This window comes from Paenibacillus sp. cl6col, assembly GCF_900102125.1.
Classification (GTDB): Bacteria; Bacillota; Bacilli; order Paenibacillales; family Paenibacillaceae; genus Paenibacillus_B; species Paenibacillus_B suaedae.
In genome coordinates, this window is record NZ_FNAZ01000007.1 from 57672 (window position 1) to 288357 (window position 230686).

Sequence of the window (230686 nt, forward strand, 5' to 3'; positions counted from 1 at the left end):
TCTGTTCCGGCAGCTCTTCCGCAAGCCAGCGCATCAGTGTTGCATTGCGTGCTCCCCCTCCGCTGACAATAACATCTCGTATGCGGTGTTGAGGAAATACAAACTGCCGATAGGCATCCGCAATCGTGCGGGCCGTCAATGCGGTGAATGTCGCAACGATATCCTCAGCCGACAGCCCCAGCATTCTGCCATGCTCGATCCAATGCAGCGCATAATCCGTACCGAACATCTCACGTCCAGTCGTCTTCACTGGCGGCTCGGCGTAGTATGGATGTGCAAGCAATTCATCCAGCAGCTCGGTATTCACCTGGCCGCGTGACGCCCATTCCCCATTGCGGTCATACCCAAATGCCCCGCCCGATAATTGATAGATGGCTTGATCGATCAGCATATTGCCGGGACCCGTATCGAAGGCAGTCACCGTGCTCTGATCCCCGCCAGCAGGAAGAATCGTACAATTGCCAATTCCGCCAATGTTCTGCGCAATTCTGCCCACTTCCGAGTCTCGCAGCAACAGATAGTCCGCATACGGCGTTAATGGTGCTCCCTGTCCGCCAACTGCCATATCCGCCGGCCGATAATCTCCGATAACGGGGACACCCGTATGCTTGGCAATGATTGAGATATCCCCAATTTGTAGAGTGGAAGGAACCGCACATCGATCTGCCCTATCTACGACAGGCTGGTGCCAGATTGTCTGGCCGTGTGAGCTGATGAAATCGACGTCCTCCATCGAGATTCCAGCATTGCTTGCCGCCTCGCGCGCCGCCTGTGCCAGCATTTCCCCCATATAGGCATTCATGATACATATTTCTTCTGTACTCGTTCCGCCTCTTGTACACAATCTTTTCAGTCGCTCTCGAAGCTCATCATCATATTCCTTGCAATGAAAGGCGATCATATCTGCCCGAGACTCTACTCCCGCCCCCTGAATGGAAACGACTGCGGCGTCAATCCCATCGAGTGAAGTACCTGACATTAGTCCGATGATAATATGTTCCGATTTTACAGCTAATGATCGTGTGCGCAACCTTTCTCCTCCTTAGAAACTCCAATTCTCTACATGATATGTAAACGCCTTCATGAATAATTGCTGCTGAATCCATTAAGCCCTATTTTTTGCGAGAACATGTCATTTTTGTCCTCTATTCTTATTATACGCTTCTGAAATTTTATTTCAATTTATGATATAATAATAGAATTATCATTCCACATGAATCTCATAGGGATGGGCTCACGCAGATCGAAAAGAGCCATGTTGAAGAGTAATTTCAACAATTATTAAAACATTCTGCTTCAGTTCGTACATTTCTCATGTAACCAATTGCACCTCGTAACACAATTGACACATTGTATTTCTGATCCTGACAGATTATAATCTATCCAAATCAATCCAAGAGATTTTCATCACACTAAGGAGCTGATTGTATGAATTTCCCTTCTCTTCAGGATATTGAGTCCCTTGAGAGAGACGAACAAATTGATACCATAAAGAAGCTGCGTCTAAGCAATCGTATTCATGAAATGGCAGAAGGCTTCGGGTTCAAGAGCTCTTCGATGTATTACAATTGGTTGAAGAAGCTACAAATTTATGAGGATCTATGCGGGAAAAAAAGTGTATTCAATCCGATTATGCCTCGATCATCCAACGAGTCGCTGCTTGCAAACGCAAGCTATACGCTCCGAGATGAAACGGGTAGCTTCTCTCCGGCTTCTCACCAAGTTGTACTATCCCAAGAAGAGATGAAGTTCAAGTATGACTTAGCAGCTTCAGGATCACAGGCTGCTGCCTTGCTGCGCAAGATTGCAGCCTACATCGAAGATGAGGAGTGCGAGTTCAACATTACCCTCTGTATCGAAAAATGATGGCTGCAACGCAAAAAGAACTGGACGCGTCTATCTGCGCAGCCAGTTCTTTTGTGTTTATCCTATATACCTCTAATTCTACGATAGTCCCAATTGTTCGAAGGAGCGGCACATATCCTGAATGAGCAGTTCAGGATCTTCAAGTCCTGCGTACAGCCGTACGAGGACAAGCTCTTCTCCCTCTTGCCCTGCTAGTGGACGAACAACCTGCACTAAGCTCTCATAGCCACCCCAGCTGACCCCGATTCGGAACATTTGCAGCCGATCTGCCCATGTCAGCACCTGCTCAAGCGGAAGCGCCATCTCGAAGGAGAACAAGCTCCCGTACCCACTCATTTGCTGCTTCGCCAACTCATGCTGCGGATAAGTAATCAGTCCGGGATGATTTACTCGTGCAATGTACGGAAGCTCATCCAAATACGCAGCCACAGCAAGACCATTCTGCTGCAGCCGCTCCATACGCAGTGGGAGCGTGCGCAGTCCGCGCATCGCAAGACATGCTGTCTGCGGCGTCATGATTCCGCCGTATAACAGAAATTCTTGGCGTCCGATTTCTTGCAGCCGTTCATGTGAACCGATAATAACCCCAGCCATAATATCACTATGTCCGCCAATATATTTCGTCAAGGAATGAACCACCAAGTCAATACCGAGTTCCAGCGGATTCTGGAATATCGGAGTCGCCCACGTATTATCAATGATCGTTGTCGCTCCGATTCGCTTGGCGAGCTCTGCACATGCACGCAGATCCTGAAGTCGAATCGTCATGCTTGTCGGGCTCTCGAGATATAACATCGAAGTATTCGGCCGAACAGCGGCTTCTATACTCTCAATCGATTCCCCATTCACGAATGTCGTCTCAATCCCGAAGCGGTGCAGGTAATTGCCAAGCATTTCACGAGTCGGCCCATAGACATGATCCACACAGATGACGTGATCACCGGCCTTCACCGCTGACATAATGGCCGCAGAGATCGCCGCCATTCCTGAAGCGAAGCAGCGTGCTGCTTCCCCTCCCTCCAGCAGAGCCAACCGACGCTCTAATTCATTGACGCTCGGATTGTTGCCGCGCGAGTAGAGATGGTGCTCTAGCGGAGAATCCAATGCCTCATAAAATTCCTTATGGCATGAAAAGGTAAACAGACTGTTCTGATACATCGGCATTGTAACTGCTCCGAAATGCCGTTCATCGTGACAATCATGCACGACTACTGTTTGCTTGTCCCACTTCTTGTCTGAAGACAGGCCTTGTCTCTCGGTTGACATGATCTTATCGTTCCCTTCGCGGCAATAATGACTACATTTATATTGCACCATACTGAGGCATGCCAGCCCTATCTGACACCGTGTATGGACATTGCTACATATGAAACCCCTAGTACTATGACTTTCTACTACCCATGTATTTTCCTTCCCGCTCGCATGGTCAGTTCTTATTGCAGCCCGTCGCAGCCGCGCGTCTACGGTAAATCTGGTAGCTTTTGCGAAGCAGTTCAAGCAGCCACCCCGGAACCGGCACTCCCCACTTCAGACCCAACGGTTTGTACAACAACCGATATGCCCGCTTGAAGTCTCCCCACATGCGGTCAGGCTGCGGGATCAGAAAATCGGATACATCCACGACATACCCTTTGCCACAATCATTGGTGACATTTTTGCCATGGATATCTCTTGGGGTCAACCCTCGTGCGGATGCATACTCCAGCGCTTCATCAATATCGTCCAATACCGATTGTGGTATCGATACCCCATGCCGGAGGCAGTGATACAGCGTTACCCCAGGTAGCCGCTTCAATATCAAATATCCTTGCCCGACGTAATAACATTCCGAATAGGCAGGATGCTTGCCCAGACGTCGATATACTTCCGCTTCGTCGTCCAAACCCTTCCTACCTGCTGCATACACTTTTACGGCAACAGAGGCATATTGCTTATGGCTGAAGACGACCGCATAATTCCCTGCGCCAATAACCTCCCAATCCACCGGTGTATTGGACACTTGAACGGGGTCGTCCCCATTCAGACTGCGAATGTCTGCTGCAGGCAGCAGAACAAGCTCAATCTGCTCTATTAGCGACTGAAGCTGCTCTGGATTAAGCATCAATACCCATTTCTCCTTCTAATCATTGACCATGTGCGACCCAAGCGAAACGCATTTCTCCCCTTAATATACCATATCGCCGGTCTTCGAGCGCTACCATCAGATGCCCCAGATCCAAAAAATGAGAGCCTCTTTTTGCAATCTAATTGGGAGCAGCCAAGGAATACATCAGGGTATGGTCACGCAAAAAAAAGATAGGGACTCAGATATAAATCTGAGCCTCTATCCTTCCTCATGTAAATGATAAAATCCATCAAGGATTCAAGTACTTATTTGGCAATGCATTCATACCGCTTCGAGGTGTGATCTTCATTCAGTTCACGCACGATACCGTTCTTAACAAAATATTTCAAGCTGCAATATACCGTAGAGAGTGAAATGCGCTTCGTGGTCGCACGCATTCCAATATAAATTTCAATCGCGGTTGCGGGGGACTTGGCTTGATTAACGAACGATAAGACCGCTTCTCTCTGCTGCGTTAAATGTACGGGTTCTCGCTTACTGTCAGATTGTACGAATGAGATCATCGAATTGCGATTCATGGGGGTCCCTACCTTTCTTATCGTTGTCTTCGTCGTTACTTAAGAGCATGTTATGAGTTCATATGCTGTGTGTGCGCACTTACGTCAATCCCAAGGCCAGCCGCAATTCGGGCACCATAGCCCGGATCGGCACGGAAGAAGTTGCACAATGCACGCATTTGAACCTCAGGTCTAACCTGCTTGAGGTCGTTCACCAAGTTCGCAATCAATCGCGATTGCTCCTCTGGGGTTAAGCTGCGATACTTATCGCCAGCCTGCCCGAAGTCATTCGTCTTGCTAATCGTACGCCGCATCGTCGTGCCGTCGAGGAGCATTTCGCTCTCTGCGTATTGCCCTCCAGCTTCAACATATGCGCCGGGATGGCTGTTCGGTTCATAGTTAATTGGAGACGGATCCTGATTCACATTCATGGCTCCATCGCGCTGATGGTTCCGAACTTGGGCAAACGGGCAATTGACTGGTATTTGCAAATAGTTTGTCCCTAGACGGTGGCGCTGTGTATCCGGATAAGAGAACAAGCGGCCTTGCAGCAGCTTATCTTCCGATGGCTCAATGCCAGGTACCAGTACGCTTGGCGAGAAGGCAGACTGTTCTACGCTCGCGAAGAAGTTCGCCGGGTTCTCGTTCAATGTCATCCGTCCTACCTTCATCATCGGCACGAGCTCTTCCGGCCATACCTTCGTAGGATCAAGCGGATCGAAATCAAAATTATCCCCTTGCGATGGCTCCATCATTTGCACATACAAGTCCCATTCTGGGAAGTCTTCTGCTTCGATCGATTCATACAAGTCACGAGTAGCGTGGTTGAAATCCTTCGCTTGAATATGTTCCGCTTCTTCAGCAGTCAGGCTGCGCACACCTTGAAGTGATTTCCACGTATATTTCACATAGACAACCTTGCCTTCCTCATTCACCCATTTGAAGGCGTGTACGCTAAATCCGTCCATTTCTCGATAATTCGCCGGGATACCCAGGTCTGAGAATAACCATGTCAACATATTGGTCGATTCAGGAGACAGCGACATGAAGTCCCAGTAATGATCTGGTGTTTGGATATTCGTATGTGGAGCCGGCTTCAGGGAGTGCACCATATCCGGGAACTTAATCGCATCCCGAATAAAGAACACAGGCAGGTTATTGCCTACTAAGTCATAATTGCCTTCGGTTGTATAGAACTTCACAGCGAATCCGCGTGGATCGCGAAGCGTCTCAGGAGATGTCCCTCCATGGATGACCGTAGAGAAACGCACGAATACCTTCGTCTCAATGGAAGGATCCTGCAAGAAGGCTGCCTTTGTATATTTAGACATGCTTTGATACGGACGAAACACACCGAACGCCCCTGCACCGCGAGCATGGACGACACGCTCAGGAATACGTTCTCGATCGAAATGCGCAAGCTTCTCAATGAGATGGTAATCCTCCAACAACACTGGACCGCGCTGTCCAGCTGTTTTCGAGTTTTGATTATCAGCTACTGGGGCGCCTTGATTTGTTGTCAGTTTCGTCGGGTTACTCAATAATATCGCCTCCGCATGTTTTTATTTTATGTTTTAAATAATAATTATTATTATTAAGTGTGTTATTAATTTAGCACACTGAGATGCATTTATCAATAATAATTATAATCTAATACTTAATTTAGATAAAATAACAGAATAATCGTGGGTACCGGCACATGATATGCGGCCAAGGATTAAATAGTGAATGAGAGGATAATACTGATGCTGGATATCGCGAGAGAACTGAAACTTGGTGATAGAAGCCATCCTGTGCTGCTTCTTTGATGGAAATTTGAATAAGTCGTGGGGGCTAGAACAAGCGGATAGGCAGAAATGAAAATGCACCTTATCCCCTATTCTAGCTCTGTGTTGCGATCAGGAGATAAGATGCATCGTATTCAGCAGATTATTGTTGCTGGGCTGTCTTTGGGTACGAACGCGAATGATGGATCAGCTCTGCATAATATCCATTCTGTGCAATAAGGGACTCGTTCGTCCCTTCCTCTGCAACGCGGCCATGCCGCATGACAATAATGCGATCTGCATGCTGAATCGTCGATAAACGGTGAGCAATCACGAACGTCGTTCTATCCTCTGAGACCACTTCAAGCGCTTGCTGGATGAGCTGTTCGGTATGAGAATCCAAATGTGCCGTCGCCTCATCCAAGATGAGAATGCGGGGCTGGAACACGAGAATCCGAGCGAAAGAAATCAGCTGCCGTTCTCCCGCCGATAGACCGCTCCCGCGATCAGACAGCCTTGTATCATAGCCATGCTTCAAGCGCTTGATCAGGCTGTGCGCCCCAACCGACTTGCAGGCCCAGATCACTTCTTCCCGCGATACGGTATCCTGGAATAAGCGGACATTATCAAGAATGGATCCCGAATACAGAAATGGATCCTGCTGCACTAGTCCGACAATCTGATGCAGCGTATGCTGCGGCAGTCGGCGGATATCAACCCCATCAATCTCAATACTTCCCCGCTTGACGTCATAGAAGCGCGCGAGCAGGTTCACAAGTGAGCTCTTGCCAGCTCCCGTCGTGCCTACGATGCCTATGAACTCACCTGGCTTAATGTGCAAATCCAGATCATGCAGCACGTCGCGATCATCAACATAAGCGAAGCGAATATGATTGAAGTCGACTTGGCCCTGCACTTCAGAGGCAACTACATTATGCTCCTGCTCTGGCTTCGGATCCTGTACTTCAGGTTGAATGCGGAAGATGCGCCACAAGCGATCCATAGATACGATTGTGGATTGGAGCGTGTTCCATTGCTGGGTAATATGGTTGATCGGCTGGAAAAACTGCCGAATGTAATTGATAAAGGCATACAGAACCCCGAACGCCAATGACGTATCCAATACGGCCATGCCGCCAAGCCACACAATGAATGCGACCGACACATTGCCGAGCACATCGAACGAGCGGTTGAACATGATGCTCGTGCTCACCTCGCGCAGATTCTCTTGCAAATACTTCCGATTCTGCGCCGTGAAGCGCTCTGTCTGCTCCTTCTCCTGATGGAACGCCTGGATGAGGCCCATACCCGACAGATTCTCCGCCAAAAATCCGATAAGCCTTGACAGCTCACCCCGTGCGCGTTGATAAGCAGAGCGCAGCGCCTTCCGGAAAGCGATAGCAATCGCCAAAATAATTGGGAACAAGATAAGGCAGAACATCGCAAGCTTCGCATCGAGCGAAAACATAAACGCCACGATCAAGAGAAGCGACATGCCGTCCCTTACTACGCTTAACAGCACTTGAGTAAAGAACTGGTTGATCGTCTCGGTGTCACTGGACACATTCGTTACGAGGCTGCCCATCGAATGGCGATCGAAGAATGACATCGATTGCTTTGATATATGTCTGAACAGATCCTTCCGCAACTGGCCGACAATGCCCTGCCCCACCTTCTGAAGCAGGTTCGCCTGAATATAGGTGAACAGCAAGCTAAGCAGCGCGAGAAGCAAATAGCTGCCGCCAATCAGAAATAATGTGCCCACACCGTGCTTCCCGGCCAAGACATGATCGTCAATCGCGATCTTCACGAGATAAGGCTGCAGCAAATCCGCTCCAATTGCAAGGAATGTACATAAAAATATGGCGAGAAATGTCAAGCGATACGGCTTCGCATAAGCGAACATAGCGCGAAACGATTGCCTGCGCTCTTCGGGAGAAGCCCCTACCATGCGTGAGCCTATCTCCTTGGGCTGTGCAGGATGATGATTGTTCCTGCCCTTCACGTTCGCTGTCGGTTCAGGCATTTCTCTTCCCCTCCTCTTGAATCGTATAGAGCGAGGCATAATAGCCGCCTGAATGGATCAGTTCTTCATGTGTTCCACGTTCCACAATGCTGCCATGATCAAGGACAATAATTTCATCAGCGTGGCGTACAGCGCTTATCCGGTGTGCGATAATGATGTTCGTCTTGCCCTTTCGAACTTCCCGGAGATTGTTCAATATCGTCGTCTCTGTTACAACATCAACCGCACTTACACTATCATCCAAAATGAGAATGGGCGCGTTCTTAATCATTCCCCGTGCCAAGCTCGTTCGTTGACGCTGGCCGCCGGACAAGGTAAGGCCGCGCTCTCCCAGCTTCGTAAAGAACTGATCGGGAAATCCCATAATATTGTCCCATACGTCCGCTTGCTTCGCCGCCTCCTCAACCGCTTCGTCTGCAGCATTTCGGTTATAGAATGCAATATTATCTCGAATAGTCGTGCTGAATAGGAATCCATCCTGCGGCACATACCCAATTTGGGTACGCAGGCTCTCTAGCGTAACTTCACAGATGTCTTGGCCTCCGATCCGAATTGTCCCCTTCGGAGGATCGTAGACGCGAAGCAGCAGCTTCACTAGTGTCGACTTGCCGCTGCCCGTCTTGCCAACAATGCCGAGCGTCTTGCCTGCTGATATCTGAATATTCACATCAGCTAATGATTCTCTACTTTCCTCTGGATAGGCAAATGTCAGGTTCCTGATCTCGATCACAGCATCGTCCGCCGAGATTGGCTGAGCACCCGCATATTCACGGATGTCCGGCTCTTCATTCAACAGCCGGTTCAAGCGATCAAGAGAAGCTCGTGAGCGGAGCATCACATTGATGACATTGCCGATTTGCTGCAGGGGTGTCATAATCATGCGCAAATACAGGGTTAACATAACGAAGCTTCCAAGGGATAATTGTCCCTGCATCGACAGCACACCCCCATACGTTATTGCGATAACGAGGGAAAGTGAGCCAGCGAACGGAATGAGCGCTTGGAAGAGAGATGTCATCCGCACAAGCCCTAATTGATTGCTGCAAATCTGATCCACTGTTGCGCCGAAGCGTTCTTCTGCCACATGCTCAACTGCGAATGTCTTCGTCACCTTCATGCCACCGAATTGCTCTTCTGCGGACTCCGTCATCGCCGCAAGGGAATCCTGCACCGCACGAGAACGAGTGCGAATGCGCGGTCCGAAATAAATGACAAACAGCGGAATCGTAAGCAGTGGCAGCACGCACACGAATACCAAATATAGCGGAATGCCACTTACCCCCATCATAATGATGACCGACAGGAGCAGGATCGTCGCATTCGTCGTCTGGTTCACGCCGTTGGCAATCGTTTCTCGAACCGAGGTAACATCATTCATGAAATAGCTGAGCAGCTTGCCTACACCATGATTCGAATAATAGTGCTCACTTAATCTTGTAAATTGAGTAAACAGCTTCTGTCTCATGTTGAATTCAAACTTACGTCCTAGGCGATGATTCAAATATTGTCCAATTCCAAACAAGGAGCCATATCCGATAGCAACTCCAAGCAGCCATAAGCTGTAATGAATCACGGACTCCTTCGCCAGCCCCCGCATCTGCAGCTCATCAGTGAATCGCCCTAGCAAGGTGGGGAATAAGGAGTAAATGATATTGGCTAACGCCATGCAGCCTACAGCTGTCACATAGAGCGGCAGATGAGCACGGACATGACTAAACAGCAATGTCTTTCCCTTCATGAATAGCATCACATCCCGTCTCATATTCGTTTAACCAGCGCCGTGCACTGGGCCATGTCGGCATCGACTGACTCTTCATCAGCCGCATGTGGGCCCGCCTGTCTACGGCACTCCTCTACTTGATATGCACTTCATTTCTACATCGCACTGTGTATATCCATACATAAATAGTAATTGAAATACCTGCCATTAACAAACCATATTTTTACATCCATAACACCTATGCTTCCTCACTCTTCTTTACAAAATGGGAACACACCTATCCACACACACAAATGAAGTGCCTAGCCAGCACAAATAAGCCGTACTGTTCCAAGATTGGGTACGGAAAAGCAATTCGTTCAAAGAAATACGTCAGAAATTATGCAAAGCAAAATGTGATCTCAATTAAATCGTCCCGTATTGTTCTTTGCTATCATCTAAGCATGCATTGACTTATTGATAATGAATCTCAATGGCAAAGGAGACTTACGATGAGCGAACTTATTAATAATCGCGAAAAAAAGATGTCGAGGATTTCTGGATCCCGTTCAAGGATAAGTTCGTCTATTTTCGCTATTTCGTTGTTCGGGACGAGTCGGGGCAATATATGGGGACGTTAGAATTTACGCAAAATGTAAGCGAGATTCGAGCACTAGAGGGACAGAAGCGAATCATGTCCTAGAGCGTCTCCTGATCTCCATCATTGGCCTCTCTGGTCCGCGGCCTGCTTTACGTGAATTGTGCCGCAGGCCGCTGCCGCTGGGCCGAATTCATTACATCTAACCACTGCCCCTTTGAGCCGCTTGCCATAGGATTAAGGATCGGTTCGAAGGGGCAGCAAGCAATATCTGCAACTAGCGCTTAACAGCAGTCATCCTGCGCATTGAGACGTTCCAGCACTGCCCGCTTGCGGTATAGCATCTGCGCTGTCTCTGCCATGTCATGAATCATAGAACGGTTCATAAACGAACCGAATATCATGCCGATAACCGGCACGGATTGGAACAGCTTCTTCCAGCCAAAATTATCGGTAAAGGACACCATCGTCTCCCGCCATCCCTGTACTTCAGACACTGAGTCTCGAAGTCTATTCGGGTTGTCGTAGTCGCCAATGTCTTGCAGCACCGCCTGCTTGCCTACAATGTCGGACATCGTGAACTGCATACACTTCACAATAAAGAGCCGCTCTCTGGGATCATCCGGATCGAAGCCGTAGCAGATCGCCGTCTCCTGAAGCACCTTAAGCGCGATCCCAAGAACCGCAGGTATATCCACCGCTAATGTAAATATGCCGCCAAATCCCGTCGTTGCCCCTTGAGCAAATGCTACCTTCTTATTGGATTCCCGTATCGAATCCGCAACTGTGTTGCTCAGAGCTAGCGGCATCTGCTTCACAGCCAGCAGATCCAGTGGATTCCCCTGCGCAGTAGAGGCCGCCAAGGAAACAGGATCTTCTTCTGCCCACTTTGCACGAAGCTTTTGTAATATGCTTTTCTTCTGGATGAGGTAGCTTCCTCCTGTATGGAGATAGCCTCCCAACTCATCTAGCAATTCAGCAATCTTATTCTGTATCCCCTTGGGAGTGAAGCGATCCAGCAGCGCGAATGGCAGCCGTCCTATCTTCTCGAATATGGATAAGTCCTTCTGCTCGCGTTCCCATTCCTCTATCGCTTGCAGCATCTGTTGAAGCTCGTCTCTCGATTCTCCCATTCCTCTTGATCTCTCCGTCTCCGCATTAGATTAAACCGTTATTTCTATACCAATACGGAATGGCTTCATGTAGGTTGCGTCCCTTTTCCCCGAGCGAGATCCCGTTCCCTGGTAACTCAAGGGGAGCGCCGAGGTAGAAACGAAATGAGCAAAGCGAGATGTGACTTTGATAGACAGACTTTTGTAGATAGATTTTTGTAGGCAGACTTCTCCAGTTGGACTTCTTCCTAATAGTCAGCAATGTTCTTGTCGATTTATCCAATCTTCCTCTATACTGGTGGTAACTGATCTCAACTTCCTAGCTTCCTACTTCCTATTCAAGATATCCTATCAACATCTGCATCTTCTGTGTCAGTTCCGCACTCACACCTAGCTCTTATGCTTTCATTCTGCTACCATCCTACTCACAAACGCTACACACGCCTGCCAGTTTTCTCATCATGTCCGAACATCATACATATCAGAGTTGCAACATCAATCACATAGGAAGAAGGGATACTATGCATTGGTATGAACCGTTCCGCTCCGAGATTGAACAGGTCTTTCAAGATGCCGAGTGTATCATCGAGGCATTCCCAGCCCCGCTGAATGACGCAGGATTGCGCTATATAGAGAAATTCAATCCCAGTAACGATCGAAGCACAAATAATTATATATGCTACTGCCTCCCTTATTGGATGCAGGACATGACTGGACTCTCGACAGCGCATTGCCGCCGCCTGGCGCTTGCAAGCATATTCGGCATGCTCTATTACTTTATCCAAGATGATGTCATGGATAATGATTGCGATAATAAGGCCGAGCAGCTTGCCTTGGGTAATCTATGCTATATCGAATTGCTCGACATCTATAGACAGATGTTCCCTCCCCAGTCCCCGTTATGGGACAGCTTCAGGCAGTACACATGGGAGTGGGTTCATGGCGTCACAAGCGAGCGTGAGCAGGATGTATTTATGACGGATCGCCTCAAGGTCGCTCACAAGTCAGCCCTCGTCAAGCTGTCTAGTAGCGGCGCGCTCTTCTTAACGGGTATGGAGGATAAGCTCCCGCATGTAAACGAGGCCGTTGATACTGTGCTTGTTTGTTTGCAGATGACCGATGACTGGGCAGATTGGCAGACAGATCTACAAGATGGAAGCTATAATTGTCTGCTGGCGTGGATTCGTTCTATTCAACAGATTCCGACAGATAAACCACTTACCGAGGAACTCGTTCGACATGCCATTACCGTATCCGACATCCTCGCTTCCTTTGGTCAAGAAGCTTTGAAACTTCAAGCCAAGCTGGATGGCATGCCGGAAGCGTCCCCTCAACTTGTAGAGTTCAACCGTTCACTAGCAAACATTCTTGTCGAAGAAGCCGACCATATTCGACAGCAGCGTGAAGTGCTGATGATGGGCGGATTGTCGTATTGGTTGTCGAATTCGGTAACAAAGTAGTAGTTCAGAAAACAGGCAAAGTGTTACATTATCTGTGTAGTTCATTCCATATACGGAGGGGTGCACATGGTAACTACGGAGCAACTTTTCAAAAATCAAATCATTCACAAGGCCTGGGAAGATCCTTCATTTAAGGAGCGCTTGCTCAAAGATCCGAAGGCTGCCATTAAAGAAGTGCTAGGCATTTCGATTCCTGACCATGTTGAACTAACGACTCAGGAAGAAACAAAAGATCGCTTCGTCCTCGTCATACCTCCAAATCCAGCAGAGACACTCCCTGCAGAAGGCGTTCGCCGTTTCGTCTGGTAAATAATCTCCCTCTAAAAAGGGGCTTTCCCTCGTCAGGCTATGACTTGTGGAATGCCCCTTCTCACTATTGTATAATCGTCTAAGTACCACTATGAAGCGCAATAGGTGGCTGTTCCAGTGCAGAAGGAAAGCGCACGATCGCCTCTGTCCCTTTCCCCTTCTCACTGTGAAAATGGATGCTTCCCTGCATAACTTCAACGATGCGGAAGGTGACCATCAACCCTAGCCCAGTTCCCTTCGTCTTATTCGAAAAATAAGGCTCGCCAAGGCGTGCTATCTCCTCCTGATCCATCCCTACACCATCATCCTGAACACAGATCATGATACCCCCTCTTTCTTCATACCCTGCTATTCGGATCATGCCGCCATCCTGCAGTGCTTCGATGCTATTCTTGATCAGATTGATAAATACTTGCTTGAACTTGGATGAGTTGCCGTAAATCAATAAATTTGACTCTACTTCCAATTCGATAACACCACCCTGCATATTTGCAAGCGGCATAAGTATCCCCTCAATCTGCCTAAGCTCCTCCCCAACATTAAGAATCACGACATCCTCGAGCTCTGGCTTCGCAAAAGTGAGGAAATCAGTAATAATTTCGGATGCGCGATCAAGCTCAGTTAATGCAAGCTTCACGTATTCCTTTTCTTTGTCATTCGAGTGATTCTTCATCAACTGAAGGAATCCTCTCGTTACCTGAAGCGGATTGCGCACCTCATGGGCTACAGAGGCTGCAAGTTCGCTGATGATGTGCATCTTTTCGGAATGCTGCAGCTTGCCGTTGTACATTTCAAGCTCCTTGGAATATTGAATAACCTGTTCATGCGTCGCAACGATTCTTCTGCCCATAATCATGATGAAGGCAATGATAAAGGCAATAACTCCCCATTTCCAAATGGTAAGTTCATACTGGCCAGAATGAAGCAGAAACCAAACTAATTCTCCTAATGTCACAATAGCAAAAACAGTAAAGCCAATTGCAAACAATATCGCGTCCACATTTTTTCGGATAGCGTATACGATAGAAAGCCCCGTCAGCAAGCATAATTGCCCGACAATTAGGACTGCATACACTTTGACGGTTATAAAGTAAAAAAAACCATAGAACTGATTATTAGATAGTATATTTATAAACAGGCACACAAGCATGAGTATAGAGTAAACAACTTGAAACTTCCTGATTTTCAATGTAATTGAGAATGGTCCGGGCCCAGTAATTTGCTCGAAATAATAAGTTAGTGCTGGGGAAAGGGCTTGCATGGCGATGTCAAATAAGATGACAGTCAGTTTCCCATATTCGCCGAAATAAGTATGAATAAACTTAGAGTTCGTAATCATGATAATACCAACAGCCATGATTACGATATTAAGAGATAACCAACTGGGCACGTCAATATTACGAAGGGAAAAGACGCAAATAAGCATTACAATGGAGATAAACACCAATGAACTACCTAGTAAAATATCTATGAGCCCTTGATTCGCATAATCTTGAATGATTTCTTGGTAATTGCCGATGATGATTGATTTCTGGATTCCAATTCGTTCTACCGTTGTAGCCGTATGGATATATACATGTTGACTATTAGAGGATGGTCTGATCGGCACAAGAATTTGATATACGTCAGATCCATAATCACGTGCAGAGTGGTACAGCTTTCTACCTTCATCCGAGTATACATCTACTTCAAATCCATATAACATACTTATGTATAACCCGGGTTGATCCCAATGCACAGGCGGGAGAGAAATTCGATACCATGCAGATTGGCTTCCTTGTGGCTTTAGAGGGACGCTTGATTGAAGATCAATTGTCTCCCATCCCTCTGTTCTCCTTACAATGTCCTTCCATGCACTTTGCTGCTTTTCCCATATTACATCCCATTGGGTAATCGTTATTTTAGTGGGTTCTGGTTGTGTGGATAATAGAGAAGGCGATGTTATAGCTCCAATAACCAATATAATGAGGCCTATGAAAATACCTCGCGTGAACCAGTTTTTAAATCCCATTTCACACCCCTGTATGTATTTAAGGATCATTCCATATCCAATATGGGCAATACTTCAACAAAAATATGTAAAATCCTGCTTAGAATCTGGAAATTGAACCATTTCTAATATGCATCTCCATAAAATATAATAATCTTCATGGATCTTGTTGAAAATACCTGTTCATGCTACTTCTGTGTCGATCTATGGTTGGGAAAAGACTTAGAGAAAGTATATACAAACAATAGCGAGATGACTGTCGAAAAAAGAATGTCGAAATGTATTTTTTCGTGGTGTCCCCTCGTAATATTTGCATCATTGCAAACAGGTAGATTTCCTTGTTACGATAACTACTGGAATAGATGAACGATATCGTATGAAATCTACAAAGGAGTATCCTATGACAACTTATATAGAAAAACAGTACGACGGCAACGACTTTAGCTATGTCAATTGGAGCGAGTCTGAGCTACGCAATTGCACGTTTACCTCCTGCCGCTTTCGAGGTGCACAACTAGATGGAGCAGTGACAACAAGCTGTCAATTTATTGACTGTGATTTCACCGGAGCCGTGCTCAATGGCTCTACACACACGCACAGTGCATTTACGAATTGCCGGTTCACAGGAGTGAATTTATTCGCGGCCAAATTTGCAGAATGCAAAATGGTAGGGACGGATTTCACCAATGTATTATGGGATGGCATAACGATTATCGGAGGAGATTGGTCGTATACGAATATGCGCCATGCGAACTTAACGAGGCAGAACTTGCGTGGTGTTCGCTTCATGGAGGCAGACCTGACTGAAAGCAAGCTGGAGAAGGCTGACCTACGGGATGCCGATCTAACCCGTACAAATCTCACCAAAACCAAATTGGCTGGTGCAGATTTGCGGGGTGCGGAGATGAACGGAGTGAACTTCAAAGCACTGGAACTTACCAAAGTCCGAATTGATATGATTCAAGCCGTTGCATTTGCTAGAGCATACGGAGCCAAGGTAGATTGATTCGTAGATAGAGTAACAGCCGCAGTCTGCTAATATAGCAATTTCGCGGCTGTTTTTCAGTACTTCTTTTATTTAAAAATGAGCAGCGCATTGCTAATGTTCCGCCCAGGGTATGTCATATATCTTCCATTGTAATAAAGGCCACTTGATGCTCCGCCATCCAAATTCATCGCCTGATAAGCGCCAGCCTGCTTCATCACTTTAGCAAGCTCTGGAATCGTAGCGCTGGATGTAGTCAAGATCATTAGCTTGTAGTCCTTTGTTATACCAACCGCACTGCGTATGCTGCTGTGCTTCAATATTTTCGGATCTTTAAAGCCTTCGCCCTTCAGATTAACGGTAATCTTGCCGTCTGTAATAAGACGCGGCCCTACCTGCAAAGCTCCGTACACATCCCCTTCTTGGAATCGATCTATGAACGATGGCCCCGGGATCATCTCTACTTGATTATCTTTCGTGAACAGAAGCACACTTCGTTTATCGCCAGAGCCGTTATGTATCATTTTTCCGTTTCTAACTACATAGCCATACGGAACCTTCACCTTCGAATTGGAATAGGCATCAAAGTAGCCCCCATTTATCGCAGCGATTGCATAATTACGCTTTGCCATATGCTTGAGGTTATCGACCGAGCCCTCTCCTCCGTAACCCACTCCTACGCCGAGACGTATATGAGGATGCAGCAGATTTATGGTCAGCATCGTGGTCGTCACCCGCTTGTTCCCGACCTTGAATGCTCGCCAGCTCTTCTCAATTGACGATGTTTGGTTGATCCGCTGCTTCGAGACAATAGGCAAGCGAACATGACTGTCCCCATTCCAAAAATGGACAAGCGATCCGTTCTTGTCCCATTCCATAGACAGGTTCATTGCTTCGCTGACGAACCGAACCGGAACATAAGTCGTCCCCCCTGCTCGGAATGGGGCTGCTTCCAACTCCGTATTCATTCCGTTGACGTATGCCTGCGTTGTACCTAATGTCATCTCCAGATAATTATCGTCGCTTACCACCTCTATGCGCTTACTCGTAGGCTCCCATGTCACTTGATAGTGCAGCTTATCGCTCAAATAGCGTATCGGGACGTAAGTACGGTACGCCTTCGTATCCATAACCCCATATGAACTTGCATCTGCGTGAGCTTGCCCATGTGGTGTAATGAATGTAAAAGTTAAGGCTATCCCTAGAACTGCTGTTATTATTTTTTTCAATTTCTGCACTCTCCCAGGCGAAAAAATCCAATTTCAGGAATATAGTATCATATCATCCTTTTGAGGACGATGTCTTTTTTCGACAATTATGTCAATTAGCCGACGTAATCCGATCATTCTGACGATTAATGTCATTGTCACAGAGAAGAGGAGCGCAACGTTAGCGCTCCCCAATCCCCGGCACCATCTATCCAGCAGCTATTCTTCTCGATAAACAACTTCAGCATCGAACAACGTACTGCCATCCGAAGCTTGTCCACGAATAAAGCAGCGGCGATCATCTGCATGCAGCGCTTCACCAGTAGAACGGTATACATCTACTTGATCCCCGAGAATGATTTCCTTATGGTACGTAATTCGGAAGCGCGACACACCTCGTTCCAATTCCTCTTGCGTCATCGCATCCAAGCATATATCAGCAAATCTGGCATTATTCAAATGGCCGTTCATATCAATACTGCTCTGTCTTACGTGGAGGGTATAAGCAAGGCGAAGAGAAGATTCTTCTGGTATGGCAACCTTCTCAGGCATCTCCCCCACAGAATCCTCATTATTGACAGGAACATCATAAGGAAATGCGGATGCCCGAAGAATACGCCGCTTATTCAGATCAACAAGTGCCCATGTCGTGCGGGATTGAGCAATTTGCTGATGCTCTGCATCGTAGACCACATAATCACGCAGCCATTGAACGCCTCTCGCTCCCTTATGCCATGTATCCAACTGAAGTACATCTCCGTACTTCGGCATTCTCATCAGTTCCAAATCCACGGTCAACAGCATCCAAGCCATGCCGCTGCCTACCAATTCGTCCATGGATACATCATGCGATGCAAGATGGGAATCACCTGCCCGCTGCATCCACTCCATTAATGTCGACAAGCGACAATCGCGCTTGTAATCACAGTTATCAGATGATACTTCATGTTGCTCACTCCAACGATTTGAGACCACTTCTAATCAACTCCTTCTGAACAATCATCTGCCTGCTTTTGAGTCCATCTATCTGCATCAGTCATTCCATGCCCAACAATATCATAACCGATATTGATCTGCTAAACCGCTGCTTCCACTGCGGAAACCTGTTCACGATCATGAGCTCACTTGGTAATCGTAAATGCTTCTATTCATAAACCATCCTATGATATGTTAGTATAAACATAAGATAAGAAGCAAGCATAGATTATCCCCTTTACACAATAAATCCCCTCTTTACAGAAATTGAGGAAGAAGATAATTTGAAGGAAGTAAATCGATATATAATTTTTCCGATGCGATAGACGGTGTGTGTGAAACGCTTGTCTTGTATCATAAAGGAGCGACCAACATGATGAAGGAAATGAAGGATGCCTCAGCAGCGGTTTCAACTGTCATTAGTGCAGCTGAAGCCGCCGAACAGCCAACAGAGGGCCGCATTCTAATTGTGACTTCTGTCGCAGCAGAGCGGGATGCCGTATTGCGCGGTCTTCAGCATCATCCTCAATATGACGTCATTCTCGGTGGCGTGGGTGTCGCAGCGGCCGCAGCCCGGACGGCTCGGAAGCTTGCAAATGAGGGTTCATCCAACTATCGGCTTGTCATCTGTGCCGGTATCGGCGGGGGATTTCCCGGACAAGCTGAGATTGGATCATTGGTCGTCGCAAGCGACATCATTGCCGCAGATTTAGGTGCGGAGACCCCAGAGGGATTCTCCAGTCTGGACGAGCTTGGCTTCGGCTCTGCTCGCATTCCTGTCGATGCTGGGCTTGTCGCTCAAGTAGCGACAGCACTGCAAGCAGCGAATCTGCCAGCACGTTCCGGCCCCGTGCTCACGGTTGCAACCGTGACAGGCACAGCTGCAACCGCAGCCCAAATGGCAGAACGTGTGCCTGGAGCAGCCGTTGAAGCCATGGAAGGCTATGGCGTAGCAACCGCGGCGCAGGATTTCGGTCTGCCCGTACTGGAGCTACGCGCGATATCGAATGCCGTCGGCCCGCGCAATCGTGCCGCTTGGCGGATTCAAGAAGCGCTGGATGCATTGGAAGCTGCCAGCGCAGTTTTAGTGGAGGTTCTGTAATCATGAAAATCGCCTATTCCCCATGTCCGAACGATACGTTTGTCTTCCATGCTTGGGCGCATGGACTTATACCGGGTGCCCCGGAGTTAGATGTAACATATGCAGATATTGATATCACGAACCACCTTGCAGCGAGTGGCAACGGGTTAGATGTGCTCAAGATTTCATTCGCAGCATTGCCTTGGGTACTGTCTGAGTATGCCCTGCTGCCATGTGGGGGAGCGCTTGGCCGTGGCTGCGGACCGCTTGTATTGACGAAGGAATCGGCTTCGACCCCAGCTGACCCATCCAGCTTGTCTGGCCGACGTGTCGCAGTACCCAGTGAACGATCTACAGCCTATCTATTGTTCCGGTTGTGGGCTGCACAGAATGTGCCAGGCGGGGTCGGAGAGATTGTCGTCATGCCGTTCCATCAGATCATGCCGGCCGTTCGAGATGGCCACATTGATGCAGGGCTAGTTATTCATGAAGCTCGCTTCACATATCCGTCTTACGGTCTCACAATGCTTGCCGATCTGGGCAAGTGGTGGGAAGCGGATACCGGCCTGCCGATTCCACTCGGTGCCATAATCGCCCGCCGCACGCTTGATGTGAACGCAATCGCCAGATGGGCACGCGCATCAGTCGAATATGCATGGGCTCACCCGGAAGCATCACGTGAATACGTCCTAGCTCATGCACAGGAGATGTCGCCTGAAGTAACGGATGCCCATATTAACCTGTACGTGAATGAATTTACTAGAAACTTAGGTGAAGACGGCTATGCTGCAGTGGAAGCACTGCTTGGCCGCGCAGCGAAGGAAGGTCTCGTGCCTGCTTTCGATTTAGCCGCACTTCGCTTGTAGTCTATAGTGTGATTCGCGAACGCTAGGTATACTATACCATTACGAAGTAGAGCGCCCGCAAATTACGCGGGCGCTCTCTTTGCTTCTTTCGCTGCCGACAGTGATAGACACTTGGCTGATATATCGCTAGGCGCCTACGGGAGACAGGAGATGAATAGGTTCAAGCTAGGAAGACAATCTGTCCCTTCTATACGCCCCCCTATTTAGTTGTCGACTCTTCGATCATATGCCCATTATGAAAGGATATGCTGTCCATTCGGCATGTCACCGCATACGATACAGCGAGTTTGCATATGCAAACGTTGGAAGCTTTTCATAGGCGGGTCGTGTATAATAGTTTATTGCTAAAGGAAGTAGGCAAATAGAAACGAGATTCTAGGAACAACACACTCCGAAGGAATCGCTCTCTTGCTGAAAACAACTACAGGAGTGAAAGTCCAATGGAAACATGGAAGAAAAATTTATGGATTCTATGGTTTGGTACATTCATCGTCTCATCAAGCTTTTCCATGGTCGTCCCATTCCTGCCGCTCTTCTTGATTCAAATTGGTGTAAAGGATCATATTGAGCTATGGTCAGGAATTTTGTTCAGCAGCGTATTTTTCGCTGGCGCCATTTCTTCTCCGTTCTGGGGAGCGATTGGCGACAAGTATGGACGCAAGCCAATGATTATCCGGGCCGGAATTGTACTATTCGTAACTTATATTATGCTAGCCTTCGTTACGAATCAGTACCAGCTATTAACGATCCGTATATTGCAAGGCCTGTTGACAGGGTTCATCCCTGGATCGATTGCCCTTGTTGGCACAAGCACACCTGAAAAAAAGGTCGGCTATGCCTTGTCGATGATGGCAACCGCCACTGCAACCGGTACAATAATGGGACCGCTCCTCGGCGGCATCTTATCGAAGCTGTTCGACAGCCGTCTGACGTTCGCATGTGCAGGCATCTTATGTTTGATTGCAACATTGCTCGTCATCTTCTGGGTAAAAGAGGAGAACTTCGTTCCAACGAAGGATAGCAGTTCGATCGTCAATACCATTCGGATCGCATCCGTAAATCGTCCGTTCATGATCGTACTTCTGCTGTCCCTATTGACCCAATTCTCGGTCATGACGATAGAGCCTGTTCTCCCCCTCTACATTGTAGAAATCGGGCATTCAGCGAAGGACGCCTCATTAGTAGCGGGGTTCGTATTCTCTCTTGTTGGCATAGCTAGTATTCTGTTCGCAGCAAGATGGGGGAAGCTTGCCGACCGTATCGGCTTCCAGAAGGTTCTTCTGATCGGCCTGCTCGCAGGCGGTATCGGTACGCTCGCTCAAATTCCGTTTCAAAATATATGGTGGTTCTCGATTATTCGCTTTACATATGGCATCTTCTTCTGTGCTGTGTTCCCAGCATTGAACGGACTCGTGGTGCGGACAACAGACAGTGAGTTCCGCGGGCGCGCCTTCAGCTTGAATCAGACCGCGAATCAATTTGGCGGAATGCTCGGCCCACTCGTTGGGGGAGCGATTAGTGGTGTGTTCTCCATCCACATGGTATTTTGGGTCACGGGTATATTGCTGCTTGCAACGATGGGGTTGGCGTTCTGGACGCAGCGTGGTGACCGCGTTCCAGTGAAGGCCGCAGGAACAAGCAAAGAGTTGTAAACCTGTAATCCTCAGAAATTACAGGTTTACGTTACGGAAGACAGAATCATCGTTCTACAATAACAAGGGGCTGCACCGAACGTAATTTTTACATACGTCGGTGAGCCCCTTCTCTTTCTTATCGAGTGATCGTTGGAACATTACCGCTCTGAACACGTACCTACCAAGGGCTTGCTAACTACCTGCTGGTAATATCGCGTCAGCTGCTGAATATCCATAGGCATTCCGTCATGCAATCGGGATCGTTCGGCAGCGAACGCCATCATGTGGCTCTGCACGGAGCCGCGCAGCACAGCCGATAGGTCGCTCCTATTGTATGGCTGCGACGATACGAGACGGCAAAATTCATGCATCATGACCGTACAGCCTTCGCGCCCCTCATCATGGACATGCATCTCTTGTGAAGTATCATGAACAAAATCATATACTATGAATGTCTGCTTCTCTAGGTTACCGCGTATTTCCCCGCTCGTTCCTGATATTTGCACCATTCGCGAGCTGTCATGCGTGAAGGCTGACAAGGTAAAGGATGCCGTAGCTCCGTTGCGAAATTCCATGTTGACCACCTGATGATCGACGACATCATTGTCACATTGGAAGACACACCGCCCATAAGGCGTCTCGCGAATCACATCCCGAATATGCTCATCTGTAGGATCCTTCGTAAAATGCAGCGCACGACGGCGACCTTCTCCCAAGTAATATCTCAAATCCGCATAGCAGCATTCATTAACGTGTGGACAGCCATCTGTACAATAGAGCGGTGCATCTGCCGGCTTATTCTCCCGCTTGAAATGGAACAGCGAGCCGAAGGACGTCAGCCGCCTGCAATCCTGCTGCATGAGCCACAGAATGATATCTAAATCATGGCATGACTTCGCTAATATCATCGGACTGGACTCGCTCGTCTTACTCCAATGGCCACGTACATAACTGTGGGCCATGTGAGCGAAGCCTATATTTTCACATAACTGAATATTCACGATCCTTCCGATGCTGCCTGCATCGATCACCTGCTTGATAGAGGACCAGAATGGTGTGTAGCGCAGCACATAACATACAAGAACGATTCGATCACAGCGTCTCGCTGCTGCCTCAATCTCGACGCATTCCTCAGGCGAAGGCGAGATCGGCTTCTCCAACAACACGTGATAGCCCTGCTCCAGTGCCATCATCGTCGCTTCGTAATGCATGCGATCCTGCGTGCAGATCATCACCGCATCCGCATAGCGTGCCCCTTGCAGTGCTTCCTTCCAATCCGAAAATACATATTCCGCCTGAATATGATGCTCGCGCGCGAACACCGCCCGCCTCTCCTCGTCCGGTTCGGCAACCGCGACAATTTCTAATTCCTCTGGGAATTGCAAAGCATGCTGTGCGTATACATCTGCTCCTCGCACTCCTGCTCCTAGCAAGATGGCCTTCACACTCATCTCTCCGGCACCCTCCATTAAGCAATCATCTCGTTGTGATTGGGATATTTTTCTTTGTCTATATTTCTATAATTTAAAGCAAATATCCATTCGGAGCAATGCATTTCCCCACTCTATTTATGAACATCGTATGTCATGAAGATATCCTGCTCTTCCCACTCTACGAAGAAGCTAAGCTTGCTATCCTTCTGCATAACGCCAAGCCAGATTTGTCTGTCTCCGCTCGATTCTCTGCCTGCTGGATTCTGTCTCTGTCGAACGTGATGATTTCAAAATTCGCATCGTATTTCGTCTCTCTGTCTTCTATAAATAGGAGCCCATACGGCGGTTGAAGTGGCGTCGTAGGCCCTCTCCCAATAGATTGAAGGTGAGCACCGTGAACAGAATAGCGAGCGCGGGATAAAATACGAAAGTGAACTTGCTTAAATAAATATCCGCGCGCGTCTCCGCAAGCAAGGACACCCAGTTGGTGCTTGTATTCACAAATTTCATGGTGAAGTAATCAACCTCGGCCCAATTGTGCGTCAAGAAAATACTCAACACACCTAATTGTCCAATAAGCAGCATGACCTTGCCCAAATCAATGCAAAAATTAATGACGATCTCCGGTACAAGCGACGGCATATAATAATTTCGAACCAGGCGCCATCCACTTAATCCAAGCGACTCTCCTGCTTCTACAAATAATTCGTGCGAGATATGGTTCGCTTGCTGCTGCACAATATGTGCCACTCGCCCCACCTCAAGCAAAGCGAGAATTGGGATTACCCATAGAATACGATTGCTCGAATATTGGATGAACGGCATACTCAGTAATAGAATAGCTGAGAAAATAACAGGCAGAAACGTGAATATCTGATTCAAGCTTGTTACCAGCCAATGAGCAACTCCCTTCTGCTTATACGCGAGCACGCCTAATGGCACTGCAATTATATAGCGCAGCAGAGCAATGAAGAAGACGATATAGACCGTCTCCTTGGTTCCTACCACGAGCTTGCTCAAGTTGTCGACGCCTTTCTTATCCGAGCCAATCCAGTTCAGATCCGAAGCTTTGTAGGGAGGCAGCATGAGCTTGCCCTGCTCTGACCATCTATGCTTTTCGGGTGTAAGCGACTTGTCTATGAACGGCAATTCTGGACCAAGGTACATCACAAATAAAACCAAGGCGAGCATTGCCCCACCGATCCATAGTGTGTAGTTTTTCAATGAGGACACTCCTTTATCTCGATGTCGGCGCAATGGAACGCTTGGCCAGCAAGGCAATCCACTGAACTAGCACCACCATAATCGTAAAACAGCAAGCAATCCCGATAATGACACCCGGCTCATAATTCACTCCCGATCCGAAGCTAGTATCATAATCAATCGCTTGGAACAAACGGTGAGCTGCACCAGGATAACTCATTAAGTATTCAACCATTAGTAAATTAGACAGGGTGTATCCGAACAAGGAAGGCAGGTGGGACAAAATCGTTCCCATACTGTTGCGGCCAACGTGCTTGAACAAAATCATTCGCTGCGCGACTCCCTTCGCTTTGGCAACCTGAATGTACATCTGTCCTTCCTGCGCCGCAATTGCAGCGCTCGTAATTCGTGCAATATACATACCCGGATATACGGATACAAGTACAGATGGAATGAGGAAGGCATACCATTCTTTTTGCTCAAAGAAATGAATAAACGGCATGTATCGAATAACAAACCATTGAATGAGCAGCACGACCATGAAGTCAGGCACCGATTGAAACAACCAAGTCGTTCCGTTCCCGATCACATTCCACTTCGACTTGGACAGCTTATAGTCAGCAATCCCTTTCAACAAGCCCAATATAAAACTTAATAGAAAGCCAATCACAATAATAGTTAGGCTGTTCCCCATCACTGTCAGCACCTCAGAACCTACAGCTTCCCCGTAACGAGTTACGCCTAAGGTATTGTCAACAAAGATACCGCGTATAAATCCTGTGATGTTCTCGGCATACTGCGACCAGCTGAACTGATACGTCGCTGTCATCTTATAGCCTTCCATGCCGATGTCCAGCTTGCGTGGAAATAGGACAATGAGCATTATCATGATCAATGCAAAAAAGCTGAGGCATAATGACTTCACCATATGCAGTACTAGATTCATATTTTCCTCCTGAGTGATTCTCTCGCGATCCATATGCTAGTGATACCATATCATTCCTGTATTGTGAAGACGATGCAATCCTTTTATGGTTATTTTATCCACGAAATAGATCACTTCTAAGATTGTTGATTGATTGCTTAGGTGATCGTCTCCTTCTCAACACCATAAAAAAGCACATTCCCAAATGAACTGGAAATGTGCCCTCTCCTACTAGATCTATTCTATTGACTCCATGGTATAGGGGAGAAACCAGACTTATCCATTGTTACTGACTGTCCAGCGGGAGCTCCAGACGGAACGTGAACTTCCCCTCCTCATGCGACATGCTGAGCTGACCACGATGCAGTCTTGCAATATGATAGGCAATAGATAGGCCGAGACCCGCCCCGGGGCTATCGTGTTGATCGTTACGAGAGGCTTCCGCCTTATAGAACCGCTCGAACAATCGCTGCTCCTGTTCCTTCGTAATAGGCTGCCCCCAGTTCTCTATTTCCAGCCATACTGTATAATTCTGCTCCCAGATCCGCACCGTAATTTCTCCTGGCCTTACCGAGAACTTGTACGCATTCATTAGTAAGTTATCCATTGCTCGAACAAGCAGTTCTGCATCTGCCATTATCATTATCGCACGTTGGGATGCATGGACAAGCTGAATCGTGAGCGACGCCTCTCTTGCCAACGGTTCAAATTCAACAAGCAATTGGCGGAGCAGTCCGCTCAAATCAAGACGAGAGCGCTCGGTCTCCACTCGATTGTCAGCTAGTCTTGTATATTCGAACAAATCATTGATCAGCTGGCTAAGCTGTTCGGTCTTCCGGCATGCATTGTGAAGGTAGCGCAGCTGCTCTTCCTTGCTTGCTGCCCCCTCCTGCTGCAACAAGTTCAAGTATCCAATCAGACTCGTCAGCGGTGTGCGTAAATCATGCGAGACATTCGTAATAAGCTCCATCTTCATCTGCTCGGTAAGACGCTCCTTCTCAATCATGCGCTGCAACTGTTCCGCCATATGGTTAATAGAATCTGCAATAATGCCGAGTTCATCCTGTCTATCCAAGGTTACACGGGATTGCAGATCTCCCTCAGCAATAGACAAGATCCCCTCTGTCAATCTCTTTAAATCTTGTAGTAAACCACGTGTAAAGAGAAAGAAGTATGCAAGGTATAGAAACAGAAACACTAATGGACTGACACCGTGACCTATTAAATAGGACGATACCGTATCCATGAGCGCCATTGTAATAAAGGTACAAAACAAGCTGAGAAGCGCAAACCAGAACAAACGTCCTCGGATGTTATGCTTACCATGCAGCATCGCCCATATCCTTCTATTCAATCCGATACCCCACTCCCCATACGGTCTTAATATACTGAGGCTCTCTAGGGTTCTCTTCAATCTTTTCTCGAATATTGCGGATGTGCACCATTACTGTATTGTCCGTGATGAATTTGTCTTCCTTCCAGACCAATTCAATAAGCTTATCAATGCTGAATACATGCCCCCTCCGCCGTGCCAGCCGCTCCAATATCGAGAATTCAGTAGGGGTGAGCAGCACTTCCTTCCCCCGGACAATAACGAGATGCCGTTCCGGATATATGCATAAATCCTTTATTTCGATAAACGTTTCATCTGAAATCGGGGGCGCCTGCATGATGCGTTCTTCCTGTTCCGCGAAAGATTGTCTGCGCAATTGAGCCTTCACCCTCGCCAGAAGCTCCATCGGATGAAATGGCTTGGCGATATAATCATCCGCGCCTGTATGAAGTCCAGTGATCTTATCCAGACTCTCTCCTTTGGCGGAGAGCATGATAATCGGCACCTTCGTATGTTGGCGAATGGCCATGCATGCCTGCATACCATCCATATTCGGCATCATCACGTCCAGAATAATAAGATCAATATGTTCATGCTGCAGCAGTTCCAATGCCTGAATCCCATCTGCTGCCTCAAACACGGTATAGCCTTCATTGTGCAAGTAAATGCGGAGCACATCTCGTATGTCCGCATCATCATCTGTTACTAATATCCCTTGACTCATCCCATCCTTACTCTCCTTTCTGTAGAGCAAGTATACAGCTTAAGAGAAGTGTATGAACAATCCAATTGAAAAAGAAATGATAATCAACTCCCAAAAGGATCGAGAGTCGAAGGCCGAATACCCGATTACTCCAACCCGCTCCCTTTCCGGCATACATATACGAAGGCTGGTGGAACGTTCAGAAACACAAAATGAATATTCTCGATATCAAAATAGCGAGCCAATTGCGGCTTCATTTGTTGAGAGTATTGGAATGCAACGAATAAACCTCCCGGCTTAAGCGATGCGTAAATTTCCTCGATCAGATGATCACGCAACTGCTGCGGGAAGTTGAAGAATGGCAGCCCGCTCAGCACACAATCCAACTGCTCCCTACTTTCATCCCCCAATATCTTGCCTAGCTCACCAGCATCCGGATAAGCAGCGTATTCGGGATAGTTATCCTGCAATCGCGCCAGCAACAATGGATCCTTCTCGAACAAAATCACTCTGGCCGTATCTCGTTTAACCGTATCGATAAATCTGGTAATGGCCCCTGTTCCCGCGCCTAATTCGGCAACATGCTGCACCTCTTGCCAGTCCACAGCATCCATCATGCGCTGCGCGAGAAATCGTGAGCTTGGCGTAATGCTCCCTATCTGTTTGGGCGTTCGAAAAAATGTATTTAAGAACAGTAGCTTTTCCCGAATCATGTTCACACTCATTTGACGTCTCCCTTTCGCTCGTATCCTTGGTTGTTATTATCATATCCAACATGTCTTGGGATCATAGGGAGTTTGCTCTGAATGAGTTCTTAATGAGTTCTGAAGAATTTCTGAAGGGATAGATTCTACGGATAAAAAAGTGTGGGTAGGTCAAAACCGCTTAACGTCAACTATGATTATATGATTGATCATCCAGCGGTTTCGTAATTTAGTTATATGTGTTCTGTTCCTAGAGTACCATTATACCGATCGGGTATGCCTGCACTTCGGATAGGTTGAGCATCCCCAGAATGCTTGTCCTTGCTTGCTTTTTCTTCTCACCATTGGCGAGCCGCAAGTACAAATCATTGATGCGGATGCTGCGCTTTCCTTACTACCTTGCTTCAGCTCTGCTTTTGCTACTTCCATTTCTCGACTACTTTTCTTCGATGTCCTTTTCCCAGGATTCCACTTCCCCCATGAACGCAGCTTGTGTTCAATGAGTGCACCGTGCCAATAATCCACTTTGAATTGTTCCGCTTCCTTCTTCGCTGGCCCCGTCAAATCTGATGTCGTAATCAACAAGGATAAAATACAATCGTGATTCCGTTTAGCACCAACAAGTTCACGAACCGTCTGCACAGGAACCTTATGGTGACTGGCATAGCACTTCGCCTGAACAGCGGTCTTCTCTCCCCGTCGATCCGTAATCACAAGATCCACGCCCCCATCGCTGCCGCCGACTCCCACCTCTGTGACCCCATAACCTTGATCTCGGAAATAAAGGGCCAACAGGCGCTCGAACTCAGCACCCGTCAAGTCTTCCAACTTACTTGATAAGATCGCTTCATCTTCACGACAACGTGTTGAAGCTCTATTTGTAGTACCTCGCTTTGCCCGGTTTTGCGGTAATCTTCCATTCTTCTTCGATGGCTTCTTTCCTTGAATCGCAACAAAGATCGAAGCTCCGAGCAAAATGGCTATCATAACAGCTGCGATTAACATCCATTCACTGCTTCCCATGTACATATCTCTCCTGTTGTTTATATATCAACATTTTACAACCTGGAAACATTTTGATAAACCCTTAAAATGTCTTCCTCCTCAATTAGAGCATCGCAACAACACTAGAACAAATAAAAGAGACGGAAGATATGAAGTTAATAACAGTGTATATCATATGTGCGAGTGTCTCACCAAGGGAAGCCAAAACTCTTCGATCGTATTAAAGGAGGCAAACTGTCATTCACGTTGAACGCCATCAAGCTTGGCATGAACAGCAAGCAAATAAGCCCTTATTAACCATACATGATTAATAAGGGCTTCAATTTTCAACGCATTCGAGAGAAGGGCATGAACTTCCTACCTTCATGCGCTGCTGTCGCTCAGATTTACATCATTCAGCTATGTGCCGAACCGCTTGCGATACCCGCACTTGCGGCACAGTTCCTCCACAGCTTCTCTGCGGGAGAATCCGTAGAACAAGTTGTTCGCTCGCTCACTTTCAACAATCTCCGAGAATGAGTCACGGTTCACATTACCGAGATTAATAACCCCTTCGCCATCCAAGCAGCACGGTACAACGGTTCCGTCCACGAGTATCGCTGCTTGGGAACGAAGCGCATGGCAGAAACCTTTGCCCTCATCCTCCGGAGCGCTCAAGCTTGGCCATTCAAATTCATGGTCTTGATTCAAATAAACACGATCTGCGATCTTAACACCGCTACCCGGGATAATTTTTTCTTCAATTCGATAGTCCAAATTGAATTCTTTTTCAATAATTTCAAGTGTCTCGCGGTTGCGATTACGCTCCATGTTCGTTTTATTATCCTGAGTCAAATTCCATAGTCGGAACGAGAAGATAACCTTATGCTCTTCAGCTTCACGCACGAACTCCAAAATATCAGCAAGATACTTATCACGGTTCTCCGAGCCAATATGACCATCGAAGCTATGAAGCGAGAAGTTCATCTGGCGCAGAGCCGGCTTGCCAAGCAGCTTATGCTTGTTCTTGCGTATAAGTGTACCGTTCGTTGTAATGTTGACCTTGAAGCCCTTTTCATGGGCTGCATCTAATAATTCATCGATCTTCGGATGGAGCAAGGGCTCCCCTTTGACATGCAAATAAATATGATTTGTATGCGGCTTAATCTCATCTAGAATATGATTGAATGCATCCAGCTTCATGAAGTTCGCTTTGCGTTCTGTCGGCGGACAGAACGTACAAGCCAAGTTGCATACACTGGTCAGCTCTATATAGACTTTTTTGAACGTTTTCAAGATTGTTCCCCATTCTATTGTAGTAGTTCCGTACTGTCCTCACCCTCTACTATGCACGAAAATGCCCCTGCATTCAACTTAATCTGGGCGGAACATACAGGAACTAGCGTGGAAGAGCCTAATTCCATCACGCTCGACCCCGACGATAGCAGGAACAACACTTATGAATGTAGTTATGTTCGTTCAAAAAGTTCCGATTGGCCTCCCTATGAAAAATCCCATTAAATCATCTTGAACGTAGGTTGTATGTAGCCAAATTGAATTCCTTTCGCAACGGCTTCAAGCGACGAGGTTACATTCAGTTTCTCAAACGTATGCTGCAGATGATTCGACACGGTCCGCTCGCTGATATGCAGCTTGCCGGCTATTTCTTTTCGCTTGTATCCGTCGCTTAAGAGCTGGAGGATCTGTTTTTCACTGTCTGTCAACGTCTCTATAAAATCGATGGAAGCAGGGAAATAAGTCTCCCCGTTTTGGATTTGCAGCAGTGCACGAACTACTTCTTCGGGATTCATATTTTTATTCAGGAATCCTTTCGCCCCTATTTTTTGTGCTTCATATCTGTATACCGGCAAATCATAGCCAGTCAGCATCACGATTCGGGCTTCCGGAATTTCACTCCGTATTTTTTTGGCAAGCATTATCCCATCCTCACTGGCCGAGGAATTAAGGTGGATATCCATCAATATAATATCAGGCTGCTCTTTGATGATCACGGAAACTGCCAGAGCAGTATCCGTAACGGATTGAAACCGCTCGATTTCAGGCGTGCCTTCCAGTGCGATTTCCAGGCTTTTCGCGAACAAAGCATGATCATCGATCAAGATAATGTGCATATGAGCCCTCTCCTTTCATCAAGAACTTTACTGTAACACACAATCCTCCACCGTGGGCCTCTTCCAAGGTAATGGAGCCATCAATCAGAGCAAGCTGTTCCCGAATGGACTGCAATCCCTTGGGCAGTCCCTCTCCTGCATGTTCGAAATTCTTCAGGCCAATACCGTTATCTTGCACCCATAGCTCCACCTGCTCAAAGTTAAGAGAGAGACGAATGTCCAGAGTAGTTCCGTCTGAGTGCTTAAAGGCATTGGCCGCAAGCTCCTTAAGCATACGATACATCATATAATTGTATGGCTCTACCAGAAAGAAGGTATCATCGCACTCAAATGAAATGGAAAATCTCCTTGTAGGATACGTTTGCTGAACCATACTCAATAGATTTATCAAATTTTCTTTATAGGTAAGGGTATTGAGCAAGGCCGGTTGGTACTCCTGCATCTGCTGTCGGATCGACAGGTTTAGGCGGTTCAGCGCCTCCATGATTAACCCTCTGATTTCGGTGCGGTCTGATTTATTCATCATATTCCGAATAGAAAGCAAATCTTGAAGAATACCGTCATGCAGATAATTCGAGAAATCTCTTTGGATCGCTTCCTCTCGTTTGATCTGCAGCAAGGTTCGCGCATAATGGCTGTCCATGCTCTGCATAGAGCTGTCGCATGTCGAGTTCGACTGGATCTTGGAAAAAACATATAAATGCAAGGCATAAGCTTGCATGCACAAAAGCATTCCATGAATAATGACAAAGAATTCACTTGGCTGAAGCTGCAACAACAGAGTAATTAGGCTAAACAGGGATATGATTCCGACCATAAGAATGAGCAGTGATTTCCCACGAAACAACATGACAGGGAGATCCTCCGCATGTGTTAGCGCAATCCGGTGAATGCTTAATAAAGGCAGAAAGAGAAAGGGATAAATGCCAAGACCCTCTACGAATTCCGGGTTTGTACCAAAGTACAGCACATAGCCGAAAAAAATCAGAGCTGCTGTTAAAGCAGGAGCGCCGAACTGCTTCCATTCGTTGCGAAGCACAAATAGAATCCGCTGTCGATGTACATAACACAGGCCAATGCCGACTCCAAAGCTAAGCACAAGCTGGAACAAGTAAAACAAATGAAACCATGCGTCTTGGATCAAGCCCAAAAATACCGTGAACATACAAGCCGCTTTCAATAGGATGTCGGCCTGTTTTTTGTATAAGTACGCCGCATCCTGAAAGAGAAAGGCAGATATAAATCGGTAGACTGCGTATAACAGCACCGAACCGCAGAAAGAGAGCAGTTTAGCAAACTGCTCGTCTCCCGAATCGATGCTTAGCAAGGTATACCAGCCAGATAAGATTAACAGCCACGTAAAACGGGTCAATACTCCGCTGTTTTTCAGATTCATGCTGCTGATGTATACGGCATCCAGCGTAATTATAAACACGAGCACCAGCATGATCACATCCGCAACGTCTATATCACTCCGAAGACCGGATAAATGTCCATACACGAGGTAAGCGATAATTAGTAGTTCATTAACGATCAGCAGTATTTGTCTGTACAGATATCTGTTTTGAAAAGGGATCGCCTCCTTCCTCGCTAATCCATGGAATGAACTCTATTAACGGGGAAATACAGTTCGATAACAAGCGCGTCTCGTAATCAAATAATAGATGCCAAATACAGCTCCTGCAATAACCAGAGCCATCGCGACCGGAACAGAAATCTGCCAGCTTTGACCCAAAATATCATCGATGAGCAGCCCTCTATAGCAGATCAGCCCACAAATGCTGTGGAAGAGACCGATACCGAGCGGGATGGCATACATCATAAGAATTTGACTTCGTATCACTTTCTTTATTTTCTTCCTACTGTAACCCATCTTACCGAGGATCTCATAATCGCTCTGTTCATAGGAAACGGCCGAGATGTTATGAAAATATAAGATGCTTCCCGCTGCGATGAAAAAGAGTACGGTCAAAAATCCAAGCAACAAAAAGGTAGAACTATTGTTGGACATGATCTCATACGTCCGGGCATAGGCACTGGAGAAATAAGGGTTATCCTTCAGGCCGGAACGCAGAGCCTCGTAAGCCGCCTTGCTGTCTCTTAGATTTTTTCCATCAATGCTCATGACTGTCATCTTGGGAAGACCAAGCTCGGCCAAACGATGATAAATCTCATCGGATACGATCAGAGTACCTACACTGATATTAAATCCGATTGGGTTAGACAGCGTTGTATCCCGGACAGTGATATCAAGGGATTGGTTGTCCGGAAGAGAAAGCCGGTAATTTTGGCCGACATCTCTCTGCGTCGGATCGGAACGATATTTAACTAAAATGCTGTTGGTATCTTCCAATTGTGTATATTCCGCTTCCTTGCCTTGCTGATGCAATAACCGATTATAATCCGATAAAGCCATCAATTCAAATCCCGGCTCCTTCCCTAGCGCATATTCTGCTGGAAGATTGTCCGATTGGGACCGGATCTTTATAAGCGTGGATTGCTGAGCTGTAAACTTACCGGAACCGATTGCCTTATTCAATGCTTGAACAGCTTGATTTGCCTGTTCCGGCTTCTCAATCGGGAACTCTAGCGCAGATGGAATGATGCGATTCACCGCCGCCACGGGATAGTACATGGTCAAGGCTGTAGAACCGAATACGCCCAAGGTACCGGCAATCAGCAGGGACAGCATAATCAAGGTTTTTGCATTGGTTCGGATACGGGAAATGAACTTGGGTATCGTAACTATCGCAATGTCTTTGTACAGGAGACTTTTCCGATGTTCCAGCTTACGGAATAAATACGGAAGAAAGGAATAAATAACAAATGAAGTCCCGACTGCAATCATCAGTACCATTGATAGCCCCATCGGAGCAACACCGATGGATTTCCACAATGACTCTTTGCCGCGTATGACATCAATAGCTAACAAATCACCAGAGATCATGAGCAACAGTCCCAATATGGCAGCAGAAACGCGAACCTTGATCGGTTTTTCAACTGTTTTTTCAAGCCGGACAAGACTTAACAGCGTCGTTTTGCGAAGCAGCCTCCAGTTGGACAAGCTTAGCACTAAAATAACCGCAAAGACGAATACAACGCTATAAAGCACGGCCTTGCCGTTCAATAACGGGATAGTTGAAGTATTAATCTCTAAATTCAGCAGCAAGGAGACCCCTGCAACGATCCCTTTGTGGGCCAACGCTCCCATAATGATCCCAATAAGAAGAGCTCCTAAACTGATCAGGATATTCTCAATGGTCAATAATGCAAGCATGGCAGACTTTCGGTAACCGAGCAGCGTATAAATGCCCAGTTCCTTCATCCGGCGCTTCATAAAAAATTGATTGGAATAGGACATATAAAATAATACAAATGCCATTAAAAAAACAGAGATGGTGCGTGACATCGTTTCTACTCGCCCATCTTCCGAAATTTTGGACATCATAATGTCATTTAGCGAAAATGACATAAAGGTGAAAAAAACGGTCAAAATAAGAGCGACTGAAAATAGATAGAGCGAGTAGAACGATACATTATTCCTTACATTTTTAAATGCAATAGTCGTTAACTTCATAACAACACCTCTTTTTAGCGCGATTCATCCAACAGCGCAATCTGCTCCATAATGGTTTCATAAAAGGAGCGCTGATCTTGAGTCTTGCGTTCCAGCTCATTAAAAATCCGCCCGTCCTTAAATATCAGGATACGCTTGGCAAAGCTTGCAGCGTACGCGTCATGAGTCACCATCAGAATGGTTGTGCCCAATTCTTCGTTAGCTTCGCTTAACGTTCGCAGCAGTTCTGTTGCCGAGTTGGAATCCAGCGCTCCCGTTGGTTCGTCCGCAAATAGGATCGACGGCTTTTTAACAATGGCTCTTGCTGCCGCAACCCGCTGTCTCTGTCCGCCGGACAACTCACTGGGATATTTCCCAAGCTGCTGGGATATGCCGAAGCGTTCGGCCAAGGAACGTATAGAGCGATCGATTTCCCCTTCGGATAGCCCTTTTAGAGTAAGGGGGACAGCAATATTCTCCATGACCGTTAGACTGTCCAGCAAAAAGTATTCCTGGAAAATAAAACCAAGATGCTCATTGCGGAAATCTGCTGAACGAGTATCGTCAAGCTTACTGATATCCACACCGTTAATGGTAATTTCACCGTCTGTCGGCGTATCAATGGTGGATAATACATTAAGCAGTGTCGTTTTCCCGGAGCCGGAGGCCCCCATGATGCCGATAAATTCCCCAACATGCACGTCAAACGAAATTCCGTTCAGAGCAGGTCTTTGCATGGAATTGTATCGTTTCGTTACGTCTTTTGCCTGCAGCAAACTTGGCATAAAATCTCCCTTTCTGTATGTTTGTATATATAACGATAATTTTTTTAGGATAGAAAGGCATGAGTATTTCACGCACAAAAAAATGCCGAGTTCGGGTAATACCCTAACTCGACACTATATTCTAGCTATTTTTGAATCTAATCGGTTACCTCATAGGTAGCTGACGTTAAAAACATTGCGGGAACACATTAAGCATACACTTGAGTTCGATCATCCGAAAGTTCTTCAATCGTTATGTAATCAAAATGTGCCTCATACCCTTCTCCCTGCGGACTGCATGCATAAATGCCCACTTGAATGGGCTTCGACTCCTGCTCAAATAAATGTGTCATGCGAAGCTGCTTCCAAGCAGAACCATCCAGTGAGTAATCGACATAAAAGTCGTTCCCAATCCGGGAAATACGGAAGTAGACCGGAGCATCCCCATTATCAACCTCTTGGGTTGACCAGTCCGAATATCCGTGGTTCGTTACCACTGCGCCGAGCTTATTGCTGGCATCCGGAATATATTCTACAGATGTTTTGAGCCAAGTGTCTGGCGAATAGCGAACCATTAGCCCTGCTTGGTCATAACGGTGAACAGGATAGGAATATACCTTGGTCGTCAGCCTGAAGTTCCCCTCAATTTCTGTATATAGAAAATGTCCATTATCGACTTCAAAGCCATAATGTGTCTTTTGCCAGTAATCGGTTTCTTTGGCGGTGCGAACAATGAGTTTTGCAGATTCTTGATTGATCTCCCACGCTCGAGGCGGCGAGTACCACATCAAGTTCGTGTTCAATTGTTCATGTTCAAAATTTTCATGCAGTCGAATTGAATTGCTCATCTGAATTGCCTCCATGTCGTAGTCTCTATTCCATCATAGGTGGAATCATCCCTACTGTACAGGGCGCAATTAAGATTACGGTGCATCTCCTACGTTATGAAGTGACCTGCGGAGAGTCCTGTTCCAAAATAATGCCATTCAATACAAGTCGAACAGGAGCACTAATCGTATCCCCAACCGGACATGTACGCTCAATGAACTGCACGAATTGTTCGATCTGCTCATAGGAAGCATTGCTCTTCACATGGATGTTGTAGCGAATTTCAGAATAGCCTCGGCGCACGTCAGATTTGTTCATGAAGCCATCTGTATCCAAATCCCCCTCAAGCTCCACCCAAAATTGCTCCAGCTGAATATTGAATTTACGGGCATATGCTCTTGCCACGATGGACTGGCAGGCGCCTAACGCACACAGTACGACTTCAACCGGATTCATCGCCGTATCCGTACCGCCCAGCGATTTCGGCTCGTCAATCGTAATCTCGAAATTCCGTGATCTCGCCTTTACAACCATTCCCTCTTGCAGATGTGCAGAAGCAGTAAATGTTTCAAGTGGCATTCATATAACCTCGCCTTCCTATTTTAACCAACATTATATCACAGTTAAAAAATATGAATAGTAAGAATGTTCTCTTGCTTCCAAGAAAAGAAGGGAGACTGCAGCTTTCTGCAATCTCCCTACTATGGTCAAGCCGCAAACGAAGCATCCTTTATTTCAATGACCACACCTGTGTAACCCAATCTGCATAAAAGTCGGGCTCATGAGATACCAGCAGCACTGAACCAGTGTAGCTGCGCAGTGCCTCTATAAGGGCCTCCTTCGCCCGAGCATCCAAGTGATTCGTCGGTTCATCCAACACGAGCACATTGCTGTCCGTCAGCATCAATTCGCATAATCGTACCTTAGCCTGCTCTCCGCCGCTTAGCGAGCTGAGCGGCTGCCGAATATGCTCCTCCGTCAACCCAGTCATCGCAAGCAGCTTGCGTATCTGCTGATGTGTCATGTCTGTACGGAATGCGCATAATTGATCAAGCGCGGAATCGTCGGATACGAACAGCTCTTGAGCAAAATAAGCGACCTTCACCCGCTCTCCTTGACGAACATTGCCATGCAATGGGGTTAATTCTCCAAGCAGCGTCTTAAGCAGCGTTGTCTTGCCAACCCCATTATGACCGACAATCGCAATCTTCTCTCCTCGTTTCATCAACAGATTCAGAGGCGAGCATAGCGGCTTCGCATAGCCGATTTGCAGCTGTTCAGCCCTCATAATTCTACCTTCAGGCTCCACATGAACTTGGAAAGAAAATCGCGGCTTCGCACCAGAAGTTGGTCGATCAATCCGCGTCATGCGTTCCAGCATCTTCTCGCGGCTCTTGGCCTGCTTCGCCTTGCGAATCTTATTTTTCTGAACAAAATCTTCGAGTCTGGCAATTTCCTTCTGTTGTCGGCTATACGCTTCGTGCTGCTGCAAATTATTAAGCTCGTATACGCTGCGGAATGCCTCGTAGTTGCCTACATAACGCTTAATATTCTGGTGCTCGACATGAAAGATCGACGTGGCAATTTCATTTAAGAAAGAATTATCATGGGAAATGACCAAGAAGGCTTGCTTATACCCCTTCAAATAGCCCTTCAGCCAATCAATGTGCACCTCATCCAAATAGTTCGTCGGTTCATCCAGCAGGAGAACATGGGGCTCTTCCAAGAGCAATCTTCCTAGAAGCAGCTTCGTGCGTTGACCTCCGCTCAGCTTCTCAACATCCCGATCCAGACCAATATCAAGCAGCCCTAAGCCTGCTGCGATCTGTTCCAGCTTCACTTCAATCTCATAAAATCCCGAATGCTCCAGTCGATGCTGAAGCTCCCCATACTTGGCAAGCCATAACTCCAGATTGTCAGCATCTTCGGCCATCTTGTGTGCCAGCTCCATCAAATTCTGTTCCATGGCATAGAGGTGACCAAATGCCCCGCGCAAATAATCGAGCACGGTCATCCCAGGCTGCAGATCAATATGCTGCTGCAAATAACCTACCTTCACATGAGGCAGCCACTCCACCTTCCCTGCATCCGGCAATAGCTCACCGGACAGGATACGCAGCAATGTTGATTTGCCCGCTCCGTTGCTGCCTACAATTCCGGCATGCTCCCCCGGAAGCAAGCGGAAGCTAATATCGAGAAATACTCGTTTATCCCCATAAAAATGGGTTACTTCTTCTACAGATAACATACTCATGTCATTCTCTCCTTTGCATGTGCGTAAATGATGCTCAACGCCAAGCGAGAGAACAGCTTCATAAAGAAAGTATTTGCTTGTGTGTATGCAAAAAAGGGCAAGGCGAACGAATCGCCTTGCCCTATACAAATAGCCCATAATAGGTAGTTCAATTTATCCTTAGTGCTGCAGACCAATACGAACAGACCGTGTCTGTTGGTTCCGCTTGGTTCTGCACCCAAAGTTCATGAACGCGTACTTGTATATGAAAAAAGGAATCGGTTCTTTATCCACTGTTCTTCGATTGGCATTAAGCTAAAAATGGGCAGACTTCTCCCGTCTTAAGCCAATTTCCGTTGAAGAACAGTTGACAATACCGCCATCCCCTTTCTAATCCTCATCATCATAAAATGGTATTACGAGGAAAATCATACACGATCATAGCTCGTCCTGTCAAGAATATGCAAAAACCGCCGCATTCAAAAGATGCGGCGGAATCGTAGAAAAATAACTTCTTATTGAGCGCTTTTTATAATATGCTGTGGCACTTTAATCTGAGGAACCACATTGTGTCTAGTGTATGTTGAGTTACTTACAAAATGATCCTCAATTTTTCGTCCGGATTCTTCCCCAGACTTTGTATATTCTAAAGCGGTACTCATAAGAAAATAATTATCCTTATTGATCCGATATTTAATGACTATGTTTTTCATATCGAGCATGATTTGTTTATTACCCTTTTGCTCCGACTTTTCCTGTTCTAATTTATCCTCTTCCTTGCTTGGTAACTCCGACCACAAAAAATGTTCAGCTTCCTTAGCTTTTTCATTTTCCAAACTCACTGTCACGATATAATCATTGCCTTCTGAAATAATGTTCGCTTCATTTGCATACATCTTGATCTGTCTAAAGAGCTCATTCAAATCCATATCCTTCTGTATTTGAGTTGGATTCATCAAATCATCCGGCAATTTCCTCCATTGACCATCATATTGAAGAAAATATGACCCTTCATTCGTTTGGTACTTTTTTAAAGTTAAATTCACCTCATTAGATATTATCGAATTTTCGAAATATAAGCCGATCGGTTCTTTCGTATAATCAAATCTTATTTTAGTTAGCTTAGAAGCTTCAATTTTTTGATCTGCCTTGATTGTCTCTGTCTGATTGATATCCAAGGAAAAGCTCTTTACACTTTTATCAGCCTCAATTGCTTTCTGCAATACTTCATCGGCTGTCGGCATCGTATTGCCGCATGCCGTTATCCCTAGTAATGATAAGAATGCTAGTAGTATGGTTATCCGTTTTTTCAAAATAACAGCCCCCTAAAATAATCTGCTTTACCCATGTTAGCCAATTTATAAAGAAGGGAACAGTAAGTTAAAACCTATTACTTCAATAAAATAGAAGCATTTGGACATCATCGATACATCTAATGGATACAGCAAGACTGTCGACAGTCTTGTTCTTTAACAGAACACCTCAGTTTGTATTCTCTATTAATTTGGTATGATATGGACAAATAACAGTGCACAAGTATTGGATATATTGCGAAAAATTTTTGGTTCGCAATCGAATACGGCGCTATCGACGTTAGCTTCATCTATGACTTGTACTTTGCCACAATTCTTAACATAAAATGTTGCGAATTGTTGATAGATTTCCACCTTGGTTCTTCTATATATTTAACGTATACGGAGATGAAAAATATGATTGGTATGAATATTCGTGTGTTGCGTAAAAAGCATAAATTCAGTCAGGAACAATTAGCTGAGAAGGTAAACGTGTCACGACAGACCGTAGCAAAGTGGGAAAACGGGGAGGCCTTGCCCGATATTTTTAAATGCAAAATACTCGCTGAACTTTTCCAAGTAACCCTGGATCAATTATCCCGTGATATGAGTGAAGAAGCGGCGAATCAGCTCGTTCCCACGGGGAAGCAGTTCTTTGGTGTTGTGAAGGTAGGAGATCGGGGACAGATTGTCATTCCCAAACAGGCACGCGAAATGTATCAGATACAAGCTGGTGATAAGCTGATTGTCTTGGGGGAAGATGCGACAAAAGGGATTGCTCTCTTAAAAAGTAATCATTTCATGGAATTTGTAGAGATGATCCAAAAAGCGGAGCGAGAGGTAGATGAATCAGAATGAGCAAAATTGTATTTTTTTCGATACCCGCACATGGTCATACCAATCCAACCATTCCGGTGGTTGCCGAGTTAGTCAATAGAGGCCATCAAGTTTGGTACTATTCCTTTCTAGAATTTCAGGAAAAAATAGAAGGTGCTGGTGCTGCATTCATTGCTTGTGATGAGTTCTTGCCCCAGCTTTCACAAAAGGAATTGGATCGCAAGGTTGGCAAAGATTTTACAGCATTAATTGAGATGGTTGCCGATACGACCATTGCTTTGGATGAGAAGGTATGTCAGGAATTAAGGGAAATCCAGCCGGATTGTATTGTATCTGACTCTATATGCTTTTGGGGAAAATTATTTGCTAAAAAACTAGAAATTCCATATGTTTGTTCGACTACTACCTTTGCTTTTAATCAGTACACCGCGAAACTGATGAAGCGTGGTTTCATCGATGTATGGAGGATGATCGTGGGTTGGCCCCGAATGAACAGAAAAATTCAGTTGTTAAAGAATCATGGTTATGAGATAGGGAATGTTGTATCGATTGTTCAAAATAATAATGAAACAGACGCCATTGTTTATACCTCGAAAGAATTCCAGCCGATGGCGGATACGTTTTCTGAGCGATATGCTTTTGTCGGACCATCCATCAGGCAGTCTCCGCCGATACAGATTAATAAAAAAGATAGAAAACTAATCTACATTTCACTTGGGACTATACTGAATCAAAATCAAGATTTTTACCAAAAAGTTATTCAGGCATTTGCAGATACGGACTATGATGTTGTGATGTCAGTTGGTGAAAAAACGGAGATTGCTTCTCTTGGCAACATACCAAGAAATTTCACAGTGAATAACGTCGTGGATCAAATATCGGTATTGCAAACAGCCGATGTATTTATTACCCATTGTGGCATGAATAGTGTGAATGAAAGCCTGTATTTTGGAGTTCCAATGGTTTTATTTCCGCAACATAGCGAACAAGGATTAGTGGCTGATCGGGTTGCTCAACTGGGTGCAGGTTTAAAGTTGAAAGGAAAGAAGCCAAAATATTTGGCAGCAGCGGTATCTGAGGTGTTGACGAATCGGACTTATCAGGAAAATGCGCAAAAACTGTCAGAAACTTTTCAGAATGCTGGTGGTGCAGTAGAAGCGGCCAATGTGATTTTAACTAAAATTCGAGCGAAGTCTTAGTGTACTTTCATGATCCTTTTTTTAAAATGGGGCAGCTTCATTGAAGAAGTGCATGACGAACATAAATCGTACTGGGTTGATAGACCTGGTACTTGATTGAATTTTGCGTACCTATAGGCACAGTTGTATACAAGCTGTTCATTTACATGTTACTATAGACATTTAATCTGTAACATTTGGATAATGGCAAACCCTAGCGAAAGCAGGGGACGCAAAGCCACGGGTCTAATGTATTTCACAATGCGATGACAGCCGGGTTGCCCTAATTGCGACATTACGTGCGTCTTTTTTTATTGCGCTGCCATTAGGGTGGCGCTTTTTTTGTGCTATTGTAAAGCGTCCCCGATGTTCATCTCATTTGATCGCAGAATGTAAAAGAATAGGAGATGTAATGATGCGGCCATGTTGTACAGCAACCAACAACGCAATGTACCAAGAACAGCATAAACACATTAAAGCAGGAAGAATGCGGCGTATGACGATTACAGCTAGCGCTGCGCTGTTAGCCGGGATGCTTATCTATCAGCCGACCCTTTATGCAGCGGATAAGCTGGTCGGTAGTATGATTACTGTCACGAAAACGAACAATGCTCCGCAGGCAGGGGCAGACCAACTGCAAGGCATCACCATAGGAATGAGCGAGGATCAACTATTCCAAAAAATCGGACTGCCGGTTCGCAAGGATCTAAGTGAATATGGCTTCGAGTGGTATATTTACAATCAGGATTATAAACATTACTTACAAGTTGGTGTTCAGGACCACAAGGTCGTTGCACTCTATACGAATGCGAATGATTCTTATGGAAGCATTGGATTCGGTTCAACCAAGCAGGAGGTAGAGGCAGCCTTCGGATCTTCCCTCAGTCAAATTAGGAAAGGCAATACGATTTACAATATGGACAACAGCGGACAATATAGCCTGTACAAGGTCGGCGGTATGTATGCAACCGTGTTCTATGATCTCCATCAAGGGAATACGGTGACGGCTGTCCAATTTATTGCCCATGATGTGGAACTGGCGTTCAAGGGGTACTTTGGCACGCCTAGCAAGCGATTGCAGACAAGCTTTGAGCAACAAATCCTCGATTTGGCTAATGCTGTGCGTGTCCGCGAGGGCATGAAGCCATTGAAGTGGAATGAAAAGGCTGCGGGAACTGCTCGCAAGCATAGCGACGATATGGGGCTGAGAAGCTTCTTCGATCATAACAATCCGGACGGCAAATCCCCGTTCGATCGGCTGAAGGCGGACGGAATCGTATACCAAAAGGCAGGGGAAAACATTGCTGCTGGACAGTCGAGTGCCATCTTCGTTCACGAGAACTGGATGAACTCGAAAGGACATCGTTCGAATATTTTGGGAGACTTTTCTCATCTAGGGGTGGGTGTGTACTTCGGGGGGAATTCAAATGTATATTACACACAGAACTTCGTCACGCAGAATTCCGTCGACGATAAAAAGCCCGATCCCGATGTTGTATCTCCTAGCCTCAGCGAATCTAAGGTTCTGACAGGAGATCCATTCGATGTAAAGGTCGAATATTCTGTGTCGGAAGCAGTATATTCAGCTTCATTCAGTCTTACTTATGACAGCCGCTTGACTCTCTTAGATATAAAGCCAAGCGTTACGATGGCTACCTATCAAAAGTTGAACTATCCGGATGTCCCACTTATCACGACAAAGAACATAACCGATTTACCTAATGGCCAGAAGCAATTGGATTACTCCGTAAATCTCAACGGAGGCGCTTATGAAGGAGACGGCGACATAGCAACCATCGCTTTCTTGAGCGACCAAGAAGGGAAATATACCTTCAATCTTGTAAATGCGAATCTGTTCAACGCAAACAATGAACGGATCCGAATCGGTTACATTCACTCGTCTACTGTTGATGTCATCAAGCCGTCTGTTCCGAATCCGAATCCGAAGCCAGAGTTGCCTATTTCGTCTTCCTCATCTGAAGGCTCTAGAGGTTCTAGTAGTTCTACACCTTCGACTTCTGTGGGAACAATTCCAGCCGGTAAGACGATGAAGGCAGGATTACTGGCAGAGACGATGAAGGAGCATGCAGTGAATGCGGAGTTCAAGATAAATGCGAATACCGTGAAAAAACAGCTGCAGGACAAAAATACCAAGCAGGTTCAACCCGATATTAGCGATGTAAGCATGAAGGATTACAATGAAGTCTCCTTCACGCTGGACAAATCGGCCGCCAAACTGCTGCAGGAATCAGGCAAGGATTTGCTTCTGTCTACAGCCGAATTCGATATTACCATTCCGAATAAGTCTATTGTGGAACTCATCGGAACGAGTGAACTCGAGCTTGTGGTGTCTCTTGCAGAGCATAAGGACAAAGGTTTTAGCAAGCATCATGGCGAGACGACCTTTACGTCTCCGATGATCACGATCCGCGGGCCGCAAGAAGCAAAGAATATCCTGTTGGAAATCTCCTTGAAGCTGATGGAAGCTACAAAGGATATTCGTAAGGCAGGCGTGTACGCAGAAGCTCAAGGCCTAACAACAAATGCTTGGAGCTATAAACTGGCCGGAATGAAGGCAGCTGATAAGAAGCATATTTCCTTCCAGGTCACGGAGTTCGGCACCTACACGATTGCAGAGCATGCAAGATCCTTCAATGATCTTACTGCACATTGGGCAAAGGATGAAATTGAAGTCATTGCAGCTCACGGACTGTTGTGCGGCAAAGACAGCATACACACATTCAAGCCGAACGACGTTATTACCCAAGCGGAGTTCGCCACCTTGCTTGATCGCTTGACGAATAACGGAGAGACTTGGGAACAGCGGATTGCAGAGCCTGGGGCACGTAAACCGATTACTCGCGAAAAAATGGTCGTGATGCTTACGCGGGCATTGAAAATTGATCTGTCCCATTCAAGCACTTCGCTTGGATTTAAGGATGAAGCACTCATCTCACAGGATGCAAAGACAGCCGTTGTGTACGCAGTGAGCAAAGGACTTATCAAAGGAACCACCGATAACAAACTTGATCCGGCGGGAACGCTCACTCGAGCGCAGGCGGCACTCGTTTTGTATCGCGTGATACACGAGCAATAAGATATTCATCATGACACAAAAAGCAGAGATCCTAGATTATCACATAGGATCTCTGCTTTTTTTCCTTTTACGGGCTGTACCGCGTGATAACAGTAATGCCGTCGGAACTATATTTTCTCAGTCTATAACTTTATTTTCTTTCTTCATCGACAATCGAAATCGTATCCTATTGAGCGTTGTCGATAACATCCTTCGGCACTTTGATTTCGGCCACTTCGTTATGCTTCGTAATCGTGCTCGTCACCTTCATGCTGATCGAAATCTTCTGTCCGTTCTCTTCCCCTTCGAGCACAAGTGTAAAGCCGCTCTTCGTCGGGAAGTAGGTTTCCTTATTCACGCCATATGTCATGGTAAGCGTCTTAACATTCATCTTGCCAAGCGCTTCCGCAGCTTCTTCACCAGATGACTCGGACAACAGCGTCTTCGCCAACTCCTTGCCTTTATCGCCAGACATATCCGTAGTCATGATGTATTCGTTACCTTCCACGGCAATCTTCGAATTTTTCTCTAACGGCTTGAATTTATCGAGATTTTGCGTCAAGCTCATTTGGCTCTTAATGTTCGTTTCCCACTGGCTCTTCAACTCATCCGGAACTTTCGCCCATTCGCCATTTACCTGAGAGTATGCTCCTTCTTTGGTGAAGTATTGTTTAATCGTTTGGTTCGTTTGGTCTGACACAATTGACGTATCTTGATAGAAACCAAGCGGTTCCTTTGTAAAGTCAGTTTTGATTGTAATATCCGATTTTTCTTCTTTGCTGCTGTCGCCTTGAATCCCATTCACTTGCTCAACATGGACATCCATTGAATAGCTCTTCAATGTTTTATCCGCATCCGTAGCCTTTTGAATCAATTCTCCTGCCGTAGGTGTTGAGTTGCCGCATGCTGTAATGCCTAGTACTACCATGATCGCTACGAGTGCTGCCGTCCACTTCTTCAAAACCGTCTGCCTCCCAAAATTAGTATGCTCCCTCATAGTAACCAATATCGATAGACAGACAAAGTGAACGTAGCCCTATTCCGAAACAGAAATTAGTAGAATAGAACTATTAATGCCATAAAAAAACCGCCAAATCCATAGATTCGACGGTCTCGTCTATACATTGCGATTACTTAGCGCTGTCCAATACTTCTTGTGGCACCTTGATTTCGCCAATCTCGTTATGCTTCGAGAATGTGCTTGTCATAACCATATTGAGTTCAACTTTCTGACCTTGCTCTTCTACTTCCATAGACATGTCGACATCGGATATTGTTGGTTGGTATGACTCCTTGTTGACACCAAACTTCATCTTAATGCTTTTAATCTTCATTTGCTCAATCATTGCTTCCATTTGAGGATTACTGTTAGAACCAGATTGGGTCATCAACGACTTCGCCAGTTCCTTCATCCCGTCACCGGACAAGTCCGCCGTCAAGATATAGTTAGTACCTTCTTCAGATACCTTCGAATCTTTCGCTATCGATTTGAAGCGTTCCAGGGACTGCTCTGGGCTTGCCCCTTTCTCCGCACCTTCAAGAATTTGTGCCTTCATGTCATCCGGCATCTTCGTCCATTGCCCGTTCACTTGTGAATAAATGCCGTCCTTCGAAATATACTGAACGACTTTTTGCTCACCTTGACCCGCTACGTTCATTGTCATTTCTTGATACAGATTGAAAGGCTCTTTAGTCATGTCGCTTTTCAGTTTTATTTCCGTATTTTGCTCTTGCTTCTGTTCACCTTGGCTAATTGTAAGATCCTGCTTCACTTGGCTGTCCATAGAGAAATTCTTGAGCGACTTGCTTGCATCAATTGATTTTTGAATAAGTTCATCGACAGATGGAACCTGAGCATCCTTTTTCTCTGTCTCAGTTGTCGTCTGTGCTGTAGAAGAGCTGTTTGCTCCAGCAGCGTCTTTTTTATCTCCACAAGCCGTCATGCTTACTACTAATATTGCCCCCAACAATAGTGCAACCCATTTTTTCAAAACTTTTTCCCCCTAAATGTTAGTATACTTACTCATATTAACCAATTCATACGTCTCTGTAACAGGGATTTTAGAACTAAAACATGTGTCAAATTGATGAAGGAACTAGATATTTAGTCCCATTCTCTGTATATTTATCATTTTTAGTTCTACCGTCTATAATCATATATATAGATACATTCTCGGAGGAATCATACATTGAAAAATCTACTCGTTACCGGCTACCGAGCTCACGAACTCGGTATTTATAACAATAAGCATCAGGGAGTTCCCTATATACGCAAAGCGATAGAATCTCGCCTTATTCCGCTAATTGAAGAAGGATTAGAATGGGTCATCACACCTGGCCAGTATGGAGTCGATTTATGGGCTTGCGAAGCTGCTATCTCGCTGAAACAACAATATCCGCAGTTGAAATGCTCCATTATTACGGCGTACGCCAATCCTGAAGCACAGTGGAGCGAGGAGAAGCAAACCTATTTCGAAGAAATTATGCGTGGAATCGATTACTATGGCACGGTGAGTAATGCTCCCTACAGTGGCAAATGGCAGTTCATCGCAAGGGACGAGCTGCTGTTCCGCAAGACAGATGGCATTCTGCTCGTCTATGATGAGGATTCGGGAGAGGCAAGTCCGAAGTTTACGAAGGAACGCGCCTTGAAGAAGCAAGAAGAAGAAGGCTATATCTATATCAATATCGGAGCAGAGGAAATTCAAGCGATTGCAGATGAGGAGCAAAGCAGCATGTTCTTCGAGTGAAAAATAATTGTTTTGAATAAAATTGGCTTGGTCTAGTGAAAACGGATATGTATCAAGTATGTAAGGGAGCAGGGGCTTCAGTTAATCGTTCCAAAAAAGTAATAGGTCGACTCTATAAAACCAGCGGCAGCTTTGTGTTGTAAAATAGTACACTGCCGCTTGTTCATTGAATGAATACAGCCATTAGTTCAATCACTTAGCATCATAAATTCATCTAATGTTATTCTCATTAGTTGGGTATCTTTATATTCTCCATCAAACAATTCTCTTTCATGTAGTACTTTTATCTTGTTAAATCCACATTTTTCATAACTCTTGATTGCTCTGACATTCACGATTTGTGGATCTATGTAAATATCCTCAACTCCTCGCTCGGTAAATAAATACCGAATGATAAGTTTCAATGCCAGAGTTCCGATTCCCTTATCCCAAAAATCAGTCTCTCCTATAAATATATCTAGTCCGAATTGCGGTTGATCAAGCTTTGCTCCATATTCATGAATTTCATCCTGTTGTAACGGATAGAACTGTAAATATCCTATAGAAGCATTATTAAATTCAATAATACACGGGGTGACATAATGCTCTCCTCTTGCCCGTGGCCCATATTTTCCTATAATCTGTTCCCATGTAAATCTGGTACTTGGACCTTCAATAAAACTTAGGATTTTTTTATCATTCAGCCATTTATATAACAAAGCAAAGTCTTCATCAGCATAAGACATTTTTCTAATCGATACCTGACCATCCGAAGCAAGCATTACGTCTTCCCCCTCTAATGGTTTATTTTGTTCAACCCCATCAACTAACATCTTGCGATATCTTTTTCATCTCAGTAATTTTGAGGAATAGCAGAATACAAGAACCCTATTGCTGAAAGTATTTTTGTTCGGTTTTGTCGCTCAGCCACATTATTTCCCGGAAAATGTTGCACCCCGCTCATTTCCACACGTTCCACTTAAACCAAACTAGATTCAAGCCTCAAGCTGTTCCCAATATTCGATCTATTGCAGGCTTCGTAAAGCAGGCCAATTGCTCGGGCAGCTCGTCCAGGGAAAACCAACGCATATCCCCAATTGCTCCGTTTGCCTCATTATTGCGTGCTTCTCCTCCCTGTACTGTCGTATCGTAGATGAGAGACACCCAGTGTTCATCATTTTCGGGACGGATCGTTTCCGCTGTACAGAGCAATTGGGTCACCGTTATATCCAGGTTAACTTCCTCTTTCACCTCACGGATCACGCATTCCTCTAACGATTCGTACATATCCAGCTTGCCGCCAGGAATGCTCCATGTTCCTTTTTCCGGGTTCCGGTTGCGCTTAACCAGCAGAATTTCGTCATTGTGATTGCGAATTACCGCTCCTACCCCTAATTTCGGAATTGCTGTTGTATGATTTGTAACTGTCATTGCCAATCACTCCTTAATCGAATATTCACCATCATTAGACTATTTAGGTCATGCAATGGTTTCACAAAAAGAGGAGTCGCGCATTGAGCGCACTCCTCCTTTTCTATCGATATTCAGCCTTACTTGAACCAGCCCTTCTCCTTAAACCGCGTAATCGCCTCAATGCGATTGCCCACATTAAGCTTGTCGAGAATAACTGAAATATAGTTGCGCACGGTTCCTGTCGTGATATACAGCTCTGAGGCAATTTCCTTCGTATTCTTGCCGTCTGCAATCAGACAAAGCACTTCCTTCTCCCGCTCTGTCAGCGGATTCTCTTCCGAGTATGCTTCATCTACCAGTTCAGAAGCATAGATCCGTCTGCCTGCCATAATGCTGCGGATTGCATCTGCCAGTTCCTCGCTCGGGCTGTCCTTGAGCAGATATCCATTCGCGCCAGCCTTCACGGCTCTCTCGAAATATCCCGGACGGGCAAAGGTCGTCAGGATCACGACCTTGCAGCCTGCACCCTTCAGTTCCTCAGCGGCATCCAGCCCGCTCTTCCCTGGCATCTCGATATCCATCAGGCATATATCTGGATTGTGCTCATGAACGAGCTTCACAGCCTCATCCCCATTGCTTGCCCGTCCAACAACACTCATATCTTCTTCTAAATCCAGCAGAGACGCTAGCGCTCCAAGCAGCATCCGCTGATCTTCCGCAATGACAATACGTATCACGTCCCCACCTCCTTAATAGGCTGCTTCGTCACGATCGGCACTTGTATGATGATGGCCGTACCTTGATCACATACAATGTCCATACTTGCGTTAATGAACTCAAGCCGTTCCTTCATTCCAAGCAAGCCATTGCCTGTCGACTGAAGGCTGGTGTCCATTCCAACACCGTTATCCTGCACCTTAACCATAAGTTCTGCTTGCGAAGATTCAAATTGAATCGAACAGGACGTCGCATTGCTATGCTTCACAATGTTCGTAACCGCTTCTTTTAGACACATACTGAGCACATTTTCATAAAGAAGCGAGATATTCGCAGGCTTGCCGCCTTCTAGGCTAAACTCAATTTGAGCCGCCTTCAAAATTTGCTTGATGCGAAACAGCTCATCCTCCAGCCGCGTTCCCCTCATTTGTGTCACCAGTTCCCGCACTTCCTTCAAGGCCGTTCTCGCTGTCTGCCGCACATCATTGATTTCTGCTTGGGCACGACCGGGATTCTTATGAATTAGCTTACCTGCAAGATCACTCTTCAGGCCGATGAGCGACAACTTCTGACCAAGCGTATCATGCAAATCACGGGCAATGCGGTGTCGCTCCTGCAGCTTCACCAGATCCGCAATCCGCTTGTTGGCATCCTCCAGCTCTCCTTGCAGCTTATCTCGCTTGTTGCGATTATAAGTCGTTACTGGGAGCAGGATAACTCCGATCATGCTGACAAGAACGAATGGCAGCTGCGTGATGAGCACCGGATTCTTCGTTACAAATCCATAGTTGATCGTCACAATCGTACTAATCAAGTGGATGGTATATAACGTAATAAAGCCGATTTTGTGCTGAATATTACCGATAAAGAACGCTAGAAACAGTGCAAAATATACGTATCCGAACAGTACGGTCATTGTAATGGAGATAATCACTTGGAAGGAGGTCCAAAAGTAGACCCACCATCCCTTCGATACAAACGACAACACATAGCAGCCGAAAAACGCCAGTATCATGACTACGCCAATACCAACTTCGTATGGCGAAGAGGCCCGAAATATAAAGTAAAAAGGAAGGATATAAAAGACAACCCACACGTACGGGCTCAATCCCGTACTCCTGTGAAATATGTGATACCACTTCTGCATGATTGTCTTCCTCCTTCCTCTTGCCATATTTAATTGTATCTTACCATAATGATGCCAAGCCGTGCTCATTATTCCCCTTGAATCCCCGCTCTTGGCGGCTTGATAGAGCTTCTAATGCGGCCTGACTTCTGCAGCAGCATCTGCTTGTGCTCCTTGAAGCTAACGAAGACCTTTCTCTCTTCATCCCATAGACGGAATCGGAGCGATTTCAGGCTCGTACGCAAAGTGATCGTCGTTGCCTTCTGCAGCGGAATGGACGCATCATGCGCCTTCTCCAAATTGTAGTTCGGCACCTTCGGACTAAGATGATGCACATGATGGAAGCCGATATTGCCGGTAATCCACTGCAGCAACTTCGGCAGCTTGTAATAGGAGCTTCCTTCTACCGCCGCCTTCACGTAGCTCCATTCATCTTCATGCTCGAAGTACGTCTCCTCGAATTGATGCTGCACATAGAACAGCCAGATGCCGAGCATGCCCGACAATAAGAAGATTGGCCCTTGGATCATCAGAAATGCCTGCCAACCTATGGCCCAACACAGCAATGCATATAACACTACAATTCCAATATTCGTAATGTGCGTATTCACTCGTTCCTTACGCTTCGCACCTTTGACATTGAAGCGATACGTAATAAGGAAGATGGCGATCGGCCCGATACAGAGCATGACCACTGGATTGCGGTATACACGATAAGCTAGACGTGTCCACCAGGAAGCCTCCTCGTATTCCTCAACCGTCAGCACCCACATGTCGCCAATTCCCCGCTTGTCTAGGTTGCTGCTTGTGGCATGATGGATAGAGTGACTGTTCTTCCATTGCTGGTACGGAACAAGGGTGATCACCCCTGTAATCGTTCCCAGAATATCGTTTGCCTTCCGACTCTTAAAAAAGGATTGGTGACAGCAGTCATGAAATATAATAAATGTCCGAATGACGAAGCCGGACGCCATGACCATGAACACGAGTGATAGCCAATAGGATACCGTAAGACTCGCATAAGCGGCATACCACAGAACCAAAAGCGGTAAAATCGTATTGCATATTTGTCGAATGCTCGATCGCATATCGATCTGTTCATAAGGCGCTACTTCCTTCTTCAAGCTAATAAGCTTCGAATCGGCCATTGTGTCAGTTCCCCCTAAATTGTTAACAAACATAGGTGATATCGCATGAACCCATACTTAATTATCTTAAGTATAGAGAATCCGTGTCATCCGCAGTAGTCATAAACGTCAGATAAGGGACATGATAAATGTCATATATGTCACGTTAAAACATGCAAACATAGGCGCGCCGATCCGCAAACAAACAAGCAGCCTGCTGAAATAGGTCAGCAGGCTGCTTGTTACTTCTTATTTATGAAGCGCGAATCGGATTGCGCGTCCGATCAAGCCGGGAAGCACCGATAAATGCCCTTCGCCGGGGAAGACGTGAAAATCAACGGACAAGCCGTTCTCCTCCAGCTGCTTCAAGCGCTGGTACATCTCCTCCGCATTATGCAGCATCCGATTCGGGTGTGAGGCTTCCTCTTCCCCGACGGTCATGAGCAGCCGCACAGGGGTTGGATCAGGCTCTACAGTTCGGTTCGCCGTAAATGCCTTCTCCGCCTCCAGCACGCAGCGATTGCTCCACCAGATGGAGGGGCTGCCCGCAATATAGGTCTGGAACAGATCAGACTTCGTGAACATCGTATTCAGCGTGAATAAGCCACCGAGTGAATGACCGAACAAAGCCTGCTTCGAACGATCTATCGGATACGCCTCTTCGATTGCTGGCTTCAGCTCTTCCTCGATGAAGCGAAGGAAGTTGTCGCCGCCTCCAGTTGGCGGCCATTCCTCCCCGCCTGGTCTTGGCGGCAAGGATGCACGATCCGTTGGAGGTGTCAGTTCATAGAAGCGATCCGCAGGAAAGTTTCCTTCCGTCAAATAACCAATCCCTACAACAACCAGAGGGCCGAAGCCGCGAATGCCTCGCCCCTTCAGCACGCGCGCCGACTCCGCGCAAAGAGGAAATAACGCGTTGCCGTCGAGCACATACAGAACCGGGTACCCCTCCGAAGGAGCTTCGCCCTCGGGAACACTAACACTAATTCGATAATCTCGGTTCGTATGCGTGGAACCCATATTGTAAACCGTAGAACGCGGCAGCGTAATCGGTTGTTCTGTTACTTTCATGCTGGTTCCTCCCCTATTGTGCGGAATGAATTCCGATGACTCTGCCGATGTCAATGTTATGTCTTTCGAACATCGGACCTATTTCGGAGCTCGATAGAGCAAGTAGATAAAATACGGAACGCCGAGCAGCGCCACAACGACACCTGCCGGCAATGATATCGGCGCAAAAATCGTTCTGCCGATATAATCGGAGACGACAACGATAACCATCCCGATTATTCCGCACACGGGCAGCATGCGATGATGACTCACACCGACCAGCTTCCGTGCAATATGCGGTGCAATCAAGCCGACGAAGCCAATGCTGCCGGATACGGATACACAAGCACTGACAAGTCCAATGCTGGCTATGAGCAGTAAATTTGTCTCCCTATTAACTGCCACGCCAAGACTCATCGCACTGTCTCGCTCGAATTGCAGCAAGTCCAGCTTCCATGACTTGAACCAAATGAATGGGACGCAAATGATGAGCCATGGCAATGCGGCCACAACGTAATGCCAGTTCGCATTCCACACGCTGCCTGACATCCACACCGTTGCCATCTCAAAGTCCTGCGGATTCATCTTCAATGAAATATACATAGACAATGCCCCGAGACCAGAAGCTACCGCAATACCAACTAAGATCAAGCGCTGCGGATCAAGCCTGCCTCGATGCCATGAGAACGCAAAAATAAAGATAGCTGCCAGCAAGCCACCGACAAGTCCAAACAAAGGCATAGCCATTACTGCAAACCAATCTGTGCCGACGATCTTCCCTTGGAAGAAAAACATAAACAGTACGACTGCAGCTCCGGCACCAGAGTTAATACCCAAAATCCCTGGATCGGCAAGGCCATTCCGCGTAATGCCTTGAATAACAGCACCTGCTATGCCCAGACCCAATCCTACCATCGCAGACAGTACAATGCGCGGCAGTCTGAACTCGAAGATAACAAGCTCATGATCCGGCTGCGGATCAATGCCCAGGATGGTATTGAAGACATCTTTCACCGTCATATCGAAGACACCATTTGTCACACTTATATAGACCGCCGTACAGAACAATGCGAGCCCAACGCCAAATACAATCCACCAACGAAGCAATGAATCTCTATGCACGTCCTCCCCCTCCTTTTTTGCGAATGAGATAGAGGAAGAATGGAACCCCAATTAAGGCTGTTACTACACCGACAGGAGTTTCGAATGGGTGGTTGATGAATCTGCTGAGTACATCGGCAAGGCCAAGGAACAATGCCCCCAGCAAGCCTGCACAAGGAACTGTCCACCGGTAATCGAGTCCAACCAGCATGCGTGCAATATGAGGAACAATTAAACCAACGAAGCCAATCTTGCCTGCCAGTGCTACCGAAATACCGGTCAAAATGACGACTGAAGCGGTTGCAAGCAGCTTTACAAAAAACGTCTTCTGCCCCAAGCCAGCCGCAACATCTTCGCCGAGCGAGAGTGTCGTAATTGATCTGGTGACAGACATCGCCAGAATAAATCCAACAATAGCAAATGGAATAACAAGCTTAATTAACTGGGGATCCAATTGATGAAGCCTAGCGTTATACCAGAAGCTGATATTCTGCGAAATTTGAAAATAAACGGCGATCGCAGATGAAATGCTGCTGAGCAGGGTTCCGATAACCGTTCCGACAATCGCCATCTTCACTGGCGACAACCCACCCGGAATCGTGGAGGCCAATCCCCACACGACAACGACGCCAAACAATGAACCTAATAACGAAAAGAAAATCATTTCGATGGATGACGCTGAAGGAACCAAAATCGTGCACAGCGTAATGACGAAGGCCGAACCATCAGATACCCCCATAATAGAAGGGGATGCAAGATAGTTTCTTGTCATCCCCTGCATCATGGCTCCTGATACGGCTAGGAACGCCCCGATCAAGAGCGCTCCTATTGCCCTCGGCATGCGCGAGTGCATAATAATTTGGTGATCTACATTCTCTGGATTAAAGTGGAACACAGCATCCCATACGGTATTCGCATCTATGTTCTTGGCTCCATAGAGCACGGATAATACGATGACCGCCACCATGGCAATTGGTGACAAGATCATGATTGCAATCGCCAATGCCTTCTTATTATGCATATCGTACCAACCTGTTGTTTATTATTTGAACATCTGAATTATTGGGACAGCTTATCTACTGCTGCTTCAAGGAACAAGAATTTGCTGAGCGCTGTGCCGCCTTGTGCGAGCGGGTCTACAACATTGACGAACACCTTGCCGTTCTTCACCGCATTAACGCTCTTCCAGATCGGATTGTTCTCCAAATCCTCCAATGCTTTCGGTGTATTCTTGTTCTCATCTGGAGAGAACTGAACGAACAGATAGTCAGGATTGATTTCCGAGAATTTCTCCAGCGAGATCAATTCTTGCGCCTTCGCTGCTTTCACTTCTGCCGGAGCCGTCAGACCCAAATCGTTATAGAGGGAAGCATTAAAGAAGACTCCCTCAGGGTAGATCGCCAGATCGCCCTTACGAACACGAACCGCCAATACCTTCTTGTCCTTCAGCTTGTCGCCGAACTTCGCTTTCGTCGCATCCAAGTCGGCTTTATATTTGTTCAAAGCCTCTTCCGCTTCTTTCTCCTTGCCTGTCAGTTCTGCCAAGAGCTTCAGATTGGCTTCCCAGTTCGTAGACACGTGAGATACCGGAATGGTAGTCGTAATTTTTTTGAAGTTCTCGATAGCCTCTGGCTTGAACTTCGTAGAAGCGAGGATGACGTCAGGCTTCAGCTTCAAGATGCCTTCGTAATCCGGCTCCATCTTCTCTCCGACCGATACGGCTTCCGTTGTCGCTTTCTTGAACAAGTCAGGGAACTGCCCGCTTACACTAATTGCACCAACTGGCTTCGCGTCAAGTACAACCGCATCTTCCATGGACTCCATAGAACCAGAAATTACGATACGAAGTTCTTTTTTAGCAGGGATCGTATACGTTTGATCCAAATACGTAATTGTTTTTGTTTCGCCGGATGGTGCCGACTCCTTATCTTTATTGTCTGTGTTAGACGCTGCGGGTGCAGTCGTTTCCGTGCCTGAACCGTTCTTCGCATCAGCGCCTTCTTTCGCGCCACCAGCACCGCATGCTGTCAAAGCCAGTGAAAGTGAAAGCAATAATAACCCCTTAGCCATCCATTTATTCATTTATTTCTGAACTCCCTTCGAACGCTTCAATTGATAATGATTATCACTATTAAATCATAGAACGTTTATCCCGAATCTCCAATGGATAAATTCCTGAATTGTTATGGACAATTTCCGGATAGCAATTGAAGCATTGTATCCATCATTCGTTCCATCGCGATTGGAGAATACTCGACCCAAGGATCCGTATGTATCAGGTGAACACGTTGACGACGCACAGCGCTAAGCTGCTGCCATCGCCAGCTTTCCTGCAGCTGTTCCCAAGCGGCTAACGTCTCGCTCTCTTGACAGACGTTGACGAGCAGACGATCTGGATTGATTAGGGCAAGCTGCTCCAATGACAGCTCCATGTTATAGACTTGCTCTGGCCATTGGAATGCCTGTTGGAGGTGCAGATTATCGAATACAACCTCTGCAATTCCACGATTGCAATATGCATAGATCTGCTTTCTCAAAATTCTAACAAAGAGGAAGGTCTCATCCTTCACTCCAGGTGGAAGTTGTTCTCTCACCCAATCCACTCTGCGATCATACTGAGCAAGCCAATTCGCAGCCTCCGTCTCTTCCCCAAGCAGCTTCGCTGTATGCACTAGCTGCTCTCGCCAATTCCTCGTACTTGGAACTTGACAGACATTGCCTACCTGACCAAGCTGCTCTTGCTCCTCCTCGGCAAGCCCGTCTATGCTGACGATTACATCCGGCGCCGCCTCGTGCAGCTTCACGATGTTCGCTTCCCAGTGCTCATTGACACGGTACGCACTGAGATGAACAGGAATATCATAGCGATATTGATCGTAATAGTATTTCGTCCATTTTGGGTGCAGCGGCGCAGCATATGGAATAATATTGAGCGCCAGCAGATAGCCCGCTACTCCAGTGCCGTATGCGGCAATTTTCTTCCTGCGACTCTTCATATAAACCGAAGGGGAAACACCAACCACCTGCTTGAACTTCCTGCTGAAATAAAATTCATCCTGATATCCAACCTGATGCGCGATATCTCGCAGCTTCACATCAGAGCGATTCAGAAATTGCTTCGCTTTATTCATTCGCAGCTCTGTCAAATAATCGTTTGAGCTGAGGCCAAATGTTTTTTTGAATAAATCGACGAAATACTTCGGACTCACTCCTGCAATGGCTCCCAATTGCTCGATCGACAAGCTGTCACTGTAGTGCAATTCCATGTATACCTTCGCTCTCTCAATTGATGAACTTCCATGATCAGTGAGGGACGGCTTCTTATTCAGCAGCGTATAGATAAGCTCCTGGAAGGCATATTGAGCACGGAATCGTTCCTGAGCACTCTCGCTGCCATGCATGCGAACGACTGCATCGCACAGAAGTGTCAGCTCTCCTGCCGAAGTCACCGCAATTGTCTCCTGGTGTTCGAATTCCCGTTCATCATGCAAGGGATGAAGCAGTGCTCCCTCCTCTGCTTCTCTATACATATCGAAATAAAAAAGATAGGCCTCTAAGCCATCTTCTGCTTCTGATTTCATGCCGAATGTATGAGCAGGGGCGAACCAATATGCACTTTCACGAGACAAGGAGTAGTCCTTCTTGTCCAGCTGTACCGTTCCATGCCCTTGGGTTGTAATGATCAACAGATGTGTACTTGTCCACTGTTGGGCGGATTGATAGCCCTGCACATCCTTGCGGTATTCTGCTGTACGCAGTTTATAGATCGCTTCATTCCAGGAAATGCGACTGCTGGAATGATTCCGTTTATTCATCGTTTTCATACTGCCTCCTACTTTATATAGAAGAAATCGGTGAGCATAATGAATCTATCCTCCTCATCATAATTGATAATGATTATCATTGTCAATATAGCTGTGAATGAAACCATTTACAAAGAGCCCAACAGTTCCTACCGTTGGGCTTGTCTAGCCTGATGACATTGTTCTTGCTAGTTCATTGGGAGCTGGCTATTACTCATCGCCAATTCTTCCTCTGACTTGTTCAAGAAGATGAGCATCTTCAATCCATCCTGTACGCCCTTTGCATAGATCCATCCCATTTGCATGGAAGCTATCTCGTTCTGCACTTGTACCCATTCCTTGTGCAAGCTGCGCCCACTTCGACCTAACTTGCGCTGAATTGAATGCTCCAATTCATCTAATTTATTCTGCAGTATTGTTATTTCCGGAAGTATCTCGACTTGTGTCCTAAGGAATTCCAATCGTTGCTGCAAGGTATCTTTTACCCAATCAGACATTTTTTCTTCCTCCACATCGATTACTAAACTGATTACGGAAATGCAATTATCCATGATTCATATCATTTTCCATATAATAGTTCCATTATAGTATAACATTTATCTTTTTGTTATGTTATAGTGATATCTCATTTTCCTCTACGATTCAATAACCTCTAAACTGAGGTGAACATCATGTCAGATTTGCTTAAGTTTGTTGGCGAACAGCTAAGAATGATTCGACTCGCAAAAGGATTAAGCCAGGAGCAAGTTGCAGAAAGAACGGGAAAAGAGGGCATGAGCAAGTCGCGGATATCCGATATTGAATCCGGGAAAGTCAATGTAACCTTGAAGACATTGGAATCTCTTATGCATGCGCTGGATATTATGCCTAGTGAACTGTTTGACTTCCAGAAGCTCGGCATCGAGGATGGCATCGAAGACAAGCAGATGCTTCTTGATCTACATAGAATCACGCTCATGGAAAGATCGATTGATGAGGTCAAGTATGTGGTTCGAACCACCAAGGATTTCCTTAACACGATGGATGCTAAAAGTTCCAAAGGAAATAAGCGTTCCTAAACGCAGCACCCGAGAATCACGACCTAATCGTCGCAAATACGAAAAACCCGCCCTCCTTATCCCGCGGGTTCTTCGTATTGTAAAATGGCGATCGTCTCGTTTACAACTCCGTTATTGTCAGTTTTCGATAGTTGGTTCTAGCCGCACCGAGCGTGCTTACTCCATACATGCCGTAGCTCCACGCATCATCCTCGTGCTGCAGCAATTGCTCACCATTGATGCTTAGTGTAAGGGTACTGCCGTCTGCGGTTACCTTGATGTCGTACTCTTGATTCAACTTCCACGGGTAAGTGCAGCTGGCTAGTTTCTTATAGCCGAAGTCATTTGCGTATAAGGACACTTGATCCTTACCGTCCAGTCCCGCATGGTAGCCGCGCATGGCGCCTTGAGCCCGTATCGCAACGAGATGTGAATCGCCGCTTTGTGGATTGAGCGTAACTTCAACCGAGTAATCTGTCGCAAAATAATTGCCTGCATATGACTCGCTAGGCTCGGCTGTCATCACGTACATGCTGCCATCTACCAAGCTCCATGCCCCTTGATTGTGAGCGAATGGGGTCACACAGCCGAAGCTCATCGCCTGCTTGTGGAAGTCAATTGTGTAGGCCGCACTGCCGTATATCTGGAATTCGTCAATGAAGATGCGTCCAAGACTCTTCGGTTTGCGCGTAGAGTCTGACTCCAGAACGATGCCAACCTCATCAATCAATTCTCCCTCTGTGTCTGGAATGACAAATTCCACATCGATCCACTGTTCGTTCACAAGCTTGCGGTAACCCTGTACCAAATCCCGCTTGCTCTTCGCCAAACGCACATATGGGGCGATCGTCATCGGTGCATTGCCGCCCCACTGATCGAGGTAAATTTTCATCGATACCGTCTGACCTGAATAAGCCTTCGGCGAGAAGGTAGGCGAATAACGCTCATCGTTGAAGTCATCCCGAGTGTAAAATGACTTATAGAACACCTTCGAGCTCTCACCGCGAGTCATGCGATCAAATAGAACCTCAAGCGATCCCGATCCTTGGTATGCCTGTTCTGTAGAATGCTTTACGCGGCAGAAGAATGGATCGGATACGCGGATATTATGTGTCGAGCCTGGCAGCTCGAAGTCAAAATGGATTTCATTCTCCTTGTTGTCCAGCAGCTCGGGCGGGCATGGCACATTGGCCAAGCGATAGCCCAGAATCGCGAGTTCCTTCGCATATGTAGGAATATCGAGAATGTTCAAATAACCGGAGATGCCCGACATGACGATGCCGTCATTGATCGGTGCGCGATAATGTTCCCCGATTCCGCTTAAGCCGCAAGCTACCCCAAGCACCGTTCCAACATTGCCAGCATTGCAATCCGTATCCCAGCCGCACATCGTCGCAATTTCCACAGTGAGGTTAAAGTCGCCCTGTCCGTAAATCATAGACAGTACACATACGCCCGCATTCGGGATGATATGGCATACACCCGTATATTTATCGTAGCCCCAATCCCGCTCCAGCATCGCGCGACATGCTCTGAAATCGTCCGGATGCTGTTCATGGAAGGCGAGGACAGCACGCGCAACCTGCGCGTAGAGGGAATCGCTTGGAATTTCCGCTAGACCTGCTTCAATAATGTCTTCGATGTTCGCTGTCTCGAAAGCCTTCGAGATCGCCGCACAGAAAAATCTCGCGCCAAGAACGCCCTCACCATCATGTGATACTCTTGCCGCCGCTTCGCCAAAGTCAGCCGCCTTCTTCGGATTGCAGGGATTCACAAGTCCCCATGTATCAATAAAAATCTGCCCGCCAATCTGTTCAGCAATAATTTGTCCATTCTGCTCAATCGAACCAGATTGCGGAGCAGAGATTCCTTTTTTCAAATTGATATACGCGGTATGCTCAGTGCTTACGCCATATCCGCCCCACCAGAACATGCCGATGCCTTCGCGAGAATAGTTGAGCCAAGCACGCGCCACATCATTTGGCGTAATGTCACGATCCACCGCATCATCATAGAGTGCACGGAGGAAATAATAAGGGCCGTTGGCATCGTCATCTGCCGCAAAATTTTTAAAATCCTTCACATATCCCGTAATCTCGCCATACGTATTCTGAATTCGCTCATAGGTCCAAATTGTCGGCTCTACCGGCGCTCCGAGCCGAATCCCGATATTCATTCCCAAGTAACCTGCATAAATCTTCTCTACATAATTGTTCGGTATCATACAATCTGTCACCGCCTCTAAGTCGTTATTCTCTTGCATGTTATGAAGTAAGAATGTTAGAACGTAAGAACGTTTTCCATTTTCGTATGCTGTAAATGAGTTACATCATCTGATCTATCATTTGCTCTCTCTTTCGATGTATCTGTGCATCCGTGCCAATGATCGCGGTTGCCGCTTCCATGAATGCTTCGCAGTGCTGATCGATGCGCTGCTGATTGATGTCTTCGAGTGTAGCTATCTCTTCCGCAGGTATGGCCTGCACGCCTTGCATAGCCCCCAGAATAGCGCCGATCATGACGCCGATGGAATCCGTATCGCGCCCCGAGCTGACCCCGTCCTTGACCGCTTCCAGCAGATTGCCCTCGTGCAGCAAGATATAAGCCAGTGCAAGCGGCAGCTCCTCGATGGCGAACAATCGGCTTGGCGTGTAGTGATTGGATGGGATGCCGATCTTGTGTATGCTCCGATGCACATCGTCTCCCATTGGTGAATAGCGCACGAGCACTTCATGGAAGGAACGAACGATTTCCTCTCGATCCTCCTTGCGGGACTGAAGAAGAAGAGCCGTCTCGCAAATGTCATGTATCGCCCGCTTCGTGCCGTCCTTCGCATAATGCAGCGCCGTATCCGCTATATCATGTACGGTCGCTCCCGGCTCCATTGCCTTCGCAACACAGCATGCCATTACGCCTGCCGCCTCGAGGCCGTAGCTGAGCTGATGCCCAGATGCGAACAGAATTGCCTCATCATAGGCTCCCTTCGGATTGCAGGCATTCACGATGCCGATCGGGGAGATATACATGGCTGCCCCGCAGTTGACCATATTGCCGTACCCGCCTTCGCGCGGTTCACAATTCGCGAGCACATGCCGATTGAAAATATGCTTCTCGGGATAGAACAATCGATCCATAATGAGCGCTTCCCGGCCGAATTCCGGAATATACCGTGGCCGAAACGCAATCTCCTTCACGAATTCATTTGCCATATCATAGGCATCCAGGTGACGGCGTTCCGTAACATATACATTCATTAATGCGAGCGTCATTAACGTATCGTCGGTAATAATGCCTTGGCCTCTCATTCTCCCCTGCCTCGCCGCCTCCGGCCAATCCGCCTTCCACCATTTCGTTTGCGTTGTTTCCACGCGCCCATACTTCTCTTTAATTTCGCTGTACGTCATTTTCTCTACGACAGCACCCATTGCATCCCCATAGGCTGTTCCGTAGATTGCTCCTTGTACTCGCTGCGCAAAAGAAACCATCCCGTTTCTCTCCCTCCTGCCTGAAGAGCGAGGCAGTCGCCTCGCTCCCCGATATCCAGTCTCATACGCTCTAGCTTTCGAGCTTCCTATTTGATCGTTTGATTCGCGTACTCTGTAATTTCCTTGCCACCGGCATCATTCCACGCCTGCACGAACTTGTCGAAGTCAGCTGCCGATTTGCTGCCCATCACGATGTTCGCTGCGAATTCCTTGTACAGCTCATTGCAGGCGTCCCATTTGCCGGCAAGTTCGGCTGGTATTATGAAGGCATTATCCTTGCTCGACAGAAAATCAATCATCTCCAGTGACTTCATTGCCGGTTCAGACAGGTATGGTGTCGCAGGATCGAATTCATGTTCCGGCTTGAAGTTAATCGTAGAGCCGACGAATAGCGGGTACCATTCCGCGAATTTGTCCTTCAGCTTGATTTTGTTGTTAACGATCTCATACTCTTCACCTTCAATGCCAAGCTTGTCGAGCATCTGCCCCTTCGGGCTAGCCAAATATTCGAGTACAGCAAAGGCCAAATCTTTATGCTTGGACACTCTGCTTATCGCAAAGCCGCGGCTTTCCTTGCTGACATCGATCGGCAGGTAGCCTTGCGCCTTGCCTTTCGCTGGCGGGAGAGGCATTACCTTGGCCGACGCTCCATTCTGAGACGTCATTTTGTTATTGTACAGGTCGATCACCTTGCCCTGTGTCCCTGCGATAATGGCAGCTTGGCCATCATAAAAAGCTTTTTCCTTCGTATCCCATTTCTTTGTTAGAAACTCTGGATCAAGCAAACCTTCCTTATACAGCTTGGCATAGAACTCCAGCTTGTCCTTTTCAAAGGATGTAGTTTTGCCGAATGCGTATTTCCCGTCCGCGCCCTTAATCCATGTCGAGGTCAAACCGAATGCTTGTGCGAACATCACATCAAGCTCATCAAGATTGCCCGCTGTCGTGTAGGCAAATTTGGCATCATTCTTTTCTTTCATTTCTTTGAAAAAATGATAATAGTTATCTATGGAAGGATCCGCGAGCAATTCCTTGCCTGTTGCAGACTTAACGAACCAGTCCTGGCGCATGACCGGAATTTGGCTGCTTGTTGGCGACAGCCATACTAAGTACGGATAGTTTTTCGTGCGTTCTTGATTGAACACGTTCATGGATGCTTTGACATGGGTGGATTGTTCAATGTAAGGGGTGAGATCTTCAAGGATTTGCTGCGTGATGGCAAATGCGTAATCCCCGCCTTGGAAGTACATAATGTCCGGAATCGTGCCGCTTTGCAGCAGTAAGCCCAGCTTCTCCGAATAAGTTCCGCTCTGTACTGGAACGACCTCCAGCTTAATGTTCTTTCCTTCTGCCTTCATGCCTTCCTCAATCCCTTTAATCACCCTTGCATCAGGCGGCAGATCCTTGCCGACAATTGATATCGTGACTGCCTCTTGTTCGGATGATGATTGTGCATCTCCCGCATCCTTCGTTCCGCTGGAACCACACGCTGTAGTAAGCATCATCAAGCTGGCAAGCATAAGGAAAATCATTTTTTTCATTGCATTTCCTCCCCCATATTTATAATCCTTTGTGTTCATAGATGGTTTTCAGCACTAAGAAGGCTACTGCATTTTTTGAACAAAATGCATTTCTTTGATCACAATAGCTTGTTTATTCTTTCACTCCGCCCTCCATCACTCCGCTTGTATAATGTCTCAGAATGACAGGATAGAGGATAAGAAACGGGATAATGGCAATGACGATCGTCGCTGCTTTCAGAGATGAGAAATCCAGCTGCGCAACATTACTGTTTTTCAGCAGATCGGCTGTCCCGATTAAGGCCGTGCTGTCCCGCTCCACAACGAACTGCCGAAGCAGCACTTGCAATACGGTATTGTCGCGACTCGATAGAAAAATGCTCGATTTGAAAAATTCATTCCATTTCGCAACCGCATAGAACATCCCGATTGTCAGCAGCGGTATGCGAGCCAGCGGCAGGACGATTTTGACGAACATTCGAATATGTCCGGCACCGTCGATTCTCGCCGCCTCGATTAGGGAGTCCGGGATCTCTTCAAGGAAACGCATCATAATGATAAGGTAGTACACATTGATCATCCGGTAGAATACCATAGCCCATAAGCTGTCGAGCAGATGCAAATCCTTAATGACCATGTATTCCTGCACGATCCCCGGTTCGAAGATCATAATAATAATGAGGAAAATCATAATCGGCGTTTTGCCTACTAAATGTTTGCGGGTCAGCACATAGGCCGCGAGTGTGGTAAAGATAACGCTGATACATGTACCCGTAATTGAAATAAACAAAGAGTTCAACAGCGCCTTGCTGACCAGTGCATTGTTGAGCACAACTTGAAAGTTAATAAGGGAGAAGCCTTGCGGCCAGATTTCATAGCCCCGCAGCATATGAACCTTGTCTGGATTCGACAGCGCTCTGGCAATCAAGTTCATGATCGGGATGAACATCGTTAAGACAAGTGCTGAGAGGATAAGGCCGATCAGCATTTTGGATACGGTTATTTTATTTCGCAAGATGCATCCCTCCTTACCAGGCGCCTTTGTTCGTAATTTTTTTCGATATAAAATGAGTCGACAGCACAAGGACGACCCCAATTAAGCTCTTGAATAAATTCGCTGCCGTTGCAAATGAGTATTGGCCATTAATGAGACCGACCCGATACACGTAAGTATCGATGATATCGATCTTGCTATTGACCGAATCGTTCGTGAAGTTCAACACTTGATCCAGCCCGGCATTCATAATGAAGCCGACATTGAGAATGAAGATCGTGACCATCGGAATATACAAATGCGGAAGCACGATCCGCGTTACAATATGCCAGCGGCTTGCCCCATCTACATATGCCGCTTCGTACAAGCTAGGGCTGATTCCCATGATGGCCGCAAGATAAATAATCGAATCCCATCCGATACTGCGCCATGCCTCACTCGCCAGCAGAACCCAGCGAATGCTGCCCTTGTCAGTCAGAAAATCATGCGCGGGAAAGCCGAACACTTGAATGAGCTCATTGACGGCACCTGTCGATGGAGATAAGAACTCGAACCATATCCCTGTAATGACGACCCACGATAAAAAGTGAGGCAAATAGGAGATAACCTGAACCGCCTTGCGAAAGCGCCCATTGCGGAATTCATTAAGCATTAATGCGAACAAAATGGGCAGTGGGAACAGCAACACCAGCTTCATCGCACTAATGATGAGCGTATTCGCCAGAACATTCATAAAAATGGGCGTACTGAATAATTCGCGGAAATATTTCAAGCCCACGAACACATGGTCACCCAAAATGCGATAGTCAAAGAAGGCCAGCTTCATTCCGATAATGGGCCATATATGAAAAATAAGAAAATACGCAATACAAGGCAGCAGCAGGAGATAGAGCACTTTGTCCGCCCACACCCGCTTTAATTTCGAAGCCGCTTTCATTTCCACTCACCTCCGGGCGGTTGCTTAGCTGATTTCCAATTCCATGAGCGGAGCATGCTGCTGCGCTCCATATACATCCCGATCGAATACGGTGCCTGAGGACACCTGTCTGGCGAACGTAATTTTGAAGCCGAGCGCTTGGTCGAAAAACACAAGCTGCGTAATATGTTCAACCGGAATTTGGTATAACTTGGATACCGTCTCTTTATTCATTCGACCAGACTGCTTCATTTTGTAATAGAGTTCCGGTTCTTTGAACAAGACGTCTATCGTAATCTCGAAGGGGCCGCTATTTTTGCTTCGAAATACGGCCGCAGCGTCATATAGCTTCATGACTACACCTCTGTATATTCGTTCTTGAACATCTCCAGCCCATCCTCAACCTCCATCAAGTGGTAGACGGAAAATTCATAAACGTCGCCGAACGGCACGTCGCTCGGTGCAAATGGGAATGCCAGATTGCCAGCCGTCGACTTTCTTCCCTCATACCCGTAATGAAGGAAGGTGGAACGGGCAGAGCTGCAAATCGCATTCGCCAGTTCCTGCGTCTTGGCAGTTACCTCGATGACGACACCGAGCTCATGAGCAGGTGCCCGATTCGGCTCCAGCTCTCCCAACACGCCATTCAAGCCATAATTAATGAAATGAATGTGGTAGTCTTCCCTTGAAATTTCATCGTAGTACTCATACACCTGCTGCTTGACCAGTTCCTCTACCTCTTCAATCCGTGCAATAAGGAGCGGATCGCGTACACCGGCAATGACGAAGGTACGGCAGGCCACCTTCATAGCGCCTTCCAGCTTGATTTTGTACACCGGAGTCTCCGATATTCGACTGCCGCTTACTTCTACACTGCCATCACCAAGCTCCGTGAAGATGCAATGCTCCAAATCCAGCGTCAGTCCTGGGCCGTGCAAAATGTATGGATGATCCTTCTCATAAAACGTGTGGGCGGCAACCGACACTGCTGTGCACTTGCGCACCTCGCTAAGCGGCTTCACGATAAAGGAATCCGGCTGCAATATGCCCAGCATGCAATCCTTAGTCGTACCCGGTTCAGCCGACAGCGCGGCGCACTCTAGTATTTTCCCTAGATGATAGGCAAGCGCAGTATCGAATCCATGTAGCATGGCAACTGCCGCAAATGGAGACGGATCATAGGCCCGTCCGCAGATCACAATATCTGCTCCTGTTTGAAGCGCCTCTACAATGGGCTCATGCCCCATCTGCGCCACGATGTTCGTTGTTGCCGCCAAGCGCTCCTGAGTCAGCGGCGCAACCGTCAGGCCTAATGGCGCACACTGCCCGGCATCCAGCTTCGCAGCAACCACCTCGTGAGGAATGTCTGCCCAGATCGTGGCGATTTTGATGCCTTGGAAGCAATGCTCTTCAAGGATCTCCATGATGATGGCCTGCGTCCATTCCACATGTACCTTGGCGCCGCTGCCCCCAGCCGATCCGATGATGATCGGAATCTTCGCCTGGATTCCTGCGTTGATCATAATCTCCAAGTCCTTCTTGCAAGCCTGCTTGCTGACGATTGCAGTTCCCGCACCCAGCTTATGGGGGCCGGCATCCGTAGACCCAGCGTCTACGACAATGGCATCCGGATGATGCGCCATACCGTTCATGAACGAGGCCCTTGGGAAGCCATAGCCCAGCATCCCGCACGGGGCCAGGATTTTGAATTGTTCTTTTGTCATAGGTACCCTCCACCATCACAGTACGCAATGCGTGTTGTAATTTTTTGTTTGCAGCTTGCTATCCGGTGTTCTTTAGGGTCTAGGTGTGAGTTCTAGGGAGTATTGGAAATGTGGGTAATTGGATGATCCAATTTAATGATCAAAAGGAAGCGATGCGCTCACCCTTTTGAGCTTCCATTGTGGAGCAGAATGTTCTGCTTAACTTGTTGCAAGTGATAGAGCAGTGATTCCTTTGCTTTTTGTGGGTTTTTCTCCTTAATGGCTTGTAAAATGCGGTAATGCTCCTTATATACATCGTCCTTGCGTCCCGGAATATGTTCCGTCTTCGCAAGTGTCTTCTGCAGCAGATCGATATGCAGATCGATCAAGTTGACGAGTACAACATTGTGTGTCGCCTTGGCAATAGAGAGATGGAATGCTTGATCCGGATTGGCTTGACCATTCGAATCATCCGAATCATCGGAGTCACGGTCAATCTTGCCCCATTTCTCAAATGCCTGCTCAATCTCCCGAATATCCTGCTCGGTCGCTCGTTCCGCTGCAAGCTCGACGATGCCCGTCTCGAATATCTCTCTTGCTTCGAGCAGCTCAATGATCGTGGCTCGTTCGATATTCTCCAGCATACGCTTCTTGTCTTCCGCTTCGTTCAGCTTCTTGCTCAAGAAGCGTCCACCTCCGGGGCGCGTCTCTATGAGTCCTTCTCGTTCGAGAATACGGAAGGCCTCCCGCAAGGTTCCGCGGCTAATGCCGAATGCTTGGGCAAGCTCTCTTTCTGTTGGCAATACATCTCCCGGAGCCAGGTTGCCTTCGAGAATCAGATTCTCTATTTGTTCAATGACATCTTCATAGACACGGTGGTACTTAATTTTTTTAATCGTCATTGCTCATTACCTTTCATGCGTTTCATTCAAAATTGGGTGACCCAATTATCCGCAACTTCATAGTAATTGGTAATGAAAACGGTGTCAATGTTTTTTTCTAATCCTTCTAATCGAAAAAACGACCCGCAAGGCAGCCTCTTTTCAAGTGCCACACTGCGGGTCATATGCTCTTATGATAGATTATTTTCCACCCTTATAACGCTCATAAGCAGCTTCGTAGATTTCCAAGTAACGCTTCATGTTCATTTGCTCCAGCTGCTTCACATACGCATCCCACTGATCGAAGCCTGCCGCTCCAGAGGCGAACTTGTCGCGCATCTCGTCGATATACGTCTGGATGTCCGTCTGGATTGTCGTCAATTCTTCCTGCTCCTCTGGTGTGAAGTTGAACGATGGCCACACATCCTCCATTTTCACGGAGAATGGCTCTGCATCCTGCGCATTCTTCACAGAAGAAGGATAGCCCTCCGCACCCTTGAAGAACTTCTGCTTCACGATGCCAGGATAGTAGCCGCCCGGCCACGTTAGGTATTGGCTGATGGCTTGATCCAGATTCAGACCATCCTTGTTGTTCTTAATTGCATCTAGATATTCATAGTCACCCTTGTCGTTCACCTGATAGGTAACACCTTCAAAGCCCATGAAGAACATCTTAGCGCCTTCATCGCCATAGAAATGATCAATCCAGCGTATTGCGGCTTCTGGATTCTTCGCTTTGTCCGTCAGGACGAACATACCGAGGTTGCCAAGCGGCGAGCCGATATTCGTCAGCAACTTTTCTCCGTTCACTCCTTGAATGACCGGCATCCCCACATAACCATCCTGATTGTACACGGCCTTCGGATCAACACCGTCCAAGAACCCATATAAGCCGGCGCTCGCCTTCGACGTAATGTCCGTATCCTTCATCGTGAAGGTTTCCTTGTCCAGCAGTCCATCCTTGTATAGCTTAGCGACATATTGCAGCAATTGCTTATATTCATCAGTTGACTGAACAAAACGCAGCTTCCCCGTCGCCGGATCAAGATCCACATTCGGGTTGGCTATCCCGTTCTTGCTTAATCCAAATGGTCCGCGCAAAAAGTTGATCATAATGCTGACGCCCATGGAATCTCATCCTGCTTGCCGTTCTTGTTCGGATCCTTTTCTTTAAACGCTTTCAACACCTGAACCAATTCATCCAGATTCGTCGGCGCCTTCATACCCACGTTGTCCAGCCATTCCTGCTTCATCCAAGGCGTGCCGTAGAACAGCGATTTGAACTCCGGATCAAATATGGTTGGGAAGCCGTAAATGCTGCCATCCGGCATCGTAATTCCCTTTTTTACAATCGGGTACTGCTCCATAATCTTCTTGAAGTTCGGCGCATATTGATCAATGAGGTCGTTCAGCCTGAGAAATGTTCCTTGACTACCGTATTTGATTAAGTCCGTCTTCGGCAGTGCAGAGGCGAAAAACATCTCTGGATAATCGCCGCCAGCCAGCTTAATGTTGCGCTTCTCCTTCAGACTGTCGATCTGCACCGTCTCCCACTCGATATGGATGTTGCTCATTTTCTCGTATTCCTGCCAGAGCATCAGCTTGCTCCAATCGGCAGAAGCGAAGAACTTGCCAGCGAAGGCCGTCATCGTCATTTTGTCCTTCGCGATCGGCATGCCTTCCTTGTTCATCAGCGCCACACGCTCATCACGATTGCCCTCGTTCGCTGCACCGCCGCCTCCGCCTCCGCACGCCGTTACGAGCAATGAGAAGCTCAGCACCACACTAAGCGTCAATGTGAACCATTTTCTTGAACGCATCACATGTCCCCCTTGATTATTCAATATTGGAATACCGGTACCGATAGCCGTGCAATCTACCCCTTCAATGCGCCAATCATGATGCCCTTCACGAAGTACCGCTGCAAGAACGGATACAAAATCAACATTGGCAAATTCGCTACAACGAGTACAGCGTACTTTAACCCTTCCACGCTCATCTTCATCCGGACCGCTGATTCAGAAGTCAGCTTCACGAACTCGCCGGAATCGCTTTGAATCAAGATTTCACGCAGGATAAGCTGCAGTGGGAATTTCTCCTTCGTCGTCAAGTAAATCAAGGCATTAAAGTACGAGTTCCAATGACCCACTGCATAGAAAAGCACCATAACTGCAATAATCGGCATGGATAGCGGCAGTACGATACGGAGCAGCGTTTGAATGTGCGTGCATCCATCGATCATCGCAGATTCCTGAAGCTCACCGGGAATCGACTGCTGGAAGAAGGTGCGCATAATGATGATATTCCATACGGATACAGCATTCGGGATAATCATGACCCACAGTGTATCGAGCATGTTCAAGTTTTTAATCAATAAATAGGTAGGAATCAATCCGCCCCCGAAGAACATCGTGAATACGATAAGTCCGGTTACTAGTCCCCGCCCCGCCAAGTCACGGCGAGATAATGGATAGGCGGCACAGATGGTCATCACGACATTAAGCGCCGTACCGATGACCGTATATAGAATGGTGTTGCTGTAGCCGAGCAGAATGTCCTTGTTTTGAAAAATTTTCGTATAGGCATCAAAATTGAACCCCTTCGGAATGAGCCACATTTCTCCGCGCAGCACATGTTCCGGATTACTGATAGAAGCGCTCAATACGAATACGAGCGGGTACAGAACGATGAGAGTGAGCAAGGTAAGCAGCGTGTAATTGATTAGGTTAAATATGCGGTCGCCAAACGAACGATCGATCATCTTCTGTCCCCCCTTACCATAGGCTCGTCTCGTTGACACGCCGCGCAATGTAGTTCACAACAATCAAGAGCGCAAAATTGACAACGGAATTGAACAATCCAACGGCAGCCGAGAAGCTGTACTGCGCGTCCAAAATACCGGTACGATATACATAGGTGGAGATGATGTCTGAACTGCTCATGTTGAGTGAATTTTGCATGAGGAATACTTTCTCGAAACCGACCGACATGACGCTGCCTAGATTCAAAATGAGCAGAATGATTATCGTGGGCGCTATCGTAGGCAGGTTAATATGCCAGATGCGCTGTACACGTGTTGCGCCATCAATGGTCGCTGCTTCATGCAGCTGGTGATCGACACCAGAAAGGGCCGCCAAGTAGATGATGGAGCTCCACCCCATGGTCTGCCATACATCGGACAGCACATACAGCGTTTTGAACCAACCCGGAGAGGTCATAAAGGTAATTGGCTCGCCGCCCATCGCCACGATCAGATGATTGATAATGCCTGTACTCGGATTCAGGAAAATAAACAGCATCCCTACAACAACGACGACCGACAAGAAGTGCGGGGCGTACGTAATGGTCTGTATGACCTTCTTGAACCGCTCGGCCTTCACCTCGTTCAGCATCAGCGCAAGCAGGATCGGGATTGGGAAGCTTAGCGCCAAGGAATACAGACTGATGAGCACCGTGTTCGTCAGCAGGCGTTCGAAGTAGAAGCTGTTGAAGAAGCGTTCGAAATGCTTGATGCCAACCCACGGACTGTCCCATATCCCCTTATTCGCCATAAAGTCCTTGAAGGCAATCTGAATACCGTACATCGGCAAATAGTGAAAGATGATATAGTACAACACGACCGGAAGCAGGAGCAGATACAGCTGCCAATTCTTCACCAGCCCCCTGCGGATCCGCTCCATTCGACTGTTGCGCCCAGGTTCAAGCTCACTGGAACGCTGCATTGCAAGTTCAGTTGCCTTCATCGCCTCTTCCTCCCTGATGCATCGTCTACGTGCAAGCTATCCGGCTGCTTCATGGATTAGCCCTCCGATAGGATAGCGGTAGCATCCAAATTCGGTATTGGCGAGACAGGGACAACGCCGCCGCCTTGGCGAATCGACTCGGTTGCCGCACAACCTACAGCCACGCTCATACGACCCGCAAGTGGAGTTGCTATCGGCTCCTTCCCATGCAGAATCATATCGACGAAGTCCTTGCAAATGTTCGGATCCGCTCCGCCATGCGATCCCTTCGCCTCCTTAATCTGATACACGCGATCTGCCAGCTCGCGCTCTGTATTGGATTTGCGTGTCCATACGTATACTTTGTCTTCCATTTCGTTATTTTCCATCCGGCCTTCCGTGCCAATAAAGGTGTAGTTCCGCTGATAATCCGGTGTGAAGTGGCATTGTAGATAGGACGCCTTAATCCCGCCTTCCAGCTCCATAATGACCATATTGTTGTCCTCCACATTCACCTCTTCACGGAATGCACATTCGATCAGTCTCCCTGGGCTCGCTTCCGTACATGTTGCCCGCTCCTCACAGCTTGGACAGGTTAAGTCATTCGACTTATCCCCGCCATAAAAGTCCAAGCTGCCGAATGCGCTCACCTTCGTCGCATAGCGCCCTGTAATCCAATGAATGATATCGATATCATGCGATCCCTTCTGGAGCAGCAATCCTGTGCTGTTCTTGGAGTTCGCATGCCAATCGTGGAAATAGAAATACCCGCCCCAGCCTACAAAATGTCTTACCCAAACAGCCTTGATCTCGCCAATTACACCAGAATCCACAATTTCCTTCATTGTGCGGTACATGTTCATGTAGCGCATATTAAAACCAACCATCAGACGCTTGCCGGATTCCTTCCATGCGTTCAAAATGTTGTCGCAGCCTTCCACCGTAATCGCCAGCGGCTTCTCGCAAAATACATGTTTGCCTGCCTTAAGCGCTGCTACGGCATGCTCCTCATGACAAAAATCAGGCGAGGTCACCGCAATCGCGTCGATATCTTCGCGTGCAAGGAGTTCCCGATAGTCTGTCGTGACGAACGCGTCCGGGTTAACATCATCCTTGAATTCCTGAAGGCGCTCCGGATAAATATCAGCTGCGCCCACTACAATGGATCGTCCCTCCGGCTGATGCCAATATTTCGCGATTGTCCCTCTTCCACGTGCACCAATCATGCCAATTCGAACTTGCTTCTCTGTCTTCATTTCCTCATTCTCCTCTCGATTATGCTTGCAAGCCTTGTGCAAAATGCCCGCTTGCAGCAGCACATCGCCCTCTATAGTAAAGCGCTTTCAATACGCGATGCCGCTAGTTCTCTTGTGCAGCAGCTAAATGCAGGTAAGGGGAAATAAGCGTCAGCAAATAAAGCGTGCAGCACATTGGCTAACGTTCAATCAGATATTTTTCTAGTCGGCTTCTTCCATGGTGAGGTATTTAGAATTCATACGAGACGGGATTCATAGGATCTAGGTGCACTTGATCTATTGGATGTATTAGATCTATTGGATTCTTGGGTTCATAAGGAGTTTTCTTCTTGCACCATGCTGAATGGTGAATATATGAAGTGTGTCTGATGTGATGGATCTTCTAGTGTGATGATCGTGATTGATGGTCAAGTGATGGGAATATAATAGTGCTACCCAAGTACTTAAGTTTGGGTATTGAATCACTTTGCGCAAAAAAGACAAATATATTTGGGGTAAAATCTCTTGAAGTTTGGATAAAAATATAGCGAGCACATTTACTGAAAATGGTTCCATCTGCAAGCTTGTCGTCATTATATTACGCTAAACTTTCCTCCGTCAACACGTTTTTGGATGAATTTTTCATCAACCAAATTTTAAATATTTGGGGCAAATATCCAAACTATGCATCTCCCTCAGCTTCTCCGTATTGCATGGAGTTGATCAGTTTCAATACGGCGTACAGGAATATCCGTGCAATCGGCGAATACAACATAGGTAGAATAAATCGTCCCCTTCACACTATAAACAGGTAAGAGAAGGAGTTTGATGACATGAGTAAAGTGCTAGTACTCGGGGGAACCCGCTTCTTTGGCAAGAAGCTTGTAAACCTGCTTATTCAAGAAGGCTCGGATGTTACCGTTGCAACACGAGGACATACGGAGGATTCTTTCGGTGATCAAGTGACGCGTATCCATCTTGACCGAACAGTGCCTGAACAATTGCGGCAGGCTGTCGGCGACACGGAATGGGATGTCGTGTACGATAATATCGGCTATCACCCGCAGGATGCGTTCCATGCTTGTGAGATATTTGCTGGCAAGGTGAAGCGGTACATCTTCACTTCAACCTTGTCTGTCTATCCCTTCGGGCAGATAGGCTATTCCGAAGAGGAATTCTCCCCATATACATACGCCATACCAGCCAATCTTCCGCAGGAAATCGCATATGGCGAAGGCAAGCGGCTTGCTGAAGCCGTCCTGTTCCAGCATGCTTCCTTCCCCGTATGTGCCGTCCGGTTTCCAATCGTGCTTGGCATGGATGACTATACGAAGCGGCTTCATTTCCACATCGAGCATGTACAACAGGGGCTTCCTATCGGACTTCCGAATCCACAAGCCGAGATGAGCTATATCACTTCGGATGAAGCAGCCCGCTTCCTATTCTGGCTGAAAAACCAGCACTTCGAAGGGCCTGTCAACGCCTGCTCGGACGGGGTACTGTCGATCCGTCAGATCATTCAGCTCATCGAAGAGGGAGTAGGCAAATCTGCACTTATCGTAGACACTTCCGATCCACAGCAGGCAGCAGCATTCGATACCGCTCACCTGTCTCCGTTCGGCGTGCCGGAGCAATGGGGCCTGGATACAAGCAAGGCAGCACAGCACGGATTCAAGTTCGACTCGATTCAGGACTGGTATCCTCAACTCATTACATCGATTATCAGTTCCCGTTCGTAATAGGACAGGCTCGAAGTAAAACACTCAAGGATCCGGTTCAAAAGTCCGTCTTACATTTTGACCCCTACATGGGAGTGAATATGCATGACAAAAGACGCCTTTCCCCCACTACACTGTGGCTTTAAAGGCGTCTTCGTTTATCTTATAGGACTGATCTCCTGTTTAACAGCTATTGAGAACAGCCTCATCCGCTTAGGTAGACTTGCGTACAATCAGAGAAAAAGGGAGCAGCATTCGGAAAGGCGCTGGATATGGATCCGTCAGTCCATCCAATAAAGCCTTCGCGGCAGCATACCCCATCTCGTACTTCGGAATATGAATAGACGACAATGGTGGAGAGCTGTATTTGGCGAACTCAATATCATCAATGCCTATGAAGGCAAGATCCCCGGGAATGGACAGTCCCTCTTCCGCCGCTGCCCGCATCGCAGCAATTGCCATCATATCGCTGGCACAGAACATCGCAGTAGGCCGATCTACTTGTTGTACTAGCTGCTTCATCTGTTCATAACTGCGATCCGCATCCCATTCAGCGTCAATGACCCAATTCGGGTTCCATACACAACCCGCTTCCTCAAGAGCGATTCGGTATCCCCGATACCTCTTCTCCCGCTCCAGTTGTCCAAGCAGCCCTTTCCCTCCAATAAATCCAATTTTGCGGTGCCCATTCGTGATGAGATGACCAACCGCCACCCTTGCCGCATTCATCCGATCGTAGGAGATGACCGGAATTGACGGATCTGCTACATCGATCCCAACAATGTTCGGCACTCTCTCCTTCAGCCACTTATATTGAGCAGGATCCATTCCTTCTACACAAATGATTCCGCTAAGCTGATACGACTTCAATAGGGATTCAAACAACGTGGTGCTTCTCAGTTCAGCTTGGGTATGTAAAAAAGCAAGTGAAGCTCCTGCCTCAAACAGCTTGGCTTCTATTCCTTGAATAATCGGAGAAAAGTAAGGATGATTGTACTTGTTGTCAGGAAGTGATAGGATGCAGCCAATCGCATGAGTGGACATAGGAGATGTGTGATGCCGCGTTCGGGTACGCGCTTTGGGATTGGCTATAGGTGTTACCTGATAATTGAGTGTTTTGGCGGCCTGCCATATTTTCTGCTTCGTCTCTTCACTTACTCGCCTGCTGTCATCATGATTTATAACGCGTGAGACAGTCGATATCGAGACTCCGACCTTCTCTGCTATATCTTTCAGTCTGACCATGATCTCCTCCCCTGGCAGTATGACTTATTCTTCGAAGTCGGTAAGCAGTCTAGTTGTAAATCACAGCATACCACAGCGATCATGCACTTAAAAGCATGAAGTACAAGGCGGCGCGGTTCACTCACTTCCCCTCACTTTCCCTCACTGTTTCGGGAAATTTGGCTTCAGCCGCTTTTTTTTGCAAATAGGGACATTTTGTCCCTGACCAATAGCCAATGCCGTGCATTATATATTAACAATAGGTCAGTTCTATCCGCTTTGTGCAGGAACCTGTGGAGGGTCGCTAGGATGAAATACATGCTCGGCATCTTTTATGTGAATCGCCTTGATCTATTGTATCGGGCCATTGCCAGTATCCAGCCCTACTGGCCGCATACGGTTATCATCGATAATTCAGACAGCCATGACCTCCGTCATGAAGCAGCCTTATCCTCTATCGTTTCGATTTACGAGCCCCCTGTTCCCTTCTCACATAGTCAATCGCAAAATATGCTGCATCGATGGGGCGCTGAGCGGCAATGTGACGCTGTTCTCTATATGCACTCCGACGCAGAAGCTCATGAAGGCGTTCCGGATGCATTCTTCGCTACACTAGCAGCATGGCAGCAGACTGGGCATCGATGGGGCGTCGCCTTCACTAACTTGGATACGCTCGCTGCATTTCACATGGACGCAATTAGAGCTGCTGGACCGTGGGACCACCTGCTTCCTATGTACTTCTCCGATCAGGACTGGTACCGAAGAGTCGTGCTGGCAGGATACCCGATCGTTCCAACCGGACTGGGCGTGACCCATCATAATGCCGGGGCTTCGACGGTTAAGTCCAATCCCCTGCTCACCCATCTCCATCACGTTACCTTCCCGTTGTACCACCACTATTATGAGACCAAGTGGGGCGGTACTCTAGGGAAAGAGACCTACCACCTTCCATTCAATCAATTCCCGCTGAATCCCGTTGACAATTATCTTCCTGTCACGTAACCCCTGAACACGGAACGCGAGGCTCGATTATCTCTGTCTATCATAGATAGAATGAGGGAGTGTATATCGAATGAAAAAATGTATTGTATTCGGAAATTGTCACGTATTTCCCATACGCAGGTATTTGATGGCATCTCACACATTCCGCTACAGTTATAAGCTGGTAGATGTGCTCCCTATCCAAAACTGCAACCAAGAGATCGGTATCGGCGATCATGTGCTGAACGATTGTGATTTGTTCATTTACATGAAGACGAGCGATGCCTACGGCGAGCGCTTGTCTAGTGATTACTTGTTAAGCAGGCTGCCGCCCCATTGCAAGAAAATTAGCATTGGCAACGCCTACTTCAAATCCTACTACCCTCAATTTACTTACAATAACAAGAATACGCTGTATGGATACGAGGATCAGAACGTTCTCCGGTTATTGAAGCGAGGAGAGAGCAAGGAACGAATTGTCGCCATATTGTCTGACGAGCAATTCTATTCCGCCAAAGAACTGCAAATGATCCACAACGAATTCATGTATAATCTCCGTCAACGCGAATTCGACATTGATATTCCACTTGCGAATTTCATCGAGCAGCATTATCAGAAGGAGCATCTATTCTGCACGGTGTGCCATCCCCGCTACCATATTATCCGCTACTTAGCGATGAACATTTTGCAGCGAATCGGAATTTCTACGATGGAAATTGCGAAAGCCTTTTACGATTCAGACTTCATCGATTTGATTCACCCTATTTATCCAAGCGTCATTAAGCATTTGGATCTGAGATTTCTGCAGCCAGGTGCTCGTATCTATTCGCTGGGAGATGAGAAGTTCACCTTCCAAGAATATATCGCACGGTACGTGGATATTCACAGCCAAGAACTGCAAACGGTGTAGGGTTCACATCATCTCATCGAATAACCCGGATCATATGTAAACAAATCAGAGAGCACTCAGCTCTCTGATTTGTTCTGTCTTCAAAACATTCTCGGTCTTCTATTTTGATTTCGCCACAAGTTCTCTGGTTAATGCATAGACCTTTCCTTTTTCATTTATAGCCGCCGAAATGCTTGGACTGCCCTTTTTCAAAAATGTATAGTTGTTATCCTCTACCTTCACTTGGTATCCTGTCACGTCGATGCCGAATATCTTCTTAATCATCGGATTCATTGTTTTTATTGCTTGTGCGGCGGTATACTTTGGCTTAGCGAACTTCTTCTTTAACTCTTCCTTAGAACGGGAAACCGGGCTTTCTTTGCTCCAAACTATGGCTTCTACCTTATTCGTAGCCCTATCCACCCACACAATTATCGATTGCTCATACTCAGAGAATGAATAACTATCAGTCCCTTCCACTACTAAGCGTTGGATGGAGTCGAACGTCAATTTTTTTCCGCTAGTTAATGCACCTACCGCCTGCCGGACAGCCTGAACGGTCTCCTGATTAAGCTGAGTCATCGGCACATCATAAATTGCAGTTCGCACTTTTCCACTCTTTGAGTCGAAGACAAGAAGATAAGAACCTATGGCGGTGATTTCACCACTTGTTCCACTTATGCTCAACGTATCAATATCGTCATATGAAAGGTTCTGGTCTGTTTCCTTAATGGTTGATTTAAGTTTCGTCCGGATGCCCTCGTCCAAGGATAATAGCTGAGGATCAAGCGTGATTTCGTAGACTTCACCGGTTTGTTCTTTTATTGCAACTGCTGCTGCCCTTATCTTCTTATCACCTTTTACGGGATTCGTTACGGTTCGGAATGCTTTCGAATATAGAACAGGCACTTTCTTCCCATCGATTTCATGGGAATATTGAACGCCCTCAAATTCAATTTCCTCATTTATGAACGGCTTCAAAGCCTCCTGCGCCTTCTCCACCATCTCCTTGTCCAAATCCATAACGTTCTTCGTGAATCCCGGCTCACCCTGCTTCGAATTAGCCGCCGCTGCACCGGATGCAGGTGCCGGAATGGATGCCATAAGAAGCGCTGCAATTACAGATAAAAGAAATACTTTGTATCGGTTAATGAATAGATCCCTCATCTCCATATATATCAGCTTCCTATTTTATCCTCACTCAGAACTTTAATCCAGAACTTTAATCCAGAACTTTAATCAAGCTTTACCTAGGGCTTTGCCCATTAATTCCTCTTTCCGTTCTCAGGCATCAGACTGATACCGTAACAATTCCCTTTTAAATCCACACTGGCCGCTATCGTAGGACTGCCTTTTTTCGTAAAAATAAATCTACTTCCGTATTTCGACTCCTGCTTCGCCTCGTACCCGCTCAAGTTTATATTGAATATTGATTTTGTTTTGGCTTCTACCGCAGCCTTCACCTTCTTGATGTCCAAATCCGCATATGCTTTATCTTTTTCAGGAACATCCATTTTCTTTATAAGAACATCATAGATTTTACCCGTAACAGCACCGATCTCCAGGCCTATCCACTGCTCTTCATCACCGCCGCTAATTCGCCATACATAGGAATCCTCCTTCATTTTCGGATCATTGTTCACGAACTTGTGCAGTTGGGCTTTCGTTAATGCTGGATTTCCGCCGTTCGAAAATTTCTTCAAAGCTGCTTCTGCATTTTTCCGTACTGAAGCGTCTATATTCTTATAGGAGAAGTCGATATAAGCGGTATGATCCTGATCTGTCATGGAAGCGGCAAAATCCTCACCCAGCATTGAAATACGGGTTTCATTCGGGGATTTATGTAGATCCACTTGTTTCGGTGCATACTTCCGTTTATTATTCAGCTCCTTAAGCAAGCCAATCATCTTGTCCTGCTTGGCCTTTTCTAATTGATCGAAGGTGAGGCGCAGGTTCAAAAACACGATTTCCTTCGTGTTCTTGTTCATCATCATATTCCCTATATTGTCTTTGAAAGTAATCGTCAAGTTCACTCCTTCCATGTTCACATCGGCCTCAACGATAGACAAGCCTGACAAATCACGAACCTCTTTTTTTATTTTCTCTTGAATCTCCTTATCTACATCTGTTAGCTTCATCGTATTCTGATCACTTGCCTGTGTGACCGTCTTCGCCGCATAAGATTCCGTTGCAAGTAAAGCTGTCAGTACAAGCGCTGCTGCCGTCATACATATCCATACTTTGTTCCATGATTTCATTTGAAATTGCTCCCTTCAGCATTGTCAGTTGATATGTTCCTTTTCTGTGTACCTATTCCGTTAAGGGGATTGTCATTTCCAAGTCTTTGATGTAATCCACCAGTGGTGTATCTTCCGTCACGAACGTCAGCTTCTGATCGGGCGATACCTGGTCATATTCCGCGACAAAGCGATAATTCTCGGGATCGATCACCCGGATTTGCTCATCGATGAGCAATTGCCCTTGCTCGTCTTCCACATATAGACGACGACCGTTATCGAACGGATTGTCACCAACCTTGTTGTAATAAACAAAAAGTCTGGTATCCTTCCATTCCATGCGCGTCACTTCCAAATGTCCAGCCGCTCCTTGGCTGAGAATAAGTGGCTTCTCTTCGCTTGGCATTTCGTTAACCGTAGTTTTATTTTGAGACAATGGCTTCTTAGAAAATATTCTGAAATACGGCTTCAACGTAATCGATTTCGGTGGACGTTGGAACGGTGCGAAATTGAAGTTGCACGTAATGTGCTCGATCCCATTAATCAACGTCCCTGATCCATCCCTCCCGTTAATTGGCTGGAGTTCATTTCCGCGATCATCGAAGATGGCAACATTAAGTACCAATGGCATCAACTCTTTAGGACGGTGTGGATGCTCGTGTTTCAAAATAACCCGCGTTGACACTTCCGACATTTCGATTTTATCTACTTTCACGACGGACTCCCCGTACTTTCTGACCATGTCAGATGTGATGGTTCGCGAAGCAACCTTTTTCACGGGGAAGCTGAATTCGAATCGATCCTGCTCCATTCCCTCCAAGAACACAAACAGCTTCAATTCGAACTCATCGGGTAGATTCCAGTTAGGTGTAAAGTTAATGACACTGTTTACCGTCTTGCCGTCTTCCGATAGGATGCGATCCCGTAAACTGTTTGCAAAATGATCGAGTTCACCGTCAATCGCCAGCTTTACCTGTTCGATTTTTCGCCCAGGCGCCAGCTGAACGAAGCCCACGGATAATCTTGCTCCATCGTACATGACCTTGGATACTTTCAGCGTTTCTCCGTTTATCGTCACGCTTTGATTGACATTATCGACGAGCCCCTTTTCATCCGCTGCCTGCAGCCCTAAGTCCCCCGCAATCGTGAACACGGTATTCAGAAGCGGAATCTTCTTCAATGTCTGCGCCATCACCGGCGACACAAACCCAGAACCGATAATGCCCATGCCGATAAAAGATACCGCTGCCGTTATGACGGCGACTTGGCGCAAGCGTCTCTTTTGTCGGCTTGCTGCATTCGATCGCAGCGCGTGAACGGACTGCACTACACTCTGCTTCACAACATCTGGCACAGCATCCCGCTTAGCCGCCAGGTCTCGCAGCTCTGCATAGGTAGCGTCGTAGCGCTGCCGCACCACTTCAGGGACTTCGCGGGGCTCATTGGCAGTCGCCTGCTTGAGCACATGCTCCATATCAACATGTTTCATAGTCGCCCGTCCTTTCAAAAGGATTGTCCATCACCTTCGCCAACGCTGCACGGGCCCGATGCAAGCGCGACTTAATCGTTCCTTCTGTTGTGTCCAGCAGCTCCGCAATGTCTCTCACAGACATGTCCTCAAAATAATGCAGCGAAATGACGATGCGGTGATTATCCTCCAACCGATCAATCTCCGCGATCAGATCCAAGTACTCGATATGCTCATTGTCCGCAGCAGTTGCCGACTTCATTGGAAGATCAGCCATGACGACAACCCGCTTCTGCTTGCTGACTAATTGATGACATTCATTCATTACAATACGGAACATCCATGTCTGGAAGTAGGCAGGTTCTCGTAAAGTATGTATCGCGCGAAACGCCTTGAATATCGCCTCCTGAATCACATCAGCGCAGTCCTCATCCCGCTTCAAGATGGAACGTGCTACCCGATATAAACTGCGCTCCATACCTGTAATAAGCCGAATAAATGCTTCGCAATCTCCCTGCTGTGCCAGCCTTACTTCGTCCACCGTTAGCACATTGATAATCCTCCCTCAAGATTTGAATAAGCTTATTCTATTACGTTAGATTGGATATGAAGGAAGTTGGTTCCATCCAAACAACATTTCATTTTGGCAGGACAAAAAGCCGTTCATGACAAACCTCCCCAATTAAGAAGGGGCGAACAGATGTATAAATAAATATATTTTCCGTATTTTTCCTGATGAGGTATTGAAAATCTACCTGTCACATATATACTGATTATATAAATATCATTTGATATGTATCAGATGATATTTCATTGGATTTGGATGCCTACTAGGGAGGAGACCCGCTATGCCGCCTAAGACGAAATTTTCGCGGGATACGATCATTGATGCCGCCTTCCACATTGCCATGCGAGAAGGAATTTACAGCATTACGATTCGCAAGGTCGCAGAACATCTGGGAAGCTCAATTGCGCCTATTTATGTCAACTTCACAGATGTTGCGGAGCTCATTCAAGTGGTCGTACAGCGTATTTTTGCTTTCAGCGACGAATATCTCCTCAGTCAGGATACGGGCCAGCCATTTCATGATATTGGCGTTGCCACACTCCGCTTCGCACGGGAATACCCGCTCCTGTTCCGCGACATGGTCATGAGACCGAACCCCTATTTGCAGCATGAGCCCAGCGAAATGAACAGCATTATCGACAGAATGAAGACCGATCCGGAGCTTGCCGATTTCACAGACGAAGAGCTGATGCCTATTCTGCTTAAGATGAGAATATTTACACTAGGTCTGTCCGTTATGACGGCTAATAGCCTGCTGCCAGAAGGCTTCAATGACATTGAGGTCATGGACAGTACGTCCGCCGATATTATCGCTGCCGCCCGCATGCGGCAGAAAGGGGAGCAATTATGAATCGTCAGGAAGCGATGAGTCGAATCGAGCGGCAGTTTAGAAGCGTTATTCAGCGCAATCACAAGCTTCACAACGCCTATTTCCTCGTACATTGTGAGCCCTTGGGCATTCATCTGAACATGGCGGAAGGCACGACACGAGGTCAGCCATCTCTTCCGCAGCAGTGCTATTATATTGCCAGCATAAGCAAGCTGTTCACCTCGGTACTTACGGCAATGCTCGCAGAAGAGGGCAAACTCACCTACGAAGATCCCATCCATCATTACCTTCCTTCGGAGCTGATGCACAAGCTCCATGTATACAAGGGCACCGATTACTCTACTCAAATTCAAATCAAGCATCTGCTCGGTCATACATCTGGACTGAACGATTACTTCGAGGATCGGCCAAGGCGAGGCCCTCGAATGCTCGATCTATTCACCTCAGAACCTTCGCGCCAATGGACGCCGCAGGAGGTTATCCAATGGTCCAAGGAGCATCTGACGTCCCACTTCCCACCCGGACAGGGAATCCATTACTCGGATACCGGATACCACTTATTAGGCCTACTCATCGAAAATATCACATCCAATCCACTCCATGAAGCATTTCGCCGTTACTTATTCGAACCGCTGCAGCTCCATCATACGCATATGGCGTTTTATTCTACACCGGCAGTAGAAGACCCTTATCCCATGGCCGACTTATATGCAGGCCAGACTGCAATTACCGATTACAAAAGCATCAGCATGGAATACGCAGGCGGCGCCTTAATATCGACCTCAGAGAACTTGCTGACATTCATGAAGGCTCTTACGAGCGGCAAGTTGATATCCAACGAAAGCCTCCAGCGCATGCAAGTATGGACGAAGTTCAGGCCGGGCGTGGATTATGGGTACGGCATTGTCCGCTTTCGAACCGTTCCGATCCTATTCCCGGCAAGATATAATGCGTGGGGCGCATGGGGCTATTCCGGAACCGTTATGTTCTATCATCCCGCCCTCGATGCCTATCTGATCGGCAGCTTGAATCAACTGCGATCCACCGCTAAGGCAGTCCGCATTATGTTCAAGGCCATTGATGTCCTTCTGAAGTGCAGATAGCCAAACGCAAAAACCCGCTGCCAGCGCTTGGGCCGACAGCGGGTAATCTTCTATCCTGATTTCTTTCATTGTATCGAAGAAGACCTCTTCGTTACACCATAATCTTGCACATATCGTTCGTGAACTCCACTGGATCCTGCAGCGGCAAGCCTTCAATCAAGAGCGCTTGGCTGTACAGCAGGTTCGTATACAGGCTCAGCTTCTCTTCATCGGATGCATGAGCGTTCTTCAGAGATTGGAACACTTCGTGGTTCACGTTGATTTCGAGCACCTTATCGGCTTTCACCGCTTGGTTGTTCGGCATCGCGTTCAACACTTTTTCCATCTCGATGGATACTTCGCCTTCTGCAGACAAGCATACTGGATGGGACTTCAAGCGCTTCGAGGCTTTAACGCTCTTCACCTTATCCTTCAAGATGTCCTTCATCGCCTCGAACAGTTCCTTGTTTTCGTCTTGTTCGTCAGCAGACTTGTCATCGCCATCAGATTCGATGCCGAGATCGCCGCTCGATACGTTCTTGAATTCCTTCTCCTTGTACTTCATGAGCATCTTAATCGCGAACTCATCAATGTCGTCTGTGAAGTACAGAATCTCATAGCCCTTATCCAACACAAGCTCAGTTTGCGGCAGCTTCTCGATGCGTTCGATCGATTCGCCAACTGCGTAGTAAATGTATTTCTGATCCTCTGGCATTCTTTCTACGTACTCATCCAGCGATACCAACTTCTTCTCCTTGGAGGAGTAGAACATGATCAGGTCTTGCAGCACATCCTTGTTCATGCCATAGTCGCTGTACACACCATACTTCAACTGTCTGCCGAACGATTGGAAGAACTGCTCGTACTTCTCTCTTTCGTCCTTCATCAAGGATTGCAGCTGGCTCTTAATCTTGTTCTTGATATTCTTCGCGATCAAGCTCAACTGGCGGTCATGCTGCAGCATTTCGCGTGAGATGTTCAAGGACAGATCCTCGGAATCGACCATCCCTTTCACGAAGCTGAAGTAGTCTGGGAGCAGTTCTGCGCATTTGTTCATGATCAACACGCCGTTCGAGTACAGCTCAAGCCCCTTCTCATATTCCTTCGTATAATAGTCGAATGGCGTATTCTCTGGAATGTACAAGATCGCATTATATACAACAGCGCCGTCAGCGCTGATATGAATATGCTTCAGCGGCTTGTCGAAGCCATAACGCTTCTCACTGTAGAAGTTCTCATAGTCTTCTGTCGTCAGCTCATTCTTATTTTTGCGCCAGATCGGAACCATGCTGTTCACTGTTTCTTCTTCTTGATACGCTTCGAATTCCTTATCGTCGTCTTCCTTCGGACGATGCTTCGTCACATCCATCTTGATCGGGTAACGGATGAAGTCAGAATATTTCTTCACGATCGACTTCAGACGGTATTCATCCAGATACTCGTCGTATTGATCATCTTCCGTGTTCGGCTTGATCTTCAATGTGATAACCGTACCCGGCACATCCTTCTCGCTAGGCTCTATCGTGTAACCGTCTACACCCTTCGATTCCCATTTGAACGCTTCGTCACTGCCGAACGCCTTACTAATTACCGTCACGACATCAGCAACCATGAATGCGGAATAGAAGCCTACACCGAATTGGCCGATAATGTTATGGCCATCCTTCGCTTCATTCTCCGTCTTGAAGGCAAGGGAGCCGCTCTTCGCAATAATGCCGAGGTTGTTCTCCAGTTCTTCCTTCGTCATCCCGATCCCTGTATCGGCTATTGTCAACGTACGGTTCTCTTTATCAACCGATACTTTAATGAAGTAATCTTCTTTATTGAACACCACATTGTCATCAGACAAGGCTTTATAGTACATTTTGTCGATCGCGTCGCTCGCATTGGAGATGAGCTCTCTAAGGAAGATTTCCCGCTGCGTGTAGATCGAGTTGATCATCATTTCCAACAAACGCTTGGATTCTGCTTTGAATTGCTTCTTAGCCATGAATAAAAATCCCCTCTCATATCTTTTCATGTCATTACTTACACGTAGTCATTATCATTATAGTAAGTAATGGATTAGCACTCCACTACACAGAGTGCTAACAATATAGTAATAGTGTACCTAGTCTATTTTTTACTGTCAACTATATTACGTTCAAAATTGGGATTTTCTGATATAAATTTTTACTCTTATATCGAGCAGATAATGATGCTGGAAGCATACAAGCCTATCGCTAGACTTTACCTCCCGATTTCCGTTTTTATTTGTATGCCCCTCTATTTACAAACTCTCAAGTTTTCCATTACATCTCCTTAACCCTTCCATTACATAACCTTAACAAGCGGTTGTTATAATCCAGGTGAACAGACAAGAATGCACATTTTAAAGATTCATCTTATGGAGGGACATGACAAATGAAAAAGAAAGCTATGATCGCGCTAGCAACCGCATTGACATGGACAGCTGGAACAGGAATTACTTCGGTACAAGCTGCCGATAGCGTACCTGCATCTCACGTTACGTACACGAACAACGGGCAACCTGTTACACCTACTTCGCCGGCTGTAGAAATCGACTCTCGCTTATACATGCCTCTCCGCGCACTTAGTGAAGTAACCGGCAAATATGTAGATTGGGATGAATTCAGAGGCAGTGTTGCGTTGACGGACAAGCCTGAGTTGACTGGCAAGTATAAGCTCAATGCAGCGGATCTAGCTGAAGGAGTTAAGATGGGCATCGGTTCATCCTTGACTCACGTGCCTGGGGATCCTGACAATGTGTTCTACTCGACTGCTGACCGTGGCCCGAACGGCCAAGTTGAAGTTGGCGGTAAAACTCGCCGGACGTTCCCGTTAGCAAGCTATACACCTAGCTTATACAAGATTCAAATCGATAAAGATGAAATTAAAATATTGGAGCAAATCCCACTCAAGGTGAATGGTAAAAATCCGACGACGGGAAATGCTCATATTACCGGACTTCCGAATAGTAAAGGTCGTGACGAAGCCCCATTCGATGCCAAAGGGGAAAAAGGCTTAGCCTACGATCCATACGGACTCGATATCGAGGGTCTTGCCTATAACGCGAAGGATGACACGTTCTGGATCTCGGATGAATACGGCCCTTCCATCGTTCATGTGAAGCGCGACGGTACGATTATTGAGCGCATTGTTCCAAAAGGATGGGCTGCACAAGTCTCTACACCGCTTGTACCAGCTAGAGAAGTGCTTCCATCCGTATACAATAAGCTTCGCCAAAATCGCGGTGCTGAAGGCGTCGGTATTACGCCAGACGGCAAGTACATGTTCATGTCTATGCAAAGCCCGCTGCGAAATCCAGACAAGTCTACAGACAACTCGCGGCAACTGCGCATCATCAAGTTCGATCTCGCGACATTGCAGCCAGTGGCTGAATATGTATATGTGACAGAGGATGCCAAGCAGTTCACCGGTCTGGATCAAGCAGACATTGTCATCTCGGACGTGGTAGCCATCAACGAGAATACGCTGCTGATTGACGAACGTGACAAAAATGCAGGCGATAAAGCTCAATTGAAGCGTATTTATGCGGTTGATCTCACGACAGCTACGAATATTCTTGGCAAGTATGACGACGAGAAGTCTGGCAAGACACTGGAGCAAATGTCTCTTGCTGATCTGAAATCCAACAGCATTCTGCCGCTTGCGAAGCGTACTGTATTGGATGCGGTTGAATTCAAATATCCATATGAGAAAATTGAAGGTGTATCCCTCGTAGACGGCAACAAACTCGTAATCGTCAATGATAACGACTTCGGTGTGGACAGCAGCTCGTCCGACAACGGCACTGAACTGTGGACATTCAAGCTTCCTTACTCCATCCAATAACTTCACACCTACTTGCAGCACCCCGGAACGGACGTCAGCAGTCAGCGTCTATCCGGGGTGTTCGCGTATATTTCACACGATTCCATATAACCTACCTAATACATACAATTGATCCAAATACTAAATAAAAAGCTTCTTCATATACATATATGGGTCTGTACATATAAGGAGGTTATTCAAGTCATGAGAAAGAAAGTCATATCCGCCACACTCGCTGCTATGCTCGCTGCATCGCTTCCGCTGACTGTCATGGCGCAGCAGAAGTCCACTTCTACTGCCGCCTCATCATGGTATACAGAAGGGATTCAGGCGCTCGTCTCCAGAGGAATTCTTCCCGAGCAGACAAAACCAACGTCCACAATCCCAGTAAAGGACTTCATCCGCTATGCCGCACTATCGCTCACCTACCAGCATGGAATCGACCCACTGAAGGCAGCTGCGGATGAAGGCTGGGTCGAAGCTGAGGAATTCTCCTCTCTCGACGCACCGATTACGCGCGGGGAGCTTGCCCGTATCCTCGTTCGCGCCTATGAACTTGGCACAGAGGAACGCAGCGAGAAGACATTGATCGAATATACGCTGCGTGCTAAATCTCTTGGCTTACTTACTGGCTATCCAGACGGCAGCCTTCATGAAAATAAAGACGCGACTATCGGGGAAGCTGCCTCTGCACTTCGCAACCTGCGCAAGCTCCGTCTAGCTCAAATCGACAACAAGGGTGTACCGCTCATTTCCGTTGAGGATTTCATGCGCAACCCTGGCAACTTCTCGTATCAGTTGTCTGCGGACGGCAACTACATTTCTTATGCGGCAGCTTGGGAGAACCGGACGAATGTATTCGTGAAGAAGATGGATGGCTCGAGCGAGCCTGCACGCATCACTAGCTCCAAGGATCGCGATATTGCGGGGTTCTTCTGGAAGGGCGATCACATCCTGTACTTAAAGGACAAAGGCGGAGATGAAAACTACCACTTATATTCGGCAGCATTCAACGGCAATGCGGAGAAGGATCTCACTCCATTCGATAAGGTTCGCGTCGGGGTAGTCAGCACACTGTCCAATGTGAAGGACGAAATACTCATTACGATGAACAAGGATAACGCGAGAGCATTCGATGTCTATAAACTGAACGTGAAGACAGGGGCTACCAAGCTTGTAGCGAAAAACCCTGGCAATATCCAATCTTGGCTTGCCGATCACAATGGCGCCATCCGCATGGCTGTTGCTACGGATGGCATTAAAGGATCAGTGCTCTATCGCGATACAGAGGACGATGAATTTAAACCTTTCATTACAACAGATACAGGAGAAACCGTCTACCCGCTTGGCTTCACGAAGGACAACAAGAACATTTATGCGATATCGAACAAGGGCCGCGATAAAACTGCGCTGCTCAAATACGACCTGCAGGGCAAGGAGCAGCTACTCTACTCCCATCCTGAGGTCGACTTAGATCGTGCAGTATACGATGACAAGCAAGATAAACTGCTCATGGCTACCTATATCACAGACAAGAAGCATAATTATTACTTCGATGCGGACTTCGAGGCTCTGAACAAAAAGCTGCAACAAAAATTGCAGGCAACAGAAAGCGAAATCCAAATCAATGATTACAACGACGCAAGAACGAAATTTATCGTCAGTCTGTCGAATGACAAGGTGCAGGGAAAATACTACTACTATGATTCAACGACGGATAAGCTGACGCTACTTGCTGCCTTAAGCGACTGGCTTACAACGAATCAACTTGCCGATATGCATCCAATCTCCTATAAGAGCAGAGATGGCTTAACGATCTACGGCTATTTGACACTGCCCAAAAATAAGCAGCCCGAACAGCTCCCGCTTATCGTGAATCCTCACGGCGGGCCTTGGGCTCGCGATGAGTGGGGCTTCAATCCCGAGGTTCAGCTGCTCGCTAATCGCGGATATGCCGTGCTGCAGGTTAACTTCCGATCCTCAACAGGTTATGGCAAAGCGTTCATCGATGCTGGCGACAAGCAGTGGGGACGGGATATTCAAAATGACATTACGGACGGCGTCAAATGGGCAATCAAGCAAGGCATTGCAGATCCAAGCCGCATCGGCATTTACGGCGCATCATTCGGAGGATACGCAACGCTTGCCGGTATAACATTCACGCCGGATCTGTATGCAGCAGCCGTCGATTATGTAGGCGTGTCCAACATCTTCACCCTGCTGAATACACTGCCGCCGTATTGGGAAGCGAACCGTAATATGTTCTATGCACGGATTGGGCATCCAGAGAAGGATAAGGAGCTGCTTAAGGAAGTATCCCCTGTGTTCCATGCAGATAAGATCATTACACCGCTCTTCGTCGCACAAGGGGCCAATGATCCGCGCGTAAATAAAGCTGAATCTGATCAAATGGTGGAAGCACTCAAGAAGAGAGGCATTAATGTGGAGTATATGGTGAAGGACAATGAGGGCCATGGCTTCCACAACGAGGAGAATCGAATTGAATTCTACAATGCCATGGTGAAGTTCTTGGATACCCATTTAACAAAATAGCTTCCAATCCATAAAAGGGCTCTTTCCCATGAGAAAGGGCCCTTTTTCTGTATGAATGGCGATGTATAAATACAGTAAATTAACCTGACTGTTATATTTTACATGAATCCTGCAATCCCAATTTTTACGTATATACTTGGGAAAGTTCAAATTATGAACATATACAAGTATACAAAGGGGTTCTTTTCAATGAAAAAGAAATGGATTGCTGCATCACTCGCGGCCGTGCTTGCCGCATCGCTGCCGACGTCCGTCATGGCGCAGAAGCCGGCCGAAGCTGCAACTTGGTACCAGAATGGGATTCAGGCGCTTACGTCCAAAGGAATTTTGGATGAACATGCGAAGCTGACGTCTACGGTTTCCGTTGACGAATTCGTCCGCCTTGCTGTATTGGCACTTACGTACCAACACGGAATCGAGCCAATGAAGGCTGCTAAGAATGCAGGCTTGGTGGCTGACGGAGATTTCACCTCTCTTGATACGCCGATTAAACGCGGCGAGATTGCCCGCATCCTCGTTCGTGCGCTTGGCAAGGAGCAAGACGAGAAGAGCTTGAACGATTATGCGGAACGCGCTAAGACGCTGGGCTTGCTCAAGGGATTCCCAGATGGGAAACTGCATGAGAATAACGCAGCGACTCTGCGCGAGGCTGCATCCGCACTCGAGAACGTTGTGAAGCTGAGCCGTTCAGGCATCGACAATAAGGGCGTGCCGCAAATTTCCGTCGAAGATTTCATGCGCAACCCTGGAAGCTTCTCCTATCAGCTGTCTCCGGACGGCAATTATATTTCCTATGCAGCAGCGTGGGAAAATCGCTCGAATGTCTTCGTACAGAAGATGGACGGTTCCAGCGAGCCAGTGCGCGTAACGAGCTCCAAGGATCGCGATATTTCCGGCTTCTTCTGGAAAGGCGATCATATCCTCTACTTGAAAGACAAGGGCGGAGACGAGAACTTCCACCTGTACTCCGCGGCGTTCAACGGCAACGAAGAGAAGGAATTAACGCCTTTCGATAAGGTTCGGGTCGGCGTAGTCAGTGCACTGCCCGGCGTTAAGGACGAGATTCTCGTCTCCATGAACAAGGAAGACGCCAAGGCATTTGACGTATACAAGCTGAACGTCAAGACAGGCGAAACGAAGCTGGTCGCGAAAAATCCTGGCGACATTCAAGAGTGGATTGCCGACCATGACGGCAAAATTCGCCTTGCCGTTGCTTTAGACGGCATCGAGGGCGTCGTATTGTACCGCGCGACAGAGCAAGACGAATTCAAGCCATTCATTACGACATCAGGCGGCGACAATGTTAACCCGCTCGGCTTCTCCAAGGACAATAAGACAATCTATGCTGTATCGAATAAAGGACGCGACAAGTCCGCGCTCGTCAAGTACGACCTTCAGGGCAATGAGCAGCTGATCTACTCCCATCCGGACGTCGATCTGGCAGGAGCGGTGTATGACCATAAGCAGGATAAACTGCTCATGACTGCATATATAACGGATAAAGTACATGTGAAATATTTTGATGAATCATTCGAGGCTTTGCACAAAAAACTTCAGCACAAGCTGCAGGCAACAGAAAGCGAAATCGGCATCAACGACTACAATGAAGACAAGACCAAGCTCATCGTCAGCCTATCCACTGACAAAGTGCAGGGCAAGTATTATTACTATGATTCCACAACGGATCAATTGACGCTGCTTGCCAACCTGAGTGACTGGCTCAATCCAGAACAGATGGCTGACATGCACCCGATCTCCTATAAGAGCAGAGACGGCATGACGATTCATGGCTACTTAACGCTGCCGAAGAATAAGACGCCAGAGAATCTCCCTCTGATCGTCAATCCGCATGGCGGTCCATGGACCCGCGACATGTGGGGCTTCAATACGGAAGCTCAGCTGCTGGCTAATCGCGGGTATGCCGTGCTGCAGGTTAATTTCCGCTCCTCTACGGGTTACGGAAAAGCATTTATCGACGCTGGCAACAAGCAGTGGGGCCGCAACATTCAAAATGACATCACGGATGGCGTACAATGGGCAATCAAGCAAGGCATCGCCGATCCGAAGCGCGTCGGTATTTACGGTGCATCCTTCGGCGGATATGCGACACTAGCCGGCATTACGTTTACGCCGGACATGTATGCAGCAGCCGTCGATTATGTCGGGGTATCCAACATCTTCACCCTGCTTGATACATTGCCGCCTTATTGGGAAGCGAACCGCAACATGTTCTATGAGCGCATCGGTCATCCGGAGAAGGACAAAGACATGCTGAAGTCCGTATCTCCTGTATTCCATGCGGACAAAATCACAACGCCGCTCTTTGTTGCGCAGGGCGCCAACGATCCGCGCGTGAACAAAGCCGAATCCGATCAAATCGTCGAAGCCCTCAAGAAGAGAGGCGTTGACGTCGAATATATGGTGAAGGACAACGAAGGCCACGGCTTCAACAATGAGGAAAACCGCATCGAATTCTACAATGCCATGGTGAAGTTTTTGGATACACATCTGAAACATTGATTAGATTCGTCTGGCCATATTCGCCCACAACAATGTAAAAAAGATCGGGTTTCAGCAGTCAGATGTCTCTGATGCGCTGGACCCGATCTTTCTTTTTATTTTCGCTATCAATATCTCTGCATACGATGCGGCAATAACTGCTCATTACTCACTTGGAGCTATTTCTCTCCTTACATGCTGGTCCCTCATCTACGGAAGGCAAGAGGTTACAGCTTGAGCCTGCCATAGACATCCCCTGAGTTCATCTAGCTATGCTGCCACACGGACAAAGCGTTCTTTTTGAAATGACTTGGCGTTACCCCCGTCTTGCGCTTAAAAACTCGGGAAAAGTACGGAACGTCATTGAAGCCCGCTTGGAAGCATATATCCGTTACCGACATATCGGTATCGAGCAGCATCGCGGCCGCCTTATGAATCCGAATATCGACCAAGTAATCATTATACGTCTTACCGGTAAATCGTTTAAATAAATCACAGAAGTATGTCTTCGAAATATTAAACTTGCGGCAGATCATCTCTAGGCGCAGCTCTTCATTATAATGCTCATGAATGTAATGAATCGCGGCCGTCATCAATTCCTTGAATTTGCCCAATCGTTCATCCACGTCATCGGGATTACGCTGTCGATCCATCTCTCGCACAAGCATCGTCATCAGCTTCAGCAGATCTGCCTTGAGTACCAGTTCGTAATAACGATTAGCCTGCTGATATTCGTCCAGCATATCATTCAGAATCTTCGATACCTCAAGATCAGTCGCTCCCGATAATGCCACCTTCGGAGTCACATGTTCTTCATCCAGCATGAACTGTTCCAGATAGGAGTAGTCGAACCTCCCTCTGCTTCCATTATGCGGCTGATACTGCTCGTCAATAAAATGCGGGAGAAATTCAAGTCCAATAATGTCAATTCCTTGACCGGCCACTAATGTCACTCGATGAACGGCGTATGGTGGGATTACAAAAATATTGCCCTTCACCATCCGATACGTGTGATTATTGATCGTATGCATGAACTCGCCTTTCACGACATACCAGATTTGAAAATAGTCATGCGTATGATCACGTATGCTGCCACCCGCATGGTTCCAACGATATATTTTAAAAGGCAGCGGTGTTCCGATCTCGCTCTCAGCGCGATAAAATTGGACATCCTGTGGCATGGGCTTCTGCTGCAACTCTCGACGCTCGAGCATCATCGGTTTCCCCTCCTCTTCCACTCTGATCCCGTTCCCAATCCAATCTGGGTTAGCTTGGAAACCATTCTCTTCTATCATATCATGATTGACCAAACAGGCGATACCGAATGTGCAATTGAAAGGACGAAATCAGCAGGCGGGAATCCTCCTCCAGCACACAAAAAAAAGAGCTGCATCCCGTATGCAGCCCTATTCAACCTATATTATTGCGCAAGTCGCCGTGACGGATGAATCGTATCCACGAACAATAGACCATCATACTGATCCCGAACGACCATCGTCTCCTCAAGTACGCCCCACGCTTTAGCAATACGAGGAGTGAACATCCATAATGTACCCGGTTCAAGCTTCGCCTGTGTGAGATCCAAGAACTGATTAGGGTGGCCTCCTGCTCTAAGCAGCGCCTCTATGCTTCCTTCATTATGCGGCAGCGTGATGCGCTCGGTATCCTTGCTATTCTTGCTGGAGCTTCCTTGATAGGCATACAATCCGATCACATAATTGTCCTTCCGCAGCGAGAATGGCAGCATCTCCCCCATTGTCGGATAAGGGTGATTGTCGAAGCCAAAGCCATTATGCTCGGTTACCATCGTCGAATTATGCTTTCGAACATGATAATTATGCCCCCATACGATGATCTTCTTATCGGGATACAGCCGCTCGGCAAGCCATGCGGCATTGCTCGCCATTTGCTCATCCCGAATATAGCTGGCTTCCTTCATCTGTCGCTCAGGCTCAATCCCAGCGAATAGCTTCACCATTCGTTCACAGTACGTCTCCAGCATATCGATGCGATTCTGCAGCACACGCTCCATAATGGGAACGATCTCTGGTTGCTCAGGGTGAACAGCCTGCAGCTTCGTCTTGTTCTCCTTCACGAACGTCTGGAATACTTGATACTTCGCAATCAGCAGCGATTGCTCCCGCTTGAATTGCTCCATATCCTTGTAGGCATGCACCTTCAAATACCATCGTTCCGTTTGCGCGAACGATACCGCTTTGCTCTTGTCGACTTGGGCGAACCATTTCTCCACAAATGCAATGAACGGTTCCGTAGTACCCTGTACATCAATCCCTGTCAAAATAAGCGGCCGTGCCGTCTTGCTCTGCTGCGCGATATACTCGAATAATGGCAAGTTCTCCTCCACCTGCCATACACCAAAGATCGAACTCTTCATCATATCTTTAGGTGTGCGCTTACCAATCTCCACAAACGCAGCTGATGTCTCGCCCAGATTCGATTCAAACGCGAGTACATCATACCCGAGCTGTTCATGCAAAAACTGAACCAGCCGAACCTTCGCCGAATTGTATTCCGATGCACCATGTGACGCTTCTCCTAGACTGACCATTCGCTTATGCTGCAATAACGGCTTCAGAAACTGAAGATCCTGAAATCGTTCCTTCGTTTCCTGTTCCTTTCCATGGCTCCCATCATGAATGGCAACCGGCTTCGCATGCTCCTTGACCCACTGCTTCCACGCTTGGCTGATTGCCATGTTCGCCTCACCTACTTCAATGCTGCTTGCTGCTGCGCTGTTGGCGATTGAGGTGCAGGCAATCATGCAGACTGCCGCCCCCATAATGAGTGCTCGCTTCCATCCTATCATTGTTTCACCTTCTGATTATGTCTTTGTTGTCTTACATAAACAGCATAAATCGAGAAGGTTAAGGGCAAGGATGGCTCACGTTTAAGTTTGGTTTAAAAAAAGCAAGGTCACGCTTCCTCGGCGACTTCTTGTCGTGCATCCTTCACGCGCAGTCGCAGCAGCCGGCGGAATGGGATGCGCTCCTTCCACTGGGACATGACGACAACGAGCGCATAAGCGCCATACCCTTCAATGATAATCATCGATGGCATAATGAAGTATCGGTACCGCTGCTGCACTTCAATGAACAGATGCACGCCCATATAGCCGAGAATTAATAGAATGAGGAACAGATACTTATGTTCGGTATCCCTGCGCAGAATAAGAAGATCGACGGCTAAGAACAGCAGTAAGATAATGACAAAGTAACTGACATACGAATACGTATGAATCAAACCGAATAGACTGCTCACGCTGTTCGTATTCAGGCTCCAAAATAACGCATCAACCTCGCCCCACATAAGCCGAATTTTACTTAGGAAGAGATTCGACAGCTCTCCAACATTGGACAGACGCTCCCATACCATTTCCTTCTCAATACGCGTTCGCTCTTCTCCTAACGGATATTGCGACACTGTTTTAAAGTCCTCTTCCGAATAGGCCCCCTCTGTCCCACGATTGAAGCCCAATACAAATTTCCACATCGGATCATGGTTCTCTAATGGCGTATTCGAGATTCCCGTTCCTACCGCAATGAAGCTAACCAGGTAGAAGACAGCAAAATAGGTCGTCATGAAAATAACAAGGAAGCCGATCACTTTCTTGATGGACTCCTTCTTCAGTACGATTAGATAAATCACGGCATAAAACAGGATACTTAATAGGATCACAATGCCCAATGGACGTATGAGATTGCCAAGTGACAACACCACCGCTATTGTAATGCTTACTCTCCAGTTGGGCGTTCGTTTTTGGAGCAAACAGTAAAACCCAAGATAGAACAGAAGCGTCGCCAAATGCTGATTCGTCAATACCGAGCTCATTACAATGCTGGGTATGAAGAAGCAGTAAGTGATGCTAGCGAACTTCGCCGCAAATTCATGGAATAGAATCCGTCCAATTTTATATACCAACACCGTGATGCCTGCGCACCAGAGTGCATTTATGATTTTCAAGGGCAGCAAGCTTGTGCCGAATATCTTAATCATCAGCGCCTGATACATCGTGAAGCCTAATTGATAGGTCCATGCCTGGAAATAATCGCTGTACTTATACGAGAAATCCCCTACCGACATTTTCACTGCGGCATCGTACATGATTTGAAAATCAGACATCGGCTTCGTATCAACGACAAGCACCCACATAAACCGGATACAGAAGGCTAAGCATGCGATAAAAAGGATAAATGCCCGTTCCTCATGCAAATGCCGATAAGCTAAATAAGCCAAAATAAATACAAAAGCTGTATAACCTGCCATAATGAATGGGACTTGGATAAGCATATCTGGGCTGTACCCCATGAAGACGCCACACATATAAAAGAGAATTACACACAGAAATGAAAGCAAAATAAAAAGCAGCGGTGTCTTGCATATCCGCGCTTTGCGTAACGACATCTCCAAGGATATCCCACCTATTTATAAAATGAACCCATTCATTGTACCATCATTTCTGAATCATAGTAGCTCCATAATATTACACTGCATCGTATGCCATCATGGAGCCACAATACTCACAAGCTGCTACAGAATCAGGCTGCACCTTAATCTGGGCACCACAACCCGTGCAGTCGACTACTTTTGGGAGCATCGGCTTGTTGGCAGCAGCTGAATTTGCGGCCGCACGTTCGTAAGGTTTAAAGTTATCATCCCATTCAGCGAGATCGGTCATCTCATTCACCAATTGTACCCGATACTGTTCTACCATAGCTTTTTCATCCGCACTGCGATCTATCTTCGTGCTTGCCCACACGAGAAGAGCACCCGGAACACCCAGTAATAATACAAAAACAAACAGCATCTCTACTTCTTCCTGCATATCCGACCAGATCATCATATTTCCCAGCAACACAAGCTCTACGAATAACATCATCATCCAGCCCAAGCCTCGCATGAAATTGCTGGCTCTCCATAGCTTCTTGGCAGGCAGTAATATGCCCCGCTGACGAAGCTGCAGCTCGATTTCGGCTTTTGTCCTTCGCTGCTTGCCCTTGCGGAACAGACAAATTCCTGGAATGCCGAATACGAATACAGAATACAACAATTTCCCGGACCAATCCTCGATCTCGTGAAGCTGTGACAAGTTAAGAAGGAACGAGAGGATAAAGCTGATTTGGAAAAATAAAAAGATTCCGCCTACTACTTTTAAAAAAGAGCCTTTCTTCATTATATGTCTCCCATTCCTCCTGAATTCTACTAAAATCATCTATAGCCCTGTATTTAGCCCTATTTCGCTTAACAATCTCGAATTTCTCTAGATTTCTCTACTGCTCAGCAACAATCATCGCTTAGTTATGTGCTACACTTACTCATACGGAACCGCAGATCCGCAATAGTCGCAAGAAGCAGTAGATCGAGGAGGTACCTCGGTCTGAGCGCCGCATCCGGGGCAGCTGACCATCTTCGGAAGCAATGGCGCACTGGCAGCCACCTCTGCAGCAGCACGACTATGTACCGGTTCGTCATCCCTATCCTCATTCTCTTCTTCATCGTTTTTGTTATCTTCGTCTGAGGGGTTCATGTTCTCTGCTTGCTGCTGCATGTACAACGCATCTGCCTTCGCATCGATTCGAGAAGCCCGCCAGAGCATGAAGATACCAAGGATGAAGAAGAATAGCCCTACGCCATAGATTGTCGTTAATTGAGACTTAGGTACTGGCCACTCCGCCAATACAGTGAGATACTTCCACTCGATGCCGAACAATATGATATAGCCGATGAATCGAAGCAAGTCACTCACTCTTAACGAATCGCGCGCCGGAATCAGATTCTGCTCCCGCATCATCTTCCGTGTTTCCTTACGTTTCTTCAAATACTTGCCGCCGATGAACGACAGGAGCCCTGGAATCCCGAATACAAATACAGAGAATCCCAGCTTCCCTACCGGATCATCAGCAGGAGTAACACGAGATAAGCTTACGAAAAAGCCAAAAATAAAAGCAACTTGCAAAAAGAGCAGCACTCTTCCTATTGTACGTAATAAACCACCCATGGAGTTCAGTTCACCTTTCTATCTATTTAACTATTGAGCATACATTCATGTTAAATCTGTCGTTGTCTACCCATCGTAACTATTCATTGCCACCTATTTCAGCGCTGCTAACTGCTCATTGCGCAGCTTCATTCCGTTAGACAACTGCCGGATCATATCGCGCAGCTCATCAGCGCTGTATACCGTGTTGCGATCACGCACCATAGATCGTACACCTTCCTCCAGACGAGCGGCCTGATCCATGATCTGTCCTTCCTCCAGCACCATAGCCGGTACTGATAGCGGATCGCTATATTTCACCTGCTCCTCCAGCTTGCCCATCTGTTCCAGCAGCACATCACGCTCTGCATGCTCCCAGCCTTCCAATTCCAGTCGTGCTCCATGCAAGACAAGCTGAAGTCGCTTCTTAAATTGCATTCGATTGCTCTCATCCTTCTGCAAGCGGCCCACAGATAATCGCGTGAGGCCAATGAGGAGCGCCAGAATGAACGCTACTGTGAAAGTGATGATATGAATCCACATGTACAGCTTCTCGGATACATCCAGCACGAGCCAAAACAGCACGATATGTACAAGAACTGCAATATTGTAAATGAAGGCGATGGCTCCCATTGATAAATTCATAGGAACCTCATCCTTGTGCTTGGACAGATGGACGAGCATACTCATGCAAAATAGATAACTGATCACCCCTGCCATCATGAGCGAGCCGAAGGACAGCCACCATGAGAAGCCGCGGGATTCGACATCGCTCAGGCCAAAGAATAATCCAACCGTTACCGTTCCTAGAATGAGAAATATCGCTGACGTAATCCACTTGAACCGTGATGCCCACTTCATGATATTCTCCCCCTATACCAGCTTATTGCCGCATTCCACGCAAAATTTTTGCCCCGGCTTAACCTCGCTGTTGCACCCGCTGCAAGTAAGCGTCGTCACCTCGCCGCAGTGCGGGCAGAACTTGGACTTGCTGGACACCGATTCGCCGCAATGATGGCATGGAACCGGCATCGCTTGTCCGCATTCGATACAAGCTCCTTGATCCGGTGGATTATCAGCCCCACATTCTGGGCATGGATTATACGGATCCCCGCAGTGTGGACAGAACTTGGTCGTACGCGGCATCTGCTCCCCACATGCCTGACATTTCACTTCAACCGGCTTATCCGTGCCGCCACTTACAGCCAGCGATGTACCGCAACCTGTGCAGAAGGAGGCATCTCGCTGATTGCCACGATTGCACTTCGGGCATACCTTGTCATGCGCATCAACTCGAAGCTCGCCTGCCATCTGCGTCATGACGCCGCCTACGGCACCGCCAACCCCGTACCCCATGCCAAGCCCAATACCTGCACCCATCAGATCTGACTTCACTCCACTATCATTCCTAGCGACCTCTCCAAGCGTATCGAATGTACGCTCTTGCTGATAGGTGAATCCGATAATATTCATTTCAGCCCGCTTCGCCAGCGCTTCCCGCAAACGCTGTGTGGCTGGATCATCCTCAGGCGTATTGACCGAGTCTACATAGAAATTAAGCAGACGAATGCCGTATTCCTCGAACACTGGTGCAACCAGTTCTTGAATATGCTTGGAAATATCCGATATGTAGGCATTGATCTCTAATATACTAATCTTGCGATGCACGAAGTAGGAAGAAATCAGCTGGTGAATATTCATCATAAGCACGCCGCGGAAATATTCGGTCAGCGTATCTTGATTGAATACAGGCAGTGTGCCTACAAGCTTGCCCAAGAACTTGCGCGCATCTTCGATCTGAATGCCGAACTGCCCGAAGGAACGCACCTTCACGAACAACTGATACTTAGGATCCTGCAATTGAAGCGGTGTACGCGTGCCCCATTTTACATTCAGAGAATGAACCTTATTGACATACCATACTTCCGCAGTGAACGGAGAGTCCCCTCCGAACGGTAAGTTCACAATATGATTCAATATCGGAATATTCGCCGTGCTAAGCGTATGCCTGCCCGCTGTGAAGCTATCGAGCGCTTGCCCGCCCTTGAACAAAATCGCTTCCTGCGACTCATTTACGATAAGCTGCGACCACGTTGCCAGCTCATGATTGGGAAACTTCCATGCAAATACATCAGGTGAACCATCATATTTGATTACATCAATAATCGCCATATTCTATAGTACCTCCGCCAATAATAGTATGGAGCCATACACATCGAAAGGGATCGTTTCTACTTCCCTATATCAACTGTTTGTAATAATATGAAGATATACACTACATTCACTACTTTACTACTACGAGGAAGCTTGCAAAACGTATCCATAATTAAGTCCGCATTCCTAATCTTTCTTCTATCTGCTCCCATTTCTATTATATAAGGCAGCTGCTTCAGACACCATCCTCATAATGGAAATCAAAAAAATAGGCCTTCCCTAGCACGTGCTTCATTCGGCATCATAACGTTCATACTCGCTTCGCCTCGTGCATATATTTATTTTCGTGTTAAAACGTTTATCTGGAAAATCTATAAATGTGATCTCCTCAATTTGACCCAGTATTTATGAACTACCACATTTCATGCAACACGTAAAACGATAACCGCAAATTTGTTAAAGCGATTCGCTTTATTCCGCATCTTCCTCCTCTTTATAACACATGGATTCTTAGGATGAATAACGCCTTCTTCACACTTCACTAACTTCATTCATACAAGACTATGCCATTTCTATTGTTTGTGTTTGTCTTAGATACCGCCTTAATTTGAGCATCTTAACCCTGCCCTGGCTTGTAATTTCGCATTCTGATCCACCTAGCATCCATCTATCATTCTCAGAAGTTGGAATGCGATTACATAGATTTGTTAGTGAAAGGAGATGTTTTCCGTATTTCTCAGGTCTGGCGAACCTAACCCAATATGAAAAGGAGTGTGATTAAGATTGAGAAAGGTCAAAAAAGTTAGTGCTATCTTGTTTTTTGTCTTCATCTTGGTATTCACAGCTGTACCATTGACTGCCTTCGCCGCTTCACCATGGGCACCGAATACGGCCTATAAAACAGGAGACCTCGTCACCTATGGAACGGATACCTACCAATGTGTACAAGGACATACCTCTCTTGTCGGATGGGAACCGCCAAACGTTCCTGCACTGTGGAGCAAACAATTAGCTCCTGCCGACACGGAGCCGCCGACTGCTCCAACGAATGTTACGGCCAGCAATATCACAACCGCATCCATCACCCTAGGGTGGACGGCATCTACCGACAATGTCGGTGTTACAGGCTATGACGTCTATAATGGAACGACACTTGCAGGCTCGACTGCGACAACTTCTTTCTCCGTTTCAGGCTTAACGCCAAATACCACTTATACCTTCACCGTTAAAGCTAAAGACGCAGCCGGCAACATTTCCCCCGCCAGTTCGCCTATAAACGCAACGACATTGGCTATTGTTCCGGATACCCAACCTCCGACAATACCTGCTAATGTAACCGCCTCCAACGTGACCAGCAGCACGGTTACATTGAACTGGACGGCTTCAACGGATAATGTGAGAGTCACTGGTTATGATGTGTACAACGGCTCCATACTTGCCGGCTCTTCGACAACTACTTCCTATACCGTTACAGGCTTGAATGCCAGCACTGCTTACACGTTCACAGTCACTGCGAAAGATGCCGCCGGTAACGTATCCGCAGCCAGCTCACCTGTCAATGTAACGACAAGCGCTATTATTATAGACACGCAGCCACCAACAGCTCCCGCCAACTTAACAGCACCTACTGTAACAACAAACTCCGTATCCTTAAGCTGGACCGCTTCGACAGACAACATCGGCATCACCGGATACGATATTTATAATGGCACGACGTTGGTAGGTTCTTCGAATACAACTTCCTACACCGTTACAGACTTAACCTCCAACACTGCTTACACCTTTACTGTGAAAGCAAAAGATGCTGCGGGTAATGTGTCCGCCGCCAGTAATGCGCTCACCGTTACAACTCGTTCCCAACCATCAAGCCAATATGAGATTATCGGCTACTTCCCAAGCTGGGCTGCCTACGATACTCCGTCCTTCACGCCTGCCAAAATTGACCCGACAAAAGTAACCGTTATCAACTATGCATTCCTTGATATTTGCTGGAACGGCAAACATGGCAATCCTTCGAAAAGCCCCGATAATCCAAATCCAAACACATGGACCTGTCAAAACGGCGATGGCACTCCAAATAATGTGCCGAACGGTTCCATCGTAATTGGAGATTCATTTACAGACGGTACAGCTGATGGCGGATACAACCAATTGGTTACGATCAGACAGCTGAAGAACACCAACCCGAATCTGAAATTATTCGCCTCCGTCGGCGGATGGACGTGGTCCAACCAATTCTCCAACACGGCGAATGACCCTGTCACAAGAGGCAACTTCGCCACTTCCGCCGTCAATTTCTTGCGCCAATATCAATTCGATGGCATCGACATCGACTGGGAATATCCGAACAACATTGGCGTACCTTGCGCATCGGGTCAGACATGCCAACGTACGGCCGACAAAGCGAACTATGTCCTTCTTCTACAAACCCTTCGCCAAGCTCTTGATAAAGCCGGACAACAAGACGGCAAGCGCTACTACATTACGATCGCTTCCAGCGCGAACTCCAGCTTCCTTGCCGATGCAGGCGGCACCAACAACTGGTTGTCCAACGCTGCACAGTACTTGGACTGGATCAACATCATGACCTACGACTACTATGGCCCATGGGATGCGACAAGCGGCATCGGATCGCCATTGTATAACGACCCAGCCAACACAAACGGCAGCAGCCAATTCAACATCAATTCCACCGTAACCAACTATTTGAATAAAGGCATTCCTGCCAATAAAATAACCATAGGCGAACCATTCTATGGCTATGGCTGGAAAGGATGCAACGCGGGTCCAAATAACAACGGACTGTACCAAAGCTGCAGCGGTGAAGCCACTGGCGGTTCCAGCGGCTCGACGTATGACTTCGCCCACATGCAGAACACCGGCCTGCTGTCTGCTGATTCCACAGGTAAATATACGGTTGCTGGCCAAGGCTATACCCGCTACTGGAACAATGTGACGCAAACTCCATCCCTCTACAACCCATCTACAAAAGTCTTTATTTCGTATGATGACGAGCAGTCCATTCATTTGAAAAATGAATTCATCAAAACCAAAGGATTACGCGGCGCAATGTTCTGGGAGCTGAATGCAGACAGAAACCGTACCCTGCAATCCGTCGTTTCCAACGACTTGCCGCATTAATACGATCAAAGATGATAATTTAGCAATAAGGATAGAATAAGCAGCACACGCAATAAAAAAGGGCTTTCCCAAGAGTAGAATCTTCTACTTTCTTAGGAAAGCCCTCTTTATGTATTACTTGAGAGATGGATATGCCTGAACTGCTGCTGCACAAACGTAGGAGCCGATTTCTTTACAGCAGATTTAAGAGGTTGAATAGATATTCCTTCAACTATAAGGATTGCAGCTGCTTTGTCTTTTGTATATACATAAGCATCTTAAGGTTTACTTAAGAACCTAGTAAGAAAAAAGAGACTTTTAGGAACTAGAATAATTTTATCTTAACAAACCAACTTATAAAATATTTCAGGAGGATTTTATGAAAAAGAAGATGGGCATCGCAATTGCTGCCTCTATTATCACTCTAACTAGTTTTACAGGAAGTACTTATGCAACTTCGAAAGCAGAAGTTTCTGTTACAGGTTCCTACAACACAAATCAAATGGCTCAACAGATAAAATGGTTAGAAGAGCATGCCATGCCATTAAAGACAACGGATCCAACAGCACCTATTCATGATTTGAGTCCGCTTAAGGATATGATCGGATCAGCTACAATTGTTGGTTTAGGCGAAGCGACCCATGGTGCTCATGAAGTTTTTACCATGAAGCATCGCATTGTTAATTATTTGACAGCTGAAATGGGCTTTAAGGCCTTAGTGTTAGAAGAGGGATGGGACAGAGCATTGGGACTCGATCGCTATGTTCTTACGGGTAAAGGGGACCCAAGCCAATATCTAAGTCCTGTATTTAACACGAAAGAAATCATAGATCTGCTTCAATGGATACGCCAATATAATGCTGATCCAAAGCATAAATCCAAAATACGGATCATCGGGATGGACATACAAACCGTAAACGAGAGTGTTTATAACAATATCCTAACGTATGTAAAGAAATACGATCCGAAACTTGTCACTCGTTTCGATCAAAAGATGAAAGGCCTTATTCCTGTAACCAAGGATTTAGATACCTTTGGCGATCTTAAGAAAGAAACGAAAGCACGGTATGTTTCAGATGCGAAACAAATCAGCGCTTTATTAGAGCAAAATAAAAACAAACTGAATGGAAAATCCCCAGAGTTCACATGGATCAAACAAAATGCCCGTATTATCGAGCTATTTACGACAATGACAGCCGCATATCCTGATAACCTGGAAGACTTTTATTTGAAACACGATATTGCTATGTATGAGAATGCGAAATGGACAGAAGAACATATAGGAAAAACAATCGTGTGGGGCCATAATGGGCACGTTTCGAAAACAAACATGATCCCTTTCGTATACCCTAAAGTAGCTGGGCAGCATTTAGCAGAACATTATGGAAAACGGTATGTATCCATTGGAACATCTGTCTATGAGGGACGTTACAATGTTTACAACAGTAACCAAGAATTCGGTCCCTATGGAACATTAAAATTAGATGACCCGAATAGTTACAACTATACCTTTGGACAAGTAAAATACGACCAGTTTTTTGTTGATTTACGTAAGGCAAGCGGAGTGACTAAAACTTGGCTAAACGAGCAACATACCATTTTTGCCGGAGTAACAACGGTAGGTCCAGATTTCCCAACGACTGTAGATGTACCATTAGGTAAAACATTTGATATCCTTGTTCAAATTCAGAAAGTGAGTCCATCTCAACTGATCAGGAAACGGTGATGTCCTGAGATTTATTTATCTGACGGATTGTCAAGCTAAGTACGACAGTTCATTCATGAACGCTTCGTGAGCAGACATCCAGCCTAGACATCTACGTGGACGATTATTAATGAGAGAGATAGCCTCGTTGCCAGGAGAATACGGATCTACAACATAAACTTTTAGATTTATGAGAGTTCTCAAGGTTGGCATAGCAAGCAAACTCTTTCCCGCGATCTACGGTAGCGGTTGGAAAGGCGGCTTGAGGATACTGGCTGGCAACCACACCAAAGGCAACCTCATCGATAGGCGTTACGATCGGGCATCCTCATGGCTAAGTAGTGCCGAGTCTTACGCTCAATAAAAGTGGCTACACAAGCTTTGCTTTCACCACGGCTAGAGACAACGGTATCCAGCTCCCAGTGGCCGAAGGTTTCACGCTTGCGAACCTGAACCAGCTTCTCGGTCAGCTCATTTGCAAGTTTAGGCTTATCGTTGCCGACAGAAGCACTAGATGCTGCGGCAACGATAAGCCTATTGAGCCGACCGGGCTTCGTATACATGCTCTGAGGTTTCCGCGTTCGATTTCTCGTGCGATGAGGGAATGGTGTTTACCCAACTCACATGGGCATTTTTGTTTTCTAGCTGTCGCACTTCATATTACAATCCGTCATATTAAAAAGACCCATTCTCCTTATCGTTCAAGTAGAATGAGCCTTTGAAAGTTTATCAAAAAAACTCAATTCACATTCAAACGAAACAAAAAAGCCAGTCGCCGAGTGATTTTCGACGACTGGCTGCAGAATGTGTTTTGATCCCTGTCTACAGATCTTATATTATTCGGGCAAAGTATACATCACATCAAAAGGATTCTTACCTTCAAAAAACCGAGTATACAATTTTGCCATATCTGCTTCATCTAAGTTCTTGTCACTGCGTATTAAACGCCCTAGTTCTACTAATATATTTGCTTCTTTTTGACTGACAATTTTTCTATCTAACATATATTTTGTGCTTTCTGGTGTTACCCATGCCCAATCATTTACCGCTACTTCAGAAGACGGATATCCAATTGACAATTCACCGATATGCGCATACTTTGAACACAAAGGATGAACAATTAACAAAAATGTTGAGATTACCCCGGAGCGGTAACTTAGCCTTTGGAGCGTTTTAACTTCATTAGCGAATGACTCCAAGTGACTAGGTAAATCTCCCCAATCACGATTACCCATTAACACTAAGATTTCAATTGCTAGTTCTTTATCTGGAGACTCCGCCAATTTCGTAAAAATTTCGTTCATAGTAATGCCAGAAACTGAAAATGCACCAAAACATCTTACTGCTTCCGAAAGAACCACTTCCCCTAACGACACCAATCTTATATACTCGTCTAACAGTTTAGTATCATTGCTAACATAATTCGAAGACTCCACAATAGTTTCAATTATTCGAGCCTTTATACTGTTATCCTCAACTAAGGGAATCATGCTACTAAGAAAAGTAAAACTATCGCCTTCTAGTGCTTCTCTAGCAGAGCTATTTTTCAATAAATTTAGCGTTGCTAACAAAGTACTATCGTAATCTTCTTCTAAACAAAAGTCATATATCGTTGAGATGATTTTTTTGTCCATATGTCTCCTCCAAGTATTCTATTTCATTGCTAATTAATGGTTCTGAATGACTTTCCATTCGATAGTACCATTCCTCTGGTTGTATAGACATATAATCCGAATTTGTAATCGGAAACTGGACTTCTTTGGACATCATAAAACTCCCATCATTATAGAAGTAGAAGTTTTGTTTTTTCTACTGTTTACTATGATGGAATCATATCAGTCAACTCGTATTGTTGGTCATTTTACCCAATCACTATAAGTATTAATTTAAAATGATTATCAATAATCACAAACTCATTGCTCACACTAACAAGTAAATCAGAATAACTATCCTCTATTTTGCATTTGAGTTCATTCATTGGAGGTAATATTTGTACACTTATATAAATCTCTGTAATTTTGTGGCTATCATGATCAAGGAACATTGTAACATTAGTAATATCGTTGTCCTTCCGATTCACCTGATTAACACTGTAGATTATCTTATTACTATCTTCAATTCTCTTTTTTCAGTACCGAATAGGCACCTAAATTGATGCAATTGGGATTCCCTTTTCTAAATATCGAGACTAGATCTACTAACAAACCATCGAGAGGCTTTTCAAAGAAATCCTTCTGTAGTGCATCCCATTCATGATCAATAAAAGTAAACCAATTAGGGCTTACCGATGAAGTATCAATTATCCCAGGCTTTGATTGTTCGTATAAATCTCTTTTTAAGCCGATGTCATCATTATTTGTAAACACTATACACTCGCCTAATTTCTTGTTGAATTGGTCTGTGCATGCTCCCATTGTACTGAGATTAAACGCATAAGCGCCGGACTGCCCTCATTAATAAGCGTACGATCTTTTACCCAACTCACTTCCAACAATATTTTTGACGAAACTTCCTAAAATGGGGTAACATAGAGCTGGTCATTCGTTTAATTATTGGAGGAGTTCATATTGGAAGCCGTCATACAGCATCAATGGAATTTAAGTGAGATGGAAGCCATTGAATTACAGCGGGAATTAGCTAAAAAGGTGATTACCGAGGATGGGCTTGACCCAATCCATCATGTTGCCGGAGTAGACGTTGCTTATAGCAAAAACAATGACACACTAATTGCAGCGATTGTCGTTTTAGAGTTAGATTCATTGAAAATTGTAGAATCCGTTGTCATTGAAGATACGGTTCAATTCCCATATATCCCAGGTTTATTTTCGTTCCGAGAGCTTCCTCCGATTATAAAAGCATTTGAAAAGATAAAGACCACTCCTCAATTAGTCGTTTGTGACGGACAAGGGCTCGCCCACCCTAGACGATTTGGATTAGCCTGCCATTTGGGGATCCTGTATGATATCCCCACCATTGGATGTGGAAAAACGAAGCTATCAGGCAATTTTACAGAACCCGATCAACATAGAGGAGCTCAGTCACCATTAATCGATAATCGTGAGATCATTGGGAATGTATTACGAACGCAGAAGAATATTAATCCCATCTTTGTTTCCATCGGCCATCGGATATCATTAACGACTGCTTGCCAATGGATACTCAAACTTGCACCGAAATATCGGTTACCCGAAACGACTCGGCAAGCCGATCAGCTTGTAAAAAAGACGTTGTCGCTTTACAACCATTCCCTAAGTTAATAAAAGATGGGCGAATACCGCCCATCTTAGACTACAAAACAAATGTAACAAAACATCATCCCAAAGGCTTTATTCAATCGTCTCACGTATCGTAATGGAGAAAGGTATTTTTACCGGACCTTTATCTCCTAATGACTCCATTTAACGCTTACAGCTATTGCTCTAGTTTATAGCGGCTTCTATATTCAGGAATTTTGTCACGAACAACATTATAGCTCAGATCTTCTTCACTTATTTCCCATGTTTCTACTATATCTCCTGTTTCATCATAAGTTATAGTAATTATGTGAACATTTCTAGCCACAATACTTTGAGATCTTAACTGACCATTCTTATAGAACTCTTTTGCTATACCATTTGTGGTATTATGATCAGTCTCATTTAATTCCTGTAACTCGCCTGTGGGATAGTATACTCGCTCGATACCGGTTCTAAAACCATCTTGCACCTCAAACTCCCAAACAAGTACCCCATTATTATAGTCTACTATTACTCCGTTAAAAAGTACTGTATTATTCTCATCAATATAAAAGATATGTTCATCGGTATGAATATCATCTTTAACAAAAAGATCATGATACTTCATCTTTCTCATACATTCACATCCTAAATTTTACTATTAAAACAACCACTTATGAACAACCACTTATGAAGAGGCATTAGTTATGGCCTACACTTTTAATTCCATCTGTGAAATAACGACAATGTTCACAACGGATTTTTGTTTTGTACAATTTGTCCACCTTTGGTGGCAGCCAAAGAACTTGCCATCTTATTCGTTGTTGTGAACAACAGGGGGGCCTATCATTTTTCTTTATTGCAATTAAAAAGGCTCCCTATCGTTCAAGTTGGAATAAGCCTTTGAAAGTTTATAAAACGTGTTAGTCAAGTTTTTATTGTTTTGGTTTGTTGTATTGTACGTTCTTATTGTTGGGGTTGTAAATAAGTTTACACAAAATTATTGACCGTCCCCATGTGGCATCACCACCAACGGGTAACCTCCCCTTTATTGATTAAATTTTCCCATGCTTCCTTTCCATTTTCACCTAATTTACCAACACTAATGTACACTCTTCCACTTTCTGAAACAAAAAGCATTAAGTTATCACTATCAATCATCCCAACAGGGACTAATTTTTCTCCAGCGTAATTTTCTTCTAATTTGAAACTTCCATTGTTAACATTATTAGTAAATCGCATACTTGTGTTATGAGTTTCATCATTAATAGTGTCTTCGATCACTAGGTTTCCAAATTCCTTCAAAAACTCTTGACTTCTGGAAAAATGGTATACCCTAATTTTTCCAAATTCTCTTCGATTTCTTTAATATCTATCTTTCTTCCCTCATACCATCCAGCATCTCTTAAAATTTTTACGGTTTCATTACTCAAATTCATTTGTTCTCCCCCTACTTCATCGAAGTCATAAAATCAGCAAACGTTACTTTGCAATTTTTACAAAAAGGTTTAACCAACACTTTCCATTATTAACATATTAAAAAGACTCATCCTCCTTATCGTTCAAGTGAAATGAGCCTTTGAAAGTTTATCAAGTTATTTTTGTCAAGTTTTTTAGTGTTTGGTTTATTGGTTGTCTTACGATCACGCTATTGGGATTGTAAAAAAAAATTGACATTTCAATAACTCTCAATATCAACCTTATCTAAATTTACGTCTGAAATATCAATAGCATGTAACTTTGAATATCGTTCACGCCAATTATCTATGGGAAATGCACCGAATCCATAATCTAAATAGATACCCTGATCAAGTCTAAGCGTTCCCCCTCTCTCAAAATACTTAATCAATGGCTCGTAAATATCTTGATATTCATCACTAATAATTTTTCCCTCCTCAACTAACGAAACCCATTCGAGATAACGTAAACAAATTGTTTTACATAGTAGATTTGGTCTGCCTGATTCAAAGAAAATACCAGCGATAATATCCTCTAAATCCAGATTAGAACCCACCACCTTTGCAGGACTAAAGAAAGGCCCCGATTCAAATGAATACCCCTCTAAAAATAGTGCACTTCTCCTCAAATACTCGGTAATTAAAAGTTCACTAGATTTCTTTTTTGTTTCAGAAGTTCCCCAAGCAATTTTTGAAATACGCGTTGTTGCCTTTTCCATGAAATCAATCATACAGTTCACTCCATTTAAGATTATAAAATTTAGCGACATTCTCCTCATACCCTGGGAATGAGCCAAATTCAGGTTGCTTAGGTGCCAAGTCATGAGCACCCGGTGGATCATTTGTAAATTTCGTGCCATCCCATGAGTTGGGATGGCGGTAATTATGACCACTCTCCATTAGTTTTTTTCTGCTAATTCATGTGCTGCTAACTGTTTGAACCATTCCTTACCTTGAGGAGTTAGTTCTCCAACTTGCGCTTTGGTAAAAGCATATACAACTTCTGAATCAGGGGTGAGTCTTGATTTATAATAATAAAGCCCGTGTTGATCATAATGACACAATTCATATTCATTTAAAAACATATGGGATTTTAGATTTTTAGCTTCCTCATTATTATCCAATCCACTTGCTCTTATCAATTCTGCCTTCTTTTCTGTCGCTATATCAATTTTTAGTTTTGTTTCAACAGGAGGCTCCTCAAATCTTTTTAGAGCTTTTACCGTCCCCTCAGTTTTCTCACGCAATGCCTCTCGTCTCTTTTGCTCCTGAGCTTTATACTGCTCTTTCGTGGTTGTTCGCTTCACCCGGCTTCGGTCTGTATCCTTTGGTCTCTAGTCCTTTGCGTATAGGGTTTGCGGCCAACGGGTTCCCTGTTACTACTTTTTGCTTCATGGATTGCTTCAGGTTAGCTATAATCTGGTTAGGCTTCAGTTTGCTCGTATATTGGCGCGCTGCCGTGAAGACTTTTCCAAGCATTGGACTCAGCATTCCGCCTAAAGCGCCGAATGCCCCTCCCCACAAGGCGGCTTCTAACAGTTCTTTTCCACTCGACTTATTTTGAATCAAGGATAGCGAGGTGCTATGCAGCGAACCCGCTACTGCGCCATTTAATGTGTATTGTGTGACTCTCTGGGCAGCGCCAGCATATTTGGGATTTAGGACCTTTTCCAATGACTTGGACATTGTATTTTGTACAATTTGTCCACCTTTGGCGGCAGCCAAAGAAGTCGCCATCTTATTCGTTGTTGTGAACAAGTTCTGTGTACTCGTGCCCACTCCTCCCGGATTCACGACCAATCCTGCTGCGCCGCCAGTAAAATCCGCGATTTTATCTACAATTTCATTTCCGGTTGTAGGCTGATCCACGACAGGGGGGCCTATCATTTTTCTTTATTGCAATTAAAAAAGGCTCATCCTCCCTATCGTTAAAGTTGGAATAAGCCTTTGAAAGTTTATCAAACGTGTTAGTCAAGTTTTTAATGTTTTGGTTTGTTGGCTATATTGTACGTTCTTGTTGTTGGGGGTGTATAAGTTTACACAAAATTATTGACCGTCCCCATGCAACATCACCAAAGAGTAACCTTCCCTTTATTGATTAAATTTTCCCATGCTTCCTTTGCATTTTCACCTAATTTACCAGTACTAATGTACACTCTTCCACTTTCTGAAACAAAAAGTTGTAAGTTACCACTGTCAATCATCCCTACAGGAACTAATTTTTCTCCAGCGTATTTTTCTAGTGATTTGAAAGTTCCATTACCATAGTAATTAGCGAATCGTATACTTGTGTTATGAGTTTCATCATTAATTGTGTCTTCGATTACTAAGTTTCCAAACTCCCTCAAAAAACTCTTGACTTCTGGAAAAACAGTATACCCTATTTTTTCCAAACTATCTTCAATTTCTTTAATATCAATCCTTCTTCCCTCATACCATCCAGCATCTCTTAAAATTTTTACGGTTTCATTACTCAAATTCATTTGTTCTCCCCCTACTTCATCGAAGTCATAAAATCAGCAAACGTTACTTTGCAATTTTCACAAAAAGGTTTGACCAATCCACTCCGAACTTTTAATGACCTCAATACAAGATTATCAATTTTTGCACCTTGTAATATAGCTTCTCTTACTGCCTAAATTTCATCTTGCAAAAGATTCCGGTTTTCGGTTGATCCATAACAAGGTCGAACTAACATTATCCATTATTTACATATTAAAAAGACCCATCCTCCTTATCGTTCAAGTTGGAATAAGCCTTTGGTTTATTTATTGAGTTTTTAGTGTTTGTTTTGTTGATTGTCTCGTATGATCCAGCTATCAGAATATGTTCTACATTTGTACTATTGACGAATGAGTGGATGACTTACTCGATACTGGGCAATTATTGAATGGCCACCATTCAAATTTTCAAGAGTGCTTTAATATTTCTGGAAATTATTTGAGTCATAAAATTATTGTTGTACTTTCTATTTTTACTGGTTTCTCTTTGCTTGAGTACATAAAAGGCCTACTCCTCCTCATTAATTGAAAGTGAATAAGCCTTTCATAAGTTTAATCAAATGTTTGTATTGGCATTGGTATACTCTAGTTGTTATTTCATATCACTTGAAGAATCTTAGTAAGATATGCTTTATAGTTTTTAATTTATCCAAAGCTCCCTATAAAACTACATCCTACTGACATTTTTTAATCAATAGAAAAATTGTGTCTTTCCAAAAATTTATCTAACAAAGTATCTTTATTATTTATAACATTTTCTATTGTTTCAAAAGGCGTGTCACCATATTCTTCCTCGATCTGTTCATTGATTCCAATCAGAACTTGCTTGATTTTTTGATGTATTTCCTCCCGGCATCGGATCACAATTGCATAATACCAATCAGTCTTATTATATTTTATTAAAATAAAGGTTTTGGGTTCAATAGGATCCTTTATTAAGCGAATGATCTCTGTTTCAGATTCATAATCTTGTATATGACGCATTTTATTATCTTTTGTTAAGTCAACGGGAATATTCATTATTCCACCGATCTGCTCAACTAGTTCATCTGTAAATTCATTTGGAAACTCATATTCATACTGCACTAAAGCGATCTGTTCCATGTATATCCCTCTCTTCTTAGTCGAAATTAGTCTATGATGGTGACAACACCATTTCTCAGTTTGTATATTTTCCCCAAAGAATCATAAATGAATAAAGTAATATTCTTATAGTCCTTACTAAAAGATTTCATAACATTGTCGCAGCTTAAACACACATTTCTTTCCGTATATAGATGTATGACTCCCTTGGCATTATAATCGTCCTTTAAATATCCGCTAATTTCCTCTACTATTTTATATTCAGTGTCTTTATCTCTTAAATACCCTTTTACCAAATCAATTCGATTGTCTGAATCAACCTTAAGTACATCTTTATAATACCTTCTGTCCTTTAACTTCTTCAGAGATACCCAGCCAGGCACTGATGTTACTTCTCCAGTTTTATTAAGGTTACCATATTTACTAAAAGCTTTTAATTCCCCTTTATAATATTTATAAATATTTACTTCTGCATAACCAGTGTTACCTAGTTTAAATCCGGTCAAATCCTCTTTTTGATATTTACTTGGCAATGACCCTCTAGCTACGTCTACTTTTTCCTTCAACCGTTGATAGTTATTTATAGCCTCCTTATCCCTTAGTGCCTCTCGTTTCTTTTGCTCCTGAGCTTTATACTGCTCTTTCGTGGTTGTTCGCTCACCCGGCTTCGGTTTGTAGCCTCTGGTCTCCAATCCTTTACGTATAGGGTTTGCGGCCAACGGGTTCCCTGTTACTACTTTTTGCTTCATGGATTGCTTCAGATTAGCTATGATCTGGTTAGGCTTCAGTTTGCTCGTATATTGGCGCGCTGCCGTGAATACTTTTCCAAGCACTGGACTCAGCATTCCGCCTATAGCACCGAACGCCCCTCCAAATGCCCCTCCCCACAAGGCGGCTTCTAGCAGTTCTTTTCCACTCGACTTATTTTGAATCAAAGATATCGAGGTTCCATGCAGCGAGCCTGTTACCGCGCCATTGAATGTGTATTGTGTGATTCGCTGGGCGGCATTGGGATTCATAACTTTTTCCAATGACTTGGACATCGTATTTTGTACAATTTGTCCACCTTTGGTGGCAGCCAAAGAAGTCGCCATCTTATTCGTTGTTGTGAACAAGTTCTGTGTACTCGTGCCCACTCCTCCCGGATTCACGACCAATCCTGCTGCGCCGCCAGTAAAATCCGCGATTTTATCTACAATTTCATTTCCGGTTGTGGGCTGATCCACGACAGGGGGACCTATCATCGAAGCCGCAGAATATCCAAACCGGTCGACTAGACGGCCTCCCCATGTTTCATACCGCACATAGTCGATATTGTCTGCAAATGGATCTGCGATATTTTCTTTCAGGAACTTCACGAATTCATTCGTCGGTTTTATCTCGGCACGCGCTCGTTTACTCTTTTCAAAAGGAGTCAGTTCCTCTTCAATAGCCGGAAGAGCAGCGATTCGCTGCTTCCATTCATTCATAGCCGCGGCGTCCCCGTTGACACCGCGCATTAATAAGGATTCGGACATGATATTGTAAAGATTGGTTTTACTTAACATATCAGATGTAATCTGATTCACGCCCGATTCGTACGGATTGAATCCTCCTTTCCCTAAAAAGGGAATGCTGCCGGTCAGTGACAATGCTGCACTCTGAGTATCTCCACGCAGCGCCGATATGCCGTTATTCGCAGCATTGGCAAGCGGACCAACTACCGGTATCATCCCAGCGACACTTAGCGCCAATTGCACCCCATCCAGCAATGAATTGAGCTCGCCTTTCCCCGATGGGGTATTGGCACCTGCCGAACCTGCTGAATATTCTTCAATCGACAGTAATGGCGGCTCCGGCACAGGCGGCAGATCTGCTACGAACACCGGGGACTTTACCAACCCTACCAAATGCAAGGCAGAAGCAGATAAATCCGTTTCTCCATCCAGAACCATGCTGCTTTGTTTGCATTGCAAATAAATACCCTGCTGCGCGTTAATGTGCAGCTTTTGTTCCGCCTGCAGTTCCAAGGTGCCCGAAGATAACGAAATTCCATGCTCGCTTTGGATGCGAACTCCATCTTCCTCATCAAGCTTGATAAAGATACTATTGTCTTTGGCCGTAAGAGTTGCATCCGCTGCGCCCAGCCTCAGCTCTTTACCATATTTCGTTCCCCACTGTTTCACACCCGGCGTCTGCTTCTTCGGCGACCCTTGTCCTCGTTGAAGCGATTGAATGGCGATCACTTCATCTTCTTGGTTGCTGGGGAAGTAAATCTGAACGGTATCCCCCAATTCCGGCATACAGTAAAAACCGCTGTTCCCTTCAGCCGCATAGGGAGATGCATATTGAATCCAGCATGCTTCCTGTTTCTCCTGAACACGATCAATGTCCAGATGGACACGGATCGCATCTTGCTGTACATCGATTACTCGGCCTTCTAATGCAGAACCGCTTAAACACTCGTTATATAACTCCTTTTGAAATACGGATAACCTTGGACTCAGGAGATATGTCGTCATGACATCGCCGTTCTTCAGTTCTGTAATCGATTCTGTAACGGCTAGTTCTCTCTCTCGGAATTGCACCGTATCTCCTATCGCAAATCGGCGGTTCGTGACAACAGAATAGCAGATATCCGAATAATCATTTCCTATATTTCCTTCAACCATTGACTTTCGAATACTATAAGAAGTATTCGCTAGCTCCCACCGTTTTCCTTCCGGCAGTCCGATCCACACTTTAGGCGCGTTCGCTCTCGCTTCTGGTACAATAACCGCTCCAAAACGCGAGGCCAACCTTTTAAGAAACATCCAGTCCGTTTCTTGATATTGCACAGTGAATTGTTCCAGTCGGGCAGTGCCTGTCGCGTTATCAATGTGATCTCCGCCCGCATATTCAGATAAAACCTGGTTGAACAACGAGTCGTAGGTCATGTCTTTATGTTGAAATGAACGGCTCCTGATCTTCAAATCCATTCGAATTGAGTGTGAAATAGCTTCTATTTCTATATAGTAGACGCCTCTTGCCATACAGAATGATATTTCGGACACGACACCGTCGAACAGGATTCCACTGACCTCGCCGCTATCATCGATTTCGTGTACGGTAATCGGATCTGTGCTGTTTACCATATCAATATAGCGGTCTTTCATTTCATCGGATACGAGCCCCGTCAAGAACAGCCTGGCATGATCATTCACTCTCTTCTCGACACGCAGCTCCTGAATGCTCTGTATGTCATATGGAAATACAATTTGAAGCTTCTCAGCGATTCCATGTAACGCGCGCACACGATTCCCCCTTGCCATACGTAATGGCTCTAATCTAGGTTCTGTCCGTCGTCTTCAACTTCAATCAATCCGCAATAAACACATCGAAGAGTACAAGTATTCAATAGAGCTGGTTCGTCCTCGATAAGGACGTCACTCTTGCCGTTAATCCACGGCAAGCCGATAACCGGCATGCAAGGCGCTTTCTTAACCCCGTATATATCCACCATCGTGCTATTTTGGACGGCAGGGTTCATTAGACTGGAGCAATTGCCGAAATTGATAATGTTAACACCGGGTATGTAATCTTTCACATTCATTTGTGCCTTGTTTTTTACATAGACACCATGGCTTAGCGGCGTCTTCAACCTTGTCGGTTGGGTTCCATAACTGCACTTCAATATGGCTCCCGCAACCACATAGCTTTTTTTATCCCCAGAACCATTTTGGAGTTGCCCTTCATTTCCCTGCATTGTTACCACTCCTCAACTTCGGTCTCCACTCTACGAAGCCGAATTCCCCTATAGTCCCTTCGAAGCATGCTTTCCGCAACGGCTAAATGTATAAAAATATGCTTTTCTACAATCCCTTTCATTTGAAAAATGGGACGGTTCACTTGATGGTTACAAATAACGAGGCGCTTTAAGGTTCCATCTTTACGAAATTCACTTTGCTCTGAAAGGCATTCGATAAGCGGCGGCTTTATCGCCCAATACAACTCTTGGCGCACCCTTTTCATATCTGTCAAAACGAGAGGAACTGCCTCTATGTCCGGGTCAATTTGGATGAATAATTGCTTTAATCTATCGGATATTAGCGGCAGCGGCCTTTCCAACCAATCTACATATTCAACCGCACTCTGATCTCTAATAGAAAATTGGAACGTTCGGTTGTCCTGTTCTTGGGCAGATTTTTCACTAAACATATCTTTACGAATTGCTTCGGAAATACCAACAGGCTCTACCCGTCCCTGAATTCGATCATCTTCAGCCACGATAAAATAGCGCATTTCCTGCCTCCTTACCGTTGATCACGTTCTCCATATGACCCCTTTTCGCTGGCTCTCGTCCAGAAGCACATCACCCGCCTGATGTTCGGAAAATATGGCGCCGGTCAAGTCCGCTCCGACAAATCGCGTACGCTCCAACTGGGCATCTATAAACTGAGCCCCCCTCAACGAAGCTCCTGCAAAATTGGCACCAGTCAAATTGGCACGAGAAAAATTCACTCCGGAAAAACTCGGCCTATCCTTTTTTGCATGTAGGAAGCCGCTGCAACCTTCCGAATTACGGAACGTCGCGTCACTTAGATCACACCCACTAAGATCGGCACCATGAAGGAGCGCATAAGAAAAATTTGCACCTGCCAATTGGCATTCCTTCCACCTTGTACCCACCAATACGGCCTCCTCAAAATTGCTGGATGATAGAGTGCAATCACGGAATGTTGAGAAGCGCAGATCAAGCTTGGAATATTCCCCGTTGGATAAATCGAGCTCCGCAAATGCAGAGTACGCATATTCGTAATCATTTTTCTCCTGCAGCCATTCCTTCACGTCTTCGGAATGATAATTCGGCGATGCTTCTTGGTACACCACTTCACTAGTATCCATATACTCCCCCACTCTTACCTCGAACTGTTCTTCTTTCTCTAGTTCGATGAATTCATGAAGTTGTACAGCTCGCGGCATTGCGTATCGTATGAGTTCGATGACGTAATGATGAAAGTATATTGAGTCAAGCAATCTCTGCCTCTCCAGATCGACAACGGTAACGTTGCCCATGTACTGCCGACTTTCCTGTACGAGCTGAAGCTCCAACTTGTCCAGGTCGTACAAAGCCCAATCCGCATCATAACGGGTTCGGCATGGGTTCTGATCAAGTATCCATGAAGCATCAGTAGCTTCTACAAGATAGGCAAATCGGCCATCTGCTATTTCTGTACGCAGCATGGAAAATGTAATATGGCCTATCCGTCCCTTCTCGCCTCGGATTTGTCTTTCTCTGATGGTACGGCAATACTGCTGAAAGGATAGGATAAAATCGCTAGACCATTTCTCTTTATTTGCATGGAAATACGGATCGAATGCCGACAATGCTGACTGACGATTCGGTTCAACAACTTGCTGCACAAAAAGTCGCAACGATTCTTCTTTTCCCATTTCGTCTTCCTTTCCTTTGTTCGATAGGTTAGTTCGTTTTCAGCTCACTGCCCACGATGTTCGTATTTCCTCCCAAATGTATATTGCTGCTTTTACAACTCAGGTTAATCTCTTGTCCTGCGGAAATAACGACCTTTTTCTGGGAATCCATTGTAATATCTTCTTGGGCACTTAACATGATTTTTTTATTGCTAACAATGTGAATGCCGTCTTGTTCATTTAACTTGATATATATCGCACCGTCTTTGCCGGTGATTACAATCTCATCGGGACTCATCATTAGCTCTTTCCCGGAGGCGGTTCGGAAATATTTAATGTTCGGGTCACCAAGTTTATTCGTTTCTCCTGTTTTTGCATTTTGACGGACAGAACTGCTCGCAATGCCTTCCTCCTCTTTGTTGCTAGGAAAGTAAATGCGCACCGTATCGCCAAGCTCTGGCATGACATACCAACCGCTATGCCCCTCAGCTGTAAAGACAGAAGAATAAGGGAACCAGTGTGCTTCATCTTTACTTTGCTTGCCATCGATGTCCAAGTGTACCTTCACCTTATCACCGGCGACTTCAATGACTTTTCCGTTTAACGAGGCACCCACAATTTGTTCATTATGCAGTACCTTTTGCCGCAGACCCTTGTGCAAGCATAGTATGTATAAGTGGGTAAGCAAGCCGTTTTTCACTTCGGTTAACGCCTCACATACATACAAGCTCTTGCCTTTGAAGCTCACCCAGTTACCGAGTTCAAGAACCTTGTCCGTCTCCACCTCATAGTAAATAAAGTCGTTCTCATCTACATGAGGAGAATCGTTTTCGACGAAATAACGATAAGTCCCCATATGTTTCCGAACGGTATAATGATAGTCTTCGAGACGAGTTTGGGTGCTGCTTTCAAATATTCCAAAATAAAATTTTGGTTGATCGAACACAGCTGCAGGCATTAAGCTCGTATGGAATCGAGATGCCATTCTTTTTAGAAACTGCCAGTCCGTTTCTTTATACTGCACAGTAAATCGGCCAAGTTTAGCATTGTCCGTCGCTTCATCTACTACATCCATGCCCGGATATTCTGACGCAACCTTCTCCAACAACATGGGAATCGTCATAGATTTGTTCTGGAAAGAACGGCTCTTGGGCTTCATATCTAATTTATAGGTATGAGATACAGCCTCTATCTGGAGATAATAGATATCCCGAACAGCCTTGATCTCAATGTGGAGCACCATGCCGCTAAATAACGGTTTACTCTCTCCATCCTCATCGATTTGACTAATCTCGATAATGGTGTCGGCATCCGTCATTTCCACATAGCTATCCTTTAGATCCTCAGGAACAATGCCCGTAAACGAGAGACGAGTATGGTCATTAATTTTCTTGGTCAGCTTCAGTTCCTGGAGATTGACAAGCCGGTATGGAGATAATTTCAAGTTCTGATAAGTCAAAGTGGATGAGCTCATTGTCCTTCCCTCACTTCCTCCGCTTCGCCGATAACTAGGGCATTCATTAATTCTCGGGCAATCGGCTGCCAATGTTTCATTTCTTCTTCTGTACAATTGAACGAACAAAGAAGAGCTTTATCTTCCATTTCCGTGAAAAACATCAAATTATATAAATTTACATTCAAAGCACGAACTAAAAACTCGCAGTATCCGATTTGCTGCTTCCCACGAGTTTCAGAAATGCCGTGGTCGAACCACTGCAGAATAGGCTGCGTTCGGCGTAATATTTGAATCATTTCAATCGTAAATGGCTCAAGTCCCTCTTCTGTAACGATATAATCCGTTTCATTGAAAGTGATATTTATGGATGCGCTAGAATTGGTATAAATGATGCTTGGCCGTCGTTCCGATGGATACTTCATAGCAGCGTTTTGAGGAGACATGAGATGAAAAGTCTTCGGCAATGGGATACGAATTTTTCCATCCATTAATCCTTCTTCCGTAAACGGCACCATCTCCCCGTTTATGTTCAATACAGCTTGATGGAAAAGGAGAGGGTCAGGCTCTATGTCCTGTATAGGCTTCTCCGTCTCAGCTTGCGCTCCATACAGCAACGGCAGGATTTGCTCATCCAGATGCTTGTTTTCACTCATTGTCCTCACCTCTTCATTCATTCTGTTCATTTAACATTTCGACGATCAATCCACAATCATCCGCTGCCTGCCGCCGTGCCGTACATCAGGAGACAGCGCTCTGCCTCCTCCCGCTTCACTCAAAATTCTCCGCAGGCCTGCGAAGATGCGCTCATTGCTCAGCTCGCGGTATCCCGTTCCGAGACGCTGACCGAGATAATGCTGAATGACGTTCCGTTCCACGGCGCCGCCGTTCAGGCAGAGCATGGCGAAGCTCGCATCATAGGGGTGATCCGTGCCGCTCTTCAGCAGTTCATTGGCGAAATACTGCAAAATGAATGGAGACAGCGTGCTGCTTCCGATACCGGCATACGGCACATGGATGACGTTGAACGTGTTATACTCGGTCGCCAAGTCGGTAAAACCCTGATAATCCGCACGCAGCCGGGCACCCTCCTTCAGCTTGAACCGACCGAGCTCCAGCTCGTCCGCCTGCACCTGCACGTCGTTCTCATCCAGCAGAATTTCGCCCGGAAGCGTCATGAAGTCGCTCGCTGCCTGTTCCGTGAGAAAGCGAATTTTGAGCACTGTCTCCTTGCCGTTCGAGGAATACGGGAGCTCGAAATCGTCTTCCATGGTATATAAGCGGCCGTCATGCTTGACGATGCCCTTGGCAATCGTTAAGCTTTCTGCATTGACTTGAACCTCTCCGCCCGCGATGATGCCGTCGGAATAGTGCTGGTAGATGATATCAGCGAACTGGCGCGGATAATCGCGCAGGCTCTCCAGCATGGCGGTTTTCAGAATCCGGCCTTTATGGAAATGCGGCATTTGGTGCGTAAACAAGGCGTTCCCTCCTTTCTCCTTAGACTTTGTTCAAAAAATTCGCGATTCCTTATTTCAACCCGTCGAAGAAATCCAGCTCTGACAAATCATTTTCGAACGCATAGAACTGCTTCTTCCCGATATGGAGCTGCTCATTCACCCGCGCAACCGGTACTGCGTTGAAGCCCCAGCTGCCATCGCCCGCAAAAACGAACCATTTCGCCTCGCCGTTGGCAATCGAATCCGTATCGTCCTGTGGAATGCTGGCGCCGTACTGGGCGGCGATCTCTTCGTATAGAACGGGACGATAATCAGCGAAATCATTCCGATATGTCACCGTGTGTCTCAATTGCCCGTCGCCTCCACGAATATGGAACTCGATCTCATGCGCGCTAAGCGGCCGCGAAATCGAGCCCTGCGCCTGATCCAGCCGCTCGTAGCCGGAGATGAGCATCTTCTCCCGCCCGGTATGTGTCCAGGCACTGACCGAATACGGAACGACCGGCGCATGATTCGTCAGCTGTGCTTCGATAAGTCCCGACTTCCGGGCGCTCAAGTAGCGCAGGGCACCGCGCAAGCAGGCCAGCTTCAGCTCCGGAACCTTCCCCGAATCTTCCGCCTTCTGCCGGAATTCGATTGCTCTTCCCGGGACGAATTCCTTCAGCGCTTCCCGAAACACGTCGATGCGGCAGGATTGGCCTGTCAGCTTAATGATGGAGTAGTCCTGCAGCCTACCGTCGCGGTAGAACTCGTCCAGAAACTTGCGTACGATGGCGTAAATGTCTCCACGAATCAACTGGTTCATTTCTTGAATGTTGAACACGATGTCCGGCGGCTCGTATACGTCCCGGAACTGCCCGTTCTCGCGCAGTGACAGGCACCATCGATCCACGGCCGTAAGATTCAAGTCGCTTTCTGTCCTGCTTCCCGGCCCTGAGTGGAATCGATTGCGAAGGATGCCCGTTCTGCGGAAAAATTCCTTCTTCATGCCGTCCGCCAGCTCCCACAGCACATAAAAATTGTTCCGCACGCGCTGATATTCATCGCGCGCATGGTTCTCATATTCCTTGAACCGAGTCGGAAGAAAGTGCTCCGTCTCCTTATAACGGGCGTCGAAGCGTGAATAGACCGCATCTGTGCCGAATTCGTCGACATGCCGATAAATGTCCGTGGCCGGAATGTCAATCAAGCTATCAATGTCCGGCAGTCTCGCCTTCCTGTAGAAGTCAGCAAATGTGATCTTCATGTACTGCATGATGCGATATGTCAGATTGTTCCCGCCGAAGTTCGTATCTCCGTTCTCATAGGATGTATGGATATCGAGCTTATAAGCGATATGCCCATCCTCGATGTGGAACCGGCATGACGACAGATCGGTCGTTCCTCCGCCGCAGTCGATCACGAGCGCTTGATATTCTTCGCCGTCCAGAAACCGCTGTTTCTCCATCTGATCAGCGATCGTGTTGTACAATACGGCCAAGCCTTCATCCAACGCATCCCTGGTCTCGATGCGGTACTCCGGCAACATATCCGCGAACATATCGATGAATTGTGTCTTCATCTTGACCGGGCCCGATAGATGGAGATGCTTGAAGCGGCACTTGAATTGATGCTCTGCCGTTCGGATTACATGCAGCATATAGGCGCGCAGCAAATCGCTTCTGCTTACCGTTGCCGCATTCCCATGGCCGTCCGTCACTTCCTCCAGCCGCTTGTAATTGTTCACCCAGCGCTTCATTCCATGGAACACGGAAGCGCTGGAGCTGTACCCACTTTTCCGCTTATCTTGGAGCGCATCGCTGCCGAAGCTGAACCGGATTCGCTCCGGATCCGAGCAATCTGCGATTCCGATTACAGTAGGCAGCGACTCGATCCATTCCCCTTCCTTGGATGTTCCGTCAGGGAAGCACACATAGTTGATACGATCAAGCCGGATTCGCCCATTAAGCAGATCCGTCGCATTCGGTGAAGCCACGTACCCACCGTGCAAATACGCCCCTGCCGTTGTATTCGTCGTCCCGAAGTCAATCGCCAGTACCGCATCCGTCTCTTCCAGCTCGCGAATATCCAAATCCGCCACAGGAATCTTGTAATAGTACAGATTGGCCGGCGGCTGCGGGGTGCTGCGATAGTACGTGCGATACACATATTCCGATACTTGCTTCGGGAAAAAGAGCAGACTGTATTGGCGATTCGCCGTCTTCCTCACTTTCGCTCCCTCGCCCATCGCAAGCCAATAGCTGCCCGGACGCAGACTATCCTTCACCAGATTGAGGATCGCGCACAGCTCCATATTCTCATTGACAAGCAGCACGTTCGATTCGGCAATTTCCGTTCCCGCTTCCACCCTGTATCCATCATGCCGATCGAGCTTCAAGCCGTCGTACAGCGTAATCTTGGCTGGAACCCGAATACCTCCGTCATTCGGCAGCGGCATGCGGAGATAAGTTTGTACCATCTTCTCGACCCGTTCAAACCCGCCCGGGCTAGCCGTTTGAATGAGCTGGCTTTCCTCCGCCCCCCGGTATTTCATGACGGTTGCAATTAATCCGTCGCGATCAAGCGTATGGATCATTCCTTCAATGAGCTTCTCCTGATGGCAAATGTTCCGGAGCTGAAATGTCGTCATCTCCGATAGTTCCTCCCGGGTATATTCCACATGCTTCCGCCCCGCATCCCGCTTGGCCGGCTGCTTATAAAGCCTATATGTATACTCGCTCATCTTTGCCCCCTCCCGGCCGCCTCGCGTCCAGCCTTGCTTCTTATCTTTATAAGTTAATACAGCGACACATTTCCAATCCGCATCGTATCCTCCATGCCAATAATGCCGAAATGATCCTGCCAATACACTTCCGTATGGAATCTTGCCGGCAGGAACAGCTCCTGAATCAATTCGAGCTTCATTCGCGCCGGTTCACTTTCCTCCTGTCCGACATAGAAGAGAAGCTCGTCCCGATCCTCGCAATTCGCATAGATCGTCGAGCTGCGGAAGATGCCACGCATCGTATCCTTGAGCAGGTATATCGCCTCACCCGTCTCATATAGCCGCAGCACATTCCCCGCGATCATCTCGCGCTGCTCTTGATTGAACAGGCCGATCCCCTTGCTGACGCGCAAACCGAACTTCCCCTCTTCCATGTCGCGCAGCACGAACTTTATGTAATACTCGCGCCGGTTCATCCCCTGATAACGATCAATTTCCGTCACAAAGTGAAGCACGATATCGAACAGCGTTTGGCGCAGCTCCACATCCTCTTCATTGTTAATGTCGAACATGTCCTTGAACAGATCGTAGAACCGATAATACGGATTCACCTCGATTGTGTCCGGCACCGCATTCGCCCAAACGTTGAGCTCCTCCAAGCTCAGCTCCATATAGGGCGAATACACCTTGGCGGGGACAAAGCAAAAATCCGACGCGCTCAGGCCGGATTGCTCTGCCTTAATGACCAAATCCCATATGTAATTCACGCCAATACCCCTTCGCACTTATACTCGGGAAAATGCATCTGCACCTCGGAAACGAGAAAGCTCATCAGATCATGCAGAATGAACTGCTCTCCTTCCGACACTTCGTCCTCGACAGCGCGGAAGCTAAGCCGCATAATTTTCTTATCCAGTACCGTCCGTACATTGTCGCTAATGAACGAGTTCATCTCATAGGATTGTTCCCCGCCGTTATTCGCTTCCAGGATATCCACATGCTCCAGTTGAAGCATCTGCGCTGCCTCAAAAGCATTCACGAGCCGCACAATCTCGCCCTTGGAGCGCACGATTTGGGCTTGCTTCCGCGCATATTTGCCGATAAAGCCATCTGCTCTCCGATTGGATACCAGCTTGTATTCCAAGCTTCCAAGCCGGGATTCCGAAGGCTGCGCAATCTTCACGACCGTCCACATGCCGGATTTCTCATGCGGCGACACAATCGTCAAATCGTCTCTCGTTCGCTTGATATAACGAATATGTTCCTCATTTCCTTCCACCAGATAGCCATGTTCGCTGCCCAGCTTGTGAATCGCCAGAACATGTTCGTAATTAATTCGATCGGCTGCAGGCTCGGGAAAGCCGTCGTTCTGAATGGCAAGCCGCTCGATATTCCAGAGCGGTACGAGATCCACATGCTTATGAGGCTCGAATTCCTCTAGATTAACGGTAATCTCGTTGATCTCGTCCTCTTCCCGCAAAGCACTGTCGCAGTCCGTGAGCCATACGTCAAAAAATTTATAAGCGTATGGATGATTCAATGTCTTCCATGGAACGCTGTTCTGTTGAAAGACACGGTATAGCTTCTCGATCTCGTTGATGTACAGTCGGCTTTGCGACAAGCGCACCGTAATCGCATAATTGCCCCCTGATGTCTTCATCTCTCCGCGGAATGTTCTTTTCCCTGACATCAGGTTATGCAGCCTTGCAAAATCACACTGCAAAAACAGAGTTAGCAGCAGCGCTTTCCCCTGCTGCTTCATCTGCTCGACAAGACTTCCCATTTCTATCGTTTTGTGTGCCGTGTCCTCCGGCAGCATCGGGCGGAGGAAATCATGAATCGGGTCGACATCATCGCGGCGGCACATCGATACGAAAATATCGTGCTTTTCCTCGCCATCCTCAATTTCGTCGAATACCTTGCGCTCTATTTTCCGATTCATGTCTTCCTGATATTCCACCAGGTTCAGGAACAATCCAGTCATTACATTTTTCAATAACTTGCGCTGCTCCAGATCCTCCATCCTGCTCAATCGATCATGTATCAGTTCCTTCATGGCGCCTGATGGACTCCTTCCTTGTTCCCTTGTTCTCCCTGCTAGGGGATGGAGCTTCATTCCCTTTGCCGGCAGTTGAAGCATTCCCCGTTGGCATCCCTTATCCGCTGCTCGCAGCCGCTCCGCTTTCGGCGTTGCTCGGCACGGCTCCACCAGCGGCATTGCCCGCTGCATTTCCGCCCCTGGCGTTGCTCGGCGCAGATTCGCCCGCCGCATTGCCCGCTGTGCCTCCGCTTCCGGCGTTGCTCGGCGCAGATCCGCCCGCCGTATTGCCCGCTGCGCCTCCGCTTCCAGCGTTGCTCGGCGCAGATCCGCCTGCCGTATTGCCCGCTGTGCCTCCGCTTCCGGCGTTGCTCGGCGCAGATCCACCCGCCGTATTGCCGCCTGCGCCTCCGCCTCCATTCGCGGCGGCAGGAGGCTGTGCAGCGGGCGGCGCCGGATTCAGCTTGCCCAGCGCCTTATCGATCTTGCGCTCCATGCCCAGCACACGTTCCAGCATGTCGATTTCCTGATAGATTTGCTGCGCGGCGGAATAAGCATCGATAGCTCCCAGATAATCTTGCCCGGCTAACTGCTGGTCGCCCTTCTTCTCATACTTCTCGCCCTCCAGCAGCCGCTTCTCCTTCCGCAAACCAGTCAGCTTCTCCTCCGCTGAATCGAGCTTGGCTCGGATATCCTTCTCACCGTCGGTGTACCCTTCCTCAAGCGCGGATTTCCGTGCCTTCTGGTAAGAGCTGCGCGCCCCAACATAATCCTGTGCCTCGAACTTCTTGTCCCCTTCCTGCACCCAGTTCATAACCTGCATGTACGTGCGGGAACGGTCTATTTTCTCCTCTAGCTGCTTATGATTGAACTCTTTGTATGGCTTTGCTTCCTCCTGCGCCTTCCCGTATTTGTCCAGCGCCTTAGCAAAGTCCTGTCCCTTGAAGGCTTCGTCTCCGTCCACCATAAGCTGCATCACGCGCTGCTTCTTCGCGAAAAAGTCCCGGTGGAACTTGTCCTTCAACCGAATCGCCATATTGCGCGCCTCACTGTAATCCTTAATGGCCTTCGGATAATCGCTATCCTTCATATACATGTCTGCACTTTTCTGATATTCGAGCATGTTCTCCAGATTCTCCGCTTTGATCGCCGCCTGCTTTACGAAGTAGAAAGCCGCGCCTCCGCCAACCAGCAGCAGCACGATCAGGGCCAACAGCCACTTCTTCAGCAAACGCCATTTACGCTTCGGATCCTCCTTGAACACCTTGTTCGCATACACAGCAACAGCCGTGTAATTGCTCACGGTTTGCCGCTGCTTGCTGAGCAGCACGTCCTCGAGCGTGTCCGTGAAATCCTCTGGCTCCTTCGCATCCGTTAGTGCGTCGACCATTTCCGTTGCGTTGACATCCTCCCACAAGCCAGGGGTGCACAGCAGCAGAACATCTCCTTCAGACAAAGGAACCTTTTTCGAAACATACGGCTCCAGGCGCTCTGGCTGCCCCATATACTGAAGAAGATTGTGGCGTTCTTCATGAACCTCCATCGCTTCTTCCGAGATTTCTCCGGCATCCTTCATGGACTGTGCCAAGCTCTGATCCCTGCTGCGACCGAATAAGCGTCCGCCGCGAAAATGATACAGGCGGGCATTACCCGCTGCCACCCAGCGAATCTTCGCATAATCTGTCACGACCAGAATCAGGCTTGCCTTAAGGCGCACGCGCTTGCTCTCCGCTCGCAGCCATTCATGCGCTTCCTGCATGTAATGCTTCAACCGCAGCGAAGACATCGTCGGCTTCTCCGTAAATCGGCCAAGAATGCTCTTGACGACCATCTCGGCACTGTCGACTTCCATGTCCGAATCCAAGCCGTCCGCGATGACCCAGCAGGCCATATCATCCAGCTCCACATAGGCGAAATAGTCTTTATTATGTAGAAAAGAACCGGCCTCCGTCACGAAGCTGGTCTTAAAGTCGCTGTTCTCCTTTCTCATCCTTACCCCCGCTTCTCCTGTCCCATGATTCGCATACCTATCACGGAGCCTCGTGTTCAAAAAGGAAATTCTCGCCTTCACACAATCAAAAGCGAGTAAAGTGGTCGATTCGATCTGTCTCTCTCAGAAATCTACCGAAGCCAGGAACAGCAGGCTTCATGCGTTATCCACGATGACAATGGTCGCATTGTCTTGATTGATCAATCTCTTCTGTTCGATCGCTTCGATGATCTCCTCAGCTGCATCGTGAGGCGAAATCGGCTTGGACAGAATCTGCTCCAATTCCACTTCTGTCATCGTGTTGTACACCCCATCGCTGCAGAGAAGGATCCGGTCTCCCGGCTGCAGTCTGAACGGCTCACTGCCAATCTCAATGCTCTTGAAATTCTCATACCCCAAGTAATTGATGAGCCGCCTCTTCATCGGGTGCTCCATTGCTTCTTCCCTTGTGATCTGCCCCGTTAAGCAGCGTTCCTGCAGCACCGACTCCAAGATATGACGTTCATTCATGCGGATGAAATTGTCTTCCCGGAACACCATGATCATACTGTCGCCCACAGCCCCCCAGTACAGGAGATCATCCGCAATGACGGCGGCTACCAGCGTCGTCCCTCCAGGCGCGCCCTTCAAATTCCGCAAAATTTCCGTATTGCTTATCTTGGCTGCCTTCGCGAAAAAGCTCTGGACTTCCCGAATATGCTCTAACTTGAGGAACTCTCGAATAAATACGGTCACCGCGAGCGTGCTCGCCATTCTGCCGTGCGCCAGGCCGCTTATGCCGTCCGCAAGTACGGCGGCCGTACCGTGTGCGGTCGTGACGCTGGCAAAATAATCATCCTGCTCCTCACGGGCGCCAATCGTCTGCCCATTGCCGATCGGCATGCCGGACGCTGCTGGCTCAAGGCTCACTGTATCCAGCAGCAGTCGGCGCCGCACACCCAGCAGAAGCAGAATTGCGGCAGTACAAGTCAACACGATCAGATACGGTACCCAATTCTGTACATCCATTGTGGTCATCATCCCTAACCCATATTGTGATTCCACTCGAAATGTATGCCGCAGAGCGGAATGAAGATAAATTTGCTGCGACCGAGCTGAATGACATCATACGCTGCCAGCTCCACCGGCGAATAAACGGCTTCTTCGTTGTGATAAGCAAGTCCTGAGGCATCTCCTGGCAACAGGTAGAAATTGCGCTTCTTCGGATCATATACGATTACCGCATGATTTCTGCGCGAGATGGCATTGTCGCCCAAGATGCGAATATGCATCTCCTCTGCGCGCCCGATAAAATTCTTCTCCGCCATAATCCGATAGTCCTGACCAAGCTGAGGGCCCTCAATGCATACGAGCCAGCCGGTAACCGGCTCGATGCCGGTCGTTTCCCCCAGGTACGGCATCGTCTTCTCATTGTCCTCCACGCGCGGCGGCCTCTTCGCGTCCACATTCTGCGGCTGTTCCACCGATATGCTGCAATAAGGGCATATGCTGCCATGCTTCCTCGTACTGAACATGTGTCCGTTAGCGCATCTTGTCAGACTCATCTTTCTTCATTCCCCCGTCAATTTGAATAGTTCTCTTATGATCATGAAGTCAATATATCGTTCGTTATTTCGCCAGTAACCGCGTGTTGGCAATGCTGATGACATCTCCGGAATGAATCCGGCATGGTTCCTCCGGTTCCAACTGATTCGCCCTTTTCCCCCCGGCTCTTCGAATGCCAACCCCGCTGCGGGAATCAAGATCCTCGATGAACCATTGGCCCGAGGCATAATTGAGCACCGCATGATGCTTGCTAATAAGCGACGCATATTCCGAATCCGACAGATCTATGTCAACCTCGCCTTCTGCACCGGTTTTGCCGATAAGCAAGGATGTTTCGCCGTGGATGTACCATTCCTTTACGCTCTCTCCCTCATCATTCAGGAGTACAAGCTTGGCAATGGTGTCGACTTCGTCCTGCCGGCCTGCTTCACGACTACCGGAACGTCGCGCCGCATACACGATGATCGCGATCGCCAGAAGGACTCCGACCGCCGCCTTCAGGACGGGATCGATGTTCCATATGTACACATATAACAGAGCAGCAACCACAATGGCTGCAACCCCTATATCAATGAGCGCGATCCACCCGCTCTTTCGATTGGCATGACGGTGAACTTGATCGCTGCTATTTTGCTTACTCACATCTCATTCCTCCGTTGCTTCGCTCAACTCATGTGCATCCCTTTTATTAAAAAAAGCACCGTACCTAAAGCAAAACGATGGCTTTGCTAGCTTGTTCGGAGCTGTTCTCAATGTCACTCTGCCTTGTCATATTCGTCCGAAAATACCATACCGCGTGCGTATAGTCGCCGAAGCCGTACCCGAATTGCATAGGCAATCGGCAGAGCCACTCTATTTTTTCTTGTTCATACCGAAAAAGCGTTGGAACATCTCGGACGTATCTATCGGATTCCCCGCGTTCTTGCCGCCGTTCTGCATTGGCTTCTTCGTTTTCGGATCAAAGCCGAAAAATCGCGCGAAATTGGCTTCCACGTTCCGTGGATCAAAATTCGCCCGTTCTCCTGCCGCTTCTCCAGAAGCTGCATTTCTCCCTCTTGAATGGGTAGATTGATGATTTCGTCCGGAGTCTCGCTCCATGCCACCCAGCTTATCATCATAAGCCTTCCGTGCAGCCTCATCCTGAAGCACCGCGTAGGCTTCATGAATCTGCTTAAACCGTTGTTCCGCCTCGCTGCTTCCCCCATTTACGTCGGGATGATACTGCTTGGCGAGCCGCCGATATGCCTTCTTCAATTCTTCAGGCGATGCATGCCGCTGTACGCCCAGAAGTTCATAATAGTTCGTCATTCGCTTCGCCCCTGCCTTTCTAACGGTTTTCAACAAAATATTGCAATGGCTCTCATGAATTCCCCAGTGTACCGGATAAAAATATTAAGAGGCTGTAAGCCTCTTAATATTTGTTGTCCGCATTTCTGCCACCAGAACAGGTCGTACCTGCTTATACCGGGTAACCGCCGTCGATTGTAGCCAGTTCGGTTTTGTCTTTCTTTTGTTTGATGTACAGCGTGAATGTACCTACGCCTTCCGTGTCCCCGTAAGTTTCGGAGTAGTCAACCACGAATGCGTTCGGGAAATACACTTTGCGCACCACTTGATCCGCAGCGACAACCTCAAGCGTCACCTTGCGGTAGCAGTCCGCCTTCTCGGCAGGAACGAGCGACCACAATGCCAGCTTCTTCGTGTCGTCAGCGTTGTCACCGTCAGTCGCCGTGATAATTTTGCCGGAAATACGCAGCGTCGCGCCCACGTCCGTCGATCTTGCGTTGGAATCATTCGGTGTGTCCGTGTCATACACAACTTTCTGAATGTTGTCCATGCCGAGCTCGATCGTTTCTGCGCCTTCTACTCTAAGTATGAATCCCATGAATTTTGCCTCCTTGAATGAAAATAATTTAGGTTCCGCAAGCATGGAATGCTTACGGGATTTATGTTGGAAGGCGCGCTTGAAGCACGCCTCTAACATACGCTTCCATATGCCAGCCAAGCTTCTAATCATTAGGCTTTAACAGGCGTAGTGCCCTTCGTGATCATGACTTCGAGATTCTTCACATTGCCGTTGAACACAAGATCGATATGGCATAGATTGCTCTTGTCGTCTATCACATAGGACATGTCATCCCCGTCTTGAATGATCGAGTTGACAAAGCCGCGCGTACCAAGCCACTTGCTCCTTTGGCTGCTCGGATTATTGCTGAAGAATTTCACGATGTTCTCATGCTTGAAGTCACCCGTCTGGAAGCGGAGAATCCGCTCGATATAGGTGCTGACAAGCGTTTTGTATATGGAATCGAAGCCATTCTCGGTCAATGCCATGCTTCTGGCCTTGTATACCGTGATTCGCTTGATGTCTTTATCCTGAAGCTGCGCATTCTCGGAAGAGAAGACGAAGCCAAAGTTTTTATAATTGATCGCGTCTTTGATGTTATTCGTAAATCCAGTAATCTCCTTCGCCATCGTCGTAACCGCGCGCAGCGCATGGTCGCTTGCTTCAATATCGAAGCGTACGCCCGGATAGTCACGGCTGACGTTCTTGAACGATTCGCGCAAATATTCCGGACACTGATAGGCAGCAACGACCCCGGCAGCAACATAAGCGGCCCCTACGTACACGCCCTCGATCCACAGCTTCAAGATGTCTTCCTTATCTTGGGACAGCTTGACTCCGTCCTCCGTGTGGAGCATGCGGCTATCGATGACAACGCCGGACTTATCCTTCGGAATAATGGTGAAGTTCGGGATGCATGGAATAGCGAACTCGCTGTATTCCTTGCGAACCATGCTACTGCACTTGTCGATATACTTATCGAGTCCGGTGGTTGCCAGACTGTTGAAGGTCGTCTCTTCTCCAGATTCGAAGTTGAAGAATACCTGCACCTTATAGTCCTTCACGACCTGCAGGAGCATCGACAGCGATTCCATCGTGTTGCCCTCCTGCTTCACGGTCTTGCCGTTGCCGCGGAAGCGTTCGCGGGACACCTTCACCTTGCCGGCCGATTCCAACTCGACGGACGGCACAATCCCGAACCAGATCGTGTCGGAGAATTCATTCTTCGAGTTCACCGTGTTCAGATACGTCTCCAAGCGCGGAATATTGCTGCTCTTCACGGTCATATCCAGCTTCGCGTTCGTGATGAGCATGGACGGAAGCATTCCCTTGTTCTTGGTCGCATACTGATCGAAGAACATCCGTACGCCCAGTATCTTCTCCACGAGCGGCTTGACTGTTTTTACAAAGTCATCCTTCGCATTCTTGTAGAACTCCAAATACGTATTATAGTTTTGTACTTCCGTCTCCGTATCGACCTCGTTATGTACCGCTGGCAGCGGACAGAATGTACGCACTACCAAATCCTTCACGTAAGAAGACGGCGTCTCTGTAATGGATTCATAATCTTCGCCGAACACGTTCGAAAGCTCGGTACCGCTGTTGTCATCCAAGAGCATCAGCTCGGTATTATCGCTCTTCGGCGCTTCAATGATCTTCAATTCGCCCGACTCACCGATCGTCAGCATGCCAATCTGGATCGCCTCGGCTTGATTCTCCTCCCGCGAGCCGCCCAGCAAGAGCCGTGTCTTGATATCTTCAATCGCGAGCGGCAGCATTGCCATCACGTTGTTGTAATTTTTGCTGGCGTCCTCGAACATCCCGTTCAGCTTATCGCCCAAATCAAGCTTCTTCGGATCCCCTTCATCCAGCTTGTCATACTGGCCGTACAAGTAATGGATTTCCTTGCGCACTTGGCGAATATCGTCCATCACCTTCTTCGGCGAAATCATGTCGAGCAAATTCTCGAACTTGAAATCGACGTTCGTAATTCCCTGACTGCGCTTCGTATCGATCAGGGTGAACAGCATTTTCAGGAAATCATTGTTCTGGTCGATCTTAATTTCCGAAATGCAGTCCTCGGCAATTCCTTCCGGCTTCTTCAGCGTATACATCACTTTCTGATTGGCCGCATTGTAGAACGAATACACGCTCGGAGAGAACTTGTCGAGGAACTCATCAAAGCTCCGAACAAGCAGGTGCTCGTTCACTTCCTTGATCTTGTCGTCACTGAGGCTGTCGATTCCTTTGACATCGCCTACGATGGTCAGCAGATCCAGCATTTCCGGGTTAATCTCCTCGAAAAGCATGGCTCGGTTCGTTTGACTGATAATGTCCATAATGTCAGCACAAAAACGGCGACCAACTTAACTTACGCTTGAACGCATAAGCTAGGACTGGTATGCACGCTTTATGCTTCCTCCTCTCTATTTCGTTGCAATAGTCTTCTCGCACTAGATATGCAAGAGAAATCATACCTTCGCAAATACAGTTTCTATAATTTGGGTGATTAGTTCTATTTAAATCTTAGAGAGAACATCCCAAATTTGTCAATATTATTTATATATCGCTCAAATTCGCTATAAATCCCCTTGATTTACCCAAATCAAGAAAAAATTTTGTCGTTTGACCTTCATTTTTTGGTACTTATTTCCGATGATTTTAAATAGGGTGACAGTTCCAAATTCCCAGCACCATAGACACCGTTCCTCCTTTTCCCAAATATTTCGGTATAATCTAACAAATACTTTATATCACAACAAAAAATATTTATATTTTTTGTTAAAAGGTGGGTATATAGCTTTTATGTATAGACGAAGTATTTTCAAATCTATGATTTTCCTGCTTACGACCTGCTTGTTATTTCTAACGTCATCATCCCTAATACCTATTCGCACTTCCCTAGCTCAGGCCGATTCAGCACAAGGAATCGATGCCGTATTCGTCATGGACGTCAGTTATTCCATGAACGAGACCGACAAGGAAGGCATTGCGTCGGAAGTCGTCAATATGTTCATGGACATGAGCGATTCGGAACGCACGCGTATTGGGTTCGTTGCCTATAACGACAGAATCGTGGCCTCGGAGCCGCTAACTTCGCTCGCTGAGCCCAGGCAGAAGGAGAAGCTGAAGCGTCAGATCAGCAGCTTGCGCCGCTATGGGTACACGGATCTAGGCCTCGGCTTGAAGAAGGGAGCCGAGATCGCTGGGAAAGGAACTGGACAAGGCCATAAGCCATTCATTATTCTGCTGTCCGACGGAGGCACCGACTTCGGCAATACTTATACGGGCAGAACAATCGCCGACTCGAACCAGGACGTAGAGCGCGTCATTCAGCAGGCGAACAAGCAGGGATACCGTATTTACACCATCGGCCTGAATCATGACGGCTCGGTGAATGAGAAGCAGCTGAAGACCATTGCCGCAAAGACCGGCGGCACTTCGTATGTCACGACAAGCGCAGAAGAGCTGCCTGATATATTCAACCGCATTTTCGCCGATCAAATCCAATCCGTTCTCGTACCGATCGCCGCGTTAACTGCGACTGGTGGCATGCAGGAAGTAAAGGTTCCTCTTCCGAACTCCAGCATGTCGGAAGCCAATCTCATTCTGTTGTCTCAGAGCCCTTTGCTGGAGTCTCAGCTCTATAACAGCACCAAGAATGCGCGATTCTATAAATCCGGCAAATATACGTTGATGAAGATTCCCGAGCCGCGCAAAGGCGAGCTGCTATTGAAGTTCAGGGGAATGACAGGCGATGTTGTAAAGGTGAACCTGCTTGGCAGCTATAACATGCGAGCAGTCGGGGAATTGACTTCCAAGGAAGCGACGAAAGGACTGCCGACAGCCTTCGCGGCTCGCTTGTATTCCCTGTCGAACAAGCAGCCATTGGAAGATAAGGATGTATACATGGACGTACAGGCAGAGCTTGTTATCACCAATCGGCAGACGAAGCAGAAAGAACGCGTGCAGATGACGAACAACGGGACAGGCTTCTCGGCGGAGCATCGCTTCCGGACATCAGGGAAATACGACTGGACTGTCGTCATGAATGGGCCTCATTTCTTCAGAGAAACCGCAGGCAGCATGCTCGAAATCGTCAATAAAGCACCGGTATTGTCCGGACAGAATCAAATTGGCATCGTGAAGGAAGATGGCGAGGCGAAGCTGAATTTCGGGGATTATTTCACCGATCCGAACGGAGATCAATTGACGTACAAGATTGTCTCCAGCGATCATAAAAATCGAATGGAGGCACGTGTCGACGGTGCGACGTTCTACCTGTCCCCGCTGCATTCCGGATCTTCGGAAATAACCGTAACGGCAACTGACCCTGAGGGGGGAACGGTTACTGGAAAGCTGTACGTGAAAATTTCTTCGGTGTGGGAACGTTATTGGATTATCGGAGGCTGTGCGTTGGCTGCATTGATTGCCTTATTCGCACTATACGTGCTGCTGCGTCCAAAGCCGACGTTCACTGGGAGGCTGGAAGGGTTCTTCTTAAATACGGCAAGCGGCAACGAGGTTCCCGTTAAATACTGGCCACTCACTTCTTTCGGCAAAACGCGAAAGGTGAGCCTGCAGCAGCTGTTTGCCCGCCTGGATGTGAATGAGCCATTGCCGGAAGCCGCCCATATCCTATTCGAGGCTGGCAAGAACGGCACGCTCCGAATCAAGCACCGTACCAACTGTACAGTAGCGAAGGGACGTACACCCATTAAGCCGAACGATACGGCAACGCTTGAATACAATGATAAGCTGTACATTACGTTCGAGGATGGGATAACGGAGATCGAGCTGCGCTTCAAAGCTGTTAAACAGGGCGCTGTATCGTATGCGGATTCGTCTGCAATGTCACGCTAAATGAAATCAACAACCCGTAGGGACAACGGAAGTAGATACAAATCAGGGGCCGATTCAGTTCATTAGAACCTAGATTTCAATAAGTAAATAAGAGGAGGCTGTCCGATGTGGGACAGCCTCCTCTTTATTTATTAATAAGGCATCGTCATGCCATGTTGCGCTTTATGCAGCAAATCCTATAAATGCCACCTAGCACACTATATTGATGTAAATCGTACAACATGACCTGTTGCAAACGTAGTTGCACCTACATCCTACTTCTAAGCCTGCTTGCGATCATCCTGCTGCCGCGCCTTGTGCTTGCCGAGCAAGCGCTCAACCATTGCCAGCAGAATTCGTTCCGCATGCAGCGCGGCCTTCATCTGCTTCATGGAAGCATGCCTCTTATCTGGGCGAACCGCTAGTCCCTTGCGAATAGTGCGCTCCATCAGCGGGCTGACGCTGCGGTTTAGGCTTCTGACCGATTCCAGATTATCCTGGAACAAGCGCCTCGTCACATCATTCGGCGTGCGGCCGCTTAGGCAAAAATACATCGTAGCTGCAAAGCTGTATACGTCGGACGTGATTCCCTGCTGCGATTTTTCGGAATAGAATTCAAGCGGCGAATATCCCGTGCTCGTAAAAATCCGATGACCCGTCTTCTCATAGTATATAGCAGAACCGAAATCGAGCAGCTTCGGCTGACCGTCCTCTCCAATGATAATGTTCGCTGGCTTGATATCGCGATGAATGATGCCTTGCGCATGGACATATTCAAGCGCAGATGCAAGCGGCAGTATCGTATCGCGCAGGAAATCGGCCACGGAAACAAGCCTGCCTTCTTCAACAAACCGCTCAAGCGAGATGCCCTTGCAATACTCCATAATCATATAATGCGTCCCGTTCTCCTCAAAATAATCCACAAGGCGAACGATGTTCGAGTGGCTCAATTGCTGCAGCATCTGCGTTTCCATCAGGAAGGCCTCCCGCAGCTCAGCATACTGCCGTTGAACAGAGGGTACACGGCACAGCACGGTTCGCTTGTCCAGATCGCGAAGAGCTACCTGCCTCGGGTAGAACTCTTTCACGATGACCGCCGCCCCGTCCTCCAGCTTCCGGCCCGCATAAACATTGGCCAGCTCACTGCAAGCGATTACTTTCTTCACTTTATAGGAATGATGAAGCACAACATTTCGATTCAAACAAATGCCAGCATAATCCGGTTTCACGGTTTCCTCCAGAAGCTCTGGCCTGACTGGGACGTGGAAGTTGCATCGTCCGCCAGCAGACACGTAGTATCTATTATTGTAACACAATACCCAATATTTGCTATATAAGATTTATATGGTTTATTGAATTCTATGAGATAACGATCAAGAGAGATAATGCTTTGACCTTCAATCTTTTCCCATGATATAATTCGGTCATTCTTTCCAATGAGGTGAAATGGATGTCATTCCGCAACGTTCGAGGTATGTAGGTTCCGGGCTGGGTCAAAACGCGTACCAGCTATCAAGGGGATAGTCTGCCCTTTTAAGCCTAACGGAACAGAGAGCCGCGCAACGAAATGGAATCCATTCAGAAGGATATGCAGTTGTACAGTTCCTGCCGATCTGACAACTCGTATGCCCATTAATTTCACATACTATTGGAAGGCGGAATCTATATGAACTCTTTCGATTACAAACAATTTTATGATCAAGTAGGCAAGCTGAACGGTTGGGATTTCAGTCAAGTGAAATCAACTACAGAGGGGACGAATTGGGAGTTATTCCATGAGGCTGGCAAGCTGTGCGCCAAGTCGGACATCCTGCTCGACATCGGTACAGGTGGCGGTGAATCTGTGCTGCCGATCGCAGGTCAAGTGCTTCTGCTCGTTGGAATCGATGCTTCTGCAAGCATGGTCTATACGGCACAAGCGAATCTGGCAGCATCTAAGAAACCCAATGTGCGCTTTATGCAAATGAATGCAGTGCAGCTTATGTTCCCAGATCGACACTTCGACATCGTCACATGTCGACATTCCGAATTCAATGCCGCAGAAGTTGCTAGGGTATTGACGGACGATGGCGTGTTCCTTACCCAACAAATCAGCGAAGGCAACAAGCTCAACCTGAAGCAGGCATTCGGCAGAGGACAAAGCAACGGCGTTGAATCCGGCACCTTGCTGCGTCGATATCAGAAAGAGCTTGGCGAAGCAGGATTCATGAATATCCAATCCTATGAAATCAATCTGACACAGTATTATCAGACCGAAGAAGATCTGATGTTCATCCTTACACATACGCCAACGATACCGAACTTCGGGCAACTCGAGGACGATATGCGCATCTTCAAGCAATTCGTTGCCGACAATAGGACGGACAAAGGCATTCGTACGAATGAACAACGGTTCGCCATCGTTGCAAGAAAGCATTAATCCATCATACGACTTGAGCGATGACTCTTATAGACCATCCTTGCGCATGTAGGATTATTTAATGATAACTGTCGCACTTTATATACAATTCGTCATATAAATTAAAGCAGCCAAGGGATTCGTCCCCCTGGCTGCTTATTTAGATCGGCGAGCTTCTATCGATGTACAATCTAGTCATGATTCACCTTATCTTGTACAGCATTCGGATCTCGCCTTATTGCTCGCGCTTTTCCCAGCTCCAATAATATTTCATCTCTCTAAAAGCAACATCCCACAATGTTTCATTTCCTTCAATGGTTATCGTCAGCTCATTGGCCTTTTCGAGATAAACTGTGAATATTTCCGGCTCATGGCGTTCTCCAGACGCAGACAGGAACTCATGTCCATCAACGGACACACTTACTCTCCCCTGCAACTCCTTCTGATCGGGAACTCCATAAAACAAGGAAAGATAAAGCTCTTTATTGCCTAACGTATACGTATACGTTTCCCTATTTTTGCCTTCGATACTATACACATTATATTTGGGTTCTACGGTTTGACCGCCAATTTTGAAACTGTATGGTCTTGTGCCCGTTGATGTATTTCCGGTGCTGTCTATCAGTTCGTTCAACGCCACAAAGGGACCCATTTCTTGGGTGAACGCCTTGTCAACAATCCCGAAGCTCCCCCAAACCACAGTCATAAGGACAACAATGAAAATGCCCGTGGCAGCTATACTTTTCCGGATATTATTTGTACGAAAGCCAAGTTTGTACGCCCGGAATCCGATTGCTGCGCCTAATGAGTTTTCAATTACGTCGTTAATATCAAAGGTGCCGAGCAACGTTAGTGCCTGAATCGTTTCAATCACGAGAATGGACAGGATGAACAATGCAATGAATCGAATAAAACTCGTTCGATATAACAACGGAATCAATATGCCAAAAGGAATGAAAGCTGCAATGTTTCCAATAGCCACAAAGTCCATCAGAGTAGGATGTAGAAGATCTGATACACTTGGCAGCCTAAAAAAACTGTCCGGTATAAGAATAAAGGTGTAACCATCCTTTTGATCTATGGTACCTACTCTACCGAAAGCTAGAAATATAAAATAAAGAATCAAAAATGTATAGCATATGGTTATTCCCAACATAATCTTACGCTGCTGTTTAGTCATGGTTTACTCCTTTATAGCCGATTTTCATAGCTATGCTGATGGATATCATGTTATCTGTCTAAAATGACTTTCAAGTGACAGTGAAGGTGACAATTTAGTCACTTACGGAGCGGAGATAAATCACTTTTTACCGTATATGAATCTCCTCAATTACTTGTATAAAATAAAAGCAGCCAAAGGAATTTATCCCCTGACTGCTATCTTACGTCACGATAAGATTACCGATAAGTCACCGTTGAACCGCAATACTCACAAGTTGAGGTGGAGCTAGGAGATACACTCGTTTGTGCGCCGCAGCTAGAACATGCAATCATTTTGGGCAGCTGTGGTGCAGTCTGTGGTACAATCGAACTAGCTGCTGCTTCTATTTCTGCACGACGAATCGGCTGTGCTGGAGGAAGCTCAACGATCTCCTCAATTGTTGGCGCATACGAAGGCATTGGCACAGGCTCCTGTGCGAAATAGGCTAGATGCTCTCTTCTAAAGCGTTCCCGTGACCTTTTCTCCAATCCTGATGCTGCCCACCAGAGCAATACCCCCGGTGTGAAAAAGAGAAGCGCAAAAATAGCTGCCAACATGAACTTATCTCCTTGTGTAGACCAGTTCACGATCATACCAAACCATACGATCCCATATAAGAACATAAGAAATCCCCCTGCAAATCGCAGGAATGATTGGAAGGCCATGCTAGGCGGATTAAGCCCTAGCTGTCGCAATTGCTCGCGTTCATCTGCTTTTTTCTTCATACTGCCTCCAATTTTTCGGAGCACCAATCCAGGCAGAAGAAATACAAGCAGACATATCATTAGATAATCCTTCCGAAACATAGATCGATCCATAAGCATCCCAAGGATACTAAGTACAAGCGCAAATATGAGAAAACCGCCGCAAAATTTCAAAAAAGAACCGATCTTTCCCCTCATTCCGCTAAACCTCCTATCACCTATTACACCAAACCATCACATTCCGTATAGTTCATATCGCTAAAGACGGCATTCCGATTCATATGGCCCGCCATTTACAGGCATATAACACTCATTATAAATAACATCCAATGGAGAGGCCAACCTAATTGTGGGAAAAGAAATGCAGAACAAAAAGAAATAGACCTCCAGCCAAGCTTGCCATGACTGAAGGTCTAGAGAACTTGCAAAAATGAACATGCATCCGAATGCGAATCTGCAAATCTGCGAATTTACGAACTTGCGAACTTCACTTGCCGCACTGCTGGACATTCTCTACGCTCTAGCTCTAGGGCTCAGGACATTCCCTCCCTGACGTTCTTCTCTTGCAGCTTCATCCGATATTCAAGCGGCGTCATCTGATTCTGCTTCTTGAAGAAGCGAATAAAGGCCAGTGCAGAATTATAACCAAGTGCGGACGCGATCTCATTGACCCTCTTCGAGGTATTGAGCAGCCATTCCTTCGCCTGCAGATTGCGATAATCATTGATGTAATCGGATATCCCGATGCCTGTCATTTGCTTATATAGTCTAGATAAGTAGGAAGGATTCAACCCTACCTCGTTCGCAATCGCAATCAGCGAGATATCATGGGTTAAATTATTGGCAATGTACCGATGGACTCGCTTGATCAGTTCTCCCGGAACCTGTTCTTCTCTTCCTTCTTGCCGCTCGAACATGAGATCAGCGAGTTCCCAGAAATATTTTTTCAGATCGAGCCATGTGAATGACTCCTTCTTCTGGTACAAGAAACTAATATCCATCTTCGCGCCGACCTCTTGCTTCAACTTCGGATTCTCTCCTAAATGGGATAGGAACAGCGCCGACAAGGAATGATACAACGCCATCTTCCGAGCATAGCTGCTCTCCTCCTCATTGTTCCAATCCTTCGTGATGCGCAGGAACAATTCATAATACTCCTTGCGATGATTGTTCTCCAGACATTTCAGCAGCAGTTGAATTCGGTTATGTTGAAAGTAATCTTGCGTATCCGTACCGTTCCCGCACTCTTGCATTTGCAGAATATCGGAATCCGTCAAAATAACTTCTTTAGGCAGCCGCTCCCCTGACACGAAGCAATACTTTAGCATCTGGAATCGTTCCGCCACACTTGCCCATTCCGTCGATGTACTGCTGAGTGCGAAGGATACCGTTACTTGCAGAAGGCGCTGACAGGTCTGTTGAATCATGCCCATGACTCCGTTCAGGCGAGCCTGTGATGACTTCCACACTTCCGACTCGGACATCACACCTTCATGAGACTCATAACTGGAGTAGGAATAGCTATGATTGCCGTCTTGCGTCATTCGCGGCTGCAGCAGCCATACAAGCTTGGAATGCTCGAATGGGCAGGAGAAGCATTCCATATACGGGGTGACATACTCCTCGACGATATTCTGAACGCCATACAGCAATAAGGATTTATCAAGTGAACTGAAGGAATTCTTCCAAGCATCCACCTTGCCAACCACCATCATGACAGGTAGATCCGCGCGCAGCGGAATATCATATTCTTGAAAATGACGTTCAATCCCTCTCAGCATCTCCGCCTTGCCCTCTAGAAGCTCCCACACATATTCTCTCTGCAGCAGCGGCAGCGCCTGCCGCATCCGATAATGCGCCTGCTCCAGCCTGCGCATCTGCTCACATTCCTTGTTAAGCTGAGCAATGGCCCGTTCAACGGCAGCAACAATCTTCTCATCGCTCTCAATTTTCAAGATATAATCGAATCCGCCAAGAACCATAGCACTCTGGACATAGTGGAAGTCATTATAGCCCGTCAAGAAAATCACTTTACAGTTCGGCCAACTCTGCTTAATATTTTGAAGCAGCTCAATCCCTTCCAGGCCAGGCATTTTAATATCAGAGATAACAATATCTATGGGCGAAGCGGACCTGCGCATCATATCTAATGCCTCTTCACCCGAATACGCTTTCAAAATATCGAGCTCAAGATGTTCTATGCCCTGAAATAACTCTAGCAAACCATCTACAATAATAGGCAAGTCGTCTACGATGAGCATTCGTCGCATGCCGATCTCCTCCTTTATTCAAGCCCCAGATGTATACGTACCTTCAGTCCGCCAAGTTCAGAACGCGACAATTTCAATCCATATGAATCTCCGTAGCGAAGCTGTATCCGTCTGTGTACATTAATTAGCCCTGTCGTCTCATCGATGTGATTGGTACAATTGGCAAGGCGATTGCAAAGCTCATTCAGCTTCTCATCGTCTAAGTCATCTCCATTATCTTCGACACTGATCACAACTCCATCTTCAACCTGTTCGCTGTGCACCCACAACTCTCCTGCTCCGCGCATATTGCCGAATGCATACTTATAGGCATTCTCAATGATCGGCTGCAGCACAAGACGCGGTACGCGTATTGGCTGGCTCTCGATGTCGAGGAACACTTGAATCCGATCCCCGTAGCAGATCGATTGCATCTCTACATAGGTCGAGGAATGCTTCACTTCCATCTCTAGCGGAATTTCATCTTCATCGTTCCGGGTAATGAAATGAAAATACTCGCCGATATACAAGCAGAATTGGTATGCCTTCTCTTTGTCCTCCGACTTAATAAGCCGGCACAGTACAAAGAAGCAATTGTACAAGAAATGGGGATTGATTTGTGATTGAAGCCGCTTCAGTTCCGAGCGCTGGCTTCGAATTTGCTGCTCGTAGTTCTGTTCAATGAGTGTTTTCAACGAGTGCACGGTATCATTGAACGCCTGATACAAATATCCGAACTCATCATGGCCGCGATCAATCGAGACCGGCGTTAGGTTCAGTTGCTTCACCCGCCTGAACGCATGAATGAGCTTCATGAGCGGTCGATACATGAGCTTCATTAAGGAGTAAGAGAAAAAGAGCGCTGCCACCACAGCCAATCCACATGCCCACCAGAACCATTGCCGATACTTCTGAATCGGCCCCAGAACGGTTGATTCCGGTATGCAGGTCACAGAGTAAGAACTCCATACAGCGGAGTATTTGTAAACCGTCAAATACCGCTCCCCATCATACTCTACGATATCGTAGCCTTCTTGCTTCTCTTCCTTCCATTTCTGTTGAATAAACTCCTTCATTGAATCGTACAGTGTCGATTGCTCATTGCTGCGAATATCCCATTCGTGCTCCACATTCAGCAGCATCGTCTCTCCATTCAGAGAGCCCGCAATCTGATCAAGTGCTTCCTTGATCTTCCTAACGGACAGCTCTGCACCGACCAAATAGATTGGATCCTTGAAAGTAGTCGTCGGGTATTGCAGGGTAATAAACAGTCGATCGTTCCAGTATATGAACGGCTTGCTGTAGAAAGGACTCTCATGCTGCATGGCAGCAAATTCCTCTCGATTGAGCGTCGTATCATATTGCTGACTGAGCAGCGTGCGATCAATTTTCGGTACGTATGCCTTGGCTTCGCGAATAAACGGACTCGAATTCTTCATGAGCTCCAATCGCTTCTGAATAAGCGTAATGTTGTTGGCCCGCTCGTAGGCGGTCAAGTCCGTCCCTAGTGCAGCTAACTCCAGTAAATCGTTGTCCGTTACATAATTCGGCAAGTAACGGATAATTCGTTCGACTTCCTTATCGAGCGAGTCGAGGTAGAAGCTTGTCGTATTTAAGGTAGAACGCGATACTTCCCGCTGAATGCTATTAGCTCCCCGCTCATTGATGAATAACGTAATCATCATGAGGGGGAGCAATACGATTAGAAATACAGCCATGATCTTCATGAAGATGGAAGAGTCTTTCAAGCGGAATAATAGTTTCATCGTATTTTCTCCCTACATTTGGAGGTTTCGGCTACTATTATTCTTTGACACTTCCCATTACAATTCCTTTAATGAAGAATCGCTGTAAGAATGGATATATAATTAGAATTGGGAATGCAGCAACGAAGATCTGAGCTGCCTTACTTGTACGGTCAGACAGCTTCTGCATTAATTCAATTTCTTCAGGCTTCAGGTAACGCAGATCCATCTTTATAATGATCGACTGCAGGAACGTTTGCAATGGATATTTCTCAGGATGACTCATCAACAGCATACCGTCGAACCAACTATTCCAATGCCATACCACCGTAAAGAGTCCCGTTGTTGCCAATGCCGGAACCGATAGCGGGGCGTAGATTTTCCACAAGGTTGTGAAATGCCCTGCACCATCAATCTTCGACGATTCCTCCAGCTCCTTCGGTAAGCCGCGATAGAAGTTAAGCAACAGAATGATATTGAATACTTGAACTGCATTTGGAAGTATCAAAGCCCAGATCGTATCCATAATACCAACGGCTTTCACGGTCATATACCATGGAATTAAGCCACCATTGAACAGAATGGTGAATACGAATATCCATACATAAATCGTTCGCATCCGGAACTGTGAAGTTTCTTTGGATAATGGGTATGCGGTCATGATCGTTAAGAACATGCTGAAGGCCGTACCTAATACGGAACGCTCAACCGTAACCCAGAAAGCTCGCAAGTACTCTGGTCTGCCGAATACGTTCTGATACGCCGCAGTCGTGAATTCCACCGGCCAGAGCATGACCTTGCCTGCAGATGCCGCAGAACCTGAACTGAATGATACGGCTAATATATGAACAAGTGGCATGAGGCATAGTATCGAAATGAGAGCTAGAAATAGAACATTGAATCCGAGAAAGACTTGTCGGCCTAACGACTTTTTCATAACGAAGATCGTCCTCCTTGACTAGAATATGCGGTAATTGGCGAAGCGATAGGCCATGACATATGAAACGGAAATCAGAATAAAGGAAACAGCTGACTTCAGCAGTCCAACTGCTGTGGCAAATCCATACTGCGATTCCACGACACCCATTCGATAGACGAACGTATCGATAATATCTCCGCTCTCATATACCTGCGGGCTATACAAGTTAAAGATTTGGTCAAATCCAGCATTCAATACGTTACCGATACTGAGCGTAAGCATGAGTACGATAATCGGCAGCATACCCGGCAAGGTAACATATAAGGTCTGCTTCCAACGTCCAGCCCCATCAATCTCTGCAGCCTCATACAACGCTGGATTAATGCCTGTAAGTGCCGCCAAATAAATGATCGTCCCGAAGCCAAATTCCTTCCATACGTCTGTAACGACCATGATATAAGGGAACCAATTATTGTCCCCCAAGAAGAAGATAGGCTTTATGCCAAACAACCCCAGCAATTGATTTAAAACCCCGGTAGACGGAGACAGTACATCTATGACTATACCGCTAAGCAAGACCCAAGATAAGAAGTGCGGCAAGTAGACCAAGGTCTGGAACGTCCGCTTCACCCATTCCTTTCGTAGCTCGTTCAGGAGAATCGCAATCGTGATGGGAACAATCAAACCTGCGATAATTTTCATCGACGCGATATATATCGTATTGAAGAATATGCGTCCGACATCTGGGTAATCCAGCAGGAACTTAAAGTTCTTCCATCCCACGAATGGCGATCCCATTAATCCCTTCGTCGGGATATACTTCTGGAATGCCATCATAATGCCCGCCATCGGAATGTAACTAAACACAATGATAAGAATCAGTGCGGGAATGAGCATCAAATGCAGCTGCCATTCACGCTTCCACATCCGAGATAATTGATTCATTCAGCTCCACCTACTTGTAGTTATAATTTATAAAGAAGAGAGTACCTCATATCTAATAAGAACTATCTTCATTGTAGTCTCAGGGCAAATCCCATACCATATACTGGTCTTTACTTCTATATACAACTGTTGCGATTCCACATCTCCTTTATGCTTTAATCTAATAGAATCACTTCCCGGTGAGCGTATTTGCAATCATTTACGGTGCCTGACGCAGAAAAAAAAGAGAGCGGAACATACTCCGCTCTCCCTGTGAAATTATTTATTTGATGCGTACCATTCGTTTACTTCCTTCGTCATGTCATCGCCACCGAGTTTCTTCCAATCCTCAACAAATTTATCAAATTCGTCGATAGGTACTTGGTTCATGATGATCTTAATGAAGAGCTCGTCGCGTTTACGCTTCAAAAGCTCACGTTTTTCCACCATTGTTGGTGTCGGTGCACCATAGAATTTATTACGATGGAACAGGTTGTGCTCCTTCATGTATGGTACATTTGAGACTGCTCCGTTTGGACCAGAGATAAGCATTTCCCACCACATTGAAATATCTTCACCATTTACATATTTCATCGCACGAGCATAACGTGTCTTCTGGTCTTTCGTCTTCAGCAAGCTCTCATCCTTCGTTTCAATTGCCTTAGGCAATACGGAACCATTATCGCTTGCTTGGTTGAACGCCATAACCGGGCTGAGCTGCCAATAGTTATTTCCGCTCTCCTTCATGCTCTTGCCGTACTCGTATACCTTCTGTTCTTCCGTCGGGTGACTATCAATTGCGATCCATTGGTTCAACAATTTAACCATAGCCTCCGGATTCTTCGCTTTCTTAGAGACAACGTTATATTTCTCCGTTCCCAGCTCAATTTGCGTGGATGCTTCCGTACCATCAATGGAGAGAAGGCGGAATGGCTTCCATTCTTGAACAACCTTGCCATCCTTAACCGCACCTTGAGCTAAATGCGCAGGAGTCCACTCTGGGCCGTAGAGTACACCAATTTGGTTATTGAAGATCATTTCAGATTCCTTCATCATGTCCTTAACTGCAAATTCTGGATCAATTAGCCCCTTCTTGAACATATCTTGCAACGAGCGAAGTGCTTCTTTCATTTCAGGCTGAATATCACTGAACATCAATCCGCCCTTACCATCGTCGATCCATTGATTCAAGTAAGCGTGGTATCCATTCATGAATCCAGTGAGACCAAGTGCACCTGTAGGTTCATAAAATTCCTTATTCAATGCCAGACCATATGACTTTCCAGTGCCTCCTGGATCCTTAGCTGTAAACGTTTCCATAATTTTAATCAGGTCTTGCAGCGTTTTCGGCTCAGGCAGGTTCAGCTGCTTCAGCCAGTCCGTACGCACCCATACGAATTGAGGCGTGAACGCAGTTCCTGACTCTGGAATCCCCATCAACTTACCATCAAATGTACCGGATTTCATCTGCAATCCGCCATCACGCATCAAGAATTCTTTCGTTTCATCCGTTGCGTATTTGTCATATATTTCAGTCAAGTCCTGAATCATATCTGCTTCAATCAACTGCTGTAATTGAGCTGGTGTAGCTGGGAAGAAGTCTGGCAAATCGTCAGTTGCAATTGCCATCTTGAGCTTCTCCTGGAACTGAGGCCCACTTACGACACCGTCTACGATCCATTTATTTGTAATTTTAACGCCAACGTCTTTTTCATAAGCGTCATATACAGCGTTCTTGTCGTACGTTTCACCTGCATCAAATTTCAAATACGGATCCTTCGCACGAACCGTAGATGCTTCAATTACTGTGTTTTCTGGTTTTTCAGCTGGTTTCTCTGCTGTTGTATTTTCTGCTGGTTTATCCGTTGTTGGCTGAGAAGTTTCAGCTGTCTTGCTTGTGCAAGCTGTTGCGACGAGACTCAAGATAAGCGTAAGTGCTAGTAACATATTCCGCATTCTTTTCACGTCTGACCCTCCTAATATGTGTATTGAAGACCCACTTCTTATTGTAGATACAGTTCGAAGGGCATTCCATATACTGGTCTTTACTTCTATATACAACTGTTGTGGTGCACATGATTTGTCGCCCGTTGTTCCGCATCCATCTAAATGGAATCTTAGACTATGGTTTCTAGTACAGGCAGATGCCTGTCAGGGAATACCGTCGAAGCGACTTCCCCAATTCGTCTAGCCCCCATTCGTACGTAAAAAGGCTCCGCATGCGGATCGCTATGTACGAGCACCGCGCGTATTCCCGAATCCCTAGCAGCATCGACCATGCGGTTCCATAACGCTTGTCCATATCCGCGACCGATGGCATTCGGATGAATGAACAAATAGGTTACTAACCCCCTATCCCGCTGAGAAAGTTCCTGTTCGAGCGCAATGAATCCTTGGATCTGCCGATTCTCCTCGACGACAAATAATTGAGCGGCTGTAAGGTGCGCCTCGGTAATCGTCAAGTCCTCCCGGCAAGCTTCCATAAATGCTTCATCATAACCCCAGTACGCCTTGGATGCATAAGCAAGCTCACTAAGTATACGAACATCCTGCACTGCGGCTTGGCGTATATACACCATCCCTTGTCTCCCCTTTTATGAATGGTAATTGTTGTGAAGTGCTGCTGCATTCATTGTACCTGACAAGATCCATGGGCGGAAGCTTCGAATCACCTATTCACGTTTGTTCAGACTCCACTTTTCTAGCCCATTGCAATGAAAATCCCCAGACGCATGGAAGCGTTGGGGACAGGTGTACGCATTATTTATTTCTTGTTCACGAGTTGTTCGACAAAGGCGAGCTGCTCATCCACATGTTTTGTTTTGTTGTAGGTTGACGGCACCACATAATCAGGGACAAGCGCTGCTCCTTTGGAAGCATCCGGTCTTTCGAGTTGTCTACTTGACAAATACATGGAAAATTTACTGTTTGGCAGATCGAATTTTACGGAAGCAATGTATGCATTCGCATTTCCTCCAGGCGTTTCGCCAATCACCTGCCCAATCTTATTATCTTGCAAAATCGCCGCCATCAATGATGCTCCGCCATATGTATTTTTGGAGGTAAGTACATACAGTTTCCCTTTAAATACAAGCTCTTTATGAACATTATTATTCTGTGTTGAACGTATTATTTCTGCCATTCCTTCCATGTTCCCTCCACTGTTCGCCACTTGTGAATTATGCGTTACCCCAAAGGATTGATAGTGCTGCACATTCACATATTGGAGCAGTTTCACGATAGCATTCGGATTCCCAGCGAATTTATGATCACGGAGGTCTAGCACGACATTTTCGATTTGATTGTGCTTAACAGAAGAGAAGAACTTTTTTAATTCAGCATCATACACATCATCTGACTTCAGCATATTCATTTTTAATAGAGCTATGTTTTTATCTTTAGCTATATTTTGAGAATAATTCGAAGGATATCCCACTGAAACAGGCTTCACCTGCAACCTAATCGGCTGCCGCAGCTTTTTCCCATCCCTCATGATGGTATAGACAACATAATCTTTATTTTCAATCAAACCTAACTTCTCCAAATACACCTCTTCAGCCAATAGGGGTGATATCTCCAACGAAGCGAGCAAAAACATCTCATTATCACTAGGGATATATTTGCTAAGTTCTTGGGCCAACTCTTCGACTGTTCTGTCGCCAATAGAAATGATTTTATCTCCAACCTTCAAATCTTCCTCATTACTGTGGTAGATATACACTCCATTCTCATACCATTTATATAGAATGGGAATGTTGCGCTTTCGAAAGCTTAAATTGGTTACAAACCCTGAATTGGCATCATGCAGTTGAGCAATAACGGAATGTCCCCAGAAGTAAATATCTTTGCGATATATCTGATCTTTCTTTTCTTTAATTTCCTTCAATACTTGTTCGTATTGGGCCTTCAGTTCCTCTGGTATTCCATTCGCGGTGGCGGGATGTGTGTCCGCAATTTTGTTATACAAAAATTCGATGTCTTTGATCGCTTTTTGCTGCTCCTTCGTTAGAACCGCAGGTTCATGAAGCTGCTTTTCTTTCTTGCTAATCGCCTTTTCCGTAACGCTATCATTCCACGTTAGTGCCGTAACAATCACAATCCCGATAATGGCGATAAATAATAGAAACCCTACTAATCGCATTTTCATATGTTATCGACCCTCTTCCCTAAGTTTCCTATATACCTGAGCTATTTATTATATGCAGTCACGTTTCCCCATCATTTCGACACTCCTCAATAATTTAGCTATATAAGGAAGATACAAACAACAATATATCATACAATCGAACGTTTTCATTTGAATAAATTGGTAATACTCCCGTGCTATAAGTCATTTCTACATCACATGGATTTCATTAGCTGCAAAAAAATACAAAAAGCTGCCCAACAAGTAGAAATCTCCACCCGTCAGACAGCTTCTTAAATTGTGGCTCGCTATTTCCAAATTAAAATGGCTGCATGCCCGCTGTATCCAGCTTCTCACCATCAATGTTCGTACCCATGCGTGTCGTCAGATCACGATAGTGCGCAACGCGACGGCGTACTGGATCAGCCGTCTCCGGCAAATTCGCTTCTTGACCGCCGTTGATGACCATAATGGTGGCCCCGAATCCCGGCACGAGCCCCTTCGCCAACTGATCTGCCGTAGGCGTCCATTGCCCTGTCATGATGTCATGGTTGGAAGGCTTCGGATCCTGTGGGGTCAACCAGAAGAGCAGCCCCGTAATGAAGCCGAGCTTCCCATCTGCTGTAATCTTGTCTGGATCGTTCAACAGTACACTAGGATCGCGATATACAATGGAGCTAATCAAGCCATAGTTATAGTTCCAGCTAAGCTGAATCGGACCGCGCCCATGATAGGACTTGCCCGGTACTGGCTTCCAGAACAGGTTGTCCTCATCTACATAGCCGATTTTGTCCGTATTGACGAAGCCTAGCTCTTCATTGAAGAACAGCGCCCAGCGCAGCTCGCCGCCTGGTGCCGTAGACCAGCCGCCGCCTGTCTCATGAGCGATGTTCGCTAGGAACCCAGCAAGCTCACGCTTGCGGTCATTACTGCTCCCCTCACCCAGGAAACTGCCGAAATCCACGATCCGCGTCAGCTTCGGCAAATTCGAATGACTGGCATCATTGAAGTCTGGCGCTTGGAAGAGCAAGGTTTCGGTCTTCGCCTGCTTGTCCAGGCGGTAAATTTGCTTCACGTTCGGATAGCCCTCGCGGACGACTTCCTTATACTTAATATTCGCAATCTCGCGTACTGCTGCTACGAGATTGTCATAGGAATAATAGTCGGACTGGTTCGGCTTGTAATAGTAGTTGCCCTTCGCTTTTGCATCCCATTCCGGTGTACCGTAGCGCAGTGGGAACGTGGACTCATATTCCGCCTTCGGAATGGCTGCTTGCACCTCCGCTGCAGCCGCATCCGGCAGGAAGGAAGGATTAATGCCATTCCACAGCTGACTAATCTGGTCGTCGGTCAGCACACGACTCTCTCCTACGCCAATGTCAGTGACCGGGCCGCCACCACCCTTCGTTGCTGCGCTTATCGCTGAACTATCCGTATAGTTGCCTGATGTATCCACAGCGCGAATGACGTATTGATATCCTGTATCCGCTTCCAATTCATAGTCTGTGAATTTCTTGGCGATGATGCTGCCTACTTTGGCACCGTTTCGGAGAACATCATAATGAGAAATGGCTGCATTGTCTGTTGAAGCTGTCCAAGTAAGTGTAATAAAGGTGGAGGATTGCTCGGTTGATACGAGATTCGTTGGAGCGGTAGGAGGTGTAGTATCTTCGTTGTTGTCCTTCAATAACTTCCATGAGGTGTCCCATTCGTTCGTTACTTTTGCATCAGGTCTGCTATTGTAGGACCACCACTTCGCTTCATAAATCTTGCCTTGATGGGATACAATATCACCTGCAGAGTAAGCCTTGTTGGTCTGCCAAGCTTGTACTTGAGACGAATTCGTGCTGCTTGCCGCATAAGCTGTAGAAGATGATCCTAGTGGCGCTACTGTGAGAATTGCCGCACCAAGAACAGCGCTTAAACTTTTGAGCAGAAGCTTGTGCGAGAACGGGAAGTTGCGATTCATTATACGCCTCCTATCCAATTTGTTATTGATAACGACTTTAGTATAGGAAATTGCATCTACTTCTCTCAATAGGTACAGCGAACCATTCCTTTGTCGAATCTTGATTCTGATACTATCTTATTAGCGCTATAACTTTCTCACTTTCACTTATGCTGCATTCACCTACTTTTATATTGAAAATGGTATGATATCAAGCAACAACATTTAGAGGAGTTAACATGAATGACTATTAATATACAAGAAATCATCCATGCCACACAGCATAAGTTCGGGTTAGAGAAATACCGCTTGCACACGCAAGAATTGTACCGGGAAGTGAATCTATTCAATGAGACGACCTACTATCTCAGCATGGAGTGGTATCCGCCCTATGTGAAGGAGTCTGTTGATGAAGATACAAATCCCGAAGGTACAGCCGTTATTTCCTATGACCTAACTGCTGGTCAATATACGAGTGTCATATTTGTACAGGGGAAATCGTATGCGAACAGCCCCTCTTATCCAAACATCGGCTTAGAAGAGATCATTGCGTGGATCGAGAGAGATACCGAACTCGTCTATGGCAAGCAGTTTCAGCTCTCTCACCACCAGAATGGCCAATATATCTTCCATGAATGCGTCGACGGAACCCCTCTGTCTCCTGGCGGACGTATCGAGATCCACATCGATGAAGCCAACAAGCTCGTACAGTATTCCAAGTATGGATTCTATGCTTCCAAGTCATTGATTCAAAAAGAAACGTTCTCTCTCTCAATTGAACAAGTCGAGCCGCTAGCTAAGGAGCAACTGAAGCTGCTCGAATATCCGGTGTACGAGGAACAATGCCTTCTTCCGCTCTATGGGATCGAGGAGATTTATGTGACGAACGACGGAGCTTCCGTCTTTCCGTTCGAATTCATAATCCATGCGGGTTCGCGGCTGAATATCGATAAGGTCATTGAATGGGAACAGGCCAGCACACAGCCTTTGGAAAAGGTGGACATCGAGTGGCGGGAGACGGTCACCGTCGAACAAGTGGTATCGAGTGAGCCGCATCCCGACTCCTTCCCGATTACCGGAGCAGAGCAAGAGAAGGCGGTCGCAGCGGTTGTTGAGGGAATGAGCCAACTTTACCCGAACGACTCCGGACAATGGGTGTTAAAAACCTTGCATCGTCATCGGGGATATATAGAAGCGATATTGCGGGAGCAAACGCCGAGCAAGCGCGTATTCCAGCGCAAGCTGGTTCTGTTCATTGATGCGCAGCGCTTTGTGACTGTAAATGCAATGGACAACCTGCCATTTATCGAAATGCTCGATGATTTTCAGGAAGCAGATGGGGTTGTCATTAGTCAGGATGAAGCCTATGTGAAGCTGAAGAAAAAGGGATTCATTAAGCTTACGCCGGTCTACGTGTATCATCCTGAACAGAAGAAGTATGTATTATGCGGAAAATTAGACTGTGCTTATGCGGTTAATGCTGCAAATGGCGAGATTATGGAGTTGAACAACATATAAACAGCGAACACTCTGCCCGAATCGTGCCGGGGATCCTCTGATTGAAAGCATTATACTTTACCAGTATAATGAAATTGATTTCAAAATATTGGATATATGTGGGAGGACTTCCAAGCTGTACGTTGAATAAAAACTTTTCAATGACGGAGGTGTTGGAATGGCGCGATTCGCAGAGCCGTTTAAAATCAAAATGGTGGAGCCGTTGAACATGATCTCACGGGAAGAACGGGAAAAGGCGCTTGAACGGGCGGGATATAATCCATTCCTGCTGCGCGGGGACGAAGTGTATATCGATCTGTTGACCGATAGCGGTACGACCGCGATGAGCGACAACCAATGGGCAGGCCTGATGCTGGGCGACGAATCGTACGCAGGCAGCCGCAACTATTATCATCTGTGCGACGCGGTACAACAGATTACTGGCTATCAGCATGTAATTCCCATGCATCAGGGGCGAGGTGCCGAGAAGGTGCTGTTTCCGCTGCTTATTCAAAAAGGACAGTATGTCCTTAGCAATTGGCATTTCGATACAACGCGTGCGCATGTCGATCTGGCTGGCGGGATTGCGGTTGATCTTGTTACCGAACAAGCCTATGACACGACGACGCCTTACCCGTTCAAAGGAAACTTTGATGTGGATAAGCTGCGCCATGCGCTCGCTGAAAAAGGAGCAGAAAATATCGCATTTATTCTTATTACCGTGACGAACAACAGCGCCGGCGGCCAGCCCGTATCCATGGAAAATATCCGTGAGGTATCCGCCATTGCGAAGCAGAACGGGATTCGCGTTTTCTTTGATGCCGCGCGTTATGCCGAGAATGCGTACTTTATCAAGAAGCGCGAGCAAGGCTATGAAGATAAAGAGATTATTGATATCGTCCGTGAAATGTTCTCTTATGGCGAAGGATTCACGATGAGCGCTAAAAAGGATGGACTTGTCAATATCGGCGGCTTGCTAGCCTTTAAAGAGGATGAAACCTTATTTACGCAAGCGCGTTCGATGACAGTGCCGATGGAGGGCTTTCCGACCTACGGCGGCTTGACCGGCCGCGATATGGAAGCTCTTGCCCGCGGGCTGCGCGAAGGCATCGACGAGCAGTATCTTGCTTATCGCATCGGCCAGATCGAATATCTCGGCAGTCGCCTCGAGGAAGGCGGAATCCCGTTCCAGACGCCAACGGGCGGCCATGCCGTCTTCGTAGACGCGAAGAAGATGCTGCCGCATATTTCCGCGGCCCAATTCCCGGCCCAGGTGCTGGCGAATGAGCTATATCTTGAAGCAGGGATACGGGGGGTTGAGATCGGTTCCTTTCTGCTGGGACGTGACGCTGCGACTGGCGAGCAATTGGAGAGCAAGCTTGAATTGCTGCGCTTGACGATTCCGCGCCGTGTCTATACGAATAACCATATGGATGTCATTGCGGATGCCTTGATTGCAATCAAGGATCGGGCAGGAACACTAACAGGATTAGAATTCACCTACGAACCGCCGATATTGCGGCATTTCACTGCGCGCCTTCGACCCGTCAAGACAGAAGCCCTGTCCCACTGACATATGCCATCCAAAATTGGCATAGTGAAGAAGCAGCTTTCTGGATAGAAGGCTGCTTCTTTTGCGACATAACATATGATTTACTAATTCAGATTACTGTGCTTACGCGAATACATAAAGTATATAATCGTGCCAATGCTGATCCATATCATAAATGAGATCCATGTCATGAAAGGCAAGCTGGATGCAAGGTACAGGCAAAGCAGCGCACTAATGATAGGGAGCACGGGTACGAACGGAACACGGAATGAAGCCTGCAATTCAGGAAACTTCTTGCGCAAGACAATGATAGCGACCGAGATTAATGTAAACGCAGCCAATGTCCCCATATTCACCAAATGCGCGAGCGTGGTTAGATCAACAAAGCCTGCAATGCCTGCCGCAACGAACCCGGTTAACCATGTGTTGCCGATTGGAGTTTTGGTCTTGGCATTCACTTGCGAGAACATTTTCGGCAACAAGCCGTCACGACTCATAGCGAACGATAAGCGGACTTGTGCATAAATCATGGCAAGGATTACGGTCGTAATGCCAAATACCGCTCCGATTGATATGATCCCCGCTATCGAGTTCTGCCCTACGGATTCCAATGCTAATGCAACCGGCGCACCGACATTGAGCATGGTATATGGAATCATCCCGGTTAATACCCCGGATACCGTAATATATAAAATCGTACAAATGAGCAGAGATACGATGATCCCGATTGGCAATGCTCTTTTTGGGTTTTCCACTTCTTCCGATGCCGTAGCGATGATATCGAACCCAATATAGGCGAAAAACACAGTAGCCGCCCCTGTCATCACGCCACTAAATCCAAAAGGCATGAACGGCGTCCAGTTATCAGGCTTTACATACCATATTCCGACTGCGATAAACAGCAAGATAATAGCTAATTTCACGAACACCATGACCGTGTTGAACTTAATGCTTTCCTTGACTCCTTTACTGACGAGCGCTGTGATTGCCAAAATGATGAGAACCGCCGGCAAATCAATAAGGCCGCCTTTCCCCATACTAGGAGCAGAGGATATAATGTCTGGAATCGGCAGGTTAAAGCCCGCAAGCAGAGATTGAAAGTACGCAGACCATCCCGTAGCGACTGCGGAAACCGCGATTACATATTCGAGCATGAGATCCCAGCCGATAAGGAAAGCTAGCAATTCTCCCAATGTTGCATACGTAAATGTATATACGCTTCCCGAGACGGGCACTGCCGAGGAGAACTCCGCATAGCAAAATGCAGCAAGCGCGCAGGCAATACCCGCGATAACAAATGATAGCATGATCGCTGGCCCCGAAGATTCTGCCGCCACGACGCCCGTAACGACGAAAATCCCTGTCCCGATCACGCAGCCTACGCCAAGAAAAATCAAATCGAGTAAAGACATCGCCCGTGCCAATTCTTTTTTCTCGCTCTGCGCAAGCATGAGGCTCAATGACTTCTTTCGGAAAAGCTTATTCAATATTATTCCCCCTATGCTCTGGTACGCAAAAGCAAACACAATCAGTAATTATTGAAAACATTTACATCCCATACCAATTTTTATGCTATCTATGTTTAGGTTAAGAACGATTTTAACATGTCTATTGAATCCTGAGATATAGGTAATTATTGCTAAGCTAACCGTTCTTCCTTTCCCTGAGAATCGACGGCGAGGTTTGTACTGTAGGAGAAGATATTAAGCATTCATGTAGTCCAAAGCAGAACAAAGTTATTTATCATTATCCAATATTACCAATTTTTATGCATATGATCCAGAACAAATTTTTCTGAAAAAATGCCTGATAGATATACTGAAAATGCTAGCAATGGGAGATGTAGCGTCATTGATTCGAATATAACAAAAAAAAAGAAGCTGCCTTCCATCTCTGCTATAGAAAGCCGCTTCTTTTTGCTTTTCTGATATAGATCGTAAGTGCCCTCTTTCATTCTTTCTTGACGCTAGATTGTCGATCTCCCGAAGCGTCCAGGACATTACCTGAAGCTATATCCGATATTATCGTGGACATAACTATTAGCAAGCTCCGACCAGTGGAATATCTTTCCGTCTGTGCTCATCGAGTCGAATCCTTCGAACTTCACAATGGCAGAACTATTATATGGCGTCATGCTCACCCAACTTCCAGACGTCGTCACAAGGGAAGCGTTCAAAAATTTCGCATTATATGCATACGAGCCATTGTTCTTGTATTGATCGGGGTGATGGGCAGTCGTTACCATATTGAATTGCCGGTTGAATCTCGCTCCCTTGGTTTCGGCTCCGTCCTTAAATCCCTGCTCGATCGGGATTACGGCTTGAGCCAGCAGGTTGTTCGAAGTATTATAGATATCGACCTGCACGCCTGCCCCTGCATTCGCGCCATACAGCGTCACGAAATTGACGTCCAAGCGAATTGTTTGGCCGGGCTGATAACTTAATACCGTCGGACTATGGCCGTATGTAGTGCTGGCACAAGGGCTGCTGATTGAGCATGAATTTGAGCCGTATGCACTTGACCAAGTATTGAAGGTCGTGCCATTTCGTGCTACGCCGCCATGGGTAGCACCCCCAAAGTATTGAAATCTCCAGCCTCCGTTCGCATATTGCAATCCGAAATCCAAGTTATAATAAGTGCCATTCGGCGCGACCGTATCGAATGTCCAAAATACGGATGGGTACGTCTCTGGCGCAACGTACATCGAATCCGGCATTTTGAACCACGTTTGCGCGGCTTTATAGCCTGCACTGTTCGTAATTCTCTCAACCATCGCACCTGATGCGAATGCCGTAATCGGAACGGCGGCGAACACCAAAATAGCGAGCAATAACGTGAACATTTTCTTTTTCATTTCCATTTCCTCCATTACATAGATTCGTTTTTCAATTAAAACGAAATGGAGTTTATCACGTCTTAATATGCTAGTTATATCCATTTGAGACAATAATAGATCGATTCTCGCGCATTGTAAACTACTTATTTCCAAATAATTGCACATTATCAGACATGCAAGAAATTCGAGAATCTGTAAGAGAATCCCGAATCATTCATTTATGCTAGAACGATATACTCCTCCTGTAATAGCCCATATATCTCTAAATCAACGATGTGCGTCGCTTCTGCCGCAATGCCTTGTCCCCACTGCGATTCCGCCAAAAAGTACCCGATTTTTATGCATTCTGCTAAATCAAATTTTTAAAAATAGTGCCTGATAGATATGATGATAGCTGAAAATGCTTAGCAATATGAGAAGTAGCCGTGGAATCGCATATCAAAAAAAGAAGCAGCCTTCTAAGATTAAAAGGCTGCTTCTTCATCTATTAACACTACTATTTAAAATAGATCCGGCTTGCATGCAATACGCGAACAGCTAGTGTTTACTTGATATAGCCTTAACAAGTAAAGTTACCGCTTCCCCTCTCGTTGCCGGGTTATTCGGAGCCAGCTTGTTGCCCTGCTGACCACGAATAAAACCTACCGCATATGCTGCGGATACATGCTCCCTGGCCCACAGAGGTATCTGATCCGCATCAGCGAATGGAAGCTGGGCTTGCGAATCTGCCTTCAGTCCTAATGTACGAACGATCATCACGATCATCTCCGTACGGCTGATCGGATGGCTTGCACGGAAGGTATGATCCGGATACCCCGTAATAATGTCCGCAGTGACCGTACTCGCCACGTATGGCCGAGCCCAGACTGGAATCTTGTCTAGATCGGTGAAATCCAGTATCTTCGAACCAATCCCATCCAACTTCAAGGCCCGACTAAGCATTGCCGCGAATTCGGCCCGCGTGACCCGCTCATTCGGACGGAAGGTAGCGTCTACATATCCAGTAACGATCCCCTGTGCTACAGCCTGCTCAATCGCAGCTTGGGCCCAGTGCCCGGAAATATCCTTGAGGGCGATTTTCTTCGTCCCGGTCGAACCACTGGCAGACCCTTCACCTGTACCCGTTTGATTGCCTGAACCGTTATTTGCTCCGCTGCTGCCAGTAGACGCTCCGTTAGATCCACTGGAAGAAGAACCTCCAGAAGATCCTCCGGATGGGGAACCCGGTTCGGGAACCGTCGCCGTCTTAAAATGGAGCGAGTAGCTGCGCAGTAATTTGAAATCCTCATTCATGACTCGAATCACAGCCGTTCCCGGCAGCTCCAAGGCTTGAATGACGCTTACCCGCAAGCGTGGATCATTGGCCTCCGCGCTGACAATAGGCACTTCTGCCGTCCCTACGGGCAATTCGATATGATAGGATGTCTTCTCTGGCGCAAAGTCCGTAAGGAGTCGATCGTTCATGCGAATTGCTGTAATTTTCCCCGGAATGACGCCGCTATGAAACGTATCAAGAGCCTCCATCAAGGTTACGGCCTCTCTGTTCACTTCTTGCTGCGTCGCTCCTGCATCATGAGCAACCTTAGCAGCTGCTTCGATAGCAGCTCGCAGCTCATCAATGACCTTCTGCGGATATTGCCCCGGTTCAGTTCCAGCCTTCGCTGCATGATAGATCTTGTTCGCTAGCGTGATCGTGTCGTTCAACGAAGTCGGATCAAGGGCATAGCCTGTGAACGGTACGATGCTATCGTTCAGTCGGAAGTCTTGGAATTCAGCAGTATCCCCATACTCACCTGGGCTTCCGCCTGCATTATTGGCGAACAATCCGACATGGAGATTCGCAATCGTTGCATTTTCATATGCACCCCCTATTTGCGTCCATGTCGTAAGATCCGTGCTATAGTAGCCCGCATACCGATTGCCTTCCTTTGTTACTTTTAGATATACCGTATCGCTCTGAATCCGATCTGCCGTCACCTGCTCTTGCGGAGCTCCATTCGACTCTGAAATAACGGAAAATATCGCTCCTCCATATCCCGGATGGTTCTTTCTGGCCACATAGAAGTAGTTATCATCATCGCCGTAGAGCAGCAGTCCTCCCTCGGCATACGCCTTCGTCGGCTTGAAGGTCAACCGCGTAATCAACGTAACATCTTTGGTAGATGGCGCATAAAGAAGTATATTCTTATTCGAATTGGCGTCCCTCCACAGATTCCCTTTCTCTGTCTTGATCTTCATGCTGTTGTGCTCGGCATCAAGCGCCCAAGCCTCTTTATTTTCCCTGATCCATGTCCATACGGAATTGAGTGTCAGTTGGCCGCTTACTGCAATGAGAGCTTTGCCATACACACCTGATCCATCGGTTGCTTCAGCACGAACCTCAACAATCCCGTTAGCCTTCGCTGTTAACAGGCCATTGCTGTCAATCGCGGCGACGTGCGAGGCTTGTGTCGTGCCTGGATTGTACGCCCTCCATTCAACCGCCTGCTTATCAGCATGCTGCGGTTCAAGCTTCGCCTGCATGAGCAGCGTATCGAATGGAGCCGTAATCTCTTGCATCCCATTGTGACCGGTTACGATAATTCGCTCCACAGGAGTTCCCTGCTGCGGCTTGAACGTCACAGGAATCGTCTGTTCCGCCACATTTCCACGTAAATTTACGGTCGCTGTAAGGTTAGCCGTTCCGGCTTGCAAGCCCGTCACAACACCGTTGTTATCGATTCGGGCAATGGCCCGGTTGTCGCTCGAGTAGGTAATGACCGCCTTCGTCAGATCTGCGGCATATCCGCCAACCGTCGTGCCTCTTACCCCTAATTGAAAGCTCTGCCCAACTGTATAATCCCGCTCCACTCGGCTCTCTAATTGAACCTCCGCTGCCGATGCGAAGCCGCCGACGCCTTCAGTAGCCTCCAGCTTGATGAACGAAGCTGTCACAGGTTGGAATGCTGCTGATTTCTCCAAAGAATCAGACGACCAGCTGCCGCTCGCGATTTCAGTAAACTGCGCTCCATCTGTACTTGCATATATTTTATAAGCAGTGATGTTCCCGTTATACCCTTCCTGTCTCGGAAGATAGCTTAAACCACTAACGACTGATTTCATGCTGAGCTCAAGCGTAATCGATTGCGGAAGTGGTGCGTACGGAACCCATTGGCTGTGCCAGAACGTCGATGGATTGCCGTCGATCGCGTATTTGGCATCACCATTGTACTGCGTCGCCTCGCTTGAAGCTGTTGCCTTCACTGTCATCTGGTCGTTGCCCGCTGCAATCGAAATACTCTTCAGCACTCCCTTATCATTCACATGCAACTGCTGCTCTGGGGAGATTGTGACCTCATCCGCAGGCGTCCTGTCCAGAAGAACGGTTCGATTTACACCTTCGCCTTCGAATTGATTGCCTTCTATTGAAATATGATTGCTCTCTAAGAGGTGGAATGCGACTTGCTCATTGGGGTTCATGTTGGGGTGCGTTCTCGTAATCTTGTTGTCGGAGAAACGAATGCCGTCCGTGCTCTTAGCGAACAGTACGGTATTGTCTAGCATCTGAAACGTATTGCCTTCAATGTTGATATTGCGATGAACGGGCCCTGCATACTTCGTATTCTCCGGATGAATCTGAATCACCGGATTCCCGTTCTCGATGAACGTATTATTGCGAATCGTTACATCTTGAACCATCCCGGATTCGTACCAGGTTTGCGCATCGCTGGCGATGAGGATTCCGCTCATCTGCATGCGCTCGAATACATTGTCTTCAATGATGGATTTGCCGCGCGTCGATAGAAGAATTCCCCGCGTCGGAATGCGCGAGAAGTGATTTCCTTTAATTTCGACCTCTGGCGCCCAGGTGGCATTCTCAATTACAACGCCTGTTCCCATACTCGAAGGTACATCCTCTTCAAGGGTGAGGGTAATTTCACGGTCGTTGATCCGGGCTGCCTGAGCAACCTTGCCGCTGCCTACAGATGTAAGGGTTCTGTTATCGATGAGCTCGATCGCATCACCAGGGAAGAACGCCTCGAATCCGTACGTCTGATGATGCATGAAGCGGACGACGATCTGATTCGGTGCCGGCTTGCGCACCACCTCGAGATGAGTCCCATGTACATTAATGACATCATCATGAGCCCCACGGAAGGTACTGTTCATAATCTTTAGTTTGCCCTTCACGCCTGATGCCTGGATGAAATCAGCGAATCCAGTCGCAGTACGTCCCGTTTCTGCGCGCGGTGCGAACGTCATGTCCTCGAATGTCAGGTTCTCGCTGAACTGTCCAATGATACCTAGTCCATGCGTATAGTGCATCGTAACATGCTTCCACGTGACATTTTTGCTCTTATGAATGAAGGAGCCTACCTGACTGCGAACCCCGTCTCGAATTTGAAATACATGCCCTACCGTCGTATTCGGAGCCTGATTATAATGCAGCCGCAGCGTATTGGCCTTCAACTCCTGCACGCTTGTCGCGCTGGATACGGGGTTGCCTGTTCTCCACGTGATATTTTGGCCTGGATCATACTCTTGGGCGATTCCGTCCTTGAACTCCCAATAACGCGCTCCAGCCTTATTCGGTTCGCTCACCCAAAAGACTTGCCCGCCGCGAATCTCATATAGGGAATCCTGGTTAACCTCGACATCCATATAGTCACTGCCGATCTCCAGCACCTTCACTTCCGACATCGTCGGCCGTTCATAATCAACGCGTACATTGCGAATCTCAATATCTTCGCTTTGATCGATGATAAAGGTCGTCATTTTCCCATGCAGCATAAACAATGACCCATTGCCTTCAACTGTTACGTTCTTCATATCCTTAAGCAGCAAGCCAATCGTCTTCGTTACATCTGGATTCTCGCTCTCGGAAGCTGTATTGGAAATGTAATAGGGTCGCTTCTCCGCATCTTCCGCATAAAAATCATATCTGCCTTCCGGGAAGTTAAGAATCACAGGGCCATCCATAGCCGCCGCAACAGCAATCGCCCGCTGGACGGGAGATGCCGCATCCTCCTGCGAATTCGGCTTCGCTCCATAGTAAGTAACATCAATGACAGTAGGCATGGATGCAGATTTGAGCTGCTCTCCACCATAAGTGGCATCAACAACCGAAGGAGTGTCTTGGTGGATCGAATTTCCCTCCTGTACAACATCGAGCATGACAGCATTGATAGCATCGTCGTAAGCCATTGCATAATAGGGTGTCAGCATCCAAGTTGCTAGCACGACTAGCATGAAGACCACTACATTCTTACTTGACCGCTTCATCTCATTCCTCCCAACCAAAGCTTGTTGTTCATCGTTACGCGTTACGTTTGTCCTCCTTTGCTTATGTAGTCGTCTTATCTGTTCTAGATATGGTAACCGCTTACAAATCCGATTGTACTATAGCCTATGCTCTCTAAATCTAGTAGTTTTCATCATTTTTTTATGAGAATCGTACTTATTTAGTAGAGAAAGCAGATTGTCCAAATTGGCTCGTAACAATACAAAAAGTCCGAGAAGCCGCAACCCCTCGAACCTTTTTATCAGGAAATTACAACACAAAGTGAGGATTGCTCACTAAACCTCGATCTTATACTCTCTCTGTAATATTCCATATATCTCTAAGTCTACGATGCCTTTGCCCGACCAGAGCGATGCTTGCCGCAGCGTCCCTTCCTTGATGAAGCCATTCTTCAGCAGCAACCGCTTCGAGCGTTCATTTGCAGGCATAACTTCGGCTTGAATTCGGTTTACATCCACGTCCTCGAACAAGAACTTCACAACAATTCGCGTCGCTTCCGCAGCAATGCCTTGCCCCCACTCCGTTTCTGCCAAGAAGTACCCGATCATCACCATATTCACTTTCTGATTGAAGTCGAACGCTTCCATGATGCCTACCAATCTCTTGCTGTCCTCATTGGTGAATATCCCCCATTTGATGCGCGAACTCTTATTGAAGTCTCTCTCAAAATGCCCGATCATGTTCTTGACGGTCGCCTTGTTATGCTTCGGAATAATGCCGCAATATTCAAAAACGGTATCGTTGCTGTAAATGTCATAGACCTCATTCAGATGATGCTCTTCGATTTTCTTCAACGTAAGTGTATCCGACTTCAATATCGGAAACTGCCCAAACACGGCGCCCAGGTTCATCGTATCACCGCTCCATATTTTCAGCTTAATCGTATTCGTCGTATGATCGCAACATCACTGCGTTGACCGTCTTGTTCCACCTTTTAAGCTTTTTAGCATGTAATCCCGTGTAGATGTGGATTGCGTGTCAGCAACTGCTGCACCCTGTCTAGGGTATCTGGCCCCATTGGTATGCCCCCATTGCGATACAGAAGTATCCATCGAAGACATGCCAGCGCTTGGAATACATCAAGCTCCTCTTGCTGGATATCATTTATAGCTAAATACGTATTACGAAACACTTCGGCAAAGTGCTCCGATATGTAGATCTGCTGCAGCGTGAGCGACCAAGCGAAATCATATCTTGCATCTCCCAATTGCACATTGGTCCAGTCGATAACCGTTAATTGCCCGGCCTTCTCAACGAGATTACCAAGATGATAGTCCCCGTGGATGATTCGCTCATGCTTCGGTGCTGCCAGCTCGACCAATTGCTCTAGGAGAGGATACAGATCTGAATGCGCCTGCATACCTGGGAAGAAATATTCGCTAAAATCATGGCGCGGCAGTTGTATCTGCGTACGGAATTCTTCTGGAGAAATGCGGTGTACCCGATCTAATAGAAGCGCAATCTCCTTCATAGTCTGATCATTGCCATCACGCAGCGGCTCACCATCGAAGGTAGTCAGCAGCACACTGTCACCGTTCGCATTTATCCCCCAACCGATGGGCTCAGACACGGATACTCCCTGCGCATGCAGCAGATTAAGCGCCTGGTATTGCAGACGAATATCCGGCTTAGAATCTCTGCTCCATATTTTCAGCACATAGCTGTCCGTATCGGTTACCACCTTAACGGTCTCTGCTTCCATGCCCTGCATCAAGGGAGTTATCGTAATCGTACCCGCTTGCTGCAAGATGCGATCCAGATGATCATGCTTGTCCTGCCACTCTATTGCTGCAATATCGTGCTCATATAGCTTGTGTTCCATCATACCTTCATACCGCCCCTCTGTTTATGCTTCTCATGCTCTTTGACGAATCGGAATATGTAAGTCCACTCTGCACTTGCCTTCCTGATCCTGCTTGGGATCGTTCAGGCACAGTTCAAGACATGGCCGATCATCAGTCTCTTTCTATTATAAACGGAAAAAGGAATAACTCTTCTTGCTTCTTGCTATGTTCTACCGATAAATTGCGATTGTTGTAAAGCTAGCCTCTCAAACACAAAATATGGATTGAAAACATACAAATAATTATATATTCTATATTTACAGTAAATATTATCCATTTATAGGAAGGTGATGGTTTTAAGTTTTATTACGGAAATTCAAAACAACTAGAAAATACATAAGCATTTATCTCTTTGAAAAAACTTTGGGAGGGTGTAGAATGCTTAAAAAGAAAATGATTTTGATGTTTTTTGCTTTTGTGTGCGTAATTGCTATTCCTACCACTACTAACGCTAGTACAAATACGTATGATGTATTGAAGGATATTGGGTTTTCTGAGTATCAAATTTCTAAGATGGATTACATCGAGAAAGACATTTATACAAGAATTTACCGCAAAACAGATGGGACAGCTCGATTGATTAATGGAAATTCCACTCATTCCTCGCTCAACGAGTTACTGTCGGTTAGTGATATTGACGTGAACATAGTTGCAGGTAATTCTCCTACTTGTCAAAATGGGTATAAATGTGCAGGTATTTATGTTGTTGGAAAGGTAGACACTGAAAAGTTTAATTTAAAGCAGATTGCTACGGGTGCTGCTTGGTCTGATTCTTGGAATAACATGAGCTCCAAAGCTGAGGTGTCATACGGCGACTTTTGGGGAAACACTGAAACAAAAAGTATGTATCTTATAGACGCCACCCCAAAAAAAGGATTGGCATATGGATACGACAATCTCCCTTTCCATTTAAGTACTGCACATACAACTCTTGAAATTGATTTACGACGCACGTCAGGTGACAGCGGTACGACAGATGTTGTAGGTAAAGTTGGATTTACAAAAGAAGAAACTGTCTTAGGAGTGTCAATAAGCGGCAATACTCCAGGCATATCTATTACACCTCAAGATAAAGTTTTTCAAAGAGCTGCAACTGGAAGTTTTATCTTCAAAAGTAAATAATATTGTACCAGGCTGCATAAATTATTGCAGCCTGTTTACCTTAGGAGCTGATTAATGATGAGAAAAATCATTATCTTACTTATCATCTCGACAATCATTACCGCCTGTGGAAATAAGACCTATACTAATGTTAATTCTATGATTCAAACCGAATTAAAACTGAATGCCAGTGCCATAATTACAACAATAGAAGTTGAAGGTGGTTTCATATCTTTTTTTGAACGTGATCCTCACAATGACATTGGAGTGGTGTTGTACTCAGGTACTGAAGGGCACATCAAGTTTCGAGGGAATGGAGGATTTCTTGATACAACGGATAACTGGCATTTTACTGCGGGAAAGATTGCTGAAAAGCCATACTCTATCTACTACGGCATTCTTCCGAATTCATCAAACAAGAATGTTAACTTAGTTCTTCAAAAGAGCAATCTGTCCAAAAAGGTTACTCTAGTCGATTTACCAAGCTCAAAAACAATGTGGTTTGCTATATTTGATGGTAGGGTCGAGGACACTAACGTAAGTTTAAAAAATTCTTAATCAAAATGAGTTGATTTTTATTTAGCTCAGGATAATGCTTGAGGACATCATCCCCACAGCTCATGCTCTTTGACGAATTGGAATATGTAAATCCACTCTGCACTTGCCTTCCTTATCCTGCTTTGGATCGTTTAGGCACAGTTCAAGACATGGTCGATCATCAGCCTCATATCCGCTGCTTGGCAGCCACAGCCTGAACATCGTCTCGTATGCGAGAACGAAATTCGGAACGGTATCGTAATACGAATAGACCGCATACCTACCACCAGGCAGGGTTCCATATGAGATGTCCTTGTGTTCCTGCTTGGTGAATCCTGGCGGCAGCGTGACACAAGCATCGTAACGGCAGGCATACTCCTCAACCTCGTTACTATCGTCTAACGACACGCCAATGAACCTCTGTTGCCCTATGGCACTCCCCTGCTCTCGTACCCAGTTTCCCAACTTGTCCCAAGCACCTCGTGTATCCAAATAACTCCCAACATGCCGCACATACGCCACTTCGACTTCCGGAAGCTCCTTGATCACAATCATGTTCTCCCACGCTCTCTGCAGCAATGGATGTCTGCGACTTCTATTGTAGTCTGGAGAGAAAGATAACTCTTCTTGCTTATTGCTATGATTTGCTGACAAATTGCGATCTTCCCGATTTGTATGCTGAATGGTATCTCGCAGCTTGCTCCTGACCGCGCTCGGTGTATTTCCATAGTGCTTCTTGAATACAGCATTGAAGGTGGATATGGACTCGAAACCGCACAGACTTGAAATGTCCAGTATGGTGTGATCCGTTTGCTCCAATAAGTGAATTGCCTTCTGCAAGCGCTCTTGATTCACAAATGCCATAGGCGTTATGCCGAGATGTGCCGCAAAGACTCTCGTAAAATGATATTTGGAAAAGTTCGCAATGCCGGCTAGTTGATCGAGACTGAGCCTCTGATGGCTGTTTTCTTTTATATAAGAGATGATCTTATCGATTCTGGATTGATAGTCATTGTTCATTGGAAAAATCCCTCTATCTGCTAGGTTCTAATAGGATTTCGATTCTTCTTGAAAGGGAACAAAAAGCCGCCGTCATTGACGGCTCGACTTCTCCGTCAAATCAAGTGGCTGACATACAAAGGTTCATACCGGTCGCGGAAAACATTGGTCTGTATGTTGATTGTATCTCATCCGGACTCTTTAGCCTACAAACGAATTTATCACCAACCCGTAAGGTTGATTTAGATTTCCTCCATTAAATTGGCCCGCGTGTACAGGGTCTGTCGGAGTAGAAATATTGTAGATTTCCACCGTACTATTGTTCTGATTGGCTACATACAACGTGATCCCGGTTATCGCCATTCCAGCAGGTTCGCTTACCTCGCCTGAACCAAATTCTGTTACACGCACCGGAGCGATTGGGTTCGTAATATTATAAATTTCAATCGTGCTGTTGCCCTGATTAGCGACATATAGCGTGGTTCCGGTTATTGCCAGACCTACAGGCTCGCTTAAGTCTCCAGAACCAAACTCAGTTACGCGTACCGGAGCTGTCGGATTCGCAATATCATATATTTCGACCGTACCATCATTTTGATTGGCTACATACAGCGTAGTGCCCGTTATTGCGAGGCCTTCAGGACGGTGCAAATCGCCTGAGCCGAACTCCGTGACATGAGCAGGGGAGGTTGGATTTACAATATTATAGATTTCGATGGTGTCGTCCCCCCGATTGGCTATATACAGTGTAGTGCCCGTTATCGCCAAGCCATGAGGAGAGCTTAAGTTGGCTCCATTAAATTCCCCTATATACAGAGGAGCTGTTGGATTAGCTGCATTATACATAGACACCGTGAAGCTGCCTGCATTCGCAACATAGAGCGTGGTTCCGGTTATCGCCATGCCTCTTGGATTGTTCAAGTTGCCTCCATTAAACTGCCCGATACGCGCAGGAGCTGTAGGGTTTGAAATATTATAGATTTCTACCGTCTTATCGCCTACATTCGATACATACAGATAATCAGGTCCGTCAGCGTACATATCGACAGCAAATTGCAAGCCGGCTGGATTCGGTGGATTCATGACAAGATAATTCGTCACATGAAAGGAAACTACGATTTTGAATGTTCGAGCGGCAGTTGGCGAACCAGAAACGAGGCAGCGAGTAGAATATACGCGGATATCCTGCCAGTTATACGGCTGCGTCTCTAGGAGTCCGAGTGCTGGCATATTGGGATCTCCCGCGATCAAGAAGAAGTCATCTAACCCCGCAGGCTGCACAGCAGACTTCGCAAAGGGCCCCGTCCCAGCACCGCCCGTATCCTCAAAAAGCTCAATTCTCGCCTCCATCGCATTGTCGGCAAAGGCATTGAGAAACAAGCTGAACGAGACACTTGCACCCGCAGGAATCAGAAATGGTGCGGAAGCTGCTGCAAAAGCAGATGTCTGACCATCAGATACCGGCAGCTTCCATACGTATTCCGGATTGGGAACGCCTCCGAATGGAGAATACGCTTGCAGGCTGTTATCATTATCGTACTTCTCCAATAGTGGCCATGCTACAGGAGCAAGGGTGCGGGCCACTTGGTCAGCATTCGTGCCTGTGCCGTTGGCCGCATTCAGCGCAGCTTGATCCATGTTCGTACCCACAAAGACAGAAGTCGCATTGCTGACCAGCCTTTGAAACGCTTCTATGGACATGTCATCACCTTTTTGTGAGAAGATAGGAGGTACAAGAGAGTGTAAGGGACGCCCGGTTGCAAGCGCTACTCCCCTTAGACTTAGTACCGCTTACAGCATGGATTCCCCGTTAAATGCTTCATCTGTAATTTGTCCTCCTATCCTATGAACCTATGGGTGAAGCTGCTTGTGCGTATGCCGCGAATGCCATTGTGATGATTATTGCATGCCAACCTGTTCGAAGTAGGACTCTCCATTTTTCGACAAAAATAGTATAGAAATTCAACCAGATGTCAATTTGCCATTTACTTCATCTTCATTTATACTAAAAACCAACAGAAACTTAAATAAATTGTCAATTCAGGAAGGATTTCGAATTGTTATGCTGAATTACTAAATAAGGAGGATTCGACATGACAAGCAATCTTCATGTAGCTCCGATGGAACTCCGCCACAGGTTACAAGATGAATTGAGCATAAGGGGGTGGAAGCAGAAAGAGTTAGCAGAGGCATCCGGCATCGACAGTTCAACCATTAGTTACATTTTCAACAACAAGCAATCACTTATGCTGCCTCAGCTCCACGCGATCAATCATGCATTCGGATTACCAATAGACACCTTCTATGAAGAATTCATAGGAGAATGCTGCAACGAACTGGGCCGATTGCGGCCTGATAAGACAAGCGATTTTATTCTCCACTGTATTGAAGTAGAAAAGTATGACCTGGTCAAGCAGCTAGTACAACTCCTCTATGAAGAAACCAATCGTTCCAAACTAATCGACACCGCCTTCAAAATCGCCGAACGCATCTTCCAGTCACCGAAACGCAACTACTCACTCCCGTTCTACGACATCATCATTCGCAATGGATACAGCCGCAGCGAGAAAATAGCCATCTCCTACTTCAGAAGATTCCTCATCTTGAGAGACTTGGATACGAGTGGAGCCGGCAACGAAGCCTTGTGCCAGCTGATTGAATATTTGCCTATACTGCCTGATTCACTAAGGCTCGACGCCTATTATCGTATTCTTACATACTACAATGTTGTAGAGAACTGGGCAAAGCTGCTCCAGTATGCCAAGGAATTGCGTGCTGTTGCATTTGAGGAAGGGCAAAACGACTTCGTGGCAGAAGGCTGGTTGTATGAATCGTTTGCACTTAAGGGAATGAAAAACTTTGAAGTCGCTTTAAAAGCAACACAGCAATATGCCTCATATGGAGATCATTATGCATGGCTATCTCAATGTAATCGTCTATATATATCTATTGAAATGAAGCAAGAAGAGTCTATTGAGATGCTCATGGCTATGCTCGAAGGTGACCAGCTCCTTCTTGTAGTTCCTATTGCGTTAGAATGTTATGTCAGCAATGGAAATGTCCAAGCCGCCACAATATATATCGAGAAATACAAAGCTCAGATCGACGATTTATTGTCTAGAAAAGATCCTTTCCACGAAAAGCATAAATTACGACTTGCACATGCAATGGCGCAGTACTACTTGAAAACAACCCAACATGAATTAGGGTTCGACTACAATGCTTTATCGTTGGAACTGGCACTTTCACTTAAAAATATGCAGTATGTCGGAATGGCTGTTCTCACTTTTCAAGAGTATGAGGCCCATGCTTCTGAAGAAAACAAAAGTCGTTTCACACACATTCTATTAAATGAGGTGGATTCAAATGAAAAAAGTATTAATCACGATGTCCATGGCTCTTTTCTTGTTCGGTTCTACCGGAGCATCTTCGGGAGTGAATCTAGCTGACATCGGATCAGGATGGTCTCCGTTAAGTGATATTGGTTCTGGCTGGTCAGTCAGTGACATCGGCTCGGGATGGTCTCCAGCGAAAAGTGACAACGGGTCAGGATGGTCAACTTTGGACATTGGGTCAGGGTGGTAAGCAACATCGGCTAGGGACGGAGCGCAAGGGTTGTGACGCGAGGATTAGAGAAAAGGTATAGGTTCAAAACATACAGATAGCGACTCTTGAGTTCAAGGGTCGCTTTCTTAATTAGGATAATATCCAAAATATCAAAAGAATCTAGGGATTAGAATCCATCGAGCGGAAGAGCCACATGGCATATCATCTCACTACAACAATTGGAACATCATCGTCATCGCTGAGAACGAATTGGCCAATCCGTGCATAACCCAGCTTGGAATAATCGATCCTCCTGCTAATCTCTCGTTTATGTACCCCATAAACCAGCCAATTAAAGCAGTAAATAACGTTATGATAACAACATTGATAATTCCGGTTCTTGAAAAAAACATAACTCCGTGCAAACAACCAAACAATAACGCCTGAACCGTGTTCCCTGTTGCAAATCCAAACGCAGAAATCAATCTCTTCCCGATAAAACCTCTGAATATAATTTCCTCAGATAAACCGGTCTGTACGAAAGCATACAACAAAGCCGCAGCTATACCTGAAACGCCTACTCCATAAAATTGTGAAGCAGCAACATCGGTGTCATTAGTGAAAAACAAAATAATTATCCACCCAAGTGATACGAACAAGAGAAGCGCTAAGAAGAACAGGATGAAAAAGCTGTTTCTTTTCTCGATAACAGGAAGTTTACATCCAATCCATTCAAAAAAAGACTGCTTCTTTCTGGCGAATAGGAACCAACATACCAGTGGAATTACACTAAATAAGATTACTTGAATAAGTGATGAAACCAACATGGGAACAGTCATCTTCTGTTACTCCTCTCTCTTGTACTCTAAAATGTCGCCAGGCTGGCAATCAAGTACTTTACAAATCGCATCGAGCGTAGAGAAACGAATCGCACTTATTTTCCCCGTTTTTATATTCGAGAGATTAACATTTGATATTCCTACCTTCTCCGCAAGCTCGTTCAGAGATATCTTACGGTCTGCCATCACACGATCCAGCCTCAAAACAATAGCCATAATACACACATCCTTACAGAGTTTCATCGGATTGCTGTTGCAGCATTCTGCCATAATCGAATATTTGAGCTAGGCAAAAGAATACGACCGCAACCAAAATATAAAACAGCTCGAACGACACATTTACCATGGCCGCTGGGGTGACCATTTGAATCATCGCTATTTCAACAAACCCAGGAATAATGGCCATGCCAGCTATGAGCAAGGATATCCGTTTCAAACGCTTCATATGCTTGGCAACAAACGGTGTATAGTCCTTACTAATATCCTTAAATATCCGCCCGGAAATAAATAGTATCACCATGATTAGACACAGCCTCACTATCTCCCCACTGAATGTAATAATCAGATCGGATTTGGTGTAATCACTATGGTCAGAATGTAACAATATAGAGCTCATAGTGTTTATTGCTGCTGGAATTTCATCCCCTGACATCTGAGAAAGCCACAGGATTGCGACAATTTCCACAATCGTTACTAGCAACAGCATGATACACAGCATTTGCAAACAAATAGTCAATATTTTGCTCGTTTTCTGAATTTTAAGGGTGCTCATATGATTACTGCTCCTTTATTATGATGACTAGAGCATAACAGGAATATATATGTAATTCAATAATAATTTAATGTTTATCATTAAATTATTATTGATAAACATTTTTTCATTGATAACCCATTCAACAAGTACAACTTCTTTCTTTATGAAGAAGTCAATCGTTCCAAACTGATCGACGTCGCCTTCAAAATCGCCGAATGCATCTTCCAGTCACCCAAACGCAACTACCAATTACATCTTCTACCTTTAATACTCTTCTCAGTATCTTCATCGTGTCTACATCTCCTGATACATGAACCATAATCATTTTGCAAATTTACTCTGAATACATAACGAAAGAGACTATCTATGATTGAATAATGTAATTTCAACAGTAATTCTCTTCTACTTTCAAAGTAATTTTATAGCATTCTATTTTGATTATTTAAAATGAAATTTTAAATAATCTATTATACGACATTTCGTAAGGGATTGTATGACTAGAAAGTGTGGTATATTATATAAAGCAGGAATATAGTACTAATTTGTCGAATCAAAACAAAAGCACTCGAATTTGTTAATAATTTGTTATTAAAATATGTCTATAATAGCCCCTTATGTTCTTGAATAAGAAGAGGAAAATTATTGTGAAGAAGAGAAATGAAAAATTTAGAGTTGGTGAAAAAAATTTAAATGCAAATACAATTGCGAAGCTTTCCCAAATTTTTAACGAGAAATCTTGGGAAATAGAAGATGATGCTTTAAATCAACTAAGTCTTTTTAATCGCTTTTGTACTCTCTTATCTGAACTGACAGAACCACAACAAGCACTTATTATAGAGCTTACTGAAAGATTCACAAGAATTCCCTCTGATCAGTACAAAATTCACATTAGGAAGATTCTGGATCAATTAGCAACTGATCCCAACATAGATTTATCATGTATAGATGATATCTATATCGCACCATTAATTGCCCCTGAGGATATTGGAAAAACTAAAAGTTCAGTGTTTGTTCAATACTCATTTCAAGAGCAATTTCATTATAATCCTTATTTTGCACATAAAAATATTCGGTTTGTAAATGGATTAGATGTTGAAAGTTCACATATTAATAACGATAAAAGTCTTCTTTTTGTCGTGGATGACTTTATCGGTACAGGTGATACCGCTTGCTCAGCTCTAAACTATTTATTTCAGAATAAAAACATTACTAATACTAGGGTTATTGTCATATCAATTGTTGCCCTTAACCAAGGGATAACTAAAATATTGGATCTAGGAGTTCGAGTATTCACTTCACTTATTTGTTCCAAAGGAATAAGTGAGTATTATTCTGGTACACAACTATCAGCTAAGCTTACTCTAATGGAATCAATAGAAAACAAGATCAAAGTGCATAGAAACGAAAAATTAGGTTATGGTCAGTCTGAAGCTCTAGTTAAGATGATTCGTACGCCGAACAATACCTTCCCAGTATTTTGGAAGGAGAAAAAAGGTAGAACAGCACCCTTTCCGAGGTAAAATTCATGATAACAGATGAGGATCTTGTCCTTTTACTACAGCTCTTAAAAAGAAATGGTAATATCCAGTCTCTTCATAAACAAGGATACCAGTATTCTCAAATTGCCAATCTTATAAATTTTGTAATAGAAAAAAATTTAGCCTACTATACAGATACAGGGCTAACCCTATCCAATGAAGGTGAAGAAGCGCTGTTATTGTTTAACAGAAACCTTCGTCGGAAAAATTCTGAAGCAATGATAAGTCCACAAGCAGAATATAAAATTAGTAAGATCGGTAAATATGAAATTTATTTACCTTCTAACATTAAACAACTAAGGTAGCCCTATTAGAACTTTATGTGGTTTTATGCCACAGGTTTGGCGAGTCGTCAAGCTAAGAAGAACATTATTTACAAGCCTTGGTGATCATAACTTTTCCCTCCGACGGAGTCTACAGAAAAAGTTATGACCACCACTCCGGCTGATGCCTACGTGACACTTGATTGAAATTAAAGTAAGAAGCTAGACTGAATGTATTTCAAAAGGCAACTTTAATTTCAATCAAGTGAGAAGATAGAAAATCTGATTTGGTAATATGGGCTACCTATGCTTATTAGGGTGAGTACAATGAATTGGGATGATTACAAAAATAGGTTCTATCATTTTGCTAAATATGATAATAAAGATGATAACTATATTGATAGTTGTCTTAACTACGCGGAAAAATTATTTTTAAAAGATATCCCCGTCATTTATGACGTCACCCATTTTTCCAAATTAGTGGGATATAAAGAAGCCTATATAATGAAAGTAAGCAATTCTCAAGGATCATTTTATAGAGAGTTTAAAATCCCTAAAAAGAAAAAAGGTGAATATAGGGACATTTATGAGCCGCTCCCAAATTTGAAAAATATCCAACGGTGGATCCTTGATGAAATATTAAACAAACTAAAACCAAGTCCTTATAGCAAAGCATTTAGAGTTGGCTATTCCATAAAGGACAATGCAAAGTATCACAGGAACCAAAAAAAACTTCTTAATTTGGATATTAAAGATTACTTCAAATCAATTGGGTATAAAAAAGTATATAATTTTTTTAGATCACTTGGATATTCAAAACATGTTTCAGTGGTTCTTGCGAATGTTTGTACTTTAGATGATGAGTTACCTCAAGGTGCGCCTACAAGTCCAATGTTATCAAATTTAATAACACAAAGACTTGATCTTAGAATAGCAAAGTTTGCTTCTAAGAATAAAATCAGATATACACGTTATGCCGACGACTTAACATTTTCAGGTGATTTCGAGGAAGGTATCGTTATAAATTTTGTAAGGAAAGTTCTATTGTCGGATGGTTTTTTAATTAATGAACAAAAGACAAGAGTTCGCAAGCAAAATCAACAACAAGAAGTAACAGGCATTGTAGTGAATGAAAAGTTACAGGCTTCTAAAAAATATAGAAAGTCATTAAGACAAAAAATATACTATATTAAACGCTATGGATTAGAAGATCATATTTCGAAAATTGAATTTGACAATAAAATAAGATACTTATATCATCTTTTGGGCACTGCAAATTTTATATTAAATGTCAATCCCAACGATGAAGAGGCTAAAGAATATTTTAATTATTTAAAGCAATTACTTTTTCAATATAAACTAAAAAAGCTTGATCAAGAAGTAGAATAAACCCATTGATAGGGAGAAAATAACTATATCAATGGGTTTTCCCTATGGAAATTATTCTTGCTTGTAACATCTGATTGGCTTTTTTGTTATGTAATCGAAATATCTAGTAACAATGAACATGTCGTTAGTCCCCTGAAAATGTAATATTCACCTGATTCAACTCAATATAGACCAAGATAAACAAAACTTGAAATTAATTCTTCATGTAACACTCTTGAAACGTATACACCACAAAATTAAGAATTCCTCACCTCTATCATTAGGCTTAACACAGTTAATACTCAGAGCATCCTTACCTGCAATTTCAAGAGATTTGGTGCATATTATTCCAAATGCTTCAGACTCCATTGTTACTAAGTAAGATGTCCTTTCAATACTCTGTCCCCTATTATATTAGGCTACAAGATTGTATTAATATTTACTTACCTTGTCTTTCAAACTCTAGGGGACGAATTCTCCCAAAATTCACTTGCGTATTTTAGACGATGTTTGCGGATTGTGGGATTTGTAAGCGGTACCATACTTGCTACAATAGACACACAACGCAATGAACATTGCTCAAGGGGGAATATACAAATGAAAAGGCTTTCTTTGATGCTAGCGGCTTGCATGATGTTTGTCGGAGTGTTAAGCGGTTGTGGCGGCAGTGAATCGGATTCGGGTTCATCCAATAAATTGGTCATTTACAGTCCGAACAGCGAAGAAATCATCAAGACGATCATCCCAATGTTTGAAAAGAAAACAGGCATTACGGTTGAGCTCGTAACAGCTGGTACAGGGGAAATTGTTAAGCGTCTACAGTCTGAAAAGAAAAATCCTTACGCAGACGTTATGTTCGGCGGCTCCATGGCGGGCTACCGCGAGCATGCCGACCTGTATGAGCCTTACGTATCTCCAGAAGATGCGAACTTGATTGAAGGCCATCGCAATAAGACAGGCTTCGCAACTCCGTTTGTTTCAGACGGCAGCGTGCTGCTTGTGAACAAGAACCTGATCGGCGATATCAAAATTGAGGGTTATGAAGATTTGCTCAATCCGAAGCTGAAAGGCAAAATTGCATCCGCTGACCCGGCAAGCTCCAGCTCCGCCTTCGCTCAGCTTACGAACATGCTGAAAGCTATGGGCGGCGACTATGAAAATCAAAAGGGCTGGGATTATGTCAGCAAGCTGATCGAGAACCTCGACGGCAAGATTGCAAGCGGTTCCGGTGCAGTTCATAAGAGTGTCGCAGACGGCGAGTATATTGTTGGCTTAACATACGAAGATCCTTCCAGCACTTATGTCAGAAACGGTGCACCGGTAGAAGTTGTGTATCCGAAGGAAGGAGCCGTATTCTTGGATGCAGCATCCGCCATTATTAAAGACGCACCTCATATGGAAAATGCGAAGAAGTTCATCGACTTCATCCTGTCCAAGGAAGCGCAAGATGCATTCGGCACACAATTGACGAACCGTCCACTTCGCAAAGATACACAGCTCGGCGACTACATGACGCCACTCGACAAGATCAACATGATTGACGAAGATACAGACTACGTTAGTGCACATAAATCCGAAATCGTAGAACGTTACATCTCTGTATTCACAAGCAAATAATCGGTTTTCAGAATCAAAATATGCGTGTCAAAAAGTCCGGTTCTCAGCACCACTTTTGATTATCGGACTTTTTGACTACCTATAAAAAGGTTAGGTGACAACAACAATGAGCGTGACAATAAAAATAAAAGACCTAGTCAAAAAGTATGGCGACACAACCGTCATTCCAGAGTTGTCCTTGGAGATCAAGAAAGGCGAATTCTTCACACTTCTCGGTCCTTCCGGGTGCGGCAAAACGACACTTCTGCGCATGATTGCTGGCTTCAACAGCATTGAAGGCGGAACAATCAACTTCAACGAACGCGTCATTAATCAGGTTGAGCCAGGCAAGCGGAATATCGGGATGGTGTTCCAGAGCTATGCGATCTTCCCTCACCTTACCGTTAAGGGAAATATTGCGTTCGGTCTAGAGAACCGTAAGCTGTCCAAGGCCGAAATCAACGACAAAGTAGAAGATATCCTCAAGGTCGTACAAATCGAGCAATATAAAGATCGCATGCCGAAGAACCTGTCCGGTGGCCAACAGCAGCGCGTCGCGCTTGCCCGTGCAATCGTCATCCACCCGGATGTACTGCTCATGGACGAACCGTTGTCCAACCTTGATGCGAAGCTCCGCGTCGATATGCGGAACGCGATTAAGGAAATTCAACGCGAAGTCGGCATTACAACGGTGTATGTAACACACGATCAGGAAGAGGCTATGGCTGTATCCGATCGCATCGCCGTTATGAAGTCAGGCGTCATTCAGCACTTGGGCACACCGCAAGAAATCTACCAACGTCCAGCCAACGTATTCGTAGCTACATTCATCGGCCGCACGAACATTATCGAAGGCAGCTTAACGCGTCAGGGCGACAACTATAAGGTGAACTTCGGTTCCGGCTATGCTGAGGAGCTTCCTAACATTCAGCTTCCGGCTTCAGCGAAGCAAAATGAATTGAATGTCAAAATCTCGGTTCGCCCAGAGGAATTCGTCATTACTGAGGATCAGACTGGTATGAAGGCAACCATCGTACACAGCGTCTTTTTGGGTCAGAACACGCATTACTTCGTCGATCTGGAATCCGGTCAGCGCGTGGAAATTACACAGGAATCGAAGACAACACAGATTCTTGATCCTGGCCAAGTCGTTCATTTGAAGGTGAAAAAGGAAAAAATCAATGTATACGATGCTGCAGGTGAATTGAACTATACAAGGGGCGGTCAACTATGAGGGGGACGCGCAAACGATTTGACGTCTGGACTAACATTTCGTTCCTGATATTTGGTTTCTATCTTTTGTTCCTAGCCTTGCCTTTGTTTACGATGCTGTTCAAAAGCTTTTTCAACGGTACCACAGGCGATTTCTCACTCGCCTACTTCGTGAAGTTTTTCAGCAAGCCGTATTACACCAATGCACTATTCAACAGTATTAAAGTTACCGTCAGCGTAACCGCCCTTGCGGCGCTCATCGCAACACCGCTAGCCTATATAATGGCTACCGTTAAGATTAAAGGGGACTCAACGATTCGGATTTTGATTCTGCTCTCGTCCATGTCGGCCCCGTTCATCGGAGCTTACTCTTGGATTCTCCTACTCGGAAGAAACGGCGTCATTACCAAATTCGTCAGCAATACATTTGGCTTCCAAATGCCTGACATATATGGCTTTACCGGTATATTAGTTGTCTTGACCCTGCAAATGGTGCCTCTTATCTTCATGTACGTATCCGGGGCACTCAAAAATGTTGACCAATCGCTTATGGAAGCGGCAGAGAGCATGGGCTACAAGGGCATCAACAAGATGCGCAAGGTACTGCTCCCGCTCATCACACCAACCCTGCTCGCAGGCGGGCTGCTCGTATTCATGCGCGCACTGGCCGACTTCGGTACGCCGATGCTGATCGGTGAAGGCTACAAGACCGTTCCTGTCCTGATCTTTACTGAGTTCATCAGTGAAGTCGGCGGCGACGACGGCTTTGCTGCCGCAATCAGTGTCATCGTTGTATTGTTCGCAACAGCGGTCTTCCTGATGCAGAAGTTCATCGCCAACCGCAAGTCCATCACAATGAGTGCTTTGCACCCGCTTGAAGCGAAGAAGAAAAAAGGCATCGGCAACATCGCGGCGCATGCTGTCATCTATCTGTATACGTTAATCGCGCTGCTGCCGCAATTGTACGTCATCTATACTTCATTCTTGAAATCGAACGGCCGCGTCTTCGTTGATGGCTTCTCACTGCAAAGCTATCAGAATGCTTTCAATAGCATCGGCGGTGTCATTACGAACACGTTCATCCTGGCTATCGTGTCGCTCGTCATCATTATCCTGCTTGCGATTTTGATTGCTTACGTAACCGTTCGTAGAAAGAATGCATTAACGAATACAATCGATATTTTCACGATGTTCCCTTACATCGTTCCTGGTTCTATCTTAGGTATCGCCTTGTTGATTACGTTCAACGATAAGCCGCTGGCACTGAGCGGAACAGCATTCATTATGATTATCTCGTTCGTCATCCGGCGGTTGCCTTATACGATTCGTTCCAGTGCAGCCATTTTGCATCAAATTAACGGCGGTATTGAGGAAGCCGCAATCAGCTTGGGCGCTTCTCAGATGAAGACATTCTTCAAGATTACACTGCCGATGATGCTCGCGGGCGTTGTCTCTGGTGCAATTCTAAGCTGGATCACAATCATTACTGAATTAAGTACCTCGATCATCTTGTATACAGGTAAGACGAAGACCGTTACGGTTGCTATTTATACCGAGGTTATTCGCGGCAACTATGGCGTGGCAGCAGCACTATCTACAATCCTAACCGTCATCACAGTCATATCGCTGCTCGTCTTCCTGAAGTTGTCCGGACAAAAAGAAGTCTCCCTATAAGAGAGGACGTTCAAAAAGTCCGACTTTGATCACGAAGTTACACAGGAAGTAACTCGGTGCTGAAAACCAAACTTCTTGAACAACATATTTGAATGCTTCATCCACACCAAGTCGGTACCTCATCTGGAGGGCCGGCTTGGTTGTATTTGGATGATCTTCTTTCAACAACGAACCAGTATAATATGGAATGAAAGGGCTTACCGACACTGGAGGGAGACATGGAACAGAAGAAGATACGCACCTTCAAGGAGTCAACCCGTCACTTATTTCAGCTGTATGCGGTGATTCCGTTTTTGATTTTGATCGTGCTGTTTTTCATCTTTACGATCATTAATGGAAGGATGAATTTGACGCAAAAAACGACGGAGGCCGCCGAGTCGATCAGTAAATCTATGGCGGAGGTGTTTCAACAGTATCACGAGGAAATCAATCGGATGGCTATCTCACCTGCCGTGACGAAATATGTGACTACACGCTTAGGCAGCGACAAGGTGTATTCCGAATTCTATGACTTCAATAATCGGCAAAAGGTGAAGAGCATCTTCCATATCGTCGACACAGACAGCATCTTCCGAGCCAGCTCCGATTCGCCGGATGCACTCTACAACAGCTTCGCCTTCGGCAATCTCATCAACCGGATTGAACAGAAATCCGGCAACACGCTGACTGAAATGAACAGCTTCCGCTATTCCCATGATCGCGACACAAGCTACACATTCGGCAAAGCGATCGTCAAGGACAAGCAGACGATTGGCTATATCATCTACCAGCTCTACGAATCTGACATGCAGAAGCTCATTTTCGAACAGAACAATGAGATTGCGATGATCACGGACGAGCATAACACGATCATTGCCACTACCAGCAATGTCACCAAGGGCGTATTGAACAAATTCAGTCCTAAGCTGGACAAGCAAGGGCATGTTCTGTTGAACGACGGTACGTACTACATGTATACCAAGCGCATACCAGGCACACCGATTCAAGTGGTCACGCTCAATTCCTACAAGTCAGAGCAATACACCTACTACACGGTGTCTATCTTTATTCTCGCTGCCAGCCTGCTGCTGTGGGTCATCATTCATTTCCTATCGAACAAAATGTCTGCTCGCAATTCCGAATCGGTCGATAAATTAATTCTGGCCTTGGCCCAACTGCGCGAAGGGAATTTCAACGGCTATGTCGATATTCACACGAATGATGAATTCGAGATACTCGGCGATGAGTACAATGTGATGCTGGACCGGTTGAAGGAATTGATGCTGAAAAATAAAGAGCTGTCCGAGCTACGCACGATTATCGAGGTCAAGCAGCTGCAATCGCAGTTCCATCCGCATTTCATTTTCAACGTATTAGAGACGCTGCGATACGCCATTAAGATGGACGCCAATCAAGCGCAGCAAATCGTTATGCTGCTGTCGAGACTGCTGCGATACAGCATCGGCAATGATCGGAGCGTCCAACTGAAAGACGACATGAATTATGTACGGGATTATTTGAAGCTGCAGCAAATCCGGTTCAATGAGCGGTTGGAATACCGCATTACCGTCGAAGAGGAAACCAATCATGTATACGTACCTAAGCTGCTGCTGCAGCCAATCATTGAAAACGCTATCAAATATGGTTATCAAAATCAAAGCAATGTGCTTATCGAAATCCGCATCTACCCTTCTGACGGGAAGCTGATGCTGGAGGTATGCGACAACGGACAAGGCATGGACGCGGAGACACTGCTGAAGGTGAACCGAATCCTACACAGCCAAAACAATACGACACAGCATATCGGGCTCTACAATGTTCACCGCCGCTTAGTGCTGCTCTACGGCGAGGAATCCGGCATCCACATCAACAGCAAGCAAGGGACTGGTACTTGTATAACACTAACAATTCCTTACGAATGGAGTGAAGGCGATGTTCAAGGTTCTGCTAGTTGAAGACGAAGATATGATACGCAGAGGCATACGTTTCAGCATCGATTGGCTGCAATATGATTGCATCGTGATAGAAGAAGCGCTGAACGGACAGGACGGTTATGAGAAAATTTGCGAGCTTAAACCAGATATCGTCATCACGGATATTAACATGCCCATTATGGACGGCATCTCCATGATTCGCGAGGGCTTGCAGCAGCATACGTTCAGCAGCATTATTATTTCCGGCTATAATGAGTTCCATCTTGCCAAGCAGGCGCTGCAATTGGGAGTAACCGAGTTCCTCGTGAAGCCGCTGGAGGATGATCAATTGATCGCCGCCCTTGAATCGGCCAAGACGAAGGTCGATTTGCAGCGCAAATACGAGGTCATTTCGAATCATTCGCAAGAAACCGAAGAGATACTGAACAGCAAATTTATGGAGAAAGAAACGAAGACTTCGAAGTATGTATCGCAAATGATCACGTACGTGCAGGAGAATTATGCGAAGAAAATCAGCATCCATGATCTCGTGGAGCAGCTTGACTTGAGTGCCTACTACTTGAATCAGAAATTCAAAGCTGAGACGAGCTATACGTTCAATGAGTTCCTGAACCGCTATCGTATCCAAAAGTCAATCGACCTGCTGAAATCAGGCGACAACAAAGTTTACAACATTGCTCACGATATTGGCTTCAGCGACTACAAGTACTTCATCAGCATTTTCAAAAAGTACGCACATGTCACGCCGAGCCAGTATCAAGAATATTTCGCGGATAAGCATGCTTAATACTACAATCGAAAAATGATCTTATCTCGCTTTTTGATCCAACATGCAAAGACACCTCTTCCAGCCAACTCGGATTCCACTAACCGATTTAGGCAAAAGAGGTGTTTTTTCGTTTCTTATTCAACTGCTATGATCATAATTTGAAAATTGTTACGTATGACCTTCTGGCAAGCGCTATATTTTTGGGGTTCTCGCCTTTATCCTTTATTATTACTAGTGCTCTTTGCGCCATCGGACTTTGCACCATTTGCCTTTTTAGTCCCTTTGCTTTTATAAGGTTTTGGTTTGTTTTTTGCTCTTCTTTCACTAGCTTGCCATCTATTCCAGCCCTTTTTGTCCGTTCCTCTACCTGTTCCGCCTTTACCCTTAGCTTTACTCATATAATCACTCCATGATTGTTTGTATATAGGGTTCCCTGTCCTTTGTAGGTTTTAACCTACAACAACCTTAATCTGCGACCTAAGAGCTTACTATATCAAAGCTAAGCACTAGAATCAAAGACCTATCCCCTCCACAATTTTCATGGAACACTAAAATTAACAATCATCAACACGGCCTAAACACCTCTTCCAACCTGACCGAGGTTACTTGAATCCCCTACTCAGCTATTGAAGAGGTGTTTCTTCATTTCATATCATTATACAACTATACACAGATTATGGAAATTGTTATCATACCTCATGGAGGTGATCTTTTGAAATTAGTTCTTCCCGTTATTTATGCGATTATCTGGATTGTATATCAAACTAATCAATTACTAGGCTTCACTGGAATAAATGCATTCATGATAAAATTCCCTGCTGTATTTGTACTCATCTTTCTCGCCTTCCGAATAAAAGCACTTCACAAGACCATTCCCTGGGACTGGGGAATCCCTTTGCTCATCATGTTAATGCTCATCTTCGCATTTCTCCCTAGCATCCTTCGCCTACTGTGATATGACATCAGCAGCTTCTTATTTCATAGCCTGCCAACTTTTAAAATCATGAACAGCAAATCCAGCATAGCTCATATAGCGTGTTAATTGGTTATGGGCGGCTTGCAGCTCCTTTTCCATCGTTTCGCTGCTCATGGAGTAGAATGATGTCCGTGGACCCTCCGAACTTTTTACTGTCTCCACGGCAATGACAATTTTCTTTTTCAGCGTGGAAGCTTCTCTCAGCATCGCCTGCGCATTTTCCACAATTCCATTTTTGCCTAACGCATGATTGCGATAATTCATGATTACCAGGCAATCGAATTTCTCCAAAAGCCATGCGCTCATGCTGTAATCCGTCCCCGGCACTTTGATCGCATTCAGCCAATACGGAACGTCCATCGTAATTTTGAGATTGTTCTCCTTGGTTTCCTTCTCGATCAGTCGCAAGTTGTCCATCCAGCCTTCCAAAAGCACCTGATTGTCTTTCTTCCACTCGCTTAAGCGGTAAGGCTCGATATCGAAATGTAGTCCCGCAAACCTCGCCTCCGCTTCGACGGACGCATTGTAGGCGTTGACCCAAGCAATGAATTTTTTTATCTTATCCTGGTTTTTCTTATAAGCCCATTCGGGTCGTCCCTCTAGTGCCTCTACTTGAATCCCCTGTTCCTTGGCGCTGCGAACAAAGCTTTCATAGATCGCCGGGGCCATATCGGTATTAATTTGAAGGTAGATGGTAGTCACATTGCGCTCTTTAGCAAAGCTTATCGCCTTGTCTGAATCTCTTACGATCACTTGGCTGTCCCATATCCATGTCCCCTTCGGCACATTGCCGACGGCCGTCATGATGCTAACCTGATTCTGCTTCCGCTGCCATTCCACTTGAGCATGAAAGGCCTCGCTGATGAAGCGCAGGGGAACCATTGTACGGCCGTTTTTGAGCAGAGCTCCCCCACCAAAAGTTACGGTTTCCCCGTTTACAATGGCATGACTTTCTCCAAATCCCAGCGCAATCGTATCATTTTTATAGGTAATTAGGATCTGGTTCTGCGGCCTGTTCCACTTCACGGTTGCGCCAAGCTTCTCGGACATGAACTTGGCAGGAACCATGGTCAGGTTGGTAGCAGCGTCCACATAAGGCAGTTCGTCCGGGAAGGCTACTTCCCTTCCATCCACCTCGACTCGAAGTGAAGAAGCATAGACGCTAGGGATATTGAATCCAACACTCATACCTATACATATAACTGTCATGTACAAAAGCAATCTCTTCATATGATATATGACCTCGACTTTTCTCTTTGTAGTTCTGACATACAAGGAGATTATAAAGTGCAGAGCAATTGGCAACAAGACCCATTTCTGTATGGTGCATATCACCTAAGGTCCTATATATCTATTACCTTGCTAGGAGGCGTACATATGGTACCGCAGCGAGTGAGTCTTCTCACGATTGGCGCATATCATTTGCCTTCCCTGAGAGCCTTTTATCAGCGGCTAGGATGGGCAGAAACGGAAATAAGTTCGGATGAATATGCCGTATTCAAGACGGCAGGGGTTATTCTCTCACTGTTCCCAATTGAGAAGCTGGCGGAAGATGCAGGAGTTGAAGTGCCGAAGCAGACAAATGTATTCCGTGGAGTCACGTTCGCTATCAATGTCGATGCCCCTGAACAAGTCGATTCCACCATTGAGCAAATTAAACTTGCAGGTGCACACATTCTCCGCGAACCGAGCGATGCCTTCTGGGGAGGAAGAATTGCTTACTTCGCAGACCCGGAGAACAACTATTGGGAAGTCGCTTGGAATCCAGATTCCGTGTTTGACGAGCGAGGGGCAATGTTGACCTTTTAAAAGAAGCAGGGAGTTCATCATCGGATGAACTCCTTTTTTACTAGCTTTTATGGGGACTGATACCTTCATCATTTCATTAAAGAATGAATCCTATATTGGCAACTACTTACTCATAGTATCCTTCTGTTGACTTGCGAAATCCCTTAAACTGATTGGCATCATGCCCGTACCATACTTGGGAGTTTGTTCGTGTGGCAAGCGTGCGGATACGCTCTACCGTATTCCGGTATCCAAGCGAGTCATACAGATTGCCTGGCGGTCTCACCGGTGGACCGTAGCTCTCCGCTGTATAGATGGTATCGGAAGCAAGGATGATCCCACCCGTTTCCGGCATATTGACATGCAAGCCCAGCATGCCCCAAGCATGTCCGCTTCCGAAGTTCAGCAGCGTAATGCCCTCGGCCAATTCCAGTTGATCCTCTGTCCGCTTGATCGTTTTCCACTGTAGATTATTTTTGATCCAGGCATCGATGTCGGCCCATATGTAGCCCCCTTCTTTTTCGTTGCGGGCATACGTTTGCAGAGCTCCGTTCAGCTCGTCCTCGTGAACGATAATGGTCGCATTCGTAAACAATTCCAGACATCCTGCATGATCCAAATGCAAATGAGAAGCCACAACATACTTGATATCCTGAGGAGATACGTTCAACTGTGCCAGTCGATTATGCAGATAACATTCCTCACTCGCTTTCCACGGAAAGAGCATTTGTATCGATTCCGCCCACCGGCCCTCCTTGCCCATTCCATTCGGATTGCAAGCCGTATCGAACAGAATCTTGCCTTCTGGATGATCAATTAACACCGTATAGACAGGAAATTCCACAAATTCGGTCGCCGCATTCGGATTCAGAACCGTAGCCGGATTATGCATGGCAAGCAACCAGTTCTTATCCATGCTCATACGGCCATTATCCATCACATACAGCTTAGGACGAGCCTTGATCACATTTGTCATCTTCATTTCCTCCCATTGATTAAGTACGGCATAGGATACACACTATGATTCTATGATCAAAATCGAAGAATTACCAACTAAAATTGCATAAGGAGGGATTATCTGGACTAATGCTCAGTAAATAAAAAGCACAACAATGTCCTCTATCAATCCAGACATCATTGTGCTTGTTCGTTGATCTTTACTCTTAGTTGCTACACATCCGCGTCCTTAATGAAAATAATCTTAATTCCTATGATCTGACTTTGCCTATTGACAGCATAATACGCCGCATACGCTCCATCGCCAAATCCGGTACGAGAAACAACACCACCATCCAGCACACCGGCCTCTTCACCGCTCTCTGTAATATCGCAGCAAGCGTAATACCATTCGCTGTCCGTATCATTGGGTTCCGTACTATCTGCATCGGCATCTGGAATTCGATACTTGCTCACGTCAAAGATTCCAGCCTGTCCGCTATCTACGCCTACAATGAAGTTCCCTTTCACCCATTCAAGGGTCTCCAGCTTATCGGCAACCGAGCCGTGACAAGCAAGAAGCTTGGCACAAGCTTCTCCCCAATCTTGGACCTCCGTCTTGCTTACGTATGCGCTCCATGCTCCATTCAGCACATCGTCCAGCACACCCATAATGATCGTATTCTCATTCAAGTCATAGCATGGATCGGATACAACCAGTTTCCCGGAGGTGATTTCAAATTGACCTAATGAAATGAATATAGCAAACACTCCTTTCATAGTTCTTTCCATACTTATTTCTTCTTTTTCCGTAATCTTGGTCTCCACTTATGACCGCATTTCATACATGAATTAATCAGCTCACTATTTCCTGAAAACCCTAATATCAAACCAAATAGCATAAAAAACATGATAGTTGTAGGGCCGCCAATCGCATGACCAATCAATGTACCTAGTAACGTAAAAAAACATCCGCCTAAAAAGGCAAGTCCTGCACTAAAACCTCTTTGCCCTCCTACAATTTGTACTGAACCACATTTCTCACACCTGACTGCATCATTATGCTCATTTATCATATTATTCGTGTTACTGCTAGAACCTGTTATCCTGCCTGTCTGCTTGCCAGTACTCATCTGGCTGCTGGTAGTCCGTGTTTGTGTCGTCGCGACTGGCTTGCTCGCTCTATTGCTTGTTATCGTTCTAGTAGGCTGCACTCTATTAACTCCTTTCGAATCTATAACTATGTAGGAATAAAGTCGTATATTTAGATATTTCATACTTTATACAAAAGACCACATTTTTTCCACCAAATATTTTCCATGTAAGGCATTTAAAGATTATATCCAAGGAGAAAACACAAAGAACCCGAGAGGGGCACCTTTTATCGTGTCACCACTCGGGTTCTTAGGCTTGCAGCCTTCATGTAATGCAATATTATTGGAATGTCGTAATAATAAGCCAGATATTGAGAATCGTTAATACTACGGAAATGACCCAGGCGAGAATAACGACCCATAATTTATTTTTAAATTCGCCCATCAGTTTCTCATCGCTCGTAAAGAGAGTCAAAGGAATGATGGAAAACGGCAATGCGACGCTTAGAAATACTTGTGAATAGATCAATAATTTCTCGACTACAGATTCCGTACTCCCGAACACCAGGATACATACTACGACGGGAATAATGGCCACAAGCCGGGTAATCATCCGTCTAGCCCACATCGGCATTTTCATATGAATGAAGCCTTCCATAATGATCTGCCCGGACAATGTTCCTGTAATCGTTGAATTTTGGCCTGACGCAAGCAGGGCAACGGCGAACAATACGCTCAGTACAGGGCTGGCAATCGCACCGACAATCGAGCTGTCATTCAATGCACGGTATAACTGCCCCAGTGTATCCAAGGAGCCACTGTAACCGAAGAACAAGGATGCACCTAGAATAAGCAGTAAGCAGTTCACCACAAACGCGACAGTTAGCTGTATATTGGAGTCAATCGTCGCAAATTTGACTGCTTCTTTGAGCGATTTCCGATCTCCACGATCATACTGGCGTGCCTGCACAATCGACGAATGCAAATATAAATTGTGCGGCATTACCGTGGCGCCAACGATGCCTAGCGCGATAAACAATGCCCCGTCATTAAATACGATCTCCGTTCTTGGGATGAATCCTCCAAGCATTTGAGCCACATTCGGCTGAGCAATAATGACTTCATACAGGAAAACAACAAGTATCGTTGCAATCAACGTAACGACGATGGCTTCAATTTTCCGAAAACCAAACCGCGCTAATATCAATAGTAAAAATACATCAAGTACGGTAATAAATACACCAACGAGCAAAGGGATATTGAACAATAAATTCAATGCCACCGCACTCCCAATAACTTCAGCTATATCTGTAGCCATAATGGCCAGCTCTGTAATAATCCATAGGGCAAAGCCCCATTTTTTGCCCGTTTTCAACCGAGTTACTTGCGCCAAGTCCATTCCGGTTACAATTCCTAACTTCGCAGACATGCTCTGCAATAGCATGGCAATCAGACTGGAGATGAGAATGACCGACAACAGCAAATAACCAAACTGCGCCCCACCCGCAATGGAGGTAACCCAGTTGCCAGGATCCATGTATCCTACTGCGACTAATGCACCCGGTCCTGAATAAGCTAGCAGCTTCCTCCAGAAACCTGCATCTTGAGGTATCGGAACCGTATTATTTATTTCCTCTAAGCTTGAGCCATTTTGTGTTTTGTGAAAGAATCTGCCTTTTCCTGACTCCATAATCAGCCCACCTTTTTTCCACTCCCAAAAATGTTTCTCTATATCAACTTTTAATCATTTTATACCTTTTTCTGAAAATTTCAAGTGTTAGACATGCTTCCTGCCACTCTTTTTATATGAAAAGGGCGGCCGTTCCCTGTTTCAATCCAGGGAAGCGACCGCCTCTTGATTCCTAACGATATGTTATTGTGTTATTGTTATTGACTATTAGCCTCGCACACAACACTCACACTCACACTACACGAGCATACCCGCAATGGCTGCACTCAGCAAGTTTGCAAGTGTTGCAGCAATGATCGCGCGGAAGCCCAGCTCAGCGAGATCCTGTCTGCGGGAAGGAGCTATACCGCCCAGACCTCCAATAAGCAGCGCGATGGCTGCCAGATTGGCAAAGCCGCACAGCGCAAAGCTGATGATGACTACGCTCTTCGGAGACAAGCTTGCAATCTCAGGCGCGAACGAAGTGTACGCGACGAATTCGTTCAAGACGAACTTCTGCCCGATGAAGGAACCTGCTTGCAGCGCTTCGCTCCATGGAACACCAATCAAGAAGGCAATCGGTGCGAACAGGTAGCCGAGAATTTGCTCGAGCGTCAATGCTTCAATGCCGAACACGCCGCCAACCCAGCCGATGATCATGTTCACTAGGAAAATGAGCGAGATGAACGCCAGAAGCATCGCTCCTACCCCGGCAGCAATTTTCAGACCGTCCGAGGCACCGCGAGCAGCAGCGTCGATCACATTACGGGACTCCGTATCCTTGACCATCTGAACCTTTTCCACTCGAAGATGGTGATCAGTTTCCGGCATCATGATCTTGGCCATCAACAAGCCGCCTGGTGCCCCCATGAATGCTGCTGCAAGCAAGTATTCAATCGGTACGCCAAGCATCGCATATCCGCCCAGTACGGAACCAGACACGCACGCCAGCCCGCCGACCATAATCGCGAACAGCTCCGACTTGGTCATTTTCTCGATATAAGGCTTAACAACAAGCGGCGCTTCGGTTGGACCGAGGAAAATATTCGCTGCCGCTGACATGGATTCCGTTTCGCTCGTCTTGAGCACTTTAGATAGAAATCCGCCAATGATTCTTGTTGCCCACTGCATAATGCCGAGGTAATACAGAACTGCGATTAAGGAACAGAAGAAAATAATGATCGGCAGCACCTGCAGTGCGAACGTAAAGCCCGCCTTCTCTGCCCCGAGTATCCCGCCGAACAAGAACTGAATCCCCGCATTCGTGGAATCAATGATGCTCTGTACAACTTTGGATAAGTAGTTCAGCATCGTCTTGCCGAATTCCCACTTCAGTACGATTAACGCAAAGATGAATTGAATCGCGAACGCGCCAATGACCGTTCTCGGATTAATCGCTTTGCGATTTTTAGATAATGCCAGCGCTATAACGAGAATGCCTAAAATGCCTAGAAGCCCCCAAATGTATTGCATATACAGATCCTTTCTTCATCGAGTCTATGGCCAAGATTGTAATACGAAAGGGTCGGATAGACCTCTTCAATTTCATTCGTATGAATTCGAATATTTTGTGCTAGTTTATGGATTTTAATACATCAAATAGCATTCCCTTAAACGCATCGCGATCGACTGCTTCACATACGCGAACATTGCGCGTGCGCTCCAATCGATTGTTGATGTCGACGAGGCTGTAGCCTCTTGTCAACTCGCCCACCGTTTCTACATCAACATGATAGAGATGAGAGTTCGTCATAATCGACTCATTTGCCGCAACTGCTGCCAGCAATGTATCTGGATGCGTTGTACCATTCAGACGGTGAACGGTCTTGTTGAAGCGCATGACGACCTTGTTCACGTCCTTGAAGAATTTCGCACCCTTTGTGCCGAGCTGCTCGATTTCCGCATGGTCGTTGTCATCCATGATGGAATATTGCGTACACATTTCCCAGCCAACCATCGTGATTGGAATGCCTGAGTGAAGCACGATCTTAGCCGCTTCCGGGTCAACGTAGAAGTTGTACTCTGCCGTCGGTGTAATGTTGCCGAGCGCATTGTTCGTGCCGCCCATAATATACAAATGCGGGATTAACGGTATAATCGTCGGATCCTTCTTGATGGCCATCGCAATATTCGTCAGCGGCGCAATCGCCAGCAGATGGATTTCCCCAGGATTGTTATGCACCGTGTCAATTAAGAAATCAACCGCATGTCCAGTTGCAGGGGATTGAATCGCCTTTTCGAAAAAGGAATCGCCCATCCCGTCCTTGCCGTGTACATCCTCTACAGTGCGATGCTCTTTGTGTCCCAGTCCCATAATTGGACCTTCATATCCTTTGTACACCGGAACCTTGCCGCTATGTCCTGCAACCTGAACCGTATACAATGCATTTTCCACCTGTTGATCGAACTGCACATTACCGCCTGTAATCATAATGCCTTCGACTTGGAAATAGTGAAGGGCCGTTAAGATCGCGATTGTATCGTCACCTGCTGTGTCGGTATCAATAATGACGCGTTTCTTCTCTGACATTATGACTCCCTCTTCTCTGTTGCTTTTTTCGCTAGGTCTGTCATGTAATCGAAGAATGCATCGCGGTCTACATCGTATACGACCTGTACCGGACGACCGTCTGCCGTTTCTACCGTACGGCCTTGGCTAGCACCTTCGGTAATTACCTTGCTGTTCACCGTCTGTACCTTCACAAGATCGCTCTTGCCAACGAAGGCAGTCGTTAATACATCCCACAGATAGTAAGTCGAGTTCGTAGAGAAATGAACGAGCGGCGGCACCATTGCGTAGCATTGACCGAGGAAATCCACCCCGATATGCTTGCGCTCTGCAGCCCAGCGTTCACGAACATCCAGTGTAAGCGGTACTTGGTTCGTGCTTTCCAGCGCTACGAGATCAATCTCGATTCCGCTCTCCCACACGCGAGCAGCAGCATCCGGATCCCAGAATACGTTCCATTCTGCTGTTCCGTCATGCTCAGGCTCATGCACATTGCCCGCTTCGCGGAATGTACCGCCCATCCATACAAGGCGTTCTACCTTCTCTTCAATTGTTGGATCCATATCTAATGCGCGAGCAAGATCAGTCAGCGGACCTGTGAATAACAAGGTCGTCTTGCCTTCCGTTACACGCAGCGTATCAATAATGTGTTCATGTGCCGGCTTGTCCGCAACCGGAGTTACGACCTTGCCAGATTCATTCAAGAGCGGCAGAGCATCCACATAGAATGCATGCATGCGCCAGTCTTTCGGGAAAGGATTTTTCCCACGCGAATTAGACGCGGCTACATCCAGCCCGCCTGTTCCGAAGCGATCAATGATTTTACGGCTTGCAAACATCGCTGGTTCTAAGTAGCAATCCGCTGGAATAACGGATACACCTGTCAACTCAACGTTATCCATTTGCAATAACAAAAACAAAGAAATCAAATCATCAACGCCGCCATCGTGGTTAAAATAAATCTTTTTCTTCATCTTGTCTCCATTCCATACATCAACACTTCATGTGAAGTAAATGTATTCTATGTTATATCCGTACAAAGTGTCGCAAAACCGAACAAACAAAAATGATTTTTATCGCATTATTCGGATTCCGTTATAAATAATACTAAATTTTCTTTTAAAAATATATAGTTAAAAGAAAAAAATATTCGATTCTAAAGTATTAATAGGGAGAATTGTCACTTATTCCTATCTGACAAATGATACTTCCTCTCCCCAGTCCCGTACATCCCTCGCTTTATTGCAAAGAAATGTCCTCACCGCGAAGAGAGGACATTCGTACATGATCTATCATAATAGAAAGTATAGAGAAATAAAATCAACAAAGTTTCTGACTCCATTCTGCCGATTACATATATAGTATTGTCTGATTCCTAAAACCTAATCCTCCTACGAAAGGAGAACAAATTGTGCAGCAGCGTCCATCTAGAACGCCAGTAAAACCTATCAACAGAACCACAATGAGATCACCCAGCAGAACAGCAGAGCCTGACAGAAATCGTAGAACCCGTGAGCAGCCCAGAACGATTCGCCCTGCTTCGATCAACTCACAGTCAGGGAAGCCGGAAAAAGTGACAGAACTTCCTAAGACATCGACCAGCAAACCTGCTGCTAAACCTGTCTCACCTTCCAAGGCTCCCGTAAATAGACAGGGGCAAGCAGTTGCTTCCCTTATGTTCAGCCTACTTGGTATCCTGTCATTTCTATACATATTGAATCATCTGAACGAGGTGATCAAGTATAACTCCATATTCACGTCCAAACTAAAGCCCGTCATGATTACGTCCTTTATCTTGAACATAATTGGATTTGCATTAGGGATCAGTGCGAGACATTCTGCGCGAGGCGGAGGGATAGCAATCGTTGGGGCGACATTTGCTTCGATTCCTCTAGGCATTTGCGTGGTTATTCTCCTTGTATTTATCTTGAAGTTGACGGGTGTCCAACCTCTATGAGGGGAGCGCTCCCCCTTGTCGTACTTCTGAAATTACAAAAAGAGAGAGTGGCTCCCCACTCTCTGCCTGCCCACTTATGATCCATTTATCTAGAAATGCCATCTATCCAATTCTATTCTTCGACCGAAGGCCCAACTACTGTCAGCATCATAATCGAGGTTTGGAATCTACCGCTTTCGGGAACGATGCACAGCACTTGCTGCCCTTCCATTAGATGTCCCTCATTCATGAGCTCCTCCAGCATAATGTATATCGAAGCGGAAGCCGTGTTTCCCTTTGTATATAAATTCGTAAACCATTTCTCTGCTGGTATTGATACCCCGCCCTGCTTCAACAACCGGAATATCTCATCTCTAAAAAAATGCGACGAGTAGTGGCAAACCATCCAATCGATGGTCTCGGGTTCAATCCGGCCTTCCTGCACCAGCTCCAAAAATCGACGAACACCTACCGTCGTGATTTCATTAACTAGTCTGACGTCTTGCTTCAGATTTAGAGCCCCTTGATCCGCCGCTTCATGAATGGATGCATAATCAAGCCACGAAGGAACTCCACTGTCCTTGTCCATACCGGAATACATGCACACGTCATACTCATTTGCATAGGACTTGTTATCAATCCATTCGATGCGCAGCGATAACCCCTTCGTGGAGTGCTTGTCCTGCAATATAGCCGCGCCTGCACCATCCGACAGCATAAATCGCAAAAAGTCCGTGTCAAACGGCACTCGCCCATTGCTATGTACAGACTGCGCCTCAAACTTCGTATGCTTAAATTCACGGCTCAGAAACTCACTGGCACAGGCGACTGCTGCTTCTTGTTCGCCAGATTTAATTTGTAAGTACGCATATTTAAGTGCCTGCATACCGCTAGCACATAAACCCGAATGCGAGGATATCTCCATTACCGGCAAGCCCGCTTCGGCATGTACCATACTCGCAAAACCAGGAAGAAGCAAATCGGCTCTCGTCGATCCCGTTGCTAGGAAGCCAATATCCTGTTCTGCTATGTTTTCATTTCGTTCTAGTGCATCTCGTATTGCTAGAGCAGCCATTTCTGCGTTCGTATATAAGCTCTGTTGTTCTTTGTTCATTGCGTAGTAGCGATATTTTATCTGATTCTTTTCAAGGATGATCCGCTTGGTCTTTGAGGTCTTACCACCAATTTTGCCTAGATAATCTTCAATTTCATCATTACTAACCGGAGAGCCAGGAAGGAATTTACCTATACTTGTTATATAGACTTGATTCATGAAGCACCTCCATAAAATATGATATATTTCTTGATTATCATAGAATTTAATTAAATTGTAAAGTATTGGATTTTTCGAGCGCAAAAAAAGAACGCTCTATTCCCGTATCAGAGCGTTCTTCTTCCATTTTGCTTCAATTGTGTGCTACTACACGCTAACTAATCCTTATACGGATCGAACTCATCTGCTCCGGCCATACACACGCCGATCGGCTTTAATGTGTGCATCACTTCGATCGTTTCTGCATGTGCATCCAATACCTCCTGCAGCTTCCGATACACAAACGGACTCTCGTCCGTGCCCGCTCCGCGCAGCTCGACGCCGAATGTGCGCACGGCCTCCATCATTTGCGCTGTCGTAATTTTACCGCCGCTTCGAGTTCGGGTCTTCCAGTTCATTTTGCCTGCCGCCTGCGTCCGGCTCATGATCCGTCCCGCGCCATGAACGGTGCTGTAATAAGCTTCGCTATTCTCTATGCTATCCTTGCCTTTTACAATTACCGATATGTCGCCCATACTGCCGCCGATAAAGCCGACCTGCCCCGGTGCGGAAGGAGTCGCCCCTTTACGGACAACCATGACTTCTTTGCCGTTATGTGTTTCTTTCCAAGCATAGTTATGGTGATTGTGCACCTCAAGATCAGCATCCGTACCCAGAATAGCCAGCACTTGCTCGATTACGTAATCCCGTCCTGCATAGGCATATCGCCCAGCCAGCTTCATGGCACGGTAATACATATCTCCAACCTCGCTGCTCAAATCAAGCAGGATAGGCGGCTGATCCATCTTCTCTCCTGGAGCACTGGCAAGGAACTCCCGTCCAACAGCCAAATTCAGAAATCCGCTCGCCGTCTTATGCCCGAATCCTCTGCTCCCGAAATGATTCGCAACCCAAAGGCGTCCCGTCCCTACTTCCTCGAACAAGTCTACAAAATGATTGCCGCTTCCGACGGTACCAAGCTGATTGCGAGCCAATGCTTTCAGCTTGTCATGCTCCTGCTTGCCAATCGCTTGATAGACGTTCCAGTCCGGATCATCGAAGAGATCGTGATCCACTTTCTCATTATTGACTCTCCCCATCCCGAAGGAGATTTTGCGGGCGATTTTGTCCATGATTTTCGGCAATCTAGGCTTGATTTCTTCTGCTGTCAAATGAGTACGGACTGCTTTGTTCCCGCAGGCAATGTCATACCCGACACCTGAAGGCGAGATTTGCCCGTCATAGACTACGACCCCGCCAATCGGCTGACTGTATCCTTTATGATGATCCGCCATCAGCAGGGCTTGAACCACATTGCCCGTCCTAGCGCACATTTTCGCTTGCGCAACGGCGCTCTCCTCCGGGTTGCCCCACACACGTACGCCATCTATATGTTGATATGCCATATATTCCTTCAACTCCAGGTAAAATATGATTTCTATTCTTACATTCAAACGCCTTTTGCTTCTCGCAGCGCACAAATTCGTTCTCTTACCGATTCTTCCGTCTCTACTTCTAACGAATGAATGACCGCCCCGATGAGCTGCTCACCCCATGAAGCAGCGTCCCAGCCCTCCAATGCCCGCAGCGCCATATTCCGATTGCGAACGACAGGACTGTTTAGACCTGCCTTAACGAGCCTCTCCAATACCAGCGAATCGCTCCAAGCTCTGCAAGATGCTATTTAAGCATTGATGCGCAATGTACTCTTTCCCAAGCCCCATCTCAGCCCCCGGACCTGTAGCGATATCCTGCAGCGGCAGGTGTTCCTCAGCGAACTGAACCACCTTCCGAATTTTGCTCGTGTCTTCTGATTTCATGAGCTGCAAGTAAAGGGAATCCTGCAGTGGATCCTCAGCAAGCTGATGATAAAGGGTCTCCCAAATATCTATCCCGAGCTTCCCTGCGCATGCTATACCGTAATAGCGATTCACCGATTCGCTCGATTCAATTGCATCCAGCACGTTCCCCTTCCATTTCGGCTGGGCAATGATCACTTGAACTGCTTCTATCGTATCGGTTCTAAGCTGCTCCGTCCATCCTGCAGACATTCGCTCGTTCCATCTCTCCTCATCTTGGGCTAAGAAGTCGTGCAGATGGAACATAACCGATAGGTGCTTGACCGTGGAACACATTTCTCGCGCCAACCTTACATAATCCGATAGCACTTGTGGAGCATACTCATAATCATCGATATCCTCTGCGGGGCCTCCATTTAACAAAGCTTCAATAATATCCGTCGCACCTTCATACAATTCGTGGTCAACCTGCTCGACGGATAGCGCCCCCTGCAAGCCTCCATTTCTCGCACATATGCATGCCAAATATTCATCCATAATATTGTTCTGGCATCCATAGCGCAGCAGCCAATCTCGAATTTCCTGCGTCGCCGGCTCCAGCCTCTCAACGAGATGAATTTTCCCCCAACCATGAACATGCTTGGCTAATTCCCATAGCACCTCGTTGCTGTCGTCCATTCCATTCCGAATCGCGACTGCCGTATACAGCGTGAACTCATCATGCCTACCGAGCGTTAGAAGCAGCTCCTTCACGTGTTCATTTTGGAATAGGCCGAGCAGCGCAATACCGAACTTTACGATATTGCGATGTGCCCCATGCTCAGCGAGCCATACCGCTTCATGGAATACGGGCTCTGGTCGTATATCTGGATGAGTACGTACCTGCTCCAATATATCGTCAATCATGCTGCTTATTTCAGCCGTAACGAGCTTCATATACAGTGCCTTTCGCGTGGCATGCTTTGTCTCCCTAGAGTGCTTCGCCAATAATCCGACGATTTCGTCTACCTCTTCCTCCCGCTCACTGCCTGCTGCATGGTGACTGAGCACTCCGTCCAAGGCACCTGATGCCCACCGTAACTTGCTGTCAGCCCAGAATTCGTCGTCATCCGGCAAAGAGCCATTTACTGACTCCCCTTGATCTCGTATGTATGAATAAATGGAAGGTCTCCCCTTCCATGGTGCCGCTTGGTCAAAAGAAATAATCATCGTACTGTTCCCCTTTCCCGATACGTTCTTCTGCCTCTATCTTCGCTTAAGTCCAATCCAATGAACATGGTAAAAGTATTACGACCATCCATGAAGCTGTTTATGTAATGGGCTGCAAACACGCGACTGACGCAATATATTATATACAAAACTTTTCTTGATTTTTGGTAAAATTTATATATTATTCGCATAAGTGAGGTGCTGGACATGAACATTCGTGCAGTGAGAACATCCGATTATACCAGTGTAATTTCTGTTCTTAACGATTGGTGGGGCGGCAGAAATATGTCTGACATGCTGCCAAAATTGTTTTTTGTCCATTTTCAACAAACGAGCTTTATTGCAGAACAAGACGGGGAAATGGTCGCCTTCTTAATTGGGTTCGTGTCGCAAACCTATCCGAACGAGGCCTATATCCATTTTATCGGTGTTCACCCGAATCATCGAAAGTCCGGGATCGCGAAAAGGCTGTACGAAACGTTCTTCGATGCCGTACGGCAATACGATTGCGATATCGTCCGCTGTTTGACTTCACCCGTTAATACGACTTCGATCGCATTTCATACGCGGATGGGCTTCCGAATCGAAGAAGGAGACGGCGAGATAGATGGGATTCCCGTACATACGAACTATGACGGAAGAGGCGGAAGCAGAGTGCTGTTTGTTACCTCTATCAAGTAAATCCTCCATTAAATAAGCGACATAGTTCGGATAAATGACAGCCGTTTCCCAGTACATACCGAGAAACGGCTTCCTACTTTTTGTTGACGATAAGCATCGTACGCTACTTCTTACACCTCGGTGGCTCCATCCTTCGGCGGGACGGATATCCCCTGTTCTGCCGCTCTGCTCACTGATTCCCACGCTTCCCAAGTCGTAATGCGTTCCTTATAAGTGTTTCTGGCGATATCAAAAATCGCGCTTCCCAAAATAAGCCGCAAAGGCGGGTTCTCGCTATCCACCAGCTTCATAAGCGCTTCGGCAGCCAATGCAGGGTCACTATCTATCGAACTTTCCGCATACTGTTGGGCTAGCTCTTCTCGAAGAGAATGGTAAGCCTCTAATGGCTGGCTATAGCGCATCGTGCTGTATAAATCCGTCCAATACCCGCCCGGCTCCACGAGCGTCAACTTCACCCCAAAGTGGGCTGCTTCCTGCGCCAACGCTTCGCTTAGGCCCTCTAGTGCAAATTTGCTAGCACTATACATGCCTGTCATTGGACCTGAGATTACTCCCCCTATGCTGGAAATTTGAATCAAATGCCCTGACCGCTGCTCACGCAAGTAAGGGAATACCGCCTGAGAAACCCATACCGCACCGAAAAAATTCGTTTCAATAAGATCTCTTGCATCGGCTTCGCTCAGTTCCTCGACCATGCCTAACGTCATCATGCCCGCGTTGTTCACGACAATATCAAGACGCCCGAAATGCTCTACCGCCGCCTTTACGGTTGCAAATACAGATTCCCGCTCCCGGATATCAAGCCGTAAAAATAGCAGTGCATCTTGGTATTGCTCTTTCAGTGATTCTAACTTCCCGACGGTTCTGGCGACGGCTACAACCTGATCCCCTGCTTCTAGCGCAGCATTGGCAAATGCATAGCCCAGCCCCTTGCTGGCGCCCGTAATCAGCCACACGCGTCTCTTCTTATTCTTCCGATCTTTAGGATTGAACAGTTCCTGTGTTATCATAGGAAATCCCCCCTAACCAAAATAAAAAAACACAGACAAATGCTCTGCCTGTGCCAACTATAATCGGGTAGGAATATCCCTGTATAAGTCCATGTTCGGACAGCGCCAAAGAAGCCCTCGATAAAAAACGCAGGCAAATCCTCGCGACACTCGCCAAGACATGAACAAGACGGCATATGGACAGACTTATCCCGATTGCTCTGCTGACAGGCAGAGAAACAAAGAACCAATGAATGCAATTTGCATGGTTGGCTTATCGGGAACAATCTATCACACATAACCCTCCGTTCCTGTTAGATACCAATACTGTAACAAAGCCTACAGGAATTTTCAACCAAAATGTAACTAACCAGCTAGCACCTTCAATATTGCCTTTATCCTGATCACAGTCTTCATGTTCCGTTTGTTAGGGCAGCGATGATGGAAGTCTTCATTTGCTAGCAGATGCTGATTGTTTACTAGCTTTCCATTCTTCATAACGCTCTGTAATCGTCGGCTCAATCATGAGATAGTTTTCAGTCTGAAAAGAAACGCGGAATTTTGACCTGTTCACTTAGAGGAGCTTAGGGAACTGTGTGTAGTTTAACAGATGATTCGAATATAGACTTTCAAATAAAAAAATCCCCTCCAGAAGGTATTGGTTGCTCCAATTACCTCTGAGGGGATGCTTCATTATACTTTCTTCACATGGACGAAATCGAAATTAAATTCTATCTTTTCCCCGGATCATACGGCTCTCCGAGTGCGGTTGGTCCGCTCGTACGCCCAACTGCAAAGAGCAGCACCAGCAAGGTCAACAGATAAGGAAGCATGTAGAACACTTCAGTCGGTATCGTCTTCGCCCAATCATAAATAACGACTTGATCCTTGAGTGCTTGGGCAAATCCGAAGAAAATCGCTGCGCCAAACGCCCCTATTGGGTTCCACTTCCCGAAGATGACCGCGGCAAGGGCAATAAAGCCTTGACCGGAAATCGTGCTCTGCGCGAAGCTGCTGTTCGCCGTTAAGGCGACCGTTGCGCCTCCTAGGGCAGCGATGGATCCTCCAACCAGAATGGATAACGTACGAAGGCGATTGACCTTCACGCCTGCCGTATCAGCAGCCCCAGGGTGTTCCCCAACCGCGCGCATCCGCAAGCCAAGCGGTGTCTTATACATGACGAACCATACCACGAATACACAAATATAAGCGATATAGGTCGTTGGATATGCCGTAAAGAATGCTTTTCCGAAGAACGGAATGTCACTCAACAATGGGATGGACCATTTAAAAAACACCTCAATGATCGGCGTCTCCGCTGCTCCATCGAACAAGAGCTTGACCATGAAGAACGTCGAGCTCGCCGCCAGCAAGTTGACGACAATCCCGCTGATTACCTGATTTGCTTTAAATTTTATCGAAGCAAGTGCATGAATGCCGGAGAAGATCAGCGTGAAAATCATGGCACCGAGGAGACCTAACCAAGGCGAAGCACCGCCAAGCCCCGCACTCTCCGCATAATGCGTCGTAACCGCAGCAGCGAAGGCTCCCGATATCATAAACCCTTCAAGTCCCAGGTTAATAACACCGGTACGTTCGACGATCACCCCGCCAAGTGCGGCAAAGATCAATGCCGTGGCAAACACGAATGTTCCATTCAATAGATTGGCTAGAATATCCATGGTTTACCCCTCCTCCCGCTTCGATTTGCGTTTGAACATCTTGATGAACATGCGGATGGCTCCTGGAGCTGCCGCGAAGAAGATAATGATACTGATTACCATCTTAATCACTTCAGGAGGCACATCAGCACCGAAGCTCATTCCTTGCGCACCATAATACAAGCCGCCAAATAGAGCTGCGGACAAGGTTACCCCAACTGCCGTGTTCATGCCGAGCAGGGCTACCGCGATTCCATCGAACCCAATGCCAGAAGTATTAGGCGTAATCGCCATATACTTAAATACACCGAGCACTTCGAACGTGCCAATCAAGCCGCCAAGCGCGCCAGAGATAAAGAACGTACGAATCGCAATCTTAGATACATTCATCCCTGCGTATTCCGCAGCATGCCTATTGTATCCTACTGCACGAATCTCATAGCCCTTCTTGGTGCGGTTCATATAATAGTAATAACCGATAAGGATGAAGATGACGATGAAGAATCCCCAGTGAATACGAGCCCCGCTGAGCAGATCCGATAACCACGGAATCTGGATGTCCGCAGATTCATGGATCATTTGTGAACGGGATGTGCCTGCTTCAGCCATGTACGATTTGATTGCAATATGACTAATATATAGGGCAATCCAGTTCAGCATGATGCACGAGATAACTTCATTCAACCCGCGTTTGACTTTGAATATGGCGACCAGTGCCCCCCATATTCCACCGAACAAGGTTCCGACGAGTATCGCTACGATCCCATGAATGAATGGCGGCAATTCCAGCATATTTCCGACCATCAAGGCCCCGAGAGAGCCCATCACGATCTGCCCTTCCACCCCGATATTGAACATCCCGCCGCGGAATGCGATCGCAACCGCGAGACCTGATAGAATCAGTGGGACGATAGAACGCAGCGTTTCACCGATGTCATAGACACTACCGAAAATCTTATCTATCAACGAAGAATAGGCAAGCAATGGATCATATCCGCCAATCAGCATCACAATCGCGCCGATGACAATCCCGATCACAATGGAAATGACCGGTATCCAGATCGATTCTTGACGCAGAAGCTTGTTCACACGATTCAATTCGATTCGCCTCCTTGTCGTCTGCCCGCCATCATCAATCCTAGCTCTTGATCATTGGTCTCTTCTGGACGAGCTTCTCCTACGATTTGGCCATTGAAGAGCACGATAATTCGATCAGCCACGTTCATGATTTCTTCCAATTCGAAGGATACGAGAAGTATGCCTTTGCCATTATCGCGTTCCGCAATGAGCGCCTTATGGACAAACTCAATCGCCCCAACATCGAGGCCGCGTGTCGGTTGCGCGGCGATCAACAGCTTGGGATGCCGATCAATTTCCCGGGCGATAATTAATTTCTGCTGGTTGCCTCCGGACATTGCACGTACCGGCACCTCATATCCGGGAATACGGATATCGAATGATCTCACGTATTTCTCGGCAAGCGTTAACGCAGCTTTGTGATCCATAAGTCCGCCCTTCGTCAATTCAGGCTTATCATAGGTCTGCAAGATTGCATTCTCCGGCACGGTAAAGTCCAACACCAGACCATGCTTATGGCGATCCTGCGGAATATGCGACATTCCAGCTCGGCCAACCTCACGCGGAGTCTTGTTCACGACATTGACGCCGTCCAACTGAATCTCGCCCGATTCTACACGCCGCATGCCTGTTAATGCTTCGATTAACTCGGTTTGTCCGTTCCCATCAACCCCCGCAATGCCGACGATTTCACCCGCACGAACCTGGAAGGAGAGGCCGTCTACCGCAAATTGTCCATTATCCCTGCGAACGTGTAAGTTGTTTACGTTCAGAATAGGCTGCATCGGATTGGCTGGAGCCTTCTCCGTCTTGAACCGCACTTCGCGGCCCACCATCTTCTCAGCCAATTCTTGAGGGCTGGAATCCTTGACCATAACCGAGTCGATCACGCGCCCCCGGCGAATAATGGTGCACGTATCCGCAACCTCCATAATTTCCTTCAGCTTGTGCGTGATGATAATAATGGACTTGCCTTCACTCGCAAGCCGCTTCATAATGGCAAGCAGATCCGTAATCTCTTGAGGTGTCAGCACCGCCGTCGGCTCGTCCAAGATGACGATATCTGCGCCGCGGTACAGCGTCTTCAAGATTTCTACCCGCTGCTGCATTCCTACTGAAATATGCTCAATCTTGGCAGCAGGATCCACATTTAGGCCATACTGCTCCGATAATTGCCGAATTTTAGCTGAAGCACTCTTCAAATCAGTTCTCAGACCGGATTTCGGTTCCATGCCGAGAATGATATTTTCAGTGACCGTAAAAGGCTGTACAAGCTTGAAATGTTGATGCACCATCCCAATCCCCAGCTCAATCGCCCGGTTCGGGGTATCCATAATCACTTCTTGTCCGTTGACCCAAATAGAGCCTTCTGTTGGCTGATACAATCCGAATACGATATTCATCAATGTCGACTTGCCGGCACCATTCTCACCAAGCAATGCATGAATTTCGCCCTTCTTCAAGGCAAAGCAGATGTCTTCATTCGCGACGACGTCACCAAATCGCTTTGTGATTCCTTTTAACTCCAATACCGTCTCTGTATGCACCATTAGACTTGGCTCCTTCCTCCTCCAGAAACAACCCCCCGCTGATTAGGCGAGGGGAGCTTTTCGGTTCCAATCGGTTCTTTGCTTTACATTTCTGGTACGACAATTTCACCGTCAATAATTTTTTTGCGGTATTCTTCTACTTTCGCCAATACATCTGCCGGAACGTTCTTCGTGGATGTTGGTGCAATGTCAACACCGTTATCTTTGAGACCCATGTTCGTCACTTTACCGCCCGGGAAGTTGCCTTCTGCTAGTTGCTTCGAGATTTCATAGACAGCGACATCAACTTTCTTAATCATGGACGTTAAGGTTACTTCATCGCCGAACGTCAGAGATTGGTCTTTATCTACCCCGATAACCCATACCTTTTGCCCTTGGGAGACACGCTCTTTCGCCTCGTTAAACACGCCGTTGCCTGTCAATCCTGAAGCATGGAAAATAATATCTGCGCCGTCATTGTACATCGTTGCCGCAGCGGATTTCCCCATATCAACGCGTGTAAATTGCCCTGTATAGTTCACGGATAATTGTGCATTCGGATTTACGGCTTTGATCCCTTCACGGAAACCGGCTGCGAAGCGTTGGATTGGAGGGATTTCCATGCCGCCGACGAAGCCAATCTTATTCGATTTGGTCATCAAGCCAGCGATTACCCCTACTAAGTAGGCCCCTTCTTGTTCTTTGAAGGAAACAGCTGCAACGTTTGGCACAACAATGGAGGAATCAATGATGCCAAGCTTCGCATCCGGGTTTTCTTTGGCAATTTGCGTTATGGCGCCATCCAATGTATAAGCTGTCGCCCATGTCAGGTCATATCCGCCTTTGACGAATTGATTCAAGTTTGGGATGACTTCAGAATCTTGTTTGGGTTCCGCGTATTTGACATCGTATCCAAAGTCAGCCTTCAACTTCTGCAATCCTTCCCATGCATTCTGGTTGAAGGATTTGTCATTGACGCTGCCCAAGTCAGTAACCATACCGATTTTGAGCTTTTTGCCGTCAGTTTCTCCAGCTGTGCCAGCTCCGCTCTTGGATTCATTCTTCGCGCCACATGCGGATAACACCATGGAAACCATCAATACGAATACAAGTAAAAGATTCATCTTTTTCTTCATCTCTAGACCCTCCGACACATAATTGAATTTGTGAAAATCTATTTTCATTACCGGTAATGGGCTTCACTTGCCTTGAATTTCAGCCGCATCACGGTCATAATGAACAGTAAAAAGCTTCGTTTCAACACTCAACACGGCTCTATTAATCTATCTTTCATGGACTAGCTTCGGTGATTTTCTAACATGCCACATATATTGGAAAGTGAGGGCATCTATGATGATTACAGACATAAGAAGCATTTCAATCTTTGAAGAACTATCAGATGAAGCAGTAGAGCGTATTATGCCAATGATCAGCAACCGGCAATTCCGCAAGAATCAAGTTATTATCTATGAAAGCGATCATAACGGCGATGTGTTCCTTATTCGATCCGGGTCCATTAAAATATATAGCTTGTTCGAAGACAAAGAAATCATATATGGCGTTGCCTTCCCTGGCCATGTCGTCGGCGAGATCGAAGCCATCCATTATGATGATTACCGCATTGCCTCCATCGCTGCTATGGAAACCGTGCACACCTGGTATTTGAAGAAGCAAGATTTCCAGACCATTCTGGACGAGTATCCCAGCGTGCTGCGACGCTGTTACTGGCTGCTCGTAGAGAGCATCCGGATTCTCAATCGCAAAGCCCAGTACATTTCCTTCCTTGACACTCGTCTGAAGACGGCGAACCTCATCTATGACTTGTATTGCAACCTAGGACGGAAAGCTGAAGGTGAATCCGCTTACATAATTGGCTATAAATTAACGCATCATGTCATTGCCAATATGCTCGGCGTAACCCGCGAGTCCGTATCCAAAGTATTAAAGGACTTCCAAGATGAAGGGATCATCACGATTGAACAGAAAACGATTAAGATTGTTGATCTCCCCACGCTTCGCAGCATATGTGATCGTGTATGCGCTCATCCGCCTGACCAACGCAGGTGGTACACAAAAGCTGGAGACAACTCGATTATAGATGGAGCTTAGAAGAAGTTCAGTTAAACGCTGCACTGTTTTTTTGTAATCTACTTCACAGAAAAGCGATAGCTTGCATTACTGAATTGATGTGTACACGTATGATAGGGTATTGGAGTAAAGCGTTTTCATGATTTATGCGCTTGAAAAAGAAAAGGAGGTACGTTCCAATGAGTGTACATATAGAAGCTAAAAAAGGTGAAATCGCACCCGTTGCCTTAATGCCTGGAGATCCGCTGCGCGCAAAGTATATTGCTGAGACATTCTTGGAAAACGCGAAATGCCACAACCAAGTCCGCGGGATGCTTGGATTCACAGGGACATACAAAGGGAAGCCTGTTTCTGTACAAGGTTCTGGGATGGGAGTTCCTTCATTCGCGATTTACGCAACAGAATTGATTCAAGATTATGATGTGAAGACGATCATTCGCATCGGAACATGCGGCGCGATTCAACATGATGTGAAGCTGCGCGACGTGCTTATTGCCCAAGCGGTATGTACGGATTCTTCGCTTAATACGAACCGGTTCCCAGGTTATGCATTCGCGCCGATTGGGAACTTCGATCTCATCAAGACTGCGTACGATATCGGCATGGAGAAGAAACTAAATCTGCGTGTAGGGAACATCTTATGCTCTGATATCTTCTATACAGAGGACAATGACAAGGATACGATGCTGAAGCTTGGCGCTTACGGCGTGCTGGCTGTTGAAATGGAGACTGCAGCATTGTACACGCTGGCGGCGAAGCATCAAATTAACGGACTAGCTATGTTCACAGTAAGCGACCATATCCTAACAGGTGAAGCGACGACATCCGAAGAGCGGCAATTGACGTTCAACGATATGATTGAAGTCGCTTTGGAGACAGCGATCCGCCAAGGGTAATGCTGCTTCACCGTAACCGTAACAAACCCGAATATGGGCGCATCAGGCATAAGCCTACGCGATGCGTCATATTCGGGTGATGGCAATCAGTCTCACGGCACGTCCCCCTCTCCAACCATCCTCTCCGCCTAGCTTACCATATTTAGACAAAATTTTACACAAAAATCTTTTACTGTCTCACGATAAAATAGATCAAGAACAATACCGCAATCCCATACATGGCTGCCGTGACTTCAAAGCGCCGCCCCGTGACGATTTTGACCATCGGATAGGCTATAAAGCCACATGCGATCCCATTCACGATACTGAATGATAACGGCATCACGAGCATCATCAGAAATGCTGGAAAAGCCTCCGTCAAGTCATCCCACTGAATATGTCTGACCCCTTGCATCATAAGACAGCCCACGATGATAAGCACAGGTGCAATCGCTGCATTCGGGATCAATTTCAAGATCGGAACAACAAACAATGCCGGAATAAACAGCAAACCTGCGATAAATGGCGTTAATCCAGATCTCCCCCCAGCCGCAATGCCTGTTGCGGATTCAGCAACCGTAGTCGTCGGGCTGCATCCCAGCATGGATGCCGTAATGATAGATAACGCGTTGGCTTGAAATGAACGCTTGAACTTCGAATGGTCCGGCAGCATGCCTAACTGCGCCCCCATATTCGCAAAGAGAATGACCATCAACAAGGAAAATACGGCAATCCAGAAATGAAAGCTGCTCAGAAGGCTAAAATCAAAAGCAAATAGCAGCTGCTCATACCCCGCCATGGAGAACGTGAAGCTATCCATTTTCGAGAAATCGACAATCCCAAGAGCTCCCCCAATCAGTGTTCCTGCAATGATTCCAATCAGGAAGCTCCCCTTCACCCCGCGCAAAAACAGCGGTACTACGAGAGCAAGCGTCAATAGAGTCGTTAACGCATACGGATCGCGGAAGCTCGCCAATTGCACGAACGTACTCTCACTGGGCACGATCACGCCGCCATTTTTCAAGCCAAGAAATCCAATGAACAATCCGATTCCTGCCGTCATGGCTCGTATCATCGATTCGGGTATCGTCTGCGACAAATAGAAGGCGCTTCTCGTCATCGAAATGCCAAAGAACAGAACACCTGCGATACAACTCGCTGCCAGTGCCTGCTGCCACGTCAGGCCGAAGGATGCCACCAACGTAAACACAAAAAATGCGTTATCCCCCATGCCTGGCGCCAGAATGAGCGGTGATTTCGCCCAGAATGCCATTAGCATGCATCCGACTATTGAAGACAGTACGGTCGCTATTGTTGCGGCTTCATACGGCATTCCCGCAATGCTTAAGATAGCCCCGTTAACCGCAATAATATAGGCAATTGTAATAAATGAAGTCAGACCCGCCAGCATTTCCGTACGTATATTGGTCTCGATGTCCCGAATTTGGAACAGTTCCTTTGCTCGCACCCTCAATTCTCCTCTTCCTCCATCCAATTATTCCTGATTATTACTTATGGTCAAACCATGTTACAATAGTCCTGATCTCACTATGAAAGGATCTGGACGTATGATAGACATTGCTCAAATCCCACTTTTCTCTGAGATTCCACCTGGTGATTTAGCTGCACGTATCGCACCAATGCTTAAAGAACGTCATTATAAAAAAAATCATGTTTTCATGTTTGAAAATGACCATAGCGATGAGATCTTCATTCTTCGAACCGGCAAAGTCAAAATATACCGGATTCAAGATGGGAAGGAAGTTGTGCTCAGCATTCAACTCGCGGGTGAAATATTCGGCGAAGCCGAAGCCATTTCTGGCGATAACCATCGGATCTGCACCATCGAAGCGCTGGAGCCGCTTATTGCCTGGCAGATTAGTAAAGCAGATTTTTTGCAAATCATTAAGGAATATCCTTCTGTTCTCCACAAAGCATACGGAATTATGTTTCAACGGGTGCGCGTCTTGAATCGCATGATCCGTTATATGACATTTTGTGATGTGCGAACGAAAGTCGCCAATCAAATTATGGACTTATACTATAATTTTGGTCAAGAAGATGGAACCGCTTACAAGATTGATATGAAAATCAATCATGCCCTGCTCGGCAATATGGTGGGGATCACACGTGAATCCATCTCCAAAACCCTAAGTGACTTTCAGAGCGAAGGATTGATCGACATTCGTCAGAAATTTATATATATCGTCAATTTACAGAAGCTAGAACAGATGTGCGAGGAAACAGAGGAAGTCCCTGCACTTCGGAAGTGGTAATGACCACGTTGGCTTACAGCCTAACTATATCAAAAGAACCGAAGGCGTATCAGTTACGCCCGTAACGTTTATTTTGTGAACTGGATCATAAATGCAAAAACGCTCCACCTCGCTTATCGCTTGGTGGAGCGTGATAACAACTAGTCTCATCATTTCGGGCTCCATAACGAGATATTTCAGTCATGACTGCCTTCTGCGGCCATGGCACTCGCCTTCGTTGGATGAACGGTTCCAAACGGATGCTTGGGCGGGCCATAGATCGAGTAGAGTTTAAGCGGTCTATACCCAATGTTGATGACATTGTGCCATGTGCCTGCCGGGATCATGATGGCATAATTACCATCGACGTGCTGCTCGAAGTCCAATTTCTCCTTACTGTCCCCCATCTTCACAAGCCCTTGCCCTTCTTCAATCCGTATGAACTGATCGGTTGTCGGATGCATTTCCAAGCCAATATCACCTCCGACTGGAATACTCATCAGCGTCACTTGCAAGTGCTCTCCCGTCCACAGAGCCGTACGATACGTCTTGTTTTGCTCGGCTGCCTGCTCAATATCAACGACGAACGGCTGGCCTCCGTAATCCTTCAACACCATATTGCTTCTTGAAAAAGGCCACTGATGATTGTTCCAGCTATAATCATACGGATTCCAACTATAGCACCGATTCATGCTACCCTGGGGATAATGAGAAGGATAATGCCACGGTTGGTAATTGCACGGATACATATTCATTCTCCTCGTACTGTTTTTCATCACCACCGTATATCCTATGCAGCTGCCCATATAGAGGCGCATACTTCTTTACTCAGCCTTATTACGAGAAATGGGATGTTCCAGTTCAGCATGCCCCATGAAGCTATCTAGAGCTTTTCCATCACTAAGAAGTTCGATGTTCTCGATCTCCTTAAATTGAAATAGGGTCTCCTTGAGCGCACCCAAAGCCAATAGTTCACCGCCAGCTCCTAATCTCGCCTCGCCTGGAATATGCACATCTATTGTTAAAACTCCCTCGTGGAATTTCATTGCATTTAGCTCGATTTTATTCCATAAGGATACAAGTTCAGAGTGGTTGTTACTTTGCAGTGCCTTAAATGATTTCTTATATTTGTCCAGACTATCCGAATAATGAATTTCCAGCTTACTCTGCTTTAACTCCGTTACTTGAGAATCCACGAAGTAAACGACAATCTCCTCCGTTTGATTTTCAGCTTTATCTACTGCCTTATCCGTTCCATTTGCGGGCGAATAAATCCCCTCGTTCGACGTTGAAGCCGCCCCTGATTTAGTAGCAGGCTTGCCTCCACAGGCTGTCGCTACTATTGCGATAACCAATATCAAAATCGTAATCGACATACGTTGCTTCATACCAGCACATCCTCACCGATTTACTTCCCCAAATATTCTTTGATTCCATCAACAATAGCTTGAGCAGCTTTATCTTGAAAAGAATCTGATAACAGTGCTGCTTCTTCTTCAGGGTTACTTAGGAATCCAATCTCTAACAGGACTGCCGGCATTGTTGTTTCTCGAATGACTTGCAAGTCGCCATTTTTCACACCGCGATCCTTTAGCCCGATAGCCTCAATCAAATGCCTATGAATCACTTCAGCCAGACTTTTACTGCTGCTTCGTTGATAGTAGAACGTCTCTGTACCTGTCGTTTTGGGTGAATCCTTCACGCTGTTGCCGTGTATCGATACAAAAACATCCGCCTTACCTGTATTGGCCAATTGAACACGTTCTGTACGAGTAGGATATACATCGGTTTCACGAGTCATGACAACTTTGATTTCAGGTTCCTCTAAGAGCAGTGCTTGTACTTTCAAGGACAACGCTAACGTAAAGTCCTTCTCAACTTGATTCGAATAACCCGATGTTCCCGGATCGCTTCCGCCGTGACCTGGGTCGATAACTACGAGTTTGGCACCTGAATGAGGAAGCACAGCATCGGGATTGGTAGTAATGAGATCACCATTCATATTCAGATCAACAATTAATTGGCCTTCCATCCATTCGGAAGTATACTGTACATTGCTGATTTGATTTAACTCAATGACAATTCGAATCTGAGCCGGGTCTTGATTAAATAACGAATATCTTACTTCCGTAACATTGGGTACCCCACTTAAATCTAATTTACCTACCGATCTGGAACCGAGGGATTCAGCCAAAGACCCTCCAAATGCAGTATGAGGCAGATCAACAACGATCCGATCTGGGCTCGTCAATTGAGTAATTACTGGAGTAACCTCCTGATCTAAAGAAAGAACCAGTTGATTGTTTGCAAATTGAATGTCATTCACATGATGTAACTCCGATTCAGACTCTTCACCTGTTGCAGGAGGAGAGGGATCCGGGTTGATTCGATCCAACGTGACGATTTTGTCTACGTTATTCCAGCCTACTTTTAACCCCATCTCTTCACTAACGAATCGTATCGGGACAACCACTGTGTTTTTTATATTTTGAGGGGCGAGATTCAGCGTTTTTTGCTCATTATCGACTAACGCTTCTTTCTTACCAACTGCTAATGAGATCACCTTGGCGTTTTGCTGTATTTTCACATTTTGCGTTTTTTGATGCCAGTCCACTTTAAACTTTAGGTTTTCCGCAACTACACGAATGGGAATCATCACGTTATTGTTAAGATTTACGACGTCAGCATTCTCAGGAAGAACGCACTCTTCACCATCCAAAATAATTTTCGTTTGCTTAGCTGCCGCATCACTATGATTCGGTAAAGCGATCAGAAAAAATACACTAAATAAAATAAAAAGTATGGATTTCTTCATCGTACACCTCTGTCTCATTCAGCTTCGGAATTGTTATTCATGATCACATCTACGACCAACCACCCATGTAAAACCACACCATGATCCTCTCGACTGCATCTATAAAATGAATAAGTAATTAATTGATATGAAATTACTATAGAGCAAATAATTTCGAGTCTCGTAAGTCGACCATCCACCTCCCGGCACCGAATATAGGTATTCGTAGTCCTCTATCAAAATTTCCAATTATTTGACATACAATATTCTACAAGTATAGGTGAATCCCCTTCCATGTTGTTGGCAAAAGTGTTCATTTATTTTCTGATTGGCTAATAGATAGAGTTAATCGAAGCATAATTATATGCACACCAATCAATGGTGTGACCTTTTTGATTGTTGAACCTCCAAAGTTGTTGCTACCATAGTTCAACGTAGCAAGTTTATTCGCATTCACGAAATGGTAGAGGAGTTATTCATGATGAAAAGAATCGTAACACTAAGCACACGCAAACTGATGGACACTGCAAAACACGGCGGATGCGGCGCATGCCAGACATCTTGCCAGTCTGCTTGCAAGACTTCCTGCGGCGTAGCCAATCAACGTTGTGAGAATGACATGAACAAATAACAAATAGGCAATGAAACTCACCGCCGTCCTTCCAAGGACGGCGAAGTTGTTTCTATGGATACCACCTGCAATTTGTAGACAAAAAGGAGCTTGATTCGCAGTATGATTCATCAATACCAACTGAACGGATACAACATCGTGATCGACACCTATAGTGGCTCTGTGCATGTTGTTGATGACCTGGCGTATGAGATCATTGCGCTTTATGAACAGGAAACACCCGAACAAATCCTATCGTTAATGAAGGAAAAACAATATTCAGAAAAAATTATTCGAGAAACGATCTTAGAGGTCGAGGAACTTATTAAGAATGAGCAGCTTTTTACCGAGGATGCGTATGAGGAGCTGTCTATTCATTTAAAAACACGTAAAACGTATGTAAAGGCGCTCTGTCTCAATGTCGCACATACTTGCAATTTGTCGTGCGAGTATTGCTTCGCCAGTCAAGGGAAATACAATGGTGATCGAGCAATTATGAGCGTAGAGGTTGGACAAAGAGCTATTGATTATCTGCTCGAAAATTCTGGCCATCACCGAAACCTCGATATCGACTTCTTCGGCGGGGAGCCGCTTATGGCTTGGAAAGTTGTCAAAGAGATTGTAAAGTACGCACGAAGCAAAGAGAAGGAATGGAAGAAAAAATTCCGCTTCACCTTCACAACGAACGGCATGCTGCTCAACGATGAAGTTACTGAGTTTTTAAATCAGGAAATCTACAATGTCGTCTTAAGTCTGGATGGAAGAAAAGAGGTTCATGATCGGCTGCGCACAACCGTTACCGGCAAGGGCAGCTATGATTCTATCGTACCGAAATTCAAGGAATTCGTCCAAAAGCGCGGAGACCAGGAATACTATGTGCGTGGAACGTATACGAAGAATAACATCGATTTCACCAATGACATCTTCCATATCGCAGATCTTGGTTTTGACAAAATCTCGATGGAACCCGTCATCTGTGATCCACGGGAACCCTATGCGCTTACCGAGAAGGATCTCCCGGAGATTTATAATCAGTACGAAATTCTCGCCAAGGAAATGATTAAGCGCAGTGAACAAGGCAAAGGGTTTACTTTCTATCATTACATGCTAGATCTTTCAGAAGGGCCTTGTATCCAGAAGAGAATCACGGGCTGTGGTTCAGGCACAGAATATCTTGCCGTTACGCCATGGGGCGAACTTTTCCCTTGCCACCAGTTCGTCGGGGATGAAGCGTACAGCATGGGCAACATCTGGGATGGCGTCACGCGTCCTGAGCTGCAGTGCCAATTCAAAGAGAGCAACTGCTACACGAAGCCGGAGTGCCATAATTGCTGGGCGAAGCTCTACTGCAGCGGCGGCTGCCCTGCCAATGCCCTGCATGCGACAGGCTCCATCAACGGAAGCTACGAGTTTAGCTGTGACGTGTTCCGCAAACGGATCGAATGCTCAATGATGGCCAAGGTCGCCGAGTCGATTCGAGAGATGGAAGAGAGTGAAGTGTAGATAAATGAAAGAGGGGCTCACCGCCCCTCTTTGCTATTGCCGCTAATCATTCTCTGTCATATTAATCTGAATCAATTTGTGAAACATACTATATAGAATGATAACATCATCTATTCCCTACGTTGTGCCTGAATGTGCTTGCAAAATTCCAAGAAGGAAGGTGCTACAACTATTACATCTTCAGGGTCGTAACTCTCTTCGTAATCCATATATTTAATTTCCCCAGTTTGGATATCAATCCAAAAATCATTATCCGCATGATTGTCGGCAAAAGGGATATGAAATAGAGTGAAATTTTCAAAATCCTCAGAATAATCTGCCCTTCTATCTTTTGCTTTTTCCATAGACATTGTGTAATGAGAATCTTCTTCATCTTCGAATAATGGAATATGAAAAAAACTCCCAATCTCTATCGATAAATAATCCTTGTTTGTTATTTCATAAAAATGATCAGGATAAATATAAGCTCCTTTAGTAAAAACCCCGCCATTATTAGCAAGGTAAAACGCGATAAAATCTTTTTTACCTGGAAACTCATCAGATACAACTTCATTTATTTGGGATACTGATATCGTCTTCCAAGATTCCTCAAAACAAATATCATGATTCAGAAATCTATTATTGTTTCCTTTAGAATGGTTGTTCATGTAGGTTCTACCTCCTACTTTGGATTCTTTTATGATATTTTTGAGTAAGTTTCGATTAATAATTCTTCCAACGAATTATTTAATAACTCCACATCTCCTGAATCATGCAGAAAAATAAATAGTTTTCCTTGTTCGTTCATTAGGATTGGATTCCCAGAACCATCATCTGAAATAACATATGAATTTTTTAGTAATAACTCTACACTTTCGCCTTCAAATTCCATGCCATTAAAATCAAATATATCTTCTTCAAATATCTTTCTAAATTTTAGAGTAAGATCGATGACTGTTGACTTTCCAATTAAATCTCCATTGTTAAAAGCACTGATTGCTAATCCTCCATAAGCCCCGCCAAATAATTTAATAAATTCTATATATTGATCATTAAATTTTACATGTAACATCTTTTCTGCATTTTTTATCTCTTGTATACTCGCAGGTTTACCAATAAGACTGCTGTTTTCTTCTCTTTTCAAAAAAATTTCTATCTTATTAAGAAGCTCTTTGTTCATTTTAATCATTCTCCTTGTTTAAAGTTTCTCCTCCCATATCCAAATCGGCTCCTGAAGAACGATGGATGTAAGATTACGGTTGATTTTTTTGGAATTCACCGTCATCTCGTTGCTAAGAACGATCACTGTTAATTCCTCGTCCATTAGCCGTGTAACATAATGACGGAAACCACTTGGGTATCCCCCTGGATGCCCAACTGCTTTTCTCCCCATGACATCTTGCGTATACCATCCATATCCATATTGAGACGGAAACTTTTTGGCATGGGTCATACTCATCAGTTCTGATGATTCTTTGCTTATCAATGCATGATTACGCAGGGCTCTGTCAAACCGTTCTAAATCTTCAACTGTAGAGATAATATCCCCAGCTGCAAACGCTGCAGAATTATGCATTACGGGTCCGACTTCCCCCTTTATATGTCCTTCCGCTTTTGGTCTACCAGCCGAAACCGTAAACATAGAATTCAACATGTTGCTTGGCTTAAAAATATGCTCTTCTATGTAATTTGCATATGACTGTCCGCTAACTTTTTCAACAATAAGTCCTAACATCACATAACCAGTATTACTGTAACTAAAGCTTTTACCTGGGGTAAACTCTAATTCAGAACCACTAACGGTTTTTACAATATCATTTGGATTCCATTCTTTGCTGTAGTCAAATTTGAAATTCGGCTTTAGATAGTCCGGAATTCCCGAGCTATGACTTAGTAGATGACTTATTGTTATGGACTCTCCATTCGGAAAGTCTGGAAAGTATTGCGAAATTGGATTATCTACGTTCAGAAGTCCCTTTTCTACTAGCTGCATGACTGCTACTGCAGTGAATGTTTTAGATAATGAAGCAATCTGATAGAGCGTGCTTGGGCTATTCGGTAAATCAGTGGCTGCCAAGCCATAACCTTTTGTAAATAAAATTTCACCTTCCTTTGCAATTAGGACGGTTCCCTGAAATTTTTCATTGGTCAAATATTGATCGATTTTATCAGAAATACTTCCGGATAAATTACTATGGTTGTTACGTCCAAATACTAGCAAAGCTCCTATAGACACGATTACAATTACAAGAATAGTAATAGAGAAAATTTTCAAGAATTTTTTCATATGTATACCTCTCAGTCTATTCTTTAAACGAAACCAAAACTCTGACCTTTTACCCCAATTAACAGTTTTTTATCATATATAAGCTTCCCTATTTCATGTAGGCGTTCTCCTGGAACTGTCCACAGCCAATTACCTTGCCCTATTTCCTCCAAAGCACCATGTTCGGGATTTTTCACCCAGTCTTTAAATGAAAAGGTAGCATTCTCATACTCTAAAAATTCACGATTTATGATGTTGATTGGATAGATATGCCTTAGTTTAGGTGAAGAATTGTAAAGGATATCCCTATTTCTTGGATTTAAGGCAAGCCACCAACTATGATTATCCTCCATATATAAATCTAAACTTTCACCTTTGCTCCAAATCGTGTCATATGAAAAATATCCAAAGTTGATTATTTTATCATCTATATAAGCTTTTAATAGATTTACAAGAGTTTGTGTATGGTTCATTTCCAAGCTTGTATTGAAGAAAATCTGTAATTCTCTACTGGGTTTATCAAACCTTACCCCATATTCCCAAGAGCTTGGAACCTTCATGCTTCTGCCCTTAAATATCGTAAATGAAAATAAATTTTCCAAACTTTCTTCATTCATCTCAGTAATTTCACTCTGAAACTTGTTAAGGCTCTTCCTCTCTAACTTCTGATAGTTCACATCATAGCTAACACTTTTTAGAGGGAAACCATTGTTAGAGAACAACTCAACAGATTTTTTTATCCATTCTGCGACACTGCCACAATAGCCATAAATATTACAGTAAATTCTTCCGTTTTCTGTATCCATTATTAAACCTCTTATCAAGATTGTTTTATGAAGAAATAATATCAATATAGTCTTTATATGCTAAAGGAATTGGTCTATCGAAAATCAGATCTTTTAAAGGATCTACGTTTTTCCCAAACTGATAACAAAGATATAATCGTTCATTAAATTCTGGATATACCCGGACATTGGTTAGCTCATATTTATCTATGGTCTCGTTATCTGTAACAGGAATTGAAGGCATAATTATTTTCGTTTTATAGCTACCTGCAGACATGTCTTCTTCTATTAACCTGCCTCCACCTTGACCCAGTATCAATACTTTCCGCTCATTTGTTGTTCCTTTCCATACTGTCACATGTCTACTTCCCATACCTAAAGAATCTATTTTATAATTAGGAAGCTTGTAATTTGTAAGGGGTTTCATGCTTTGGTTATAAATATTACTATTTTTAATAAACTGTCTAGTTACGGACGTACTAAATAAAATTGGAACTTCGCATGTTACGAATAAAATCTTTCAAGATTTTCAAGAAAATCAAAATCCACTAGATTGGTACCATTATATCCAGCTTCTATTAAGACCTGTCGTAGTTGCTGCAATAACTTGAGCCATTCATTTATAAATAAATCAGTTTTCATCGTGATACTCCGATAATCATTTCGACTCTCCCATTTAACGTTAATATTAGATTTTTCAATTTTACATATCCATGTTTCGAAAAATGCTTGACTTGGGAAAGTTACGACAAACCGCTCTTCTCTTTCTTTGATTGCCTCTAACATCCTAACAACATCACTTATGCCATCGGCTATTTGTGTTCCATAATTAATTCTTAATGAGATATCATGCCATTTCATTGTAAAGTGTTGGTTATTAACATGCCTATTATCTAGTGCTTCCGATATCGTTGTATCTTCTGGATCACGTATTCCAACCTTAAAATTTGAGTTGATTATGATTTCAAATTCCACTTTACTCACCCCAAGGACATCTAACTTTTGCATGACTATCTTTTCTAACAAAAAAACATATGTAAAGAAAGAACTTAAAACGTCTTCTTCATATATGTTTCGGACACTTACATGATTTCAAATCTTTAAGCACATATCCTCGTTTACCTAGGACAACTAAATGGAGTTCCTTTCTTGCAACAGATTATTTATTTCATCTTTTTTGTGAGAGTAATGTCTCTTGTCAGGATGAAATGAAACCTCTCTTAGTGATGGGCACTCTAACAATGGCGATAAATCTCCACTTTTACAATTCCAAAAATTTATTTTCTCTAAATTATTCATAGATTTCACAAACTCAAGAGAATCAACATCTGAGACCTGTAATTCTTTTATCGTACGATTGCCTGTCAAAAATGTTAGATCAGTAAGTTGTTTGCATTTTTCAATTTGGAGTCTTTCAAGTCCTTTTAGTTCACTAAGAGCATGTGCATCTTCTAGATGATTTAGATACTGGAACCAACACCATTTCAAGGAGTCTAAATCCTCTATCCCAGCCAACGAAATTAGCTTAGTTGAGGAATCAAGACGTAAAAACTCTAATGATTTTAGTGAACCAAACTCTTTACAATCTGGTTTCATATATTTAATTGCGTATAAGCTTTTTACATTTACTAGTTTATGTAAGTTTAGATAGTGATCTTTTTTAACAACAACCTCCTCCAATTTTTTGAAATAGCTCAAATCAAGATTTATTGGCTGAGCTAATGTGATTTCTGTAAGATTAGTTAATGTAGATAAAGCTTCAGTATTTTGATACTTGGATAATTTAAAATTACTGCTAATCCGCAATTTATTGATAAATGTTTTGTTATTGAAAGATGCAAAATCTAAGTGACATTTCAAATCTACTTCGGAATTCAAATTACGAATGCGAATGGAATGGTAATTTTCCTTCTCAGCAATCTGTACTCCTTCCTCAAGGAAAAGTGGATCTATCTCAAAATAGCCAATACTATCATTAAATGCATAGTTCATCATTATTACACCCGCTTTTAAAAGGTATTCTTCTACGTACATTGTGTAAAAAATACACCTGCATTATTCTGATCCACATTTTTATTTACAAACAAATATCCGGTCGAGTCACTGACGCAAAATATATCATGAAACCCTTCAGGGAAATCGCCGCCATAAATTTGTAGGCAAAATTGATAATCATCCAGACCCAAATCTTCTATTTGTAACAGAGAGGGGGTATGGCCAATCAACGAACCACAGTAAATCTCTCCATCATCCAACTCTTCTCCATCTACTTCTTCTTCTAAATCTAAATTCAATTCATCCCCTAAAATGAACTCTTGTGCTGGTATGAGGAACTCTGATTCATTTCGAATATTACCCGCTTCATGTAATAAAACTCTCGTGTATCCTTTTCTAATATTTTGTAACTCTTCGTTATCACCATGAAAAGTGATTACATCTAGAAAGTAATCATCTTTGTTATACGTTGTAAACACGGATAGTACATGTTCTTTTGGCAAGTTTACATCTAACGTTTTATTAAGAAAATCCGTTGGCAAGCTTAATACGAGTGTTAATTTATCTCCATCTGGGCTTAATGGCCAATCCATATTTTCAGGCAAGAAGCTATACCCGCCAAGCCGAGGTACAACGGATTCATTTTCAACATCTCTAAAGGTAATTTCAACTGACATCTTTACAACACCATCCTTGTCGTTACTTTAAGAATCTTTAAATCTCTCCTGTTAATCCCCCTGCTATTCACATTCCTATATAATTACGTCCTGTTCATCCTCCCACCATACTTCGACATAAATCGAGTTAAATCCTACCAATAAAATGAACTGTATTTAAAACGTCAAAAGCCTGCCCAAAGGCAAGCTTTTTATTTGAGACATGTCCCATATCGTATTATTGATGACCCTCGCGACAGTTGAGTAGCATCCAAGCCACCTTTGAATTTATACCATTAAAGCTCCACTTCACCTGCTTGATCTTGCTCTAGATGAACAAGTGGAACAGGCGAGTAAATAAACGTATCCCCGTCGTCTTCAAGCTTATACATGATACAAAACAAAGCTGAACCTCGCTGATCGCCACTCGGTATAGAGAAAAGCATAGCTGGACAACGCAGCTCCGCAGAATGAACGCTTGCACATAGATCTTTATAAGTAATAGCAGCGAGGGTGTCGATATCACCAAGATGCTGTTGACAATCCCCAATAACTTGCATGTAATACGCTATATTCTGATTATACTTATTCGCAAAGCTCTGCTTATACTCCTCAATGCTAAGAAAGCAACATTCCCAATCCAAAGGCGGGATACTTAATACATAGCGATAGAACTTCAATTTCCTGATTCCTCCTCTTTTCGAAATCGAGCTATTCAGAATAATTGAAAAGGGGATTTCTTTGAAAGTCCTTTTTTAATCTTTTCAATTTCTTCAATGGCTTTTTGTCTCCGATGCTCCTTAAGTCTACAATCTTCATAATAAACTCACTGATCTTAGGACTTCTATTTCGATTCTAAACTATCCATTATTTCATCAAAATTCCTTTTCCTTATCATGACGTTCACTTCTCTCTACATGGATCATTATGACTTTAGGAGATTGTTTATCGTGTCTCTTTTATGAGAGTAATGCCTCTTCTCTGGATGGAAAGAAACCTCTTTTAATGTCGGGCATTTCAGTAATGGCGTTAAGTCCCCTGATTCACAGTGCATCTAAGTTTTCATAACAACTATTAAAGAGATATAGTTGTTCTAGTTGTTTTAATCGTGAAAAATCAATAGGGATTTGCAAAGATACACTAAAATCAATCATATTTATCAAAGAGTAAAGAGCTTACCGTTGAACAGTCGACCTACTAGCCATAGAAAAAAATATGTAAAGAAAATATCAACATTTATCCTTACATATGTTTTTAAGCTACTATAGCATTTTATTTTTTTAATGAATCTAACAAAGTATAATATTCTTTTCTTTTTGGATTACTTTCATCATTACAAAGACGTTCTAATAAATGAATGGTATACTCTTTAGGTTTACGTTGTAATGATTTTACTAGTATGTCTTCATAACCATTATGATAAAACGTTTCTAAAAAACTCCCGAATGGCCCTGGACCGCCAAAATCAATATCTGGACTTCTTTCAATTAATAAAAATATGGGCTCTACAAATTCAAATGCATTATCTAACTCTTCAATTTCTTCCATGATTTCATATGCTGGGTCTTGGAATAAGTATTTATCGTTTTCCTTATCAGCTCGTTCTATTAATTGTTCTAGTTCATAAATATAATCTTCTATTTTCTTTTCCATAGAAACTCCTTTGTATTTGTTCTCGTCTATATTACTGTTCTACTTGATTTTTTTGATCTTCCACCTTAACTGTTCGACATACACCTGATTTTGTTTCATTTGTTTTGAGTATATCAATATACCTTCATCAACATACTCAAATCGAAATGTTGTAGTTGGTATACTATTTTTATTTTCATGATAGAAACCATTTCTAATAATTGTATCAACTGCTTGATTGCTATTATACAAATACTCATCCACCAAAAATGTTTCTTCGTTCAATTCCTCATCTCCGTCCAAGTCGACGTCTTTTAAATAGAATAATACTTTTTCTATCACAGTCTCTTTCAAAACTACACAATATACTTGCTCCAAAACAAATTTCATCATTATCGTTATTTAGAAACCTAAGATAAAGTTTCATCCCCTCTTCTTTTATTACAAAAACACTGCCCCATCCCTTATTTTCTTTATCATAAGAATAGTACAGTTCACCATCTTTTAACTTATTTACGATAACTCCTTCATTAGATTCAGGCTCAGTTTTATAGATTTGGGGCTTCTTTAATTGATTTAGTGCATTTTGATATGGAAAAAATTCTAAAAATGAATCACTCCAAATAACGGTATCTTGTTCTACATTTTTAGCTCTGTTTAGCATTTCTTCATATGAGTCATAATATTTTTCAAAAATTCTGAGCAGCAAATCGTATTCTTTTTCTATCGCTTTGTTCTCTATTATTTTCATGTAATCACCCTCTCACGTCCTAAGCCTGTATATAATCAAAGATCATGGCCAACCGTCCATAGGGCTGCTAATAGAACCCTATGGTTTGTATTCTTTGTCATGCTTAAAGTTTTAAATAGCGGAAATCAAAATCAATACCCTCGCCATCCAACAAGTTTCTTTTATACTCTATTTCTTCCTTAGAACTATCAAAAGTAACTTCTGCGTACAATTTTTGAATTTCAATTATCTCATTTAATAAATAGTCATTGAAATTTTTATATACTTTAACCCTTTTAATCGGATCATGAGAAAATAAATAAATCTCCCCAGTATCCCTTTTAAAGCAAATAGGATCATTGCCCGGACTTTCAGCAAAAACAATATATTTATCTGTTTCTTCTTGTTGAAAATACAATGATACAAATTCCCATATAGAATTTGTCAATGGTTCCCACTCATCCATTTTCTTAAGGTTGTACATGAAATCAGAGCTTTCTATACCTCCGAAATGTAAGAAATAATCTTTCGTTTGTGAGGGAATTATCCAATCTAGATATTTCTCTGTCTTTTGAAAATTTTCAGTTTCTAATGAAATCACTTCTACATCCTGATCCTCAAGAAAGCATGTCAGGTTTTCAACCCAATTGTCTTCCCCTATTTGTCTAATTGGTAATATGGGCTCTCTATTCATCTTCATACATCCTCCTTTAATGATAAGATTCTCTCGATCTCTTGGCCGGATTCATTGTCTGCAGCGCTGCTTCTCACCATACTTCGACATTAATCGAGTTAAATCCTACCAGAAAGGGAGTTGGTCATGTTTTAAAACGACAAAAGGGGCTGTCCAAAAGTCAGCTTTCAATGACTTTCTGGACAACCCCCTTTTGGTCTTTGTGTACAATTATCTACTACCATTCTCTTTCTCTAAGGGCATCCTCAATAACAATATCGATTTTATGATATTGTAAGACCGATTCTACTGTAGCAGCAATTGATTCTCTTGCAACAGTCTCTAGTTCACTATTATTTTGCCCAAACTCATCTGCCAAATCATTAATGGCTATTGTCATTTCATCAAGTTTACTTTGAATCTTATTTACATCACGATTCCCTTTTTCTATAAATGGAACAACGCGCAAAATGCATTCCTTTACTTTATCCACTAAAAATTCTGGGTAGAAAGGGTCATTATACATCTCAATTAGATAACTGATTTGGGCTGCTTCGTTCTCATTTTGTCGATTCCCGTCTTTATCCTCTACTCCATATTTCGGAACCCCGGCTTGCCACATCTCTTCGACTGTTTGTAACGGATAGTTATCGATACCAAGCAATCGCTGCTCTTTTAATGGATCGATCCATCGGCCATTCTCAATCGATAGAATTAAGCGACGTACGAATTCGTAACCCGTGTTATACCCAACAATTTCGTAGTTGTTTAACATGTTCGGGTCATTTCTATCAATATTGTATTGGATAATTTCATTCCCCATAAGACCCTTATCACCGACTGTGGGATCGATTCTCACCAAATTGTATATGAGTTCAATATCACTAAATTCAGACCGATTTCCCCACTGTCCCCTGTCACTACTAATAAAAATCTCTGGTATAGGGATATTCAAATTAGGTTGTACATTTTTTAGTTTCCCTACGGAACACTGTTTAAAAAACCCCTTTAACACCATACATACCCCAAAAGGTTTAAACGTATTTAAGTCAAGCGGCTTCTCATCAAAATGATTACGTTCACTCGTTATATTAAAAAATGCAACGTATGGACTTTCTAATAATTGAGCAATGATGTATACATTTTCTTTTAATTGGATGGAATGAATATCATTTTTCTTCCAAACAAATCTTTTTAGCATATCAGCACCCCTTTTTTGTGAGTATCTGGCCATAGAATGACAAAAAGCTCTCCAGACGATGGAAAGCTTCCTCATTTTAGTAATTATAATTGAAATTAATGATGTAATCATTAATACAGTTTCTCTGAGATTGATTTTGCCGTTATCTCGCGGTATTTCATAGCTTCATCCTTTATTTTCAAAGAAACCCCGACATTCAAAATATCAATAACAGCTAGCTGGGATATCTTTGCAGCAAGTGAGCTGCCTTGTAATGGATTTTCTCTAGCCACCATTAACAGTTCGATATCCGCCAGTTTGGTTATAGGGGAACGCGCATTACTCGTAATAACGACTATCTTGGCGCCCGCTTTCTTGGCTAGGCTTAAGTTCTCCAGCGTATCTTTGGTACTTCCCGAAATGGATATCCCAACAGCTACATCTCCTGGATGCATTAATGCAGCTGTCATGGCCTGAAAGTGTGTATCTGTCTTAGCGAAGCTCTGCTTGCCAATCCGGGTGAAGCTATGCGCGGCCTGTAACGCCGTCAAGCCTGAAGATCCAACTCCAAAAAAGTGAATATGATTAGCTGCAGTTAATAGATCGATGGTCTTCTCCAGCTGATCTGAACTAATAAGTTCCGAAGTTTGTTCCAGCGTCTCAATATGCATAGATATCACCTTGCGGTTTAAAGTCGCTGCATCATCCTCTTCCGTAACTTCATTATACAAGCGATCGGAAGGCTTAACCATATCTTGTGCCAGGGATAATTTAAAATCCTGAAAGCCCTGGAATTTCAGTTTCCGGCAGAGGCGAATCACCGTCGTCTCACCGACGTCCGCTCTCTCTGCAAGTTCAGTCACCGAGTGATAAATGATATCCTGAGCGTTTTCCAGAATAAAATTTGCAACTTTTTGTTCTGTTTTGGTTAATCCATTGAAATGACTTCTTATGGATAACAACGTCTTTCCCATTCCCTGCTCGTTAGACAAATCCATTCTCCTTTCAGGTTGCCTAACAAATAGTGAACTGTAGACTAACCTACTATTTAGGATATACACAAATTCCTTTAAGAGGAAACTAGTATGCTATAACAAATTACATTATACTGTGAATTTTATTTTAAATAAAATAACCCGCTACAGCCCCTACTACACCTCCATTATCTCCTAAAGAAGCCGAGACTACCTCAATTTCCCGAATCCTCTCTCTATAAACAGGAAGCAGCTGGCGCGACAGACTTTCACGAACCGGATTAAGTAAAAAATCGCCTTGCCGAGTAATGGCCCCTCCAATGACAATCCCCTCTGGATTACATGTATGGACCATATTAGCCAGACCAGCAGCAATATACTGAGTATATCTTCTCAGCACGTGAATAGATGCTTCGTTTCCTTCCTGCGCAGATGCGAATAGACTTTCCGCGGTACTAATCCCTTCTAGCTCTGTCCCAGCTTCTTCTACCATTCTCATCAATCCTGTAACAGAAGCATACTGTTCCCAACAGCCTATTCTTCCGCAATTGCATGGATAACCACTGTACTCAATAACATGATGGCCTATTTCTCCCGTAAACCCATCCCGTCCTTGATACGGCCTATGATTAATGATCAGGCAACCGCCCACTCCCGTTCCCAAGGTAACACAGATGAAGTCGCTCCATTGTCTGCCAGACCCTACCCACGCCTCACCGAATGCCATGGCATTCGCATCGTTATCGATCAATACAGACAAACCTGTCATGGAATGCAGCCGATTTCCAAGCTCCATTCCGGCCCATCCCGGCAAATTAGCTGTGGCCCCCATTACAACGCCTGTCCGACTATTCACTTGACCAGCAGTCCCTATGCCGACACCTTTTACCTTCCATCCTTGACTGCTTGAATACCTTTCTAATTCCTTCGTAATTTCGGAAATTCGATATAACAGTGCTTCCCCGCCTTCATTTGCCTTCGTCGGACAATTCAAATGGTGAATGACTACTCCCTCCGCATTTACAATCCCCGACTTTATGTTTGTTCCACCGATATCCAGACCTATAGCTACTTCCCCAGTATGTCCCATCCATAGAACCTCCTCGCTTAAAGGCTGCTGCAACTAAAATAATAGAGACTACATTTCAGGAACGTTATGATATTGAAGTATAGCATCCGTATATTTCTTAGTAATCAATTGCGGCCTGGTAATGGCTCCGCCAATTACAACGGCGTAAGCTCCGGCCCGAAGACACGCAACAGTCTGTTCAGGACTATGAATTCTCCCCTCAGCTAATACGGGAACGCTAACCATTTGACTTAAATCAGCAACTAATTGAATATCTGGTTCCTCGCTCTGCGGGCTGTAGGCTGTATAACCAGATAGCGTAGTAGAAATAAGATCAAAACCCAGTCTATCTGCCTCTACTCCTTCTGCTACAGAAGATACATCTGCCATTAATAGTACTTGGTGCTTCTCCCTTATTTCTTTAACCAAATCCGCAAGACAAACATTACCCGGCCTATTGCGCATTGTAGCATCCATAGCGACAATATCGGCTCCAGCAGCGATTATACCTTCAACCTCTGTTAAGGTAGGAGTTATGTAAACGTCAGAACCGGTATACTCCTTCTTCCATAAGCCGATAATCGGCAAATTCGTCACCTTTTTTATCGCTCTAATATCTTGAGGCGTATTCGCCCTGATCCCTACCGCCTTGCCCATTTCAGCCGCTAGAGCAAAGCGGGCCATATAATCACTTCCGTAGAATGGTTCTTCCTCAAGAGCTTGACAGGAAACAATAAGTCCGCCTTTTAAAGTTTGAATCATTGAATCTACCATCGTGCACACCTCCGTAAATAAACTGTTCATTGAGTAATAGGTAGCTCATAATATGTACTCTTTCATTTCCTTAGAATCAGTAACAGCCACCCCTTATTATCAATAGAGTGGCTGTCTGCTGAGTTTTTCTACTCTATCGTTGTTATAGAACCAGATCGTCCGGCCAGTGGATTTGAACCCCTTGCCTTTGAATCAGCGCTTGATAGGCCTGAAGATGCTCCGAATTGGCGTGAACCTCATGCGGCGTCACTTGATTCTGCAGCGCATAGGCCGCTAAATAACCGACCGATTCCCCAATGTTCCATTCTGTCGGGTGGAGGCGGTAGCATCCGTTCGTGATCTGAGTGGTGCCGATATTTTTACATGCGGGAAGCAAATTCTTGACCCGGATCGGCAGTAACGCACCAAGCGGAATCTCATACGGATAGTTCGGAATATAGAACGTCCGGTTCGTGACGGTCGTCAAGTGAACATCCAGATGATAGCTGCCTACACCGACGCTATCGTCGTAACGGCGAATTCCTTGTTCCCCGCGGATTTCCTTACTAACATCCTGCTCCGTAATGGTATACATCGCTTGAATCCGGCGCGACTCGCGAATATACGGGTACTTCGCCAGTCCGTCCTCTGTACCCAGTACATCCGTACGCAGCCGGATGCCTGGATACCCCCGCCCTCCGTCCGGACGAGGCGTCTCGGTCTGGAGCCAGTAGATCAGTGAGAGGCTTAACTGTCTAGCACTCGCCAGATGCTCCTCCCGTTCTGCTTCAGGAACGTCAATAATTGAACCTAGAAAATAATCGTTCTGCGGCCAATTGACCAAGGTGATGTCACTCTCATATAGCCCAGGCTCAAATAAAGCCGGGTCGATGACACGACGATACGTCCACAGCGACAGCAGCTCCCGTCCAGAAGCGTCCTTGCGTTCACCTGGAAATAGGGCGAACTCCTTCATTTTCTCTACGTCATCCGTATCGTTCGCATACCAGCTTAACAGCGGAATATTCGTATGCTTCGGTACGAACTGGCGCCAGAAATCATATTGCTCAGGCTTCTCAATCGTGAAATCGCCACCCTCTACATAATCGAGGG

General features: G+C 45.7%; 198 protein-coding genes, 2 pseudogenes and 1 riboswitch (2 of these 201 only partly in view). Of the genes and pseudogenes, 47 read left to right on the plus strand and 153 right to left on the minus strand.

All coding sequences use genetic code 11. From position 1 onward, the window contains the following. A protein-coding gene (locus BLS15_RS18460; RefSeq protein WP_021255319.1) for an anhydro-N-acetylmuramic acid kinase crosses the window boundary here: on the minus strand, positions 1-1030 show its 5' portion. It extends 161 nt beyond the left edge of the window; the window shows 1030 of its 1191 coding nt (coding positions 1-1030); the start codon lies at positions 1028-1030; its stop codon lies beyond the left edge, outside the window. A 398-nt stretch (positions 1031-1428) separates the two neighbouring features. Between BLS15_RS18460 and BLS15_RS18465 the strand changes: the two genes are divergently transcribed. After that, positions 1429-1866: a hypothetical protein gene (locus tag BLS15_RS18465; RefSeq protein ID WP_021255320.1), complete on the plus strand. Its 438-nt coding sequence runs from the start codon at positions 1429-1431 to the stop codon at positions 1864-1866. Positions 1867-1944: 78 nt separating this feature from the next. Here the strand turns inward: BLS15_RS18465 and BLS15_RS18470 are convergent, their stop codons facing one another. From BLS15_RS18470 to BLS15_RS18495, 6 genes are all read right to left on the minus strand, one after another. After that, complete coding sequence (locus tag BLS15_RS18470) at positions 1945-3132, minus strand: trans-sulfuration enzyme family protein (RefSeq protein ID WP_021255321.1); 1188 nt, start codon at positions 3130-3132, stop codon at positions 1945-1947. Between the two features lie 160 nt (positions 3133-3292). Then, positions 3293-3967 carry a serine/threonine-protein kinase gene (locus BLS15_RS18475; RefSeq protein WP_021255322.1) on the minus strand — a complete coding sequence of 225 codons (675 nt, stop codon included), beginning with the start codon at positions 3965-3967 and terminating at the stop codon, positions 3293-3295. A 269-nt stretch (positions 3968-4236) separates the two neighbouring features. After that, a complete protein-coding gene (locus BLS15_RS18480) occupies positions 4237-4509 on the minus strand; it encodes a transcriptional repressor (protein ID WP_021255323.1) in 273 nt (90 codons plus the stop codon). A 50-nt stretch (positions 4510-4559) separates the two neighbouring features. Further along, positions 4560-6029, minus strand: coding sequence for a catalase (locus tag BLS15_RS18485; protein ID WP_021255324.1), 1470 nt, complete (start codon positions 6027-6029; stop codon positions 4560-4562). Between the two features lie 388 nt (positions 6030-6417). Continuing rightward, positions 6418-8280, minus strand: a complete 1863-nt coding sequence (locus tag BLS15_RS18490; protein ID WP_090513198.1) for an ABC transporter ATP-binding protein — start codon at positions 8278-8280, stop codon at positions 6418-6420. Next, on the minus strand, positions 8273-10018 hold the full coding sequence (locus BLS15_RS18495; RefSeq protein WP_028531995.1) for an ABC transporter ATP-binding protein: 1746 nt from the start codon (positions 10016-10018) through the stop codon (positions 8273-8275). Before BLS15_RS18495 ends, BLS15_RS18490 begins: the two co-directional genes overlap by 8 nt. A 493-nt stretch (positions 10019-10511) precedes the next feature. Between BLS15_RS18495 and BLS15_RS29600 the strand changes: the two are divergent. Further along, positions 10512-10682: pseudogene (locus BLS15_RS29600) on the plus strand (PAS domain-containing protein); the annotation flags it as partial. Positions 10683-10861: 179 nt separating this feature from the next. Here BLS15_RS29600 and BLS15_RS18500 read toward each other — a convergent pair. Next, positions 10862-11710, minus strand: coding sequence for an EcsC family protein (locus BLS15_RS18500; RefSeq protein WP_021255327.1), 849 nt, complete (start codon positions 11708-11710; stop codon positions 10862-10864). Positions 11711-12210: 500 nt separating this feature from the next. Between BLS15_RS18500 and BLS15_RS18505 the strand changes: the two genes are divergently transcribed. Continuing rightward, positions 12211-13149, plus strand: coding sequence for a hypothetical protein (locus BLS15_RS18505; RefSeq protein ID WP_028531994.1), 939 nt, complete (start codon positions 12211-12213; stop codon positions 13147-13149). A gap of 66 nt (positions 13150-13215) precedes the next feature. Further along, positions 13216-13458, plus strand: a complete 243-nt coding sequence (locus tag BLS15_RS18510) for an NHLP leader peptide family RiPP precursor (protein ID WP_021255329.1) — start codon at positions 13216-13218, stop codon at positions 13456-13458. Positions 13459-13537: 79 nt separating this feature from the next. Here the strand turns inward: BLS15_RS18510 and BLS15_RS18515 are convergent, their stop codons facing one another. Continuing rightward, the gene (locus BLS15_RS18515) at positions 13538-15469 is read right to left on the minus strand and encodes an ATP-binding protein (RefSeq protein WP_021255330.1); all 1932 of its coding nucleotides are present in this window, start codon (positions 15467-15469) and stop codon (positions 13538-13540) included. A gap of 379 nt (positions 15470-15848) precedes the next feature. Here BLS15_RS18515 and BLS15_RS18520 point away from each other — a divergent pair, with 379 nt between their 5' ends. Then, on the plus strand, positions 15849-16454 hold the full coding sequence (locus tag BLS15_RS18520; protein ID WP_028531993.1) for a pentapeptide repeat-containing protein: 606 nt from the start codon (positions 15849-15851) through the stop codon (positions 16452-16454). Between the two features lie 68 nt (positions 16455-16522). Here BLS15_RS18520 and BLS15_RS18525 read toward each other — a convergent pair whose 3' ends face one another. Beyond that, on the minus strand, positions 16523-17671 hold the full coding sequence (locus BLS15_RS18525) for a phosphodiester glycosidase family protein (protein WP_227774817.1): 1149 nt from the start codon (positions 17669-17671) through the stop codon (positions 16523-16525). Between the two features lie 189 nt (positions 17672-17860). After that, a complete protein-coding gene (locus BLS15_RS18530; RefSeq protein ID WP_021255333.1) occupies positions 17861-18616 on the minus strand; it encodes an acyl-[acyl-carrier-protein] thioesterase in 756 nt (251 codons plus the stop codon). A 376-nt stretch (positions 18617-18992) separates the two neighbouring features. Here BLS15_RS18530 and BLS15_RS18535 point away from each other — a divergent pair, with 376 nt between their 5' ends. The 3 genes from BLS15_RS18535 to BLS15_RS18545 all read left to right on the plus strand — a co-directional run bounded on the left by BLS15_RS18535 (position 18993) and on the right by BLS15_RS18545 (position 22215). Further along, positions 18993-19718 carry a futalosine hydrolase gene (locus tag BLS15_RS18535; protein WP_081819845.1) on the plus strand — a complete coding sequence of 242 codons (726 nt, stop codon included), beginning with the start codon at positions 18993-18995 and terminating at the stop codon, positions 19716-19718. 2 nt (positions 19719-19720) lie between these two features. Continuing rightward, positions 19721-20563, plus strand: coding sequence for a 1,4-dihydroxy-6-naphtoate synthase (locus BLS15_RS18540; protein WP_028531991.1), 843 nt, complete (start codon positions 19721-19723; stop codon positions 20561-20563). Between the two features lie 440 nt (positions 20564-21003). Next, a complete protein-coding gene (locus tag BLS15_RS18545; RefSeq protein WP_028531990.1) occupies positions 21004-22215 on the plus strand; it encodes an MFS transporter in 1212 nt (403 codons plus the stop codon). A 140-nt stretch (positions 22216-22355) separates the two neighbouring features. Here BLS15_RS18545 and BLS15_RS18550 read toward each other — a convergent pair whose 3' ends face one another. From BLS15_RS18550 to BLS15_RS18625, 16 genes are all read right to left on the minus strand, one after another. Then, positions 22356-23648, minus strand: a complete 1293-nt coding sequence (locus BLS15_RS18550; protein ID WP_028531989.1) for a Gfo/Idh/MocA family protein — start codon at positions 23646-23648, stop codon at positions 22356-22358. A gap of 303 nt (positions 23649-23951) precedes the next feature. Beyond that, positions 23952-24854 (minus strand): ABC transporter permease, encoded by a 903-nt coding sequence (locus BLS15_RS18555; RefSeq protein ID WP_028531988.1) that lies wholly within the window; start codon positions 24852-24854, stop codon positions 23952-23954. 13 nt (positions 24855-24867) lie between these two features. Further along, positions 24868-25779 (minus strand): ABC transporter permease subunit, encoded by a 912-nt coding sequence (locus BLS15_RS18560; RefSeq protein WP_028531987.1) that lies wholly within the window; start codon positions 25777-25779, stop codon positions 24868-24870. A 265-nt stretch (positions 25780-26044) separates the two neighbouring features. Next, positions 26045-27112 (minus strand): sensor histidine kinase, encoded by a 1068-nt coding sequence (locus BLS15_RS18565; protein ID WP_139170692.1) that lies wholly within the window; start codon positions 27110-27112, stop codon positions 26045-26047. Continuing rightward, positions 27105-27815: a response regulator transcription factor gene (locus BLS15_RS18570; protein ID WP_021255341.1), complete on the minus strand. Its 711-nt coding sequence runs from the start codon at positions 27813-27815 to the stop codon at positions 27105-27107. The genes BLS15_RS18565 and BLS15_RS18570 overlap by 8 nt, the downstream gene beginning before the upstream one ends. A gap of 125 nt (positions 27816-27940) precedes the next feature. Next, positions 27941-28519 (minus strand): class I SAM-dependent methyltransferase, encoded by a 579-nt coding sequence (locus tag BLS15_RS18575; protein WP_021255342.1) that lies wholly within the window; start codon positions 28517-28519, stop codon positions 27941-27943. A gap of 240 nt (positions 28520-28759) precedes the next feature. Beyond that, a complete protein-coding gene (locus BLS15_RS18580) occupies positions 28760-29521 on the minus strand; it encodes a restriction endonuclease (protein ID WP_028531985.1) in 762 nt (253 codons plus the stop codon). A gap of 381 nt (positions 29522-29902) precedes the next feature. Next, entirely contained in the window at positions 29903-30778 is an 876-nt protein-coding gene (locus BLS15_RS18585; protein ID WP_021255344.1) for a radical SAM/SPASM domain-containing protein, read from the minus strand. 221 nt (positions 30779-30999) lie between these two features. Next, the gene (locus BLS15_RS18590; RefSeq protein WP_028531984.1) at positions 31000-31614 is read right to left on the minus strand and encodes a response regulator transcription factor; all 615 of its coding nucleotides are present in this window, start codon (positions 31612-31614) and stop codon (positions 31000-31002) included. Then, positions 31592-33061 carry a sensor histidine kinase gene (locus tag BLS15_RS18595; protein ID WP_021255345.1) on the minus strand — a complete coding sequence of 490 codons (1470 nt, stop codon included), beginning with the start codon at positions 33059-33061 and terminating at the stop codon, positions 31592-31594. Before BLS15_RS18595 ends, BLS15_RS18590 begins: the two co-directional genes overlap by 23 nt. A gap of 165 nt (positions 33062-33226) precedes the next feature. Next, a complete protein-coding gene (locus tag BLS15_RS18600; protein WP_021255346.1) occupies positions 33227-35191 on the minus strand; it encodes an ABC transporter permease in 1965 nt (654 codons plus the stop codon). Between the two features lie 14 nt (positions 35192-35205). Continuing rightward, positions 35206-35955: an ABC transporter ATP-binding protein gene (locus tag BLS15_RS18605; protein WP_021255347.1), complete on the minus strand. Its 750-nt coding sequence runs from the start codon at positions 35953-35955 to the stop codon at positions 35206-35208. Between the two features lie 188 nt (positions 35956-36143). Beyond that, positions 36144-36782: a DUF1349 domain-containing protein gene (locus tag BLS15_RS18610; RefSeq protein ID WP_028531983.1), complete on the minus strand. Its 639-nt coding sequence runs from the start codon at positions 36780-36782 to the stop codon at positions 36144-36146. A gap of 94 nt (positions 36783-36876) precedes the next feature. Then, positions 36877-37341 (minus strand): OsmC family protein, encoded by a 465-nt coding sequence (locus tag BLS15_RS18615; protein WP_021255349.1) that lies wholly within the window; start codon positions 37339-37341, stop codon positions 36877-36879. Positions 37342-37492: 151 nt separating this feature from the next. Next, positions 37493-39016, minus strand: a complete 1524-nt coding sequence (locus BLS15_RS18620) for an ABC-F family ATP-binding cassette domain-containing protein (protein WP_021255350.1) — start codon at positions 39014-39016, stop codon at positions 37493-37495. A gap of 494 nt (positions 39017-39510) precedes the next feature. Continuing rightward, positions 39511-40308 (minus strand): DUF6612 family protein, encoded by a 798-nt coding sequence (locus BLS15_RS18625; protein WP_021255351.1) that lies wholly within the window; start codon positions 40306-40308, stop codon positions 39511-39513. 396 nt (positions 40309-40704) lie between these two features. On the opposite strand from BLS15_RS18625, the gene BLS15_RS18630 reads away from it, so the two are divergent. The 3 genes from BLS15_RS18630 (at position 40705) to BLS15_RS18640 (ending at position 45399) form a co-directional block, all read left to right on the plus strand. Next, entirely contained in the window at positions 40705-41145 is a 441-nt protein-coding gene (locus tag BLS15_RS18630) for a helix-turn-helix domain-containing protein (protein WP_021255352.1), read from the plus strand. Further along, on the plus strand, positions 41142-42323 hold the full coding sequence (locus tag BLS15_RS18635) for a macrolide family glycosyltransferase (protein ID WP_090513207.1): 1182 nt from the start codon (positions 41142-41144) through the stop codon (positions 42321-42323). Before BLS15_RS18630 ends, BLS15_RS18635 begins: the two co-directional genes overlap by 4 nt. 175 nt (positions 42324-42498) lie before the next feature. After that, a riboswitch (cyclic di-GMP riboswitch) is annotated at positions 42499-42588 on the plus strand. A 210-nt stretch (positions 42589-42798) separates the two neighbouring features. Next, positions 42799-45399 carry a CAP-associated domain-containing protein gene (locus BLS15_RS18640; RefSeq protein WP_254777369.1) on the plus strand — a complete coding sequence of 867 codons (2601 nt, stop codon included), beginning with the start codon at positions 42799-42801 and terminating at the stop codon, positions 45397-45399. Positions 45400-45565: 166 nt separating this feature from the next. Here the strand turns inward: BLS15_RS18640 and BLS15_RS18645 are convergent, their stop codons facing one another. Both BLS15_RS18645 and BLS15_RS18650 read right to left on the minus strand, forming a co-directional pair. Continuing rightward, entirely contained in the window at positions 45566-46339 is a 774-nt protein-coding gene (locus BLS15_RS18645; protein WP_021255355.1) for a DUF6612 family protein, read from the minus strand. 169 nt (positions 46340-46508) lie between these two features. Beyond that, complete coding sequence (locus BLS15_RS18650; protein ID WP_021255356.1) at positions 46509-47369, minus strand: DUF6612 family protein; 861 nt, start codon at positions 47367-47369, stop codon at positions 46509-46511. A 198-nt stretch (positions 47370-47567) separates the two neighbouring features. Here BLS15_RS18650 and BLS15_RS18655 point away from each other — a divergent pair, with 198 nt between their 5' ends. Next, positions 47568-48128 (plus strand): SLOG family protein, encoded by a 561-nt coding sequence (locus BLS15_RS18655; RefSeq protein WP_021255357.1) that lies wholly within the window; start codon positions 47568-47570, stop codon positions 48126-48128. A gap of 188 nt (positions 48129-48316) precedes the next feature. Here the strand turns inward: BLS15_RS18655 and BLS15_RS18660 are convergent, their stop codons facing one another. The 11 genes from BLS15_RS18660 to BLS15_RS18710 form a co-directional block, all read right to left on the minus strand. After that, positions 48317-48940 (minus strand): GNAT family N-acetyltransferase, encoded by a 624-nt coding sequence (locus tag BLS15_RS18660; RefSeq protein ID WP_081677017.1) that lies wholly within the window; start codon positions 48938-48940, stop codon positions 48317-48319. Between the two features lie 169 nt (positions 48941-49109). Further along, positions 49110-49538, minus strand: a complete 429-nt coding sequence (locus tag BLS15_RS18665; RefSeq protein WP_028531982.1) for an NUDIX domain-containing protein — start codon at positions 49536-49538, stop codon at positions 49110-49112. A 119-nt stretch (positions 49539-49657) separates the two neighbouring features. Then, positions 49658-50257, minus strand: coding sequence for a response regulator transcription factor (locus BLS15_RS18670; RefSeq protein ID WP_021255360.1), 600 nt, complete (start codon positions 50255-50257; stop codon positions 49658-49660). Further along, the gene (locus BLS15_RS18675; RefSeq protein ID WP_021255361.1) at positions 50254-51384 is read right to left on the minus strand and encodes a sensor histidine kinase; all 1131 of its coding nucleotides are present in this window, start codon (positions 51382-51384) and stop codon (positions 50254-50256) included. Before BLS15_RS18675 ends, BLS15_RS18670 begins: the two co-directional genes overlap by 4 nt. Positions 51385-51452: 68 nt before the next feature. Beyond that, complete coding sequence (locus tag BLS15_RS18680) at positions 51453-52511, minus strand: Delta(5) desaturase DesA (RefSeq protein WP_028531981.1); 1059 nt, start codon at positions 52509-52511, stop codon at positions 51453-51455. Positions 52512-52739: 228 nt separating this feature from the next. Beyond that, positions 52740-53561, minus strand: coding sequence for an alpha/beta hydrolase (locus tag BLS15_RS18685; protein ID WP_021255363.1), 822 nt, complete (start codon positions 53559-53561; stop codon positions 52740-52742). Between the two features lie 78 nt (positions 53562-53639). Further along, positions 53640-54647: a FecCD family ABC transporter permease gene (locus BLS15_RS18690; protein WP_269321441.1), complete on the minus strand. Its 1008-nt coding sequence runs from the start codon at positions 54645-54647 to the stop codon at positions 53640-53642. A gap of 7 nt (positions 54648-54654) precedes the next feature. Further along, the gene (locus BLS15_RS18695) at positions 54655-55662 is read right to left on the minus strand and encodes a FecCD family ABC transporter permease (protein ID WP_028531979.1); all 1008 of its coding nucleotides are present in this window, start codon (positions 55660-55662) and stop codon (positions 54655-54657) included. A 38-nt stretch (positions 55663-55700) separates the two neighbouring features. Beyond that, positions 55701-56723 (minus strand): ABC transporter substrate-binding protein, encoded by a 1023-nt coding sequence (locus BLS15_RS18700; protein ID WP_028531978.1) that lies wholly within the window; start codon positions 56721-56723, stop codon positions 55701-55703. Positions 56724-56824: 101 nt separating this feature from the next. Beyond that, the gene (locus BLS15_RS18705; protein WP_175460806.1) at positions 56825-58456 is read right to left on the minus strand and encodes an AraC family transcriptional regulator; all 1632 of its coding nucleotides are present in this window, start codon (positions 58454-58456) and stop codon (positions 56825-56827) included. Positions 58457-58632: 176 nt separating this feature from the next. After that, positions 58633-58941: a hypothetical protein gene (locus tag BLS15_RS18710; RefSeq protein ID WP_028531976.1), complete on the minus strand. Its 309-nt coding sequence runs from the start codon at positions 58939-58941 to the stop codon at positions 58633-58635. 174 nt (positions 58942-59115) lie between these two features. Here BLS15_RS18710 and BLS15_RS18715 point away from each other — a divergent pair, with 174 nt between their 5' ends. Then, positions 59116-59502: a helix-turn-helix domain-containing protein gene (locus tag BLS15_RS18715; protein WP_021261022.1), complete on the plus strand. Its 387-nt coding sequence runs from the start codon at positions 59116-59118 to the stop codon at positions 59500-59502. Between the two features lie 100 nt (positions 59503-59602). On the opposite strand, the gene BLS15_RS18720 is transcribed toward BLS15_RS18715, so the two are convergent. From BLS15_RS18720 to BLS15_RS18775, 13 genes are all read right to left on the minus strand, one after another. Further along, positions 59603-61705, minus strand: coding sequence for an ADP-ribosylglycohydrolase family protein (locus BLS15_RS18720; protein WP_021255370.1), 2103 nt, complete (start codon positions 61703-61705; stop codon positions 59603-59605). A 100-nt stretch (positions 61706-61805) separates the two neighbouring features. After that, complete coding sequence (locus tag BLS15_RS18725; RefSeq protein ID WP_090513220.1) at positions 61806-62966, minus strand: ADP-ribosylglycohydrolase family protein; 1161 nt, start codon at positions 62964-62966, stop codon at positions 61806-61808. Between the two features lie 86 nt (positions 62967-63052). Then, positions 63053-64507 (minus strand): extracellular solute-binding protein, encoded by a 1455-nt coding sequence (locus BLS15_RS18730; protein WP_021255372.1) that lies wholly within the window; start codon positions 64505-64507, stop codon positions 63053-63055. 112 nt (positions 64508-64619) lie between these two features. Beyond that, entirely contained in the window at positions 64620-65501 is an 882-nt protein-coding gene (locus BLS15_RS18735) for a carbohydrate ABC transporter permease (protein ID WP_021255373.1), read from the minus strand. A gap of 13 nt (positions 65502-65514) precedes the next feature. Next, the gene (locus BLS15_RS18740; protein WP_090513225.1) at positions 65515-66417 is read right to left on the minus strand and encodes an ABC transporter permease; all 903 of its coding nucleotides are present in this window, start codon (positions 66415-66417) and stop codon (positions 65515-65517) included. A 24-nt stretch (positions 66418-66441) separates the two neighbouring features. Continuing rightward, positions 66442-66750, minus strand: coding sequence for a DUF4387 domain-containing protein (locus BLS15_RS18745; RefSeq protein ID WP_090513234.1), 309 nt, complete (start codon positions 66748-66750; stop codon positions 66442-66444). Positions 66751-66752: 2 nt separating this feature from the next. Further along, positions 66753-68120, minus strand: a complete 1368-nt coding sequence (locus BLS15_RS18750; protein WP_021255376.1) for an acyclic terpene utilization AtuA family protein — start codon at positions 68118-68120, stop codon at positions 66753-66755. A 158-nt stretch (positions 68121-68278) separates the two neighbouring features. Beyond that, a complete protein-coding gene (locus BLS15_RS18755) occupies positions 68279-69001 on the minus strand; it encodes a FadR/GntR family transcriptional regulator (RefSeq protein WP_021255377.1) in 723 nt (240 codons plus the stop codon). 180 nt (positions 69002-69181) lie between these two features. Beyond that, entirely contained in the window at positions 69182-70108 is a 927-nt protein-coding gene (locus tag BLS15_RS30045) for a type 2 periplasmic-binding domain-containing protein (RefSeq protein WP_368087131.1), read from the minus strand. Next, positions 70090-70800 (minus strand): extracellular solute-binding protein, encoded by a 711-nt coding sequence (locus tag BLS15_RS30050; protein WP_368087132.1) that lies wholly within the window; start codon positions 70798-70800, stop codon positions 70090-70092. Before BLS15_RS30050 ends, BLS15_RS30045 begins: the two co-directional genes overlap by 19 nt. 56 nt (positions 70801-70856) lie before the next feature. Then, a complete protein-coding gene (locus BLS15_RS18765; RefSeq protein ID WP_021255379.1) occupies positions 70857-71741 on the minus strand; it encodes a carbohydrate ABC transporter permease in 885 nt (294 codons plus the stop codon). A gap of 13 nt (positions 71742-71754) precedes the next feature. Next, entirely contained in the window at positions 71755-72660 is a 906-nt protein-coding gene (locus BLS15_RS18770) for an ABC transporter permease (RefSeq protein ID WP_231515080.1), read from the minus strand. Positions 72661-72779: 119 nt separating this feature from the next. Further along, entirely contained in the window at positions 72780-73958 is a 1179-nt protein-coding gene (locus BLS15_RS18775; protein WP_028531970.1) for a Gfo/Idh/MocA family protein, read from the minus strand. 812 nt (positions 73959-74770) lie between these two features. On the opposite strand from BLS15_RS18775, the gene BLS15_RS18780 reads away from it, so the two are divergent. Then, entirely contained in the window at positions 74771-75676 is a 906-nt protein-coding gene (locus BLS15_RS18780) for an NAD-dependent epimerase/dehydratase family protein (RefSeq protein ID WP_028531969.1), read from the plus strand. A gap of 192 nt (positions 75677-75868) precedes the next feature. On the opposite strand, the gene BLS15_RS18785 is transcribed toward BLS15_RS18780, so the two are convergent. After that, the gene (locus tag BLS15_RS18785; RefSeq protein ID WP_021255383.1) at positions 75869-76900 is read right to left on the minus strand and encodes a LacI family DNA-binding transcriptional regulator; all 1032 of its coding nucleotides are present in this window, start codon (positions 76898-76900) and stop codon (positions 75869-75871) included. A gap of 288 nt (positions 76901-77188) precedes the next feature. Between BLS15_RS18785 and BLS15_RS18790 the strand changes: the two genes are divergently transcribed. Together BLS15_RS18790 and BLS15_RS18795 are read left to right on the plus strand one after the other, a co-directional pair. Beyond that, entirely contained in the window at positions 77189-77881 is a 693-nt protein-coding gene (locus BLS15_RS18790) for a glycosyltransferase family 2 protein (protein ID WP_021255384.1), read from the plus strand. Between the two features lie 70 nt (positions 77882-77951). Then, positions 77952-78770 carry a WcbI family polysaccharide biosynthesis putative acetyltransferase gene (locus tag BLS15_RS18795; RefSeq protein WP_021255385.1) on the plus strand — a complete coding sequence of 273 codons (819 nt, stop codon included), beginning with the start codon at positions 77952-77954 and terminating at the stop codon, positions 78768-78770. A gap of 99 nt (positions 78771-78869) precedes the next feature. Here BLS15_RS18795 and BLS15_RS18800 read toward each other — a convergent pair whose 3' ends face one another. The 4 genes from BLS15_RS18800 to BLS15_RS18815 form a co-directional block, all read right to left on the minus strand. Next, on the minus strand, positions 78870-79922 hold the full coding sequence (locus BLS15_RS18800) for a hypothetical protein (protein ID WP_090513244.1): 1053 nt from the start codon (positions 79920-79922) through the stop codon (positions 78870-78872). A gap of 92 nt (positions 79923-80014) precedes the next feature. Next, positions 80015-81007 carry an Asp23/Gls24 family envelope stress response protein gene (locus tag BLS15_RS18805; RefSeq protein ID WP_021255387.1) on the minus strand — a complete coding sequence of 331 codons (993 nt, stop codon included), beginning with the start codon at positions 81005-81007 and terminating at the stop codon, positions 80015-80017. 52 nt (positions 81008-81059) lie between these two features. Then, the gene (locus BLS15_RS18810) at positions 81060-82475 is read right to left on the minus strand and encodes a DUF4179 domain-containing protein (protein WP_028531968.1); all 1416 of its coding nucleotides are present in this window, start codon (positions 82473-82475) and stop codon (positions 81060-81062) included. Continuing rightward, positions 82462-83004 carry a sigma-70 family RNA polymerase sigma factor gene (locus tag BLS15_RS18815; protein ID WP_051614033.1) on the minus strand — a complete coding sequence of 181 codons (543 nt, stop codon included), beginning with the start codon at positions 83002-83004 and terminating at the stop codon, positions 82462-82464. The genes BLS15_RS18810 and BLS15_RS18815 overlap by 14 nt, the downstream gene beginning before the upstream one ends. A 298-nt stretch (positions 83005-83302) precedes the next feature. Between BLS15_RS18815 and BLS15_RS18820 the strand changes: the two genes are divergently transcribed. Together BLS15_RS18820 and BLS15_RS18825 are read left to right on the plus strand one after the other, a co-directional pair. Beyond that, on the plus strand, positions 83303-83872 hold the full coding sequence (locus BLS15_RS18820; protein WP_028531966.1) for a TetR/AcrR family transcriptional regulator: 570 nt from the start codon (positions 83303-83305) through the stop codon (positions 83870-83872). After that, entirely contained in the window at positions 83869-84954 is a 1086-nt protein-coding gene (locus BLS15_RS18825) for a serine hydrolase domain-containing protein (protein WP_028531965.1), read from the plus strand. The genes BLS15_RS18820 and BLS15_RS18825 overlap by 4 nt, the downstream gene beginning before the upstream one ends. A 91-nt stretch (positions 84955-85045) precedes the next feature. On the opposite strand, the gene htpG is transcribed toward BLS15_RS18825, so the two are convergent. Then, positions 85046-86923, minus strand: coding sequence for a molecular chaperone HtpG (gene htpG / locus BLS15_RS18830; protein ID WP_090513249.1), 1878 nt, complete (start codon positions 86921-86923; stop codon positions 85046-85048). 413 nt (positions 86924-87336) lie between these two features. Here htpG and BLS15_RS18835 point away from each other — a divergent pair, with 413 nt between their 5' ends. The 3 genes from BLS15_RS18835 to BLS15_RS18845 all read left to right on the plus strand — a co-directional run bounded on the left by BLS15_RS18835 (position 87337) and on the right by BLS15_RS18845 (position 93840). Continuing rightward, the gene (locus tag BLS15_RS18835; RefSeq protein WP_028531963.1) at positions 87337-88788 is read left to right on the plus strand and encodes an esterase-like activity of phytase family protein; all 1452 of its coding nucleotides are present in this window, start codon (positions 87337-87339) and stop codon (positions 88786-88788) included. A 183-nt stretch (positions 88789-88971) separates the two neighbouring features. Continuing rightward, positions 88972-91320, plus strand: coding sequence for a S9 family peptidase (locus BLS15_RS18840; RefSeq protein WP_028531962.1), 2349 nt, complete (start codon positions 88972-88974; stop codon positions 91318-91320). A 189-nt stretch (positions 91321-91509) separates the two neighbouring features. Continuing rightward, entirely contained in the window at positions 91510-93840 is a 2331-nt protein-coding gene (locus BLS15_RS18845; protein ID WP_090513253.1) for a S9 family peptidase, read from the plus strand. Positions 93841-94085: 245 nt separating this feature from the next. Here the strand turns inward: BLS15_RS18845 and BLS15_RS18850 are convergent, their stop codons facing one another. The 7 genes from BLS15_RS18850 to BLS15_RS18880 all read right to left on the minus strand — a co-directional run bounded on the left by BLS15_RS18850 (position 94086) and on the right by BLS15_RS18880 (position 101986). Beyond that, positions 94086-95036 (minus strand): helix-turn-helix transcriptional regulator, encoded by a 951-nt coding sequence (locus BLS15_RS18850; protein WP_051614032.1) that lies wholly within the window; start codon positions 95034-95036, stop codon positions 94086-94088. 203 nt (positions 95037-95239) lie between these two features. Further along, positions 95240-96646 carry an erythromycin esterase family protein gene (locus tag BLS15_RS18855; protein WP_028531959.1) on the minus strand — a complete coding sequence of 469 codons (1407 nt, stop codon included), beginning with the start codon at positions 96644-96646 and terminating at the stop codon, positions 95240-95242. Positions 96647-96753: 107 nt separating this feature from the next. Continuing rightward, entirely contained in the window at positions 96754-98241 is a 1488-nt protein-coding gene (locus BLS15_RS18860; protein WP_231515079.1) for an ArnT family glycosyltransferase, read from the minus strand. Between the two features lie 79 nt (positions 98242-98320). Beyond that, positions 98321-99010 carry a hypothetical protein gene (locus tag BLS15_RS18865; protein ID WP_090513257.1) on the minus strand — a complete coding sequence of 230 codons (690 nt, stop codon included), beginning with the start codon at positions 99008-99010 and terminating at the stop codon, positions 98321-98323. Positions 99011-99148: 138 nt separating this feature from the next. Then, positions 99149-99835, minus strand: coding sequence for a TFIIB-type zinc ribbon-containing protein (locus tag BLS15_RS18870; RefSeq protein WP_090513263.1), 687 nt, complete (start codon positions 99833-99835; stop codon positions 99149-99151). Between the two features lie 93 nt (positions 99836-99928). Next, the gene (locus BLS15_RS18875; RefSeq protein WP_090513266.1) at positions 99929-100675 is read right to left on the minus strand and encodes a hypothetical protein; all 747 of its coding nucleotides are present in this window, start codon (positions 100673-100675) and stop codon (positions 99929-99931) included. A 12-nt stretch (positions 100676-100687) separates the two neighbouring features. Further along, positions 100688-101986 (minus strand): SPFH domain-containing protein, encoded by a 1299-nt coding sequence (locus BLS15_RS18880; protein WP_021255402.1) that lies wholly within the window; start codon positions 101984-101986, stop codon positions 100688-100690. Positions 101987-102751: 765 nt separating this feature from the next. Between BLS15_RS18880 and BLS15_RS18885 the strand changes: the two genes are divergently transcribed. Together BLS15_RS18885 and BLS15_RS18890 are read left to right on the plus strand one after the other, a co-directional pair. Further along, on the plus strand, positions 102752-105109 hold the full coding sequence (locus BLS15_RS18885) for a glycosyl hydrolase family 18 protein (protein WP_090513271.1): 2358 nt from the start codon (positions 102752-102754) through the stop codon (positions 105107-105109). Between the two features lie 358 nt (positions 105110-105467). Next, positions 105468-106814 (plus strand): erythromycin esterase family protein, encoded by a 1347-nt coding sequence (locus BLS15_RS18890; protein WP_021255404.1) that lies wholly within the window; start codon positions 105468-105470, stop codon positions 106812-106814. A 278-nt stretch (positions 106815-107092) separates the two neighbouring features. Here the strand turns inward: BLS15_RS18890 and BLS15_RS29080 are convergent, their stop codons facing one another. The 3 genes from BLS15_RS29080 to BLS15_RS18905 form a co-directional block, all read right to left on the minus strand. Further along, entirely contained in the window at positions 107093-107356 is a 264-nt protein-coding gene (locus BLS15_RS29080; RefSeq protein WP_021255405.1) for a hypothetical protein, read from the minus strand. A 273-nt stretch (positions 107357-107629) separates the two neighbouring features. Beyond that, positions 107630-108427: a hypothetical protein gene (locus BLS15_RS18900; protein ID WP_021255406.1), complete on the minus strand. Its 798-nt coding sequence runs from the start codon at positions 108425-108427 to the stop codon at positions 107630-107632. 480 nt (positions 108428-108907) lie between these two features. Further along, a complete protein-coding gene (locus tag BLS15_RS18905) occupies positions 108908-109159 on the minus strand; it encodes a hypothetical protein (RefSeq protein ID WP_021255407.1) in 252 nt (83 codons plus the stop codon). A gap of 201 nt (positions 109160-109360) precedes the next feature. Here BLS15_RS18905 and nfi point away from each other — a divergent pair, with 201 nt between their 5' ends. After that, entirely contained in the window at positions 109361-110050 is a 690-nt protein-coding gene (gene nfi / locus BLS15_RS18910; protein WP_021255408.1) for a deoxyribonuclease V, read from the plus strand. A gap of 154 nt (positions 110051-110204) precedes the next feature. Here nfi and BLS15_RS18915 read toward each other — a convergent pair whose 3' ends face one another. The 24 genes and pseudogenes from BLS15_RS18915 to BLS15_RS19035 all read right to left on the minus strand — a co-directional run bounded on the left by BLS15_RS18915 (position 110205) and on the right by BLS15_RS19035 (position 135815). Further along, positions 110205-110645, minus strand: coding sequence for a toxin-antitoxin system YwqK family antitoxin (locus tag BLS15_RS18915; RefSeq protein WP_021255409.1), 441 nt, complete (start codon positions 110643-110645; stop codon positions 110205-110207). Between the two features lie 386 nt (positions 110646-111031). After that, positions 111032-111447, minus strand: a pseudogene (locus tag BLS15_RS18920) (SUKH-3 domain-containing protein). A gap of 239 nt (positions 111448-111686) precedes the next feature. After that, entirely contained in the window at positions 111687-112196 is a 510-nt protein-coding gene (locus BLS15_RS29610) for a hypothetical protein (protein WP_021255412.1), read from the minus strand. A gap of 168 nt (positions 112197-112364) precedes the next feature. Continuing rightward, complete coding sequence (locus BLS15_RS18930; protein ID WP_139170694.1) at positions 112365-112772, minus strand: hypothetical protein; 408 nt, start codon at positions 112770-112772, stop codon at positions 112365-112367. After that, entirely contained in the window at positions 112741-113334 is a 594-nt protein-coding gene (locus BLS15_RS18935; RefSeq protein ID WP_139170695.1) for a hypothetical protein, read from the minus strand. The genes BLS15_RS18930 and BLS15_RS18935 overlap by 32 nt, the downstream gene beginning before the upstream one ends. A gap of 200 nt (positions 113335-113534) precedes the next feature. Continuing rightward, positions 113535-113948, minus strand: coding sequence for an SUKH-3 domain-containing protein (locus BLS15_RS18940; protein ID WP_021255416.1), 414 nt, complete (start codon positions 113946-113948; stop codon positions 113535-113537). A gap of 705 nt (positions 113949-114653) precedes the next feature. Next, positions 114654-115070: a hypothetical protein gene (locus BLS15_RS18950; RefSeq protein WP_021255417.1), complete on the minus strand. Its 417-nt coding sequence runs from the start codon at positions 115068-115070 to the stop codon at positions 114654-114656. Between the two features lie 26 nt (positions 115071-115096). Continuing rightward, a complete protein-coding gene (locus tag BLS15_RS18955) occupies positions 115097-118321 on the minus strand; it encodes a deaminase domain-containing protein (protein ID WP_051614030.1) in 3225 nt (1074 codons plus the stop codon). Positions 118322-118350: 29 nt separating this feature from the next. Further along, positions 118351-118773, minus strand: coding sequence for a DUF4280 domain-containing protein (locus BLS15_RS18960; RefSeq protein WP_028531946.1), 423 nt, complete (start codon positions 118771-118773; stop codon positions 118351-118353). Between the two features lie 2 nt (positions 118774-118775). Then, positions 118776-119309, minus strand: a complete 534-nt coding sequence (locus BLS15_RS18965; protein WP_090513276.1) for a hypothetical protein — start codon at positions 119307-119309, stop codon at positions 118776-118778. Positions 119310-119330: 21 nt separating this feature from the next. Beyond that, complete coding sequence (locus tag BLS15_RS18970; RefSeq protein WP_090513280.1) at positions 119331-120461, minus strand: pentapeptide repeat-containing protein; 1131 nt, start codon at positions 120459-120461, stop codon at positions 119331-119333. A 28-nt stretch (positions 120462-120489) separates the two neighbouring features. Next, positions 120490-121914: a contractile injection system protein, VgrG/Pvc8 family gene (locus BLS15_RS18975; RefSeq protein WP_090513284.1), complete on the minus strand. Its 1425-nt coding sequence runs from the start codon at positions 121912-121914 to the stop codon at positions 120490-120492. Continuing rightward, positions 121911-122549, minus strand: a complete 639-nt coding sequence (locus BLS15_RS18980; RefSeq protein WP_028531942.1) for a hypothetical protein — start codon at positions 122547-122549, stop codon at positions 121911-121913. The genes BLS15_RS18975 and BLS15_RS18980 overlap by 4 nt, the downstream gene beginning before the upstream one ends. Before the next feature lie 45 nt (positions 122550-122594). Next, positions 122595-123374, minus strand: coding sequence for a DNA and RNA helicase (locus BLS15_RS18985; protein ID WP_090513289.1), 780 nt, complete (start codon positions 123372-123374; stop codon positions 122595-122597). Positions 123375-123423: 49 nt separating this feature from the next. Then, positions 123424-126075: an Hsp70 family protein gene (locus BLS15_RS18990; RefSeq protein WP_090513294.1), complete on the minus strand. Its 2652-nt coding sequence runs from the start codon at positions 126073-126075 to the stop codon at positions 123424-123426. A 53-nt stretch (positions 126076-126128) separates the two neighbouring features. Then, entirely contained in the window at positions 126129-126830 is a 702-nt protein-coding gene (locus BLS15_RS18995; RefSeq protein WP_036666898.1) for a hypothetical protein, read from the minus strand. After that, positions 126821-128113: a hypothetical protein gene (locus BLS15_RS19000; protein ID WP_028531938.1), complete on the minus strand. Its 1293-nt coding sequence runs from the start codon at positions 128111-128113 to the stop codon at positions 126821-126823. The genes BLS15_RS18995 and BLS15_RS19000 overlap by 10 nt, the downstream gene beginning before the upstream one ends. A gap of 100 nt (positions 128114-128213) precedes the next feature. Beyond that, a complete protein-coding gene (locus tag BLS15_RS19005) occupies positions 128214-130085 on the minus strand; it encodes a serine/threonine protein phosphatase (protein ID WP_036666884.1) in 1872 nt (623 codons plus the stop codon). 156 nt (positions 130086-130241) lie between these two features. Continuing rightward, the gene (locus tag BLS15_RS19010; RefSeq protein ID WP_021255431.1) at positions 130242-131093 is read right to left on the minus strand and encodes a PP2C family protein-serine/threonine phosphatase; all 852 of its coding nucleotides are present in this window, start codon (positions 131091-131093) and stop codon (positions 130242-130244) included. Between the two features lie 14 nt (positions 131094-131107). Continuing rightward, positions 131108-131629, minus strand: coding sequence for an FHA domain-containing protein (locus BLS15_RS19015; RefSeq protein WP_028531937.1), 522 nt, complete (start codon positions 131627-131629; stop codon positions 131108-131110). Between the two features lie 64 nt (positions 131630-131693). Then, positions 131694-132272 carry an FHA domain-containing protein gene (locus BLS15_RS19020; RefSeq protein WP_021255433.1) on the minus strand — a complete coding sequence of 193 codons (579 nt, stop codon included), beginning with the start codon at positions 132270-132272 and terminating at the stop codon, positions 131694-131696. Positions 132273-132482: 210 nt separating this feature from the next. Further along, entirely contained in the window at positions 132483-132938 is a 456-nt protein-coding gene (locus BLS15_RS19025) for a J domain-containing protein (protein ID WP_021255434.1), read from the minus strand. Positions 132939-133089: 151 nt separating this feature from the next. Further along, on the minus strand, positions 133090-133515 hold the full coding sequence (locus BLS15_RS19030) for a hypothetical protein (protein ID WP_021255435.1): 426 nt from the start codon (positions 133513-133515) through the stop codon (positions 133090-133092). Between the two features lie 131 nt (positions 133516-133646). Continuing rightward, entirely contained in the window at positions 133647-135815 is a 2169-nt protein-coding gene (locus tag BLS15_RS19035) for a hypothetical protein (RefSeq protein WP_028531936.1), read from the minus strand. Between the two features lie 466 nt (positions 135816-136281). Between BLS15_RS19035 and BLS15_RS19040 the strand changes: the two genes are divergently transcribed. Continuing rightward, a complete protein-coding gene (locus BLS15_RS19040) occupies positions 136282-138339 on the plus strand; it encodes a VWA domain-containing protein (protein WP_021255437.1) in 2058 nt (685 codons plus the stop codon). Between the two features lie 260 nt (positions 138340-138599). Here the strand turns inward: BLS15_RS19040 and BLS15_RS19045 are convergent, their stop codons facing one another. After that, positions 138600-139547, minus strand: a complete 948-nt coding sequence (locus tag BLS15_RS19045) for a serine/threonine protein kinase (protein WP_028531934.1) — start codon at positions 139545-139547, stop codon at positions 138600-138602. A gap of 437 nt (positions 139548-139984) precedes the next feature. On the opposite strand from BLS15_RS19045, the gene BLS15_RS19050 reads away from it, so the two are divergent. After that, entirely contained in the window at positions 139985-140737 is a 753-nt protein-coding gene (locus BLS15_RS19050; RefSeq protein WP_021255439.1) for a class I SAM-dependent methyltransferase, read from the plus strand. A gap of 214 nt (positions 140738-140951) precedes the next feature. Here BLS15_RS19050 and BLS15_RS19055 read toward each other — a convergent pair whose 3' ends face one another. From BLS15_RS19055 to BLS15_RS19100, 10 genes are all read right to left on the minus strand, one after another. Further along, positions 140952-141896, minus strand: coding sequence for a VanZ family protein (locus tag BLS15_RS19055; protein WP_090513297.1), 945 nt, complete (start codon positions 141894-141896; stop codon positions 140952-140954). A 218-nt stretch (positions 141897-142114) separates the two neighbouring features. Beyond that, positions 142115-142819: a hypothetical protein gene (locus BLS15_RS19060; protein WP_028531932.1), complete on the minus strand. Its 705-nt coding sequence runs from the start codon at positions 142817-142819 to the stop codon at positions 142115-142117. A 335-nt stretch (positions 142820-143154) separates the two neighbouring features. Next, complete coding sequence (locus BLS15_RS19065) at positions 143155-144891, minus strand: response regulator transcription factor (RefSeq protein ID WP_028531931.1); 1737 nt, start codon at positions 144889-144891, stop codon at positions 143155-143157. A gap of 14 nt (positions 144892-144905) precedes the next feature. Next, a complete protein-coding gene (locus tag BLS15_RS19070) occupies positions 144906-146636 on the minus strand; it encodes a sensor histidine kinase (protein WP_090513301.1) in 1731 nt (576 codons plus the stop codon). 37 nt (positions 146637-146673) lie between these two features. Then, positions 146674-147552, minus strand: a complete 879-nt coding sequence (locus BLS15_RS19075; RefSeq protein WP_021255444.1) for a carbohydrate ABC transporter permease — start codon at positions 147550-147552, stop codon at positions 146674-146676. A 21-nt stretch (positions 147553-147573) separates the two neighbouring features. Continuing rightward, positions 147574-148479 carry an ABC transporter permease gene (locus BLS15_RS19080; protein WP_021255445.1) on the minus strand — a complete coding sequence of 302 codons (906 nt, stop codon included), beginning with the start codon at positions 148477-148479 and terminating at the stop codon, positions 147574-147576. Between the two features lie 258 nt (positions 148480-148737). Then, positions 148738-150423, minus strand: coding sequence for a type 2 periplasmic-binding domain-containing protein (locus BLS15_RS19085; RefSeq protein ID WP_028531929.1), 1686 nt, complete (start codon positions 150421-150423; stop codon positions 148738-148740). 152 nt (positions 150424-150575) lie between these two features. Next, positions 150576-151037 carry a GNAT family N-acetyltransferase gene (locus BLS15_RS19090; protein ID WP_021255447.1) on the minus strand — a complete coding sequence of 154 codons (462 nt, stop codon included), beginning with the start codon at positions 151035-151037 and terminating at the stop codon, positions 150576-150578. 185 nt (positions 151038-151222) lie between these two features. After that, positions 151223-152605: a S41 family peptidase gene (locus BLS15_RS19095; RefSeq protein WP_028531927.1), complete on the minus strand. Its 1383-nt coding sequence runs from the start codon at positions 152603-152605 to the stop codon at positions 151223-151225. A 298-nt stretch (positions 152606-152903) separates the two neighbouring features. Beyond that, positions 152904-154553: a glycoside hydrolase family 19 protein gene (locus tag BLS15_RS19100; RefSeq protein WP_036666881.1), complete on the minus strand. Its 1650-nt coding sequence runs from the start codon at positions 154551-154553 to the stop codon at positions 152904-152906. 222 nt (positions 154554-154775) lie between these two features. Between BLS15_RS19100 and BLS15_RS19105 the strand changes: the two genes are divergently transcribed. Together BLS15_RS19105 and BLS15_RS19110 are read left to right on the plus strand one after the other, a co-directional pair. Continuing rightward, positions 154776-156050: a hypothetical protein gene (locus BLS15_RS19105; RefSeq protein ID WP_028531925.1), complete on the plus strand. Its 1275-nt coding sequence runs from the start codon at positions 154776-154778 to the stop codon at positions 156048-156050. Positions 156051-156207: 157 nt separating this feature from the next. Then, the gene (locus BLS15_RS19110; RefSeq protein WP_021255451.1) at positions 156208-157602 is read left to right on the plus strand and encodes a tryptophanase; all 1395 of its coding nucleotides are present in this window, start codon (positions 156208-156210) and stop codon (positions 157600-157602) included. A gap of 83 nt (positions 157603-157685) precedes the next feature. On the opposite strand, the gene BLS15_RS19115 is transcribed toward BLS15_RS19110, so the two are convergent. The 5 genes from BLS15_RS19115 to BLS15_RS19140 form a co-directional block, all read right to left on the minus strand. Next, positions 157686-159068, minus strand: coding sequence for a branched-chain amino acid transporter BcaP (locus BLS15_RS19115; RefSeq protein WP_021255452.1), 1383 nt, complete (start codon positions 159066-159068; stop codon positions 157686-157688). A gap of 512 nt (positions 159069-159580) precedes the next feature. Next, the gene (locus BLS15_RS19125; protein ID WP_090513304.1) at positions 159581-160435 is read right to left on the minus strand and encodes a hypothetical protein; all 855 of its coding nucleotides are present in this window, start codon (positions 160433-160435) and stop codon (positions 159581-159583) included. A 519-nt stretch (positions 160436-160954) separates the two neighbouring features. Next, positions 160955-165679, minus strand: coding sequence for an S-layer homology domain-containing protein (locus BLS15_RS19130; RefSeq protein ID WP_090513307.1), 4725 nt, complete (start codon positions 165677-165679; stop codon positions 160955-160957). 294 nt (positions 165680-165973) lie between these two features. Next, positions 165974-166549, minus strand: a complete 576-nt coding sequence (locus BLS15_RS19135) for a GNAT family N-acetyltransferase (RefSeq protein WP_090513310.1) — start codon at positions 166547-166549, stop codon at positions 165974-165976. Positions 166550-166641: 92 nt separating this feature from the next. Then, positions 166642-167523 carry an aminoglycoside phosphotransferase family protein gene (locus tag BLS15_RS19140; RefSeq protein ID WP_254777371.1) on the minus strand — a complete coding sequence of 294 codons (882 nt, stop codon included), beginning with the start codon at positions 167521-167523 and terminating at the stop codon, positions 166642-166644. 397 nt (positions 167524-167920) lie between these two features. On the opposite strand from BLS15_RS19140, the gene BLS15_RS19145 reads away from it, so the two are divergent. Continuing rightward, positions 167921-168664 carry a hypothetical protein gene (locus BLS15_RS19145; RefSeq protein WP_021255458.1) on the plus strand — a complete coding sequence of 248 codons (744 nt, stop codon included), beginning with the start codon at positions 167921-167923 and terminating at the stop codon, positions 168662-168664. Positions 168665-168718: 54 nt separating this feature from the next. Further along, positions 168719-169201, plus strand: coding sequence for a hypothetical protein (locus tag BLS15_RS19150; RefSeq protein WP_028531922.1), 483 nt, complete (start codon positions 168719-168721; stop codon positions 169199-169201). A 60-nt stretch (positions 169202-169261) separates the two neighbouring features. On the opposite strand, the gene BLS15_RS19155 is transcribed toward BLS15_RS19150, so the two are convergent. Together BLS15_RS19155 and BLS15_RS29615 are read right to left on the minus strand one after the other, a co-directional pair. Next, on the minus strand, positions 169262-170200 hold the full coding sequence (locus tag BLS15_RS19155; protein ID WP_036666878.1) for an AraC family transcriptional regulator: 939 nt from the start codon (positions 170198-170200) through the stop codon (positions 169262-169264). 180 nt (positions 170201-170380) lie between these two features. Further along, positions 170381-171880 carry an LVIVD repeat-containing protein gene (locus BLS15_RS29615; RefSeq protein ID WP_254777372.1) on the minus strand — a complete coding sequence of 500 codons (1500 nt, stop codon included), beginning with the start codon at positions 171878-171880 and terminating at the stop codon, positions 170381-170383. Between the two features lie 392 nt (positions 171881-172272). Between BLS15_RS29615 and BLS15_RS19165 the strand changes: the two genes are divergently transcribed. Continuing rightward, positions 172273-173628 carry a helix-turn-helix domain-containing protein gene (locus BLS15_RS19165; protein ID WP_090513315.1) on the plus strand — a complete coding sequence of 452 codons (1356 nt, stop codon included), beginning with the start codon at positions 172273-172275 and terminating at the stop codon, positions 173626-173628. A 327-nt stretch (positions 173629-173955) separates the two neighbouring features. On the opposite strand, the gene BLS15_RS19170 is transcribed toward BLS15_RS19165, so the two are convergent. From BLS15_RS19170 to BLS15_RS19180, 3 genes are read right to left on the minus strand one after another with little or no spacing between them, the layout of a single operon-like run. Further along, positions 173956-174564 carry a CPBP family intramembrane glutamic endopeptidase gene (locus tag BLS15_RS19170; protein WP_090513319.1) on the minus strand — a complete coding sequence of 203 codons (609 nt, stop codon included), beginning with the start codon at positions 174562-174564 and terminating at the stop codon, positions 173956-173958. Positions 174565-174570: 6 nt separating this feature from the next. Next, a complete protein-coding gene (locus BLS15_RS19175) occupies positions 174571-174780 on the minus strand; it encodes a helix-turn-helix domain-containing protein (RefSeq protein ID WP_021261114.1) in 210 nt (69 codons plus the stop codon). 13 nt (positions 174781-174793) lie between these two features. Further along, positions 174794-175336, minus strand: coding sequence for a DUF2975 domain-containing protein (locus BLS15_RS19180; protein WP_090513324.1), 543 nt, complete (start codon positions 175334-175336; stop codon positions 174794-174796). 626 nt (positions 175337-175962) lie between these two features. Here BLS15_RS19180 and BLS15_RS19185 point away from each other — a divergent pair. The 8 genes from BLS15_RS19185 to BLS15_RS19220 all read left to right on the plus strand — a co-directional run bounded on the left by BLS15_RS19185 (position 175963) and on the right by BLS15_RS19220 (position 185669). Beyond that, complete coding sequence (locus BLS15_RS19185; RefSeq protein ID WP_090513328.1) at positions 175963-176838, plus strand: phosphoribosyltransferase-like protein; 876 nt, start codon at positions 175963-175965, stop codon at positions 176836-176838. Positions 176839-176843: 5 nt separating this feature from the next. Further along, complete coding sequence (locus tag BLS15_RS19190; RefSeq protein ID WP_090513331.1) at positions 176844-177161, plus strand: hypothetical protein; 318 nt, start codon at positions 176844-176846, stop codon at positions 177159-177161. Between the two features lie 285 nt (positions 177162-177446). Continuing rightward, positions 177447-178508 carry a retron St85 family RNA-directed DNA polymerase gene (locus tag BLS15_RS19195; protein ID WP_090513335.1) on the plus strand — a complete coding sequence of 354 codons (1062 nt, stop codon included), beginning with the start codon at positions 177447-177449 and terminating at the stop codon, positions 178506-178508. A gap of 576 nt (positions 178509-179084) precedes the next feature. Further along, positions 179085-180104: an ABC transporter substrate-binding protein gene (locus BLS15_RS19200; protein WP_021255468.1), complete on the plus strand. Its 1020-nt coding sequence runs from the start codon at positions 179085-179087 to the stop codon at positions 180102-180104. A 106-nt stretch (positions 180105-180210) separates the two neighbouring features. After that, the gene (locus BLS15_RS19205) at positions 180211-181317 is read left to right on the plus strand and encodes an ABC transporter ATP-binding protein (RefSeq protein WP_021255469.1); all 1107 of its coding nucleotides are present in this window, start codon (positions 180211-180213) and stop codon (positions 181315-181317) included. Further along, the gene (locus BLS15_RS19210) at positions 181314-182969 is read left to right on the plus strand and encodes an ABC transporter permease (RefSeq protein WP_021255470.1); all 1656 of its coding nucleotides are present in this window, start codon (positions 181314-181316) and stop codon (positions 182967-182969) included. Before BLS15_RS19205 ends, BLS15_RS19210 begins: the two co-directional genes overlap by 4 nt. Positions 182970-183187: 218 nt before the next feature. Then, positions 183188-184903, plus strand: coding sequence for a sensor histidine kinase (locus tag BLS15_RS19215; RefSeq protein ID WP_090513340.1), 1716 nt, complete (start codon positions 183188-183190; stop codon positions 184901-184903). Further along, the gene (locus BLS15_RS19220) at positions 184881-185669 is read left to right on the plus strand and encodes a response regulator transcription factor (protein ID WP_090513345.1); all 789 of its coding nucleotides are present in this window, start codon (positions 184881-184883) and stop codon (positions 185667-185669) included. Before BLS15_RS19215 ends, BLS15_RS19220 begins: the two co-directional genes overlap by 23 nt. Before the next feature lie 197 nt (positions 185670-185866). Here BLS15_RS19220 and BLS15_RS19225 read toward each other — a convergent pair whose 3' ends face one another. Continuing rightward, positions 185867-186049: a DUF3934 family protein gene (locus tag BLS15_RS19225; protein WP_021255473.1), complete on the minus strand. Its 183-nt coding sequence runs from the start codon at positions 186047-186049 to the stop codon at positions 185867-185869. Between the two features lie 575 nt (positions 186050-186624). Then, positions 186625-187836, minus strand: coding sequence for a copper amine oxidase N-terminal domain-containing protein (locus BLS15_RS19235; protein WP_254777373.1), 1212 nt, complete (start codon positions 187834-187836; stop codon positions 186625-186627). 168 nt (positions 187837-188004) lie between these two features. On the opposite strand from BLS15_RS19235, the gene BLS15_RS19240 reads away from it, so the two are divergent. Next, positions 188005-188436 carry a VOC family protein gene (locus tag BLS15_RS19240; RefSeq protein WP_021255476.1) on the plus strand — a complete coding sequence of 144 codons (432 nt, stop codon included), beginning with the start codon at positions 188005-188007 and terminating at the stop codon, positions 188434-188436. A 106-nt stretch (positions 188437-188542) separates the two neighbouring features. Here the strand turns inward: BLS15_RS19240 and BLS15_RS19245 are convergent, their stop codons facing one another. From BLS15_RS19245 to BLS15_RS19275, 6 genes are all read right to left on the minus strand, one after another. Beyond that, positions 188543-189391, minus strand: a complete 849-nt coding sequence (locus tag BLS15_RS19245) for an AhlS family quorum-quenching N-acyl homoserine lactonase (protein ID WP_028532636.1) — start codon at positions 189389-189391, stop codon at positions 188543-188545. Positions 189392-189585: 194 nt separating this feature from the next. Further along, positions 189586-190113, minus strand: a complete 528-nt coding sequence (locus tag BLS15_RS19250; RefSeq protein WP_090513505.1) for a DUF4241 domain-containing protein — start codon at positions 190111-190113, stop codon at positions 189586-189588. 672 nt (positions 190114-190785) lie between these two features. Beyond that, complete coding sequence (locus BLS15_RS19260; protein WP_021255482.1) at positions 190786-192135, minus strand: Nramp family divalent metal transporter; 1350 nt, start codon at positions 192133-192135, stop codon at positions 190786-190788. A 237-nt stretch (positions 192136-192372) separates the two neighbouring features. Beyond that, positions 192373-193587 carry a NupC/NupG family nucleoside CNT transporter gene (locus tag BLS15_RS19265; RefSeq protein WP_021255483.1) on the minus strand — a complete coding sequence of 405 codons (1215 nt, stop codon included), beginning with the start codon at positions 193585-193587 and terminating at the stop codon, positions 192373-192375. A 100-nt stretch (positions 193588-193687) separates the two neighbouring features. Continuing rightward, positions 193688-194644 carry a nucleoside hydrolase gene (locus BLS15_RS19270; protein ID WP_090513353.1) on the minus strand — a complete coding sequence of 319 codons (957 nt, stop codon included), beginning with the start codon at positions 194642-194644 and terminating at the stop codon, positions 193688-193690. Continuing rightward, on the minus strand, positions 194644-195597 hold the full coding sequence (locus tag BLS15_RS19275; RefSeq protein ID WP_090513358.1) for a nucleoside hydrolase: 954 nt from the start codon (positions 195595-195597) through the stop codon (positions 194644-194646). The genes BLS15_RS19270 and BLS15_RS19275 overlap by 1 nt, the downstream gene beginning before the upstream one ends. Positions 195598-196034: 437 nt before the next feature. Between BLS15_RS19275 and BLS15_RS19280 the strand changes: the two genes are divergently transcribed. Beyond that, positions 196035-196580, plus strand: a complete 546-nt coding sequence (locus BLS15_RS19280; RefSeq protein ID WP_051614096.1) for a hypothetical protein — start codon at positions 196035-196037, stop codon at positions 196578-196580. Between the two features lie 112 nt (positions 196581-196692). On the opposite strand, the gene BLS15_RS19285 is transcribed toward BLS15_RS19280, so the two are convergent. From BLS15_RS19285 to BLS15_RS19295, 4 genes are all read right to left on the minus strand, one after another. Further along, positions 196693-197832: a beta-ketoacyl-ACP synthase III gene (locus tag BLS15_RS19285; RefSeq protein WP_028532632.1), complete on the minus strand. Its 1140-nt coding sequence runs from the start codon at positions 197830-197832 to the stop codon at positions 196693-196695. A 158-nt stretch (positions 197833-197990) separates the two neighbouring features. Further along, positions 197991-199217 carry an RtcB family protein gene (locus BLS15_RS19290; protein ID WP_028532631.1) on the minus strand — a complete coding sequence of 409 codons (1227 nt, stop codon included), beginning with the start codon at positions 199215-199217 and terminating at the stop codon, positions 197991-197993. 44 nt (positions 199218-199261) lie between these two features. After that, the gene (locus BLS15_RS29620) at positions 199262-199459 is read right to left on the minus strand and encodes a hypothetical protein (RefSeq protein WP_254777374.1); all 198 of its coding nucleotides are present in this window, start codon (positions 199457-199459) and stop codon (positions 199262-199264) included. Further along, positions 199443-200819, minus strand: a complete 1377-nt coding sequence (locus BLS15_RS19295) for a limonene hydroxylase (RefSeq protein ID WP_254777375.1) — start codon at positions 200817-200819, stop codon at positions 199443-199445. The genes BLS15_RS29620 and BLS15_RS19295 overlap by 17 nt, the downstream gene beginning before the upstream one ends. 207 nt (positions 200820-201026) lie before the next feature. Here BLS15_RS19295 and BLS15_RS19300 point away from each other — a divergent pair, with 207 nt between their 5' ends. Then, positions 201027-201500, plus strand: a complete 474-nt coding sequence (locus tag BLS15_RS19300; protein ID WP_028532629.1) for a GNAT family N-acetyltransferase — start codon at positions 201027-201029, stop codon at positions 201498-201500. Positions 201501-201610: 110 nt separating this feature from the next. Here BLS15_RS19300 and BLS15_RS19305 read toward each other — a convergent pair whose 3' ends face one another. The 5 genes from BLS15_RS19305 to BLS15_RS19325 all read right to left on the minus strand — a co-directional run bounded on the left by BLS15_RS19305 (position 201611) and on the right by BLS15_RS19325 (position 207892). Continuing rightward, positions 201611-202510, minus strand: a complete 900-nt coding sequence (locus tag BLS15_RS19305; RefSeq protein ID WP_051614095.1) for an SDR family oxidoreductase — start codon at positions 202508-202510, stop codon at positions 201611-201613. Between the two features lie 710 nt (positions 202511-203220). After that, positions 203221-204171, minus strand: a complete 951-nt coding sequence (locus BLS15_RS19310; protein WP_021255492.1) for an ABC transporter permease — start codon at positions 204169-204171, stop codon at positions 203221-203223. Positions 204172-204174: 3 nt separating this feature from the next. After that, entirely contained in the window at positions 204175-205248 is a 1074-nt protein-coding gene (locus tag BLS15_RS19315; protein ID WP_021255493.1) for an ABC transporter permease, read from the minus strand. Further along, positions 205245-206777: an ABC transporter ATP-binding protein gene (locus tag BLS15_RS19320; protein ID WP_021255494.1), complete on the minus strand. Its 1533-nt coding sequence runs from the start codon at positions 206775-206777 to the stop codon at positions 205245-205247. Before BLS15_RS19320 ends, BLS15_RS19315 begins: the two co-directional genes overlap by 4 nt. Before the next feature lie 83 nt (positions 206778-206860). Then, on the minus strand, positions 206861-207892 hold the full coding sequence (locus tag BLS15_RS19325) for a BMP family lipoprotein (protein WP_044355164.1): 1032 nt from the start codon (positions 207890-207892) through the stop codon (positions 206861-206863). 214 nt (positions 207893-208106) lie between these two features. Between BLS15_RS19325 and BLS15_RS19330 the strand changes: the two genes are divergently transcribed. After that, complete coding sequence (locus BLS15_RS19330; protein ID WP_231515119.1) at positions 208107-208865, plus strand: Crp/Fnr family transcriptional regulator; 759 nt, start codon at positions 208107-208109, stop codon at positions 208863-208865. Between the two features lie 158 nt (positions 208866-209023). Continuing rightward, a complete protein-coding gene (deoD, locus tag BLS15_RS19335) occupies positions 209024-209740 on the plus strand; it encodes a purine-nucleoside phosphorylase (RefSeq protein WP_021255497.1) in 717 nt (238 codons plus the stop codon). A 169-nt stretch (positions 209741-209909) separates the two neighbouring features. On the opposite strand, the gene BLS15_RS19340 is transcribed toward deoD, so the two are convergent. Next, entirely contained in the window at positions 209910-211193 is a 1284-nt protein-coding gene (locus BLS15_RS19340; protein ID WP_254777376.1) for an NCS2 family permease, read from the minus strand. 94 nt (positions 211194-211287) lie between these two features. On the opposite strand from BLS15_RS19340, the gene BLS15_RS19345 reads away from it, so the two are divergent. Beyond that, positions 211288-211995: a Crp/Fnr family transcriptional regulator gene (locus BLS15_RS19345; RefSeq protein WP_175460807.1), complete on the plus strand. Its 708-nt coding sequence runs from the start codon at positions 211288-211290 to the stop codon at positions 211993-211995. 176 nt (positions 211996-212171) lie between these two features. Here the strand turns inward: BLS15_RS19345 and BLS15_RS19350 are convergent, their stop codons facing one another. The 3 genes from BLS15_RS19350 to BLS15_RS19360 form a co-directional block, all read right to left on the minus strand. Then, on the minus strand, positions 212172-212723 hold the full coding sequence (locus BLS15_RS19350) for a cupin domain-containing protein (protein ID WP_090513363.1): 552 nt from the start codon (positions 212721-212723) through the stop codon (positions 212172-212174). A 75-nt stretch (positions 212724-212798) separates the two neighbouring features. Further along, positions 212799-213362 carry a GerMN domain-containing protein gene (locus BLS15_RS19355; protein WP_021255501.1) on the minus strand — a complete coding sequence of 188 codons (564 nt, stop codon included), beginning with the start codon at positions 213360-213362 and terminating at the stop codon, positions 212799-212801. 20 nt (positions 213363-213382) lie between these two features. Further along, positions 213383-214789, minus strand: a complete 1407-nt coding sequence (locus BLS15_RS19360) for an N-acetylmuramoyl-L-alanine amidase family protein (protein WP_090513367.1) — start codon at positions 214787-214789, stop codon at positions 213383-213385. A gap of 460 nt (positions 214790-215249) precedes the next feature. Between BLS15_RS19360 and scfA the strand changes: the two genes are divergently transcribed. Further along, entirely contained in the window at positions 215250-215399 is a 150-nt protein-coding gene (scfA, locus tag BLS15_RS19365) for a six-cysteine ranthipeptide SCIFF (RefSeq protein WP_021255503.1), read from the plus strand. A 102-nt stretch (positions 215400-215501) separates the two neighbouring features. After that, positions 215502-216881: a thioether cross-link-forming SCIFF peptide maturase gene (scfB, locus tag BLS15_RS19370; protein ID WP_028532620.1), complete on the plus strand. Its 1380-nt coding sequence runs from the start codon at positions 215502-215504 to the stop codon at positions 216879-216881. Positions 216882-216991: 110 nt separating this feature from the next. Here scfB and BLS15_RS19375 read toward each other — a convergent pair whose 3' ends face one another. The 18 genes from BLS15_RS19375 to BLS15_RS19460 form a co-directional block, all read right to left on the minus strand. Further along, complete coding sequence (locus BLS15_RS19375) at positions 216992-217528, minus strand: SMI1/KNR4 family protein (protein ID WP_090513372.1); 537 nt, start codon at positions 217526-217528, stop codon at positions 216992-216994. Between the two features lie 29 nt (positions 217529-217557). Continuing rightward, the gene (locus BLS15_RS19380; protein ID WP_021255506.1) at positions 217558-218040 is read right to left on the minus strand and encodes an SMI1/KNR4 family protein; all 483 of its coding nucleotides are present in this window, start codon (positions 218038-218040) and stop codon (positions 217558-217560) included. An 18-nt stretch (positions 218041-218058) separates the two neighbouring features. Then, positions 218059-219147, minus strand: a complete 1089-nt coding sequence (locus BLS15_RS19385; RefSeq protein WP_028532618.1) for a serine hydrolase domain-containing protein — start codon at positions 219145-219147, stop codon at positions 218059-218061. Between the two features lie 23 nt (positions 219148-219170). Next, positions 219171-219932, minus strand: a complete 762-nt coding sequence (locus BLS15_RS19390) for a hypothetical protein (protein ID WP_090513376.1) — start codon at positions 219930-219932, stop codon at positions 219171-219173. A 25-nt stretch (positions 219933-219957) separates the two neighbouring features. Beyond that, positions 219958-220269, minus strand: coding sequence for a hypothetical protein (locus BLS15_RS19395; protein ID WP_051614094.1), 312 nt, complete (start codon positions 220267-220269; stop codon positions 219958-219960). A 146-nt stretch (positions 220270-220415) separates the two neighbouring features. Then, positions 220416-220919, minus strand: coding sequence for a hypothetical protein (locus tag BLS15_RS19400; protein ID WP_028532616.1), 504 nt, complete (start codon positions 220917-220919; stop codon positions 220416-220418). Between the two features lie 123 nt (positions 220920-221042). Then, positions 221043-221945: a leucine-rich repeat domain-containing protein gene (locus BLS15_RS19405; RefSeq protein ID WP_090513381.1), complete on the minus strand. Its 903-nt coding sequence runs from the start codon at positions 221943-221945 to the stop codon at positions 221043-221045. After that, on the minus strand, positions 221936-222583 hold the full coding sequence (locus BLS15_RS19410; protein ID WP_028532615.1) for a DUF1963 domain-containing protein: 648 nt from the start codon (positions 222581-222583) through the stop codon (positions 221936-221938). Before BLS15_RS19410 ends, BLS15_RS19405 begins: the two co-directional genes overlap by 10 nt. A gap of 275 nt (positions 222584-222858) precedes the next feature. After that, on the minus strand, positions 222859-223242 hold the full coding sequence (locus tag BLS15_RS19415; RefSeq protein WP_021252867.1) for a hypothetical protein: 384 nt from the start codon (positions 223240-223242) through the stop codon (positions 222859-222861). 592 nt (positions 223243-223834) lie between these two features. Continuing rightward, positions 223835-224215 carry a hypothetical protein gene (locus tag BLS15_RS19420; RefSeq protein WP_021252868.1) on the minus strand — a complete coding sequence of 127 codons (381 nt, stop codon included), beginning with the start codon at positions 224213-224215 and terminating at the stop codon, positions 223835-223837. A 39-nt stretch (positions 224216-224254) separates the two neighbouring features. Then, on the minus strand, positions 224255-224479 hold the full coding sequence (locus BLS15_RS19425) for a hypothetical protein (protein WP_090513386.1): 225 nt from the start codon (positions 224477-224479) through the stop codon (positions 224255-224257). Positions 224480-224483: 4 nt separating this feature from the next. After that, a complete protein-coding gene (locus tag BLS15_RS19430) occupies positions 224484-224945 on the minus strand; it encodes a hypothetical protein (RefSeq protein WP_090513391.1) in 462 nt (153 codons plus the stop codon). Positions 224946-225048: 103 nt separating this feature from the next. Next, complete coding sequence (locus BLS15_RS19435; RefSeq protein ID WP_028532292.1) at positions 225049-225618, minus strand: SMI1/KNR4 family protein; 570 nt, start codon at positions 225616-225618, stop codon at positions 225049-225051. A 217-nt stretch (positions 225619-225835) separates the two neighbouring features. Beyond that, entirely contained in the window at positions 225836-226141 is a 306-nt protein-coding gene (locus BLS15_RS19440) for a DUF5713 family protein (RefSeq protein ID WP_028532293.1), read from the minus strand. Between the two features lie 767 nt (positions 226142-226908). Next, positions 226909-227769 (minus strand): MurR/RpiR family transcriptional regulator, encoded by an 861-nt coding sequence (locus tag BLS15_RS19445; protein ID WP_028532294.1) that lies wholly within the window; start codon positions 227767-227769, stop codon positions 226909-226911. A 130-nt stretch (positions 227770-227899) separates the two neighbouring features. Beyond that, complete coding sequence (locus BLS15_RS19450; protein WP_028532295.1) at positions 227900-228841, minus strand: ROK family protein; 942 nt, start codon at positions 228839-228841, stop codon at positions 227900-227902. A 48-nt stretch (positions 228842-228889) separates the two neighbouring features. Further along, positions 228890-229594 carry an N-acetylmannosamine-6-phosphate 2-epimerase gene (locus BLS15_RS19455; protein ID WP_028532296.1) on the minus strand — a complete coding sequence of 235 codons (705 nt, stop codon included), beginning with the start codon at positions 229592-229594 and terminating at the stop codon, positions 228890-228892. Between the two features lie 142 nt (positions 229595-229736). Continuing rightward, positions 229737-230686 carry the 3' portion of an FAD-dependent oxidoreductase gene (locus BLS15_RS19460; protein ID WP_028532297.1) on the minus strand. Its footprint extends 646 nt past the window's final position, so only the last 950 of its 1596 coding nucleotides appear in the window; its start codon lies off the right edge, out of view; it ends in the stop codon at positions 229737-229739.

Excerpts from the sequence above, each read along its gene's own strand:
- BLS15_RS18685 (WP_021255363.1), bottom strand. The coding sequence starts at position 53,561 with ATGAAAGTAACAGAACAACCGATTACGCTGCCGCGTTCTACGGTTTAC.
- BLS15_RS18695 (WP_028531979.1), bottom strand. The coding sequence starts at position 55,662 with ATGCATAATAAGAAGGCATTGGCGATTGCAATCATGATCTTGTCACCA.
- BLS15_RS18610 (WP_028531983.1), bottom strand. The coding sequence starts at position 36,782 with ATGAGCAATTCAATTCGACTGCATGAAAATTTTGAACATGAACAATTG.
- BLS15_RS18540 (WP_028531991.1), top strand. The coding sequence starts at position 19,721 with ATGAAAATCGCCTATTCCCCATGTCCGAACGATACGTTTGTCTTCCAT.
- BLS15_RS19095 (WP_028531927.1), bottom strand. The coding sequence starts at position 152,605 with ATGAAAATGCGATTAGTAGGGTTTCTATTATTTATCGCCATTATCGGG.
- BLS15_RS18480 (WP_021255323.1), bottom strand. The coding sequence starts at position 4,509 with ATGAATCGCAATTCGATGATCTCATTCGTACAATCTGACAGTAAGCGA.
- BLS15_RS19190 (WP_090513331.1), top strand. The coding sequence starts at position 176,844 with ATGATAACAGATGAGGATCTTGTCCTTTTACTACAGCTCTTAAAAAGA.
- BLS15_RS18980 (WP_028531942.1), bottom strand. The coding sequence starts at position 122,549 with ATGAGTGAAAACAAGCATCTGGATGAGCAAATCCTGCCGTTGCTGTAT.
- BLS15_RS18615 (WP_021255349.1), bottom strand. The coding sequence starts at position 37,341 with ATGCCACTTGAAACATTTACTGCTTCTGCACATCTGCAAGAGGGAATG.
- BLS15_RS18545 (WP_028531990.1), top strand. The coding sequence starts at position 21,004 with ATGGAAACATGGAAGAAAAATTTATGGATTCTATGGTTTGGTACATTC.
- BLS15_RS18790 (WP_021255384.1), top strand. The coding sequence starts at position 77,189 with ATGAAATACATGCTCGGCATCTTTTATGTGAATCGCCTTGATCTATTG.
- BLS15_RS18470 (WP_021255321.1), bottom strand. The coding sequence starts at position 3,132 with ATGTCAACCGAGAGACAAGGCCTGTCTTCAGACAAGAAGTGGGACAAG.
- BLS15_RS19295 (WP_254777375.1), bottom strand. The coding sequence starts at position 200,819 with ATGATTATTTCTTTTGACCAAGCGGCACCATGGAAGGGGAGACCTTCC.
- BLS15_RS19325 (WP_044355164.1), bottom strand. The coding sequence starts at position 207,892 with ATGAAGAAAAAGATGAATCTTTTACTTGTATTCGTATTGATGGTTTCC.
- BLS15_RS18715 (WP_021261022.1), top strand. The coding sequence starts at position 59,116 with ATGTCAGATTTGCTTAAGTTTGTTGGCGAACAGCTAAGAATGATTCGA.
- BLS15_RS30050 (WP_368087132.1), bottom strand. The coding sequence starts at position 70,800 with ATGCGTTCAAGAAAATGGTTCACATTGACGCTTAGTGTGGTGCTGAGC.
- BLS15_RS18900 (WP_021255406.1), bottom strand. The coding sequence starts at position 108,427 with ATGGACAAAAAAATCATCTCAACGATATATGACTTTTGTTTAGAAGAA.
- BLS15_RS18855 (WP_028531959.1), bottom strand. The coding sequence starts at position 96,646 with ATGATAGGATGGAAGCGAGCACTCATTATGGGGGCGGCAGTCTGCATG.
- BLS15_RS19300 (WP_028532629.1), top strand. The coding sequence starts at position 201,027 with ATGAACATTCGTGCAGTGAGAACATCCGATTATACCAGTGTAATTTCT.
- BLS15_RS18780 (WP_028531969.1), top strand. The coding sequence starts at position 74,771 with ATGAGTAAAGTGCTAGTACTCGGGGGAACCCGCTTCTTTGGCAAGAAG.
- BLS15_RS18865 (WP_090513257.1), bottom strand. The coding sequence starts at position 99,010 with ATGAAGAAAGGCTCTTTTTTAAAAGTAGTAGGCGGAATCTTTTTATTT.
- scfB (WP_028532620.1), top strand. The coding sequence starts at position 215,502 with ATGATTCATCAATACCAACTGAACGGATACAACATCGTGATCGACACC.
- BLS15_RS19105 (WP_028531925.1), top strand. The coding sequence starts at position 154,776 with ATGACTATTAATATACAAGAAATCATCCATGCCACACAGCATAAGTTC.
- BLS15_RS18675 (WP_021255361.1), bottom strand. The coding sequence starts at position 51,384 with ATGCAGAAGTGGTATCACATATTTCACAGGAGTACGGGATTGAGCCCG.
- BLS15_RS18795 (WP_021255385.1), top strand. The coding sequence starts at position 77,952 with ATGAAAAAATGTATTGTATTCGGAAATTGTCACGTATTTCCCATACGC.
- BLS15_RS19110 (WP_021255451.1), top strand. The coding sequence starts at position 156,208 with ATGGCGCGATTCGCAGAGCCGTTTAAAATCAAAATGGTGGAGCCGTTG.
- BLS15_RS19285 (WP_028532632.1), bottom strand. The coding sequence starts at position 197,832 with ATGAATCAAGTCTATATAACAAGTATAGGTAAATTCCTTCCTGGCTCT.
- BLS15_RS18700 (WP_028531978.1), bottom strand. The coding sequence starts at position 56,723 with ATGAATAAATGGATGGCTAAGGGGTTATTATTGCTTTCACTTTCACTG.
- BLS15_RS18990 (WP_090513294.1), bottom strand. The coding sequence starts at position 126,075 with ATGAGCGAGTATACATATAGGCTTTATAAGCAGCCGGCCAAGCGGGAT.
- BLS15_RS19400 (WP_028532616.1), bottom strand. The coding sequence starts at position 220,919 with ATGCAAAAGTTAGATGTCCTTGGGGTGAGTAAAGTGGAATTTGAAATC.
- BLS15_RS19355 (WP_021255501.1), bottom strand. The coding sequence starts at position 213,362 with ATGAAGCAACGTATGTCGATTACGATTTTGATATTGGTTATCGCAATA.
- BLS15_RS19040 (WP_021255437.1), top strand. The coding sequence starts at position 136,282 with ATGTATAGACGAAGTATTTTCAAATCTATGATTTTCCTGCTTACGACC.
- BLS15_RS18775 (WP_028531970.1), bottom strand. The coding sequence starts at position 73,958 with ATGAAGACAGAGAAGCAAGTTCGAATTGGCATGATTGGTGCACGTGGA.
- BLS15_RS18490 (WP_090513198.1), bottom strand. The coding sequence starts at position 8,280 with ATGCCTGAACCGACAGCGAACGTGAAGGGCAGGAACAATCATCATCCT.
- BLS15_RS19050 (WP_021255439.1), top strand. The coding sequence starts at position 139,985 with ATGAACTCTTTCGATTACAAACAATTTTATGATCAAGTAGGCAAGCTG.
- BLS15_RS19215 (WP_090513340.1), top strand. The coding sequence starts at position 183,188 with ATGGAACAGAAGAAGATACGCACCTTCAAGGAGTCAACCCGTCACTTA.
- BLS15_RS18680 (WP_028531981.1), bottom strand. The coding sequence starts at position 52,511 with ATGGCCGATTCGAAGCTTATTAGCTTGAAGAAGGAAGTAGCGCCTTAT.
- BLS15_RS18725 (WP_090513220.1), bottom strand. The coding sequence starts at position 62,966 with ATGGTTTCTTTTGCGCAGCGAGTACAAGGAGCAATCTACGGAACAGCC.
- BLS15_RS19330 (WP_231515119.1), top strand. The coding sequence starts at position 208,107 with ATGATGATTACAGACATAAGAAGCATTTCAATCTTTGAAGAACTATCA.
- BLS15_RS18475 (WP_021255322.1), bottom strand. The coding sequence starts at position 3,967 with ATGCTTAATCCAGAGCAGCTTCAGTCGCTAATAGAGCAGATTGAGCTT.
- BLS15_RS19005 (WP_036666884.1), bottom strand. The coding sequence starts at position 130,085 with ATGAGAAAGGAGAACAGCGACTTTAAGACCAGCTTCGTGACGGAGGCC.
- BLS15_RS18745 (WP_090513234.1), bottom strand. The coding sequence starts at position 66,750 with ATGAAGCTATATGACGCTGCGGCCGTATTTCGAAGCAAAAATAGCGGC.
- BLS15_RS19135 (WP_090513310.1), bottom strand. The coding sequence starts at position 166,549 with ATGAACCTGGGCGCCGTGTTTGGGCAGTTTCCGATATTGAAGTCGGAT.
- BLS15_RS19205 (WP_021255469.1), top strand. The coding sequence starts at position 180,211 with ATGAGCGTGACAATAAAAATAAAAGACCTAGTCAAAAAGTATGGCGAC.
- BLS15_RS19375 (WP_090513372.1), bottom strand. The coding sequence starts at position 217,528 with ATGAACAACCATTCTAAAGGAAACAATAATAGATTTCTGAATCATGAT.
- BLS15_RS18575 (WP_021255342.1), bottom strand. The coding sequence starts at position 28,519 with ATGAGTGTGAACATGATTCGGGAAAAGCTACTGTTCTTAAATACATTT.
- BLS15_RS19420 (WP_021252868.1), bottom strand. The coding sequence starts at position 224,215 with ATGGAAAAGAAAATAGAAGATTATATTTATGAACTAGAACAATTAATA.
- BLS15_RS19320 (WP_021255494.1), bottom strand. The coding sequence starts at position 206,777 with ATGGTGCATACAGAGACGGTATTGGAGTTAAAAGGAATCACAAAGCGA.
- BLS15_RS19155 (WP_036666878.1), bottom strand. The coding sequence starts at position 170,200 with ATGAACAATGACTATCAATCCAGAATCGATAAGATCATCTCTTATATA.
- BLS15_RS18570 (WP_021255341.1), bottom strand. The coding sequence starts at position 27,815 with ATGAGTCAAGGGATATTAGTAACAGATGATGATGCGGACATACGAGAT.
- BLS15_RS18510 (WP_021255329.1), top strand. The coding sequence starts at position 13,216 with ATGGTAACTACGGAGCAACTTTTCAAAAATCAAATCATTCACAAGGCC.
- deoD (WP_021255497.1), top strand. The coding sequence starts at position 209,024 with ATGAGTGTACATATAGAAGCTAAAAAAGGTGAAATCGCACCCGTTGCC.
- BLS15_RS19015 (WP_028531937.1), bottom strand. The coding sequence starts at position 131,629 with ATGAGTCTGACAAGATGCGCTAACGGACACATGTTCAGTACGAGGAAG.
- BLS15_RS18750 (WP_021255376.1), bottom strand. The coding sequence starts at position 68,120 with ATGACAAAAGAACAATTCAAAATCCTGGCCCCGTGCGGGATGCTGGGC.
- BLS15_RS19390 (WP_090513376.1), bottom strand. The coding sequence starts at position 219,932 with ATGGATACAGAAAACGGAAGAATTTACTGTAATATTTATGGCTATTGT.
- BLS15_RS18665 (WP_028531982.1), bottom strand. The coding sequence starts at position 49,538 with ATGACAGTTACAAATCATACAACAGCAATTCCGAAATTAGGGGTAGGA.
- BLS15_RS19080 (WP_021255445.1), bottom strand. The coding sequence starts at position 148,479 with ATGAATCAATTATCTCGGATGTGGAAGCGTGAATGGCAGCTGCATTTG.
- BLS15_RS19010 (WP_021255431.1), bottom strand. The coding sequence starts at position 131,093 with ATGGATGTACAGAATTGGGTACCGTATCTGATCGTGTTGACTTGTACT.
- BLS15_RS18870 (WP_090513263.1), bottom strand. The coding sequence starts at position 99,835 with ATGGGTGGTTTATTACGTACAATAGGAAGAGTGCTGCTCTTTTTGCAA.
- BLS15_RS19350 (WP_090513363.1), bottom strand. The coding sequence starts at position 212,723 with ATGTATCCGTGCAATTACCAACCGTGGCATTATCCTTCTCATTATCCC.
- BLS15_RS19270 (WP_090513353.1), bottom strand. The coding sequence starts at position 194,644 with ATGTCAGAGAAGAAACGCGTCATTATTGATACCGACACAGCAGGTGAC.
- BLS15_RS18770 (WP_231515080.1), bottom strand. The coding sequence starts at position 72,660 with ATGGAGCGGATCCGCAGGGGGCTGGTGAAGAATTGGCAGCTGTATCTG.
- BLS15_RS30045 (WP_368087131.1), bottom strand. The coding sequence starts at position 70,108 with ATGGGCGTCAGCATTATGATCAACTTTTTGCGCGGACCATTTGGATTA.
- BLS15_RS18505 (WP_028531994.1), top strand. The coding sequence starts at position 12,211 with ATGCATTGGTATGAACCGTTCCGCTCCGAGATTGAACAGGTCTTTCAA.
- BLS15_RS29080 (WP_021255405.1), bottom strand. The coding sequence starts at position 107,356 with ATGTATACGAAGCCCGGTCGGCTCAATAGGCTTATCGTTGCCGCAGCA.
- scfA (WP_021255503.1), top strand. The coding sequence starts at position 215,250 with ATGAAAAGAATCGTAACACTAAGCACACGCAAACTGATGGACACTGCA.
- BLS15_RS18755 (WP_021255377.1), bottom strand. The coding sequence starts at position 69,001 with ATGACGATTAAAAAAATTAAGTACCACCGTGTCTATGAAGATGTCATT.
- BLS15_RS18630 (WP_021255352.1), top strand. The coding sequence starts at position 40,705 with ATGATTGGTATGAATATTCGTGTGTTGCGTAAAAAGCATAAATTCAGT.
- BLS15_RS18500 (WP_021255327.1), bottom strand. The coding sequence starts at position 11,710 with ATGGGAGAATCGAGAGACGAGCTTCAACAGATGCTGCAAGCGATAGAG.
- BLS15_RS18785 (WP_021255383.1), bottom strand. The coding sequence starts at position 76,900 with ATGGTCAGACTGAAAGATATAGCAGAGAAGGTCGGAGTCTCGATATCG.
- BLS15_RS19305 (WP_051614095.1), bottom strand. The coding sequence starts at position 202,510 with ATGATAACACAGGAACTGTTCAATCCTAAAGATCGGAAGAATAAGAAG.
- BLS15_RS18595 (WP_021255345.1), bottom strand. The coding sequence starts at position 33,061 with ATGCTGGTGCTCGTGTTTATAATTACGCTGGATGCCGTATACATCAGC.
- BLS15_RS19290 (WP_028532631.1), bottom strand. The coding sequence starts at position 199,217 with ATGGCATATCAACATATAGATGGCGTACGTGTGTGGGGCAACCCGGAG.
- BLS15_RS19200 (WP_021255468.1), top strand. The coding sequence starts at position 179,085 with ATGAAAAGGCTTTCTTTGATGCTAGCGGCTTGCATGATGTTTGTCGGA.
- BLS15_RS18720 (WP_021255370.1), bottom strand. The coding sequence starts at position 61,705 with ATGATACCGAACAATTATGTAGAGAAGATTTATGCAGGTTACTTGGGA.
- BLS15_RS19065 (WP_028531931.1), bottom strand. The coding sequence starts at position 144,891 with ATGCGACGAATGCTCATCGTAGACGACTTGCCTATTATTGTAGATGGT.
- BLS15_RS19055 (WP_090513297.1), bottom strand. The coding sequence starts at position 141,896 with ATGACTAAACAGCAGCGTAAGATTATGTTGGGAATAACCATATGCTAT.
- BLS15_RS29615 (WP_254777372.1), bottom strand. The coding sequence starts at position 171,880 with ATGTCCATAGAAGCGTTTCAAAGGCTGGTCAGCAATGCGACTTCTGTC.
- BLS15_RS19430 (WP_090513391.1), bottom strand. The coding sequence starts at position 224,945 with ATGAAAATAATAGAGAACAAAGCGATAGAAAAAGAATACGATTTGCTG.
- BLS15_RS19380 (WP_021255506.1), bottom strand. The coding sequence starts at position 218,040 with ATGAACAAAGAGCTTCTTAATAAGATAGAAATTTTTTTGAAAAGAGAA.
- BLS15_RS19455 (WP_028532296.1), bottom strand. The coding sequence starts at position 229,594 with ATGGTAGATTCAATGATTCAAACTTTAAAAGGCGGACTTATTGTTTCC.
- BLS15_RS19245 (WP_028532636.1), bottom strand. The coding sequence starts at position 189,391 with ATGACAAATGTGATCAAGGCTCGTCCTAAGCTGTATGTGATGGATAAT.
- BLS15_RS18520 (WP_028531993.1), top strand. The coding sequence starts at position 15,849 with ATGACAACTTATATAGAAAAACAGTACGACGGCAACGACTTTAGCTAT.
- BLS15_RS19165 (WP_090513315.1), top strand. The coding sequence starts at position 172,273 with ATGACAAGCAATCTTCATGTAGCTCCGATGGAACTCCGCCACAGGTTA.
- BLS15_RS19130 (WP_090513307.1), bottom strand. The coding sequence starts at position 165,679 with ATGAAGCGGTCAAGTAAGAATGTAGTGGTCTTCATGCTAGTCGTGCTA.
- BLS15_RS18940 (WP_021255416.1), bottom strand. The coding sequence starts at position 113,948 with ATGAATTTGAGTAATGAAACCGTAAAAATTTTAAGAGATGCTGGATGG.
- BLS15_RS18740 (WP_090513225.1), bottom strand. The coding sequence starts at position 66,417 with ATGAAAGCGGCTTCGAAATTAAAGCGGGTGTGGGCGGACAAAGTGCTC.
- BLS15_RS18705 (WP_175460806.1), bottom strand. The coding sequence starts at position 58,456 with ATGAATAAACGGAATCATTCCAGCAGTCGCATTTCCTGGAATGAAGCG.
- BLS15_RS18950 (WP_021255417.1), bottom strand. The coding sequence starts at position 115,070 with ATGGAACAGATCGCTTTAGTGCAGTATGAATATGAGTTTCCAAATGAA.
- BLS15_RS18465 (WP_021255320.1), top strand. The coding sequence starts at position 1,429 with ATGAATTTCCCTTCTCTTCAGGATATTGAGTCCCTTGAGAGAGACGAA.
- BLS15_RS19060 (WP_028531932.1), bottom strand. The coding sequence starts at position 142,819 with ATGAGGGGAAAGATCGGTTCTTTTTTGAAATTTTGCGGCGGTTTTCTC.
- BLS15_RS18915 (WP_021255409.1), bottom strand. The coding sequence starts at position 110,645 with ATGAGAAAGATGAAGTATCATGATCTTTTTGTTAAAGATGATATTCAT.
- BLS15_RS18970 (WP_090513280.1), bottom strand. The coding sequence starts at position 120,461 with ATGGGAAAAGAAGAATCGTTGCGACTTTTTGTGCAGCAAGTTGTTGAA.
- BLS15_RS19035 (WP_028531936.1), bottom strand. The coding sequence starts at position 135,815 with ATGGACATTATCAGTCAAACGAACCGAGCCATGCTTTTCGAGGAGATT.
- BLS15_RS18960 (WP_028531946.1), bottom strand. The coding sequence starts at position 118,773 with ATGCAGGGAAATGAAGGGCAACTCCAAAATGGTTCTGGGGATAAAAAA.
- BLS15_RS19145 (WP_021255458.1), top strand. The coding sequence starts at position 167,921 with ATGCTTAAAAAGAAAATGATTTTGATGTTTTTTGCTTTTGTGTGCGTA.
- BLS15_RS18840 (WP_028531962.1), top strand. The coding sequence starts at position 88,972 with ATGAGAAAGAAAGTCATATCCGCCACACTCGCTGCTATGCTCGCTGCA.
- BLS15_RS19435 (WP_028532292.1), bottom strand. The coding sequence starts at position 225,618 with ATGAATAGAGAGCCCATATTACCAATTAGACAAATAGGGGAAGACAAT.
- BLS15_RS18835 (WP_028531963.1), top strand. The coding sequence starts at position 87,337 with ATGAAAAAGAAAGCTATGATCGCGCTAGCAACCGCATTGACATGGACA.
- BLS15_RS19265 (WP_021255483.1), bottom strand. The coding sequence starts at position 193,587 with ATGCAATACATTTGGGGGCTTCTAGGCATTTTAGGCATTCTCGTTATA.
- BLS15_RS19310 (WP_021255492.1), bottom strand. The coding sequence starts at position 204,171 with ATGGATATTCTAGCCAATCTATTGAATGGAACATTCGTGTTTGCCACG.
- BLS15_RS18810 (WP_028531968.1), bottom strand. The coding sequence starts at position 82,475 with ATGAAACATGTTGATATGGAGCATGTGCTCAAGCAGGCGACTGCCAAT.
- BLS15_RS18620 (WP_021255350.1), bottom strand. The coding sequence starts at position 39,016 with ATGAGTATGTTATCTGTAGAAGAAGTAACCCATTTTTATGGGGATAAA.
- BLS15_RS19180 (WP_090513324.1), bottom strand. The coding sequence starts at position 175,336 with ATGAGCACCCTTAAAATTCAGAAAACGAGCAAAATATTGACTATTTGT.
- BLS15_RS19240 (WP_021255476.1), top strand. The coding sequence starts at position 188,005 with ATGGTACCGCAGCGAGTGAGTCTTCTCACGATTGGCGCATATCATTTG.
- BLS15_RS19100 (WP_036666881.1), bottom strand. The coding sequence starts at position 154,553 with ATGAATCGCAACTTCCCGTTCTCGCACAAGCTTCTGCTCAAAAGTTTA.
- BLS15_RS19360 (WP_090513367.1), bottom strand. The coding sequence starts at position 214,789 with ATGAAGAAATCCATACTTTTTATTTTATTTAGTGTATTTTTTCTGATC.
- BLS15_RS18635 (WP_090513207.1), top strand. The coding sequence starts at position 41,142 with ATGAGCAAAATTGTATTTTTTTCGATACCCGCACATGGTCATACCAAT.
- BLS15_RS19235 (WP_254777373.1), bottom strand. The coding sequence starts at position 187,836 with ATGACAGTTATATGTATAGGTATGAGTGTTGGATTCAATATCCCTAGC.
- BLS15_RS18660 (WP_081677017.1), bottom strand. The coding sequence starts at position 48,940 with ATGTTAGTTGATGGGGTTGAACAAAATAAACCATTAGAGGGGGAAGAC.
- BLS15_RS18605 (WP_021255347.1), bottom strand. The coding sequence starts at position 35,955 with ATGCCAAGTTTGCTGCAGGCAAAAGACGTAACGAAACGATACAATTCC.
- BLS15_RS18800 (WP_090513244.1), bottom strand. The coding sequence starts at position 79,922 with ATGGAGATGAGGGATCTATTCATTAACCGATACAAAGTATTTCTTTTA.
- BLS15_RS18550 (WP_028531989.1), bottom strand. The coding sequence starts at position 23,648 with ATGAGTGTGAAGGCCATCTTGCTAGGAGCAGGAGTGCGAGGAGCAGAT.
- BLS15_RS29610 (WP_021255412.1), bottom strand. The coding sequence starts at position 112,196 with ATGATTGATTTCATGGAAAAGGCAACAACGCGTATTTCAAAAATTGCT.
- BLS15_RS18820 (WP_028531966.1), top strand. The coding sequence starts at position 83,303 with ATGCCGCCTAAGACGAAATTTTCGCGGGATACGATCATTGATGCCGCC.
- BLS15_RS19275 (WP_090513358.1), bottom strand. The coding sequence starts at position 195,597 with ATGAAGAAAAAGATTTATTTTAACCACGATGGCGGCGTTGATGATTTG.
- BLS15_RS18765 (WP_021255379.1), bottom strand. The coding sequence starts at position 71,741 with ATGATCGATCGTTCGTTTGGCGACCGCATATTTAACCTAATCAATTAC.
- BLS15_RS18805 (WP_021255387.1), bottom strand. The coding sequence starts at position 81,007 with ATGAAATCATGGAACAAAGTATGGATATGTATGACGGCAGCAGCGCTT.
- BLS15_RS19210 (WP_021255470.1), top strand. The coding sequence starts at position 181,314 with ATGAGGGGGACGCGCAAACGATTTGACGTCTGGACTAACATTTCGTTC.
- BLS15_RS19075 (WP_021255444.1), bottom strand. The coding sequence starts at position 147,552 with ATGAAAAAGTCGTTAGGCCGACAAGTCTTTCTCGGATTCAATGTTCTA.
- BLS15_RS19140 (WP_254777371.1), bottom strand. The coding sequence starts at position 167,523 with ATGATGGAACACAAGCTATATGAGCACGATATTGCAGCAATAGAGTGG.
- BLS15_RS18515 (WP_021255330.1), bottom strand. The coding sequence starts at position 15,469 with ATGGGATTTAAAAACTGGTTCACGCGAGGTATTTTCATAGGCCTCATT.
- BLS15_RS18590 (WP_028531984.1), bottom strand. The coding sequence starts at position 31,614 with ATGCACATTATCTTGATCGATGATCATGCTTTGTTCGCGAAAAGCCTG.
- BLS15_RS18730 (WP_021255372.1), bottom strand. The coding sequence starts at position 64,507 with ATGAAAAAAATGATTTTCCTTATGCTTGCCAGCTTGATGATGCTTACT.
- BLS15_RS18825 (WP_028531965.1), top strand. The coding sequence starts at position 83,869 with ATGAATCGTCAGGAAGCGATGAGTCGAATCGAGCGGCAGTTTAGAAGC.
- BLS15_RS18600 (WP_021255346.1), bottom strand. The coding sequence starts at position 35,191 with ATGAAGTTAACGACTATTGCATTTAAAAATGTAAGGAATAATGTATCG.
- htpG (WP_090513249.1), bottom strand. The coding sequence starts at position 86,923 with ATGGCTAAGAAGCAATTCAAAGCAGAATCCAAGCGTTTGTTGGAAATG.
- BLS15_RS19090 (WP_021255447.1), bottom strand. The coding sequence starts at position 151,037 with ATGGTGTATATACGCCAAGCCGCAGTGCAGGATGTTCGTATACTTAGT.
- BLS15_RS19260 (WP_021255482.1), bottom strand. The coding sequence starts at position 192,135 with ATGGAGTCAGGAAAAGGCAGATTCTTTCACAAAACACAAAATGGCTCA.
- BLS15_RS18850 (WP_051614032.1), bottom strand. The coding sequence starts at position 95,036 with ATGATGCTCGAGCGTCGAGAGTTGCAGCAGAAGCCCATGCCACAGGAT.
- BLS15_RS18890 (WP_021255404.1), top strand. The coding sequence starts at position 105,468 with ATGAAAAAGAAGATGGGCATCGCAATTGCTGCCTCTATTATCACTCTA.
- BLS15_RS19225 (WP_021255473.1), bottom strand. The coding sequence starts at position 186,049 with ATGAGTAAAGCTAAGGGTAAAGGCGGAACAGGTAGAGGAACGGACAAA.
- BLS15_RS19030 (WP_021255435.1), bottom strand. The coding sequence starts at position 133,515 with ATGGGATTCATACTTAGAGTAGAAGGCGCAGAAACGATCGAGCTCGGC.
- BLS15_RS18860 (WP_231515079.1), bottom strand. The coding sequence starts at position 98,241 with ATGTCGTTACGCAAAGCGCGGATATGCAAGACACCGCTGCTTTTTATT.
- BLS15_RS19345 (WP_175460807.1), top strand. The coding sequence starts at position 211,288 with ATGATAGACATTGCTCAAATCCCACTTTTCTCTGAGATTCCACCTGGT.
- BLS15_RS18880 (WP_021255402.1), bottom strand. The coding sequence starts at position 101,986 with ATGGCGATTATTGATGTAATCAAATATGATGGTTCACCTGATGTATTT.
- BLS15_RS18975 (WP_090513284.1), bottom strand. The coding sequence starts at position 121,914 with ATGAGCTCATCCACTTTGACTTATCAGAACTTGAAATTATCTCCATAC.
- BLS15_RS18845 (WP_090513253.1), top strand. The coding sequence starts at position 91,510 with ATGAAAAAGAAATGGATTGCTGCATCACTCGCGGCCGTGCTTGCCGCA.
- BLS15_RS19150 (WP_028531922.1), top strand. The coding sequence starts at position 168,719 with ATGATGAGAAAAATCATTATCTTACTTATCATCTCGACAATCATTACC.
- BLS15_RS18580 (WP_028531985.1), bottom strand. The coding sequence starts at position 29,521 with ATGGGAAGCAGTGAATGGATGTTAATCGCAGCTGTTATGATAGCCATT.
- BLS15_RS19125 (WP_090513304.1), bottom strand. The coding sequence starts at position 160,435 with ATGAAAAAGAAAATGTTCACGTTATTGCTCGCTATTTTGGTGTTCGCC.
- BLS15_RS18560 (WP_028531987.1), bottom strand. The coding sequence starts at position 25,779 with ATGAATCTAGTACTGCATATGGTGAAGTCATTATGCCTCAGCTTTTTT.
- BLS15_RS19170 (WP_090513319.1), bottom strand. The coding sequence starts at position 174,564 with ATGACTGTTCCCATGTTGGTTTCATCACTTATTCAAGTAATCTTATTT.
- BLS15_RS19000 (WP_028531938.1), bottom strand. The coding sequence starts at position 128,113 with ATGAAGGAACTGATACATGATCGATTGAGCAGGATGGAGGATCTGGAG.
- BLS15_RS18875 (WP_090513266.1), bottom strand. The coding sequence starts at position 100,675 with ATGAAGTGGGCATCACGGTTCAAGTGGATTACGTCAGCGATATTTCTC.
- BLS15_RS19405 (WP_090513381.1), bottom strand. The coding sequence starts at position 221,945 with ATGTACGTAGAAGAATACCTTTTAAAAGCGGGTGTAATAATGATGAAC.
- BLS15_RS18495 (WP_028531995.1), bottom strand. The coding sequence starts at position 10,018 with ATGAAGGGAAAGACATTGCTGTTTAGTCATGTCCGTGCTCATCTGCCG.
- BLS15_RS19410 (WP_028532615.1), bottom strand. The coding sequence starts at position 222,583 with ATGTCAGTTGAAATTACCTTTAGAGATGTTGAAAATGAATCCGTTGTA.
- BLS15_RS19385 (WP_028532618.1), bottom strand. The coding sequence starts at position 219,147 with ATGAAAAAATTCTTGAAAATTTTCTCTATTACTATTCTTGTAATTGTA.
- BLS15_RS19175 (WP_021261114.1), bottom strand. The coding sequence starts at position 174,780 with ATGGCTATTGTTTTGAGGCTGGATCGTGTGATGGCAGACCGTAAGATA.
- BLS15_RS18535 (WP_081819845.1), top strand. The coding sequence starts at position 18,993 with ATGAAGGAAATGAAGGATGCCTCAGCAGCGGTTTCAACTGTCATTAGT.
- BLS15_RS18640 (WP_254777369.1), top strand. The coding sequence starts at position 42,799 with ATGACGATTACAGCTAGCGCTGCGCTGTTAGCCGGGATGCTTATCTAT.
- BLS15_RS19025 (WP_021255434.1), bottom strand. The coding sequence starts at position 132,938 with ATGACGAACTATTATGAACTTCTGGGCGTACAGCGGCATGCATCGCCT.
- BLS15_RS18710 (WP_028531976.1), bottom strand. The coding sequence starts at position 58,941 with ATGTCTGATTGGGTAAAAGATACCTTGCAGCAACGATTGGAATTCCTT.
- BLS15_RS19450 (WP_028532295.1), bottom strand. The coding sequence starts at position 228,841 with ATGGGACATACTGGGGAAGTAGCTATAGGTCTGGATATCGGTGGAACA.
- BLS15_RS18965 (WP_090513276.1), bottom strand. The coding sequence starts at position 119,309 with ATGCGCTATTTTATCGTGGCTGAAGATGATCGAATTCAGGGACGGGTA.
- BLS15_RS19195 (WP_090513335.1), top strand. The coding sequence starts at position 177,447 with ATGAATTGGGATGATTACAAAAATAGGTTCTATCATTTTGCTAAATAT.
- BLS15_RS19070 (WP_090513301.1), bottom strand. The coding sequence starts at position 146,636 with ATGAAACTATTATTCCGCTTGAAAGACTCTTCCATCTTCATGAAGATC.
- BLS15_RS19220 (WP_090513345.1), top strand. The coding sequence starts at position 184,881 with ATGTTCAAGGTTCTGCTAGTTGAAGACGAAGATATGATACGCAGAGGC.